This is a genomic window from Streptomyces sp. yr375, assembly GCF_900110755.1.
Lineage (GTDB): Bacteria > Actinomycetota > Actinomycetes > Streptomycetales > Streptomycetaceae > Streptomyces.
Window position 1 is genome coordinate 1 of sequence record NZ_FOFF01000007.1, and the last position, 225,090, is coordinate 225,090.

211 protein-coding genes, 2 tRNA genes and 7 pseudogenes (1 of these 220 only partly in view) are annotated in these 225,090 nt (G+C 70.4%); 134 read left to right on the plus strand and 86 right to left on the minus strand.

The annotated features are described in order from the left end of the window. The coding region (locus BMZ82_RS41660) for a transposase (RefSeq protein WP_093774269.1) at positions 1-182 on the minus strand (182 nt) is incomplete at its 3' end. 123 nt (positions 183-305) lie between these two features. Beyond that, positions 306-1,307, minus strand: coding sequence for a DUF1152 domain-containing protein (locus tag BMZ82_RS09815; RefSeq protein ID WP_093773896.1), 1,002 nt, complete (start codon positions 1,305-1,307; stop codon positions 306-308). Between the two features lie 67 nt (positions 1,308-1,374). On the opposite strand from BMZ82_RS09815, the pseudogene BMZ82_RS09820 reads away from it, so the two are divergent. The 5 genes and pseudogenes from BMZ82_RS09820 to BMZ82_RS09840 form a co-directional block, all read left to right on the plus strand. Further along, positions 1,375-1,617, plus strand: a pseudogene (locus tag BMZ82_RS09820) (winged helix-turn-helix domain-containing protein); the annotation flags it as partial. Positions 1,618-1,619: 2 nt separating this feature from the next. Next, on the plus strand, positions 1,620-1,976 hold the full coding sequence (locus BMZ82_RS09825; protein WP_256251832.1) for an ATP-binding protein: 357 nt from the start codon (positions 1,620-1,622) through the stop codon (positions 1,974-1,976). Positions 1,977-2,387: 411 nt separating this feature from the next. Continuing rightward, positions 2,388-4,022 carry a serine hydrolase gene (locus BMZ82_RS09830; RefSeq protein WP_371271181.1) on the plus strand — a complete coding sequence of 545 codons (1,635 nt, stop codon included), beginning with the start codon at positions 2,388-2,390 and terminating at the stop codon, positions 4,020-4,022. Positions 4,023-4,492: 470 nt separating this feature from the next. Then, entirely contained in the window at positions 4,493-4,759 is a 267-nt protein-coding gene (locus BMZ82_RS09835) for a ribbon-helix-helix domain-containing protein (RefSeq protein ID WP_093773902.1), read from the plus strand. Next, the gene (locus BMZ82_RS09840) at positions 4,756-5,199 is read left to right on the plus strand and encodes a PIN domain-containing protein (protein WP_093773904.1); all 444 of its coding nucleotides are present in this window, start codon (positions 4,756-4,758) and stop codon (positions 5,197-5,199) included. Before BMZ82_RS09835 ends, BMZ82_RS09840 begins: the two co-directional genes overlap by 4 nt. Positions 5,200-5,382: 183 nt before the next feature. Here BMZ82_RS09840 and BMZ82_RS09845 read toward each other — a convergent pair. Next, positions 5,383-5,456: transfer RNA gene (locus BMZ82_RS09845), tRNA-Gly, on the minus strand. 611 nt (positions 5,457-6,067) lie between these two features. Here BMZ82_RS09845 and dcd point away from each other — a divergent pair. The 3 genes from dcd (at position 6,068) to BMZ82_RS09860 (ending at position 8,013) form a co-directional block, all read left to right on the plus strand. After that, positions 6,068-6,643 (plus strand): dCTP deaminase, encoded by a 576-nt coding sequence (gene dcd / locus BMZ82_RS09850; RefSeq protein WP_093773906.1) that lies wholly within the window; start codon positions 6,068-6,070, stop codon positions 6,641-6,643. Beyond that, positions 6,640-7,173 carry a phosphoribosyltransferase gene (locus tag BMZ82_RS09855; protein ID WP_093773908.1) on the plus strand — a complete coding sequence of 178 codons (534 nt, stop codon included), beginning with the start codon at positions 6,640-6,642 and terminating at the stop codon, positions 7,171-7,173. The genes dcd and BMZ82_RS09855 overlap by 4 nt, the downstream gene beginning before the upstream one ends. Before the next feature lie 345 nt (positions 7,174-7,518). Next, a complete protein-coding gene (locus tag BMZ82_RS09860; RefSeq protein ID WP_093773910.1) occupies positions 7,519-8,013 on the plus strand; it encodes a lamin tail domain-containing protein in 495 nt (164 codons plus the stop codon). A gap of 120 nt (positions 8,014-8,133) precedes the next feature. On the opposite strand, the gene BMZ82_RS09865 is transcribed toward BMZ82_RS09860, so the two are convergent. The 3 genes from BMZ82_RS09865 to BMZ82_RS09875 all read right to left on the minus strand — a co-directional run bounded on the left by BMZ82_RS09865 (position 8,134) and on the right by BMZ82_RS09875 (position 12,653). Continuing rightward, positions 8,134-8,880 carry a hypothetical protein gene (locus BMZ82_RS09865; RefSeq protein ID WP_256251833.1) on the minus strand — a complete coding sequence of 249 codons (747 nt, stop codon included), beginning with the start codon at positions 8,878-8,880 and terminating at the stop codon, positions 8,134-8,136. A gap of 213 nt (positions 8,881-9,093) precedes the next feature. Continuing rightward, complete coding sequence (locus BMZ82_RS09870) at positions 9,094-10,134, minus strand: Yip1 family protein (RefSeq protein ID WP_093773914.1); 1,041 nt, start codon at positions 10,132-10,134, stop codon at positions 9,094-9,096. Positions 10,135-10,361: 227 nt separating this feature from the next. Further along, the gene (locus BMZ82_RS09875; RefSeq protein WP_093773916.1) at positions 10,362-12,653 is read right to left on the minus strand and encodes a (Fe-S)-binding protein; all 2,292 of its coding nucleotides are present in this window, start codon (positions 12,651-12,653) and stop codon (positions 10,362-10,364) included. A 264-nt stretch (positions 12,654-12,917) separates the two neighbouring features. Between BMZ82_RS09875 and BMZ82_RS09880 the strand changes: the two genes are divergently transcribed. The 5 genes from BMZ82_RS09880 to BMZ82_RS09900 all read left to right on the plus strand — a co-directional run bounded on the left by BMZ82_RS09880 (position 12,918) and on the right by BMZ82_RS09900 (position 18,421). After that, a complete protein-coding gene (locus BMZ82_RS09880; RefSeq protein ID WP_093773918.1) occupies positions 12,918-14,141 on the plus strand; it encodes an MraY family glycosyltransferase in 1,224 nt (407 codons plus the stop codon). A gap of 94 nt (positions 14,142-14,235) precedes the next feature. Continuing rightward, positions 14,236-16,074: a molecular chaperone DnaK gene (gene dnaK / locus BMZ82_RS09885; protein ID WP_093773920.1), complete on the plus strand. Its 1,839-nt coding sequence runs from the start codon at positions 14,236-14,238 to the stop codon at positions 16,072-16,074. After that, positions 16,071-16,736, plus strand: a complete 666-nt coding sequence (gene grpE / locus BMZ82_RS09890) for a nucleotide exchange factor GrpE (RefSeq protein ID WP_093773922.1) — start codon at positions 16,071-16,073, stop codon at positions 16,734-16,736. The genes dnaK and grpE overlap by 4 nt, the downstream gene beginning before the upstream one ends. 45 nt (positions 16,737-16,781) lie before the next feature. Further along, positions 16,782-17,963 (plus strand): molecular chaperone DnaJ, encoded by a 1,182-nt coding sequence (gene dnaJ / locus BMZ82_RS09895; protein WP_093773924.1) that lies wholly within the window; start codon positions 16,782-16,784, stop codon positions 17,961-17,963. A gap of 5 nt (positions 17,964-17,968) precedes the next feature. After that, positions 17,969-18,421, plus strand: coding sequence for a heat shock protein transcriptional repressor HspR (locus BMZ82_RS09900; RefSeq protein ID WP_093774271.1), 453 nt, complete (start codon positions 17,969-17,971; stop codon positions 18,419-18,421). Between the two features lie 53 nt (positions 18,422-18,474). Here BMZ82_RS09900 and BMZ82_RS09905 read toward each other — a convergent pair whose 3' ends face one another. Beyond that, positions 18,475-21,120: a hypothetical protein gene (locus BMZ82_RS09905; protein ID WP_143098840.1), complete on the minus strand. Its 2,646-nt coding sequence runs from the start codon at positions 21,118-21,120 to the stop codon at positions 18,475-18,477. 110 nt (positions 21,121-21,230) lie between these two features. Beyond that, positions 21,231-21,377 (minus strand): hypothetical protein, encoded by a 147-nt coding sequence (locus tag BMZ82_RS41665; protein WP_256251834.1) that lies wholly within the window; start codon positions 21,375-21,377, stop codon positions 21,231-21,233. A gap of 12 nt (positions 21,378-21,389) precedes the next feature. Between BMZ82_RS41665 and BMZ82_RS09910 the strand changes: the two genes are divergently transcribed. Continuing rightward, positions 21,390-21,788, plus strand: coding sequence for a hypothetical protein (locus BMZ82_RS09910; protein ID WP_256251835.1), 399 nt, complete (start codon positions 21,390-21,392; stop codon positions 21,786-21,788). On the opposite strand, the gene BMZ82_RS09915 is transcribed toward BMZ82_RS09910, so the two are convergent. Both BMZ82_RS09915 and BMZ82_RS09920 read right to left on the minus strand, forming a co-directional pair. Beyond that, positions 21,781-23,943: a proline-rich domain-containing protein gene (locus BMZ82_RS09915; RefSeq protein ID WP_093773930.1), complete on the minus strand. Its 2,163-nt coding sequence runs from the start codon at positions 23,941-23,943 to the stop codon at positions 21,781-21,783. The two genes, BMZ82_RS09910 and BMZ82_RS09915, sit on opposite strands and share 8 nt — an antisense overlap. 19 nt (positions 23,944-23,962) lie before the next feature. Further along, entirely contained in the window at positions 23,963-24,823 is an 861-nt protein-coding gene (locus tag BMZ82_RS09920; protein ID WP_256251836.1) for a M48 family metalloprotease, read from the minus strand. Between BMZ82_RS09920 and BMZ82_RS40625 the strand changes: the two genes are divergently transcribed. The 4 genes from BMZ82_RS40625 (at position 24,818) to BMZ82_RS42665 (ending at position 30,647) form a co-directional block, all read left to right on the plus strand. Beyond that, positions 24,818-25,432 carry a hypothetical protein gene (locus BMZ82_RS40625; protein WP_177244443.1) on the plus strand — a complete coding sequence of 205 codons (615 nt, stop codon included), beginning with the start codon at positions 24,818-24,820 and terminating at the stop codon, positions 25,430-25,432. The two genes, BMZ82_RS09920 and BMZ82_RS40625, sit on opposite strands and share 6 nt — an antisense overlap. A gap of 408 nt (positions 25,433-25,840) precedes the next feature. Beyond that, positions 25,841-28,672, plus strand: a complete 2,832-nt coding sequence (locus BMZ82_RS09925) for an ATP-binding protein (protein WP_093773932.1) — start codon at positions 25,841-25,843, stop codon at positions 28,670-28,672. Then, positions 28,669-30,387, plus strand: a complete 1,719-nt coding sequence (locus BMZ82_RS42510; RefSeq protein WP_093773934.1) for a C2 family cysteine protease — start codon at positions 28,669-28,671, stop codon at positions 30,385-30,387. The genes BMZ82_RS09925 and BMZ82_RS42510 overlap by 4 nt, the downstream gene beginning before the upstream one ends. 29 nt (positions 30,388-30,416) lie before the next feature. Continuing rightward, on the plus strand, positions 30,417-30,647 hold the full coding sequence (locus BMZ82_RS42665; RefSeq protein WP_371271185.1) for a DUF6406 domain-containing protein: 231 nt from the start codon (positions 30,417-30,419) through the stop codon (positions 30,645-30,647). Positions 30,648-31,667: 1,020 nt separating this feature from the next. Here BMZ82_RS42665 and BMZ82_RS09940 read toward each other — a convergent pair. Both BMZ82_RS09940 and BMZ82_RS09945 read right to left on the minus strand, forming a co-directional pair. Next, positions 31,668-31,877 carry a DUF397 domain-containing protein gene (locus BMZ82_RS09940; RefSeq protein WP_093773938.1) on the minus strand — a complete coding sequence of 70 codons (210 nt, stop codon included), beginning with the start codon at positions 31,875-31,877 and terminating at the stop codon, positions 31,668-31,670. 10 nt (positions 31,878-31,887) lie between these two features. After that, positions 31,888-32,769 carry a helix-turn-helix domain-containing protein gene (locus BMZ82_RS09945; RefSeq protein ID WP_093773940.1) on the minus strand — a complete coding sequence of 294 codons (882 nt, stop codon included), beginning with the start codon at positions 32,767-32,769 and terminating at the stop codon, positions 31,888-31,890. 219 nt (positions 32,770-32,988) lie between these two features. On the opposite strand from BMZ82_RS09945, the gene BMZ82_RS09950 reads away from it, so the two are divergent. Further along, entirely contained in the window at positions 32,989-33,447 is a 459-nt protein-coding gene (locus BMZ82_RS09950; protein ID WP_093773942.1) for an ATP-binding protein, read from the plus strand. A 216-nt stretch (positions 33,448-33,663) separates the two neighbouring features. Then, complete coding sequence (locus BMZ82_RS09955; RefSeq protein WP_371271186.1) at positions 33,664-33,954, plus strand: Uma2 family endonuclease; 291 nt, start codon at positions 33,664-33,666, stop codon at positions 33,952-33,954. Between the two features lie 80 nt (positions 33,955-34,034). Here the strand turns inward: BMZ82_RS09955 and BMZ82_RS09960 are convergent, their stop codons facing one another. The 12 genes from BMZ82_RS09960 to BMZ82_RS10015 all read right to left on the minus strand — a co-directional run bounded on the left by BMZ82_RS09960 (position 34,035) and on the right by BMZ82_RS10015 (position 47,666). After that, entirely contained in the window at positions 34,035-34,304 is a 270-nt protein-coding gene (locus BMZ82_RS09960; RefSeq protein WP_093773944.1) for a hypothetical protein, read from the minus strand. 44 nt (positions 34,305-34,348) lie between these two features. Further along, entirely contained in the window at positions 34,349-35,830 is a 1,482-nt protein-coding gene (locus BMZ82_RS09965) for a WhiB family transcriptional regulator (RefSeq protein ID WP_093773946.1), read from the minus strand. 133 nt (positions 35,831-35,963) lie between these two features. Beyond that, positions 35,964-36,677: a hypothetical protein gene (locus BMZ82_RS09970; RefSeq protein ID WP_256251837.1), complete on the minus strand. Its 714-nt coding sequence runs from the start codon at positions 36,675-36,677 to the stop codon at positions 35,964-35,966. Between the two features lie 7 nt (positions 36,678-36,684). Beyond that, positions 36,685-37,938, minus strand: a complete 1,254-nt coding sequence (locus BMZ82_RS09975) for a hypothetical protein (protein ID WP_093773948.1) — start codon at positions 37,936-37,938, stop codon at positions 36,685-36,687. After that, positions 37,935-38,543 carry a hypothetical protein gene (locus tag BMZ82_RS09980; RefSeq protein ID WP_093773950.1) on the minus strand — a complete coding sequence of 203 codons (609 nt, stop codon included), beginning with the start codon at positions 38,541-38,543 and terminating at the stop codon, positions 37,935-37,937. The genes BMZ82_RS09975 and BMZ82_RS09980 overlap by 4 nt, the downstream gene beginning before the upstream one ends. 37 nt (positions 38,544-38,580) lie before the next feature. Then, the gene (locus tag BMZ82_RS09985; protein WP_093773952.1) at positions 38,581-39,210 is read right to left on the minus strand and encodes a hypothetical protein; all 630 of its coding nucleotides are present in this window, start codon (positions 39,208-39,210) and stop codon (positions 38,581-38,583) included. A 39-nt stretch (positions 39,211-39,249) separates the two neighbouring features. Beyond that, positions 39,250-41,439 carry a hypothetical protein gene (locus BMZ82_RS09990; RefSeq protein ID WP_093773954.1) on the minus strand — a complete coding sequence of 730 codons (2,190 nt, stop codon included), beginning with the start codon at positions 41,437-41,439 and terminating at the stop codon, positions 39,250-39,252. Between the two features lie 52 nt (positions 41,440-41,491). Further along, positions 41,492-42,085, minus strand: coding sequence for a hypothetical protein (locus BMZ82_RS09995; RefSeq protein WP_093773956.1), 594 nt, complete (start codon positions 42,083-42,085; stop codon positions 41,492-41,494). Between the two features lie 32 nt (positions 42,086-42,117). Next, a complete protein-coding gene (locus tag BMZ82_RS10000) occupies positions 42,118-45,114 on the minus strand; it encodes an ATP-binding protein (RefSeq protein WP_093773958.1) in 2,997 nt (998 codons plus the stop codon). Between the two features lie 42 nt (positions 45,115-45,156). Beyond that, a complete protein-coding gene (locus BMZ82_RS10005) occupies positions 45,157-45,642 on the minus strand; it encodes a hypothetical protein (RefSeq protein WP_093773960.1) in 486 nt (161 codons plus the stop codon). Positions 45,643-45,697: 55 nt separating this feature from the next. Further along, positions 45,698-45,961 (minus strand): hypothetical protein, encoded by a 264-nt coding sequence (locus BMZ82_RS10010; protein ID WP_093773962.1) that lies wholly within the window; start codon positions 45,959-45,961, stop codon positions 45,698-45,700. 64 nt (positions 45,962-46,025) lie between these two features. Beyond that, positions 46,026-47,666, minus strand: a complete 1,641-nt coding sequence (locus BMZ82_RS10015; RefSeq protein WP_093773964.1) for a conjugal transfer protein — start codon at positions 47,664-47,666, stop codon at positions 46,026-46,028. A 342-nt stretch (positions 47,667-48,008) separates the two neighbouring features. Between BMZ82_RS10015 and BMZ82_RS10020 the strand changes: the two genes are divergently transcribed. The 7 genes from BMZ82_RS10020 to BMZ82_RS10050 all read left to right on the plus strand — a co-directional run bounded on the left by BMZ82_RS10020 (position 48,009) and on the right by BMZ82_RS10050 (position 56,373). Beyond that, positions 48,009-48,536, plus strand: coding sequence for a hypothetical protein (locus BMZ82_RS10020; RefSeq protein ID WP_093773966.1), 528 nt, complete (start codon positions 48,009-48,011; stop codon positions 48,534-48,536). A gap of 78 nt (positions 48,537-48,614) precedes the next feature. Continuing rightward, the gene (locus BMZ82_RS10025; protein ID WP_093774275.1) at positions 48,615-48,977 is read left to right on the plus strand and encodes a DUF4913 domain-containing protein; all 363 of its coding nucleotides are present in this window, start codon (positions 48,615-48,617) and stop codon (positions 48,975-48,977) included. 157 nt (positions 48,978-49,134) lie between these two features. Further along, positions 49,135-49,803, plus strand: a complete 669-nt coding sequence (locus BMZ82_RS10030) for a hypothetical protein (RefSeq protein ID WP_093773968.1) — start codon at positions 49,135-49,137, stop codon at positions 49,801-49,803. A 6-nt stretch (positions 49,804-49,809) separates the two neighbouring features. Next, on the plus strand, positions 49,810-51,945 hold the full coding sequence (locus tag BMZ82_RS10035; RefSeq protein WP_093773970.1) for a peptidoglycan DD-metalloendopeptidase family protein: 2,136 nt from the start codon (positions 49,810-49,812) through the stop codon (positions 51,943-51,945). 4 nt (positions 51,946-51,949) lie between these two features. Continuing rightward, positions 51,950-53,329, plus strand: coding sequence for an outer membrane protein assembly factor BamB family protein (locus tag BMZ82_RS10040; RefSeq protein ID WP_093773972.1), 1,380 nt, complete (start codon positions 51,950-51,952; stop codon positions 53,327-53,329). A gap of 53 nt (positions 53,330-53,382) precedes the next feature. Next, positions 53,383-55,113: a type IV secretory system conjugative DNA transfer family protein gene (locus tag BMZ82_RS10045; RefSeq protein ID WP_093773974.1), complete on the plus strand. Its 1,731-nt coding sequence runs from the start codon at positions 53,383-53,385 to the stop codon at positions 55,111-55,113. 150 nt (positions 55,114-55,263) lie between these two features. Beyond that, on the plus strand, positions 55,264-56,373 hold the full coding sequence (locus BMZ82_RS10050; protein ID WP_093773976.1) for a sugar ABC transporter substrate-binding protein: 1,110 nt from the start codon (positions 55,264-55,266) through the stop codon (positions 56,371-56,373). Positions 56,374-56,446: 73 nt separating this feature from the next. On the opposite strand, the gene BMZ82_RS10055 is transcribed toward BMZ82_RS10050, so the two are convergent. The 3 genes from BMZ82_RS10055 to BMZ82_RS10065 are packed head-to-tail and all read right to left on the minus strand — an operon-like array spanning position 56,447 to position 59,783. Then, complete coding sequence (locus BMZ82_RS10055; protein ID WP_093773978.1) at positions 56,447-57,301, minus strand: transglutaminase family protein; 855 nt, start codon at positions 57,299-57,301, stop codon at positions 56,447-56,449. Between the two features lie 2 nt (positions 57,302-57,303). Continuing rightward, the gene (locus BMZ82_RS10060) at positions 57,304-58,236 is read right to left on the minus strand and encodes an alpha-E domain-containing protein (RefSeq protein ID WP_093773980.1); all 933 of its coding nucleotides are present in this window, start codon (positions 58,234-58,236) and stop codon (positions 57,304-57,306) included. Continuing rightward, complete coding sequence (locus BMZ82_RS10065; RefSeq protein WP_093773982.1) at positions 58,233-59,783, minus strand: circularly permuted type 2 ATP-grasp protein; 1,551 nt, start codon at positions 59,781-59,783, stop codon at positions 58,233-58,235. The genes BMZ82_RS10060 and BMZ82_RS10065 overlap by 4 nt, the downstream gene beginning before the upstream one ends. 363 nt (positions 59,784-60,146) lie before the next feature. On the opposite strand from BMZ82_RS10065, the gene BMZ82_RS10070 reads away from it, so the two are divergent. Next, positions 60,147-61,202 carry a helix-turn-helix transcriptional regulator gene (locus BMZ82_RS10070; protein ID WP_093773984.1) on the plus strand — a complete coding sequence of 352 codons (1,056 nt, stop codon included), beginning with the start codon at positions 60,147-60,149 and terminating at the stop codon, positions 61,200-61,202. Here the strand turns inward: BMZ82_RS10070 and BMZ82_RS10075 are convergent. Both BMZ82_RS10075 and BMZ82_RS10080 read right to left on the minus strand, forming a co-directional pair. Continuing rightward, positions 61,135-62,157, minus strand: a complete 1,023-nt coding sequence (locus tag BMZ82_RS10075; RefSeq protein ID WP_093773986.1) for a helix-turn-helix transcriptional regulator — start codon at positions 62,155-62,157, stop codon at positions 61,135-61,137. The two genes, BMZ82_RS10070 and BMZ82_RS10075, sit on opposite strands and share 68 nt — an antisense overlap. Continuing rightward, positions 62,154-63,005, minus strand: a complete 852-nt coding sequence (locus tag BMZ82_RS10080; RefSeq protein ID WP_371271188.1) for a helix-turn-helix domain-containing protein — start codon at positions 63,003-63,005, stop codon at positions 62,154-62,156. The genes BMZ82_RS10075 and BMZ82_RS10080 overlap by 4 nt, the downstream gene beginning before the upstream one ends. A gap of 277 nt (positions 63,006-63,282) precedes the next feature. Between BMZ82_RS10080 and BMZ82_RS10085 the strand changes: the two genes are divergently transcribed. Together BMZ82_RS10085 and BMZ82_RS10090 are read left to right on the plus strand one after the other, a co-directional pair. Next, positions 63,283-63,534: a hypothetical protein gene (locus tag BMZ82_RS10085; RefSeq protein ID WP_107487650.1), complete on the plus strand. Its 252-nt coding sequence runs from the start codon at positions 63,283-63,285 to the stop codon at positions 63,532-63,534. After that, complete coding sequence (locus tag BMZ82_RS10090; RefSeq protein ID WP_093773992.1) at positions 63,531-63,866, plus strand: Rieske (2Fe-2S) protein; 336 nt, start codon at positions 63,531-63,533, stop codon at positions 63,864-63,866. Before BMZ82_RS10085 ends, BMZ82_RS10090 begins: the two co-directional genes overlap by 4 nt. Before the next feature lie 155 nt (positions 63,867-64,021). On the opposite strand, the gene BMZ82_RS10095 is transcribed toward BMZ82_RS10090, so the two are convergent. Further along, entirely contained in the window at positions 64,022-64,435 is a 414-nt protein-coding gene (locus BMZ82_RS10095; protein ID WP_093773994.1) for a pyridoxamine 5'-phosphate oxidase family protein, read from the minus strand. Between the two features lie 151 nt (positions 64,436-64,586). Here BMZ82_RS10095 and clpB point away from each other — a divergent pair, with 151 nt between their 5' ends. The 3 genes from clpB to BMZ82_RS10110 all read left to right on the plus strand — a co-directional run bounded on the left by clpB (position 64,587) and on the right by BMZ82_RS10110 (position 68,602). Continuing rightward, a complete protein-coding gene (gene clpB / locus BMZ82_RS10100; RefSeq protein ID WP_093773996.1) occupies positions 64,587-67,184 on the plus strand; it encodes an ATP-dependent chaperone ClpB in 2,598 nt (865 codons plus the stop codon). A gap of 113 nt (positions 67,185-67,297) precedes the next feature. Continuing rightward, positions 67,298-67,903, plus strand: a complete 606-nt coding sequence (locus tag BMZ82_RS10105) for a type III secretion system chaperone family protein (RefSeq protein ID WP_256251838.1) — start codon at positions 67,298-67,300, stop codon at positions 67,901-67,903. A 198-nt stretch (positions 67,904-68,101) separates the two neighbouring features. Then, positions 68,102-68,602, plus strand: a complete 501-nt coding sequence (locus BMZ82_RS10110; RefSeq protein ID WP_093773998.1) for a helix-turn-helix domain-containing protein — start codon at positions 68,102-68,104, stop codon at positions 68,600-68,602. Between the two features lie 51 nt (positions 68,603-68,653). Here the strand turns inward: BMZ82_RS10110 and BMZ82_RS10115 are convergent, their stop codons facing one another. After that, the gene (locus BMZ82_RS10115) at positions 68,654-70,000 is read right to left on the minus strand and encodes an NsdA family TPR-like regulatory protein (protein ID WP_256251839.1); all 1,347 of its coding nucleotides are present in this window, start codon (positions 69,998-70,000) and stop codon (positions 68,654-68,656) included. A gap of 303 nt (positions 70,001-70,303) precedes the next feature. Here BMZ82_RS10115 and BMZ82_RS10120 point away from each other — a divergent pair, with 303 nt between their 5' ends. From BMZ82_RS10120 to BMZ82_RS10135, 5 genes are all read left to right on the plus strand, one after another. Next, positions 70,304-70,720 (plus strand): ATP-binding protein, encoded by a 417-nt coding sequence (locus BMZ82_RS10120; protein WP_093774000.1) that lies wholly within the window; start codon positions 70,304-70,306, stop codon positions 70,718-70,720. A 213-nt stretch (positions 70,721-70,933) separates the two neighbouring features. Next, a complete protein-coding gene (locus tag BMZ82_RS10125) occupies positions 70,934-72,049 on the plus strand; it encodes a radical SAM protein (RefSeq protein ID WP_093774002.1) in 1,116 nt (371 codons plus the stop codon). Then, positions 72,046-72,219 (plus strand): hypothetical protein, encoded by a 174-nt coding sequence (locus BMZ82_RS40630; protein WP_177244444.1) that lies wholly within the window; start codon positions 72,046-72,048, stop codon positions 72,217-72,219. The genes BMZ82_RS10125 and BMZ82_RS40630 overlap by 4 nt, the downstream gene beginning before the upstream one ends. Positions 72,220-72,306: 87 nt before the next feature. Next, positions 72,307-73,113, plus strand: coding sequence for an aminoglycoside phosphotransferase (locus BMZ82_RS10130; protein WP_093774004.1), 807 nt, complete (start codon positions 72,307-72,309; stop codon positions 73,111-73,113). Positions 73,114-73,389: 276 nt separating this feature from the next. Further along, a complete protein-coding gene (locus BMZ82_RS10135) occupies positions 73,390-73,593 on the plus strand; it encodes a hypothetical protein (RefSeq protein WP_093774006.1) in 204 nt (67 codons plus the stop codon). A 47-nt stretch (positions 73,594-73,640) separates the two neighbouring features. On the opposite strand, the pseudogene BMZ82_RS10140 reads toward BMZ82_RS10135, so the two are convergent. Further along, positions 73,641-74,093, minus strand: a pseudogene (locus BMZ82_RS10140) (aminotransferase class I/II-fold pyridoxal phosphate-dependent enzyme); the annotation flags it as partial. An 81-nt stretch (positions 74,094-74,174) separates the two neighbouring features. Between BMZ82_RS10140 and BMZ82_RS10145 the strand changes: the two are divergent. Both BMZ82_RS10145 and BMZ82_RS10150 read left to right on the plus strand, forming a co-directional pair. Beyond that, a complete protein-coding gene (locus BMZ82_RS10145) occupies positions 74,175-74,660 on the plus strand; it encodes a prevent-host-death family protein (protein WP_093774008.1) in 486 nt (161 codons plus the stop codon). Then, complete coding sequence (locus tag BMZ82_RS10150; RefSeq protein ID WP_256251840.1) at positions 74,657-74,962, plus strand: hypothetical protein; 306 nt, start codon at positions 74,657-74,659, stop codon at positions 74,960-74,962. The genes BMZ82_RS10145 and BMZ82_RS10150 overlap by 4 nt, the downstream gene beginning before the upstream one ends. 180 nt (positions 74,963-75,142) lie before the next feature. Here BMZ82_RS10150 and BMZ82_RS10155 read toward each other — a convergent pair whose 3' ends face one another. Then, entirely contained in the window at positions 75,143-76,342 is a 1,200-nt protein-coding gene (locus BMZ82_RS10155) for a pyridoxal phosphate-dependent aminotransferase (RefSeq protein ID WP_093774010.1), read from the minus strand. Between the two features lie 141 nt (positions 76,343-76,483). Here BMZ82_RS10155 and BMZ82_RS10160 point away from each other — a divergent pair, with 141 nt between their 5' ends. The 15 genes from BMZ82_RS10160 to BMZ82_RS10230 all read left to right on the plus strand — a co-directional run bounded on the left by BMZ82_RS10160 (position 76,484) and on the right by BMZ82_RS10230 (position 91,482). After that, entirely contained in the window at positions 76,484-76,798 is a 315-nt protein-coding gene (locus tag BMZ82_RS10160) for a hypothetical protein (RefSeq protein ID WP_093774012.1), read from the plus strand. Positions 76,799-77,262: 464 nt separating this feature from the next. Further along, on the plus strand, positions 77,263-77,799 hold the full coding sequence (locus BMZ82_RS10165) for a DUF2617 family protein (RefSeq protein WP_093774014.1): 537 nt from the start codon (positions 77,263-77,265) through the stop codon (positions 77,797-77,799). A 122-nt stretch (positions 77,800-77,921) separates the two neighbouring features. Next, positions 77,922-79,511 carry a polyamine aminopropyltransferase gene (locus BMZ82_RS10170; protein ID WP_093774016.1) on the plus strand — a complete coding sequence of 530 codons (1,590 nt, stop codon included), beginning with the start codon at positions 77,922-77,924 and terminating at the stop codon, positions 79,509-79,511. 160 nt (positions 79,512-79,671) lie between these two features. Continuing rightward, positions 79,672-80,469, plus strand: coding sequence for an SRPBCC domain-containing protein (locus BMZ82_RS10175; protein WP_093774018.1), 798 nt, complete (start codon positions 79,672-79,674; stop codon positions 80,467-80,469). A 48-nt stretch (positions 80,470-80,517) separates the two neighbouring features. Next, on the plus strand, positions 80,518-81,315 hold the full coding sequence (locus tag BMZ82_RS10180) for an aldose epimerase family protein (protein WP_093774020.1): 798 nt from the start codon (positions 80,518-80,520) through the stop codon (positions 81,313-81,315). Between the two features lie 10 nt (positions 81,316-81,325). Then, positions 81,326-81,880, plus strand: a complete 555-nt coding sequence (gene pyrE / locus BMZ82_RS10185) for an orotate phosphoribosyltransferase (protein ID WP_093774022.1) — start codon at positions 81,326-81,328, stop codon at positions 81,878-81,880. Positions 81,881-82,009: 129 nt separating this feature from the next. Beyond that, a complete protein-coding gene (gene fbaA, locus BMZ82_RS10190) occupies positions 82,010-83,041 on the plus strand; it encodes a class II fructose-bisphosphate aldolase (protein ID WP_093774024.1) in 1,032 nt (343 codons plus the stop codon). 131 nt (positions 83,042-83,172) lie between these two features. After that, a complete protein-coding gene (locus BMZ82_RS10195; RefSeq protein ID WP_093774026.1) occupies positions 83,173-84,642 on the plus strand; it encodes an MFS transporter in 1,470 nt (489 codons plus the stop codon). Positions 84,643-84,876: 234 nt separating this feature from the next. Continuing rightward, positions 84,877-85,290 carry a DUF3151 domain-containing protein gene (locus BMZ82_RS10200; protein WP_093774028.1) on the plus strand — a complete coding sequence of 138 codons (414 nt, stop codon included), beginning with the start codon at positions 84,877-84,879 and terminating at the stop codon, positions 85,288-85,290. Positions 85,291-85,505: 215 nt separating this feature from the next. After that, positions 85,506-86,363, plus strand: coding sequence for a tryptophan 2,3-dioxygenase family protein (locus BMZ82_RS10205; protein WP_093774030.1), 858 nt, complete (start codon positions 85,506-85,508; stop codon positions 86,361-86,363). After that, complete coding sequence (kynU, locus tag BMZ82_RS10210; RefSeq protein WP_093774032.1) at positions 86,356-87,588, plus strand: kynureninase; 1,233 nt, start codon at positions 86,356-86,358, stop codon at positions 87,586-87,588. Before BMZ82_RS10205 ends, kynU begins: the two co-directional genes overlap by 8 nt. Positions 87,589-87,849: 261 nt before the next feature. Then, positions 87,850-88,728, plus strand: a complete 879-nt coding sequence (locus BMZ82_RS10215) for an alpha/beta hydrolase (RefSeq protein ID WP_093774034.1) — start codon at positions 87,850-87,852, stop codon at positions 88,726-88,728. 109 nt (positions 88,729-88,837) lie between these two features. Next, positions 88,838-90,226: a sensor histidine kinase gene (locus BMZ82_RS10220; RefSeq protein WP_371271182.1), complete on the plus strand. Its 1,389-nt coding sequence runs from the start codon at positions 88,838-88,840 to the stop codon at positions 90,224-90,226. Then, complete coding sequence (locus tag BMZ82_RS10225) at positions 90,223-90,888, plus strand: response regulator (protein ID WP_093774036.1); 666 nt, start codon at positions 90,223-90,225, stop codon at positions 90,886-90,888. The genes BMZ82_RS10220 and BMZ82_RS10225 overlap by 4 nt, the downstream gene beginning before the upstream one ends. 120 nt (positions 90,889-91,008) lie before the next feature. After that, positions 91,009-91,482, plus strand: coding sequence for an RICIN domain-containing protein (locus BMZ82_RS10230; protein ID WP_093774038.1), 474 nt, complete (start codon positions 91,009-91,011; stop codon positions 91,480-91,482). Between the two features lie 22 nt (positions 91,483-91,504). Here BMZ82_RS10230 and BMZ82_RS42670 read toward each other — a convergent pair whose 3' ends face one another. The 4 genes from BMZ82_RS42670 to BMZ82_RS10255 all read right to left on the minus strand — a co-directional run bounded on the left by BMZ82_RS42670 (position 91,505) and on the right by BMZ82_RS10255 (position 93,920). After that, positions 91,505-91,711 (minus strand): DUF397 domain-containing protein, encoded by a 207-nt coding sequence (locus BMZ82_RS42670; RefSeq protein WP_093774280.1) that lies wholly within the window; start codon positions 91,709-91,711, stop codon positions 91,505-91,507. Continuing rightward, complete coding sequence (locus BMZ82_RS10240; RefSeq protein WP_093774040.1) at positions 91,645-92,187, minus strand: NUDIX hydrolase; 543 nt, start codon at positions 92,185-92,187, stop codon at positions 91,645-91,647. The genes BMZ82_RS42670 and BMZ82_RS10240 overlap by 67 nt, the downstream gene beginning before the upstream one ends. A 5-nt stretch (positions 92,188-92,192) precedes the next feature. After that, the gene (locus tag BMZ82_RS10245; RefSeq protein ID WP_093774042.1) at positions 92,193-93,314 is read right to left on the minus strand and encodes an adenosylhomocysteinase; all 1,122 of its coding nucleotides are present in this window, start codon (positions 93,312-93,314) and stop codon (positions 92,193-92,195) included. 180 nt (positions 93,315-93,494) lie between these two features. Then, complete coding sequence (locus BMZ82_RS10255; RefSeq protein ID WP_093774044.1) at positions 93,495-93,920, minus strand: hypothetical protein; 426 nt, start codon at positions 93,918-93,920, stop codon at positions 93,495-93,497. A 154-nt stretch (positions 93,921-94,074) separates the two neighbouring features. On the opposite strand from BMZ82_RS10255, the gene BMZ82_RS10260 reads away from it, so the two are divergent. The 3 genes from BMZ82_RS10260 to BMZ82_RS10270 are packed head-to-tail and all read left to right on the plus strand — an operon-like array spanning position 94,075 to position 96,606. Further along, positions 94,075-95,175 carry a helix-turn-helix domain-containing protein gene (locus BMZ82_RS10260; protein WP_093774046.1) on the plus strand — a complete coding sequence of 367 codons (1,101 nt, stop codon included), beginning with the start codon at positions 94,075-94,077 and terminating at the stop codon, positions 95,173-95,175. Between the two features lie 14 nt (positions 95,176-95,189). Continuing rightward, on the plus strand, positions 95,190-95,858 hold the full coding sequence (locus BMZ82_RS10265) for a YdcF family protein (protein WP_093774048.1): 669 nt from the start codon (positions 95,190-95,192) through the stop codon (positions 95,856-95,858). Beyond that, positions 95,800-96,606, plus strand: coding sequence for a WbqC family protein (locus tag BMZ82_RS10270; protein WP_177244445.1), 807 nt, complete (start codon positions 95,800-95,802; stop codon positions 96,604-96,606). Before BMZ82_RS10265 ends, BMZ82_RS10270 begins: the two co-directional genes overlap by 59 nt. A gap of 117 nt (positions 96,607-96,723) precedes the next feature. On the opposite strand, the gene BMZ82_RS10275 is transcribed toward BMZ82_RS10270, so the two are convergent. Together BMZ82_RS10275 and BMZ82_RS10280 are read right to left on the minus strand one after the other, a co-directional pair. After that, positions 96,724-96,903: a DUF397 domain-containing protein gene (locus BMZ82_RS10275; RefSeq protein ID WP_093774050.1), complete on the minus strand. Its 180-nt coding sequence runs from the start codon at positions 96,901-96,903 to the stop codon at positions 96,724-96,726. After that, positions 96,900-97,769, minus strand: coding sequence for a helix-turn-helix domain-containing protein (locus BMZ82_RS10280; protein ID WP_093774053.1), 870 nt, complete (start codon positions 97,767-97,769; stop codon positions 96,900-96,902). The genes BMZ82_RS10275 and BMZ82_RS10280 overlap by 4 nt, the downstream gene beginning before the upstream one ends. 170 nt (positions 97,770-97,939) lie before the next feature. On the opposite strand from BMZ82_RS10280, the gene BMZ82_RS10285 reads away from it, so the two are divergent. Continuing rightward, complete coding sequence (locus tag BMZ82_RS10285) at positions 97,940-98,371, plus strand: ATP-binding protein (RefSeq protein ID WP_093774055.1); 432 nt, start codon at positions 97,940-97,942, stop codon at positions 98,369-98,371. Beyond that, positions 98,352-98,681: a hypothetical protein gene (locus tag BMZ82_RS40190; RefSeq protein ID WP_143098842.1), complete on the plus strand. Its 330-nt coding sequence runs from the start codon at positions 98,352-98,354 to the stop codon at positions 98,679-98,681. Before BMZ82_RS10285 ends, BMZ82_RS40190 begins: the two co-directional genes overlap by 20 nt. 31 nt (positions 98,682-98,712) lie before the next feature. Here BMZ82_RS40190 and BMZ82_RS10290 read toward each other — a convergent pair whose 3' ends face one another. After that, positions 98,713-100,524: a bifunctional metallophosphatase/5'-nucleotidase gene (locus BMZ82_RS10290; RefSeq protein WP_093774057.1), complete on the minus strand. Its 1,812-nt coding sequence runs from the start codon at positions 100,522-100,524 to the stop codon at positions 98,713-98,715. 203 nt (positions 100,525-100,727) lie between these two features. On the opposite strand from BMZ82_RS10290, the gene BMZ82_RS10295 reads away from it, so the two are divergent. Continuing rightward, positions 100,728-101,336, plus strand: a complete 609-nt coding sequence (locus BMZ82_RS10295; RefSeq protein WP_093774059.1) for a Uma2 family endonuclease — start codon at positions 100,728-100,730, stop codon at positions 101,334-101,336. A gap of 89 nt (positions 101,337-101,425) precedes the next feature. On the opposite strand, the gene BMZ82_RS10300 is transcribed toward BMZ82_RS10295, so the two are convergent. Next, on the minus strand, positions 101,426-102,709 hold the full coding sequence (locus BMZ82_RS10300; protein ID WP_093774062.1) for an adenylosuccinate synthase: 1,284 nt from the start codon (positions 102,707-102,709) through the stop codon (positions 101,426-101,428). Positions 102,710-102,906: 197 nt separating this feature from the next. Here BMZ82_RS10300 and BMZ82_RS10305 point away from each other — a divergent pair, with 197 nt between their 5' ends. Then, positions 102,907-103,815, plus strand: coding sequence for a diacylglycerol kinase family protein (locus BMZ82_RS10305; RefSeq protein ID WP_093774064.1), 909 nt, complete (start codon positions 102,907-102,909; stop codon positions 103,813-103,815). A 67-nt stretch (positions 103,816-103,882) separates the two neighbouring features. Here BMZ82_RS10305 and eutC read toward each other — a convergent pair whose 3' ends face one another. Both eutC and BMZ82_RS10315 read right to left on the minus strand, forming a co-directional pair. Then, a complete protein-coding gene (gene eutC / locus BMZ82_RS10310; RefSeq protein ID WP_093774066.1) occupies positions 103,883-104,665 on the minus strand; it encodes an ethanolamine ammonia-lyase subunit EutC in 783 nt (260 codons plus the stop codon). After that, positions 104,662-106,095 (minus strand): ethanolamine ammonia-lyase subunit EutB, encoded by a 1,434-nt coding sequence (locus BMZ82_RS10315; RefSeq protein ID WP_093774068.1) that lies wholly within the window; start codon positions 106,093-106,095, stop codon positions 104,662-104,664. The genes eutC and BMZ82_RS10315 overlap by 4 nt, the downstream gene beginning before the upstream one ends. Positions 106,096-106,265: 170 nt before the next feature. On the opposite strand from BMZ82_RS10315, the gene BMZ82_RS10320 reads away from it, so the two are divergent. Continuing rightward, positions 106,266-107,774, plus strand: coding sequence for an APC family permease (locus BMZ82_RS10320; RefSeq protein ID WP_093774070.1), 1,509 nt, complete (start codon positions 106,266-106,268; stop codon positions 107,772-107,774). A 22-nt stretch (positions 107,775-107,796) separates the two neighbouring features. Here the strand turns inward: BMZ82_RS10320 and BMZ82_RS10325 are convergent, their stop codons facing one another. Then, positions 107,797-108,291: a GbsR/MarR family transcriptional regulator gene (locus BMZ82_RS10325; RefSeq protein WP_093774072.1), complete on the minus strand. Its 495-nt coding sequence runs from the start codon at positions 108,289-108,291 to the stop codon at positions 107,797-107,799. A 74-nt stretch (positions 108,292-108,365) separates the two neighbouring features. Here BMZ82_RS10325 and BMZ82_RS10330 point away from each other — a divergent pair, with 74 nt between their 5' ends. The 3 genes from BMZ82_RS10330 to BMZ82_RS10340 all read left to right on the plus strand — a co-directional run bounded on the left by BMZ82_RS10330 (position 108,366) and on the right by BMZ82_RS10340 (position 111,212). Then, a complete protein-coding gene (locus tag BMZ82_RS10330) occupies positions 108,366-109,304 on the plus strand; it encodes an ABC transporter ATP-binding protein (protein WP_093774074.1) in 939 nt (312 codons plus the stop codon). Continuing rightward, positions 109,301-110,875 (plus strand): ABC transporter permease, encoded by a 1,575-nt coding sequence (locus tag BMZ82_RS10335; RefSeq protein WP_093774076.1) that lies wholly within the window; start codon positions 109,301-109,303, stop codon positions 110,873-110,875. The genes BMZ82_RS10330 and BMZ82_RS10335 overlap by 4 nt, the downstream gene beginning before the upstream one ends. 64 nt (positions 110,876-110,939) lie before the next feature. Continuing rightward, on the plus strand, positions 110,940-111,212 hold the full coding sequence (locus BMZ82_RS10340; RefSeq protein ID WP_256251842.1) for a hypothetical protein: 273 nt from the start codon (positions 110,940-110,942) through the stop codon (positions 111,210-111,212). Here BMZ82_RS10340 and BMZ82_RS10345 read toward each other — a convergent pair. Further along, positions 111,195-112,412 (minus strand): cytochrome P450, encoded by a 1,218-nt coding sequence (locus tag BMZ82_RS10345; protein ID WP_093774078.1) that lies wholly within the window; start codon positions 112,410-112,412, stop codon positions 111,195-111,197. The two genes, BMZ82_RS10340 and BMZ82_RS10345, sit on opposite strands and share 18 nt — an antisense overlap. A 647-nt stretch (positions 112,413-113,059) precedes the next feature. On the opposite strand from BMZ82_RS10345, the gene BMZ82_RS10350 reads away from it, so the two are divergent. The 4 genes from BMZ82_RS10350 to BMZ82_RS10365 all read left to right on the plus strand — a co-directional run bounded on the left by BMZ82_RS10350 (position 113,060) and on the right by BMZ82_RS10365 (position 117,083). Beyond that, entirely contained in the window at positions 113,060-115,609 is a 2,550-nt protein-coding gene (locus BMZ82_RS10350) for a sensor histidine kinase (RefSeq protein ID WP_093774079.1), read from the plus strand. 67 nt (positions 115,610-115,676) lie between these two features. Beyond that, positions 115,677-116,144: a roadblock/LC7 domain-containing protein gene (locus tag BMZ82_RS10355; protein WP_093774284.1), complete on the plus strand. Its 468-nt coding sequence runs from the start codon at positions 115,677-115,679 to the stop codon at positions 116,142-116,144. After that, positions 116,141-116,524 (plus strand): DUF742 domain-containing protein, encoded by a 384-nt coding sequence (locus BMZ82_RS10360; protein ID WP_093774081.1) that lies wholly within the window; start codon positions 116,141-116,143, stop codon positions 116,522-116,524. Before BMZ82_RS10355 ends, BMZ82_RS10360 begins: the two co-directional genes overlap by 4 nt. After that, complete coding sequence (locus BMZ82_RS10365) at positions 116,511-117,083, plus strand: GTP-binding protein (RefSeq protein ID WP_093774083.1); 573 nt, start codon at positions 116,511-116,513, stop codon at positions 117,081-117,083. Before BMZ82_RS10360 ends, BMZ82_RS10365 begins: the two co-directional genes overlap by 14 nt. On the opposite strand, the gene BMZ82_RS10370 is transcribed toward BMZ82_RS10365, so the two are convergent. The 3 genes and pseudogenes from BMZ82_RS10370 to BMZ82_RS41685 form a co-directional block, all read right to left on the minus strand. After that, positions 117,078-117,536 carry a GNAT family N-acetyltransferase gene (locus BMZ82_RS10370; protein WP_093774085.1) on the minus strand — a complete coding sequence of 153 codons (459 nt, stop codon included), beginning with the start codon at positions 117,534-117,536 and terminating at the stop codon, positions 117,078-117,080. The two genes, BMZ82_RS10365 and BMZ82_RS10370, sit on opposite strands and share 6 nt — an antisense overlap. 39 nt (positions 117,537-117,575) lie before the next feature. Then, entirely contained in the window at positions 117,576-118,055 is a 480-nt protein-coding gene (locus tag BMZ82_RS10375) for a hypothetical protein (protein WP_093774087.1), read from the minus strand. Between the two features lie 96 nt (positions 118,056-118,151). Next, positions 118,152-118,375: pseudogene (locus BMZ82_RS41685) on the minus strand (DUF397 domain-containing protein). Between the two features lie 190 nt (positions 118,376-118,565). Here BMZ82_RS41685 and BMZ82_RS10385 point away from each other — a divergent pair. The 6 genes from BMZ82_RS10385 to BMZ82_RS10410 all read left to right on the plus strand — a co-directional run bounded on the left by BMZ82_RS10385 (position 118,566) and on the right by BMZ82_RS10410 (position 122,473). Further along, entirely contained in the window at positions 118,566-119,333 is a 768-nt protein-coding gene (locus BMZ82_RS10385; protein WP_093774286.1) for a DUF6879 family protein, read from the plus strand. A gap of 18 nt (positions 119,334-119,351) precedes the next feature. Next, positions 119,352-120,200: a helix-turn-helix domain-containing protein gene (locus tag BMZ82_RS10390; RefSeq protein ID WP_093774089.1), complete on the plus strand. Its 849-nt coding sequence runs from the start codon at positions 119,352-119,354 to the stop codon at positions 120,198-120,200. A 654-nt stretch (positions 120,201-120,854) separates the two neighbouring features. Continuing rightward, positions 120,855-121,241, plus strand: a complete 387-nt coding sequence (locus tag BMZ82_RS10395; RefSeq protein WP_093774091.1) for a hypothetical protein — start codon at positions 120,855-120,857, stop codon at positions 121,239-121,241. A gap of 120 nt (positions 121,242-121,361) precedes the next feature. Beyond that, positions 121,362-121,628, plus strand: coding sequence for a cupin domain-containing protein (locus BMZ82_RS10400; RefSeq protein WP_256251843.1), 267 nt, complete (start codon positions 121,362-121,364; stop codon positions 121,626-121,628). After that, entirely contained in the window at positions 121,628-122,077 is a 450-nt protein-coding gene (locus BMZ82_RS10405; protein WP_093774093.1) for a PIN domain-containing protein, read from the plus strand. Before BMZ82_RS10400 ends, BMZ82_RS10405 begins: the two co-directional genes overlap by 1 nt. 102 nt (positions 122,078-122,179) lie before the next feature. Next, a complete protein-coding gene (locus BMZ82_RS10410) occupies positions 122,180-122,473 on the plus strand; it encodes a hypothetical protein (RefSeq protein WP_093774095.1) in 294 nt (97 codons plus the stop codon). 6 nt (positions 122,474-122,479) lie between these two features. Here BMZ82_RS10410 and BMZ82_RS10415 read toward each other — a convergent pair whose 3' ends face one another. The 4 genes from BMZ82_RS10415 to BMZ82_RS10430 all read right to left on the minus strand — a co-directional run bounded on the left by BMZ82_RS10415 (position 122,480) and on the right by BMZ82_RS10430 (position 127,908). Beyond that, a complete protein-coding gene (locus tag BMZ82_RS10415) occupies positions 122,480-123,130 on the minus strand; it encodes a hypothetical protein (RefSeq protein WP_093774097.1) in 651 nt (216 codons plus the stop codon). 89 nt (positions 123,131-123,219) lie between these two features. Beyond that, positions 123,220-125,694, minus strand: coding sequence for a dolichyl-phosphate beta-glucosyltransferase (locus BMZ82_RS10420; protein ID WP_093774099.1), 2,475 nt, complete (start codon positions 125,692-125,694; stop codon positions 123,220-123,222). Next, positions 125,691-126,392: a GntR family transcriptional regulator gene (locus tag BMZ82_RS10425; RefSeq protein ID WP_093774101.1), complete on the minus strand. Its 702-nt coding sequence runs from the start codon at positions 126,390-126,392 to the stop codon at positions 125,691-125,693. The genes BMZ82_RS10420 and BMZ82_RS10425 overlap by 4 nt, the downstream gene beginning before the upstream one ends. Before the next feature lie 160 nt (positions 126,393-126,552). Continuing rightward, positions 126,553-127,908: an aspartate aminotransferase family protein gene (locus BMZ82_RS10430; RefSeq protein WP_093774103.1), complete on the minus strand. Its 1,356-nt coding sequence runs from the start codon at positions 127,906-127,908 to the stop codon at positions 126,553-126,555. Between the two features lie 184 nt (positions 127,909-128,092). On the opposite strand from BMZ82_RS10430, the gene BMZ82_RS10435 reads away from it, so the two are divergent. The 3 genes from BMZ82_RS10435 to BMZ82_RS10445 all read left to right on the plus strand — a co-directional run bounded on the left by BMZ82_RS10435 (position 128,093) and on the right by BMZ82_RS10445 (position 131,007). Continuing rightward, positions 128,093-128,725, plus strand: coding sequence for a DJ-1/PfpI family protein (locus tag BMZ82_RS10435; RefSeq protein ID WP_093774105.1), 633 nt, complete (start codon positions 128,093-128,095; stop codon positions 128,723-128,725). Beyond that, positions 128,722-129,189, plus strand: coding sequence for a MarR family winged helix-turn-helix transcriptional regulator (locus BMZ82_RS10440; RefSeq protein WP_093774107.1), 468 nt, complete (start codon positions 128,722-128,724; stop codon positions 129,187-129,189). The genes BMZ82_RS10435 and BMZ82_RS10440 overlap by 4 nt, the downstream gene beginning before the upstream one ends. A gap of 78 nt (positions 129,190-129,267) precedes the next feature. Further along, positions 129,268-131,007, plus strand: coding sequence for a serine/threonine-protein kinase (locus tag BMZ82_RS10445; RefSeq protein WP_093774109.1), 1,740 nt, complete (start codon positions 129,268-129,270; stop codon positions 131,005-131,007). A 45-nt stretch (positions 131,008-131,052) separates the two neighbouring features. On the opposite strand, the gene BMZ82_RS10450 is transcribed toward BMZ82_RS10445, so the two are convergent. Beyond that, positions 131,053-131,745, minus strand: a complete 693-nt coding sequence (locus BMZ82_RS10450; protein WP_371271189.1) for an SLATT domain-containing protein — start codon at positions 131,743-131,745, stop codon at positions 131,053-131,055. 373 nt (positions 131,746-132,118) lie between these two features. Between BMZ82_RS10450 and BMZ82_RS10455 the strand changes: the two genes are divergently transcribed. The 3 genes from BMZ82_RS10455 (at position 132,119) to BMZ82_RS10465 (ending at position 133,814) form a co-directional block, all read left to right on the plus strand. Further along, positions 132,119-132,463, plus strand: coding sequence for a YbaB/EbfC family nucleoid-associated protein (locus tag BMZ82_RS10455; protein WP_093774114.1), 345 nt, complete (start codon positions 132,119-132,121; stop codon positions 132,461-132,463). Between the two features lie 96 nt (positions 132,464-132,559). Beyond that, positions 132,560-133,159, plus strand: coding sequence for a recombination mediator RecR (gene recR, locus BMZ82_RS10460; RefSeq protein WP_093774116.1), 600 nt, complete (start codon positions 132,560-132,562; stop codon positions 133,157-133,159). Next, complete coding sequence (locus BMZ82_RS10465) at positions 133,152-133,814, plus strand: DUF5063 domain-containing protein (protein ID WP_093774118.1); 663 nt, start codon at positions 133,152-133,154, stop codon at positions 133,812-133,814. The genes recR and BMZ82_RS10465 overlap by 8 nt, the downstream gene beginning before the upstream one ends. 66 nt (positions 133,815-133,880) lie before the next feature. Here BMZ82_RS10465 and BMZ82_RS10470 read toward each other — a convergent pair. Further along, a pseudogene (locus BMZ82_RS10470) lies at positions 133,881-134,662 on the minus strand (PhzF family phenazine biosynthesis protein); the annotation flags it as partial. Positions 134,663-134,812: 150 nt separating this feature from the next. Here BMZ82_RS10470 and BMZ82_RS10475 point away from each other — a divergent pair. Beyond that, on the plus strand, positions 134,813-135,310 hold the full coding sequence (locus BMZ82_RS10475; RefSeq protein ID WP_093774120.1) for an SgcJ/EcaC family oxidoreductase: 498 nt from the start codon (positions 134,813-134,815) through the stop codon (positions 135,308-135,310). A gap of 7 nt (positions 135,311-135,317) precedes the next feature. On the opposite strand, the gene BMZ82_RS10480 is transcribed toward BMZ82_RS10475, so the two are convergent. Together BMZ82_RS10480 and BMZ82_RS10485 are read right to left on the minus strand one after the other, a co-directional pair. Further along, positions 135,318-136,694: a HAMP domain-containing sensor histidine kinase gene (locus BMZ82_RS10480; RefSeq protein ID WP_093774122.1), complete on the minus strand. Its 1,377-nt coding sequence runs from the start codon at positions 136,692-136,694 to the stop codon at positions 135,318-135,320. Then, positions 136,691-137,413: a response regulator transcription factor gene (locus BMZ82_RS10485; protein WP_093774289.1), complete on the minus strand. Its 723-nt coding sequence runs from the start codon at positions 137,411-137,413 to the stop codon at positions 136,691-136,693. The genes BMZ82_RS10480 and BMZ82_RS10485 overlap by 4 nt, the downstream gene beginning before the upstream one ends. A gap of 232 nt (positions 137,414-137,645) precedes the next feature. Here BMZ82_RS10485 and BMZ82_RS10490 point away from each other — a divergent pair, with 232 nt between their 5' ends. The 5 genes and pseudogenes from BMZ82_RS10490 (at position 137,646) to BMZ82_RS10510 (ending at position 142,301) form a co-directional block, all read left to right on the plus strand. After that, the gene (locus BMZ82_RS10490) at positions 137,646-138,962 is read left to right on the plus strand and encodes an aspartate kinase (protein WP_093774124.1); all 1,317 of its coding nucleotides are present in this window, start codon (positions 137,646-137,648) and stop codon (positions 138,960-138,962) included. Next, positions 138,962-140,050: an aspartate-semialdehyde dehydrogenase gene (locus tag BMZ82_RS10495; RefSeq protein ID WP_093774127.1), complete on the plus strand. Its 1,089-nt coding sequence runs from the start codon at positions 138,962-138,964 to the stop codon at positions 140,048-140,050. Before BMZ82_RS10490 ends, BMZ82_RS10495 begins: the two co-directional genes overlap by 1 nt. A 434-nt stretch (positions 140,051-140,484) precedes the next feature. Beyond that, positions 140,485-141,081, plus strand: a complete 597-nt coding sequence (locus tag BMZ82_RS10500; RefSeq protein WP_256251852.1) for a SigE family RNA polymerase sigma factor — start codon at positions 140,485-140,487, stop codon at positions 141,079-141,081. Between the two features lie 54 nt (positions 141,082-141,135). Next, a pseudogene (locus BMZ82_RS42675) lies at positions 141,136-141,270 on the plus strand (hypothetical protein); the annotation flags it as partial. Further along, positions 141,267-142,301 (plus strand): hypothetical protein, encoded by a 1,035-nt coding sequence (locus tag BMZ82_RS10510; protein ID WP_093774128.1) that lies wholly within the window; start codon positions 141,267-141,269, stop codon positions 142,299-142,301. The pseudogene BMZ82_RS42675 and the gene BMZ82_RS10510, both read left to right, overlap by 4 nt. Here BMZ82_RS10510 and BMZ82_RS10515 read toward each other — a convergent pair. Then, a complete protein-coding gene (locus BMZ82_RS10515) occupies positions 142,271-143,137 on the minus strand; it encodes an SURF1 family protein (protein WP_093774130.1) in 867 nt (288 codons plus the stop codon). The genes BMZ82_RS10510 and BMZ82_RS10515 overlap by 31 nt on opposite strands. A gap of 163 nt (positions 143,138-143,300) precedes the next feature. Between BMZ82_RS10515 and BMZ82_RS10520 the strand changes: the two genes are divergently transcribed. Further along, positions 143,301-145,121: a S9 family peptidase gene (locus BMZ82_RS10520; RefSeq protein ID WP_093774132.1), complete on the plus strand. Its 1,821-nt coding sequence runs from the start codon at positions 143,301-143,303 to the stop codon at positions 145,119-145,121. Between the two features lie 736 nt (positions 145,122-145,857). Here the strand turns inward: BMZ82_RS10520 and BMZ82_RS10525 are convergent. Beyond that, entirely contained in the window at positions 145,858-146,577 is a 720-nt protein-coding gene (locus tag BMZ82_RS10525) for a GntR family transcriptional regulator (RefSeq protein WP_093774134.1), read from the minus strand. Positions 146,578-146,633: 56 nt separating this feature from the next. Here BMZ82_RS10525 and BMZ82_RS10530 point away from each other — a divergent pair, with 56 nt between their 5' ends. Then, positions 146,634-147,449 carry a class I SAM-dependent methyltransferase gene (locus BMZ82_RS10530; protein WP_093774136.1) on the plus strand — a complete coding sequence of 272 codons (816 nt, stop codon included), beginning with the start codon at positions 146,634-146,636 and terminating at the stop codon, positions 147,447-147,449. 87 nt (positions 147,450-147,536) lie between these two features. On the opposite strand, the gene BMZ82_RS10535 is transcribed toward BMZ82_RS10530, so the two are convergent. Beyond that, positions 147,537-149,459, minus strand: a complete 1,923-nt coding sequence (locus BMZ82_RS10535) for an NAD(P)-binding protein (RefSeq protein WP_093774138.1) — start codon at positions 149,457-149,459, stop codon at positions 147,537-147,539. A 203-nt stretch (positions 149,460-149,662) separates the two neighbouring features. Here BMZ82_RS10535 and BMZ82_RS10540 point away from each other — a divergent pair, with 203 nt between their 5' ends. Both BMZ82_RS10540 and BMZ82_RS10545 read left to right on the plus strand, forming a co-directional pair. Continuing rightward, the gene (locus BMZ82_RS10540) at positions 149,663-150,709 is read left to right on the plus strand and encodes a permease (protein WP_093774140.1); all 1,047 of its coding nucleotides are present in this window, start codon (positions 149,663-149,665) and stop codon (positions 150,707-150,709) included. Then, a complete protein-coding gene (locus BMZ82_RS10545) occupies positions 150,706-151,449 on the plus strand; it encodes a TIGR03943 family putative permease subunit (RefSeq protein WP_093774142.1) in 744 nt (247 codons plus the stop codon). The genes BMZ82_RS10540 and BMZ82_RS10545 overlap by 4 nt, the downstream gene beginning before the upstream one ends. Before the next feature lie 73 nt (positions 151,450-151,522). Here the strand turns inward: BMZ82_RS10545 and BMZ82_RS10550 are convergent, their stop codons facing one another. The 3 genes and pseudogenes from BMZ82_RS10550 to BMZ82_RS10560 all read right to left on the minus strand — a co-directional run bounded on the left by BMZ82_RS10550 (position 151,523) and on the right by BMZ82_RS10560 (position 153,641). Next, positions 151,523-151,909 (minus strand): PIN-like domain-containing protein, encoded by a 387-nt coding sequence (locus tag BMZ82_RS10550; RefSeq protein WP_093774144.1) that lies wholly within the window; start codon positions 151,907-151,909, stop codon positions 151,523-151,525. Continuing rightward, on the minus strand, positions 151,899-152,555 hold the full coding sequence (locus BMZ82_RS10555; protein ID WP_093774146.1) for a DUF433 domain-containing protein: 657 nt from the start codon (positions 152,553-152,555) through the stop codon (positions 151,899-151,901). Before BMZ82_RS10555 ends, BMZ82_RS10550 begins: the two co-directional genes overlap by 11 nt. A gap of 91 nt (positions 152,556-152,646) precedes the next feature. Beyond that, a pseudogene (locus BMZ82_RS10560) lies at positions 152,647-153,641 on the minus strand (hypothetical protein). Positions 153,642-154,145: 504 nt separating this feature from the next. On the opposite strand from BMZ82_RS10560, the gene BMZ82_RS10565 reads away from it, so the two are divergent. Together BMZ82_RS10565 and BMZ82_RS10570 are read left to right on the plus strand one after the other, a co-directional pair. Next, on the plus strand, positions 154,146-154,532 hold the full coding sequence (locus tag BMZ82_RS10565; RefSeq protein WP_093774293.1) for a luciferase domain-containing protein: 387 nt from the start codon (positions 154,146-154,148) through the stop codon (positions 154,530-154,532). A gap of 113 nt (positions 154,533-154,645) precedes the next feature. Next, positions 154,646-155,158, plus strand: a complete 513-nt coding sequence (locus BMZ82_RS10570; RefSeq protein WP_093774295.1) for a hypothetical protein — start codon at positions 154,646-154,648, stop codon at positions 155,156-155,158. A gap of 4 nt (positions 155,159-155,162) precedes the next feature. Here BMZ82_RS10570 and BMZ82_RS10575 read toward each other — a convergent pair whose 3' ends face one another. Both BMZ82_RS10575 and BMZ82_RS10580 read right to left on the minus strand, forming a co-directional pair. After that, positions 155,163-155,924 carry a glycosyltransferase family 2 protein gene (locus BMZ82_RS10575; RefSeq protein WP_093774148.1) on the minus strand — a complete coding sequence of 254 codons (762 nt, stop codon included), beginning with the start codon at positions 155,922-155,924 and terminating at the stop codon, positions 155,163-155,165. Between the two features lie 304 nt (positions 155,925-156,228). Continuing rightward, positions 156,229-160,314, minus strand: a complete 4,086-nt coding sequence (locus BMZ82_RS10580; RefSeq protein WP_093774150.1) for an nSTAND1 domain-containing NTPase — start codon at positions 160,312-160,314, stop codon at positions 156,229-156,231. 533 nt (positions 160,315-160,847) lie between these two features. Between BMZ82_RS10580 and BMZ82_RS10585 the strand changes: the two genes are divergently transcribed. From BMZ82_RS10585 to BMZ82_RS10600, 4 genes are all read left to right on the plus strand, one after another. Continuing rightward, complete coding sequence (locus tag BMZ82_RS10585) at positions 160,848-162,572, plus strand: TIGR02677 family protein (protein ID WP_177244453.1); 1,725 nt, start codon at positions 160,848-160,850, stop codon at positions 162,570-162,572. Next, positions 162,569-163,942, plus strand: a complete 1,374-nt coding sequence (locus tag BMZ82_RS10590; protein ID WP_093774154.1) for a TIGR02678 family protein — start codon at positions 162,569-162,571, stop codon at positions 163,940-163,942. Before BMZ82_RS10585 ends, BMZ82_RS10590 begins: the two co-directional genes overlap by 4 nt. Continuing rightward, the gene (locus BMZ82_RS10595; RefSeq protein ID WP_093774156.1) at positions 163,939-168,150 is read left to right on the plus strand and encodes a TIGR02680 family protein; all 4,212 of its coding nucleotides are present in this window, start codon (positions 163,939-163,941) and stop codon (positions 168,148-168,150) included. Before BMZ82_RS10590 ends, BMZ82_RS10595 begins: the two co-directional genes overlap by 4 nt. 218 nt (positions 168,151-168,368) lie before the next feature. After that, positions 168,369-169,544, plus strand: coding sequence for a TIGR02679 family protein (locus BMZ82_RS10600; protein WP_256251844.1), 1,176 nt, complete (start codon positions 168,369-168,371; stop codon positions 169,542-169,544). A gap of 509 nt (positions 169,545-170,053) precedes the next feature. On the opposite strand, the gene BMZ82_RS10605 is transcribed toward BMZ82_RS10600, so the two are convergent. Next, entirely contained in the window at positions 170,054-170,524 is a 471-nt protein-coding gene (locus tag BMZ82_RS10605; protein ID WP_256251845.1) for an SCO4402 family protein, read from the minus strand. 695 nt (positions 170,525-171,219) lie between these two features. Here BMZ82_RS10605 and BMZ82_RS40195 point away from each other — a divergent pair. Continuing rightward, positions 171,220-172,203: a hypothetical protein gene (locus BMZ82_RS40195; RefSeq protein ID WP_143098843.1), complete on the plus strand. Its 984-nt coding sequence runs from the start codon at positions 171,220-171,222 to the stop codon at positions 172,201-172,203. A gap of 286 nt (positions 172,204-172,489) precedes the next feature. On the opposite strand, the gene BMZ82_RS10610 is transcribed toward BMZ82_RS40195, so the two are convergent. Beyond that, entirely contained in the window at positions 172,490-173,380 is an 891-nt protein-coding gene (locus BMZ82_RS10610) for an HNH endonuclease (RefSeq protein WP_093774160.1), read from the minus strand. A gap of 424 nt (positions 173,381-173,804) precedes the next feature. Then, on the minus strand, positions 173,805-174,899 hold the full coding sequence (locus BMZ82_RS10615; protein ID WP_093774162.1) for a DUF1152 domain-containing protein: 1,095 nt from the start codon (positions 174,897-174,899) through the stop codon (positions 173,805-173,807). An 81-nt stretch (positions 174,900-174,980) separates the two neighbouring features. Here BMZ82_RS10615 and BMZ82_RS10620 point away from each other — a divergent pair, with 81 nt between their 5' ends. The 3 genes from BMZ82_RS10620 to BMZ82_RS10630 all read left to right on the plus strand — a co-directional run bounded on the left by BMZ82_RS10620 (position 174,981) and on the right by BMZ82_RS10630 (position 177,259). Then, positions 174,981-175,721 carry a GntR family transcriptional regulator gene (locus BMZ82_RS10620; RefSeq protein WP_093774164.1) on the plus strand — a complete coding sequence of 247 codons (741 nt, stop codon included), beginning with the start codon at positions 174,981-174,983 and terminating at the stop codon, positions 175,719-175,721. Positions 175,722-176,000: 279 nt separating this feature from the next. After that, complete coding sequence (locus tag BMZ82_RS10625) at positions 176,001-176,438, plus strand: ATP-binding protein (protein WP_093774297.1); 438 nt, start codon at positions 176,001-176,003, stop codon at positions 176,436-176,438. Positions 176,439-176,530: 92 nt separating this feature from the next. Next, positions 176,531-177,259, plus strand: a complete 729-nt coding sequence (locus tag BMZ82_RS10630; RefSeq protein ID WP_093774166.1) for a GntR family transcriptional regulator — start codon at positions 176,531-176,533, stop codon at positions 177,257-177,259. A 5-nt stretch (positions 177,260-177,264) separates the two neighbouring features. On the opposite strand, the gene BMZ82_RS10635 is transcribed toward BMZ82_RS10630, so the two are convergent. Beyond that, positions 177,265-177,684 (minus strand): hypothetical protein, encoded by a 420-nt coding sequence (locus BMZ82_RS10635; protein ID WP_093774167.1) that lies wholly within the window; start codon positions 177,682-177,684, stop codon positions 177,265-177,267. A 166-nt stretch (positions 177,685-177,850) separates the two neighbouring features. Here BMZ82_RS10635 and BMZ82_RS10640 point away from each other — a divergent pair, with 166 nt between their 5' ends. From BMZ82_RS10640 to xerC, 11 genes are all read left to right on the plus strand, one after another. Next, a complete protein-coding gene (locus BMZ82_RS10640; protein ID WP_093774169.1) occupies positions 177,851-178,201 on the plus strand; it encodes an SCO3933 family regulatory protein in 351 nt (116 codons plus the stop codon). Between the two features lie 5 nt (positions 178,202-178,206). Further along, positions 178,207-179,580: an FtsK/SpoIIIE domain-containing protein gene (locus tag BMZ82_RS10645; RefSeq protein ID WP_093774171.1), complete on the plus strand. Its 1,374-nt coding sequence runs from the start codon at positions 178,207-178,209 to the stop codon at positions 179,578-179,580. Positions 179,581-179,671: 91 nt separating this feature from the next. Then, on the plus strand, positions 179,672-179,932 hold the full coding sequence (locus BMZ82_RS10650) for a hypothetical protein (RefSeq protein WP_093774172.1): 261 nt from the start codon (positions 179,672-179,674) through the stop codon (positions 179,930-179,932). Beyond that, entirely contained in the window at positions 179,932-180,525 is a 594-nt protein-coding gene (locus BMZ82_RS10655; RefSeq protein ID WP_177244447.1) for a DUF2637 domain-containing protein, read from the plus strand. The genes BMZ82_RS10650 and BMZ82_RS10655 overlap by 1 nt, the downstream gene beginning before the upstream one ends. A 20-nt stretch (positions 180,526-180,545) precedes the next feature. Next, positions 180,546-180,746, plus strand: a complete 201-nt coding sequence (locus tag BMZ82_RS10660; RefSeq protein WP_093774174.1) for a hypothetical protein — start codon at positions 180,546-180,548, stop codon at positions 180,744-180,746. After that, positions 180,746-180,937, plus strand: coding sequence for a mobile element transfer protein (locus BMZ82_RS10665; RefSeq protein ID WP_093774176.1), 192 nt, complete (start codon positions 180,746-180,748; stop codon positions 180,935-180,937). The genes BMZ82_RS10660 and BMZ82_RS10665 overlap by 1 nt, the downstream gene beginning before the upstream one ends. Before the next feature lie 17 nt (positions 180,938-180,954). After that, positions 180,955-181,149 (plus strand): hypothetical protein, encoded by a 195-nt coding sequence (locus BMZ82_RS10670; protein ID WP_093774178.1) that lies wholly within the window; start codon positions 180,955-180,957, stop codon positions 181,147-181,149. Positions 181,150-181,166: 17 nt separating this feature from the next. Continuing rightward, complete coding sequence (locus BMZ82_RS10675) at positions 181,167-181,412, plus strand: SpdD protein (protein WP_093774299.1); 246 nt, start codon at positions 181,167-181,169, stop codon at positions 181,410-181,412. A gap of 151 nt (positions 181,413-181,563) precedes the next feature. Continuing rightward, the gene (locus BMZ82_RS10680) at positions 181,564-182,844 is read left to right on the plus strand and encodes a replication initiator (RefSeq protein ID WP_093774180.1); all 1,281 of its coding nucleotides are present in this window, start codon (positions 181,564-181,566) and stop codon (positions 182,842-182,844) included. Further along, complete coding sequence (locus BMZ82_RS10685; protein WP_093774182.1) at positions 182,841-183,029, plus strand: helix-turn-helix domain-containing protein; 189 nt, start codon at positions 182,841-182,843, stop codon at positions 183,027-183,029. Before BMZ82_RS10680 ends, BMZ82_RS10685 begins: the two co-directional genes overlap by 4 nt. Then, positions 183,029-184,198, plus strand: a complete 1,170-nt coding sequence (xerC, locus tag BMZ82_RS10690) for a site-specific integrase (RefSeq protein ID WP_093774184.1) — start codon at positions 183,029-183,031, stop codon at positions 184,196-184,198. Before BMZ82_RS10685 ends, xerC begins: the two co-directional genes overlap by 1 nt. A 108-nt stretch (positions 184,199-184,306) precedes the next feature. Here the strand turns inward: xerC and BMZ82_RS10695 are convergent. The 3 genes from BMZ82_RS10695 to BMZ82_RS10705 form a co-directional block, all read right to left on the minus strand. Beyond that, positions 184,307-184,380, minus strand: a tRNA-Pro gene (locus BMZ82_RS10695). A gap of 42 nt (positions 184,381-184,422) precedes the next feature. Further along, positions 184,423-185,208 (minus strand): Pr6Pr family membrane protein, encoded by a 786-nt coding sequence (locus BMZ82_RS10700; protein WP_093774186.1) that lies wholly within the window; start codon positions 185,206-185,208, stop codon positions 184,423-184,425. Between the two features lie 164 nt (positions 185,209-185,372). Further along, a complete protein-coding gene (locus BMZ82_RS10705) occupies positions 185,373-186,305 on the minus strand; it encodes a metallophosphoesterase (RefSeq protein ID WP_093774188.1) in 933 nt (310 codons plus the stop codon). A 168-nt stretch (positions 186,306-186,473) separates the two neighbouring features. On the opposite strand from BMZ82_RS10705, the gene BMZ82_RS10710 reads away from it, so the two are divergent. Beyond that, entirely contained in the window at positions 186,474-186,938 is a 465-nt protein-coding gene (locus BMZ82_RS10710) for a GatB/YqeY domain-containing protein (protein ID WP_093774190.1), read from the plus strand. A 273-nt stretch (positions 186,939-187,211) separates the two neighbouring features. Here BMZ82_RS10710 and BMZ82_RS10715 read toward each other — a convergent pair whose 3' ends face one another. Further along, a complete protein-coding gene (locus BMZ82_RS10715) occupies positions 187,212-189,497 on the minus strand; it encodes a transglycosylase domain-containing protein (protein WP_093774192.1) in 2,286 nt (761 codons plus the stop codon). Positions 189,498-189,904: 407 nt separating this feature from the next. Between BMZ82_RS10715 and wblA the strand changes: the two genes are divergently transcribed. Further along, the gene (gene wblA / locus BMZ82_RS10725) at positions 189,905-190,243 is read left to right on the plus strand and encodes a transcriptional regulator WblA (RefSeq protein WP_177244448.1); all 339 of its coding nucleotides are present in this window, start codon (positions 189,905-189,907) and stop codon (positions 190,241-190,243) included. A gap of 31 nt (positions 190,244-190,274) precedes the next feature. Here wblA and BMZ82_RS10730 read toward each other — a convergent pair whose 3' ends face one another. Beyond that, a complete protein-coding gene (locus tag BMZ82_RS10730; protein WP_256251846.1) occupies positions 190,275-191,813 on the minus strand; it encodes an ATPase BagB in 1,539 nt (512 codons plus the stop codon). Further along, positions 191,810-192,787 carry an ATPase BagA gene (locus BMZ82_RS10735; RefSeq protein ID WP_093774198.1) on the minus strand — a complete coding sequence of 326 codons (978 nt, stop codon included), beginning with the start codon at positions 192,785-192,787 and terminating at the stop codon, positions 191,810-191,812. Before BMZ82_RS10735 ends, BMZ82_RS10730 begins: the two co-directional genes overlap by 4 nt. 130 nt (positions 192,788-192,917) lie before the next feature. Between BMZ82_RS10735 and BMZ82_RS10740 the strand changes: the two genes are divergently transcribed. The 4 genes from BMZ82_RS10740 to BMZ82_RS10755 all read left to right on the plus strand — a co-directional run bounded on the left by BMZ82_RS10740 (position 192,918) and on the right by BMZ82_RS10755 (position 195,351). Then, the gene (locus tag BMZ82_RS10740; RefSeq protein ID WP_020129281.1) at positions 192,918-193,076 is read left to right on the plus strand and encodes a Sp36 family protein; all 159 of its coding nucleotides are present in this window, start codon (positions 192,918-192,920) and stop codon (positions 193,074-193,076) included. Then, a complete protein-coding gene (locus BMZ82_RS10745) occupies positions 193,073-193,537 on the plus strand; it encodes a RidA family protein (protein WP_093774200.1) in 465 nt (154 codons plus the stop codon). The genes BMZ82_RS10740 and BMZ82_RS10745 overlap by 4 nt, the downstream gene beginning before the upstream one ends. Positions 193,538-193,642: 105 nt before the next feature. Further along, positions 193,643-194,524 (plus strand): NUDIX hydrolase, encoded by an 882-nt coding sequence (locus tag BMZ82_RS10750; RefSeq protein WP_093774202.1) that lies wholly within the window; start codon positions 193,643-193,645, stop codon positions 194,522-194,524. After that, complete coding sequence (locus BMZ82_RS10755; RefSeq protein ID WP_093774204.1) at positions 194,521-195,351, plus strand: MBL fold metallo-hydrolase; 831 nt, start codon at positions 194,521-194,523, stop codon at positions 195,349-195,351. Before BMZ82_RS10750 ends, BMZ82_RS10755 begins: the two co-directional genes overlap by 4 nt. Here BMZ82_RS10755 and BMZ82_RS10760 read toward each other — a convergent pair. From BMZ82_RS10760 to BMZ82_RS10770, 3 genes are all read right to left on the minus strand, one after another. Next, positions 195,344-195,781, minus strand: coding sequence for a hypothetical protein (locus BMZ82_RS10760; RefSeq protein WP_256251847.1), 438 nt, complete (start codon positions 195,779-195,781; stop codon positions 195,344-195,346). The genes BMZ82_RS10755 and BMZ82_RS10760 overlap by 8 nt on opposite strands. Next, positions 195,782-196,615 carry a nucleotidyltransferase domain-containing protein gene (locus BMZ82_RS10765; RefSeq protein WP_093774206.1) on the minus strand — a complete coding sequence of 278 codons (834 nt, stop codon included), beginning with the start codon at positions 196,613-196,615 and terminating at the stop codon, positions 195,782-195,784. 126 nt (positions 196,616-196,741) lie between these two features. Continuing rightward, positions 196,742-197,416, minus strand: a complete 675-nt coding sequence (locus BMZ82_RS10770) for a Crp/Fnr family transcriptional regulator (protein ID WP_020129286.1) — start codon at positions 197,414-197,416, stop codon at positions 196,742-196,744. Between the two features lie 329 nt (positions 197,417-197,745). Here BMZ82_RS10770 and nth point away from each other — a divergent pair, with 329 nt between their 5' ends. The 3 genes from nth to BMZ82_RS10785 all read left to right on the plus strand — a co-directional run bounded on the left by nth (position 197,746) and on the right by BMZ82_RS10785 (position 200,771). Continuing rightward, complete coding sequence (nth, locus tag BMZ82_RS10775; protein ID WP_256251848.1) at positions 197,746-198,597, plus strand: endonuclease III; 852 nt, start codon at positions 197,746-197,748, stop codon at positions 198,595-198,597. 298 nt (positions 198,598-198,895) lie between these two features. Then, the gene (locus BMZ82_RS10780; protein WP_371271184.1) at positions 198,896-199,558 is read left to right on the plus strand and encodes an NUDIX hydrolase; all 663 of its coding nucleotides are present in this window, start codon (positions 198,896-198,898) and stop codon (positions 199,556-199,558) included. Positions 199,559-199,571: 13 nt separating this feature from the next. Then, on the plus strand, positions 199,572-200,771 hold the full coding sequence (locus tag BMZ82_RS10785) for a MarP family serine protease (RefSeq protein ID WP_093774303.1): 1,200 nt from the start codon (positions 199,572-199,574) through the stop codon (positions 200,769-200,771). A gap of 33 nt (positions 200,772-200,804) precedes the next feature. Here the strand turns inward: BMZ82_RS10785 and BMZ82_RS41690 are convergent, their stop codons facing one another. From BMZ82_RS41690 to BMZ82_RS10815, 6 genes are all read right to left on the minus strand, one after another. Next, complete coding sequence (locus tag BMZ82_RS41690) at positions 200,805-200,987, minus strand: hypothetical protein (protein WP_093774212.1); 183 nt, start codon at positions 200,985-200,987, stop codon at positions 200,805-200,807. 127 nt (positions 200,988-201,114) lie between these two features. Beyond that, positions 201,115-202,065 (minus strand): alpha/beta fold hydrolase, encoded by a 951-nt coding sequence (locus BMZ82_RS10795; protein WP_093774213.1) that lies wholly within the window; start codon positions 202,063-202,065, stop codon positions 201,115-201,117. Next, positions 202,062-202,550: a phage holin family protein gene (locus BMZ82_RS10800; RefSeq protein ID WP_093774215.1), complete on the minus strand. Its 489-nt coding sequence runs from the start codon at positions 202,548-202,550 to the stop codon at positions 202,062-202,064. Before BMZ82_RS10800 ends, BMZ82_RS10795 begins: the two co-directional genes overlap by 4 nt. Before the next feature lie 126 nt (positions 202,551-202,676). Next, on the minus strand, positions 202,677-204,161 hold the full coding sequence (gene nhaA / locus BMZ82_RS10805; protein WP_093774217.1) for a Na+/H+ antiporter NhaA: 1,485 nt from the start codon (positions 204,159-204,161) through the stop codon (positions 202,677-202,679). A gap of 232 nt (positions 204,162-204,393) precedes the next feature. Beyond that, positions 204,394-206,352, minus strand: coding sequence for an acetate--CoA ligase (acs, locus tag BMZ82_RS10810; protein WP_093774219.1), 1,959 nt, complete (start codon positions 206,350-206,352; stop codon positions 204,394-204,396). Between the two features lie 480 nt (positions 206,353-206,832). Next, positions 206,833-209,526 (minus strand): bifunctional SulP family inorganic anion transporter/carbonic anhydrase, encoded by a 2,694-nt coding sequence (locus tag BMZ82_RS10815; RefSeq protein WP_093774221.1) that lies wholly within the window; start codon positions 209,524-209,526, stop codon positions 206,833-206,835. A gap of 334 nt (positions 209,527-209,860) precedes the next feature. Here BMZ82_RS10815 and BMZ82_RS10820 point away from each other — a divergent pair, with 334 nt between their 5' ends. After that, entirely contained in the window at positions 209,861-211,141 is a 1,281-nt protein-coding gene (locus BMZ82_RS10820; protein WP_093774223.1) for a polysaccharide deacetylase family protein, read from the plus strand. 3 nt (positions 211,142-211,144) lie between these two features. Here the strand turns inward: BMZ82_RS10820 and BMZ82_RS10825 are convergent, their stop codons facing one another. Continuing rightward, positions 211,145-212,125 (minus strand): ATP-binding protein, encoded by a 981-nt coding sequence (locus tag BMZ82_RS10825; RefSeq protein ID WP_093774305.1) that lies wholly within the window; start codon positions 212,123-212,125, stop codon positions 211,145-211,147. A 101-nt stretch (positions 212,126-212,226) separates the two neighbouring features. Between BMZ82_RS10825 and BMZ82_RS10830 the strand changes: the two genes are divergently transcribed. Further along, the gene (locus tag BMZ82_RS10830; protein WP_093774225.1) at positions 212,227-213,051 is read left to right on the plus strand and encodes a Fic family protein; all 825 of its coding nucleotides are present in this window, start codon (positions 212,227-212,229) and stop codon (positions 213,049-213,051) included. Between the two features lie 377 nt (positions 213,052-213,428). On the opposite strand, the gene BMZ82_RS10835 is transcribed toward BMZ82_RS10830, so the two are convergent. Next, positions 213,429-214,265: an HAD family hydrolase gene (locus BMZ82_RS10835; RefSeq protein ID WP_093774227.1), complete on the minus strand. Its 837-nt coding sequence runs from the start codon at positions 214,263-214,265 to the stop codon at positions 213,429-213,431. A gap of 573 nt (positions 214,266-214,838) precedes the next feature. Here BMZ82_RS10835 and ssd point away from each other — a divergent pair. From ssd to BMZ82_RS10870, 7 genes and pseudogenes are all read left to right on the plus strand, one after another. Beyond that, positions 214,839-215,951, plus strand: a complete 1,113-nt coding sequence (gene ssd, locus BMZ82_RS10840; RefSeq protein WP_177244449.1) for a septum site-determining protein Ssd — start codon at positions 214,839-214,841, stop codon at positions 215,949-215,951. Beyond that, the gene (locus tag BMZ82_RS10845) at positions 215,948-217,231 is read left to right on the plus strand and encodes a TadA family conjugal transfer-associated ATPase (protein WP_093774229.1); all 1,284 of its coding nucleotides are present in this window, start codon (positions 215,948-215,950) and stop codon (positions 217,229-217,231) included. Before ssd ends, BMZ82_RS10845 begins: the two co-directional genes overlap by 4 nt. Continuing rightward, positions 217,224-218,084, plus strand: a complete 861-nt coding sequence (locus BMZ82_RS10850) for a type II secretion system F family protein (protein WP_256251853.1) — start codon at positions 217,224-217,226, stop codon at positions 218,082-218,084. Before BMZ82_RS10845 ends, BMZ82_RS10850 begins: the two co-directional genes overlap by 8 nt. A gap of 61 nt (positions 218,085-218,145) precedes the next feature. Next, positions 218,146-218,952, plus strand: coding sequence for a type II secretion system F family protein (locus BMZ82_RS10855; protein WP_093774231.1), 807 nt, complete (start codon positions 218,146-218,148; stop codon positions 218,950-218,952). A gap of 93 nt (positions 218,953-219,045) precedes the next feature. Continuing rightward, complete coding sequence (locus BMZ82_RS10860) at positions 219,046-219,246, plus strand: DUF4244 domain-containing protein (RefSeq protein ID WP_093774313.1); 201 nt, start codon at positions 219,046-219,048, stop codon at positions 219,244-219,246. Between the two features lie 70 nt (positions 219,247-219,316). Then, positions 219,317-219,688 (plus strand): TadE family type IV pilus minor pilin, encoded by a 372-nt coding sequence (locus BMZ82_RS10865; RefSeq protein ID WP_177244450.1) that lies wholly within the window; start codon positions 219,317-219,319, stop codon positions 219,686-219,688. Continuing rightward, a pseudogene (locus tag BMZ82_RS10870) lies at positions 219,685-219,999 on the plus strand (Rv3654c family TadE-like protein); the annotation flags it as partial. The gene BMZ82_RS10865 and the pseudogene BMZ82_RS10870, both read left to right, overlap by 4 nt. Positions 220,000-220,039: 40 nt before the next feature. Here BMZ82_RS10870 and BMZ82_RS10875 read toward each other — a convergent pair. Then, positions 220,040-222,625, minus strand: a complete 2,586-nt coding sequence (locus BMZ82_RS10875) for a DEAD/DEAH box helicase (protein ID WP_256251849.1) — start codon at positions 222,623-222,625, stop codon at positions 220,040-220,042. An 81-nt stretch (positions 222,626-222,706) separates the two neighbouring features. Between BMZ82_RS10875 and bldG the strand changes: the two genes are divergently transcribed. The 3 genes from bldG to BMZ82_RS10890 form a co-directional block, all read left to right on the plus strand. Continuing rightward, the gene (gene bldG, locus BMZ82_RS10880) at positions 222,707-223,048 is read left to right on the plus strand and encodes an anti-sigma factor antagonist BldG (protein ID WP_009189842.1); all 342 of its coding nucleotides are present in this window, start codon (positions 222,707-222,709) and stop codon (positions 223,046-223,048) included. A 118-nt stretch (positions 223,049-223,166) separates the two neighbouring features. Next, positions 223,167-223,601, plus strand: coding sequence for an ATP-binding protein (locus tag BMZ82_RS10885; protein WP_093774235.1), 435 nt, complete (start codon positions 223,167-223,169; stop codon positions 223,599-223,601). 343 nt (positions 223,602-223,944) lie between these two features. Then, positions 223,945-225,090: the 5' portion of a sodium-translocating pyrophosphatase gene (locus tag BMZ82_RS10890; protein WP_093774237.1), read on the plus strand. 1,260 nt of this gene lie beyond the right edge of the window; only the first 1,146 of its 2,406 coding nucleotides appear in the window; its start codon is at positions 223,945-223,947; its stop codon lies beyond the right edge, outside the window.

Sequence of the window (225,090 nt, forward strand, 5' to 3'; positions counted from 1 at the left end):
CCGCCCCGCCCTTCGAGCCAGGCCGGGACCGGCATCGCGTCGCGCACCACCTGCCACTCGGCGTCCGTCATGTCGGAGGGGTACTGCCGCACCCGGTCGGGTCGGTCGGCCGCGTTCCCGAACCGGTGAGCGAGGCAATCGCACGCCGACACGCGCGAGTTGGACGGGAACAACGTCGTCACGCAAGACTGGGACAACAGGGCCTCCTGGTGAACGAGTTGGCTTCGCAACCCTCGTGCTGCACCGGAGGCCCTGCTTTCATGCGCCCGCGCGGCCAAGATCACCCGACCAGGGAACCCGTTCGATCAGAACCGTCCTCGTGATCGATAGGAATACGGCTTCTGAGTGACTCCGCGGCTTCGGGCGTCGTGCTCGAAATCGTCGAGCTGGGACAGCACGATGCCGGGGTCGAGCTTCACCGCTGGCTGGTCCTTGAGCCATGCGGCCTTGTTGCGCTCGTAGTCGATTTCCGAGTAACCGCAGACTTCGCGGCTGCGCGCCTCGACCTCGTCCAGGCTGGTGGTCGACAGGATGACGCGGGCCAGCTCGTTGCGGCTCAAGGCCTCGTCCAGGTTCACCTCGTGCACCGTCGGGCCCCCGTCCGTAAGGGGAATGGAGAGTCCGGCGTCCCGTACCTCGCAGACGCCTCGTACCCCGCGGGCTGTTGCGGCGAGCATCCCGGTTGCCTCGGAGGGATGCCACTCCAGGACAGAGCTGACCGGCTCCGTGTCCTTCGCGGTGAAGGTATGGACGAGGGGCCCCAGCAAACCGCGAACCTCGTCGAGCGGGAGTTCACCATCAAGGCCGGGGCCGGCGACCAGGAGCCGGATGGGCGCGTTCACCTGGAAGCACGCGGCCAGGGCCAAGGCGTCGGCAAGCGGGCTCTTGAGCGTCGGTTCGTCGCCTCGCGCGAGGATGTCTCCGCCCACGTCAACGAGGTCGATCGAGGTCGGCTCCAAGTGGCTTACGAGCTGCTTGAGTTGGCGAGTGACGCCTTCGACGCCACGATGCGGGTCGATCAGAGCGAAGGTGTGCGGGAGTTCTGCCGCAAGCCGGGGAAGGGTGGATCCTGCGGGAGCGATCGGGCGGGCGTCCGCCGGCACGGACCAGACCGCCGGGGTGAGCGGTTCGAGGCCCGTGAAGTCGGAGGGGCCTCGGGGGCCTGGGAGCGGGTCGACCAACAGACGGTCCCACGCATAGGTGAGGATCACCGCCCGGTTGTCCTCGTTGCCGTACAGGGAGGCGTCAAGCATTGCGGCGGCGACCGCGTCGCCCCATCCTCCTGCTGCGACGATCAGCCTCGTCATGCACCCAAGATTACGGGTTCGGCCTCTGCCCACTCACCCTATGTGGCCAGAGGCCATAGCCACTTGGATGGCGAGGAGATGGGATGAGCCTCAGTTTGAAGAGGCGCAGCCGAAGTATCTCCAGATCGCTCACTACATCCGCCATCAGATCGTTCGGGGCGACTTGAGGCCGGGTGACGAGGTCCCCTCGGAGCGGCAGTTGGCGGCGAACTGGAAGGTGTCCAGGCCGACGGCCGCGCGGTCGTTGGAGGCACTGAGTCGTCAGGGGCTCGTCGAGAAGCGGCAGGGGTCCGGCACGTACGTGCGGAGTCCGTGCCTCGGTCCCGGCGTCGGTTCCGGAAGTTCATCGCCCCGTACAACCCGGTCTGCTCCGTCGACGACTGCGCGCTGATGATCTCTGAGCTGGTGACCAACGCCATCGTCTACGGCCGGTCCGACGAGGTGTGGGCCGTCCGGGTGGAGTGGTTTCGGGAGGAGGCATCGTTCAAGGTCGAGGTGCACAACCCCGGGTTTCCGGCGCGGATGAAGCTGCGCCGGCCCGACGCTTCGGACGCGCACGGGCGCGGACTGCTCCTCGTCGACTCCATCGCCGAGTCCTGGTACTCCGGGCCCAGCCGTTTCGGCGGGACGGTCGTTTCCTTCGTGATGGCCGATGCCTGGCCGACCTGAAGGGGCACCTGGGTGCGACGTTCCGGTGCGAATCCGGCACGCGGCGAGTGATCGCCAAGCACAGCACAAAGGCCCAGGTCGATGACCTGGGCCTTCGTTTTTGTCATGGAACGGGCGACGAGAACCGAACTCGCACTCTCAGCTCGGGAAGCGACGCCGCTTAGGTGGCCTCTATAGCTCTGACCTGCGTAGATGCCTTCTCTCTGGGATGAACGTGGTGTCGGATCCCACCGCTCTCGACCGTGGTTATCCGCTCTCTTGGGCACGCTATGGGCATGCCATGGGCACGACACCGTGCACAGGGACTCGGCCTTGGGCCTGAACAGGCCGGTGTGACCGGCGGTATGCCGGACCCCCCGAACGGCCCGCCAAGGCGCGACAGGTGCCCGGGGCGGGACTTCCATGGGAGACATGTCCCGACTCGACCATGCATGCCCCCGCCCCCTTCGCTCCGCCGCTGCCCTGGGCCTGGTGGCGGCACTGGCCGTCGGCTGTACCGGGGCAGAAGCCGACACCACCGTCGCCGGGCGTGCGGCCGTCGCGACGTCGCCGCTGCCCACCGTCCCACCCGCCCAGCCACCGCCACAGCTCACCCGGGCCGACGTCGAGACCGCGGTGAGCAAGCTGGACGACGTCGTACGGGATGCCATGCGCCGCACCGGTGTGCCCGGAGTCGCCGTGGGCGTGGTGCACAACGACAAGGTGCTGTATCTGAAGGGGTTCGGCCTGCGGAAGGCAGGCACGAAGGACCGGGTCGGAGCGGACACCGTCTTCCAGCTCGCCTCGGTCTCCAAGCCCCTTGCGTCCACCGTGGTCGCCGCGGCCGTGGGCGAGAAGATCGTCAGATGGGACGACCCGGTCGTCGACCACAGCTCCGGCTTCGCCCTGAAGGACCCGTGGGTCACCCGCCATGTCACGCTGGCCGACCTGTTCTCGCATCGCAGCGGACTGCCCGACCACGCCGGAGACCTCCTGGAGGACCTCGGTTACGACCGCTCGTACATCCTGGACCACCTCCGCTACGAACCGTTGGCCCCCTTCCGCGCCCACTACGCGTACACCAACTTCGGGCTGACCGAAGCCGGCGTCGCTGCCGCGCGAGCAGCGGGGACCAGTTGGGAGAAGCTGTCCGACGAGAAGCTGTACCGGCCGCTCGGCATGGACTCCAGCAGCTCTTCCTTCGCCGACTACGAGAAGGCGGGCAACAAGGCCGCCTTGCATGTGAAGACCGGGGACACCTGGAGTGCCGAGTACGTGCGCGACGCGGACGCCCAGAGCCCGGCGGGCGGGGCCAGCTCCACGGTCCGGGACATGACGAAGTGGCTGCGCCTGCAACTGGGCAACGGAAAATTCGAGGGCCGGCAAGTCGTCGACGCCGACGCGCTGGAGCAGACCCACTTGCCGTACATGGTCTCCGAGCCGCCGCACTCGCCCGTGGGCAGGGCCGGGTTCTACGGGCTCGGCTGGAATGTGAGCTATGACGACCAGGGCAGGCTGAAGCTCGGCCACTCCGGCGGCTTCGCCCTGGGAGCGGCCACCAACGTCGCGTTGTTGCCCTCGGAGAAACTCGGCATCGTCGTCCTGACCAACGGCGAGCCCATCGGCGTACCCGAGGCGATCTCCGCCACGTTCCTCGACACCGCGCAGACGGGCGGGCCGACCGTCGACTGGCTGACGTTCCTCGGGCCGATCTTCAAGCAATCCCTGCATGGGGAGCACTCGCCGGTCGACTACAGCAAGCCTCCGGCCTCGCCCGCACCCGCCCAGGTGAACAGCGCCTACACCGGAACGTACGCCAATGACTACTACGGCCCGATGACCGTCAGCGCCCAGGGGAACGAACTCACCATGCAACTTGGGCCCAAGAAGCAACGGTTCTCCTTGCGCCACTACGACGGTGACACCTTCAGCTACCGCACCACCGGCGAAATGGCCCTCGGCCTGTCCGGCGTGACCTTCACCGTCGGGACCGGCGGACGCGCCGACAAGGTCCGAGTCGAGCACCTCGACACGACCGGTCTCGGCACGTTCACGAGGAACGACTAGGGCCTGAGGGCAGGGCCGGCCGGACACGGCGCAGGAGGTCGCGTTGCCGAGCATCCGGGATGACGGGCGGATGCGCCGAGGGGAAGGACTCCAGGTGAACGCCGGGGCGCCCGTACGAGACCTTGTCGTGCGCCGCGTACTGGTTCGCCGTCGATCGCCGCCGAGGGAACTCGACGCGTAGAACTCGACGTGTAGAAGGGGCCGAGTTCGGTCGACATTCCGGCGCCGCTGCTGCCCACGCCGAGCCTCGCCGCACGTGGCCCGATCGAGGTGCGCACTCCACGAGTGGAGACACGCACACTCATCCCGGGCACACCGACACGGAAACCGAACCCCATGACGTACCCGTCCCCAGGAACAGTCCGGCACCGGGACGGAGCCTGTGAGGTCGGCTCGGGTGGTCCCCGTCAAAGGGACACGACGAAGTGGCGCCACATACATCAACCCGGTACATGGACTACTCTTAGTACATGTCCATGAAGCGCACCAACGTCTACGCCGACCCCGAGGACCTGGCGATCATCAAGGAGGCCGCCAAGCGCCGGGGTATAAGCGAAGCCGAGATCATCCGCCAGGGCATCCACCTCGCGGCCATGGCGAACAGGGTCTGGGACGAGCCGCTGTTCTCGCGCACCTTCGAGGGGCCGGGGCGCACGCTGTCCAAGGCAGAGGTCCGCGACACGGTCGCCGAGGCCGTCCGGCGTGAGACCGACTCGGGTTCCGGAACCGCCGCGTGATCGTTGTCATCGCCGACACATCCGGCCTCCTGGCGGCCCTGGACGAGGCTCATCAGGACCACGTGGCGGCCAACGAGGCGATCATGGCGGCCGGCCTGTTGGTCATGTCCCCGCTCCTGCTGGCCGAACTGGATCATGTCGCCACGCGTGAGCTCGGCAGGGAGGCCGCCCTCGGTGCCGTCGACGACCTGCGGCGCTGGATCGGCCGGGGGCGGGTGGTCCTGCCGGAGATCACGGAGAACCACTTGGGCGCAGCTCAGTCCCTCCGAGCCCGCTACCGTGCGCTGAACCTCGACCTTGCCGACGCGGTGAACGTGGCACTCGCCGCCGACTACGACACGGACGCGATTCTCACACTCGACCGACGAGACTTCCGGGCCGTACACCCGTTGGGCCGCCACAAGGCGTTCCGGGTACTCCCTGACGACCTCCCGCTCTGATCCAGGACCCCTCCGTGGTCAAGTGCCGACTGCTGCAAGGGACTTGTGTCCCGCCCACGAGGAGATGCATGCAGGACGGGTGTGCCCGCCGCGTGCCCAATCCCGAAAGTGCAGGGCACCTGCACAACGCAGCAACAGCTCACCAATACGCAAGCCCCAGGCCACTGACCTGGGGCTTCAATCTGGAGCGGGTGACGAGAATCGAACTCGCACTCTCAGCTTGGGAAGCTGATGTTCTACCACTAAACTACACCCGCGTAAGACGCCGGTGGGTACCCGGTGTCGGAACGCTCTGTCACTCTACCTCATGCCGGACCCCAGGTGCTGAAACCCAGTGGAAGCCCAGTGGAAGCCCTGCGGGGACCCGGCGGAAATCCTGCGGAAGTGCGACGGAAGCCCTGCCGAAGTCCTGCCGGAGCCCTGACCCCCGAGCGTGTTTCTCGGGAGGGATCCGGCTGTGTAGGGCGGGAGTTGGGGCGTACGGTGGGGTGGTGGAAGAGGGGTTGGGCGGGGTCGGAGTGCCGCCTGGGAGGTCGTCCCGTTCGTCCCGTAATGTGGCTTTCGTTGTCCGGTGGACAGTAGCCGGACGGGGCTCTTGGGGAAGGGACTCTAGGACTTGATGGAGCGCACCGTCGTCCGTTGTGCCGATGGGCACGTGTTCAGTACCGCTTCGTTCCCGATGCAGCAGGCCGAGCGGCTCGGTCCCGGGCGGCTTGTCCGGTGTCCTCGGTGTACCCGGTTGCGGAACGTCGTGCCGGTGACCTTCGAGAAGCGGTAGCCGTAGGAGGAGAAGAAGAAGGGGCTTGTTGCCAGGCGCGTGGAGTTGCCCGATTGTGGTGGCTCCGCGCGCCTTGCGTATCCTCGGGGCGTGCTTCTCTCAGACAAGGACATCCGGGCCGAGATCGACGCCGGGCGGGTCCGGATCGATCCCTACGACGAATCCATGGTGCAGCCGTCGAGTGTCGACGTACGGCTCGACCGCTATTTCCGGGTGTTCGAGAACCACCGGTACCCGCACATCGACCCGTCCGTCGAGCAGGCCGACCTGACCCGGCTCGTGGAGCCCGAGGGCGACGAGCCGTTCATCCTCCACCCCGGGGAGTTCGTGCTCGCCTCGACGTACGAGGTCGTCTCCCTGCCCGATGATCTTGCCTCGCGGCTGGAGGGGAAGAGTTCCCTCGGGCGGCTCGGGCTCGTCACGCACTCCACCGCCGGGTTCATCGACCCCGGTTTCTCCGGGCATGTGACCCTGGAGCTCTCCAACCTCGCGACGCTCCCCATCAAGCTCTGGCCGGGCATGAAGATCGGGCAGTTGTGCATGTTCCGGCTCAGCTCGCCGGCCGAGTTCCCGTACGGCAGCGACCGGTACGGGTCCCGTTACCAGGGGCAGCGCGGGCCGACGGCCTCCCGGTCCTTCCTCAACTTCCATCGGACCCAGGTGTGAGCGACCCAGGTGCGAGCCGCCCGGACGTGGCTCGGGAGAACCTGAGTTACGAGCGGTTCGGGACCGCCGTCCGCGAACTCGCGCAGATCATCGCGGACGACGGGTACGTGCCCGACATCGTCCTCAGCATCGCCCGCGGCGGCGTCTTCGTGGCCGGTGGCCTCGCCTACGCGCTCGACTGCAAGAACCTCCACCTGGTGAACGTCGAGTTCTACACCGGGGTGGGGACGACGCTCGAGATGCCCGTCATGCTCGCGCCCGTCCCGAACGTCATCGACTTCTCGGACAAGAAAGTCCTCATCACCGACGACGTCGCTGACACCGGCAAGACGCTCAAGCTGGTCCGCGACTTCTGCCTGGACACCGTCGCCGAGGTGCGCAGTGCCGTCGTCTACGAGAAGTCGCACTCGCTCGTGAAGTGCGAGTACGTGTGGAAGCGGACCGACGCCTGGATCAACTTCCCGTGGAGTGTTTTGCCTGTTGTGCGTAGGTCGGGGGAGCCGGTCGCCCCGTCGAGAGACGCGCTCTGACCCGGAACGGGGTGACCGGTCCGTTACTCACTTTCGGGTGACGGGCCGGCTGCGGGTGGGGTGGCGCAAGGGTGGCGTCAGAGGGGATCGCCCAACTCCCGCGCGGGCGCTGGATGCGGCGGGGCGTCAACATCGTGCCGCGGCCGCATACATGGAGATTACAGATGAGGGTCACGGAAATATGGGCAACAGGTAACACAGTCCATGTTTCCGACTCATCCTCCGCACGTGGTGGACAGAGTGTGAGTGCGCGGCCGGCCGGTCGCCACCCGCACACCGCACCGTCTCCTACGGGCAGCCGTGAAGGCCGCTCACCGGAAGGTGCCCGTACCACCAGGGGAACTCTTGTCCGCTTCCGCTTCTGCCACCGCCCGTCGTCTTGCCGCTGCCGCACTCGCGGCCGGCGCCCTGGTCTCGGTGGTGACGCTGCCGGCGTCCGCGGCCGACCATGTCCGTCCGCAGCGCCCGAAGGTGGAGATCTCGAAGGTCCAGTACGACTCTCCGGGACGTGAGGACCGTTCCCAGCGCTCGCTGAACAAGGAGTGGGTGGAGCTGACCAACACCACCCGCGACCGGGTCAACCTCGACGGCTGGACCCTCGAGAACAGCGACGGCTACACCTACACCTTCCACCACTACAAGCTGGACGGCCGGGCCACGGTCCGCATCCACACCGGTGAGGGCCGCGACACCCGCAACGACCTCTACCTGGACCGGCGCAACTACGCGTGGGACAACCACTCCGACTCCGCCACCCTGCGCACCGACCGCGGCCGCCTCGTCGACGAGGAGACCTGGGGCCGCAACCGCAACCACCACGGCGGCGGCCACCACCACTGACGTAACCGACGTCACTGACGTCACTGACGTCGCGGCGCGCTCGGCCCTCGACAGGGCCGGGCGCGCCGCTTCTTCGCGTTCTTCGCGTTCTTCGCGCGCGTTATGTCGTTCGCGTTCGCGTCATCTCGATCGAAGCTGCTTTACGCCGTCCGGCTCGAAGTCGTAGACGTAGTCGTTGAGTCGGAGGCCGTCGACCGCGCCGATCCACATGGAGTCTCGGCCCTTGCCCACCGCGACCGTGTAGACGGTCGGCTTGGCGTTGAGGGTGGTGAACGAGGCCTTCAACTGGGCGAAGGTGCACTGCGCGGCCTGCGTGCAGCTCGTCTCGCCGCCCGTGAGGTACCAGCGGCCGGTCGTCGTGGCGTCGATGAACGGGCTCCAGCCGCTCGAGATCGGGGACGCGGCCGGTACCCACACCACCGTGGAGTAGGTGTCGGCGGGCAGTGTCGGGACGTTCGGGTTGATCTCGATCCTGATGTTCGGCATGTTCGTCGGGCCGCCGTAGCCGATGTTCTCGTTCGTCTGGAAGACGTGGAAACCGACCCGGCGCAGGCTCAGCAGCGACTTACCGAAGAAGTCCACTTCGTTGCCGAAGTCGACCTTCTCGCTGGGAATGCCCAGATTGGTGGAGCGGTCTGCCACCTCGATGCCCAGGCTGCCCCGTCCGTACGGCGGTCTCGCGGTCGTGCCCGTCACGCCGAACGGGCCGTACGGGCCGTTGCGGAGTTCGGCGACCGGGGAGCCGATCGTGTTGCGGGCGATCACGCCCCAGTGGTCCGGGCGGGCTCGGTTGTCGTTCGTGTCGGCGGCGGCCGATCCCGGGAGGATCGCGGCGATGACGGCGACCAGCAGGGCGGCCACAAGCACCGTTCCCCGCCTCACGCCAAAGCGAGCTTTCACGCGCACTCCTTGTTGGAGGGTGTAGGGAACGGCCAGATTATATTACGCTCCGTAGTTGTAGTGATACGACATGCGGTGAATGTGTGATTTCCGATCGTGGGATCTTACGGTTGGTGACCACGCGCCAAAGGCCCCCGACCGTCGGTCGAGGGCCCTCACCGTGGGGTATCGGTCGGCGTACTAGAACGTCCCCAGCTTCACGATCGACAGCAGTGCGATCAGTTGGATCGACGACGCGCCCAGTGCCTTCGGCCAGGGCAGGTCGTGGGAGCGGGCGACCATCAGGGTCAGGAGGGCGCCGGCCGCCACCCAGGTCGCCCAGCCGAGGATTTGGACGAACGACGCGTCGCCGCCGAAGAACATCGCGACGACCAGGCGTGGCGCGTCCGTCAGGGACATGATCAGCATGGAGAGGCCGACCGTCGGCTGCCACGCGCCGTCGCCGCCGAGCTGGCGGGCCAGGGTGTGGGTGACCACGCCCAGCACGAAGGAGCTGAGCACCATCGCGACGGACGTCGTCAGGACGATCGGGATGGCGTTGGAGAGCTTCGCGTTGATCGCGTCCGTGCGGGCGCCGTCGAAGCCGAAGACCGCGAGCAGGCCGTAGAGGAACGTCACGACGAGGGCGGGGCCCCACATCGTGTAGTCCCGCATCTGGAGGAACGTCTGCTGGGGGGCGAGGACGATGCCCTTCAGCAGCTCCTTCCACGGCAGGCGCGGACCGATCGGGCCGGCCGGGGCCGCACCGGCGGGGTACGTACCCCCCTGGTCGTACGGGTCGTACTGGTTCTGCTGGTTGGGCCGGCCGTGCTGGTTCTGGTCGTCGATCGAGAAGGCCTGGGTGTGACCCGGGTTGTTCGCCGCGTACGGGTCGTACGAGGCGCCACCGCCCGTAGGACCGCCGGGACCGCCGGGAGCGCCGTACGGGGCCGCGTCGCCGCCGAAGTACTCCGGCTCCTCGCCGCCCTGGCCGCCGCCGTTCGCCTGCGGCCACTGGCCGCCGCCCGTGCCCGGGCCGCCGTACTGCGGCCGCTGCTGCGGCGGGTACGGCTGCTGGGCCGACGGGTAGCCGTACGAAGGCCCCGAGGGGCCCGAGGGCGCCGACGGTCCTGAGGACCGCGACGGTCCCTGGGGCGCCTGCTGCCCGTACGGAGCTTGTTGCGGTCGTGCTTGCGGGGCGCGGTCGTTACGACCGCCGCGTCCGATCCTGAATCCAGCCACGCCTTCGAACGTACCTGGTCCCGCACGGTGAAGTACCGGGGCCGCCGTTCGCGTACGGCTTTGCTGCCGAGCTGTGACATCCCCTAAGGGGAGCAACTGGCTTGGTGTCAGGGGTCCGTCGGGGGCCGGTGAGGGGTTTGTGCGGGCAACGGCGACGCCCCCGCGTCCGGGTGGGACACAGGGGCGTCGATACGGCCGTTCGGGCTACCGCTGACCTCGTCGGCCGCTCACTTCACCGGCTGCGGCTCCGGCTCGCTCTCCGCGTCCGTCTCGCCCGTCGGGGGCTCGTCGTCGACCGGGGTCTTGACCGACTCCAGGAGGAGCTGGGAGACGTCCACGACCTGGATGGACTCCTTGGCCTTGCCCTCGTTCTTCTTGCCGTTGACCGAGTCGGTCAGCATGACGAGGCAGAACGGGCAGGCCGTCGAGACGATGTCGGGGTTGAGCGAGAGGGCCTCGTCGACGCGCTCGTTGTTGATGCGCTTGCCGATCCGCTCCTCCATCCACATCCGCGCGCCGCCCGCGCCGCAGCAGAAGCCGCGCTCCTTGTGGCGGTGCATCTCCTCGTTCCGCAGGCCCGGGACGCTCGCGATGATCTCGCGCGGGGGCGTGTAGATCTTGTTGTGGCGGCCCAGGTAGCACGGGTCGTGGTAGGTGATGATGCCCTCGACCGGGGTCACCGGGATCAGCTTGCCGTCGTCCACCAGGCGCTGGAGCAGTTGGGTGTGGTGGATGACCTCGTAGTCGCCGCCGATCTGCGGGTACTCGTTGCCGATCGTGTTGAGGCAGTGCGGGCAGGTCGCGACGATCTTCTTCGCCGACCTCGGCTTCTTCGACTCGGGCGTGACGTTGCCCTCGTCGTCCGTCTCCTCGCCGAACGCCATGTTCAGCGCGGCCACGTTCTCCATGCCGAGCTCCTGGAACAGGGGCTCGTTGCCGAGGCGGCGGGCGGAGTCGCCGGTGCACTTCTCGTCGCCGCCCATGATCGCGAACTTGACGCCCGCGATGTGCAGCAGCTCGGCGAACGCCTTCGTCGTCTTCTTCGCGCGGTCTTCCAGCGCGCCCGCGCAGCCGACCCAGTACAGGTACTCGACCTCGGTCAGGTCCTCGATGTCCTTGCCGACGACCGGGACCTCGAACTCGACCTCCTTGAGCCACTCCAGGCGCTGCTTCTTCGCCAGGCCCCAGGGGTTGCCCTTCTTCTCCAGGTTCTTGAGCATCGTGCCCGCCTCGGACGGGAACGCGGACTCGATCATCACCTGGTAGCGGCGCATGTCGACGATGTGGTCGACGTGCTCGATGTCCACCGGGCACTGCTCGACGCAGGCGCCGCAGGTGGTGCAGGACCACAGGACGTCCGGGTCGATGACGCCGTTCTCCTCGGCGGTGCCGATCAGCGGGCGCTCGGCCTCGGCCAGCGCGGCGGCCGGGACGTCCTTCAGGGCCTCCGCCGACGCCTTCTCGTCGCCCTCGGCGGTCTTGCCGCCGCCGGCCAGCAGGTAGGGGGCCTTGGCGTGGGCGTGGTCCCGCAGGGACATGATCAGGAGCTTGGGGGAGAGGGGCTTGCCGGTGTTCCAGGCCGGGCACTGCGACTGGCAGCGGCCGCACTCGGTGCAGGTGGAGAAGTCCAGCAGGCCCTTCCAGGAGAACTGCTCGACCTGGGAGACGCCGAAGACGTCGTCGTCGCCCGGGTCGGTGAAGTCGATCGGCTTGCCGCCGGACGTCATCGGCAGGAGGCCGCCCAGGGCCGTTCCGCCGGTCGCTTCGCGCTTGAACCAGATGTTCGGGAACGCCAGGAAGCGGTGCCAGGCCACACCCATGTTGGTGTTGAGCGAGACCACGATCATCCACACGAACGACGTGCCGATCTTGATCGTCGCGACCAGGTAGACCAGGTTCTGCAGCGCGCTCACGCTCAGGCCCTTGAAGGCCAGCACCAGCGGGTACGAGGCGAAGTAGCCGGCCTCGTAGTGGTCCACGTGGTGCAGCGCGCCCTCCAGGCCCCGCAGCACGTAGATCGCGAGGCCGATGGTGAGGATGACGTACTCGACGAAGTAGGCCTGGCCGGCCTTCGAGCCCGTGAAGCGGGACTTGCGGCCCGCGCGCGAGGGCAGGCTCAGCAGGCGGATCACGATGAGGACGGCGATGCCCAGGATCGTCATCACGCCGATGAACTCGATGTAGAGCTCGAACGGCAGGAACTCGCCGATGACCGGCAGCACCCAGTCGGCCTTGAAGAGCTGGCCGAAGGCCTGGGCGAGGGTCGGCGGCAGCGTCAGGAAGCCGACGGCCACGAACCAGTGGGCGAAGCCCACGATGCCCCAGCGGTTCATCCGCGTGTGGCCGAGGAACTCCCGCACCAGCGTCACACTGCGCGCGTAGGGATTGTCTGTCCGGGCTCCGGCCGGGACCGGCTGGCCCAGTTTGAAGTACCGGACGAACTGACCGATGGCGCGTGCGAGGAGCGCGACGCCGACCACGGTCAGGACCAGCGACACGATGATCGCGGCGAGTTGCATTTCGGGGCTCCTCGGGCCTGGCGAGGGGACTTCGGTGGAGATTACTAAGCGGTAACTTATGCAGTCCGTCTGAGAGTACCCCGTATTCTCCGTCGCACTGTAGCGGGGTGCGGAGTGATCTCAGTCGCTGAGGGTTGCCTCAGGAAGCGGTCGGGTTCTGGTCTGGATCCGGTCGGTGTCGGGTCGGGATCCGATCGGAATCTGGTCGTCAACCCGGCCGTGTTATTCGTACCAAATTGGTACATTTATGACTAATTTATATCCGTGCTCTACGGGATCGCCGCCGCCGCCATCGCCCTGCTCCTCTCCGCCGTCCTCGCCGCGCTGCTGCGCGTGCCCGCCCTGCGCCTCGGGCTGCTCGACCGGCGGCAGCAGCGGCAGCGGCGGGTGCCGCTGTTCGGGGGTGTCGCCGTCGTGCTCGCCACCTGTCTCGTCGCGGTCGCCGGGGACCGGACCGGCATCGCCCCGCTCGGGGACGGCATCGAGGTGCTGCTCGTCGCCGCGGGCGCTGTCGCCGCGCTCGGGCTGGTCGCGGACGTGTGGCGGCTCAAGGTGCGCTTCCTCGTCCTCGGTACGGCGATCGCGGCGGCCTTCGTGGTGCCGTACGGCGACACCGGGGTCGTCTCCGGGGCGGTGGGCGTCGGCTGGATCACCTTCGTCGCCCTCGCCTTCAGGGCGCTCGACCACGCCGACGGGGTCGCCGGGACCGTCGGGGTCGTCACCGCCTTCGGGGTGGCCGCGTGTGTCGCCGTGGAGGTGATGGACGGGCTGGTGGTGCTGCTGAGCGTGCTCGCCGCCGCGCTGACCGGCTTCCTCATGCACAACTGGCCTCCCGCGCGCGTGGCGCTCGGCGCGTGCGGTTCGCTCTTCGCGGGCTTCCTGCTCGCCGCGGCCGCCGTGATCGCCCGCGCGGGGCACGATCCGGCCGTCGGCGCGGGCGTGCTGTTCGCGCTCACCGCCGTCGCCGGGGCCGACGCCGTCCTGGTCGCCGTGTCACGGCGGCTGGCCGGACGGCCCCTGCTGCGCGGCGCGCCCGACCACCTCGCCCACCGGCTGCGCCGCCTCGGACTCACCCCCCAGGGCGTGACCGTGCTGCTCGGCCTCGCGGCCTTCGCGGCGGTGCTCGTCGGGGTGCTGGTGCACGCGGGATGGGCGGACGCGCAGGCCGTGTGGTGGGTGGCGGGCGTGGCCGCCGTGGTCGTGCTCGGACTGCTGCGGGTCTCGGTATACGGTCCGCCACGCGCGCGTGGCGGCAGCGGCGGCGGTGGAGGCCGCCGGGGTCCCCGGCGGGGCGGCCGTGCGGACCTCCGTTCCGATGGTCGTTCCGATGCCCGTCCCGGGGCGCGTCCCGATCCTCGTCGGGCTCCGGTGTACGGGCCTCGGCGTCAATCCGAGTCCGATGTCCGTCCTCCTCGGGGTGAGGTTCGGCGGGCGGGGGGATCTGCGTCTTCGCAGGTCAACGGGGGGTTGCGTGTAAGGAACGGATAAGAGTTGAGTGGATGGGACTCAGGTCTGTTGACCGGGCGGCGAGGCTCGTGCACACTTGAGCCTGTTCCACTCAAGTCACTGGAGGAAGATCACCATGGCACGTGCGGTCGGCATCGACCTGGGCACAACCAACTCCGTCGTCAGCGTTCTGGAGGGCGGCGAGCCCACCGTCATCACCAACGCCGAGGGTGCCAGGACCACGCCGTCCGTCGTCGCCTTCGCCAAGAACGGCGAGGTGCTCGTCGGCGAGGTGGCCAAGCGCCAGGCGGTCACGAACGTGGACCGGACCATCCGTTCGGTGAAGCGTCACATGGGCACCGACTGGAAGATCGAGCTCGACGGGAAGCACTTCAACCCGCAGCAGATGAGCGCGTTCATCCTGCAGAAGCTGAAGCGCGACGCCGAGGCGTACCTGGGCGAGAAGGTGGCCGACGCGGTCATCACCGTCCCGGCGTACTTCAACGACTCGGAGCGTCAGGCGACGAAGGAAGCCGGCGAGATCGCCGGCCTCAACGTCCTTCGTATCGTCAACGAGCCGACCGCCGCCGCGCTCGCGTACGGCCTCGACAAGGACGACCAGACGATCCTCGTCTTCGACCTCGGCGGCGGCACGTTCGACGTGTCCCTCCTGGAGATCGGTGACGGCGTCGTCGAGGTGAAGGCCACCAACGGCGACAACCACCTCGGCGGCGACGACTGGGACCAGCGGGTCGTCGACTACCTGGTGCAGCAGTTCAAGGCCGGCCACGGCGTGGACCTCGCCAAGGACAAGATGGCGCTCCAGCGCCTGCGCGAGGCCGCCGAGAAGGCGAAGATCGAGCTGTCCTCGTCCACCGAGACCTCGATCAACCTGCCCTACATCACGGCGTCCGCCGAGGGCCCGCTGCACCTGGACGAGAAGCTCACCCGCGCCCAGTTCCAGCAGTTGACGGCCGACCTTCTGGAGCGCTGCAAGACGCCGTTCCACAACGTCATCAAGGACGCCGGCATCAACCTCTCCGAGATCGACCACGTCGTTCTCGTCGGTGGTTCGACCCGGATGCCCGCCGTCGCCGAGCTCGTCAAGGAGCTGACCGGCGGTCAGGACGCCAACAAGGGCGTCAACCCGGACGAGGTCGTGGCCATCGGCGCCGCGCTCCAGGCCGGTGTCCTCAAGGGTGAGGTCAAGGACGTCCTGCTCCTCGACGTGACCCCGCTGTCCCTCGGCATCGAGACCAAGGGCGGCATCATGACCAAGCTGATCGAGCGCAACACGACGATCCCGACGAAGCGTTCGGAGATCTTCACGACGGCCGAGGACAACCAGCCGTCGGTGCAGATCCAGGTCTACCAGGGCGAGCGCGAGATCGCGGCCTACAACAAGAAGCTCGGGATGTTCGAGCTGACCGGTCTGCCGCCCGCCCCGCGCGGTGTGCCGCAGATCGAGGTCGCCTTCGACATCGACGCCAACGGCATCATGCACGTGACCGCGAAGGACCTCGGCACCGGCAAGGAGCAGAAGATGACCGTCACCGGCGGCTCCTCGCTGCCGAAGGACGAGGTCGACCGCATGCGCCAGGAGGCCGAGCAGTACGCGGACGAGGACCACCGCCGCCGCGAGGCCGCCGAGGCCCGCAACCAGGGCGAGCAGCTCGTCTACCAGACGGAGAAGTTCCTCAAGGACAACGAGGACAAGGTCCCCGGCGAGGTCAAGACCGAGGTCGAGGCCGCCGTCGAGGAGCTGAAGGCAGCGCTCAAGGGCGAGGACACCGCCGAGATCCGCACGGCCACCGAGAAGGTCGCCGCGGTCTCCCAGAAGGTCGGCCAGGCCATGTACGCCGACGCCCAGGCCACCCCGGGCGCGGACGCCCCGCACGCCGACGCCCCGAAGGCCGACGACGACGTCGTGGACGCCGAGATCGTGGACGACGAGCGCAAGGACGGTGCCGCGTGACGGAGGAGACCCCGGGCTTCGAGGAGAAGCCCGACGTCCCCTCCGGCGCCACCCCTGAAGACGCCGAGCCGAAGACCGCCCCTTCCTCCGCTGCGGCGGAGGGGGCGGCCCCGGCCGGGGACACGAACCAGACAGCCGGTCTGGTGGCCCAGTTGGACCAGGTGCGCACCGCGCTCGGCGAGCGCACCGCCGACCTCCAGCGCCTCCAGGCCGAGTACCAGAACTACCGCCGTCGGGTCGAGCGCGACCGGATCGCGGTCAAGGAGATCGCCATCGCGAACCTCCTGACCGAGCTCCTGCCCGTGCTCGACGACATCGGCCGCGCGCGTGACCACGGTGAACTCGTCGGCGGCTTCAAGTCGGTGGCCGAGTCGCTGGAGGGCGTGGCCGCCAAGATGGGCCTCCAGCAGTTCGGCAAGGAGGGCGAGCCCTTCGACCCGACGATCCACGAGGCCCTCATGCACTCGTACGCGCCCGACGTCACCGAGACGACGTGCGTGGCGATTCTGCAGCCCGGGTATCGATTCGGTGAGCGCACCATCCGCCCCGCGCGGGTGGCCGTGGCCGAACCGCAGCCCGGCGCGCAGCCCGCGAAGGGCGACGAGGCCGACACGGCGGCGGCAGCGGACGACAAGGAGAGCGGTGGCCCGGACGAGGGCTGAGCTTGACCCGACGAAGGGTTCGGCGCGGAAGGAGGGACGTCGAGGATGAGCACCAAGGACTTCATCGAGAAGGACTTCTACAAGGTCCTCGGCGTCCCCAAGGACGCCACCGAGGCGGAGATCAAGAAGGCGTACCGGAAACTCGCCCGCGAGTACCACCCGGACGCCAACAAGGGCAACGCCAAGGCGGAGGAGCGCTTCAAGGAGATCTCCGAGGCGAACGACATCCTCGGTGACCCCAAGAAGCGCAAGGAGTACGACGAGGCACGCGCCCTCTTCGGCAACGGCGGCTTCCGTCCGGGGCCCGGCGCGGGCGGCGGCAACTTCAACTTCGACCTGGGCGACCTCTTCGGCGGCGGCCCCCAGGGCGGCGGCGGGGCGCCCGGCGGCTTCGGCGGCGGCATCGGGGACGTGTTCGGCGGCCTGTTCAACCGCGGCGGTCCGGGCACGACCCGTACCCAGCCCCGGCGCGGCCAGGACATCGACACCGAGGTCACCCTGACGTTCACGGAGGCCATCGAGGGCGCGACGGTCCCGCTGCGGATGTCCTCGCAGGCCCCCTGCAAGGCGTGTTCGGGCACCGGCGACAAGAACGGCACGCCGCGCGTGTGCCCGACCTGCGTCGGCACCGGCCAGGTCGCGCGGGGCTCGGGCGGCGGCTTCTCGCTGACCGACCCCTGCCCGGACTGCAAGGGCCGCGGCCTGATCGCCGAGCACCCCTGCCTGGACTGCAAGGGCAGCGGGCGCGCCAAGTCGTCCCGCACCATGCAGGTCCGCATCCCGGCCGGGGTCACGGACAGCCAGCGCATCCGGCTGCGGGGCAAGGGCGCGCCGGGCGAGCGGGGCGGCCCGTCCGGCGATCTGTACGTCGTCGTACACGTCGATCCGCACCCCGTGTTCGGCCGCCGGGACGACAACCTGACGGTGACCGTGCCGGTGACGTTCACGGAGGCGGCCCTCGGCGGCGAGGTCAAGGTGCCCACGCTCGGTGGACCGTCCCTGACCCTGAAGCTGCCGCCCGGCACCCCCAATGGCCGCACCATGCGGGCGCGGGGCAAGGGCGCGTTCCGTAAGGACGGCACCCGCGGCGACCTGCTGGTCACCGTCGAGGTGAGTGTGCCGAAGGACCTGTCGGGGGAGGCTCGTGACGCACTGGAGGCGTATCGCGAGGCGACCGCGGGTGAGGACCCGCGGGCCGAGCTGTTCGAGGCCGCGAAGGGAGCTTGAGCGTGATGGACGGCCGTCGTCGCAACCCGTACGAACTGACCGAGGAGACCCCGGTCTACGTCATCTCGGTGGCGGCCCAGCTCTCCGGCCTGCACCCGCAGACCCTGCGCCAGTACGACCGCCTGGGCCTCGTCTCCCCCGACCGCACCGCCGGCCGGGGGCGCCGCTACTCGGCCCGCGACATCGACCTGCTCCGCACGGTGCAGGCGCTGTCCCAGGACGAGGGCATCAACCTGGCCGGCATCAAGCGGATCATCGAGCTCGAGAACCAGGTGGCCGCACTGCAGTCCCGGGTCGCCGAGATGGAGGCCGCGCTGGACGGCGCGGCGACGGCGATGCAGCAGCGGGAAGCGGCGGTGCACGCGTCGTACCGGCGGGATCTGGTGCCGTACCAGGAGGTGCAGCAGACCAGCGCGCTGGTGGTCTGGCGGCCCAAGCGGCAGCAGTCGTCGGACTGAGCGGATTGATCGGGCTGAGCTGACTGATCCGGCTGAGGTGTAGGGGCCGGCGGTCAGTCGCCCATGCCGACGCCTGGGGCGGGGCGCTCGTGGCCCGGGGGCTGTTGCTGCGGTTGCTGGATGGGCGCGGGGGCGGGCGGGCGGTTGACGCGGTCTTGGGGCATGCCGGTCTCCCACAGGTGTGAACCGGCGATACCGGCGATACCGGCGACACGTGGGGTGGAGGGTGTGGCGGGGGTCGGGGTTCTGGTGACGGCCTTCGGGTCCAGGTCCGGGCGCTGCCAGCGTTCCGGGATGGTCGAGGTGCGTCGTACGGCTTCGGGGTCGCCTGCCGCTGCCGCCGCGACGGCGCGTGCGCGCAGGGCGCTCTGGCGGGCGATCGGGGAGAAGCCGGGGGCCGCGTTGCCGGTCTCGGACGGCAGTCCGCGCAGGCCCATCTGGTTCAGGTCGGCCTGGATTCCCGTCTCCGGGGCGAAGATCTCGCGCGGTAGCTGCCAGGAGGCGGCGCCGTCCACGTCGACGCGGTGTTCCCGGCCGTCCACGGCGAAGGTGAGGCCGTAGCCGATGTACTGGTCGTCCTTGTCGAAGAGCAGGTCCCCGGAGATCTCGCCGCCATGGTCGCGCACCTCGTTCGCGAGGTCCTGGAGGGCGGGCGGGAGCGGGTTGGTGCGGCCGAGGCTGGTGACGTAGCCGTCGGCTCTGGCCGTTGCCTGTTCCCCGTTCTGGTCCACGTAGTCGGCCTGGAACCAGGTCTGTCCGCTCTCGTGCCGGTAGGTCTCGATCGCGCCCACCTGCGCCTTGACGATCGTCAGCCGCGGGTTGTCGCCCGTGGCGTACTCGGCGAGCATCGCCGGGTACTGGACCTGGTGCTGGAGCGCGGCCGGCGGGCTCGAGCCGACGATCGTGACGGCTGCGTCGGGATTCTCCCGCAGGATGATCTCGGCGTTGGCGACTCCGGTGCCGCCGGACCCGGCGATGATCCAGTGCTGGGCGGCACGCGGGTCGAAACGGTTCTCGGCGACCTCGTCGCCCAGCAGCGCCCGTCCCGGCGCGGCCTCACGCGCCGCCTCCCACTTCCGCGTCGAGTCGAGGGCGGTGAAGCAGTTGCCCATGCGGGCGGCGGCATCGGTGTCCAGGCCGGCGGTCAGCGCGTCCTTCAGCGCTGACGACTCCAGCGCGCCGAGCACGGCCTGGGTGTCCGCGCCGGCCCGCTCGGCCTGGGTCAGCCAGGCCCGCATCTCTCTCGCCCCGGGGACGCCGTTCCCCGCCAGCTCCCGCAGCCGGTCACCGATCAGCCGCACGGCCTCGCTGCGGCTCTCGACGCCGGTCGCGCCGCGCGGCATTCCCGGTACGACGTCCGGCGTGAGGCCGGTCGCGACGCTCGGCGTCCCGTCGCACGCCACCCACAGCGGGGCCGCGCTCTCCTTGCCGTCCTGGTCGAACTTCCTTACCTCGGCGAGGAGTTCACCGTCGTTGCCGAGGTGCAGACGGGCGCGGCCGTTCACCACGTCGCCCTGGGTGGCGAGTTGGTCCTCCCAGATCCGTACGGCGTGGATGGACACCCGGTCCCGGGGGTCTTCGACCGCCGTGTAGGGATCGACGCCCATCCACTGCGCGAGGTCGCGGTCCTGGTCCGCGGACTGCACGATCCCGTTCCCGGGGTCCAGATGCCAGCGGCCGGCCCCGTCCACCAGCAGGGCCTGCGGATCACGCCCGGCGAGGCTCGCCCCGCCGCCGATCACGACCTTCCGCAACGGGAGCTGCCCACCGGCGAGCTGCCCCTCCAACGCCGCCGCGGTGCGCTCACTGACCTGCGCACGGTACTCCGCCCACCGCTCGGCGGCGGGTTCCAACTGATCGCGGGGGAGCGGCAGCCCGTTCTGGTCGTAACCGGGAAGCGGCATGCTGACGTCCCGCTCGGCGACGAACGCCTCCACCTGGCGCTCTGCGCGGAGCGCGGCGTCGCGGGAGGCCTGGAGGGCGGTGGCGTCGGGTGGGGGGAGGTGTTCTATGGGGTGGGCGAGGGTGGCGAGCAGGCTCACGGAATCAGTGGAGAGGGATTCGAACGCCACCCGGTGGCGGACGCGTGCCGCTCTCTCCTGAGCGTGGAAGGCCGCCTCGTCGCTCATGGCGACGGTGGGCCGGATCCCGTAGGGGTCGAGCAGCGCGGAGAACTCCGCACGCGCCTCCGCCTGCTGTCGCGGGGACAGAGCGGTGTCATTGCTTTGGTGCGCGAGCCAGTTGAGCTCCCCTACGCGCCCCAGGTCCGCGCTGGACAGTCGGCGGTCCGCCGGGAGCTCGGCTCCTCCCCGCAGAAGGTCTTCCCGGACGGGAATCAAGCCGTCGGCCGCGCGCTCGCGTACGGCGGTGAGTTCCCCGAGTTCGTGTGCGAGGACCCGTCCCAGCATCTCGGTCGGAAGACGGTCGGATACGCGGATGACGTAGTTCTGCGAGGCCGTGTTCGTCGCCGTGTCGGCAATCGCCCCCGTCTCCAGCGGAATGGCGTCGACCCAGATCTGCGCGGACTTCCCCTGGCTGTCCCGCAGCACGAAATACTGGCGCCCGTCGTCGGCCTCAGCCGGATCAAGGGAGACCAGTCTGTCTCCCAGGACGGCGGCGGCCACCGCACCCATGTCCCGCCTCGCGGTCGACACGAGCTCTGCCTGCCGCGCGGGTGCGTCCGGCTGCAAGGTGCTCATGACCATCCGAGGATCGGCCGATGTGTCCACGTGACGCCCTCCCCCAGGCTCCGTACATATGCACACCGCACAACAGACTTTAGGATCATGCCATGTTGAGAGCCCGTTCCTCACTTGAAGCGCACCTGTACATGGACCTGCACCCATGCGAGTGCGGGAGCTCCGACTTCGACCGCCGGCACCGCCTGGAGCAGCACGGTGACGACCTCGTCGCCGTGTATGAGGGCCCGTGCGCGCAGTGCGGCCGCAACCGGCACTTCACTTTCCTGATGGCGGCGGAGATCCCCCCGCCGCCGCCCGCCTTCGGCGGCCCCGAGCCTTCCGAGATCATTGATCCCGGTGAGTTCGCGGCGGTCGCGTCCGACGTCTCCCGCCGTGCCGGACTGGAGATGCTGAACTCACCCGAGTCCGAGCACCACAGGCACCGTGGCGCGATGGCCTACGCGGTGGCCGCCATCGAGGAGGTCCAGAAGTTCATTCCTCCGGGCCAGGACGCGGTTCCCGCATCGGCTTTCACTTCCGAGGTGGGCAAGGCCCGCTACGAAAGGGATCCGGGAAAGTTCCGTCGCGACATTCTTGAGATCGAGCTCCGCCTCACGCGTCAGATCCTCGCAGACATCGACGAGGTCAGCCCTTCGCCCGGCGGTGGGCTGCCGCCGGTCACCTGAAGCCGCCCGGCTGCTGGCCGGGCCAGTTCGGGGGTGGGCCCTGGGTCCAGCCGCCGCCCGGCTGTTGCGGGTGGTCCTGGGACGGCCAGTGCGGTTGCTGGGGTGCGGTGGGCTGGACGCCGGGGGCGTAGGGCTGGTGGGAAGCCGGCGGGTACCCCTGTTGGGCAGCAGCGGGTGCGTACGGCTGCTGGGGTGGCGTGGGGGCGTACGGCTGTTGGGGAGCCTCGGGGTACGGGTGTTGCGGTGCGGGGAGTTGTGGTGTCGGTGCCGGGTCGAAGTGGGGGAGGGGGGTCATGCTCACCCGGTCGAGGAAGACGATGTTGGGGTTGCAGTCCACCGGGTGTACCAGGACCGAGCCGCCGGTCCGGCGTTCCACGACCAGGAGGCTGAACTCGGCGAGTGCCTGGAGTTGCGTGGGTTCGAGAACGTACTCGTAGACGCGCTGTCGGCCGGTCGCCAGGCTGGTGCTGTCGCTGTCGCCGGTGGTGTGCGTCGTGGACTCGTTGGTGCTGTACGTGACGCTGGTGGAGGTGCCGGTCGTCTCGCTGTAGCTGCCGCCGGAGCTGGTGGAGGAGGACGACGAGAACGGGTTCGCGCCGCCCTGGTAGCTGGACGAGCTGCTGCTGCCCCAGTTGGTGCCGCGGGTGACGGACGCGCTGTGGGTCGTCCCCCTGCTGACCGACGAGCCGATCGTCTTGGCGACGGAGGTGTTGACGGTCCTGCCCTCGGTGTCCGTCAGGGAGTGCAGGACGAAGGAGTGCTCGCGGCCGATGAAGTCCGCCGCGACACGGGCCTCCTGGTGGTTGCCGAGCTTCATGAAGGCGACCGTGCCGCCGCCGATCATCTGCTCCGCCGCGTCCCTCAAGTGCGGGTGCATCAGCACCAGTTGGGAGCCTCGGCGTTCGCAGACCTGCGCCAACTGTTCGAGGTGGCGTCGTTGCAGGCCCTGTTCGCCGAGGGCGACCAGGACGGACGGCGCGGTCTCCTGGAAGGACGACAGTCGCCGCATCACGCTCTGCACGGCCAGGTCGGCCAGCAGCTCCGTGCTCGCCGAGCCCGCGCCGAAGTCCAGGGCGAGGCAGGTGAGATAGCCGGGGCCGCGTCCCTCGCGGGCGGTGCCCAGCCGCTCCAGCGGGTGCACGAAGGACACCAGACGGAAGAGGCTGTCGCGTACCTGGTCCTTGTTCTTGTCATTGAGCAGGTCGTCCGCGATCCGGTTGCGTTCGTCGCGGCTCAGGCACCCGGTGTCGTCCGCCTCGCCCATCAGGACCCGCAGCCCCGCGCCCAGCCGGGCCAGGGAGACGTCTTCGCCGAGCGCGCCGCACAGTTGGGTGAGGATGCGGGTGTCGACGGCCCGCTCGGCGCGGCCCGCCTCGGGGTTGTCCCCGTGCACCGCCTCGACCAGCGCGTGCACCAGCTCGTGCGGCGCCAGTCCGCCGACGATGCTGCTCTCCGCCATACGACTGGGCAGCACCTGCACGTCGACGGGTACTCCGGCGGCCTCGGCGAGGACGGACAGCTCCCGGCACACCAGGGCCTGGGTCAGGTCGACCACGATGACCGGCCGCTCCTGGAGTGTGGAGGTGCCGAGCACGGTGAGGAAGCCCTCGCGCCCGCGCTGGCTGCCGCCGAAGACGTCAAGGCGTCGTGTGTCGGGGCCGATCGGCAGCGTGCCCCAGGCGTCGAGGCCGCGGACCCACTGCTCCTGCTGGCTCTCGTGGTACTGCCGATGCTGGTGCCACATCTGCCAGGAGGACTGGAACCGCTGCTCCAGGGACCCCTGTTCGGCCGCGAGCGCCCCGCCGGCGGAGCTGACCTGCCGCGCGGCCAGCGCCATGCGGGCCAGTCCGACGACGACGGCGACCACGCCGAGGACGACCATCACGGCGCCGACGAAGTAGCTGAGCAGGAAGCAGACCGCCGCGACACCGCCGCCGATCCTGAGGGCGGAGCGGCGCCGGTCCTCGTGGTCGAGCCGGGCGGCCGCCGCACGGTTCTCGTACCCGACCGCCACCTGCTCCCGCTGCGGTTCGGGCTCGGTGAACGGCCGGCGCAGCGACTCGGGGTCGCGGTAGATCCAGCCGAGACGCTGGCCGGGATCGAAGAGGCGCAGGTAGCGGCCGAGCTGTCCGGCCTCGGTGCTTTCGACAGTCATGGGTGAGGCTCCCGGCCGGTCAGGCGACGAAGGTCTCGAGCGCGCGGATGCGCTGGTGGAACGGCGGATGCGAGGACATGAGCCGTGCGATCGGGCCCTCCTTGCGGGCCTCGTCGTCATAGCCCTCCGCCTGCAAGGCCGTGAAGAGGGAGATCAGCAGCGGCCCGTACCCGAGCTGTCCGGCGAACCGGTCGGCGCGCAGCTCGCCCTGCCGTCCGGCCCAGGCGAGCAGGAACGGGATCGCGTAGAGGGCGAGGGCGGGCGGGAAGGTGAGGAGGGTCGCGACGGCGAGGGAGCCGAAGACCACGACGAAGATGCCGGCCGCCAGGCAGGAGAGCTCGGCGGTGAAGTAGAAGAGGAAACGCGTCACGAACTTCACGACGGTCATGAACATCCGGACCGGTACGGCGTACCAGATGCCGAGCAGGAGGGCCCAGGCGTGGCCGCCGACGTGATGCCCCAGCTCGTGGGCGAGCACGGCCGCCAGCTGCTGGGGCTCCTGCCGCATCGCTCCGCGCGTCACGCCGACGATGTGCCCGGCGGCGGCGGAGGCGTTGAGCCCGTCGGTGTCCTGCATCCACAGCGCGTATTTCGTGCCGTCGATCCCGGCGCGGCCGGTGACGTCGTCCCAGATCGGCTGGAGCACGGCCAGTTCGGCACCGGTGGGCGGACGCATCTTGAACAGCAGCCGGGCGAGGCCGCGTTCGGTCGGCCGGTGGAAGATCAGGGCGCCCGAGGCCAGCCAGGCGACGATGAACGCGATGTCCAGACCGCTCGGCAGCGCCCGTGAGATCAGCCAGATCACCAGCAGACTGCCCAGGAACAGCGGCACGTTGAGCAGCAGCCTGGTCACCGACGTGGAGTCGGCGCCGCGGTGCACCTGCGGAGTGCCGGGCGCGGCGGCGTACGGGGCGGCCGGCGCGTACTGCTGCGGCTGCTGCTCGGGGTACGACAACTGCGGTGCCTGCGGCGGCGGTTGCTGCGGGTACTGCTGCTGCGGCGCGAACGACTGCTGCGGCGACTGCTGGGCGTACGGGGGCTGTTGACCGTAGGGCGGCTGCTGGCCGTAGGGCGACTGCTGTCCGTAAGGCGGCTGTTGTCCGTAGGGCGGCGGCTGCTGCCCGTACGGAGGCTGTCCCGGCGCTTGCCCCGGCGCGTACTGCGGCTGCTGTCCGGGCGCGAACTGGGGCGGCTGGGTGGGGGGTTGGTACGGCTGCTGCTGGTACGGCGGCTGGGGTGGCGGCGCGGCCTGGTAGGGCGGCTGCTGGTACGGCTGCTGCTGAGGGGGCGCGGCCTGGTACGGGGCTTGCTGAGGCTGGCCGGGCTGGCCGGGCTGGCCGGGCTGGCCCGGCGGTACGGGTGGGCCCGGCGGGTAGGCCGGGTTCTGCGGTGGGCCGGGCTGGCCGGCGGGGTGGCCTGGGCCGCCGTACCCGTACGGGTCCTGCGGCTGGCGAGGGTCAACGGGATGGGTCATATGAGTTCGCCCTGAGGGAGATGGGCGCGGTGAAGGCACCCAAATGTGGACAGGTGAGAAATGACCGTCCCGAGGGCGGCAGAAGAGACGCCTCTGATGATTGAACTCGCCCCCGTGTCCGCCGAAGCGGATGTCAGTCATTGATCAGCAGCCGACACATGGTGCCTGAACCGACATCCCAAGTCCACCTGGTAACGCGGAAAGCGACGTCACGAGCGACGTCACGAGCGACGTCACAGTTGCAAGGCTTGGCCGTGTTCGCCCCTGCCTCTAGGGTGGTGCCGCAAGATCGACAACGGGGGAGACGTTGCCCACCACACCGCTCGCGCACGAGCCTGCCCACATTCCCCAGAGCGAACTCGCCGAGCAGCGGCGGGAACGCGGCGTACCGGCCGCCGCACGGGTCGAATGGGCCGAACGCATATGACGGACAGTCCACTTGGCGGCGGCAGCAGCAACGGCAGCAGTAGCGGTAGCGGCACGTGGCAGCGGTTCGCGAGCCTGGAGGCCGCGCTGCTGCGCGAGGTGCCGCGGCAGCGGCCGTCCGATGACCGGCCCGTCGGCAGCGAGGACGGGCTGCGGGCGCAACGCCTCGCCGCCCTGGTCTCCGCCCACCACGCACCGCACCCGCACGACCCGACGGGCGGCGCGGTGCTGGTCGGCTGGGCGCGCCGGGCGGCCGACGGCCCCCTCGACGTCCTGGTCGGTGGCGGTGCCCTGCTGGGCGGCCGTACGGACGACGCCGGCGGGACGACGTCCCTGCTGCGGCTGCCCGCGGGCGCGCGGGGACAGCGGCAGCCGACGGGTACGGCCGCCGCCCTGATGGCCTCTTTCCCCTGCTGGAGCGCGGTCGCCGGAGTGACAGACGGCCTGCTGGTCGAAGACGAGTCCAGGCCCGGGAGCGCGGCGAGCACGGCGGGAACGGCTCTCCAGCGGCCCACCCTGGAGGACTGCCTCCTCGGGGTGTGGCAAGAGCCGTTCGCCTGGCTGGTGTTCGCCGAACCGGTACCGGCCGCGGAACTCGACGAACTCACCGGTGACGTGGCCGACGAGCGGCGCAGGGCGCAGGCCAAGGCGGAGGGATCGCCCGAGTACGCCATCGCCGCGGCCCGGCTGGAGCGCCGGCACAAGGAGTTGGCCAAGGCGTCGGCCACCGGGCTGTGGCGGATACGGCTGCTGGCCGGCGGCCGTACGCCCGAGGAGGCGACCCGGGTGGCGGCGCTGCTGTGCGCGTCGGCGGACCTGGAGGGACTGCCGTACGCGCTGCGCCCGACCGGGCGGGTCGGTGACCTGCCCACGGCCCTGGGCGGTGTCCTGCCCGCGCCCGAGGCGTACCCCTTCCACGGAGGTTCCGACCTCCTGGCGGCCCTCGCCCGGCCCCCGGCCCAGGAGATCCCCGGCGTACGGTTCGCCCTGCGCCCGGAGTTCGACGTCACCCCGGAGACCGCGGGGCGTCCGGCGCCGCCCGGGGCCGCTCCGGTCCGGCTCGGCTCGGTGCTCGACCGCAACCGCAGCCCCGTCGGCGACCTCGACCTGACCCGTTCCACCCTCAACCGGCACACGTTCGTGTGCGGGGCGACCGGCGGCGGCAAGTCGCAGACCGTGCGCGGGCTGCTGGAGTCGGCGACGCACGCGGGCATCCCGTGGCTGGTCGTGGAGCCGGCCAAGGCCGAGTACCGCTTCATGTCGGCGCGGCTCGGGGACACGGCCGAGGTTGTGGTGATCAAGCCGGGGGACCCGGAGTCGCTCCCGGCCGGCCTCAACCCCCTGGAACCGTCCGCCTACGTGAGCGGCGAGCGCTTCCCGCTCCAGACGCACCTCGACATGGTGCGCGCCCTGTTCCTGGCCTCGTTCGACCCGCAGGAACCGTTCCCGCAGGTCCTGAGCGCCGCACTGACACGCTGCTACGAGGACCTGGGCTGGGACCTGACCCTGGGCGAGCCGACGTTCGCGGGCACCGAGCCCCGCTACCCGACCCTCGAGGACCTGGAACACACGGCCCTCCAGGTCGTCCTGGACATCGGCTACGGCAAGGAGGTCGCCGACAACGTCCAGGGCTTCATCAAGATCCGCCTGGCCAGCCTCCGGCTCGGCACCACGGGCCGCTTCCTGGAGGGCGGCCGCCCGCTGGACTTCGGCGAGCTGCTGAAACGCAACGTGGTCTTCGAGATCGAGGACGTCGGCGACGACAAGGACAAGGCGTTCCTGATGGGCACGATCCTCATCAGGCTCGTCGAGTACCTACGCATGGAGCAGCGGGTCACCCGCCAACTGTCCTTTCCTCTCCGCCACTTGACGGTGTTCGAGGAGGCGCACCGCCTGCTGCGCCGCGCCGAGGAGGGCGGCGCGAGCGCCCACGCGGTGGAGATGTTCGCGGGCCTGCTGGCCGAGATCCGGGCGTACGGCGAAGGGCTGGTCATCGCGGACCAGATCCCGAGCAAGCTGCTGCCCGACGTCATCAAGAACACGGCGGCGAAGGTCGTCCACCGCCTGCCCGCGCAGGACGACCGCGAGGCGGTCGGCGCGACGATGAACATCACCCGGGCCCAGTCCGAGTACCTGGTCACCCTGCGACCGGGCGAGGCGGCCGTCTTCACGGACGGCATGGACTACCCGCTGCTGGTGCGCATGCGGGACGGCACGGACCGCGAGGACGCGGGGGCGATCCGGCCGGCGTCGGCGGCCGGGATGACCGGCCCGCGCAGTCGCGCGTGCGCCGCCGACTGCTCGACGGCCACCCCATGCACCCTGCGCGACCTGCGCCGGGCACAACGCCTGACGGAACAGTCCGAACTCCGGATCACACTGTGGGCGGAGATGTCCGTGGCGGCCCACCTGCTGGGCTGGACGACACCACTCCCGGGCGAAGCGATGCGACGCGAACTGGACCCCCATCGGGGCGGCCGCCTCCTGGACTGCGCGATCGGCCAGGCGGTGGAGGCGGCGGTCCACAGCCGCGTGGGCGCGACCGCGGACCCGGGCGCGCTTTCCGAGCACGTGGCTGAGGCGATGCGGGCCCAGCTCGACGGACGGGATCCGTGCCCGGTGGGCGAGCCGCGCTTCAAGGCACGCAAGGGGACGCGGACGCGGGTGTATTACCACGGGCGGTATGAGCCGTCGGTGCTGGAGAAGATCGTGGGGTGTGGGGATCAGTCGGAGGCGTGGACCAAACGGTTCGGGCAGACGCTGAGCTGCTTCGAGCGCCGGATCCGCAAGCCCATGGCACCCGCCCGACCTGAGGGGATTCCAGGATGAGCGAGCTGCATACGGCTGAGAGCGGCCCGGATGCGGTCACCGACGATGTGCCCTCACTCGCGGAGCAGGGGGACTCCGGAGATGTTTTCGGGGAGCCCGAGGAGCCGGGGGAGGCCGAGGAGCCGGAGGAGCCCGAGGGAGTTGAAGAGCCGGAAGAGCTGAACGACCAGGGAGAGCTGGACGGCTCGGATGGCTTGGAAGTACTGGATGGCTGGGAAGAGCCGGAAGGACAGGACGACCCGGACGATCCTGAGCACTCGGAAGGGCCGGAAGGACAGGACGAGCCGGACGACCCGGAGGACTCGGAAGGGCCGGAAGGACTGGAAAGCCCAGACCAGCCGGAAGGCAAGGAAGGGCCGGACTACCCCGAGGAACCGGAACACTCTGATCAGCCGGAAGGACCGGAGGCCTCAGACGAGCCGGAGGCCTCAGACGAGCCGGAGGCCCCAGAGGAGCCGGAGGACTCGGACGAGCCGGATGACTCGGGCGAACCTGACGCGTTCGAAGGGGTCGAAGAGTCCGAAGACGTGGGCGAATCCGAGGTGGCGTCCGAGGGGGCTGAGCTGCCCGAAGAGCCGGCGGAGACGGAGCCGGACCAAAGGAGCGAACCCGTCGCCCCTGAAGCCCGTGACGGGGATGACCTGTCGACGGACGGGGGTGAAGCTCCGGATCTGGCGGAACTCCGAGAAACCGACACGGTGGCTGGCTCCGTGTCGCCGAGTGATGACCTTGTCGCCCAAGCTGATGAAACGCCGGTGACCGGGCAATTCCTGGATCGGGTGAAGAGCGTATTCGGTGGCGGCGACCAGGTGCGGGAAATATCGGACACGGTCGACAGGCCGGACTTCCACCTTCCCGGCAGGGAATTTGGACCGGACGCTTACGGCACCCCACTGGAAAGGCCTGACGGAACACGTACCCCACTCTTCGACGGTGTTCCCAGGCGGGAACAGACACAGCAAGGTGCCCTTGGAGACTGCGGGGTCATCGCGACATTGGGGGCAGTCGCCGAGCATCGTCCACAGGACATCATGGATCGTGTCAAGGAGAACGAGGACGGCACTTACGAAGTGTCGCTCAACGAGGCGAAGAGTGTGGGGATCGGTCGGTTCGAGCCGACGGGCACCATCGTCAAATTGACGGTCACCCCTGATCTGCCAGTCTACAGTGAAATACCCAACACTCCAGCTTTCGCTGATTCCACGAATACGGGAACCGCGTGGGCGCCGATCCTGGAGAAAGCCGTCGCGGGGGTCGACCAGACGTGGAGCGAGGATCGGGGGGCAAAATGGCAGTTCACCCACTCGCAAGTGGGTGAACTGTCCACCGGATACACACGGTTGAACGTCGGGACCAAGTCCGGTGACCGAGCGGAGCTGCTTGTGCAGTTGACGGGCATCCCTGCCCAGATCTGGGATCTTCCGACCGATTATGATCACAATGGTCGTAACGCGAAGACGCAGTTCAGGGAGGATATTGGGGAAAAGCTTGCAGATGGATGTCCGGTCATCGTCGGGACGCGACATCTCAAGAAAGGTGAGTCACCGTTGCCGGGCAAACTCGTCGATGGTCACGCTTACGAACTGACCGGCATCGACGACAGGGGACGGTTTCAGTTGAGGAATCCATACAATGCCAGGGATCCGATACCGCTGACGTTTGATCAACTGAAAGACAGCATCCTCCCGAATTATGTCACCTTGGAGAAAAAATGACGGTGCAGGAAATCGCGCTCTGGCGCAATATGCAGGCGAACAAAGGATTTGCCCGATTCTTCGTCACGCATCTTTCCGAGCGTGACGGTATGCCGCCGCTGGTCGACCTTGTCGTCGTCGTCGATGGCACCGAGGCAGACCACTCCCTGGAGCCCGGCGACGTCTTCCCGATCCAGGACCAGGAATGGAAGCTGGACCGGATCGAGGACCTCGATTCCCTGACCGGAGACTGGACGGTCGTGCTCACTCGGGTCAAGTAATCGAGAGAGCATCGGTAGCGGCGAGAGTCCGCCGAGGAGGCTGGGGCTCCAGGTGGTGGAGTGGCGAAGCCGGGAATTCCCTGGGGACGAGGGCTTCCGCGGGTTGGCCCGCGCCCCCAAAGCTCGGATCACCCCAGCTTGGCCAGCCTCGTCGTGAGTGGCTCGGCCGAGTGCAGGCTCATCGCCTCCTCGAAGAGTTCTCGTTCGACGAGGTGGTCGCGCCAGGGGTAGCGGATGTGCCAGTGGTCGATGACGTACTGCAGCAGGTCGAATCGGCCCGTTTCGGCGATCGTCGTAGCCGCGGTCAGGCTCTGGCGCAGGGACCCGGGCGATCTGCCCGCCCGCCTCTTCGCCCGCTTCGGCGCACGGTCGTTGTCCCGGGCCCGCGATCCGGGCCAGCCAGCTCACGTGGGCGCCCGGGTCGACGTCGCCGCACGGGTCGGTGACGGCGGAGTCGTACCGCACGGCGGAGTCGAGCAGCGTCGGGAGGTCGCCCGGGAAGCCGCCGGCCAGCAGATCGAACGCGGTCTCCCAGGCCCGCTCGTCGGAGCCGAGCCTCGCGCGCACTCTCTGCTCCACCTCCGGCAGCGGTGTGTCGGCCCCGAAGGCGCGGGGAGGCCGAAAGCGTCCGGCGGGGGTCGCTCGCCACTGCTGCTCCACCGCGGCCGACGCCACCGCCGTCCGGCCGTCGCCCAGTGCCTCGACCCAGGCGTTGTCGAGGTCGGCCGGGATGTCGTCACGTCCGACGACGAGTTCTGCCTGACGTGCGCTCAGTCCCCAGGCCGTGTAGAGGGCTTGTACCTCGACGGCCCCGCCGTGCGCGGCGACCCAGTCGCCCAGTCCCTCCGGCGGCGCATACCACTTCTGACGCAGGACACACAGCCGGGCCTCCGCCCCGAGTTTCTCGGCGGTCCTGGCTGCGGCCTCTGGCGTCGCGTGCTGGAACAGGGCTACAAACGTTTCGTCGAACTCGTCGATCTGCGGTTCACTCACGCATCAGAGTGGATCACGAGGGGTGAGTCAGTCGGTCGCCGGTGCGTTGTGTGCCGACGGTCGCTTGGCGTGCCGCAGGAGGGCGGTCAGGGCCTCCCGGGTGGTGGCCAGGATGACGTCTGGGGTGTCGCTCTCGCGGAGGCGGATCGTTCCTTGGGGGGTGGGGGCGAGGTAGAGGCACTCGCCCTGCGGGCCGCCGCTGAACGACGACTTCTGCCAACGGGCTTGCTCAGGCATCCGGGCCTCCTCAAAGGGTGTAGAGCAGGTGCTGGATGAGGGCCAGCGAGTCCTTCACGGAGTGTGCTTCCGGGGCCAACGATACGTCGACAGGGGGCAGGGCGTACGCGGTGAGGCTTTCGAACGCGGTCCCGTACTGGATCAGGCTTTCACGGTCGCCCAAGTACTGGAAGCTGCCGAATTGTTCGAGCACCACGGTGCCCAGTTCGGCGACGGCGGGGATGACGTGTACGAAGTTGTTGGAGAGGGCGGGATGGGCCCGCGAGGTGAACGGGTAGATCTGCACGGTGACATGGGGCAGCCGGGCCAGCTCGATGAGGCGAAGCAGCTGACCGCGTAGTACGTCGGTGCCACCGAACCGCATGTGCAGGGCGGACTCGTGGATCACGGCATGAACGGCGGGCGGGTCGTCGCGGGTGAGCACCTGCTGTCGTTCCATACGGAACTCCAGGGCTTCCTCGGTCCGTTCGAAGCCCAGGCCGGGGGTGTCGAAGATGGCTCGTGCGTAGTCTGCGGTCTGGAACAGGCCCGGGATGAGCAGCGGCTGGTGCACTCGTAGGACCACGGCGCCTGCTTCCAGTTCCGCCATGTTCAGTGGGCCCTGCTCCATGGGCTTCTTGTGGGCGGTCCACCAGCCCTTGCCGGTGGCCTCGGACATGGCGACAAGGGATTCGATGTACGTCTCATCTTTGCATGCGTAGAGACGGCACAGCTCGTGGAGTCGCTCCGTAAGGATCGTCGTCTTCGCCGTCTCGATCTGGCTCAGCTGGGCCCGGCCCATGCCGATCCGCTCGGCGGCCTCACCAGCACTCAATCCAGCATGTTCGCGCAATTGTTTGAGTTCGTAGCCAAGTCGTCGCTGGCGTTCGGTGATGGTGGTGCGCAGTCCCACGGGTTACTCCTCGTCCGGTCGCCCAAAGTCTCTCCAGTTCGGATGGGTTCGTCCATCGATCCGAGTGATCAGCTTGAAAATTGTAAACCTATATAGCTACCTTGGGTGTGGAATCAGTCACGCACCGAAACCATTCAACCTCCCCTGCCCGTAAGCCGACAGAGCACCCGCACCCCGTGGGCGACGCCATCGCCGGGCACGCAAAGGAGCCACCCCCCTATGAACCCTGCCCGTCGTGCCGCCCACCGCCCAGCTCAACTCGCTTGGGAATACAGCCTGTTTGCCCCGGCCGACGTCACCTCGCCACGCGTCTGCCGGGACTTCGTCCGCGCCGTTCTCTTCACTCACGACTGCGAACCCCTCGTCATGCCCGCGGCCCTCTGCACGTCGGAACTCGTCACGAACGTGCACCTGCACACCAAGGGCACCGCCATGCTCCGTATCCGGCTGACTCCGGCCGGTCTGCGGGTCAGCGTCTTCGACGAGAGTCTCGACCCGCCTGTCGTTGCGTACCCCGCGGCTGGGGCGGTGGCCTGTTGGGGAAGGGGGCTCGCGCTCGTCGAGGAGATGGCGGATGTGTGGGGGGTCGCCGATGAGAGGGCGGGGCGGTATGCGAAGGGGGTGTGGTTCGAGTTGGGCGGGAGCGGTAGATCGTTTCTTCGTCGCTCGAACGGGTGAACCGGGTTTATTTCCCCTGGTCAGCCCCATTGCCGTACCTGCCGTGATCGCGTCGCTTGTGTCCCAAGGGACGCCAAGCCCACACTTGGGGAGGTGGTGCCGCCATGACCGCTCTTGCGTACGAGAGGCCCGAGACCATGCCTGAGACCATGATCGAGCCAGGGAGAGTACGCGGCGTATCAGGACACCAATGTCATCTTCCGGCGCAAGGGATGGATTCCCGATGTTCTCGTCGCTCCGGAGGATCTCGAGCCGTACGCGGACGAGGATGGGCTCGGCGTTGACGCGGCAGCGGTCCGGTTTGTCGTGGAGGTCGCCTCACCAGGCAAGCGCAACCAGGATCGCGACCACGTCCGTAAGCGCCGCGAGTACGCCCGCGCGGGGATTCCCGTCTACGTCCTCATCGACGACTACGACGACCAGGGTGCCGTCACCCTGTTCACTGGGCCGCAGCCCGACAAGGCCGACTGGGAGGACGTCCACGTGTCCCCTACGGCACCGACGTGATCGTCCCCAAAGGCCCCGCCAAGGGATTCGTGATCGGTGAGGCGATCACCGGGCCCAAGCGGGGCGGAAGCTGAAGCTGCTCAGCCGAGCTGTTCCGTCGTCCCGTCCGGGTGGATGAGGAGGCGGATTGCGCCGCCGTAGCGGTTGTCGGTGATGGTGGCGGGGGTGGGGGCGCCCAGTTGTTGGGCGCGTTGTTGGAGGATCGACAGGACTACGTCCTGGATGTCGCCGTAGGGCGGGGCGGTGACCGGGACGCCGTCGATCAGGCCGGCGTTGGGGGAGAAGACGTGCACCTGGGCGTCCGCCGTGGCGGGGGACGGGGACGGGGGTGGCTGCGTCGGTTCGGTCATCGGGATCAGGGGTCCTTCCGGCTCGGTTCCGGTTCGGGTCCGGGTCAGGCGCTCTGTGCCTCGTCCTGCTGGGGGACGTTCACCGTGCGAGCGTACGTGCCTCGGGCCAGGCGTTGCAGGCGGCCCGACTTGACCAGGGCGGACAGGACGTTGCTGATCGTCTTCGAGGGGTCGCCGTAGACGCCGGGCGGGAGTGCGCGCAGGACGTCGCGGGCGGAGAAGGGGCCGGGGAAGGTCGCCGCGACCGTTTCCACGGCGGATCGGATGCTGGGGGTGGCGGGGGGTGGGGGGAGGGGGGTGCCCGTTCCGATGCCCATGCCCGTTCCGGTGCTCGTCCCCGTGCCTGCGGGTCCGTGGGGGGTGGTCGGGTGGGGGAGGCGGGCGCGGATGCCCTGTAGTGCGGTGCGGATCGGCTCCAGGTGGACCTCGTCGGCGTCCGAGGTCGCGGCCAGCATCGTCGTCACCTTCTCGATGTTGGCGAGGGAGGAGGCGAGTTCGTGGAGGAGGGGTTCGAGGAAGTCGCGGCGTAGGGCTGTCACCGGGTCGGTGGTGGCGAGTTCGATGGAGACCGAACCCGTCAGGGTGCGTAGGGGGTTGGTGGGGGTGGGGGTGGCGGCTGTGACGGCCGTGGATGCCGTGGTTGCTTCGGTGGGGGCGTGGGGGGCCTGGTCGGCGTTCGGGGTCAGTGCCTCTACCGCCTTGCGGGCGGTGCGGAGGTTGTCCGGTAGTTCCGGGGCGATGTCGCCGCCGGGCACGCTTGCCAGCATCGTGGCCAACTGCTCCAGGCTGTCGAGCGTGGGCAGGGCGGAGCGGATCAACGGGGCCAGCAGAGCCTGTCGTACGGCCTGGGCGGGATCGTCGTACGAGAAGGCGATCCGCTGCCCGGACTCGGCCGCTGCCATGTCCTCGCTCCTGCTTTCCGGGTGTGCGTGGGGGTGGGGGTGAGAGTTTCTGTGCGTGGGCTGTGGGGTGGTGTGCTCGTGCAACTCGCGACGTAGCGTGGCCAGTTGTTCCTGGCGGGCGTCGAACGCGTCCAGTGTCCGCTCCAGTTCGGGCAGGCCTCGCTCGGCGGCGTGGCGGGCGGCCGCGTCGGTCGTACGGGAGCGTAGGCGGAGCAGGCGGCGGGAGGTGTCGCCGGTGCCGGGGACTTCTGTCGCGTGGGTGGGCAGGTTGCCGTTCGGGTCGCCGACGGCGAGTGCGCGGCGGATCCAGCGGCGGTCTTCCGGGGTGGTCGCGGCCGCGTAGCCGTAGGGCTCGGCGTGGGCGACGGCGTCCTGGAGGCATTCCGCCCAGAGCGGGCAGGACGCGCACAGGTCGCGGGCGGTGCGTAGCAGGACCAGGTGCTGGTGGCGCTGTTCCGGCGAGGCGTCCGGGATGTCCGAGGTGTCCGTCGACGTCTCCAGGAGTGGGTGCTGGAAGACGTCCGGTCGGCGCTGGCAGGGCAGGGCGGCCTCCGGTATGTGGGCTCCCGGCCCCCGTACCGGTCCGCGCGTCGGCCGCGCGTGCAGCACCGTATGGCTGGCCATACGCATGTGTGTAGTCCCCCGTGGTGAAGCCTGATCGCAGGGGACTCTAGAACGACCCGTCAAGCCCGTGCAACGCATCTGCAAAGCATGTACCGATCTGGCACAGTGACGAGACGAAACGTTCACATGGGCCTCAACTGTCCGTCGGGTCAGTGGCTTTGCGGGGCCGTCGGCGGTCAAGTGCCGGGCGGAGACGGGCTGTCAGGCGGCTCATCACCGCTTTTACGCGGTCTCCGCGCAGCGCCAGGACGGTGATCACGCCGAGGAATCCGACCGGTACGCCCGCTTCCGGCAGGAACATCCCTACGACGGACGCGATGACGAGGATCACATCCGCGAGGACGACGGTGATGCCGCGGCGGCCGGGGTGGTTCTTCACCATCCATGCGCCGAGGAGGGCCATGCCGGTGAGAGCCCAGTAGCCGAACACCGCCTGTCCGCTGACGGCCGTGCCCGTGTTCCAGCGTGCCGCGTCGCCCGCGGCCGAGAGATAGCCGGTGAGGGCGGCGGTGACGGTCGTCGAGGCCAGGGCCAGCAGCAACTGGACGCGGTGGCGGAGCAGCCAGACGACGAGGCCGAGGACGATCAGGGTCCCGACCGCGACGAAGGACGAGCCGCTCTGAGAGGCCAGGGTGAACAGGGTGTAGGCGGCAGCGATGCCGAAGACGATGCGGGGGAGGAGCTTGACCGCCCAGGGGTCGTTCTTGTCCTGGTGGAGGAGGCGGCGGAGGCGGGGCGGTGTCGCGGCGGGAGTCTTTCCCGGCTTGCCGGGGCGGGACTTCGGGGCGTCGGTACCCGTGCTGGTGCTGGTGCTGGTGCTGGTGCTGGTGCGCGGGGTGCGGCTCATGGGTGGGTCACACTCCCATTCCGGGGTCGCGTGACTGCTCGGGAGCGGGCGGGGCCTGAGTGGGAGCCGCTGAAGTGTTGTTCCTGTCCAGCGTGGTGACCGGCTTCGGCTGCGGGGTGACGCCGGTCAGGAAGCCGTGGGTTCGCACGGTGGCTGCCTCCGATGCCGGGACGGTGGACGACTCGACCCGAGCCGGTGCCGTCCTGGCGTTCACCTCGACGCCCGGGAGGTACTGGCCGTGGGTGCTGACGGCGACGGGGAACGGCCTCGCCGGTGAGCCCTTTTCGGGGTTGCGGAGTTCGGCCGCCCACTGCTGGTCCTCGACGCTGGGCAGCGTCACCTCGTGGTCCGGGCGCAGGACCTTGATCTCCTCGACGAGCTTCTCCACGTCGGCTGCGCGAGCGGGGCCGTCCATGGTCGCCACGCGGGCGCAGACCTCCAGGACCGCGGCGCGTTGGGCCTCGGGGGTGGGGAGTGCCGCCAGTTGCTTCAGGTCGAGGTGGCCTGCCTTGGTCAGCGGCGTGTACTTGGGGTCCTTCTCGTCGTACGCGAACGTGTGGACCTGTGCGCGGACGGCCTGGGAGGTCAGCAACTCCTGTGTCTCCGGGGCGAGGTCCGCGTACTTCTGCGTCGGCGCCGGATACATGAAGTTGATGATGTCGAGCTTGCCGTCCTGGCGGAGCTGGCGGGACTCCGTCTGGTAGGCGACGGTGTTCGGGTTGAGCTCGGCCATGAAGAAGAGGGCTTCGTTCTCCGTTTTGGCGGCGTACTTCTCGGAGAGGGCGCCCCAGGCGTCGTAGGCCAGGGTCGTACCCGCTTCCTTGTTCAGCCCCAGCGCGTTCTGGACCTGGGCATCCCACAGGTGGAGTTCGCCCAGCGTCTTTCCGCCGGGCGTGCCCTCCAGGTACCGCAGGGTGTCCGGCGTGATCGAGTTCTGAGCCTCTGTGTACGCGGCCGCCATGTGCATGCTGTAGAGCGCCTCCCCGGCTTTGGCGTCGATACCGGGGTGGTCTTCCAACTGGTAGGACCAGAAGGTCGACCTGGTGTCCGGGGTGGGAAGGTCGACGTCCTGGGCGAGCGCGAACTTCTTGACCCGTTCGCGGAGTTGCTCCCGGTACTCCTCGGGAGGCAGACCGTTGATGCCCTCACCCAGCCGCTTGGCGATCCGCTTGACCTGGGCCGGGGTCAGGGAGGCCTCGCCCTCCCGCTGGCGGCCGCGGGCGTCGTCGAGGACCTGGTCCGACACGTGTACCTGGATCACAGGTGCTCCGGGGGATAGCAGTCGACATTGATGCGCGCGCTGCGGTACCCGCCGGGTCCGATGGCGGGTCCCAGGCTCACGGTCAGCACGGTGATGCGGCCCTCGGGGTCGCTCTCCCGCCACATCGCCATGCGGTAGGGGTCCATGTCCTCCAGACGGAGGTCGAGGGGCATGAGCCAGTGCCGCTCGTGCGGCGGTTCCGGGAAGGCGGGGTCGTCCCAGGAGCCGGCGAAGGCGGGTTCACCCAGCACGGGACGTGCGGCCGCCACGTACGAGGCCCATGTCCCGGCCGACTGTGCCAGGACCTCGTCGTTTTCGGACGGGTCCTGCGCCCACACCTCCCAGCTCGTCCAACTGAGCTGCTTGACCGGAGCCCAGCCCGCCTCGCGCACGGGGTAGAGCCCGAAATGCTGGCCCGTGACACTGCGCACCGTCAGCACCCGCTCGGCCGACGTCGGCTTCCAGCCGAACAGCGCGCACCAGTCGTCCAGGGCCTGGCCGGGGTTCGGCGGGCCCGCCCAGACGGCCGGCCAGTCCACGTGCTCAAGGCCCTTGAGTTCCTCGGCGAACTGCTCGGGGCTGCGCTCGATCTTGAGGGTCGTCATCGCTCTTCACCTTCCTCGCGTTCCGCACGGCACCGGTTCATCCGCGCGGCGCCTGCCGTGGGGACTCCGCGGGGGAGGGGGCGTGACAGGCGAGTCCGATCCTCGCATCGGCCGGCACCGGGCCACGTCGGGTACTCGCGCCGAGCGTCATCCTGAGCTCGAAGACCGGTGCCTGCGGCACCCGGAACCGCCACACCGCGACGCCGTGCGGGTCCCGGTGCTGTGCGCGCCACTCCGCTCCCGGCCGTGTTCCCGGGCCCGGCAGTTCCGGGAAGCCGGGTGTCTCCCAGGAGCCGTTCCAGGTCGGGTTTCCCAGCAGGCCGCGCAGGGCGGTCAGACAGGCGGACCAGTGGGCTTCCGCCAGGGCCGTGACGTGTGCGTTCTCCCCCGTGTCCAGGGCCCGGGCCGACCACACCGTGTGGTCGACGCGGGCCACCGGGGCGCCGAGGGCGGCGGAGGCGAGGTGCAGACGGCCGCCCAGAGCCGTACGGACGCGCAGACCGCCCTGGAACCACAGCGGCCGCCAGCCGAACCCCGCCAACCAGAGTTCGCGTCGTTCCTCGTCCTCCGGTACGCCCGCCCACACCGTGGGCCAGTCCACGCCGATGAGCCGCTCCAGTTCCGCGACCAGTTGGTCGGGGGTGCGGTCGGCGGTCAGGGCGGGCATGGGGTGGCTCCTTGGCGGGGGAGGGGCGGGTGGTTGGTGTTAGACGCGGCCGCTGGGGCCGCGTGGGTCCCGGGGCGGCTGCGGGGCCGCGGGCGGCTGCGGCTGCGGCGGTGCGGGACGGGGGGCCGGTGGCTGGGCCTGCGGCTGCGGCTGCCTGGGGACGGAGGCCGGAGTCGGGGCTGGTGCCGGGGTCGGGGCCGGGCGGGGCTCGGACGGGGGTGCCGGCTGCGGGGGCGTCTGGCCGGTGCCGCCGCTGACCCGGCCGCCGCGCTTCGGGACGGCGGGCGCCTGCGGCTCCGGTGCCGGCCGTGCCTCGAGCTCCTCGCGGCTCTGCTCGTACTTCTTGCGCGTCGCGTCCGCCGCCCGGTGCTGGGACTTGCGCTGCTCGCGCTTGGACTGACCGACCCAGCCCCACTGCTGCATCTTCTCGCGCCCCTTGCCGCCGGCGATGACCCTGTCCGCCGTCCAGGCGACGCCCTTGGCGCCGCTGCTCGCGACGCGGCCCGAGGTCTTGGCCGTGGAGGCGGCGAGACCCGGTGCCGCCGCGGTCACCTTGCCGGCGGCGTCCCGGATGCCGAGCACGTCCTCGCCGCCCGCGACCTGCGGCGTGAAGTTCCCGCCGAGGAGCTTCTTCAGCATCATCACGATGGCGATGGTGACCAGGAGCAGCATGAGCAACTGGGTGCCGAGGGCGACCTTGGCCGGCAGGATCATCTGGTAGAGCACCAGCAGCACGGTCAGGATCACACCGAAGCCGGCGCGCAGTACGAAGCTGTGGATGAACGTCTCCAGCCAGCTCTTCAGCATCTTCTGCTGGGAGGGGTGGATGCCGATCGTGGCCACCAGCGGCAGCAGGATGACCAGGATCAGGGTGACCGCGTGCCACAGCAGGGTCAGGGCGCTGAGGACGATGACCATCAGACCGACGATGAGCGCGGCGATGATGGAGTAGAAGGCGAGCCCCACCCGGTTGCCGGCGTTCTTGCCCGCCCAGTCGTCGAAGGCGACCGGATAGATGTTCATGTCCTTGACGTCGTCGTCGTCACCCTTGTCCTTGCCGCCCGCGATGTCCTGGCGGATGGGGACCCACTTGTCCTCGAACTTGTTGAGGTCGGGTCCGTCCTTGTTGGTCCTGGACTGGGCCACGAGCTGGATCACCCGCAGGTCCTCGCAGCGGGCCCCCTTGCCCCAGTCGCACGTCTTGTTCTTGTCGGCGGGGATGCAGACGCCGTTCCTGACCTCGCCGCCGCCCTTGTCCGGCTTCTTGAAGATGCAGTTCTTGCCCGGGTCCCCGAACTGTCCCAGCGCCCAGGGCCGGAAGACGAGCGTGTCGTACATGGCGCAACTGGAGATGCGCAGACCGCGGTTGTACTCGCCCTTGTCCAGGTCGCACGGTGACTGCGTCTCCCCGGACACACCGGCGAGGACGGTCTCCGTCAGGGCCGAGTTGGCCCGGGCTATGTAGGAGTCGGCGGTGCTCACGAACTTGTCGTAGTTGCCGCCCGTCAGGAACGCCGTGACGGCGACGATCGTCAGGGCCGACCACGAGATGCCCGCCCACACCTCGCGCATGTCGCCCTTGCGCCACTTGGTGAACACCCACAGGCCGACCAGCACGATCATGACCGGTACGGCCGGACGCAGCACGTTCTCCTTCAGCGTCGTCACGACGCTGTCGCGGCCCTCGTAGAGGCCGGCGAGGGGGCTGGGGTTGGAGGCGGACTCCTTGATGGAGATCGCGGCCCGGGTCAGGATCTTGGTGCCGTTGAAGATGGAGTCGGCGATGCCGTTGTTGACGTAGGACATCACCGAGCAGTCGTCGGCGCCGCTGCCCAGGTTGCCGTTGTCCTCGGAGGCGTCGCCGCGGCCTTTGAAGGTCTGGGACCAGTTCATGCCGCGCATGCCGTCGAGTTCGTACATCGTGTACTTGTCGGCGCTCTTCGGCATGTTCACCGCGCCGGTCGTCGTCCCGGAGTCGTCCAGGAGCGTCGTCGCCTGCTTGGTGTCCTTGTCCCACTGGATCACCGCGGCGAACATGGACTCGCCGTTGTTGCCCGGCGTGTCCATCTGGTAGCTGTCGTCGCCGGTGAAGTCGCAGGAGAAGCCCGCGTACGCCGGGGTCGGCATGGCCAGCGTGAGGGCCGTCAGGGTCAGCGCCACGAAGAGGAGGGCGCGGACGGCTGTGCCTGCCCTGGTGAGGGCTTGGCGCAGCGCTGTGCGCGAGGGCATCTGTAGTCCTTCGGGGGACGCGGGGCGGGATGGGGGAAGGTCGGGGCTCGGGTCAGCCAGGGAAGTAGTCGCTCAGCACGCAGCCGTCCACTGCCGCCGGCTCCTTCGTGAAGCCGCTCGGCACGGAGAAGTCCGCGTCGCAGGTGAGGAATTTGAGGCCGGACTTCTGCAGGGCCTGGCGGGCTGTGTCGCCCACCGGGACGACCGCGAAGTCCTGGCCGACCAGGAACTCGGAACCGTCCTTCTTGACGGCGGTCTGGAACTTCTCCATGTCCTGGACGGAGAGCAACGCGATGGGGTGGCGGGACTCGTCCCTGCAGACGCCGCGTTCCTTGATGCCCCAGGATGGGTCCGCCGCCTCGTCCGCACCCCAGGCGCTGTTGTCGGCATCGTGGTTGGCGTCGTAGTCGCTGCCCGTCGCCAGGTCCAGGCACGGGGTGTACTTGTTCAGGTAGTACGCGATGGAGGCCATGTCCGACGCCTTGGGCAGGCCGCTGCCCGTGGTCTGCCCGGTGCTGTCGGCCGAGGCGGAGCTCTTGTCGCCGCCTCCGGCGCTCTTGCCGTCGCCGTCGTCGCCTCCGCACCCCGCCGCCCCCGTCAACGCGACGAGGGTGGCGCCGATCGCGAGCGCTCGCTTGATTCGCATGTGTCCGTCCTCAGTGCTGGTGGGGGGTGGCGTCACACGGTCTGGGCCGCACGGGCGCGTTCGGCTTCCTGGGCCGCCGGGTCCTCCGTCGCCTCCTGCAAGAACGTCCAGTCCCACACGCTCAGTGGGGGGTTGACGCCCTGGCGGGCCGGGCGGGTGGTGCCGTTGGTGTCGGTGGCGGCGAGGATCTCCTTGAAGACCAGGTCGACGGCGACCGTGCCGACGCGCTTGTCGGCGTCGCGCTGGAGGCAGACGCCCGTGCGGAGTTCCTGGAGGGCGGCGATGACCTTCGGGTCGTTCTCCGGGCGGCCCAGGAGGGGGGCCACCAGGGACGCCTCCTGCGCCGACTTCTGCTTGAAGGCGAAGACCGTGTGGATCTGGTTGGCGCCGCCGCTGCGGGCCTCGGAGTCCTCGATCTGGACCAGGTCGATGGCCTGCTGGGTGATCAGGACGGTGACCGCGAGGTAGGAGCGGCCCTGCTTCAGCGCGCGGCGCATCAGGTCGCGGCCGGACTCGGTCGCCGTGACGACGTACGCCTCGTCGACGAAGAGCGCCTTCGGCCGCAGGCCGATCTCGCCGGTCACCGGGTTCTTCTCGTAGCCGACGTCGAGCATCTGGCTGCCCAGTTCCACGACCGCCATCAGGGCGGTCGCGGCGAGGCGTTCGGCCGGGTTCCAGTTGCGCGGGTCGGAGGCCGCCGGCGACTGGAAGCCGCGCAGGGTGATGACCGTACGGCGCTTGCGCATGCTGGAGAGGGTCTGCGGGTGCTCGGCGAAGGAGAGCCTGGCGTAGGGCAGCGTGCGCAGCTCGGTGAGGAGCATCTGCGCCAGCTTCAGGTCCTTGATCGCCTCGCGGTCGCCGCTGGCCATCGCCTGGTCGTACGCCGCCACGACCTCGTCGACGACCTGCCACAACGTCGGGCGGGGGACGGCGAGTTCGGCGTCGCGGGCGGTGTGGCCCTGCTCCACCGCCTGGCGGATCGCGGAGTTGTAGCGGCCGATGACCGTGGCCATGCCCTCGATGACGGGAAGGCGTACGCGCTGGTAGTCGTCGTCGCCGAGGAAGCCTCGGAGCATCGACTCGGCGAGCAGGCGGCCCGCCGGGACGTCGCGGGCGATGACCCACGGGTCCAGGACGCCTGCCTGGCCCTTGAGGAGGTCGACGACCTCCGTCTCCGCCCAGAAGTCCGGGTTCACCGGCTGGAACCGGCTCTGCGGGGTGCCGAGGAGGCCCGTCTCCGCGTCGCTCGCGAAGGCCGGGTCGTTCACCTGGGCGCCGAAGGCCAGGTAGTAGCAGAGCTGGGCGAAGTCGGTCTTCGGGTCGATGACCAGGCAGCGGACGCCGGACTCCGACTCCTCGTAGAACTTCTGGAGGGCCAGCGAGGACTTGCCGCCGCCCGACGCGCCGACGATGGCCAGGCCACCGCCGTCGTTGCGGGCGGGGCCGACGTGCAGCGAGTAGTGGACCGGCATCTTGCCCGCCCAGCCGACCAGGTTGCCGACCCAGCCCAGCCGCTTGCCGGACCGCTGCTCGGGGTTGTCGCCCAACTCGGTTCCGGCGGTGGGCAGTCCGGCACCGAGCTGCTCGACCTCCTGGAGGCGGAGATACGGCGCGATCGGCAACTTGGGGGCATCACCCGGCAGTTGGGACTGGAGCAGCCGCCACTGCTGGCGGGTCGGGCGCAGCAGCGTGACCTTCAGGTCCTGCTTGAACTGCATCTCCAACACCCGGCGCCGGCGCTCCAGTTCCTTCACGTCGTGCGCCGAGATCGTGAAGCGGATCTGCGCCTCCATGCCCGGCATCTTGTGCTCGTCGATGTCGTCGACGAGTTCCTGCGCGCGGGTGACCTGGGTGGCGAGCTTGGTGTCGGGGCTGCGGCCGGAGTTGGCCATGTCGTTCATCTCGTCGACCAGGTTGCCGCGGATCTTGTCGGCGCGGTCCTTGAACTTCAGGTACGGGATGAGCGTGAACCGCATGTCGATCTCGACGGGGAACTCGACGTGCTGCGCGGCGTACCGCGCCCAGGCCGTCGACTGGCGGAAGCGGGTCTCCGCGGGCCAGTTGGCGGCCACCAGGGTCGTGGTGTAGCTGGTCTGCTGCTCGCCCGTCACCTCGTCGTACTGGTTCAGCACGATGTGCGTCTTGCGGTTCTCGCCGGAGAAGTCGACGACCAGGTCGAACTGGTTCGGCCCCCAGGCGCGCGAGCCGAGCACCGGCTCGGGCGGCACCGGCAGGTCGCCGTGCAGCGGCTTGCGGATCAGCCAGACGAGTTCCTCGCGGCTGAGCGGGGTGCCCTTGAGGCCCTCCAGGCTCTCGTGGACCTCGACGGCGACCTGCGTCCACTCGGCGAGGACGTGCGGCGAGAGGTACTCGTCCGTGACGCCGGTCGCGGTGGCGGCGGCCGAGTCGGCGGCGCCGCGCACGCCCTGGAGCAGCCCGGGCTCGTCGTACGGCTCGTCGTCCTGGGCGACGACACCGCTGCCGCCGTTCGTCCGCTTCAGCGAACCCAGCTTCACCAGCAGGATGTTGCGCTCCCGCTTGGCGCCGATGCGCTCCTGGTACTCGGCCTTGCGCAGGTTGTACGCCTTGTAGTTCTCGGTGGGCTCCCAGGCGACCGCGTTCAGCTCCTCCGCCCAGGTCATCGCCGTGATCGGCTGGTACACCTTGCGGTAGTGGCACTCGACGTTGCGGTCGCCGCGGGCCAGGTTGAGCAGCCCGCGCGCCGGGCCCTCGGCCATCGCCTGGAGCTCGCCGGCGTTCAGGTACTCGTCGATGGCGTTGGGCAGGACCATGCCCGTCCACACCGAGTCGCCGTGCACGAAGATCATGTCGTCGGCGTAGCGGTAGGGCAGACGGAGGTCCTCGCGGCGGGCGGCGGCCGACGAGCCGGACGACCGGGAGCGGGAGGAGGACGACCGCCTCGAGCCGCCCTGGCCGCCCTGACCGTTCTTCTTGCTCGACGTGGCGGCCAGGATCATGGCGACCACGAAGAAGGCGGCCGCCCCGCCCAGAAGGATCAGCATGAACATGGAGGAGTCACCCTGCAGCAATCGAAGTCGGTTGTCGGTGGGTCAGCGGTAGGTCGAGAAGGCGCTGCCGCGTTCGGCGGCGGCCCGGCGCGCGGCTTCGTAGCGGGCCTGCCAGCGCGGCGAACCCGGGGTGAAGAGGATGACCTGCCAGTGCAGTTCCTCGGGTTCCTGGTCGGCGGCCAGGCCTTGCAGCCGCTTGGGCTGGAACCACCAGTCGGTCCACACCACGAGCTGCTGGCTCAGCGTGAGCGCCGAGGGCAGCGGCCGTCCCCAGACGAAGTAGACGGCGAACGGCGGCCCGAAGTACAGCACCGACGTCCACATCGACATGCCGAGGAAGGGCAGGAACGCCGACATCGTGAACAGCGCGATGAGCCAGACCAGTCCGAAGCCGAAGGCCGCGCCCAGCGCGGGCAGCAGCAGGCCCGGCAGCGGGATGTTGCCCCAGTTCCAGATCCGCTTGGGGCGGTTGACCAGATCGGTGTGGTCGTACGCGACCAGCGGCTGCGGTGGCGCCTCCTGGCTCATGACTGCGAACTCCCCTGGTAGGGACGGCTACTGACGGTCCATCCGATGGTGGACGTCAGCCCTTGCCGCCGCCGATCTGGCCGCCGAGGTCGATGAGCAGACCGGCGAGGCCGGTGGCGCCGCCGATGATCAGGGCGGCGAGCGCGATCATGCCGAAGCCCTGGAATGCCTCGCGCATGCCGTCGCCGCGCTTCATCGACAGGAGCATGCGGATGCCGAGGATGAGCAGGGCGATGACGGCGACCATCGTGCCGGCGTTGCGGAGGATCGTCTCGATCTCTCCGAACATGTCCTCCATGGTGGTGGCGGCCAGGTACACGGTGTTTCCTCTCGGGTGGTGAAGCAGGTGACAAGCGGTGGGGTGAGGGCGGCGCGGGATCCGGTCAGGACTTGCCGGCCGGCTTGCCCTTCGGCGACTCGGGGGTCTTGGGGGTCTTGGGGACGGACGCGGAAGCGGAGGTGGAGGGACTCGCCGAGGGGGAGGCGGTGCCCGTACCGGCGCCCGTGCCCCCGTCGTTGTCGGCCCGGCCGCCCTGCGAGTCGAGCACACCGCCGCGGATGTCCTTGATGAACCAGCCCTGGGCCGTGTTCACCACCGTCATCCGGTAGGCGCGGCGCACCGTCTCGCCCTTCGGGTCGCCCCAGTCGACGACCACACGCACCTCGACGGCCTGCCCGGCCGGGTACGCGTACGGGTCGGTCTTCTGCACGCTCTTCGGGACGAGCGCGGCGACGTCGTTGATCGTCGGTGTGGTCAGCCTGCCGGACAGGCCGGAAGTGGCCGCCTGCGAGGCGTCGGGCGTGGTGAAGCGGGTCATCGCGGTGGCGTCGGAAGCGCCCCATGCCTCGAAGTAGCCCGGCAGCACCTGCTGTTGGAGCTGCTGGCCGAGGGCGTCGTCGTGGACCTCGCTGTCCTGGTCGATCTCCGGTACGTCCGCACGCGCGGGCAGCGGCATCTGGCCGACATCGCCCGCGACGCGCATGCCCTCGCCCGTCGAGAGGTTCTTCACGTACACCGGGACGGTGAGCGTGGTGAGCGTGCCGTCGTCGGTACGGACCTGGACGCCGATGTAGCGGCCGTGGTCGCCGTACTCGGCGAGCGTCTCGGCGGTCCCGTCCCAGGTGGCGGAGACGGCGGTGGAGGTTCCCTCACCGCTCCAGCCGCACTCCGCGTCGACGCCGGCGGAGGCGTAGCGGGCGAGGTTCACCCGGCGCGTGGACGCGGTCTCCGGGGAGAACGTCATGCACAACAGGGCGTACTGCTCGGCGAAGGTCGCCGCCTGCTGCGTCGGGAAGTCGGTGAGGCGGTACTTGTCCACGTCGGCGGAGTCCAGCCCGGCGGTCTTGGGACCGGACGACTTGCCGATCACCAGCCCCATCACGCCGCAGGAGCCCAGCGCGAACACGCAGGTGGTGATCAGCAGGGTGGCGCGGAGCGCGACATGCGTGCGGCGTCCACCGGTGGGGATACGGCCACCGGGCTTGGGGACGACGAAGTCGCGGGCGGGGGCGGCCGAGGTGACGGGCTTGGAGGCGGCCTGGGCGCTCGCGGCGGGGGCCGGGTGGCCGTGCTGGGACACGGGCGGGGCCGCCACGGCCGGAGAGACGGGTGAGACAGGTGAGGCAGGTGAGACAGATGCAGCGGATACGGCCGTTGGCGCGGCGGCCGTCGCCGTACCGCCCCGCTTGCGCTGCTCCTTCTCCGCCTTCTTCTGCTCGTACGCCGTCTTGCGCGCCGCCCGCTCCCGCTCGCGCTTCTCCTTCTTCGACTCGCCCTGGGGGCGCGTCTCACGCGGCGGCAGCGACGGTACGGCGGCCTGGCCGGCCCGGGGCGTGTTGCGCACCCAGGCGGCGGCGACCTGCGCGCGGGCCGCGTCGGTGGGGAGTTGCTGGGGCTGCGGCTGCTGGCCCTGCCACGCCTGCTGTTGGGGCTGCTGCGGCTGCTGGGGAGGACCGAAGGGCCCGGGCTGCCCGGAAGGCTCGCCTCCGCCGACCGCGCCAGCAGGGCTGTTGTGGTCTGTCATCGAGTCGGTTACTCCAGCGAGTCGATTCCCCTGTCCGCCTGGGCGTGTCACGACCGCACCGCACGACGGGCCCTGGCCCCAGCCAGGTGCCCCGGCAGTGTGACAAAGACCTGTGACGGGACCGGTGTCGCTTTCCTCGCCGGGAGACGGTGAATTCCTGACCGGCGTCCCTCGGGAAAGGCGTCGGGAAAACTGGCAGGGACATGTCGGGAAGGTGGGGTCGTCGCACCGGCCGCCCTCGGCCCACAATGCGCGGGGCAGGTGGCCTGCCCGACGTACCGACGTAGTACCGACGCATTCGGCACCACCCTTGGATCCGACGGACCCGGCGAAGGACGAGAGTTGAGCGACCACAGCGGGCACCCGCAGCAGCCCGACCCCCGCGTCCTGGGCGTGCCCCAGCAGGCGACGGCGGGCGGCCAGGCGATACCGGCCGTCCAGGTTCCGCAACCGGCCGTCCAGGTTCCGCAGGCCCCGCAGGTCTTCCAGAGCGACCGCGCCTGGGTCGACGGCTACGAGCCCGGCAACCCGTGGCAGGCCCGCCTGTGCGTGGAGACGCCGTACGGCACCTTCGCCTATCCCCTCACGCCGAACACGATGCCCGAACTCCTCGAGCAGATGGTCCTGGTGGCCCAGGAGCAGCAGGGGCTGCCGGTCGGGATCGACGACGACCAGTCGTCGCCGGACGACGGCGAGGACGACGGCGAGGAACCGCAGAGTGTGGGCGCGCGTCTCCAGGGCGGCCGGGCCGCGCGGATGACCGGCTGGGCCGTCGTCCACGACCTGTGGGAACGCGAGGATCCGACGGCGCGGATCGTGATGGGCGCGGTGGTCGTCGCACTGCTGCTGCTCGGTATCTTCCTGACCTGATCGTGTGATCACCGCAGGCCGGCCGAATCGCGGCGGCAGGCCTGCGGAATCGCCGCGGACCGACTGATGGGGGCACTGATGTCTGGCACCGAAGAGGCCGCCGAGCAGCCGGAGTTCTACTTCGCGGACGTCTTCGTCTTCGTCTCCGACTATCTCGCCCAGGTGATCCGGCGCCGCGTCAACGGCTCCTCGGCCACCTGGTGTCCGAGGTGGTGGGAGCATCCCGAAGCGGGGGCCCGGCTGTCCGCGCTCTGGCTGGCCTGGGAGCATCTGCGGCAGGACCCGGCGCTCGGCATGTCGACGTGGTGGCTGCATCACGCGGACCCGCATCTGCGGGTGCTGATGGACGCCGACTCGGGCCCGTTCGCGGCCTGTTCGCCCAAGGACGGGCACACGGCGTACCCGTTCGACCCGCTGCCGGTGGATCCGCGCCCGGAGTGATCCGGGCGGCCGAGGGCGGGGACGGCTTTCCTGTGTTTTCCCGGGCCCGGCGCCCGCTTTCCTCGCCGGGAATCCTCGCAGCCCCCCTCGCTCGCCGCCACCTACCGTGTCCCGGTCACCCGCCGTACCGGCTCAGCACAAGGGAGGCGCGGGAAACGTGGATCTGCCTGCGGAAGGCAAGCGCTCGGGGCTGTTGGCCCTGGCGGTGCTCGGTGTTCTTCTGGTCGCCGTGCTCGCGGTGTTCACCCTCGTCGACGGGGACGACGGGAGCGGCGACGGCGGTTCGGCGACCCCCGCCGCGACGTCCGGAGGGCAGGACGCCGCGAACCAGGACACGGGGTCCGACGGCACGCGGGAGCCGAGCGGCGGCGCCACCCCCATCGTCGCGCTCACCGAGGTGGCCGCGGCGCACGAGGTCATGGCGAAGTACATGGCCGGCCTCAGCACGTACGACCACGCCAGCAAGCCGGCGACCTGGAGCGCCCCGCTGCTGGCGATGACCACCGGGGAAACGCAGATGGAGCAGGCCACCGCCCTGCCCACCGGCAAGGACTGGGCCCAGTGCGAGGCCGACCGGTGCTCGGCGAAGGGCACGGCGACCGTCGAGCGGGACGCGATGATCTCGGACGACCTGGTGCGTGACAGCGGCCGTTCGATCTCCAGCGTCGTGAGTGTGACCGCCGCCCGGACCGCGGGCGACAAGACCGTCACGGAGACCAACAAGTGGCTGGTGACCGTCAAGGAGCAGAGCGGTACCTGGGTCGTCTCCGGTTTCGACATCTTCGGTCTCGGCGACGTGGGCGCCTCTGACGAATCGGGGGAGTGAGCCGACATGGTGGCACCCGCCGTGCTCGCGGCCGCGCAGAAGGCAGCGAAGGTCGCCAAGACCGCCAAGAAGGCCCGTCAGGCCGCGTCCGGAGGAGGCGGTCAGGGCGACGGCGGCAAGGGCAAGGACAAGAGCAACCTCAAGCTCTGGCTCATCCTCGGCGGCAGCGGCGGGCTGCTGACCTTCGGCGGCATGTCCCTGGCGATCGTGGTCCTCATGGGCATGATCGGCGGGACCGGCAACGGCGCCGTCGCGGCTGCCTGCGGCGACTACGCGGACAACGCCAAGGCCGGCAACACCGGTGACGCCGCGGCCACCAACCCGATCGTGCCGGCCGGCAAGATGTACATGCCGAGCGAGACCGCGCGCAACGAGATACCGCCGAAGATGATCCTCGCCGCGATGCGCGCCGCCGCCCGCTACGACGGCCTCGACTGGGCGCTCATCGCCGGGCAGATGTACCAGGAGACCAAGTACGGCCAGGACAAGTCGGCCGCGCCCGGCGGCAAGAACTCCCTCGGCTACATGGGCATCCTCCAGTTCGGCACCCCCGCCTGGAAGGACTACGGCGCCGACGGCAACGGCGACGGCAAGAAGGACCTCTACAACATCGACGACGCGGCCTGGGCGGCCGCCAACTTCCTGCACGCCCAGAAGGCCGAGACCGCTCCCTTCAAGGCGCTGCAGACCTACTCCGGCTCCACGGCCTCCAACACGATCTACCCGCGTGTCGTCATCACCCAGGCCACCCGCTACCACGGGGTGCTCACGGGCGATCAGGAGCTCATCAAGCGCTGGTACGCGCATCTGAAGGAGACCGTCGACAAGAACCCCGACTTCCCCACGCTCGGGCAGCAGTCGGACATCCCGGAGCCGGTCGGCAACAACGCCGAGCCGGGCACCGCGCTCAGCATCGCCGCGACCTCGCCCCGCTCGTGGTCCACCCCGCCGCTGGACGGCAGCGACGGCGGGAAGACCACCACGGCCATGGCGCCGGCCGCGTACACCACGAGCACCCTCGACCGGACCGGCCCGACGGGCCCGACCGGCGTCACCACCGTCGCCTTCCCCGCCGCCAAGCAGCCCACGGGCGGTACCGGCTGGCAGTGGCCGCTGAAGGAGGGCACCTACACCCTCGGCACCAAGTACCACGAGAACGGCAGCATGTGGAGCCTCGGCTACCACACCGGCCTCGACCTCGTGGCGCCCTCCGGCACCCCGATCTACGCCCCGGCCGACGGCAAGGTCGTCCACGCGGGCCCCGGTGGCTCGTACGGCAACGAGACGGAGATCCAGCACGAGGGCGGCGTCATCACGCTCTACGCCCACCAGACGACGATCAAGGTGTCCGTCGGCCAGACCGTCAAGCGCGGCGACCAGATCGGCACGGTCGGTGCGACCGGCAACGTCACCGGACCCCACCTGCACTGGGAGGTGCGGATCCCGGGCGTCGACAACCCGTTCGTCGCCGGTCAGGACGCGGGCCCGGGCATGGTCGACCCCCAGGCGTGGATGAAGGGCCGGATCACCGCCAACCCCGACTACGGCACCGTTCCGGGCTCCACCGACGAGGGCGAGGGCAAGGGCAAGGACGCCCAGTACGCCGACTGCGCGCAGGAGAACGGCAGCGCGGCCGTCGCCCCCGACGGAGCAGGCGCCTCCGGTGTCATCCCCGACTCCGACGACCCGGTGATCCGCGCGGTCCTCGGCTGGGCGCAGCGCGGCATCGGCGTCCCGTACGTGTTCGGCGCGCCGCGGCTGCAGGGCCAGAACCCCACCAGCTTCGACTGCTCCAGCTTCACGCAGTGGGCGTACTACATGGCCAGCGGCGGGAAGATCGACATCGGTACGACGACGTACACGCAGGAGCCCTACCTCAAGAAGTACGAGGTGCCGTTGTCCGAGGCCCAGCCCGGCGACGTCATCTTCTTCCGGCCGGAGGGCAACGGCCACTCCGGTCACGTGGGTCTGGTCTGGGACCCCAAGGGCCACAAGATCATCCACGCTCCGCGTCCGGGCAAGTCGGTCGAGTTCAGCAAGTGGGACTACCAGGACCAGATCACCGGCGTCTACCGCGTCCCGATCCCGCAGGGCACGAACTCGGTCGAGGGCGACGGCACGGGCAAGGCGAAGGGTGCCTGAGACGGTGACGACCTCGCGATACCTCCTGAGGCCTGTCGTCGCCGGGACCGTCCTGTCCCTGGGGCTCGTCACCGGCTGCGGAGGCGGTGACGGGCCGTCGGGCCCGAAGGCGACCGGGCAGGCCGCACCCGAGGCGTCGGCCTCCGCGGCCCGACAGGCGCTCTACACCGGTGATCCGATCCCCGGCCTCGCCGCGCAGCCCGCGTGGAGCGTCCTCCGGCGCGGCGACGCGAACCGGCGCTGCGCCGGCTCCGCCGCCCTGCCCGCCGAGCAGCAGCCCCGGACCGGCGACTGCGCCGTCGGCGACGCCTTCCTCCTGGTGGAGGACCTCTCCGCTCCGGCGGCCAGTGGCGAGACGCGGCCGCGGACCGCCCGCTTCCTGGCCCACCTGTACGACGCGGCCACCGGTGAGGAGCGCAGGTCGTTCACGGTCACGTGCGTCTACGACCCCTCCGGCGGCGACACTCCGCAGGCCGCCACACAGGTCCAGGTCGGCACCTGGAAGGACGGCTCCCCGGCCGTCCTGATCCGCGACTGCGAGAACACGGAGGCGAGCGGCCTGAAGAAGGCCACCGTCTACACCATGTACGCGCCGAGCGGCGCCAAGCTCGGCAGTTCCACCTACACCGGCGAGGACCACGCCGCACTGCCCGTCGTCCGGGGCCATGTGCTGCTGCCCGGCGCGGACTACGACGACCGCAGCCTCGCCCCGATCGGCGGCGGCCGAAACCTCGTCCTGCCCGCTGATGCCGAACCCCTCGACACCGGGCAGGGCTACGCGACCCGGGGCGACGGAGTGAACGAGCCGCTGTCGGTGCTCGACCAGGGCACGGGCAAGACCCTCTGGACCACGACCGACCTCACCCCGCCCGCCGACATCGCCAAGCAGAGCGAGGACGGCGAGGAAGCGGACGCCAGCCTCTATCCCCTCCACGGCGATCAGGGGATCCTGGTCTGGTCGGCGAGCGGTTCCGACGACGCGGTGCTCACCACGGTCGATCTGCGCACGGGAGCCACGCTGGCCGTCGGCCCGCACACCACGCTCAAGCAGTTCACGCAGAACACCGGCCCGGTCGTCGCCCCGGACGGGCGGACGGCCGTCGTCAACTTCGCCGAGGGCGCGGTGGCGTGGGACACCCGGACCGGCGCCGAGCTGTGGCGGCAGCGGACCGGCGACAAGGAGATCCGGCCGCATACCGTGACGCCCGAAGGTGTCCTGTACGCGGAGTTCGACCAGGAGGACGCGGCCCTCGCGGCGGGGACCGGGAAACTGCTCGGCATGCTTCCCGAGGACGCGGACATCCCCCTGGCGTTCACCACCGACGGCTACACGCTCGTCACCGCCGACAACGCCCTCTTCGCCTTCGCGGCGACGAAGCCCTGACCGCCCCCCCCACACACCACAGTCTCAGCAGTCCAGAAAGGACGGACCCGCGGGTGACCGCAGAACAGCAGAAGAAGCCGCGTGCCGAGGATGACTGGACGTTTGAGATCGTCATCGCCGTCGGGGTCGTGCTCCTGGTCGGTGTCGGGGCCTGGCTGGCGGCGAAGGTCGGGGCCGGGTATGCCGACGCGCCCGCGCCGGCGGCCAATCCGCTGACCTTCCTCGTCGAGGTGGTCAAGGGCGACTACGCCTGGCCGGGTTCGCCCGCCAGTGCCGTCGCCGCCGGGGAGGCCGTGGTCGTCGGGATGCTCGGGCTGGCCGCCTACCGGGTGCGGGAGCGGTGGCGCAGGAAGCCTGACGTCGACGGCGCTGCCCGGCATCTCGCGAAGGGCGAGGAGCTCGGGAAGCTGACCATGAAGGGCGCCGCCGCCACCGCCGAGCGCCTCGGCGTGCAGTCGAGCACGCCCGGTGTGTTCATCGGACGGTCCGTCAAGGGGCGGCAGCCGCTGTACGGGTCGTACGAGGACATGCATGTGGATATCTGGGGGCCGCGGACCGGTAAGACCACGCGGCGGGCGATTCCGGCGATCCTCGACGGGCCCGGCGCCGTGCTCGTCACCTCCAACAAGCGGGACATCGTGGACGCCACCCGGGGGCCGCGGACCGCGCGCGGGCCGGTGTGGGTGTTCGACCCGCAGCAGGTCGCGCAGGAGGAGCCGAGCTGGTGGTGGAACCCGCTGTCGTACGTCACCGACGTCGCCAAGGCCCGCAAGATGGCCGACCACTTCGCCAGCGGCTCGCGTGACGCGAACGCCTCGACCGACGCCTTCTTCGACCCGGCCGGCCAGGACCTGCTGGCCAACCTGCTGCTCGCCGCCGCCTGCGCCAAGGCGCCGATCACGCAGATCTACACCTGGCTGTCCAACCCCAAGGACGACGCCCCGGAGCGGATCCTGCGCGGCGCCGGGCACGCCATGTCCGCCGACGGGCTGTCCGGCGTCATCAACGCCCCCGACAAGCAGCGCAGCGGTATCTACGGCGTCGCCCAGCAGATGGCGTCCTGCCTGGTGAATCCCGAGGTCAACCGGTGGGTCACGCCCCCGGCGGACGAGTACGCGGGCGAGTTCGACCCGCACGCGTTCGTGCGCGGCGGCGGCACCCTGTACTCGCTGAGCCGCGAAGGGCGCGACTCCGCGGGGCCGCTCGTCACCGCGCTCACCGTCGCCGTCGTCGAGGCGGCCGAGGAGTACGCCACCACCCAGCGCGGCGGGCGTCTGCCCCTGCCTCTTGTCGGCGTTCTCGACGAGGCGGCCAACGTCTGCCGCTGGCGCAACCTGCCCGACCTGTACTCCCACTACGGCTCGCGCGGCATCATCCTGATGACGATCCTGCAGTCCTGGGCGCAGGGCATCGAGGTGTGGGGCGAGCGCGGCATGGAGAAGCTGTGGTCGGCGGCGAACGTCCGCGTGTACGGCGGCGGCGTCTCCGACACCCGCTTCCTGGGCGACCTGAGCGAACTGGCCGGCGAGTTCGAGCTGCGCGAGTACCAGACGAGCCGGGAGTCGGAGTTCGGCGGCTGGTCCGGCAACCGCGCGATCAGCGAGTCCACGCGGCGCGAACGCGTCCTCCAGGTCTCCGACCTGGGCGCGATGCCCCCCGGCCGGGCCCTGGTGCTGGCCTCCGGCACCAAGCCGGTGCTGGTCGAGACGGTCCCGTGGTGGGAGGGCGGCTATGCCGCCGAGGTGCAGGCGTCGCTGAAGAAGTACGACCCCGGGGCGCGTTGACGCCAGATGTGAAGGTGTGATGTTGCTCCTTCGTTAAGTAGATCCGCTTGACGCCGGTGGCCGGTGCCGCGTTGTCTTTTGGGACACCTGGGTCACCATGCCGCACCCATGTCCGGAACGCACCGAACGCACCTGAAGTGAGCCCCCGAAATGCGTCGTATCGCCATAGCTGTGGTCGCCTCCACGATGTCCCTCTCGCTCGCCGGGTGCGGGCTGCTGGGGGCGTCGGAGAACGCCGGCAGCGCGACACCGACGCGGAGCAACGACATCACGGTGGGCGTGCTGATGCCGGAGACGACGAACACCCGGTACGTGAACTTCGACTACCCGATCATCAAGAAGAAGGTCGCCGAGCTCACGCAGAACAAGGGCAAGACGGAGTACCGGAACGCGGCCGGGTCCACCAAGACGCAGAACTCCCAGGTGCAGCGGATGATCGACGAGAAGATCGACATCATCCTGCTGGACGCCGTCGACGCGAAGGCGATCGCGCCGATGGTGAAGAAGGCCAAGGAGGCGGGCATCCCCGTCATCGCCTACGACCGTCTCGCCCAGGGCCCGATCGACGCGTACGTCTCCTTCGACAACGAGCTGGTCGGCGAGGTGCAGGGCCGTACGCTCGCGGAGGCCATCGGCAACGTCAGCCTCGCCGACAAGATCGTCATGGTGAACGGCTCGCCCACCGACCCGAACGCCGGCCAGTTCAAGGAGGGCGCGCTCAGCGAGCTCAACGGCCGGGTGACGATCGCGAAGTCGTACGACACCATCAACTGGAACCCGGACATCGCCCAGGCCAGCATGACGAAGGCGATCGACGCGATCGGCAAGAGCAACATCGCCGGTGTCTACTCCGCGAACGACGCGATGGCCGCCGGCATCATCAAGGCGCTGGAGGCGGCGGGCGTCAGCGACAGCGACCTGCCGCCGATCACCGGCCAGGACGCGGAGCTGCCGGCCGTGCAGCGGATCCTCAGCGGCGAGCAGTACATGAGCGTCTACAAGCCGTACCCCGACATGGCCGAGGCCGCCGCCGAGGCCGCCGTCGCCAAGGTGCAGGGCCGTGACCTGCAGTTCGAGGCGCTCACCCGCGACAAGGTCGACAGCCCCACCAACAAGGACATCCCGGCCAAGCTGGTGACCGTGGTCGCGCTGACGAAGCTCAACATCAAGCAGACCGTCGTCGCCGACGGCATCTACAAGATCGCCGACATCTGCACCACCAAGTACAAGGCCGACTGCCAGGCCGCCGGCCTGCTCTGAGGCTCCAAGGCCCCGGAGGGGGGTGGGGGCGGGGGGTTCCCCCTCGCCCCCACCCCCCTGTCCGCCCTCGCCTTCACGCCACCCGCGTGAACTCCACCGTCACCTCCGGCGGGCCGCCCGCGACGCCCCGGTAGACGCCCTTGTGCGGGGTGACGTCGTCGTAGTCGCGGCCCCGGCCGACGACGACGTGGGACTCGTCGGCGCGGGTGCGGTTGGTGGGGTCGTAGCCGTGCCAGTCGCCCGCCCAGTACTCCACCCACGCGTGGCTCTGGCCGGCCACCGGGCGGTGGAGTTCCGCCTCCCGCTCCGGGTGGAGATACCCCGAGACGTAGCGGGTCGGCAGCCCGAGGCCCCGCAGCAGGGCGATCGTGACGTGGGCGATGTCCTGGCAGACGCCCGCGCCCTGCTCCCAGGCCTCGGCGGCCGACGTGTTCACGCCGGTGACGCCGGGCAGGTAGGACACCCGGTCGGCGACCAGCGAGGACACGGCCACGACCGTCTCGTGCGGGTCCAGGCCGGCGGCGGCCTTGCGCGCCTTCTTCACCAGCTTCGGCGGGACCGTCGTACGGACCGTGGGGCCCGCGAACTCCAGCAGCCGGGAGGCGGCGGTGCGTTCGGTGATCTCCGCCCAGGCGGGGGAGGCGGGTAGACCCGCGGGTGGAGACGTCTCCACCAGGCTGGACGCCGTGATGGTGAGGTCGGCGTGCGGGTCCATCAGCTCGAACGCGGTGACCTGGGTGCCCCAGTAGTCCCAGTACGACCAGGTCGTGGCCGCCGGGCGGATGGTCACCCGGGCGTCCAGGGTGGTCTGCCCGGGCAGGGTGAGGGGGGTCATCCGGACCTCGTTGTGCGAGGAGACCGCCGCCTGCGCGTACGAGACATGGGTGGTGTGGCGGATACGGAGCCTGCGCGTGCCGTTGGCGCTCATGCTCACGCTCCTTCCTGGGCCCACACGACGGGCCCCTGGTACGGGAAGAACCGCTCGGCGACCGCCTCCGCCGAGGCCATGCAGGCGGTCTGCAAGTCCCGTAGCAGCAGCGGTAGTTGTTCTTCCAGGGCGTGGGTGTCGAGGTATTCGAGACGGGTGCGCAGCCGGCCGATCGGGCGGCGCGCCGGGTCGTGGCGGGGGCGGCCGAGCGCCGACAGGCACTCCTCGGCCGTCGTCAGCGCGTGCAGCGCCGAGCGCGGGAAGTCCCGGTTCAGGAGCAGGAATTCGGCCACCCGCGGGGTGTCGCCGAAACCGCCGTACACGCGCGCGTACGCCTCGTCGGCGCCGGACGCGCTGAGCAGCGTCGGCCAGTCGGGCGCGTGCGCGGCGTCCAGCACCCGTACCGACAGCAACCGTACGGTCATGTCCACGCGCTCCAGGCTGCGGCCCAGGACGACGAACCGCCAACTGTCGTCGCGGCTCATCGTGGAGTCCGCCAGCCCGAAGAAGAGGGCGGCGCGGCTGCGGACCAGCTCCAGATAGCCGTAGGGGCCCGTACGGCGGGCCGCGCGGCGCTGGTCGGCGAGGGCGTGCCAGGTGGCGTTCAGGCACTCCCACATCGCCGAGGAGACGGCTTCCCGGGCGCTCCTGGCATTGAGCCGGGCCGCGCCCAGCGCGCCCTCGATGGAGCAGGTGGAGCGGGAGTCGAAGGCGAGCTGGTCGAGGACCTGCTGCATGTCGACGGGGGCGGCGCCCGCGTCGACGCCGAGGATCGCGTACAGCGACCGGCAGGCCGCGTCCTCGTCGCGCCAGGGGTCCTCCAGCATGCGGTGCAGATAGGCGTCGAGGATGCGCGCAGTGGCGTCGGCCCGTTCGACGTACCGGCCGGTCCAGGTCAGCGACTCCGCTATGCGGGAGAGGATCACGTCGTTCACTGCTGCTGCGCTCCTTCCTGCGCTACGCCGGCGGATGCCGCGTCGGGGCCGAGCTGGCGGGGTGCGACGGGCGGCGGCGCGCCGTCGGACGGCAGGGCGGCCGGAGTCTCCGTCGGGCCCTCGGCGAGCACCCAGGTGTCCTTGGAGCCGCCGCCCTGGCTGGAGTTGACGATCAGGTTGCCCTCCTGGAGCGCGACGCGGGTCAGCCCGCCGGGCAGCACCCAGACCTCGTTGCCGTCGTTGACGGCGAACGGCCGCAGGTCGATGTGGCGCGGCGCCATCCGTTCGCCCGCGAGGGTGGGGGAGGTGGACAGGGCGACCGGCCGCTGCGCGATGAAGCCGCGCGGGTCGGCGGCGACGGCCCTGCGCGTCTTCTCCAGCGTCTTGGCGTCGGCCTTGGGGCCGATGACGATGCCCTGTCCGCCCGCGCCGTCGACCGGCTTGACGACCAGCCGGTCGATCTGGTCGAGGACCGCCTCCAACTGCCCGGGCTCGTCCGGGCGGTACGACTCCACGTTGGGGAGAATCGGTTCCTCGCCCAGGTAGTACCGGATCAGGTCCGGGACGTACGTGTAGAGGAGCTTGTCGTCGGCGATGCCGTTGCCGACGGCGTTGGCGAGGGTGACCCGGCCGGCGACGGCCGCCGTCATGATGCCGGGGCAGCCGATCACCGAGTCGGGGCGGAAGTGCAGCGGATCGAGGAAGTCGTCGTCCAGCCGCCGGTAGACGACGTGGACCGGGACCTCGCCCTTCGTGGTGCGCATCCACACCCGGTTGTTACGGCACACCAGGTCGTGCCCCTCGACCAACTGCACGCCCATCAGCCGTGCCAGCAGCGCGTGTTCGAAGTAGGCGGCGTTGCTGGGCCCGGGGGTCAGGACGACGACCCGCGGGTCCGAGGTCCCGGCGGGCGCGGCGGCGCGCAGCGCGGCCAGCAGCCGCGCCGGATAGCCGTCCACCGGCACCACGTGCTGCCCGTCGAACAGCGACGGGAACACCCGGGTCATGGCCCGCCGGTTCTCGATGACGTACGACACCCCGCTGGGCACCCGGACGTTGTCCTCGAGGACCCGGAAGTCCCCGGCCTCGTCCCGGACGAGGTCGATGCCGGCGACGTGGATGCGCACCCCGCCGGGCGGCTCGACCCCGTGGGCCGCGCGGTGGAAGTGCGCGGAGCCCAGCAGCAGCCGCCAGGGCACGACACCGTCCTCGAAGGCGCGGCAGGGCCCGTAGGCGTCCGCGAGATAGGCCTCCAGGGCCCTGACCCGCTGACTCACCCCCCGTTGTATGAAATCCCATTCGAGGGCGTCGAGGATCCTGGGCACGAGGTCCAGCGGCCAGGGCCGCTCCTCGCCCGCGAAGGCGTAGGTCACGCCACGGTCGGTGAAGGCGCGGGCCATCTGGTCGGCCCTGAAACGCAGTTCACCTGGTTCGATCGGCTGCAGCGCCGCCAGCACCGGCTCATAGGCGGTCCTGACCTCACCCGGCCGCTCGAACATCTCGTCCCACGCGTCGGCCAACGCGTACGCGTCAAATATGTCCGCCATGGGGCGACGTTAAGTGCGGCACGTAACGCGACGATCACTCGGGGATTTCCGGAAGCGCACGCGTGTACGGGGGTGTGACCATGGGGTTCCGGGGCCCGGCCGGACTCCCCCGTGGCCCGGCCGGGTCGGTTCCGCCGCCCTCGGGTGGGGAGCACCCGGGGGTTCGCGGAAGTCAACGATGCACTGTGGCAAAGGCGTTGCACCACCGTCAGCTTGTTGCAGTGCGGGGGGAGGAGGCCGGGAGAAACCTGCGCAGAGGGGTGGTTTTCCCCGGCCCCGGACGGGAGAGCCGTGTTGCGGACCCGGTCCGGGCCGCGCATAGTTGCGCTCCGGAACAGGTGTGGGCGGGGGTGGGGCGGGGCGATGGCCGGGCACGCGACGGAGGAGCATCCCCACGGTGCCGACCGACTGTGCGAGGCCGGTGACCGCGTGTACTCCCGGGCCGTACGGCGCGGCCGGGTGCCGCGCACCGACGCCGGGCCGGTCCCCTGCCTCCTTGACCTGGCGCTCCTGCACCCCGACCCCGACGACATGGACTGGCTGGTGCCGACCTCTCCGCAGGAGGTCATGACCCGGCTGCTGCGCGGACTGTACGACGAGGTGAGCGCGAGCCGGCACCGGATGGGCTCGGCGGTCGCCGCCTTCGAGTGGTACGCGGGCCTGGGCGGTCCGGCGGGCGGCGCGGTGACCGGGGAGGGCGCGGCGATCCGCGTCCTGGACGGCGCCGCCCGGATCCAGGCGGCGCTGGACGCGGCGACCGAGGCGTGCACGGCCGAGGTGCTCACCGTGCAGCCCGGCGGCATCCGGCGCGAGCACGAGCTGTCGGAGGGCCTGCACCGGGCGCTGGAGCTGCGCGGGCGGGGCGTGCGGATGCGCGACCTCTACACCCACGTCGCCCGGCACGGCCAGGGCCTGCTGACCTATCTGGAGCTGATGGGCGACGCGGTGGAGGCCCGCACCCTGGACGAGGTCATCGACCGGCTGATCCTCTTCGACCGCACGGTCGCCTTCATCCCGGCCAACACCGACCGCACGATGGCCCTGGAGCTGCGCCACCCGGCCCTGATCTCCTACCTGGTCACGGCCTTCGAGCGGCTGTGGCGGCTGGCGATCCCGCTCACCGCCCCGCTGCCCGACACCCGTATCGAGGGCATCTCGCACCGCGAGCAGTCCATCGCCGCGCTGCTGGCTGAGGGCCACCAGGACGCGGTGATCGCCGAGCGGCTGGGCATCAGCGTGCGCACCTGCCGCGCCCACATCGCCCGTCTCTCGGAGACCCTGGGCGCGGCCAGCCGCACCCAACTGGGGGTGCGGATCGCGCAGGTCGGCCTGGACCGGCCGTCGGGGACGGTCAGCCCGCCGGCCCCGACCCCTGCCCCTGACTCTGTTCCCGGTCAAGGATCCCCGACTTCCCGATGAGGTAGCCGAGTTGGGCGCGGCTGTCGCTGCCGAGGGTGGCGGCGAGCTTGGCGATGTGGACGCGGGCGGTGCGGACGTTCATGCCGAGGCGGTCGGCGATGACGGCGTCGGTGTGGCCCTCGACGAGGAGCGCGGCGATGGCGCGCTGGCGCGGGGTGACGCCGTCCAGGGACGGGCGTCGCACGGCCCTCGGGTACATCGGGGTGGCCAGTCGCCAGAGGCGGTCGAAGGTGGTCGTGAAGTACGTGAGGAGCGCGGGGTGGCGGACCTCCAGGGCCAGCCGGCCGTCCTCACCGGCGGGGATGAAGGCGACCGCGCCGTCGATGGCGATCAGCCGGTCGGTGACCTCGTCCAGGGTGCGGGCCTCCGCGTCGCCCCGGAGCTGCTCGTAGCGGGCCAGGACGAGCGGCATATGGCGCTGGGTGTGCTGGTAGAGGGTGCGGATCCGGCAGCCCCGGTCCAGCAGCGCCTGGTCGCGGGCCATGGCGACGGGCTGGGCCGCCTCGCCGCGCGGCCCGCTGTAGTGGCTGTTGGGCTGGACGCAGAGCACCTCGCTGGTCGCCTCGGCCATCGCCTCGGTGATGGCCCCGTTGATCCGCTCGGTGCCGCTCAGGATCAGCAGCGAGCCGGGCTCGGTCGCCGCGGCGGGACCGCCGGTGACGCGCATGAGGGGCTCGAACAGCGCCGCGAGCCGCTCCTCGCGGTGCCGCTCCTCGGCGATACGGGCGCCCGAGGCGCGCAGCAGCCGGTGCAGCACGAGCGCCGGGGGTACGGGTTCGAGCTGGGCGAGGTCGTCCACCACCGGGTGCAGCAGCCCGAGGGACAGCAGGCAGGGGGCGGCCGTGTCGGCCTGCCCGGCCCCGACGCGCCCGTCGCGCAGCGCCTGCTCGTAGAGGGCGGTGCCGGCGGCGCACAGGTCGGCCACGCCGTGGGGGGAGTGGGGCGGCGCGCTCACTGCGGCTCCTGCCGGAGGATTCCCGACTGGGCGATGAGGAAGCCGAGCTGGGCGCGGCTGCCGCTGCCCAGGGCGGTGGCGAGTTTGGCGATGTGCGCCCGGCAGGTGCGTACGTTCATGCCGAGGCGGCGCGCGATCGCCTCGTCGACATGCCCCTCGATCAGCAGCTTCGCGATGGAGTGCTGGATGTCGGTGATGCCGTCGGGCGCGGTCTCGTACGGGGCGCCGGTGGCCAGGGGTACGGCGCGGCCCCACATGAACTCGAAGACCTTGATCAGGTAGCGGACGAGCCCGGGGTGCCGGAGTTCGAGGGCGACCTGCCCGTCGTCGCGGGTCGGGATGAAGGCCACCGTCTCGTCGCACACGATCAGCCGCTCGACGAGTTCGTCGATGGTGCGGTACTCCACCTTGCCGTCGGTGAACTGGGAGACGTAGCCCAGGGTCTCGGGGCTGTAGCGGGCCGTGTGCTGGTAGAGGGTGCGGATCCGGCAGCCGCGTTCGATCAGCGGCCGGTCCCGCTCCAGCCCCTGGACGAGGGTGTGCTCCAGGCGGCGGCGGCTCGGCTGGACGGTGAGCATCTCGGTCTGGCACTGGGAGGTGGCCAGATCGAGCGCCGCGTTGATCCGGTCGATGCCCTCCAGCACCGTGATCGAGTGCGTGGCCGGCGTCGGCTGGGCGCTGAGGGTCATGAACGGCTCGAAAGCGTCGGCGAGCTCCACCGACAGCCGCCGGCGCTGGGTTATCTCGCGTTCGATCGGGTTGAGCAACTGGGACAGGGCGATCGACGGGGGCACCGGGCGCAGCCAGTTCGCGTCGTCGGGGTCGGCGTGAAGCAGGGCGAACTCCATCAAACACGGAGCGGGCTCCACGTCCGCACGGGCTATGCGGCCCGTCCGAAGAGCGTTCCCATAGAGACGGCGACCTTCCTCGCACAGCTCAGTCGACGCATGAGGATGTGTCTGGCTTGTCTCATTTTTCGTCAAATCTCCACCCCCCAGGGTCCTGAACGTGCAGGAACATGATGCATCGATTGTGTGGCCATGACGTGCCCGAATGGGCCATCGTCGTAGTCGACGGGGGAGAGGTGACCTTCAAATGAGGACGAAGCCGACTATGCATAAGAGAATGCTTCGCTCGGCGCTTGCCGCCGCCTTCTCCGCCGCCCTGGCCTTCGGAGTGCTGAGCGGCCTTGCGGCGGCGACGGGTGACACGGCGCGCGACAGCACGTGGAGCCCGGGTGTCGACACCGTCGCCGGAGCCGGCGACAGCACGTGGGTCGCTCCGCGCGACAGCACGTGGGTCGTCACCGCGGCGGTCAAGCCGGGCGACAGCACCTGGGCCACTCCCGGCGACAGCACGTGGGCCGCCGAGTCATGACCACACCACCCGACGACCGCTCCTTCCGCCGCGAAATGGCCACCGCCTACCGCTCCGGCTGGCACTTCATCGACCTGGTCACCGCCATCCCCCACAGTGGTGACTCGTTGATGGTGACGGTCTTCGGTGAGCCGGTCGTCGTGACGCGCGACGAGGACGAGGACGTACGGGCCTACCGGTGCCTGCGCAAGCCCCGCGGGGCGCCGCAGCCCGTGCGGTGTGCCATTCGTTACGGAATGATCTTTGTGAACCTGGACCAGCGGGACCACCGGCTCGTCGAGCCCGAGGTGCCGCCCCTGAAGACCATCTCAGCCACCCCCCGCAGTGCCTGACGCGATTCCCCCGTCGTAAAAAGATCGCTCAGGCGCTTCCCCCCGCAGCGGCGTCACCGTGACCTGAACACGGTGACGCCGCTGCAGTTTGCGGGGACATTTCCGGTTATGCGCCCGCTTGAGCGTTGGCCGGAAATCGACGGGGGTGGATTCGGTCAGCCGCGCCCCATCGCCCGGGTCAGCTCGATCTCGATCACCACGCGCGCGGGGTTCGGGGCAGGCGTGCGCCCGTACCGCAGCGCGTACCGGCGCACCGCGTCCGCCACCCGCTCCGGCTCGCCGCTGACACGCGCGCGCCCCTCCAGGGTGGCCCACCGCCCCCCGTCCACCTGGCACACCGCGACCCGGGCGCCGGCTTGGCCCGCCGCCAGGACGTTGCCCACCTTCGTGCTGTCCTTGGAGGCGATGACCCGGGCGAGACGCGCCTCGGGGTCGTACGTCACGCCGACCGGAACCACGTGCGGGCTGCCGTCCGGGCGTGATGTGGTCAGGGTGCACAGGTGCCGTTCGTGCCAGAAGGCGAGATACGACGCGTCGGGGGAACCCGGGTCCTGGGGATATGCGGCCATGACCCCGGAACCTACTGCGTCCCGAACCGCTCTTCCAGACCGTCCCCCACACCTTGAGCGGAATGGACTCAACTTTGTGTACGCTGACTGAGTCAGGAACTGAGTCGGAACGGGTAGCGGGTAGCGCTGACACGAGGAGGAGACAGCAGACGTGGACGCCGAGCTGACCAACCGGAGCCGGGACGCGATCAACGCGGCCAGCAGCAGGGCCGTGTCCCAGGGACACGCGGACCTCACCCCCGCCCACCTGCTGCTCGCGCTGCTCCAGGGCCAGGACAACGAGAACATCACCGACCTGCTGGCCGCCGTCGACGCCGACCAGGCGGCCGTCCGGGCCGGGGCCGACAAGGTGCTCGGCTCGCTGCCCAGCGTGACCGGGTCCACGGTCGCGCCCCCGCAGCCCAGCCGCGAACTGCTCGCCGTCCTCGCCGACGCGCAGAGCCGGGCCGGTGATCTCGGTGACGAGTACCTGTCCACCGAGCACCTGCTCCTCGGCATCGCCGCCAAGGGCGGCCAGGCCGGTGACGTGCTGACGCAGCAGGGCGCGACCGCGAAGAAGCTCCAGGAGGCCTTCCAGAAGGCGCGCGGCGGGCGCCGGGTGACCAGCGCCGACCCCGAGGGCCAGTACAAGGCCCTGGAGAAGTTCGGCACGGACTTCACGGCCGCCGCCCGCGAGGGCAAGCTCGACCCGGTCATCGGGCGGGACCAGGAGATCCGGCGGGTCGTGCAGGTGCTGTCGCGCCGTACGAAGAACAACCCGGTGCTGATCGGTGAGCCCGGCGTCGGCAAGACCGCCGTCGTCGAGGGGCTCGCGCAGCGCATCGTCAAGGGGGACGTGCCGGAGTCGCTGAAGAACAAGCGGCTGGTGGCGCTCGACCTCGGCGCGATGGTGGCCGGCGCGAAGTACCGGGGCGAGTTCGAGGAGCGGCTGAAGACCGTCCTGGCCGAGATCAAGGGCTCCGACGGCCAGATCATCACCTTCATCGACGAACTGCACACGGTCGTCGGCGCGGGCGCCGGCGGCGACTCCGCGATGGACGCCGGCAACATGCTCAAGCCGATGCTCGCGCGCGGTGAGCTGCGCATGGTCGGCGCGACGACGCTCGACGAGTACCGGGAGCGGATCGAGAAGGACCCCGCGCTGGAGCGCCGCTTCCAGCAGGTGCTGGTCGCCGAGCCGTCCGTCGAGGACACGATCGCGATCCTGCGCGGACTCAAGGGCCGCTACGAGGCCCACCACAAGGTGCAGATCGCGGACGCCGCCCTGGTCGCCGCCGCGACCCTCTCCGACCGGTACATCACCTCCCGCTTCCTCCCCGACAAGGCCATCGACCTGGTCGACGAGGCCGCCTCCCGCCTCCGTATGGAGATCGACTCCTCGCCGGTCGAGATCGACGAGCTCCAGCGGTCCGTGGACCGGCTCAAGATGGAGGAGCTGGCGCTCAGCAAGGAGACCGACGCCGCCTCCCGCGAGCGCCTGGAGAAGCTGCGCCGCGACCTCGCCGACAAGGAGGAGGAGCTGCGTGGCCTCAACGCCCGGTGGGAGAAGGAGAAGCAGTCCCTCAACCGGGTCGGCGAGCTGAAGGAGAAGCTCGACGACCTGCGCGGCCAGGCCGAGCGCGCCCAGCGCGACGGTGACTTCGACACCGCCAGCAAGCTGCTGTACGGCGAGATCCCGACCCTGGAACGCGACCTGGAGGAAGCCTCCGAGGCCGAGGAGGAGGCCGCCAAGGACACCATGGTCAAGGAGGAGGTCGGCTCGGACGACATCGCCGACGTCGTCGCCTCCTGGACCGGCATCCCGGCCGGCCGCCTCCTGGAGGGGGAGACCCGCAAGCTGCTGCGCATGGAGGAGGAGCTCGGCCGCCGTCTGATCGGCCAGTCGGAGGCCGTCCAGGCCGTCTCGGACGCGGTACGCCGCTCCCGCGCGGGCATCGCCGACCCCGACCGCCCCACCGGCTCCTTCCTCTTCCTGGGCCCGACGGGCGTGGGCAAGACCGAGCTGGCGAAGGCCCTCGCCGACTTCCTCTTCGACGACGAGCGGGCCATGATCCGCATCGACATGTCGGAGTACGGCGAGAAGCACAGCGTCGCCCGCCTCGTCGGCGCGCCGCCCGGCTACGTGGGGTACGAGGAGGGCGGCCAGCTCACCGAGGCGGTGCGCAGGCGCCCGTACAGCGTGGTCCTGCTGGACGAGGTGGAGAAGGCGCACCCGGAGGTCTTCGACGTCCTGCTCCAGGTGCTGGACGACGGCCGGCTCACCGACGGCCAGGGCCGCACCGTCGACTTCCGCAACACGATCCTGGTGCTGACGTCCAACCTGGGCAGCCAGTACCTGGTGGACCCGGTGCCGACGGCGGCGGAGAAGAAGCAGCGGGTCCTGGAGGTGGTCCGGGCGTCCTTCAAGCCGGAGTTCCTCAACCGCCTCGACGACCTGGTCGTCTTCTCGGCCCTGAACCAGGAGGAGCTGGGCCGGATCGCCCGCCTCCAGATCGACCGGCTCGCCAGACGCCTCGCCGAGCGCCGCCTCACCCTGGAGGTCACCGACGCGGCCCTGACCTGGCTCGCCGAGGAGGGCAACGACCCGGCGTACGGCGCCCGCCCGCTGCGCCGCCTGGTCCAGACGTCCATCGGCGACCGCCTCGCCAAGGAGATCCTCGCCGGCGAGGTCAAGGACGGCGACACGGTCCGGGTGGACGCCTTCGGGGACGGTCTGATCGTCGGCCCGGCGGCCGAAGAGGCCCGCTGAGCATGCCCTGAGCGGAATTCCGCCAACCGGAGGTGAACCCTGGGCGGCCGGGCTTGCCACCCCCCTCCCCGCATGGGGGAGGATGGCGGAATCCGTACGAAGGGAAAATCACGGTGAGCATCGACCCGTCCTCGATTCCGAACTTCGGGGGCCAGCCCGAGCCGCAGCCCCAGGGTGGACCGGCGGGCCCCGTCGTCCCGGATCAGGACCTCGTGAAGCAGCTCCTCGACCAGATGGAGCTGAAGTACGTCGTCGACGACGAGGGCGACCTCGCGGCGCCGTGGGAGGAGTTCCGTACGTACTTCATGTTCCGCGGCGAGGGTGACCAGATGGTCTACTCGGTGCGGACGTTCTACGACCGGCCCCACGGCATCGACGACAAGGCGCAGCTCCTCGAGTCGATCGACGACTGGAACCGGCGCACCCTGTGGCCGAAGGTCTACACCCACACCCACGACGACGGCACGGTCCGCCTCATCGGCGAGGCGCAACTGCTGATCGGCGCCGGCGTGAACATCGAGCTGTTCGTCTCCTCGACGGTGAGCTGGGTACGCGCGGCGATCGAGTTCGACAAGTGGCTCGTGGAACAGCTCGGCCTCGAACCGACACCCGAAAAGCCCGACGAGCAGCCCGAGGCCACGGCCGAGGCTGCGGCCGAGGAGCAGCCGGAAGCCAAGGCGGAAGACAAGGCCGACGAGAAGCCCGAGGGCGACAAGTAGGCCCGCACTCCCACAACGCCCACGCGGCCCCGTCCACAGCCTGTGGACGGGGCCGCGGCGTTTCGCCCGCCGGGGGACGGGGACCGAAGATCTCCGTCCGCGTCCGTCCGGTTGATCGGCCCATGACACCATCTTGGGTCCGGCCGCGAGGACACGCACAGGGAGGGGCGGGCGACGACGAGTAGCCGTTCGGGGGCCATGCCGGCCGCAACGGCCGCAACGCTGGGGGAACTGCTGCGCGGGCTCCGGTTCCAGGCGGGCCTCAGTCAGCGGGCGCTCACCGAGCGGGCGGGGATCAGCGTCCGGACCCTGCGCTCCCTGGAGCGGGGGCAGATCCGCCGGCCGCACGCCGACTCGATCCGCCGCCCGGCGGCCGCACTGGACCTGCCCGAGGCCGCGCGCACCCTTCACCGGCCGGGCCGGGCAGTTACGGCAACTGGACTCCCTGCTGCTCGACCTGGCCCAAGAGGCCGGCACCCCGGAGACCCCGACGGGGGCGCAGGCACCGGCACCGGCGATGGTGCTCGCGGCGATCACGGGTGCCGGGGGTGTGGGCAAGACGGCCCTGGCGGTGCATTGGGCGCACCGGGCCGGTCGAGGCGCTGGCCATGGGGGCTGAAGGCGAAGATCGGGCGGTCGCGTAACGGCTGCTGTACCAGCGGAGGAGTACAGCTCCTGGCCCGCGGAATCCTGCCTTGAGACAGGCCAAGAGCCCCGTCACCCCTTCCCGGGTGGCGGGGCTCTCTGCGTTCAGGCGACCAGCGAAGGCGGGGCTACCGTCCGGGCCCGCTCGTACAAGTCGCGGGCCGTCGGGTTCTTGATGTGGGGGCGAATGAGCCCGAACATGGCCTTGATCCGATCGTCGGCCCGGCCTGACTGGACCATGAGGAAGTCGTCAAGGGCCGTGTGCCATGTGGCGCACGCTGCCTCAAGGTGGCCAAGCTCAAGCTGCCGTTCCGCGAGAGTTGCCCGGTGGCGAACGCGCGCACGCCGGTAGACGCCACAGCGCAGTTGATCAGACTGCCGCATCGCTTCGATGGACCCGGCCACGTCGCCCAGCTCGTACCGCACCTGACTGACGTGGTAGTTCAGTGATGACGGGTCGTACGAGCCGAAAGCCCGGCTTCGGGACTCCGCCCGTTCCATCGAGGATTCCGCCTCCCGGATCTTCCGGAGGGCGGTTGCCCGGTCGCCCGTCTGGGCGGCAGCGTGGGCTTGCTGGCCCGCAAGGAAGGCGAACATCCTGGGCCCGGCCTTCGGGGAAGCGGCAGCGGCAGCGGCAGCGTCTGCCAGTTCCATGGCCTTCGGGCCGTGTCGAAGATCTACCGCCTGAACGCTCATGCCCCGCAGCGTGGTGCAGTACGTCAGGTGATCATCCGCAGCGTCGGCAAGCTCAAGGGCCATCACGTAGTACCGCTGAGCGAGACCGTGAACACCTTCGTCCACGGCCATGTAGCCGGTCAGATAGGCGAGGTCCGAAGCGGCTGAAAGCATCGCCTTCCGAACTTCGTCCGCCGCATCGGCGCGGAGATACGGAGCCACGGTGTTGACCATGAAACTTGCGGCCATGGGACGGGCGTGGCGCCCCCCGAACTGATCATCAAGGTCCGAAATTCGTTCGGTCATAGCAATGACCATTTCGACTTCGTTCATCCCTATACGGGACATCCGTCCGGCGTGCATCGCTTCGGCCCGGCCGATCACGTCTTGCCAACCAGGAATGGTCAGCGCCACGGAGAAGAGCCCCGCGCCAAGGACCGCCCTGCGCGATGGGTCCATGTCTTGTCTCCCCAGCTCGATCATCCCTTCCGCGGTATCCGTGGTGGCTGGGGAGCGATCCGCGGGCGGAGGGAAGCCGGCTTCGGCGTGCGTCACAGGTCTTTGCAGCCGACGACAGATCGCTTCGATGATGAACCGGCGGACGGCTTCCTTCTGGGGGAGCGTCCCGCCTAACCAGTGGTGAACGGTGGACGGGTTGCTCTTGAGCGGTGTGCCGTTCTCGCCGGCCACAAGGTTGATGGCGCGTGTGAACTGGCTCAGCGTCCAGTTCGTCTCGGCGTACAGGCGCTGAAGGGCATCGTTCGGGATCTTTGTCACGGGCGGTCAACTCCCTTCGCCCAGGGGCGCTTTAAACGCTTTATAACCGTGGTCCCGCTGCAACGGTACCGCCACAGCCTGTGACGCGGTTGCGTAGTGGCAAGCGAGATCACGACGTGAACGGAGCTGGGCCACCGTGTCTACGCGAGAGGTACCGCACGCCGAAGGATCACCGGGCGAATCCGATGATCTGAAGAAGTTGATCAGTGCACGGGGCTACTGGCGGTTGTTGCCGGAGAGGGACGAGCCCGTGCCCGGTCTCCGGTCGGGAGTCGACGCGGACCTCACCGGGTGGCTGGTCACATGAGTGCCACGGCAACCACTTGGGCCCAGCGGTTCAGCGCAACGAAGAGAGGCGCCCGCTTGGCTCGGCATCTGGCTCTGATCGAGTTGGCCGAACGGGGCTTCCCTCTCGGCGGATACGAGTCCGAACGCGTCGCCTTGATCGTTGCCGAACTTGCGTCCAACGCGGTGAACCACGGACGGGTGCCGGGGCGTGACTTCGAACTCCGAGTCATGGAGCTGGAAACGGTCCTGCGGGTAGAAGTGTCCGACGCGCGAGCGGACAAGCGTCCGAGCGTCCAGCCGGCCCACGTCGCGGAAGGCGGTTACGGCATGTGCCTTATCGAAGCCACAGCAACCGCCTGGGGTGTCGCTGACCGGGTGATGGGCAAGACGGTCTGGGCCGAAGTCGCGAAGCGGGAAGGGGCGAGAGCGTGACCGCTCGATTCGAGTTGCCCAACTGGGGATCGCACGAGCACGCCATGCGGATATGACTTCGTCGCACAGTTCATTCTTCACGACGCGCGGAAGCGGACTGTGCGCGCAGTCCCGTAGATTCCGCCCGGTCGATGTAGTCGAATCAGAGGCTCCCCCCTTCTGTTCGACATTCCGGCAGGGGCGGGCCCCATCGCCTTCACCAAGGGGGAAACCATGCACCAGGTAATTGCGACTCCGCAGGATGGAAAGTTTGCGATCTATCGCCCGGGTAGTGGGCGTGCGGTCCACCTTTCCAGTTCCTACTACGGTGAACTCGCGGAAGCCGTCGCGGACAACCGCCCTGTCCCTGCCTGGTTCGTGGACGCCTGCCGACAGGCGTGGATCCTTGACGTGTCCGGTCAGCTCAGCCGTGAGGCGGTGATCGTCCGCCCGAAGACCCAACTGAACTACAGCCGGGCCACATGGGAGATCAACAAGTTCTGCAACTTGAACTGCAAGATGTGCTACCTGCCGCAGCGCCCCTTATCCGGGCTGGACGCCGACCAGAAGGGCCACCTGCTGGAAATGCTCCGAGAGGCCGGCGTGGTTTGGCTCCAGATTACGGGTGGGGAGCCGACCGTTGACCCGCATTTCCCGGCCACATACCGCATGGCCTACGAGATGGGGATGATGTTGGACATCCTCACGAACGGGACTCGCCTTCACACCCTCGTGGACCTCTTCAGGGAACTTCCGCCCAACAAAGTCACCGTCTCCGTGTACGGCGCTACGGCTGAAAGCTTTGACGCATTGACGCGAACCAGGGGAGCATTCAAGGCGTTCATGAAGGGGCTTGACGGAATCAAGGGGGCTGATGTTCCCCTTGAAATGACCATCCTCATTACGAAGGACAATGCCTGCGAAGTGGGTGCCATGCGAAATCTGGCCCACGAATATTCGTCAGTCGTCACCGAATACGGCAGCATTTCGCCGACCTACGACGGAGGCGGTGGCCCGCTCGCCGAACAGGCGGAGGGACGGGTTGACCGGTCCGCCGCGTTCGCTGGATGCCCGGCCGGTCACACGTTCTTCCACGTGGACCCGCACGGTCTCGCAACCATGTGCAAGGTCGGACGGGATAACCCCATCAACCTCATGGTCGAAGGTCTCGACGGCCTGTTGCGTCTGCCTGGAATCGCAGACGCCCAAATGCTTCGCACTGGTGGCTGTTCCGGATGCCGATTGTCGAAGACCTGTCGGGTCTGCCGACCGATGGCGAAGGTCTTTCAGCAGGCGGAGGCACCACTCTCGAGTTACTGCCAACACGGAATGAAGGAGGTAACGGCATGACTGCCGTAGCCATCGAGATCACCCCCCGCGTCCGCGTCATGGACTGGCAGCCCCTCACGGTCACCGCGTCGGCCCCGACGACGGAGCCGGCCGGGTTCGTCATCGCGGACGTGGACGAGCTGACCACCGGGTCCGTTCAGGGCTGCGGGGAGGACAACCCCTACAACTAGCCCCACCAGGCACCGCTACCCGCGCGGGCTTCACGGCGTTCGTCAGTCGTGGGGCCCGCGCGGCTCACGCTGTGGAAGTGTGGAGCTGTGGCTACAACCCGTATCGCCTTCGAAGACCTTCCGTCTGCCGTGCTCGCGGAAGTCGAAGCGCGCACCGGTCCTCTCCTGAAGGTCGAGCCGGCCAAGGAGGGGTTCAACAGCGAGATTGCTGCCAGGCTCTTCACGGAGACGGGCAGTGTCTACGTGAAGGGACTTCGCGCTGATCACCCGCGGGTCTGGACCCAGCGCCGGGAAGCGGAGGTCAACCCCTACCTCCGCGGAATCGCTCCGGTCCTGCGGTGGCGAATCGAATGGGAGGAGTGGGACCTCCTGGGCTTCGAAGCTCTTGACGGGCACCACGCGGACTACGCGCCGGGCTCACCGGACGTGCCGAAGGTGGCCAGACTTCTCGTCCGCCTGGGCGAAGTGCCCTGTCCGGGCGTCGAGCTTCGGCACGCTGAGCAACGCCTTGAGCGGTACGCGGCACAGCCGGACGATCTCGCCTTCTTCGCCGGGGACGCTCTCCTTCACACGGACCTGAACAACGCCAACGTCCTTGTGGGCGAGACAGCCCAGCTCGTGGACTGGGCGTGGGCCACACGGGGCGCCGCATGGCTGGACGCCGGCTACTGGGTGATCTGGCTTATGGCAGCCGGAGGCCACTCTCCTGAGTCTGCGGAGAGCTGGGCGAGCAAGGTTCCGGCGTGGCTGGACGCTCCGAAGGAAGGCATCACCGCCTTCGCCGTGGCCAACGCCAACGTGTGGGAGGAGATCGGCGGGGCCGAACCTGACCCGTGGACCGCCCGACTGGTCACCGCGTCGAAGACCTGGGCGGCGTACCGCCGAACGGCCTGAGCGGAGCCGTCCGCGCGACGATCGGCCACGTAGGTCCCCTGGGGCACGGTGAACACCCAGCCTTCGTCGCGGAGGAACTTCACCGCGTTCCGAGCGGTCTCACGGGCCACGCCGACGTGCGATCTTCCGCCCAGAAGACGACGAAGCCACGCTTCAGCTCTCCCCGGTCCAGCGCGAACGGCGGTACGCGGCTGCCTTCGCCTTGATCGGCGTGGACTACGACAACCCGGGGGCCCCGTTTCCCGGGTACTCGGTGACGGGCCTGCGAGTCTCGGCATGACGCGCGACGGGCTGACCCTCCGCCCCACCTTCGGGCACGTCGCCATGTGCGTGGTCTGCCACGAAAACACGAAGGCCCCCGTGCCCGTGCGGGACATCCCCAGCACGAGCGGGCCCGAAACGACCCTGTACGCCTGTCCTGACCACGCGGCGGAGGTGTCCCCCGGGCCGATCTTGGGGGAGCTGGACACCCGCCCGTAGCGCCCCGGCCGCGTCCGACGATCCGGCTTTCCGGTACCGGGCGGGGCTCATCTCTGCAGCTTGGACAACCTTTCGATTGCTTCTTCAATCACCACCATCCGCTTGCAGAAAGCGAACCGTACGAACGGCGCGCCCGCCTCACGGTGGTCGTAGAAGACCGCGTTGGGGATGGCGACGACGCCTGTGCGTTCGGGTAGGGCGCGGCAGAAGGCGAAGCCGTCGCCGTTTTTGGAGGCCTCGGTGCTCAGGGGGCGGATGTCGGTGGTGATGAAGTAGGTGCCGGCCGGGCGGAAGACCGCGAAACCGGCGTCCGCGAGCCCCGTCGCCAGCAGGCCGCGCTTGGCCAGCATGTCCGCGCGGAAGGTGTCGAAGTAGCTGTCCGGCAGCGCCAGCGCCTCGGCGACCGCGTACTGGAACGGGCCGGACGCCACGTACGTCAGGAACTGCTTCGCCGCGCGCACCGCCGTGACCAGGCCGGGCGTCGCCGTGACCCAGGCCACTCCGCGTTCACGCACTCATTCTTCCTGGCTGGTTGCCGCCTGGCAGTAGAAATCAGAGTGTAGTCAGAGTACGGTCTGAGTATGAGCATCGTGCACTCGGTAGCCGAATCGGAGTCCGTATCGTTCACTGATCTGTCTCGCAACCCGAAGGCAGTCGCCGCGAGGGCCGCCGCCCTGGGATGCCTGCGGGTCACGCACCGAGACGCGCCCGACATGGTGCTGACTACGGCCATACAGGCAGAGCGCGCCGAGGAAAGCCTGACCACAGCGTCCCGGCTGTTCCTTGCTCTGATGAAGCAGGACGACGGCATCAGGTCGCTTCTGCTCGCGTTGCCCGAGGTGTTCCCGTGGGTGCGCCACCTGAATGACGAGGAAGTCCGGGAATTCACCGTCGAACTCCTCGATGCGCTGTCCGACGCCGCTGAGCTGGGTGCCAAGGAGGCTGTGCACCGAGCGATCGTCTCGTGGCGGGCAACCGCCCGCATCAACGCCGACCCTGACCAGCTCAGGGAAGCACTCCGTCCGCTTGGTGACGTCGACCTCGGCCCGGTCGAGGTGCACGAGTGAGCCCGAAGAAAGGCGATCAGGTCAGCGTGCCTCCGCTGAGCGGATGGAACGTCATCCACGGGACGACGGAGGCCGCGACCGGTTGGGAGGAGCTGTGCCGGGTGGCGCTGCCGAACGCGCATCGCTGCCTGGAGGCCCTTCGTACGGACCCGCTGTCGCGGGCCAACTGGAACCGCCAGCATCAGCTCCGCGGCAGGCACGCCACCAGGGAATGGAAGGGCTCCGAGCTGGAGCAGTGGGAGTACGAGATCACCACGGCGGAAGGGTCCGCTACCTGGTCAGCCCGGACACCTCGACTGTGATCGTGGTGTACGCCTCCCCGCGACACCCGAAGGACACCGAATAGCCTGCGGCGCTTCGCGCGTGCAGAAGGGCAGAGCGAACCGGGGCGCGGGCTGGGATCGGGTCTTGCGGTGCTGGTGGCGGGCCGACTGGAGTCCGAGGATGGCCGTGCCGAGGACGACCGGCCTCCTGGGCAGCGGTCAGTGCGTGAACGCCTTGCGGAGCCGTTCCGCCGCGTCCGCCAGTACCTCGACGCGTTTGCAGAACGCGAACCGGACGTATGGTGCGCCAGCCTCTCTGTGGTCGTAGAAGACGGTGTTGGGGATAGCGACGACACCCGCCCGCTCAGGCAGGGCGCGGCAGAACGCGAGGCCGTCGCTTTCGCCGAGGGGCCGGATGTCGGCGGTGACGAAGTAGGTGCCGGTCGGCCGGAAGACCGTGAAGCCGGCGTCGGTGAGGCCCGCGCTGAGTAGGTCCCGTTTGGCGCGCAGGTCGTCGCGGAAGGCCGTGAAGTAGGCGTCGGGCAGGCGCAGGGCCTCCGCGACGGCGTACTGGAAGGGCCCGGAGGCGACGTACGTCAGGAATTGCTTGGCGGAACGGACAGCGGTCACCAGTTCCGCAGTTCCGGTAACCCAGCCGACCTTCCAGCCGGTGAACGAGAACGTCTTGCCGGCCGACCCGATGGTGACCGTGCGCTCGCGCATCCCCGGCAGGGTGGCCAGCGGCACGTGCTCGGCGCCGTCGAAGACCAGGTGCTCGTACACCTCGTCCGTCACCACCAGCAGGTCCCGCTCCACCGCCAGCTCGGCGATCGCCGTCAGCTCCTCGCGGGTGAGGACGGTGCCGGTCGGGTTGTGCGGGGTGTTGATCAGCAGGAGGCGGGTGCGGTCCGTGACCGCGTCGCGCAGTTCGTCGAGGTCGAGGCGGAAGCGGGCGTTCTCCAGGTCCGGGCGCAGGGTGACCGGTACCCGCGCGGCGCCCGCCATGGCGATGCAGGCGGCGTAGGAGTCGTAGTACGGCTCCAGGGCCACGACCTCGTCGCCGGGCTCCAGGAGGGCCAGCAGGGTGGCGGCGATGGCCTCCGTGGCGCCGGCGGTGACCAGGACCTCGGTGTCGGGGTCGTAGGAGAGGCCGTAGCGGCGGAGCTGGTGGGCGGCGATCGCGGTGCGCAGCTCGGGGACGCCCGGGCCCGGCGGGTACTGGTTGCCGCGCCCGTCGCGCAGCGCCCGCACGGCTGCCTCCCGGACCTCCTCGGGGCCGTCGGTGTCGGGGAAGCCCTGGCCCAGGTTGATCGCGCCGGTCGAGGCCGCCAGGGCGGACATCTCGGCGAAGATCGTCGTCCCGAACTCGGCGAGGCGGCGGTTGAGGAAGGGGCGCTCGGTGGAGGTCATGCCCGCCATCCTGCGCCGAAGCTCTGGACTTCCTCAACTCTGCTTTGGCCGGTGAGACGGGCGGGCATCCCCCGTTCACGTGGGCGCTCAGGCACCACGCGAAGCGCCCACGGGGGGCCGCTTCGGGGGACAGGGAAGGAGGGTGACGCCATGTTCTTCGGCTTCATCCTGACGGTGGTCGCCATCGTGCTCGTGGCGGCCCTGGTGGTCAACGTCCGCAAGAGCGGCAGCCGGGCCACGTCGTATCGCGGCGGCCGCTCGCGCTCGCGGGGCGGCAGCAGCACCGACAGCGGTGGCAGTGCGGCGGCCGGCGGTAGCTGGTGGGCCGGCGGGGGAGACAGCGGCTCCGGCGGCCACCACGGAGGCGGCGGTCACGGCGGTCACTCCTGCGGCGGCGGATCCTCCTGCGGGGGCGGCGGATCGTCCTGCGGCGGCGGGGGCGGCGGATGCGGTGGAGGCAACTGACACGGGGCAGTTGAGCTCCCGGGGGGAGCCGCATCCGGACCGCGGGGCCCGACGACCACGGGCTCCGCGGTCGCACCACGTCCCGGAGTACGTCCCGGCGTAGATCCCGGGAGCAGGACTCGGGGGCGGGCGCGCGGGGAGTGTGGCCGGCTGCCCGGCGTACGCCCTGGTTGAACAGTTGAGCTGTGGAGCCCCCCGAGGGATGGAAAGCCCACGAAGTTGGGTAAAAACGCTGTGGCGCCACCACAGTTCATGATTCCCTCTAAACCACCAACGCAGCCCCTCGGACCCTTCGGACGTCCCGAGCGGACGACGACGACCTTCCCAGACCGGGCCGACCGCACTGACCAGGCCGACCGGGCTGACCGGGGCCGTACTCCCGGTGCCGACTCTCCTGATGTCGACCGGGGTGCGCCGTACCAACCTCTCTTCATCTTCTCCTTGCGTCTCCGCGGAGCCGACCCATGCTCACCACCCTGAACACCTCCTACACCGACACGCGCGCGGCCGATCTCGCCTGGGCCCTGGGGCGCGAGCCGCTGCCCGCCCTCGCCACCCTCGACCTCGAACTGTCCGGTGCCAAGCTCCAGTTGAGACTGCTCGGCGCCTCGCACCAGGTGCTGCTCGACGAGGCCCAGGGCTGTTGTTCGGAGACGGTGGCCTGCATCCCCGGCAGCAGCACCCCCCTCCCGCTCGGCGTCGCCAAGCGGGTCGGCGACTGGGAGTACGAATTCGCGGCGCGCGTCGAGGTGCTCTCGCCCGGCCAGTTCGCGGGCCGCGCCCAGGAGCTGCTGGCCCTCGTCTCCGAACACCCGCACGGCCTCGCCGGCGTCTTCCCCGGCAGCCCGCACGCCTTCACGGCCCTGCTCGCCCACCGCCACGAGGGCCAGGTGCACTGGCGCACCTGGCACGCCTACCCGCAGGACGGGCAGTTGGTGGCGACGCGGACGCGGGTCGGCATCCGGGTCCCGGCCGCCCACGACAGCCCGTCCGCCGGGTGAGGACACGCCCGAAGCGGCGTGCACCGGGAGGCGCCGGGTTAAACGCCCGGTGCCTCCAGCGCCCCGGGTTCCACACGTGTGGGTGACGAAGGGTGGCCACGCAGTCACGTAACGTCGCAGTCGTGATCGAACCGCACGTGTCGGCCCCACCCGGTCCCCCGCCGTCCTGGCGCGGGCCCGCGAGGCTGCCCGTCCGGCCGGACACCGGGCGGCTGCTGGTCCTCGCGTGCGTCTTCGTCTGCGCCGCCTGCGGACTCGTCTACGAACTCGAACTCGTCGCCATCGCCTCCTACTTGACGGGCGACTCCGTCACCCAGGCCTCCGTCGTGCTGTCCGTCATGGTCTTCGCGATGGGCCTCGGCTCGCTCGCCGCCAAACGGCTGCGCCGGTTCGCCGCGGCCGGCTTCGGCGCCCTGGAGGCGACCCTCGCCCTGGTCGGCGGCTCCAGTGCCATGACGCTGTACGCGGTCTTCGCGTGGACGGGCGACTGGGGCGGCCTGTGGGCCGAGGGCTCCCGGATCATGCTGGTCGCCTTCTCCGTCGCCATCGGCCTGCTCATCGGCGCCGAGGTCCCGCTCCTCATGGAGCTGATCCAGCGCATCCGCCGCCAGGACGCGGGCGGCGCGGTGGCCGACCTGTTCGCCGCGGACTACGTCGGCGCGCTCGTCGGCGGCCTCGCCTTCCCCTTCCTCCTGCTCCCCTTCCTGGGCCAGTTGACGAGCTCGCTGCTGACCGGCGGCGTCAATGTGATGGCGGGCGCGGCCCTGGTCCTGGGCCTGTTCCGGCGCGACCTGACCTGCCGGGCCCGCTGCCTGCTGCTCGTCGCCAACATCACCGTCCTCGGCGTCCTCGCCTCCGCCGCCGTCCTCGTCGACGACTTCGAACGGGCGGCCCGGCAGGCGGTCTACGGCGACCACGTGCGGGTCGCGGTGCAGACCGGCGTCCAGGAGATCGTCCTCACCGGCGGCACCGCCCACCACCCCCTCGACCTCTACCTCGACGGCCGCCTCCGCGCCGACGGCGGCGACGAGCGCCGCTACCACGAGGCGCTGGTCCACCCCGCGATGACCGGCCCGCACGCGCGCGTGCTGATCCTCGGCGGCGGCGACGGCCTGGCCGCCCGCGAGGCCCTCACCCACCCCGGCGTGCGCCGCGTCGACATCGTCGACCTGGACCCCGGCCTGGTCCGCCTCGCCCGCACCGACCCGGCCCTCTCCCACCTCAACGCGCACGCGTACGGCGACCCGCGCGTCCACGTCTCGACCGCGGACGCCTTCCAGTGGCTGCGCGGAGCGCCGCCGACGACGTACGACGTGGTCGTCTCCGACCTGCCCGACCCCGCCATCACGGCGAGCACCAAGCTCTACTCCCAGGAGTTCTACGCCCTCGCCCGCCGCGTCCTGGCCCCCGGCGGCCGGCTCGTCGTGCACGCGGGCCCGGTCACGACCCGCCCGCGCGTGTTCTGGACGGTCGATACGACGATCCGCGCGGCGGGCCTGCACACCACCCCCTACGTCGTGACCGGCCACGACACCTCCCGAGCCCCCCGAAACTGGGGCTTCGTCCTGGCCACGGTCACCCCCACCCCCACCCCACCCCTCCGCCTCACCCTGACCCAGACCCGGACCACTTTGACGGAGGCCGCCCAGGCGGCGGAGAAGACGCGGGTGCCCGACCTACGACCGTCCACACTGGTGCACCCGCGCTATTAGGCCGCACAATCCAGCCCGTCCGGCGTTTGAGGACGAGGCCCCTCAAGGGCCGAAGCGGGGGCTCGGGGGCGGCAGCCCCCAGCAGGTCAGGCACCAACACCGAGCACCGATCCACCAGACGGCAAGGCAATCCCGGCCCCCACAGGTAGGCTCCCGCTACATGGAGCAAGAGGTGTTCGTTCCAGTCCCGGCCAAGCGGCTGCAAGCAGCCCTCGCCGATCCCGCGCAGGTCGCCCGGGCGGTCCCCGGGCTCCAGCAGGATGTCGGCACCGAGCCCGTCGCCGGCCGGCTCAAGGTGCGGATCGGCGGCCACACCATCACCTACCGGGGCACCGTACGTGTCGTACCGCGCGCGGACGGTGCGTACGCCGTCGAGGGCGACGCGACCGAGGCCCGGGGCAGCGGCGCGGTGAAACTGGCCCTCACCCTGCGCCTGCGGGACGCCGACGCCGGCACGACGCTCCGCTTCGAGGGGACGGCGTCGGCGGACGGCCGCGTCACCGAACTCCCGCCGGAGGCGGTCGACTCGGCGGTCACCCGCCTGCTGAACCGCTTCGCGGGCAACCTGGGAGCGGGCGCGGCCGTACCCGAAGACGAACCCGCCGACGACGTAGAAGACGCAGACGTGGAAGACGTACACGTAGAAGACGCAGACGTGGACGACGTACAAGACGCACAAGCCGTACACGACATCGACGAACCCCCGCCCCCCACCCCCGTCTTCGAGGACCTCACCGCCCCCCGGGAGCCGCCCGCCGAGGCCGCGCATGCGCGTCGGACGATGATCGGGCGCAGCGCCGAGGAGGTGGACCACGCGCCGCCGCGTGGGCGCTACGCGCCGGTCCCGGCCCCGCAGACCGTCGTACCGAACAGCACCCTGCGCTGGGCGGCGCCCGCGGCGGCGCTGGTCGTGGCGTCGGTGATCGTGGTGGGCAGGGCGCTGCGCCGACGCGGCTAGGGCGTCTGCGCCACGGACCCGTAGGGGCGGCCCCAGTAGGGTCGTCCCGTGAGTAGCGAAGACATCACGCTGACCGCGGGCGACGCGGAAGCGACCGTACAGCCGGGCAACGGCGGCCGGGTGGGTGGGCTGCGGGTCGGTGGGCTCGAACTGCTGCGGCAGGGGGAGCGGTTCGGGTGCTTCCCGATGGTCCCCTGGTGCGGGCGGATCCGGGACGGCCGGTTCCGCGACGGCGGGTCCGTGCATCAGATGCCGCTCAACGCGGCGCCGAACGCCATCCACGGCACCGTCCGCGACGGCGTCTGGAAGGTCGCGCGGCAGACGGCGGACGAGGTCGTGCTGACGTACGACCTGGTGGCGCCGTGGCCCTTCACGGGCCGGGTCACCCAGGTGGTCACGCTGGCCGAGGACGCCCTGACGCTGGCGATGGCCGTGGAGACGTACGACTCGTCGTTCCCGGCGCAGATCGGCTGGCACCCCTGGTTCAACCGCAACCTCGGCGGCGAGGACGGTCAGGACGTACAGGTCTCCTTCGCGCCGGCCTGGCAGGAGGAGCGCGGCGACGACCATCTGCCGACCGGCGAGCGCGTCGAGCCGAAGCCCGGCCCCTGGGACGACTGCTTCGGCATGCCCGGCGGCGTCGACGTCACCCTCACCTGGCCGGGACAGGTGGAGGTGAAGGTGACGAGCCCCGAGGAGTGGGTCGTCGTCTACGACGAGCAGGAGGCGGCGGTGTGCGTGGAGCCGCAGACCGGCCCGCCCGACGGCCTGAACACGCACCCGCGCCTGGTCACCCCGCTCGAACCCCTGGAGGCGACCACCAGGTGGAGCTGGACCCGCCTCTAAGCTGAGGGGCATGACGGACGTGGATGTACGCGGCGCGCTGCTGCGGCAGATCAAGGACAAGGCCGTGGTGCACGGCAAGGTGACCCTGTCGTCGGGGCTGGAGGCGGACTACTACGTCGACCTCCGCCGCGTCACCCTCGACGGCGAGGCCGCCCCGCTGGTCGGGCAGGTGCTGCTCGACCTGACCGACGGGCTGGAGTTCGACGCGGTGGGCGGTCTGACGATGGGCGCCGACCCGGTGGCCGGCGCCATGCTGCACGCGGCCGCCGCGCGCGGCCGGAAGCTGGACGCCTTCGTCGTGCGCAAGGCGGCGAAGGCGCACGGGTTGCAGCGGCGGGTGGAGGGTCCGGACATCGCGGGCCGGCGGGTGCTGGTCGTCGAGGACACCTCGACCACCGGCGGTTCGCCGCTCGCCGCCGTGGAGGCGGTGCGCGAGGCGGGCGCCGAGGTGGTGGCCGTGGCGACCATCGTGGACCGGGCGACCGGCGCCGACGAGAAGATCCGCGAGGGCGCCGGGGTGCCGTACCTGTTCGCGTTCTCCAAGGACGACCTGGGCCTCGACTGACCCGCCCGACCATGTCTGGAAAGATGGGGACGACGATGACGTCGCACCCCAGGTTCAGGTCACAGCCGTAACCGCAGACCTGGTTCACGCCACGCAGCACTCCAACCCGCACACCCAAGGAGCGGACGAATGCCCATCGCAACCCCCGAGGTCTACAACGAGATGCTCGACCGGGCGAAGGCAGGCAAGTTCGCCTACCCGGCCATCAACGTGACCTCGTCCCAGACCCTGCACGCGGCGCTGCGCGGCTTCGCGGAGGCGGAGAGCGACGGCATCATCCAGATCACGACGGGTGGCGCCGAGTTCGCGGGCGGCCAGTACAGCAAGGACATGGTGACGGGCTCGCTGGCCCTCGCCGAGTTCGCGCACATCGTCGCCGAGAAGTACCCGGTCACCGTCGCGCTGCACACCGACCACTGCCCGAAGGACAAGCTCGACGGGTTCGTCCGGCCGCTGCTGGCGATCTCCGAGGAGCGCGTGAAGGCGGGCCGCAACCCGCTGTTCCAGTCGCACATGTGGGACGGCTCGGCGGAGACCCTCGCCGACAACCTCGCCGTCGCGCAGGAGCTGCTGGCCCGCACCGCCGCCGCGAAGATCATCCTCGAGGTGGAGATCACCCCGACCGGTGGCGAGGAGGACGGCGTCTCGCACGAGATCAACGACTCCCTGTACACGACGGTCGACGACGCGGCGCGCACCGTCGAGGCGCTGGGTCTGGGCGAGAAGGGCCGCTACCTGCTGGCCGCGTCCTTCGGCAACGTCCACGGCGTCTACAAGCCGGGCAACGTCGTGCTCCGCCCCGACCTGCTCAAGGAGCTGAACGAGGGCATCGCCGCGAAGTACGGCAAGCCGGCCGGCTCGCAGCCGTTCGACTTCGTCTTCCACGGCGGCTCGGGCTCCTCCCCGGAGGAGATCGCGGTCGCGCTGGAGAACGGCGTGGTCAAGATGAACATCGACACGGACACGCAGTACGCCTTCACGCGTCCCGTCGCCGACCACATGTTCCGCAACTACGACGGCGTCCTGAAGGTCGACGGCGAGGTCGGCTCCAAGAAGACCTACGACCCGCGGACCTGGGGCAAGCTGGCCGAGGCGGGCATGGCGGCGCGCGTCCTGGAGGCCACGCAGAACCTGCGCTCGGCGGGCCAGAAGATCAAGTAACTCGGTCCCTGTACCTGTTCATGTCGCGAGCCCGGTGCCCGAGCACCGGGCTCGCGGTGTGCGGGGGGCCAGCCGGGGCCATCGACCGCATGCCGGGGCTATCCGCGGGGGCTGGGGGTATACCTGGGAGCATGCCCGACGTCCGGATGGCCTCGCCCCAGGGCAAGTGGATCCTGTTCGCCACCGTGCTCGGCTCCAGCATGGCCCTGCTGGACTCGACCGTCGTCAACGTCGCCCTCCCGCGTATCGGCCGCGACCTGGACGCCGACCTGGCCGCCCTCCAGTGGACCGTCAACGCGTATCTGCTGACGCTGGCCGGTCTGATCCTGCTCGGCGGCTCCCTGGGCGACCGCTACGGGCGGCGCAAGGTGTTCGTGATCGGGGTGGTGTGGTTCGCCGCCGCCTCGCTGCTGTGCGGCATCGCCCCGAACGCCGGGGTGCTGATCGCCGCGCGAGCCTTGCAGGGCATCGGCGGCGCGCTGCTCACGCCGGGCTCGCTCGCGCTCATCCAGGCCTCCTTCCACCGCGACGACCGGTCGCGGGCGGTCGGCCTGTGGTCCGGGTTCGGGGGCATCGGGGCGGCGGTGGGCCCGTTCCTGGGCGGCTATCTGGTGGACGGCCCCGGCTGGCGCTGGGTGTTCCTGCTGAACGTGCCGCTGGCGCTGGTCTGCGTACCGGTGGCGCTGCGGCACGTGCCCGAGTCCGGGGACGGCCGCAGGCACGGCCGCTTCGACGTCCTGGGCGCTGCCCTGGGCGCGCTGGCACTGGCCCTCGTCACGTACGCCCTGATCGAGGCGGGCAGCGGTCCCCTGGGGGTCGTGGTGACGGTGGCGCTGGCGGGCGTGGCGACCGGGGTGGCCTTCGTGGTCGTGGAGCACCGCCGCCCGGACCCGATGCTGCCGCTCGACATTTTCGCGTCCCGCCAGTTCACGGCCGTCAACCTGGTCACCCTGTGCGTGTACGCGGCGTTCGGCGGCTTCTTCTTCCTCTCCGCGGTCCAGCTCCAGGTGGTGGCCGGCTGGTCGGCGCTCGGCGCGGGGACGGCGCTGCTGCCGACGACGGTGCTGATGCTGCTGCTTTCGGCCCGCTCCGGCGCGCTGTCCGAGCGCATCGGGCCGCGCATCCCGCTCACCGTGGGCCCGCTGCTGTGCGCGGCGGGGATGCTGCTGATGCTGCGCGTGGGCCCCGACGCCTCGTACGTCGCCGACGTCCTGCCCGCCGTCCTGGTCCTGGGCCTCGGCATGGTCTCCCTGGTCGCCCCCCTCACCGCGACGGTCCTGGCCTCGGTGGACGTCGCCCGGGCGGGCCTGGCCAGCGGCATCAACAACGCGGCGGCCCGCGCGGCGGGCCTGGTGGCGGTGGCCGCCCTCCCCCTCCTCACCGGCATGGGCCAGAACTCCTACCGCTCCCCGGACGCCTTCAACGACGCCTTCGGCCGAGCGATGGTGCTCTGCGCGGCGGCCCTCACCCTGGGCGCGGCCCTCGCCTTCACGACGGTACGCCGCCCACCCCCGGACTGCCGCACCCCGGAATGCAGAACCCACGGCAACGTGCTGGCTCCACCGCTGGAGGGGGAACGGGCGAAGGGGCGGCTTTCGTAGGGCACTGAAGCGGGGAGCGCGGATCCAGCCTGCCCGGCTGCGGGGCGGGGACGGATGCCGTCCCGAGCCCCCGCCCACCCGCTGGGGGCGGCGCCTCTCAACGCCGGCCCGCATAAATCAGCCCGTCCGGCGCTTGCGGACGAGGCCCCTTAAGGGCCGACAGCGGGGTCTGGGGGCGCAGCCCCCAGCGACCACCGCGCCCACCCCGAGTCCCACTCGGGGCACACTGGACGCATGTCCATTCACGAAAACCTCCTCGGGGGCCCGCCCCCGACCCACCTCCCCGACGACCCCGAGCCCCGCGAGCTCCTCGCGAACGGCACGGCCCCCGCCGACGTCGCCGCGAAGTACCCGACCTCCTCCCTGGCCTGGGCCCAACTCGCCGACGACGCGTTCGAGCGGGGCAGCGTGGTGGAGTCGTACGCGTACGCCCGTACGGGGTACCACCGCGGCCTGGACAGCCTGCGCCGGAGCGGTTGGAAGGGCCACGGCCCGGTGCCGTGGGAGCACGAGCCGAACCGCGGCTTCCTGCGCGCCCTGCACGGCCTCGCCCGCGCCGCCCAGGCGATCGGCGAGCAGGAGGAGTACGAGCGCTGCACGCAGTTCCTGAAGGACTCCTCGGCGAAGGCCGCCCAGACACTCGGCTAGCCCGCAGCACCCGCAGCACCCGCAATACCCGTAGCACCCGCAGTACCCGCAGTACCCCTAGGTGGGGTACATGTGGACCCGTCCGGTACGGATGTGACCGGACGGGTCTTGCGTTTTCGGGCCCGGATTGCGCAGGATTCGCGTGGGGACCGGGGCCACCGTGTCGAGAACGGCAGGGGCGGACCGCTACCCGGAGTACGTATCAGGAGACAGCGATGTCCCAGCAGGCTCAGCCTTCCCAGGAGATTCCAGAGGCTTCGGAGCCCGAGACCCCGCATCTCGACTTCGCCGGCACGACCCCCTACGAGGACTACGTCAAGGCCGACGTCCTCACCCACCTCCAGCACACCCTCTCCGACGACCCCGGAGAGATGGTCTTCCTGGTCACGACCCAGGTGATGGAGCTGTGGTTCACGGTCATCGTCCACGAGTGGGAGACGGCCGCCGGCGCCCTGCGCGCGGACGACGTACCGACGGCGATCGCCGCGCTGAAGCGCTCCGTGCGCGAGCTGGAGGCGCTGAACGCCTCCTGGCGGCCGCTCGGGCAGTTGACCCCGGCCCAGTTCAACGCGTACCGCGCCGCCCTCGGCGAGGGCTCAGGGTTCCAGTCGGCGATGTACCGCCGGATGGAGTTCCTGCTCGGTGAGAAGTCCGCGTCCATGCTGGTCCCGCACCGCGGCGCGCCCCGCGTCCACGCCGAGCTGGAGAAGGCGCTGCACGAGCCGGGCCTGTACGACGAGGTGCTGCGGCTGCTGGCCCGCCGCGGCCACGCGATCCCGGCCGCCGTCCTGGACCGCGACATCGCGCAGCGCTACGAGCCCACGCCGCAGGTCGAGGCCGTGTGGACGGCCGTGTACTCGGGCGACGAGAGCGACGAAGTCGCGCGCCTCGGCGAGGCGTTGACGGACGTCGCCGAACTGGTGTGGCGCTGGCGCAACGACCACCTCGTCGCCACCCGCCGCGCTATGGGCGCGAAGGCGGGCACGGGCGGCTCGGCGGGCGTGGCCTGGCTGGAGAAGCGCGCGCAGAAGAACGTGTTCCCCGAGCTGTGGACGGCGAGGTCCCATGTCTGACGAACTCGCCGCCACGGCAAAGGAATTGGACGCGGGCGACGAACTGGCCGCCGTCCGCGCCCGGTTCGTCCTCGACGACGTCGTCTACCTGGACGGCAACTCGCTGGGCGCGCTGCCCGCCGCCGTCCCCGCGCGCATCGAGGACGTCATCCGCCGCGAGTGGGGCGAGCTGCGCATCCGTTCCTGGGGCGAGAGCGGCTGGTGGACGGCGCCCGAGCGGATCGGCGACCGGATCGCCCCGCTGGTGGGCGCGGCGGCCGGCCAGATCGTGGTCGGCGACTCGACAAGTGTCAACGTTCTCAAGGCACTTGTCGGCGCGGTACGCCTCGTGGACGACGCCGAGGACACCGGCGACATCCGGGAGCCCGGCTACACGGGAGTCGTACGGGACGAGATCGTCGTCGACGCGACGACCTTCCCCACGGACGGCTACATCGCCGAGTCCGCCGCCCGCCTCACCGGCCGCACGCTGCGCCCGGTGCCGCCGGGCGAGGTGCCGGCCGCGCTGTCGGAGCGTACGGCGGCCGTCCTGCTCAACCACGCCGACTACCGCACCGGACGCCTGCACGACCTGCCGTCGCTCACCGCCGCCGTGCACGCGGTGGGCGCGATCGCCGTCTGGGACCTGTGCCACAGCGCGGGCGCCCTGCCGGTGGGCCTCGACGAGCACGGCGTGGACCTCGCGGTCGGCTGCACCTACAAGTACCTGAACGGCGGCCCGGGTTCACCCGCGTACCTGTACGTCAGGCGCGAGCACCAGGACCGTTTCGACTCGCCGCTGCCCGGCTGGAACTCGCACGCCGAGCCCTTCGGCATGCGGGAGGACTACGAGCCGGCCCGGGGCGCGCTGCGCGGGCGCGTCGGCACCCCGGACATCCTGTCGATGCTCGCCCTGGAGACGGCCCTCGACGTCTGGGAGGGCGTCTCGATCGAGGCGGTGCGGGCGAAGTCGCTGGCCCTCACGGACTTCTTCCTGGAGTGCGTCGCCGCGTACGTCCCCGAGGGGCGGGTCGAGTCGCTGACTCCGGTCCGTCACGAGGAGCGGGGCAGCCAGGTGGCGCTGCGCTGCGCGGACGCCCGTGAGGTGATGCGGCGGCTGATCGAGCGCGGGATCGTCGGCGACTTCCGCCGCCCGGACGTCCTCCGCTTCGGCTTCACCCCGCTGTACGTCGGGTTCGCGGACGTCGAGCGGGCGGCGCGGATCCTGGCGGAGGAACTCCGCTGAACTCCGCTGAACTCCGCGGCGGAATCGCGCTGACCGGCTGATTGAGCCGACAGGCCCTCCTGGGCGTACTTGGGGGTACGCCCAGGAGATCGGCATCCCCTGACGGCCGGCCGCGAGGGGTGACACCACCGCAGAACCGTTTACCTCTCACCGTGCGTGATATCCGCGTGTCCGCGCACGTCACGGGCCTGATACCGTCCCGGCCAACGGCCGAATCTCCGATGGTCCGCCAAATCCGTTTCGCCGCTGAGAGGTTGGAGCATGCCGGACGACGTTGTCGCAGCCCGGGCCGCCGCCGAGGAGAAGTCGCTCTTCGGATATCCGCCCGTCGCCCCCGACGTCACCATGACGTACGGCGACCACCCCGACCAGGTGATCGACTTCTACGTCCCGCGCGTGCAGACGGGCCCGGGCGGCCCCGTCCCGCTCGTCGTCGTCCTGCACGGCGGGGCCTGGCAGCCGCGCTACGACCGGCGGCACATCACCCCCTTCGCGGACTTCCTGGCCCGCCGCGGTTTCGCCGTGGCCAACGTGGAGTACCGCCGAGGCGCGGAGACCGCCGAGACCGGCTCCTCGACGGCGGGCTGCTGGCCCGACACCTTCGACGACGTCGCCGCCGCCCTCGACGCGCTCCCCGCCCTCGTCAAGGAGGCCGTGCCGCAGGCCGACGCGCGCCGTACCGTGCTCACCGGCCACTCGGCGGGCGGCCACCTCGCCCTGTGGGCGGCGGCCCGGCATGTGCTGCCCGCCGACGCCCCCTGGCGCACCAGCGGCTCCGCCGCACTGCGGGGCGTCGTCGCCCTCGCCCCGATCGCCGACTTCGAGGTCGCCGGGAAACTGAACGTCTGCGGCGGAGCCGCCCGCCAACTCCTGGGCGGCGAGGCGCAGTTCGAGGAGCGACGCCCGTACGCCGACCCCACCCTCCTGCTGCCGACCGGCGTCGCGACGACCCTGGTCCAGGGCCGCACCGACGTCGTCGTCCCCCAGGCCGTCGCCGAGGCATACGCGGACGCGGCGGCCAAGGCGGGCGAGGTGGTGGGCCTGACCCTCCTGGAGGACGTCGGCCACTTCCCCCTGATCGACCCGGCGGCGGACGCGTGCGCGGTGGTGGCGGAGGAGATCGCCCAGTTGGCGTGGTGAGACCCCGCCGAACCCGACGTACTCGGACCCGTAGTACTTGAGAAGGAGCTGCGGGAACCCCTCTCACTGGTGACGACGGGGACCCCCGGCCGCGCCTACCGTTTTGAACGTGACCGACACGACGCGAACGCACCCCCCGTATCCGGACGGCCCGGCCGACTCGGCTTATCCAGGCGACTCGGCCGACTCGTACGAGGCCTATCGGCCGCGCAGCCCGGAGTTCCGGGCGGCCGTGGACGCTCTGCGCGGTATGTGGCAGGACCTGTTCCATGACGCGTTCGCGTACCGCCCGCTGCCGCGCAAGGAGCCCACGGGCCGGCTCGGGCGCAGTCTGCGGGGCCGTAAGCGGGAGTACGCGTCCTGGTCGCGGCATGCGCTGGTCGGCGCGGGCGGCGCGCTGGCGATGCTGATCGCCTGGGCGGACGACGGCGCCGGCCTGCTGGGCGTCATGACCGGCCTGTTCGTCCTGGCGCCGGTGCTGATGACGCTGGTGCGGCCGGTGGGCGCGTTCTGGCTGTCGCTCGCGTCGACCCTGGCGGTGTCCGTGGTCGGCACGGCCTACAGCAACTGGCCGTGGCTGCCCGCGAGTTTCCTCTCCCACCTGCTGGTCCTGACGGTCGTTGCGATACGCACCCGGCCGCGCACGGCGGCCTGGATGTGGCTGCTGACGGCGGCCTACGGGTTCGTCGCCGAGACCGTCTTCGGATGGGAGCACTACAGCACGAACATCGCGCCGATGCTGGTGTTCTCCGCGATCGTCCTGCTCGCCGTCACCGTCTGGCACATCCGTCGGCAGGCCGAGCAGGAGGTCACCGCCCAGCAGACGGTCACGGCGCACGAACGCTCCCGCCGCACCCTGCTGGAGGAGCGCACCACGATCGCCCGCGAGCTGCACGACGTGGTCGCGCACCACATGTCGGTGGTGGCCATCCAGGCGGAGGCCGCGCCCTACCGGGTGGAGAACCCGCCGCCGGAGCTGGAGAAGGCCTTCGCGACGATCCGGGAGAACGCGGTGGCGGCGCTCACGGAGCTGCGCCGGGTGCTGGGCGTGGTCCGCGCCGAGGACTACGAGGTTCCCGACGCCCCGCAGCCCACCCTCGCCGAGCTGGACGGGCTCCTCGCCAACGTGCGGGAAGCCGGCCTGGAGGTGGAGAAGGGGGTCACCGGAGCGGTGCGCGAGCTGCCGCAGGGGGTGGAGCTGTCGGCGTACCGGATCGTCCAGGAGGCGCTGAGCAACACGCTGCGGCACGCGCCCGGGGCGAGTGCCCGGGTGGAGGTCGGGTACGTCCTGGGCGGGCTGGGCCTGCGGATCGTCAACAGCGCCCCGCCCAACCCGTCCCTGATCAAGCCCTCGCCCGGGGCCGGTCACGGCATCACGGGCATGCGGGAGCGGGTGACCATGCTGAACGGCGGGATGACGGCGGAGCCGACGCCGTCGGGCGGCTACGAGGTGACCGTGTTCCTGCCGGTGGCGGCCGCGAGCGAGGGTGGAGCATGACGATCCGGGTACTGATCGCCGACGACCAGATGATGGTGCGCGAGGGCTTCTCGGTCCTGCTGAACGCGATGCCGGACATCGAGGTCGTGGGCGAGGCGGTCAACGGCCGGGAGGCGGTGGACCGGGTCCGCGAACTGACTCCCGACGTCGTCCTGATGGACATCCGCATGCCGGTGCTCAACGGCATCGAGGCGACACGGGAGATCGTGGCGGCGGACGGCACGGCGAAGGTCCTGGTCCTGACCACCTTCGACCTGGACGAGTACGTCTACCAGGCGCTTCGCGCAGGGGCCTCGGGCTTCCTCCTGAAAGACGCGTCGGCCCGCCAACTGGCCGACGGGGTAAGGGTGGTGGCGGCCGGCGAGGCACTGCTCGCCCCGTCCGTCACCAAGCGCCTGATCACGGAGTTCGCGAAACTGTCCGACACCCCGCGGCTGTCCCCGACGGCCCAGGCGGCGTACGGCGACCTGACCGAACGGGAGACGGAGGTGCTCGTCCTGATCGCCCAGGGCCTGTCGAACCTGGAGATCGCCGGACGGCTGGTGGTGGCCGAGTCGACCATCAAGACCCACGTGAGCCGCATCCTCGTGAAACTCGGCCTACGGGACCGTACGCAGGCGGCGGTGTTCGCGTACGAGGCGAGGCTGGTGACGCCCGGCTAGCGGAGGGGGAGGAGCCGCGGCGGCCATGATCGTTTCTGCGGTGAATCCACTGCTCCGGACGGGTGAGCGGCCGTCTCCCGGCCTGTCGACGATCGTGGGGGACCGGCTAAACCCACGTACATGATCAAGAACCTGACGCGCGGACTCACCGCGCTCACCATGACCGCCCTGACCACCCTGCCCGTCCTCGGGGCCGCCCCCTCCGCCGCGGTCCCGCCGTCCTTCCAGATCATGACGGCACTGAACAGCAAGTGCCTGGCCTCCAACGGCGACAACGTCGAGGTGCAGACCTGCAACCGGGGCACCGGCAACCAACTCTGGTTCTGGGAGGCGGGCAAGCTGGTGAACGTCGCCGAGTTCCACTGCCTGGACGTCCGCAACGGCGAGCTGAACGCCCCGGCTCAGGTCGTCGGCGACTGCCACGGCCTGGCCAACCAGCGCTGGAAGAAGGAGGGCGAATGGCTGCGCACCGAGGTCAACAACCAGTGCCTGAGCATCCAGAACAACGGTGACCCGAGCGAGCACGCCGGCATCAACCTCCGCAACTGCGGCCCGAACGCCTGGCAGTTCTGGCGCCTCCCCAACCCCTCCTGACCCCAGCCCGCCCGGCCCCCACCTACCCGAGCCGCCCGAGAAACGCCCGCCAACTCTCGGGCGAGACGGTGAGGTGGGGGCCGTGGGGGTGCTTGCTGTCGCGGACGGCTCGGCCGCCCCATGCGTCGGAGGTTGTAGACGCAGGGGCGGCTGATCCTGGAGTCAGCGCAGTGCTTGCGCCACGCGGTGACTCAACCTCTCGTCGTGGAGGGCGTCGACCGTTCGCCAGGCGGCGTCGGAGACTTCCTCGGTCTGTAGTTCGCCGATGTCGGCGGTGGTGCGGAAGAGGAAGCGGAAGTCGAAGTGCTGGTGGGCGGGCTCGCCCTTGGCCGGGTTGGCTTCGATGGGGTGGATGTCGATGTGGAGGGGGGTCTCGCCGTGCGGGGTGATGACGCGGGGCGGGATGCCGGTCTCCTCGGCGAGCTCGCGGCCGGCGGCCTGTAGGAGCGTCGCGTCCGAGGGCTCCAGATGACCACCAGGCAGCAGCCACTTCTGGGTCGCGTTGTGGAGAATGTGCAGGATGCGGCCGTCGGGGCCGACGAGGATCGCTCCGGCGGTGACGTGGCCGGGCAGGGTCTTGCGGCTGGTGAGGTCGTCCCCGTCGGCCAGGAGGCCGAGGACGACGCCGAGTTCGCGTTTGTCCTCGGGGTGCTCGTCGAGGTAGGCGGCGATGGTGGTGCGGATGTGGTCTGCCGTGATGGTCATGGTGATCACCTGTTGAAGTAGGAGAGCCAGGTCGCCGCGATGGCTTCGCGGTCGGGTGCGGGAACCTCATGGATGCCGGGGGCGAGGTCGCCGCGGGTGAGCATCCTGATCGCTGCGAGGATCTCGGCCTGGACCAGGAAGATGAACGGCCCGACGCCGGCGCCGTGGATGAAGTTGACCGCGTTGCCGCCGTTCGCCAGATAGAAGTAGTGGCCGGTGGTCTGGTAGCGGGTGACGTGGTCGCCGACCTGCGTGCGGGTGTAGACGCCGGGGAGTCCGGCGAGATCGAGTTCGTCCTCGCTGCTGGTGACGGTGGCGACGTAGGCGCCGTTCCGCAGGTGGGAGAAGTCCTCGCCGCGGAGGGAGACGGCGCCGGTCGCGCAGAGCACCAGGCCGGCCCCCGTCAGGGCGGCTTCGCGGTCGCGTGCGACGGTGAAGCCCTGGGACAGGGCCTGGGTGCGGCGGACGGGGTCGATGTCGAAGACGGTGACCTGGACGCCCTTGGCGTGCAGAAGCCGGGCGATCGAAGAGCCGAGCTTGCCGAAGCCGATCACCAGGGCCGGGCGGCCGTGGAGGATGTCGCCGCGGTCGCGCATGACGGCCTCGGTGGAGAAGACCACGGACTGGCCGACGAGGAAGTCCTCGGGGTCCTTCAGCGGTGAGCGGGCGACGGAGATGACGGGGCACGGCAGTTTGTCGAGGTCCTCGTAGCGGCGGTGACCGTTCTCGGTGTCCTCGATCACCCCGGCGAGGTGTCCGGTGAAGCGGCTGTGGACCTCGGCGAGGCTGGGGGCGAAGTAGCCTCCGACGTCGAGCAGACAGACCGTCTCGCCTGTGGCCCGGGACTCCAGGTAGTCCAGGGCGGCACCGTGGTCGGTGAACATGTCGCGGGTGAGGGCGTCGACCGGGACGGTCTGCTCGACCTCACGCTTCGCGGCCGGGTGGACGGACTTGGGTTTGGGCAGCACCGCGGTCAGCCGGGTCATCGTGGCGACCGCGCGGACGAACGCGGGACGCTCGGCCAGCATGTGCGTGATCAGGAACGACGCGGTCTGCTCTTCGGGGGCGAATTGGGTGGCGATCCGGGCGAAGTAGGCGTCCAGCCGGGCGCGTTCGAAGGTTTCCATGACAGTTCCCTCTCATCCGTTCTGTCCGGGGGCCGTGCGAGGAGATCCGGGTTCAGCGGGTGCGGGCGCGGCCCGGCAGGCCCCGGTCGGCCAGGGTTTCGGTGGTGAATGCCCGTGCCTGGCCAACCGACTCGGGCCGGGCCTCGAAGAACCGCTGTGTCGTCTTGGTCATCACGGTCCTCATGACTCGGCGTCCAGGACGCGGGTGGTGCCGGGATGGCGGCGGACGGGGCTGCTGCCGGGGACGGACGGGTGCGTGGGCCGAGGCTGCCGGACCAGCAGCAGCCTGGAGCCGGCCGCTTCGATCCGCCGCCCGCGTTCGGTGGCTATGGCCCTCGGCCCCAGGTGCGACATGGCCGGGGCGACGACGCCGTAGACGTCCGGCAGCGCGAGCACGTCCAGCAGCCCGGTGAACGCCGCCGAGGCGGGCCCGGCGGCGGCGTCGCGGTCGGTGAAGACGCCGGACAACTGGAGTTCGTGGCTGCGGCAGTACTCGGCGAGCGAGGCGACCAGCGCGTCCTGCCGCGCTCGGGAGACCCGGACCAGCCGCAGAAAGCCGTAAACGACCGGGCCGTTGACCGGGCGATGCTCCGTGAGGGGTTCCATGCTCAGGACCGTCCAGAAGACTCGACAAGTGGTGGCCCTCTGAGCGTGGCGTCCGGCCAACTCGCGGCCAATCACCGGCCGTTCTACTTCCGTTCCACTTTCGTCCCGCCGACTGCACGCATCTGCTTCGATGACCGGTGGAAGGGAGCGACGCGTGGCGACCGTGCACCACTGGACCGGCCTGGAGGCCAAGGCCCTGCGGCTCGCCCTGCGACTGAGCGTGCGGGCCTTCGCCCAGCGGCTCGGCCTGGCCGTCGCGACCGTCTCCAAGTGGGAGTCCAAGCTCGCCGAGACCGAGCCCAGACCTGACACCCAGGCCATTCTCGACACCGCCCTCGGCCGCGCGGACGCCTCCGTCCACCTGCGCTTCGAGACGCTCCTGTCCGAGATGACCAGCCCCCTGACAAGCGCCTGGCGCCGTGTCACCGCCTCCGGCCCCCGGGCCTGGGAGTACGAGTCCTGGGCCGACGATCTGGACCGCGTCGTGGTCGCCCTGTCCCGGCAGGACTTCCCCTTCGCCGACAGCCTCCTGACCCGCTGGCTGGGCCGGTTCAAGGCCCTCGAGCTGGACGAGAAGGGCCTGTATCTCTTCGCCCGCTCCACCGCCCTGCTCGGCGACCTCAAGCGCGACCAGGGCGTCGTGCTCGGCCCGCTGTCGGCCCAGCACTCCTATGCCGGCGCCCGCGCGGTCTTCACCCGGCTCGACATCCCCCGCCGCGTCGCCCAGCTCGACCTCTCCCTCGCCGTGGTCACCGAGATGTCCGGGAAGCTGGAGATCGCCGCCCGCACCTACGAGACCCTCGCCGTCGACGACCGGCTCTCCTGCCGCGACCGGGCCAGGGCCCGGCTGTGGGTGGGGACCGCGCTGAGCAAGGACGGCCGGCATGACTATGCGACCCGCGTCATGCAGGCCGCGACCCGCGACTTCGAAGACCTCACCGAACCGGACGACTGGTCGGTGGCCCATCAGAAACTCGCCCTCGCCCGCCGCGGCGCAGGCGACCTCACCCAAGCCCTGCGCTTCATCGACATCGCCCGCAGCAGCGGGACGACCGACTCACCGATGCAACGCGTGCGACTGGACACCGCTCATGGCCACATCCTGCTCTCCGACAAGGCGACCCGCGATGATGGACACCTCGTCCTCGACCAGGCCGCCCAGGTGGCCGCGCAGTACGGACTCGTGCACCAACTGCGCAGCATCGAGGACGTCAAGGCCATGAGTGGGGGGCCGACCGGCCCGCGGCGACAGTGACCAGGGAGAAACGCGTGCGCAACGAACAGCAGGCCACCACCGAGGATCAGTGGCGCCAGGCCAAGCTCATCTGGGACTACCACCAGATGCGGCACGAGCTGCGGCCCGTCGACGTGGCGGTCGGGCTGGGCAGCCACGACCTCGGCGTCGCGGCCCACTCCGCCGAGCTGTATCGCTCCGGGCTCTTCCCGACCCTGGTGTTCACCGGCGGCAACAGCCCCACCACCGCCAAGGTCTTCCCCCGCGGTGAGGCCGTCCACTTCCGTGAGCACGCCATCGACCTCGGCGTCCCGGTCGAGGCGATCCTGCTGGAGCCCCACGCGAGCAACACCGGTCAGAACATCACCCTCTCCCGTGCGGTCCTCGCCGCCGCCGGGATCCGGCCGGAGACGGTGCTGCTGGTCTCCAAGCCCTATATGGAAAGGCGATCGTTCGCGACCGCCCGCAAGCTGTGGCCCGACGTCGAGATCCTGTGTGCGTCGGAGCCGCTGGAGTTCGACGACTATCTGAAGTCCATCGGCGACGAGAAGCTCGTCCTGGACATGCTCGTCGGCGACCTCCAGCGGGTCATCGAGTATCCGAAGCTCGGGTTCGCCATCGAGCAGGAGGTCCCGGAGGACGTGCATGCCGCCTACGAATCCCTCATCCGCGACGGCTTCACCAGCCGCCTCATCAACCCCTGACCTGCCCGGGCCGGGCGGGCTGTGTGCCATCCACCAGCCGAACTTTCTGCCCCGGCTGACCACGCTGGCCAAGCTGTTCGCGGCGGACTGCTGGATCGTCCTGGACGACGTGCAGTTCACCCGCCGCGACTACCAGCACCGAGCCCGCCTCGCCGGCCTCGACGAACCCACCCGTCAGCAGTGGCTCACCATCCCCACCCACCTGCCTGGCGGACGGCCCACCCTCATCCGGGACGCCGTGATCGACAGCCCCGCCCTGGCCCGCCGCAGGACCGCAGGGATGCTGCGGCAGCACTATCGGGCCAGCCCTCACTGGCCCGCCCTCGCCCAGGCCCTGGACCTCGTGCTGGACGCCTTCGACACGGGTGAGACCGCGACGGTCGCCGAGACCTCCACCCGCGTCCTGCTGGACCTGCTCGGCTGGCAGGGCCAGGTCCTCACCAGCAGTCGTCTGCCGGCCCGGCCGGGCCGATCCGTCCGGCTCGCCGACCTTGCCGCGGCGACCGGCGCCCGCGTCTATCTGTGCGGGACCGGCGGCATGACCTATCTCGACCAGAACCCGTTCGCGGCTCAGAACATCGCTGTGGTCCCGTTCCGGCCGCCGACCACCGGCATCTGGTCCTCGGGTCGGCGGCTGAGCGCCCTGTGGGCATTGGCGGCACTCGGCCCACAGTCCATGGCCGCCCGCCTCCGGGCTCTCACCGCCCGCGACGTCGGCTGCGGACCGCTGCCTGACCCGACCGGGTAGGGGCCGGGGCGTTCTCCCGGCAACCGGTCCATCGCCGCCCGGATCGCCGCTTCGTTCCGGGCGGCGGGCGGAATCTTCGCCGAGCTGTACAAACTCTCCCAGGACCGGTGATCGCCCCTACCCGAGCTGCCCGAGAAACGCACGCCAACTCTCGGGCGAGACGGTGAGGTGGGGGCCGTGGGGGTGCTTGCTGTCGCGGACGGCTCGGCCGCCGGTGCTGGTGTCGGCGACCTCGACGCAGTTGCTCTGCGTCCCGGAATAGGACGACTTCCAGAAGGGGCTTACGACCTCGGTCACGATGTGTCTTCCTTGGTGGTCCGCAGTATGCGCCGGATGAGCCTGGCGCTCGCGTCCGGCGCCAATGCCGCCGATCGTAGTAGGTCGAATGCATTGGCGTAAGCGGTTAGATCCTCGGGCCCTTCCAGGATCGACGTGCCGCGCAGGTTCTCCAGGGCCACGGCTTCGACCGTTGGTTCCGCGTCGAAGCTGAAGGTGGAGAAGGCGGAGGTCAGGGCTGCCAGCGCGCCCGCGCTGAACGGGAGAACCTGCACGGTGACGTTCTTCCGCTTGCCGACCTCGAGGATCGCGGACAACTGGTCCCGGTGAACCTCGGTGCTCACCAGCGGATGCGTGATGACGCCTTCCCAGAGGATGGCACTGTACGTTGCCCCGCCCTCCTCGATTTTGGCCTGCCGGGCCTTTCGCACCTTCAGCAGGTCAGCGACCAGTTCCGGGGAAACGTAGTTGGGGTCGGCCGCAATGTTCGTCTCTGTGTAAGCCGGAATTTGCAGGAGTCCCGGTACCAGAACCGGCTGCCATTCCCGGATGTACGAGGCGTCGTCCTCCAGCGCGATGTGGTCGAGGTAGTCCGGCCGTAGGTGTGCGGCGTGTTCGAGCCACCAGCCGCGCCTGTTCGACTGCTTGGCCAGCGACTCAAGCTTCTCCCGGACTTCGGGCTCGTCGACGCCGTAGGCCTTCAGCATGGCCCGGATCTCGATCGGGCGGGCGATGACGTGTCCGGTCTCGATGCGGCTGACGCGGGTCTGATGTGCCGCGATCACCTCGGCGGCCTGTGGCTGGTCGAGCTTGGCCGCTTGCCGGTACCTCCTGAGCGCGGACCCAAGTCGCCTGCTGCGTACGGTCGGACGTCCACCTGCGGGCATCGAAAACCCCTCTCTTTCGCAACTCCACTGTAGAGCAAGACCGTTATCGCACATCAGTCCTATCGCATGCATGCGACTCTGGGGATTGCGACTGTTCCTCTTGTGCCTCTAGCCTCAAAGCAGCGCACCTCGCGCATCTTTGACGTCACGTCAGGAGGTACGGCACCCCCATGCCCGAAACCGCCAACACCTTCCGCATCCCCAAGCACAGACGGCACGTGCCGGTCGCCCGGAGTCAGGTTCGTAAGGCCCTCGCGGACTGGGGGATCGCCGATGAACTCGCCGACGACGTCACGCTCGCGGCGAACGAGCTCGTGACCAACGCGGTGACCCACTGCCAGGTGTCCTACGCGCAGGTCAAGGTCAAACTGACGCTTCAGGGGCCGTACCTGTTCCTGGAGGTCTACGACCCGGACCGGGACCGGCTCCCCGCGCCCCGCGACTGCGCGCCGGACGGCGAGGGCGAGGGCGAGGGCGGGCGCGGGCTCGTGCTCGTCGGGCGGTTGGCCGGCGCCTGGGGGCACGCGCAGCAGAAGCACACGAAGTGTGTGTGGGCCAGGTTCACGCTTCCGGAGAGGACCCATGTTCCGGCGGCTTTATGAGGTGATCGCCGGGCTGCGGCGCAAAGACGTCCCCGCGCCGGACGACTGGGACGTAGCCCGCGAGGTGCGACAGCCGGACCCGTACGTATGGCCGCAGCGGCGACTGCCGGACCCGTACGTATGGCCGCAGCGGCGACTGCCGAGCCCCCGTGAGGCCCGCTGGCGCCGCTGGGCCAGACGCAACCGCGCGGCCGGTCACTCCCTGCCGTTCCCTAGGGAAGAGGCGTGCTGGCGGGTCCCCGGCCGCCCCGGGGAACCTTCCTGGGGAGCCGAGGACGACGTGGTACGGCCGTACGTGCTCAGGCCCTGATCGAACCAGGGTCCGGCCGGCCGGCTCCACGTCAGAACACCGGCGTTCCCGACTGGGTCAGCTTCCAGTTGGTGGCGGCGAAGTCGGCCGGGTCCAGGGCGCCCTTGGCCGTGACGTAGTCGATCATCAACTGGCGGATCTCGTTGGTGGAGCTGTAGGCGATGGGCGCGGCGGCGATGTGCGGGTAGCCGCTGCCGCCGTTGGCGCGGTAGTTGTTGACGGCGACGACGAAGACCTGGTCGTCGGCGACGGCCGCGCCCTTGTAGGTGAGGTTCTTGATGCGGGAGCCCTCGGCCGCCGCGATGTCGATCTCGTAGTCGACGCCCGCCGCCGTGTCGTACATGTAGTCCCAGAAGCTGTTGGCGTTGGTGAGGGTCGTCGTGTCGACCTTCGTGCCCGCCGGGACCTGGTGGTAGTACTTCGCCGCGTACTCGAGGTAGTCCTTGAGCTGCGCGCCGGTGAGCTTCTTGCCGTACAGGGTGTTGTCGTAGATGTAGAGGCCCGCGATGTCGCGGATGGTGACCGAGCCGGCCGGGATGTCGGCGGTGCGGCTGAAGGGCGCGGCGACGGAGATGAGGGGGAGGGCGGCGTCGGCGGTGGAGAGACCGGCGGCGACCGTCTTCGACTGGACCTCGTGGATGAAGTCCATGATGGGGACGTCCTTCCAGCAGGACTCCGCCGCCGAGAGGTCCGCCGTGCAGGTGCCGACGGCCGTGTTGACGTACTTCACGACGAGCGCGTGATCGGCCGCCAGCAGCTTCTTGATCTCCGGGTCCTCGTCCACCGTGTTGGGGTTGAGGGTCTGGGCCGTCTTGCTGACGACCTTCCAACGGCCGTGCTCCAACTCGACCTCGAAGTCGAAGACGCTGAGCCGGTAGCCCCAGCAGTACGGCTCCGACAGCAGCACGTCCTCGCCGGTCTCCGTGTTCTTCACCGTGTACGACGGCACCTCGACGTGCGTGTGGCCGACGAGGATCGCGTCGATGCCGGGGACCTGCTCGGCGACGAGGTTGGAGGCGTTCTCGACGTAGGGGAGCTCGTCGCCGTAGGACGAGGAGCCGTCGAGACCCGAGTGGTCGGTGAGGAACACGACGTCACAGCCCAGCGCCCGCAGCCTCGGCACGTACTTCTTCGCCTGCTCGACGAGGCCCGGGAACACCATCTTGCCGCTGACGTTGTCCTTGTCCCACAGCGCGATGCCCGGGTTGGTGAGGCCGAGGATGCCGACCTTGATGTCGGGCGCGCCCGGGACGCAGATCCGCTTCACGGTGTACGGCGCGAAGGCGGGCCGCAGCGTCTTCGCGTCGAGGGCGTTGGCCCCGAGCAGCGGGAAGTGACACTGGCTCTCGAACTTCCGCAGCACCTCGATGCCGTAGTTGAACTCGTGGTTGCCGAGGGCGGCGGCGTCGTAGCGCATGTGGTTCATGGCGGTCGCCATGGGGTGCTTGACGCCGCTCGTGATCGGCTCGACGCGCGCGAAGTAGTAGGCGAGGGAGGTGCCCTGGATGATGTCCCCGGCGTCGACGAGCAGCACCCGCTCCTCGCCCTTGGCCTTCCGCTGCTCCTTGATCAGCGTGGCGACCCGCGCGACGCCGACCGAGTTCCCCTTGCTGTCCTTGTAGGCGGCGTCGGTGTAGTAGTCCCAGTCGAAGACGTGACTGTGCAGGTCGGTGGTGCCGAGGATGGAGAACGACCAGGTGCGCGGCTTCTTCACCGGCTTGGGACTCGTGCGCCCGGCGGCCTGGGCGCTCCCGGCCCCCGCACTCCCCGCAACGGCGACAGCCGCCCCGGTGACGGCCGACTTCTGCACGAACTCACGGCGATTCAGCGGATTGACGGGCATGGCGGGGCTCCTGGGGGAGGGCTGTGGAGGAGGGCTGGGGTGCGGGTGGCTACACGCGTAGATAGTGGTCGCGGGCGGCCCCTTCGAAAACCAGCGGCATGCCATGGGCAGGTCAACAAACGGAAATGACCGAAGAACTGTCGGAAAGTATGTGGATGGCTACTCTGGGTCGCAACTGGCCTGCCTCAAGGGAGGGGCGCATCATGACGTTGATGACACGGCGACCGATCGCGATAAGCGGCACTCAACCCGACGGCTTCGAGGCGTTGTTGGACCTCGCCGACGGGCTGAACGTGCCGGACGGCCACAAGGCCGAAATCGTCAACGGGAACGTCGTCGTGTCGCCGTGGCCGAAGGGCTACTGCCACCGCGTCATGCGGCTGGTGTGCCGGCAGTTGGAGCCGTACCTTCCGGAAGGGCACGTGATCGACCGGTCTCCGACGCTCTACGTCTTTCCCGGGAGCGGCTGCGCATACGGTCCGGATATTCACGCGGCACACGAGCGGGCGTTCGACACGGAGGGCAACCGCCTGGACGGCGAAGCCCTCTCCTTCGTCGCCGAGCTGACCTCCCCCTCCACCCGGCTGGACGACCTCACCGACAAGGTCGAGACCTACGGGCAGGCGGGTGTCCCCGTCTACCTGATCCTCGACATGCAGGAAGAGCAGGCCATCGTCTACGGATCGCCGTCGGTGAAGGGGTACGAGATTCGCTTCAGCAAGCCCTTCGGCGAGAAGATCGACATCCCGCTGCCCTTCGGCTGCACCCTCGACACCGCCGGCTTCCAGGCCCCCGCGTCGCCCGAGAAGTGACCCACACGCGGTGTGCCCCCGTCCGATACCGGACGGGGGCACACGCATGAGCGGGCTGCCGAACTGTCGCCCTGCGGCGACAAGTTGGGCTACAGGAACGAGTTGATCTCGATCGTCTCGTCTCGGCCCGGGCCCACGCCGATCGCGGAGATCGGCGCGCCGGACATGTCCTCCAGGGCCTTGACGTAGGCCTGGGCGTTCTTCGGGAGGTCGGAGAACGTCTTCGCCTTGGTGATGTCCTCGGACCAGCCGGGCAGGGTCTCGTAGATCGGCTTCGCGTGGTGGAAGTCGGACTGCGAGTACGGGAGTTCGTCGACGCGCTTGCCGTCGATCTCGTAGGCCACGCAGACCGGGATCTGCTCCCAGCCCGTCAGGACGTCGAGCTTCGTCAGGAAGAAGTCCGTCAGGCCGTTGACGCGGGTCGCGTACCGGGCGATGACCGCGTCGAACCAGCCGCAGCGGCGGTCCCGGCCGGTCGTGACGCCCCGCTCGCCGCCGATGCGGCGCAGCGCGTCGCCGTCCGCGTCGAACAGCTCCGTCGGGAACGGGCCCGAGCCGACGCGGGTCGTGTACGCCTTCAGGATGCCGATGACCCGGCTGATCTTCGTCGGGCCCACGCCCGCGCCCGTGCACGCGCCGCCGGCCGTCGGGTTCGACGACGTGACGAACGGGTACGTGCCGTGGTCGATGTCGAGGAGTGTGCCCTGACCGCCCTCGAAGAGGACCACCTTGTCCTGCTCCAGCGCCTGGTTCAGCAGCAGCACCGTGTCGGTGACGTAGGGGGCGAGCTTGTCGGCGTAGCCGAGCAGCTCCTCCACCACCTGGTCGACGGCGATCGCGCGGCGGTTGTACAACTTGGTCAGCAGTTGGTTCTTGGCGTCGAGCGCCGCCTCCACCTTCTGCGTGAGGATCGACTCGTCGTACAGGTCCTGGACGCGGATGCCGACCCGGTTGATCTTGTCGGCGTAGGTCGGGCCGATGCCGCGCCCGGTGGTGCCGATCTTGCGCTTTCCGAGGAAGCGTTCCGTCACCTTGTCGACAGTCACGTTGTAGGGCGTGATGATGTGCGCGTTGCCGCTGATCAGCAGCTTTGACGTGTCGACGCCGCGCTCGTTCAGACCGCTCAGCTCGGAGAGCAGGACCGACGGGTCGACGACGACACCGTTACCGATGACCGGCGTACAGCCGGGTGACAGGATTCCGGAAGGGAGCAGGTGGAGTGCGTACTTCTGATCGCCGACGACGACCGTGTGGCCGGCGTTGTTGCCGCCCTGGTAGCGCACTACATAATCCACCGAGCCACCGAGAAGGTCGGTGGCCTTTCCCTTGCCTTCGTCACCCCACTGAGCACCGAGCAGCACAAGTGCGGGCACGCGCGTACACCCCTTCCGGGTGGGGCATGTCCAAGGTCAGGGGCGTACGCGGCAGTTCATGCCACCGCGTGCACCGCGACCGTCGCCGGTCGCCAGTTGTCGGACCCGGATGCCCCGGAATAGACGAAGCCCCTGGCGCAATAGCGCAAGGGGCTCTTGCACCAAGATGCTACCCGAGGAAGCGAGGCAGGACCGAGGTGGCGACTTCTCCGACGTCCGATCAGTTGCTGGTGATCATCGATCCGGCCGCTCGGCACACGGACGGGGAGTCCGTCCGTATCGCGAAAGACGTGCTCAGCGCGGGTGCGGCGAGCACGAGGGTGGCTCTGCCGGAGGATCCGGAAGAATTCGCCCGAGTGCTGTCCCGGCGGGGCGCGCGGCGGCCGGTGATCGTCGGCGACGACCGCGCGCTGCTCCGCGCGGTGACCCTGCTGCACCGGCAGCGGGCCCTGGCCGAATGTGTGCTGTCGGTGGTGCCTGTAGGGGCCTCCCTGGGCGTCGCGCACGCCCTGGGGGTGCCCCGGGGGGTCGTGGCGGCCACCCGGGCCGCCCTGGACGGCACCGAACGCCGTCTTGACGTGCTCATCGACGACAGCGACGGGGTGGTGCTGGGTACGCTCCGCATCCCGCCGGTCCCGCTCGCCCCGCATGATCCGGATGATCCCGACCCTGTGGGCATGGTGGATATCACGGAGGGTGGTGTCGGGCTCGCGCAGGGTGGGCGGCACTGGCTGCGGACGTACCAGTCGTTCGTCCGCACCCTGGTCCCGTCCCGGCCGTCGCGGCCGTCGCGGTTCGCCCACGTGCCCGCCGCGCCCGGACCGGCCCGGCTGCGCATCGAGGTCGACGGGGTGACCCTGATCGACCTCGACCAGCCGGTGGCGGCGGTCTCGGTGTTCCCGGGCCCCTCCGGCACGGCGGTCGTGGAGGTACGGCCGCTGTCCCTCGGCGCGGAGGCGGCCCCCCTCCAGGCCCGGGGCCGCACGGTGACCGTCTCGGGCGCGGACTTCCGCTACCGGGCGGACGCGACCGTCGCGGGCCCGGTACGGCATCGGACGTGGACGGTGCGGGAGGGGGCGCTGGGGCTGATGCTGCCGGCGCGGTGAGGCCGCCCGTACCTCCGGCGATGCCCCGGCGATGCCCCGCCGAGCCCCGCCGAGCCCCGCTGAGCGGCTACTCCGGTAGCCCCTCCGTGCCGCCGCCCCCGGTGAGGCTCTCGTCCTTCAGGTCGACTCCGCTGCGGCCCAGTTCCCGGGCGGCCCGGAGCAGGGCGGCCAGTTTCGCCGCCGCTGTCTCGTAGGGCAGGCCGAGCGGGGGGCGGATGTTGGAGAGGCAGTTGCGGTCGGCGTCCGTGGTGAGGCCCGGGCGGGGGCGGTACGTCAGGTACGCGCCCAGCGAGTCCGCCGCCGACATGCCGGGGCGTTCGCCGACGAGGACGATGACGGCGGCGGCGCCCATGGCGTGCGCGACGTCGTCGCCGAGGGCCACCCGGGCCTGTTCGGCGAGGACGACGGGCGCGGGCGGCGTGTCCTGCGGCAGCAGCGCGGTCGTCGCCCGGACCAGCGCCGCCGCGTGCTCGTGCACGGCCCGGCTGGACAGGCCGTCGGCGACGACGAACACGACGTCCCAGTCGCCGGTGGGCAGATGGGCCCGGTCGGTGGGGTGCAGGCGGCGGCCCAGGTCGGGGCGCTGGAGGTAGGTGAGGCGGTCGGGGGCGGCGCTGCGGACCCGGATCACCGGCGTACCGGTCAACTGCGCCGCGACCGCGTCCGGTTCGAACGGCGAGTGCACGGCGTCCCGGGCGGCGGCGTGCGCGGCCTGGAGTTCGAGACGGTGCCGGGTCGGCAGCGCGGAACCCGCCCGGCCGAGACCGATGCGGGCCTGGGTGCGGCCACGCAAGGCGGCCCACAACTCGCTCTCGGCTGTGGGTACTTGAGATATCCGACTGTTCGTCATGCCACAAGCTTCCGACCGGTGATCCCAGTTGTTCCGATGGTCCCGCCGATGGCCCCGATCGCCGTCAGTGGATGGGCCGTTCCCGTCACCTCGCGGATGCCGCCGCGTTCGTCCAGCAGCCCGATCGAGTCGAGCCAGGCCTCGAACTCCGGTGCCGGGCGCAGCCCCAGGACCTCCCGGAGGTACAACGCGTCGTGGTACGAGGCCGATTGGTAGTTGAGCATGATGTCGTCGCCGCCCGGGGTGCAGATCACGAAGGACGCCCCGGCCACGCCGAGCATCGTCAGCATGGTGGCGATGTCGTCGTCATCGGCGTCGGCGTGGTTGGTGTAGCAGATGTCGAGGCCCATGGGCAGGCCGAGGAGCTTGCCGCAGAAGTGGTCCTCGAGGGCGGCGCGCAGGATCTGCCGGCCGTCGTAGAGGTACTCGGGGCCGATGAAGCCGACGACGGTGTTCACCAGCAGCGGGTCGTAGCGGCGGGCGACCGCGTAGGCGCGCGCCTCCACCGTCTGCTGGTCGACCCCGTGGTGCGCGCCGGCGGACAGCGCGCTGCCCTGCCCCGTCTCGAAGTACATGACGTTCTGCCCGACCGTCCCGCGCCCCAGCGCCCGCGCCGCCTCGTGCGCCTCGTCGAGCAGGCCGAGGGTGACGCCGAAGGAGGCGTTCGCGGCCTGGGTGCCCGCGATGGACTGGAAGACGAGGTCGACGGGCGCGCCCTCCTCCATCAGCCGGACGCTCGTGCTGACGTGGCAGAGCACGCAGGACTGGGTGGGGATCGCATACCGGTCGATCACCCCGTCGAGCAGTTCCAGCAGGTCGCGTACGGCCCGGGGGCTGTCGGTGGCCGGGTTGATGCCGATGACCGCGTCGCCGGAGCCGAGGAGGAGGCCGTCGAGGAGGGCGGCGGCGACGCCCGCCGGGTCGTCGGTGGGGTGGTTGGGCTGGAGGCGGGTGGCGAGCCGGCCCGGCAGGCCGATGGTCGAGCGGAAGGCGGTCACCACCCGCACCTTGCGCGCCACGGCGACCAGGTCGGCGTTGCCCATCAGCTTGGAGACCGCCGCGACCATCTCCGGGGTCAGTCCGGGGGCGAGGGCGGCGAGCGTCGCCGCGTCCGCCGCGTCCGACAGCAGCCATTCCCGCAGCTCCCCGACGGTGAGGGAGGCGACCGGCGCGAAGGCGGCCGGGTCGTGGGTGTCGAGGATGAGCCGGGTGACGTCGTCGTCCTCGTAGGGGATGAGGGGGCGGGTGAGGAAGTCGGTGAGGGGCACCTCCGCCAGTGCCCAGCGCGCCGCGACCCGCTGCCGGGCGTCGGCGGCGGCGAGGCCGGCCAGCCGGTCGCCGGAGCGTTCGGGGCTCGCGGCGGCGAGGAGGCGGGCGAGGGAGTCGAAACGGTGCCGCTCGCCGCCGAGGGTGGAGGTGTAGGGGCTCATGTCCGGGACCGTACGAGCCCCATGTTGCCACCGGATTTCACACGGCCCGAGAAAGACTTCTAAAGGTCTGGTTGACAAGCATTTAACGTCCCGACACCCTTGACCGACTTATTCGGGCGACAGAGTTCCGGTCCAGCACGCAGCGGACGACCAGGAGAGGGGCCACCCCGATGGCAGTGGACGAGGGAGTCGCCTCGGCGGCGAACACCACCGGAGAAGCAGCCGTTCACCGGCTCAAGCCCAACGCCATCGGTCTGCTCGGCGTGGTCTTCATGGCCGTCGCCACGGCGGCGCCGATCACCGCGATGACGGGCAACGTGCCCTTCATGGTGTCGTCGGGCAACGGCGTCGGGGCCCCGGCGAGCTACCTCGTCGCAATGGTCGTCCTGGCAATCTTTTCCGTCGGTTTCACGTCGATGGCCAAGCACATCACCTCGACGGGCGCCTTCTACGGCTTCATCTCCTACGGCCTCGGCCGCTCGGTCGGCCTCGCCTCGGGCCTGCTCGCGACGTTCGCGTACGCCGTGTTCGAACCGGCGCTGATCGGCATCTTCTCGTCCTTCGCCACCACGACCCTGAAGGACCAGACGGGCCTTTCGATCCCGTGGTGGGCGTTCGCGCTGCTGATGCTCGCGGTCAACGCGACGGGCACCTGGTTCGGCGTCTCCGTCGCCGAGAAACTGCTCGTCGTCCTCCTCGCCACCGAGGTGACGATCCTCGCCGCGATGGCGATCTCGGTCGCCCTCCACGGCGGCGGTCCGGACGGCTTCACCTTCGACCCCGTCAACCCGGTCAACGCGTTCAAGGGCACCAGCGCGGGCCTCGGCCTCTTCTTCGCCTTCTGGTCGTGGGTCGGCTTCGAGTCGACGGCGATGTACGGCGAGGAGTCCCGCAACCCGAAGAAGATCATCCCCAAGGCGACGATGATCTCGGTCCTGGGCGTCGGCGTCTTCTACGTCTTCGTCTCCTGGATGGCCATCATCGGCACCGGCGAGTCCTCGGCGGTGAAGGTCGCCACCGCCGACCCGTTCGGCCTGTTCTTCGGCCCGACCGAGCGCTACGTCGGCCACTGGGCGGTCGACGTCATGCAGTGGCTGATGATCACCGGCTCGCTGGCCTGCGGCATGGCCTTCCACAACTGCGCCGCCCGCTACATGTACGCGCTGGGCCGCGAGGGAGTCCTGCCGTCCCTGAAGAACACCGTCGGCCGCACCCACGCCCGGCACGGCTCCCCGCACTACGCGGGCCTGGTCCAGACCGTCGTCTCGGCCGTCCTGATCGGCGCGTTCTGGGCGGCGGGCAAGGACCCGTACACCGGTACGTACGTCCTGCTCGCGATCCTCGGCACCATGGCGATCCTCGTCGTGCAGGCGGTGTGCTCGTTCGCGGTGCTGGTCTACTTCCGCTCGCACCACCCCGAGAACCGGCACTGGTTCCGGACCTTCACCGCCCCGCTCCTCGGCGGCGTCGCGATGCTCGCCGTCGTCGCGCTGCTGGTGTCCAACATGGGCGTGGCGGCGGGGCCGGAGTCGGACTCGCTGGTGCTGAAGGCGACGCCGTGGATCGTCGTACTGATCGCGGTGGCCGGCCTCGGCTACGCCCAGTACCTCAAGCGCCGGGACCCGTCCCGCTACCTGCTGCTGGGGCGGACGGTGCTTGAGGAGACCAAGGAGCGGTAACAGCCTTACGGCTCAGGGGATTTCAGTCGCCGAAGAGCTGCTCGCGGTGCACCCGCCAGCGCTCCATCATGGCCGCGATCTCGCCGTCGACGAACTCGAAGAAGGCGAGCGTCTCGGCCATGCGGCGGCCCGCCGGGGTGCCACCGCCGAGGCTGGTGACACCCTCGCGCAGGGAGGCCTCCCACCGCTTGAGGACGGTCTCGCGGTTGGTGAGGGCCTCGTACCACTGGTTGCTGTGCACTCGGTAGCGCTCGCGCCGGGAACCGGGTTCGCGCTCCCGGGACACCATGTGCTGCTGCGCGAGATAGCGCACCCCGCCGGAGACGGCCGCCGGGCTGATCCGCAACTGCTCGCCCAGGTCGGCGGAGGTCATCGCGCCCTCGTCGGAGGAGAGCAGCGCGGCGAAGATCCGGGCCGGCATGCGCTGCATCCCGGCCTCGACGAGCTGTGCCGCGAAGGACTCGACGAACTTCGACACGGCTTCCGCGTCCCGCCCGGTCTCCGTGGATTCGGTCATACCCTCACCCTAACCCGGGTTTCATAGGCTTCCTTAACTTCACAAAATTCTGAAAGAAGCGTACGTTCGGAACCATGACGAAGGCCATCACGGTGTCCGGACTGCACAAGTCCTTCGGCCGCACCCACGCGCTCGACGGCCTCGACCTGGAGGTCGAGACCGGCGAGGTGCACGGCTTCCTCGGGCCCAACGGCGCGGGCAAGTCCACCGCCATCCGCGTCCTGCTCGGCCTGCTGCGCGCCGACGCGGGCGCCGCCCGGATCCTCGGCCGCGACCCGTGGACCGACGCGGTCGAGGCGCACCGCCGCATCGCGTACGTCCCCGGCGACGTGACCCTGTGGCGCAACCTCTCCGGCGGCGAGGTCATCGACCTGTACGGCAGGCTGCGCGGCGGCCTGGACCCGGCCCGCCGCGCCGACCTGATCGGCCGCTTCGAGCTGGACCCCACCAAGAAGGGCCGCACGTACTCGAAGGGCAACCGCCAGAAGGTCGCCCTGGTCGCCGCGTTCGCCTCGGACGTCGACCTCCTCATCCTCGACGAGCCGACGTCCGGCCTGGACCCGCTGATGGAGGAGGTCTTCAAGCGCTGCGTGGCGGAGGAACGCGATCGCGGCCGGACGATCCTCCTCTCGTCCCACATCCTCAGCGAGGTCGAGGAACTCTGCGACCGCGTCAGCATCATTCGCAACGGCCGCACGGTCGAGACGGGCTCCCTGGCCGACCTCCGCCACCTCACCCGCACCAGCGTCACGGCCGAACTCGCGGGCCCGCCCAACGGGTTGGCCCACCTGCCCGGGGTACACGACCTCGAAGTGCGGGGAAACCGGGTGCGGTTGCAGGTCGACACCGCCGAACTCGACGCCGTACTGCGGTCGTTGACGGACTCGGGCATCCGCTCCCTGACGTCGACACCCCCCACCCTGGAGGAACTGTTCCTGCGCCACTACCAGGAGACCCGCCAGGAAGACCGGCCGGAAGACCGCCAGGCAGACCCGCAGGAGGCGCGGGCATGACGACCGGGCTCGCGGGCACCGCCCCGCTCCTGCGTTTCGCGCTGCGCCGCGACCGGGTGCTGATCCCGGTGTGGGTGGCCGTGAACACCCTGCTGGTCCTGTCCATGCCGAACACCCTGAAGGGCCTGTACGCCACCCCCGCCGACCGCGCCGACCTGCTCGGCCAACTGGCGACCAACGCCTCCCTGCGCGCCCTCATCGGCCCCGTCTTCGACGACTCGCTCGGCGCGCTCACCGCCTGGCGGGTCGGCGTGTACGCCGGTGCGCTCGCCGCCGTCACCAGCCTCCTGATCGTCGTACGGCACACCCGTGACGAGGAGGAGAGCGGCCGTCAGGAGCTGATCGCGTCCGGCATGGTCGGCCGCCGCGCGTCCCTGACGGCGGCGCTGCTCGCGGCCGGCGTCGCCAACGCCGTACTCGCCCTGCTGGTCACGGCGGGTCTGGCCCGCCTGGGCGCGGCGGGCGCGCTCGCCTTCGGCCTCGGACTGGCCGGGGTGGGCATGCTGTTCGCGACGACGGCGGCGATCGTCGCGCAGCTCACGGAGAGCGCGCGGCTGGCGCGGGGCCTGACGGCGGCCGTCCTCGGGGCCGCGTTCGTGCTGCGCGCGGCGGGCGACTCGGCGACGGACGACGGTTCGTCTGTCCTGACCTGGCTGTCGCCGCTCGGCTGGCTGGAGAACCTGCGGGCCTTCGCGGACGAACGGTGGTGGGTGCTGCCGCTGTTCGCCGCGGCGGTGGCCGCGCAGGGCGCGGTGGCGTACGGCCTGGCCGGCCGCCGGGACGTCGGCATGAGCTTCCTGCCGACCCGCCCCGGCCCGGCGGCGGGAGCCCTGCGCACGGCCTCCGCGCTGGCCTGGCGGCTGCAACGGGGCGGTGTGCTGGGCTGGAGCGTCGGCTTCTTCCTCGCGGGGGTGGTGTACGGCGGTCTCACGGACGGCGCGGCCGACCTGGTCGGCGACAACGCGAAGGCGCGCGAGATCGTCGAGCGGATGGGCGGGCAGTCGTCGGGGCTGACGGACGCGTTCCTCGCCGCGATGATCGGCATGCTGGGCCTGATCGCGACGCTGTACGTCGTCGCGTCCGTGCTGCGCCTGCACGGCGAGGAGACGTCGGGGCGCGCGGAACCGGTGCTGGCGAACGCGGTGGGCCGACTGCGCTGGGCCGCCGGGCATCTGGCGATCGCGTTCGGCGGCGCGGCCCTGATCATGCTCCTGGCGGGCCTCGGCTTCGCGGCGGGCTACGGCAAGCAGGTCCTCCCGATCCTGGGCGCCTGCCTGGTCCAACTCCCGGCGATCTGGCTGGTCGGCGGCCTGACGGTCCTCCTCTACGGCACGGCCCCACGCCTCGCCCCGGCCGCGTGGGGCGTCGCCGGCGCGATCCTCCTCGTCGGCTGGATCGGCCCGGCCCTGAACGCACCCCAGGCGATCCTGGACGCGTCCCCCTTCGCCCACCTGCCGAAACTCCCGGGCGGCGAGATGGCATGGCCCCCGGTGCTGGTGCTCCTGGGCGCGGCGGCGGTGCTGGTGGCGGGCGGCCTGGCGGCCCTGCGACGACGGGACATGACGACGTGACGGTGTGGTGTCTTTACGGTGTGACGGCGTGAACCGGGCGGGGGCGAAACACGTCTCTCCACGCATGAACCGAAGCGCGGTGACGTGCGGGGGCTGTGTGCTGTCGGTGGCGGGCGCGCTGGCGGCGACAGCCCTGTGGCTCACCTCGCCCCGCACCCGGATCCACCTGGGCCACGGCTTCGAGGACGAGGGCCTGGACCTCAGTGTCCTGGTCACCGAACTCCCGCTGGTGTTCCTGGCGGGAGCCCTCCTGCCGGTGCTCGTCTACGCCCCGCTCGCCCGCCTCCTGACCGGCGGCAGCGGCAGCGGCAACGACGGCTCAGAGGGTGACGGCTAGACCCTCCAGCCCCCGGATGACGAAGTTCGGCTTGCGCTGCGGCTCCGCCGCGAGGCTCAGCGTCGGGGCCTTCTCCAGCAGGGCGGTCATGGAGGCGGCCAGCTCGATACGGGCCAGGGGCGCGCCGATGCAGTAGTGGATGCCCGCGCTGAAGGAGATGTGCGGGTTGTCGGCGCGGGCGAGGTCGAGGCGCTGCGGGTCGGCGAAGACGTCCGGGTCGTGGTTGGCGGCCCCGAACAGCATGGCGATCTCGGCACCCCGGGGCACGACGACCCCGTCGATCTCGATGTCGTCCAGCACCCACCGTTCGAAGAGCTGGAGCGGAGTGTCGTACCGCATCAACTCCTCGACGGCGGTGGGCACGAGCGAGTGATCGGCGCGCAGCGCGGCCAACTGCTCGGGGTTGCGGAAGAGCGCCCACCAGCCGTTGACGGTGGCGTTGACGGTCGCCTCGTGACCGGCGTTGAGCAGCAGGACGGCGGTCGAGATCATCTCCTGCTCGGTGAGCCGGTCGCCGTCGTCGTGGGCGGCGATGAGCCCGGAGATGAGATCGTCACCGGGCTCCTTGCGCCGGGCGGCGATGAGTTCGCGCAGATACTCGGAGAACTCGACGGAGGCCCGCACGGCACGCGCGGCCGTTTCCTCGGACGGGCTGAGCTCGTACATCCCGCAGATGTCGGCCGACCAGGGCCGCAGGGGCGCCCGGTCCGACTCCGGGATGCCGAGCATCTCCGCGATCACGGCGACGGGCAGCGGCTCGGCGACCTCGCTCAGCAGATCGCCGCCGCCCGCCGCCACCAGCCGGTCCACCAACTCCCCGGCCAGCGCCCGCACATACGGCTTCAGCCGCTCCACCGTGCGCGGAGTGAACGCCTTCGACACCAGCCGCCGTATCCGCGTGTGGTCCGGCGGTTCGAGATCGAGCATCCCGTGGTCGTTGAGCGTGTGGAACGGCTCCTGTTCGGGCGGCGGCGCGGCCCGCCCGAAGTCGGCGTCCGAGAACCGGTGCTGGTACGTCCGCCCGAGCCGCCGGTCCCGCAGCAACGCCGACACGTCCGCGTGCCGCGACACCAGCCACTGGTCGGTCGGCGCGTAATGGATCACCCGCCCCCGCTCCCGAAGTTCGGCGTACGCCGGGTACGGGTCCGCGACGAACGCGGGGTTCCAGGGATCGAAAGAGAGGTCACCGACTGCTGCCATGGACGGACGCTAACCGGTGGACGCGCCGCTGACCAGGGGATCTTGGTGAGTGGACGCTCCGCTCGGGCGTGGCGATACGGATAGCGGGCCGTCGCGGTTCAAGCGAGTGGCCATCGAATTCACCGGAATATCGCCCCGGCGAACAGGTTGCGGAGCATGATCGAACCTGGTCTCATGTTCCTTGTTGCGAATTCAAATATGCGGAGCAGTAGCGCTCCCGGTTACCGCGAAATCGCAGACCAACGGGGCATCCCTTGATCGTTTGTGAACTCGGATTGCTGGAGACTCGAGGTGAAAAACGCGCCATGAGGCCGAAAGATGTCGTCTACATGAGCCTTTTCGCGCAGTTATTGGCCGTCAGCGGCTGATGCGGCGATACATCCGATACCTCGGATCCGTTGCCGCCAGGGCATCATGCGCGACCGAGACGCGAGCCGGACCTCGACGGGCACCGCCTGGGCAGGCACCTTGGCCGACCCTTTCGGTTCACCCCCACCAAGGTTTCCGAGACTTCTGAGGCTTCTGAGGCTTCTGTAGAGGGCACTTCGTCTCCGGCGGCACTGCCGCAGCACCCCCGGGCCCGGGTGACTCCGCGCCTGGGTGATTCGGCCCACAGCAGCCTTTCCTCCTTCCCCACAAGGACGCCCATGTCGCTGTCAAAGGATGCTCTGCGCCGCTTTCGGTCCATCCGTACGTCGTTGCTGTTGCTGGCTCTGGTCCCCAGCCTCGCGTTGTCGGTCGTCTGGCTGCTCGCGGCCGGCGGGCAGCTCTCCCAGGCACTCGATCTGCGCGAGCAGACCTCGCTGGGCAAGACCCTCGCCCCGTCCGGCACCGTGCTGCGCCACGAGTTCGAGGTGGAACGCCGGCTGACCGCCGCATGGCTCGCCGCACCGGAAACCTCCCGCACCGCCCTGCTCGCCCAGCGTGCCAAGACCGATGCCGCGATCAGGCTGGTCATGACGGACGCCGACGTGCTCGACTCCGCCCCGGACGGAGTCAGGGTCGCGCTCACCCCCCTCTTCGAGACGCTGCGGCAACTCCCGCTCCGTACCCTGCGCGAGCGGATCGACCAGCGCGAGATCTCCATCACCGAGGCCATCGAGAGCCTTTCGCGCGTCCCCGTCGTCCAGATGACCGCGGTGGGCGACGTCTCCACCCAGGTGCCGGACGGCCCGCTGGTGGCCGCGTCGATTCCGCTGGGCTCGCTGCTGAACGCGATCACGCAGATCCAGCTCGAGGACACCATGATGTCCGCCGCTCTGCCCGGCGGGCGGCTGTCCGCCCCCGCCCGCGCCCAGTTCATCTCGACGGTGGGCACCCAGCGTTGGCTGCTGGACGCCCTCAAAGCCCAGACGTCGCCCGCCGATTGGGCGACGGTGCAGCAGGTCACCGAGACGGTCGCCTGGCAGCGGATGACCGCGGTGGAGAACGCCGTCCTCACCGGAAAGCCCGGCGACAACCTGTCGGGCTCCGCCCAGCAGTGGCGCACCTCGCTCGACCGGGTCGGCGCGGACCTGGACAAGCTGGCCCAGGACAAGACCTCGAACATGGTCGCGCTCCAGGCCGCCACCGCCGACGACCAGGTGCGACGGGGCCTGCTGCTCAGCGCCACCGGGCTGTTCGCGGTGCTCGCCTCCGTCATGCTGTCCTGGCGGGTCACCCGCTCCCTGCTGCGCCGCCTGGCGCGACTGCGCGAGGCGACCACCATGCTCGCGGAGAAGCAACTGCCCGACGTCGTCGCCCGGCTCAACCGCGGCGAGCGGGTCGACGTCGGTGCCGAGGCCATGGAACTCGATTCGAGTGACGACGAACTCGGCGAGGTCACACGCGCGTTCAACTCCGCTCAGCGCACCGCCGTCAGCACCGCGGTCGAACTGGCCGACGCCCGCAGGGGATTCGAGAAAGCCATTCTCGGCACCGCCCGCCACACCCAGAACCTGGTCAATCGCCAGGTCGAACTGCTGGACAAACTGGAACGCCAACACCAGGAACCCGATGTTCTGGAGGGCCTGTACCAACTGGACTCCCAGGCCAACCAGATGCGCCGCTACGAGGAGAACCTGATCGTCATCAGCGGCGGCCGCCCGGGCCGCCAGTGGCGAGAGCCCGTCCTGCTGACGGACATCATGCGCGGCGCGGCCGGCGAGGTCGCCGAGTACCAGCGCATCAACGTGCAGTGCGACCACCACACGCGGATCGTCGCCCACGCCGTCGCCGACGTGATCCATCTGCTGGCCGAACTGATGGAGAACGCCACCCAGTTCTCGCCGGAGAACTGCCCGGTCCTGACCCGGGTCGACCCCGTCGGCCAAGGCATCGCCGTACAGATCGAGGACCGCGGTGTCGGCATGTCCGAACGCGACTGCGCTCAGGTCAACGAACTGCTGTCCAAGCCACCGCGGTTCGAGGCACTCGCGCTGGGCGACGACACCCGCCTGGGCCTGTTCGTGGTCTCCCGCCTCGCGGCCCGACACGCCATCAAGGTCGCCCTGCGCCCCTCGGTGTTCGGCGGCATGACCGCCATCGCCCTGATCCCCGAGGGCCTGATCGTCCGCGAGCCCCAACAGCAGGCGTTCATGAACGAACGCGTCTTCGGCGCAACCCGCATCGAAGACCAACCGTACGAGCAGCGAACCCCCACGCAGCAGGAAACTGCCACTTGGCAGGGAACCCCGACCCAGCAGGAAACTGCCACTTGGCAGGGAACCCCGACCCAGCAGGGAACCCCGACCCAGCAGGGAACCCCGACCCATCAGGGAACCCCCACCCCGACCCGCACCCGGACCACCACCACCTCCACCCCCACCCGCACGCGCTCCGCGCACGCCCGCCCCAACTCGGACTTTCCCCCTCCGCCCGCGGCCGAGCAATTCCCACCGGAACCCGCGTTCATCCCGGCACCCCCCACACAGCCTGGGCCCTCCTTCGCGTCCCCCATGTCCCCCATGTCCCCGCCGCCCGAGGCGGCTTGGCCTTCCGTCCTGTCGCAGCCGGACATGGACCCGCCGGCGCCGCTTCCGCAGCGGATCCCCGAGGCGAGCATGGCGGCGGAACTGCGCACGGACCAGATGCCGCAACTGGCCCCCATGGGCTATCCGGCCCCCCACCAGCCCACGTCCGCCATGTCCGCCTTCGTCCGCGGAACCCGACGTGCCCGCACGATGCGCGGCGCGGGCAACTCCTACTCAGAACCGTAATCCGCCCCCGTAATCCGCACACGCATGGCCAGTTCAGAGCGGAGCGGACACCGACCAAGGACAGATGATGACGACCGATCGTGCCCCGGCCACCGACAGCCGACTCGACGACCTGCTCACCCGGCTCGTGGAACAGGTCGCCCACGTACGTTTCGCCGTGGTGGTCTCCGAAGACGGCCTGGTGGTCAGCAAGTCCACCACCTTTCCGCGCCCCGAGGCCGAACGCCTGGCCGCCACGGCGTCGGGTCTGATGAGCCTCAACCGCAGTGTCTGCGCCGACATCAGCGGTGGCGCGGTGTTGCAGTCGATGCTCGAGATGAGTTCCGGCTATCTCATCCTCACGTCCGCCGGCACCGGGGCGTATCTGGCGCTGATCACCACCGAACGCGCCGATGTGGAGGTCGTCGTCTTCGAGATGAACATGCTGGTGAAGAAGGTCGGCGACCACCTCAGCGCGCACCCGCGCGCCGGACTCGCCTTCGGCTACGGACCTCAGTCCCCGGCTCCCTGGCAGAGCTTCGGCGACACACCATGACCGAGGACGGGAGATTCGAGCACGTCGGCCGCCTCGTACGCCCCTTCACGATCACGGGCGGCCGCACAGAGCCCAGCCGCAACATCTTCACCTTGATCACCATAGTCACGGCGACGGCGGCGGCGACGGCCTCCGGCGGGGCGGGCGGAACTGCCTCCGGCCTGCAACTGGAACACCAACGGGCGCTGGAACTGTGTACGGTCCCGGCGGCCGTGGCCGAGATATCGGCCCACCTGGACCTGCCCGTCACCGTCACCAAGATCCTCCTCTCGGACCTGCTGGACCAGGGGATCATCACCGCGACGCCTCCCGCACAGGGGCTCAGCGGTCCGGACATCGCTTTGCTGCAGAGAGTGAGGGAAGGCCTTGCCAAGCTGTGACACGGAGGCTCCCAGCGCCGTCAAGATCCTTGTCTCAGGAGGATTCGGGGTCGGCAAGACGACCCTGGTCCGCTCCATCAGCGAGATCGCCCCGCTGCGCACCGAGGAGATCCTCACCGACGCCGGCGCGGACGTGGACGACCTCTACGGCATCGGGGAGAAGACCACGACCACCGTGGCCCTGGACTTCGGCCGCATCACACTCTTCCCCGACCTGGTGCTCTACCTGTTCGGCACGCCCGGTCAGCAACGCTTCTGGTTCATGTGGAACGACCTCGCGCTCGGCGCGCTCGGCGGGGTGGTCCTGGTCGACACCCGCCGCATCGACGTCAGTTTCGCCGCCATCGACTTCTTCGAAAAACGCGGCATTCCCTTCATCGTCGCCGTCAACTGCTTCGACGGCCGCCAGGCCTACACCGCCGCACAAGTCCGCCAAGCCCTGGCCCTGGCCCCGGACATCCGCCTCCACGCCTTCGACGCCCGAGACCCAGAATCCTGCCGCAACACCCTCCGCACCCTCATCGACCACGTCATCGAACGGGTCTCGCGGGCGTCATGACGAGGACTGATGCTCCCCCGAGTCGACCGGAAAGCGGTAAACGGTGGACGTCCGGGCTTGGAAGCCGAGACGCTCATACAGCCGGTTCGCCGCTGCGCGATCCGGTCGGGAGGTGAGATCAACCGTCCGGGCACCCGCCTCGCGGGCCACCCGTAGGGCCTCCTGGATGAGAAGGCCGGCGACTCCCTGACCTCGCGCCGCGCTGTCGACGACCACGTCCTCGACGCGAGCCCGCACACCTGACGGCAAGGGCAGCAACACCAGCGTCAGGGTGCCGACGATCGCGTCGGACGTCCGGGCGACGAGCACTCTGCTCGCATCACAGGTAACCATCCGATCGACCGCCTCGCGGTCAAGGGGCTTGGCGCTCGACGACAACTGCGGAAGCAACCTGCCAAAAGCCCCGACGAGTTCCTGACTCGCCTCACGGATGATCTCTACCCGGATGTCCATCCCAGGAGCCTATCCACACCAACCCGAAGCCCTGGCCGACTACGTCGTCGGCGGCCCGAGAGGACATCCGAGTCCCGGTTTCGCGCGATTCGGGGAACATGCCACCGCGGCCAGGGAAAGGAACGCGGGGCGTTCGAGGTAGAAGCCGAGTGATACGTCGTCGCCTGATCCCAGTCGCTCGGCGGAGGCCTGCACGAGGCCGGTCAGGTGGCCGACGTCGCGTTGCGCCTCAGCGGCGATCCGGGCCGCGTACCGCGTCAACGTGTCCCCGAGCCAAGCCGCCGCCTCCCACGGGTTCGACCAGGTGCCGTGCACCTGGGAGAGCGGTTTGACGAGCCAGTACGCCGTTTCCAGGGGCGGCAGATCCGAGGTGGGGAACGCCGTGGCCACCTCGCGGTAGCGCTGGATCACTTCCGGCCTGCTTCCCGCCGGAGGCGGCTCAGGGTGCGGAGGCCGCCGCAGCGCCTCCTGATCGAAGCGGTCTTTCGGGCCGGTCCACAGATAGCCGTGCCAGTGCACCTGTCGTTCCCGTTCGACGTCGATCCGGCCGAAGCCGGTGCCTCCCGGCCGGTCCAGGACCGACCGGGAGGGGATGGAGAGGAGGAAGGGGAAGCGTCAGAGGGACAGGCCGAACCGCACCGGGTCGATACGGCCGCGTCCAACTCCTCCGTGGTGAACCGCAACGGCTCCTTGTCGGGCCGCTTGCTGTCACCGAGCGCCCAGGCGTCGCTGCCGATCCGGGCGAGGGTCACGCAACCTTCGGAGCAGGGGCCGCCGCAGGCCTGCACGAATGAGGCCGCGGTGATGTCGAGCGCGTAGAGGTCGGTTCCGTTCAGCATGGGGTGCCTTCCTGTTTCGCCTGGTGGTGGCTGGTCGGTTGCTCTGGGTGATGACCGTAGGCGGCTAGAGGGCAGCAAAGGGGAGAATATTCTCCACTATTCTCACGTGGTGACTCTGGATGCATGGCAATTCACCCAGTGACACCGACATGCTGTGCGTACCAACATCGCCGAGGCCCAAGGGGCGGTCATGGCACGGAAGTTACGGTTCAACGGAACGGGGAGTGGTGGCGGCGGATGCCCGTCGGTGCACGAGGATCTGGACAGTGGAGAAGTGATCGTGCACGGTCCTCCGCTGACCGATTCCGAGGACGTCGCACAGCTCCAACACCTCTCTGAGGGTGAGGTCGCGGTCGTGGTGCCGCGGGAACTGTTGGTGGACTGGACGCCGAAGGGGCGGACACGGCAGGTGAAGACGATCGATCTGGACGAGTTCGGCAGTCTGTTCGGCAAGTTCGAGCACACCGCTTGGCGGCTGGAGACCCGCCGACGGTACGCGAGTGACGAGACCAACGACCGCTGGACGCAGTTCATCGAGACCGGGAGCGTCGGAGAGGACTGGGCGGACGCCACGGAAGTCAGGTCGTTCCGCGACACGATCCGTGCGCAGGTCGCGCAGGGAAAGCGCATGGAGCGGGTGCGGATCGTGGACCAGCCCGCCACCATCGGCCAGCGCTACCTCCTCGCCAGCGCCAAGGGGAACATCGGCTTCGGTGAGGACATCCGCAACCTCTGGCGCGCCGACGCCGACCGATTGCGGCTTCCCGCCGAGGACTTCTGGCTGTTCGACAGTCGACTTCTCGCGCTGCTGCGGTTCGACGACGACGATCAGCTCACCCACGTGGACCTCGTCACGGAACCGGCGGAGGTGGTGCGCTGCGCCATGATCCGGGATGCTGCTTGGCACCACGCCGTACCGTGGAAGCAGTTCACGGCGGAGATGCACGGCGACGTGTAGGGGTGAGAGTGGATACCGGTGAGCACGGACTATCAGAGGGCGCGCGAGGAACTGGGGCGGCAGCTTCGGGAGTTGCGCGTCGAGAGTCCTGACGGCCGGCTCACCGGTACCGAACTGGCTGAGCGACTGGGGTGGCCCCAGTCGAAGATCAGCAAGCTGGAGAACGGTCGTCAGACGCCCACGGACGACGATCTGCGGGCCTGGGCCGAAGCCACCGGGCACCCCGCCGCATTCGGCGAACTATGCGCTCGACTGAAGGGCTACGAAAGCCACATCCGCTCGTGGCGTCGTCAACTCGCCACCGGCCACCGTCCCGTCCAGGAGACGTGGAACACGCTCGTAGCTGACTCCCGCACCCTGCACGTGTGGGAGAACAGCATCGTCAACGGCCTGCTCCAGACGGCCGATTACGCACGCCACATCTTCGAACGTCACGCCGAACTCCAGAAGTCCCCGCCGGACACGGAGGACGCGGTCCGCGCCCGCATGAAAAGGCAGGACTGGCTCTACCGTCCGGGCAAGCAGTTGAACCTGCTCATGTGGGAAGGGGCGTTGCGAGCCCAGGTGTGCCCGAGTGAGGTGCTGGCGGCCCAGTTGGATCGCCTGCTGGGCGTGGTGGGCATGGACACCGTCCGGCTCGGCATCGTCCCCCTGGACGCCACGCTGCGACTGCCCCCGTCGAACGCGTTCTGGATCCTGGACGAACGACTCGTCATCACCGAGGACTGGCACGCCGAACTCTGGCTGGACGATGCCGAGACGGTCGCTCTCTACCGTCGCGTCTGGGAGACCTTCGCCGAAGCCGCCGTGTACGGGACCGACGCTCAGCAGGTGATCGCGCGGGTTCGTCGCGGCATCCGGGTCTGATTCGACCCGCTTCACCCCGAGGAGTGAAAAGTGGGAACTTCCGCCCGGGAAAACCCAGTTCCGGCTTGCTTTCGTCGCTCTGAGCACCCGTAGAGTCACGGCAACGAAACGCCCCCGCGGTGCGCCAACACCCGGGGGCCCGGCATAGGGATCACTACTCCGCAATGCGGATTCATCGTACGACGCCCACGCGCGCGTTTTCAGTCTTCTCCAACGCCCTTCTCCGTGACCGGACTCTCTCCTGGTGCGCGGTAGGCGTACTGACGTACCTCATCAGCCTCCCGGACGGCGCTCGCGCCACCATCCGAACCCTCGCCGAGCAGCGCAAGGAGGGGCGGGCGCGGATCGCCTCCGCCCTGCATGAGCTGGAGGAATCCCGGTATCTGCGGCGGGTGGTGCGGCAGGACCCGGAGACTCGTCACTTCTCCACCGTGTACGAGGTATTCGATACTCCGTACGACGACGAACTCCCGGCGGGTGAACCCGAAAAAGTTCAGGACCGGGCTTCCGGTGAGTCGGGAGGCGCGGCCGAGGGCGCTACCCCTTCGGGGAAAAACACCGGGACACAAGACCCTCCCTCCCCGCCGCCCGCCGCCCGCCGAGCCGGCCGAGCCGGCCGAGCCGGAGGCGCAGGAGCCGGAGCAGGAAACGGAGTTGGAGCCGGAGCCGAGTGAACGCACCGTGTTCGCCGCGCAGTTCCTCGGCTCCCTCGGCCGTACGCACCCGGGGCTGACTCTCGGTGCCGTCGAAGCCCTGCGGCTCGCGCCGCTCGTGGAGGCGTGGTGGGACGCGGGGGCCAACAACTCGCAGGTGCGGGCCGCGCTGACGGACGGGCTGCCTGCCCGGGTGCACTCGGCGCAGGCGCTGGTCGAGAACCGGCTGCGCCGTAAGCGACCGGCTCCGCCGACGCCGACGCCCGCCACGACCGTCGAGCTCGAACTGCGCAAGCCCGGCGCGACCGCCTTCCGCGACGCCGCCCGACGCGGCGGCGCGACGGTCCGCGCCCTGCTGCGCAGCGGCCGGCAGCCCGCACCCGCGTAGGCGGCGCACACGCAGACTCCCGGCCTGCGCTCGCCTGCCGGGTCCTTCGAAAGAAACGGAGTGTCGATGACCGTCACACTCGTACGCCCTGAGGTGGTATACCGCCGGTATACTGTGCTCATGGCTGACACCACGATCAAGGTCGACCCCGCTGTCCGTGACCGGCTTCAGGAGCTCGCCCGGGAGCGCGGGATGAGCATGCGCGACCTCGTCGCCCAGTTGGCCGGGGCCACCCCGACCAAGGAAGAGCTGCGCAAGCAGTACGAGGAGACCAAGGCGTACGTGGAGGAGCACTTCCTCGGCAGGCCGTACACCGAGGAGGACGAGAAGGCCGGCGAGAAGCTGTGGGCCGACCTCGAGGCCGGGCGCATCGGGGAGGTCCAGTAATGGACGAGACGCGCTATCCGCTGCCGCGTGCCGTCATCTTCGACGACACCGCCGCGCTCGCGTTGGGTGCGGGCAACAGCATGGCCTCCCGGCTCGTCGTCGAGGCGGAGAAGGACCCGGCCCTGCGGGTCTACATTCCCGCGCTGAGCCTGGCCGCCGCCGAGCGTGAGCGGGCCGGAGTCGCCGAGCACGTGGGCGCGTTGCCGTCCGTCAACATCGAGGGGCTCGACTTCGCGGCGGCCTCCTCCGTCGGCAAGCGGCTGCGGACGGCCGGTGCGGCGGACGAGGAGCCGGGCGGCAAGGCCGAGGACGACTGGAGCGGTGCGCACGTGCTGCACCTCGCGCTGCCGACCGTCGAGTGGCCGCACGGCCGTCCCGTCCTGACCAGGACGCCGACGCGCTACCGGGGCACGGGTATCCGGACCATCCGCATCGTCGAACAGCGGTGAGCGGTGCCGGGTAGGGCGGCCACCGGGCGCGCCCTACCCGGCATTCCGGGCATATCATGACGTTGTCTGTCCACGTGCATCGACCAGAAGAAGGTGACTGCGATGCGCATGATGCTGAAGGCGTCCATGGACACGGAGAAGGCCAACGAGGCTATTCGGAGTGGGACTCTTGGGAAGCTGATCGAGGAGTCCATGGCGCAGATCAAGCCCGAGTCGGCGTACTTCACCACCGATCACGGCAAGCGCACGGCCTACCTGTTCTTCGACATGGAGGACAGCTCGCAGATGCCGGTGCTCAGCGAGCCGTTCTTCCTCAACCTCGACGCCGAGATCTCCTACACCCCCGTGATGAACATGGAGGACGTGCAGCGGGGTCTGGCGCAACTCGGGCGCTGACGGGCGTCAACTGAAGACGATCATCGAGCCCTGGGCCAGGCTGCGGGTCGCCGCCGCGTGCAGGCCGAGCCAGACGTGCCGTTCCCGGGCGAACGGGCTGGGATCGTAGGGTGCCGCGACGGCCGGTTCCTCCAACTCCGTGGGACCGGCGGGGGGTTGGGGAGCCGCCGGAGGATTGGCCGGATCGATGCCGATCGACGGGGCCACGAACTCCAGTTCCCGCAGCAGGGATTGGGCGGAGCCCAAGGGGCCGCCGCCCGCGAGGAGTTCGTCGTTGGAGAGCGGGGCGGGGAAGTCGACGGGGACGTACGCGCCCGCGTGGTCGTAGTGCCAGACCAGGTGGGACTGCTGGGCCGTCGCCTCGAACATCTCCAGGAGCTGCTCGTAGTCACCGCCCAGTTCGTCCACCGGCGTCACCGGCAACTGGCACACCTGGAGCAGGTAGGCGCGGCGCAGGAAGTGCAGGGCGTCGTAGTCGAAGCCGGCCACCGGGGCGACCTCGCCGGACAGGCCGGGCATGTACTGGTACACCGGCACCGGCGGGAGCCCCGCCTCGGCGAGCACCTTGTTGTACTGGGCGAGTTCGTCGGCGAAGGGGTTGTCGGGGGTGTGGCACAACACGTCGACGAGCGGCACGAGCCACAGGTCACAGGCCAAAGAGAGCTCCTCACTCAGCGCGTTGCACGATGTGTCGCGGGGCCGGCACGGCAGTGCCGGTCAGGGAAGGGTAGTCGCTGCCGCGCACGTCAGCTCCTGTCCTGCGGCCCCTGGTGCAGGTCCCATACCCACACTCCGGCCACCCGCCTACCCGGCCGGCCCACCAGTTTCTCCACCGTCTCACGCAGCCGCTCGACGCGCGGCTGCGGGGCGAGCACGAGCGCGCCCGCCCGCCAGTACGCGAGGTCCTCGCGGGTCGCGGCGCGGGCGCGGGCGTCGACCACCGGGACCACGCCCGTGTACCGCACGTCGCGCAGCAGACTCGCCGTGAAGCGCAGCGGGACGCCGTAGACGCCGGTGCGGTCGCCGTCGCCGTACGGCCCGTTGAAGTAGCCGCCGGGCATCCGGAAGCCGAGGCCGGTCGCCGTCTGCCAGTGCAGAGCCTGTGCGTCCTCGGGTTCGGCGAGCGGCACCGGGACGAGGGTCTCGCCGGGGCGGACGTACGCCTTCCAGGTGCCGTCGGTGAAGAAGGCGGGCACCTCGGTGCGCGGCTCGGACTTCAGCGGGGCCGGGAGGAGGGGGAGCAGGGCGACGGAGACGGCGAGCAGTCCGGCGTACTGCGTGCGGAGGCGGCGGGCGTGGGCCAGCCGGTCGACGGCCAGCGCGAGCAGCATGCCCAGCGCCGGGGCGCAGACCAGCGCGACCCGGCTCTCGATGACCGACTCGAAGAGCGGCAGATCGGCGAAGAGGGTCCAGGGGCCGGGGATCGTGGTGCCGGTGAGGGGGAGGGTGATGCGGGGGCCCAGCGAAAGCACCGCCGCAGCGGCTGCCGTGCAGGCCAGTGCCTTCACCGCGGGCCGCCGCCACAGGCCCACCGTGATGGCGAACGCCAGCAGGGCGAGCGGCCAGCCGTAGAAGGCGTTCTGTTCGGTGGGGTTGAGGGAGAGGGCGTCGGCGCGGCCCGCGTCGCCCGCGATCAGGGAGCGTTCGGCGAACGAGAGCAGCGCGCGCACGGAGTTGGCGACGCCGGGCGCGCTGCCGTGGTCGATGCCCGAGTAGCTCTGCGGGCCGGAGAACTGCCAGGCCAGCGGGTAGAGGACGAGCGGCAGGCAGACGGCGGCGGCGATCGCCAGACCGTTCAGCAGCGGGCGGAACGCGCGGCGCGCCACGTCGGGGCGTACGACGCCGTACACGACCGCGAACAGGAGCATGCCCAGCGCGGCCAGCAGCAGCGGCTCCTCGCCGAGGAAGAACTGGTACGCCGCCAGCAGGCCGAGGACGACCGCGTCCCGGGTGACGCGCGCGCCGGTCGTCAGCCGCAGGGCGCGCTCGACGATCAGCGGGATCACGAACAGGACGACGAAGTTCGGGTGGGCGTTGGCGTGGCTGATCATCGGCGGGGCGAACGCGGCCAGCGTGGCCCCGGCGAAGGCGGCGGGCCGCAGTCGGACGAGCCGGCGCACGATCAGCCGGTACCAGGCGGCGGCGGTGGCGGCCAGGCCCAGCGTCATCACCAGGCTGAGGGTGACGGCCGGGCCGAGGAGCAGGGTGAGCGGGGTGAGCGGGACGGACAGGCCGAGCATCGTCGTGTTGGCCATCAGGTTCACGCCGTCGGGGAAGCCCTGAAGGTCGCTGAAGAGGGGATTGCGCAGGTGGGCGACGTTGTCGGCGGTCACCGCGAAGAACCACTCCCACTGGTTCTGGTCCTGGAGGGAGTCGGTGAGATAGCGGTGGGCGGGGTCGAACACGCGGCCCGAGTAGAGGGCCGTCGCCATCGCGACGAACAGGACGGCGGCCAGGACGTCAGCGGGGCGCAGCCGCAGCGCCGGGATCCGCAGCCGGGCCAGATCGCGCAGGAACCGGAGGTAGTCGGCGGGGCGGACCTTCGAGCCGGGCTGGTGCGACCAGTGCACGGGCACCTCGGCGACGGGCCAGCCGGCCCGCTGGAAGTAGCGCAGCACCTCGACGTCGATGGCCCAGCCGTTGAGCCGGGAGGCGGCGAAGGCGGCGCGGGCCTTGTCGCCGTCGAAGAGCTTGAAGCCGCACTGGGTGTCGCGGATCCCGCGCAGGGTGGTCCGGCGGATGAGCAAGTTGCCCGACTTGCCCAGGAGTTCGCGTATTCGGTGCTGCCGGTCGCCAAGTGTCGCACCGGGTACGGCCCGTGAGCCGACCGCCGCCGCGCAGCCGTCGGTGAGCGCCTTCTCCAGCCGCCCCAACTCCTCGACGGGGGTGGCGAGATCGGCGTCCATGACGAGGATGTGACGGCCCCGGCTGGCGGCCACCCCGAGCCGCAGGGCGTGCCCCTTGCCCCGGTTGCCTGAGCCGCCGACGACGAGCTTCACGCGGGGGTCGCCGCGGACGGTGACGAGTTCGCGGGTGGCGTCGGTGGAACCGTCGTCGGCGACCAGGATCTCCCAACTGCCCCAGTGGCTCCCGGTCGAGTGGAGGTGGCGGGTGACGGCGTCCAGGGTCGCGCCGAGCCGGCGTTCCTCGTTGAACGCGGGGACGACGACGGAGAGTTCGAGCGGTGCGGTCGGGGTCGGGGCGGTGGGCCTCCCGCTCATCCGGCCGCCTGCCGCTCGATCAGGGTGATGGAGGCGTCGTTGTAGGCGGCGAGGATCCGGCGGGCGGCGTCGGTGTCGTGGGCGTACAGGGCGTCGACGAGGTCCGGGTAGCCGGACCACAGATGGCCGCGCAGATCGGTCAGCCGCCGCAGGTGCTGCACCGTGCACACCCAGGACTGCAGGCGCAGCCGGTGCAGGAAGTCGGAGAGGTAGGGGTTGCCGTACAGCGCGCCCAGCTCGCGCCAGAAGCGCAGGTCGTAGCCGATGAGGACGGTCAGGTCACCGGCGGACGCGGCCCGCCGCGCCGCCTCGCCGCGCCTGCGCACACCCGCGATGGCGGCGGCCGTCCGCGGCTCCTCGAAGTTCTGCGGGGGCTGCCGGCCCTCGTGCACGGCGAGGAACATCCCCTCGATGATCAGGCTGCGCGCCTGGACCATGCCCCGGTAGTCCTCGACGCGGTACTCGTGGACCCGGAAACCCCGGTGCTGGTCGGCTTCCAGCAGACCCTGCGCCGAAAGATCGACGAGGGCCTCGCGGACGGGGGTCGCGGAGACGCCGTACTGCTCGGCGATCTCCTTCACCGTGAACTCCTGCCCCGGCTGCAACCGCCCCCCCAGCACCTCGTCGCGAAGCGCGTCGGCGATCTGCTGTCGCAGGGTGCTGCGCGTCACGGCGCCGTTGCCGCTGCTGCCGGACATGGTCGAGGCGTCTCCATCGTCAGGGGCGAAAGAAAGGTGGCGTGCTCGTCGGTATGTACGAGCACGCCACCTTACGCGTTCGATGATTTCAAGCCCCTACATGTGCGGCGACCAGTCGGTGTACGCGGCCGGGCATCGCGCCCGGTACTCCTCTACTCCGTCACTCCGTGTACTCGTCGGCGACCGAGAGGGCCGTGTCGAGTGCCGCGAGCCCCTCCTTGACCTCCGACTCGGAGATGTTGAGCGGCGGCACGAAGTGGGTCCGGTTCATGTTCACGAACGGCCACACCCCGGCCTTCTTGGCGGCGGCGGCGAAGGCGGCCATCGGCGCGTTCGCCGCACCGGAGGCGTTGTACGGCACGAGCGGTTCGCGGGTCTCCCGGTTCTTCACCAGCTCGACCGCCCAGAACATGCCGGCGCCGCGCACCTCGCCCACGCTCGGGTGCCGCTCGGCCAGCGCCGCAAGGCCCGGCCCGACGACGGACGCGCCCAGGTTCCGCGCGTTGTCGACGATCCCCTCCTCCGCCATGACGTTGATCGTCGCGACGGCGGCGGCGCAGGCCAGCGGATGCCCGGAGTACGTCAGACCGCCGGGGTACGGCTTCTTCCCGAAGGTGTCCGCGATCGCGCCCGAGATGGCGACCCCGCCGAGCGGTACGTATCCGCTGGTCACGCCCTTGGCGAAGGTCATCAGGTCGGGCGTGACGTCGTACAGGTCGGCCGCGAACCACTCACCGGTGCGCCCGAACCCGGCCATGACCTCGTCCAGGATGAAGACGATGCCGTGCCGGTCGCAGATCTCCCGCACCCCGGCGAGGTAGCCGGGCGGCGGGAGCATGATCCCGGCGGTGCCCGGGACGGACTCCAGGATGATCGCGGCGATCGTCCCCGGCCCCTCGAAGGCGATGGTCGTCTCCAGGTGCTCCAGCGCCCGCGCGCACTCCTGCTCCTCCGTCTCCGCGTAGAAACGCGAGCGGTACAGGAACGGCGCCCAGAAGTGCACCACCCCGGCGGAGGCGGTGTCGGAGGTCCAGCGGCGCGGGTCGCCCGTGAGGTTCACGGCCTGGTGGGTGCCGCCGTGGTACGAGCGGTAGGCGGAGAGCACCTTGGCGCGCCCGGTGTGCAGCCGCGCCAGGCGCACGGCGTGCTCGACGGCGTCCCCGCCCGCGGTGGTGAAGAAGATCTTGTCCAGGTCGCCGGGGGTCCGCTCGGCGATCAGCCGGGCCGCCTCCGCGCGCGCCTCGACGGCGAACACCGGCGCGAAGGTGGTCAGGCGCGCGGCCTGCTCCTGGATCGCGGCGACGACCTTCGGGTGCTGGTAGCCGATGTTCGTGAAGACGAGCCCGCTGGTGAGGTCGAGATACCGGTTGCCGTCGTGGTCCCAGAAGTACGACCCCTCCGCGCCGGCCACGGCGAGCGGGTCGATGAGCTCCTGCGCGGACCAGGAGTGGAAGACGTGCGCACGGTCCATGGCTTTGAGGGCCGCGCCGGCCTGGGGGTCGCTCTGAGGGGTCATGGCGGTGAGCGTAGAAGTCCGCGAGGCGGCGGCGATATCGGCGTCATGTTCCGTCGTCGGGGCGAATCCGCGACAGGTTGTCGGGAGTGGGGGCCAATACGGGCTGCTCGAGACATTGACAGCATGCTGCGTAAATGACAGCCTGTTGTCATAAGTATGGGTCTCGGGAGCTGTAGGAGGAGTCATGAACCGCAAGCCTGTGCATCTCGCCGTCTACGACACCCTGGCCGACTGGGAGACGGGGCACGCGACCGCGTATCTCGCCCGCGCCGGGTACGGGATCCGGACGGTCGGCCCGTCCGAGGCGCCGGTGACCAGCATCGGCGGCCTGCGGATCACACCGGACCTGGCCCTGGCCGCCCTGCGCCCGGAGGACAGTTCCCTGCTGATCCTCCCGGGCGCCGATCTCTGGGACACCTCCGACCTCGCGCCCTTCGCCCGCACGGCGCGGGAGTTCCTGGCCGCCGGGGTGCCCGTCGCCGCGATCTGCGGCGCCACCGCCGGACTCGCCCGCGAGGGCCTGCTCGACACCCGGGACCACACCAGCGCGGTGTCCTTCTACCTGGCCGCGACGGGGTACGGCGGCGGGGAGCGGTACGTCGACGCCGACGCGGTGACGGACACGGCGGCGGGTGGCGCGCTGATCACCGCCGGTCCGACCGAACCGGTCGCCTTCGCGCGCGAGATCTTCCGGCTCCTCGGCGTGTACGAGGGGGAGGTGCTGGACGCCTGGTACCGGCTGTTCCACGACTCGGACCCGGCGGCTTACGCCGTACTGCAGAAGGCGGCGGCGGAGCAGGAGGGGGCACGGGGGTGAGCGGGGAACATCAGGAGCTGCTCAGCCGCAGCGCGCTCGGGGTCTTCCGCCTGAACGGCCAATTCCTCGCCGTCGCCGAGGAGTTGGCGCGGCCCGCCGGGATCAGCGCCGCCTGGTGGCAGGTGCTCGGCGCGGTGCTGGGGGAGCCGCTGCCGGTGTCCGGCATCGCCCGCGCGATGGGCATCACCCGGCAGAGCGTGCAGCGCGTCGCCGACCTGCTGGTGGGCAGGGGGCTGGCCGAGTACCGGCCGAACCCGGCGCACCGGCGCGCCAAACTGCTGGCGCCCACGGCGGCGGGCCGGGCCGCGATCGCCCGCATCGACCCCGGGCACGCGGCCTTCGCCGACCGACTGGCGGCGGCGTACGGGGGAGAAGCGGAGCTGGCCGAGGCCGTACGGGTGCTGGAGCGGCTGTCGAAGGCGCTGGACGCCCTGGAACCGCCGCCGCCTGTTACGCAACCGTAGACATCAAGCCACTCGACACCCCGAACGGCCGGTTTATCCTCGGCTCGATCACACATGTGGGGGAAAGGCGGCGCTGCCATGGAGAAGCTGGGGATCGGGGACCCGCAGCGCATCGGCGGCTACCGGCTGCTCGCGCGGCTGGGGGCGGGCGGCATGGGGCAGGTCTACCTCGCGCGGTCGGACCGGGGGCGGACGGTCGCCGTGAAGCTGGTCCGGCGGGAACTGGCGGCGCGCGAGGAGTTCCGGGCGCGCTTCCGGCAGGAGGTGCGCAGCGCCCAGCGGGTCGGCGGGTTCTGGACCGCGCCCGTCCTGGACGCCGACACCGAGGCCGAGGTGCCCTGGGTGGCCACCGGGTATGTCGCCGGGCCGAGCCTCCAGCAGGTCGTGAGCCACGACCACGGGCCACTGCCCGAGCGGTCGGTACGCATCCTCGCCGCCGGGCTCGCGCACGCGCTGACCAACATCCACGCCGCCGGGATCGTCCACCGCGACCTCAAGCCGTCCAACGTGATGGTCACCATCGAGGGGCCGCGTGTCATCGACTTCGGGGTCGCGCGGGCGCTGGAGAGCGTGACCGGCGACAGCCGGCTGACCCAGGCCGGCGCGGTGATCGGCTCGCCCGGCTTCATGGCCCCCGAGCAGGTGCGCGGCGGCCCCGTCACCCCGGCCAGCGACGTGTTCTGCCTCGGCGCGGTCCTCTGCTACGCCGCCACCGGCGCCTACCCCTTCGGCTCCGCCGACACCGGCGCGCACGCCCTGATGTTCCGCATCGCCGAGGACGAACCCGACCTCTCGCGCGTCCCCGAGGGCATCGCCGACCTGGTCCGCGCCTGCCTGCGCAAGGACCCGGCCGCCCGCCCCACCCTGGACCAGGTCCTGGAACGCACCGGCGCCGACGACACCGTCTCCGACGGCCGCTCCCGCGACCCCTGGCTGCCCGGCACCCTGGTCGCCCAACTCGGCCGCCACGCGGTGCGGTTGCTGGAGGTGGAGGACCCCGAGGCAGCGCACAACACGAGCGCGACCTTCTTCAAGCCCCCGGCGACACTCCCCGAGCCGCCCCCGGAGACGGCACCGGAACACGCCGGCCCACGCGGCATCCCACCCCAGACACCCCCACCCCAGACACCCCAGACACCCCCACCCACCACCCACCCGGCCTACGGCCACCCCCGACAACACCCGTCCCCCACCTACGGCTACCCACCCCAGCAGAACCCGTACGCGGCCGAGCCCCAGGTCTCCCAGGTCCCCCAGGATTCCCCGCGCCGCAACGGCCGTACGACGACGTTGCTGATCCTGACTGCCGTGGTGGTGGCGATAGCCGCAGGCGGCTCGGTGTACGCGTACCTGACCGGCGACGACACCCCCGCCACCGGCACCACCGCCTCCAACTCCCCCTCGCAGAAGGCCCCGACGCTGCTGCCGTCCCCCTCGGAGTCGGCGTCCCCTTCTCCCGGTGATTCCCCGTCGGACGGTGTGGTCCCGGCGGCCTACCTCGGCGTCTGGACCACCACGATCGAGAACGCGACCGGCACGAACAAGCGCCAACTCACCATCAGCCAGGGCGAGGTGGGCGACGCGGTACTGGGCCTGGTGGCCGAAGGGGACACCTACCGCTGCGAGTTCACCGCCGCCCTCTCCAAGCGCCCCGGCGGCAAAGGCCCGTTGGAGATCGGCCCCTCGAAAATCACCACCGCCGCCCCCCGCACCGCCTGCACCCCGGGTGCCGCCTCGGAGGTCACCCTCCTGGCAGACGGCCGCCTACAACGGGTCAACACCGGCACGGGAGAGAAACTGACTTACACGAAACAGTGAGCCCCCTCCAGCCCGTCGGGAGCCGCCCCCTCACCGCTACCGCGGCTACCGCGGCTCAGGCGGCCGCTGCCGAGGCATGTTCGGCCGGGCGTTCACCCCGGGCGGCGCCGGAAACCGCCCCGCACCGGCCACATCGGCCCGCCCGCCGGAGGCGACCGCCTGGAGCCCCACCGGAGTGGCCCCGCTGCGGAACTCGACCATCCAGTCACCCGTCTCCGCACGCACCAGGTCCGTGACGTCCTCCGAGAACCGCCGCAGCACCCCGAGACACCGCTCGGCGGCCTCGCTCGCCGTGCCCTCGGCGGGCCCCAGCACCTCCCGGACGCTCTCCGAGGCCCAGTCGAACTGCAACACCTGCAACCGCCGCTGCACGGCCTGCGCGGTGGCCACGTCCCGCATCCACCCGGACGTCAGCCCGAAGTAACGGTCCACCCCCACGCACGCCACCGCCAGCAGCAGCGCCAGATACCCCCAGGGGGCGACCCCGCCCATCACCCGGGTCAGATCCAGCAACGGCAGCGCGGCCCCGCACACCGCTCCCGCCGCCGCCCCGCCGCGCAGCACCCGCGCGCCCCGCCGCTTCCACACCCGGTCGGTGAGATACCAGGCGACGGTCTCCAGCGCCCCGCGCTCCACCCACCGGTACAGCTCGTCCAGCCGCTCGGCGGGCTCGCCCCAGTCCCCGAGGGGAAACGCCCGCCCGGTCAGGTCGCCCTGCGGTGGACCCTCGGGCTGCATCTCCGGCTGCTGACCCACCCGGCACTCCCTACTGACGACAACTGACGACGACTGACGACGACTGACGACGACTGATCCCGACCGAACGCGACCGAACACGAAGAGTTACGCCACGTGACCTCTGCTGCTGACGATGCTGATGCTGATACGCCGGATCCTTCCTACCGCCCAATGGGTGGCGAAGAGGAAGGTTTCGCCTCCGTTACGCCCGGAAGTGGGCCTTGATCAGGTATACGCCTCACACGGAACTCACTCGAAAGAGTGCTGGGGCGACGCCCGCGCGGACCACGTAGGCTCGTGCCAGGGCAGGAGGATCCCGCCCGAAAAGCCGTGACGGCGGTACGAGGACAACGTACGAGAACAGGAGCTGATCGTGATTTCCGGTGGTGGCCAGCCCAACATGCAGCAACTGCTCCAGCAGGCCCAGAAGATGCAGCAGAACCTGGCCCGCGCCCAGGAGGAGCTGGCGAACACGGAGGTCGACGGGCAGGCGGGCGGCGGCCTGGTGAAGGCCACCGTGACCGGCTCCGGCGAGCTGCGCGCCCTCACGATCGACCCGAAGGCGGTGGACCCGGACGACACCGAGACCCTCGCCGACCTGGTCGTGGCGGCCGTCCACGCGGCCAACGAGAACGCGCAGACGCTCCAGCAGCAGAAGCTCGGCCCGCTGGCCCAGGGCCTGGGCGGCGGCACCGGCATCCCCGGACTGCCGTTCTAGCCCCCGTCCCGCCTTTCTAAGACCACCCCAGGCCAACTACCGTACGTACTTGCAAGGACCGCAGGAACCGCAGGACTCAGGAAGGACGGCAGTCCGTTGTACGAAGGCGTGGTCCAGGACCTCATCGACGAGCTGGGGCGACTGCCCGGCGTCGGTCCCAAGAGCGCGCAGCGGATCGCCTTCCACATCCTCCAGGCGGAGCCGACGGACGTACGGCGGCTCGCGCAGTGCCTGATGGAGGTCAAGGCGAAGGTCCGCTTCTGCGCGACCTGCGGCAACGTGGCGCAGGAGGAGCTGTGCGGCATCTGCCGCGACCCGCGCCGCGACCCGACGGTGATCTGTGTCGTCGAGGAGCCGAAGGACGTCGTCGCGGTCGAACGCACGCGCGAGTTCCGCGGCCGGTACCACGTGCTGGGCGGCGCGATCAGCCCCATCGAGGGCGTCGGCCCCGATGACCTGCGGATACGAGAACTTCTGGCCCGGCTGGCCGACGGTTCGGTGACCGAACTGATCCTGGCCACGGACCCCAACCTGGAGGGCGAGGCGACAGCCACCTACCTCGCCCGCATGATCAAGCCCATGGGCCTGAAGGTCACCCGCCTGGCCAGCGGCCTCCCGGTGGGTGGCGACCTGGAATACGCGGACGAGGTCACCCTCGGCCGCGCCTTCGAGGGGAGACGACTCCTAGATGTCTGACGCCACGCTGCACGCGACCGACCAGAGCCCCGACGACTTCGCGGTCCAGATCGCGGACCAGGTCGAAAGCTTCCTGGTAGCCGTCACAGAGGTGGCCAAGGGCGACGAGCCGGGCTCGGCGGTCCCCTTCCTCCTCCTGGAGGTCTCCCAGCTCCTGCTGGCCGGCGGCCGTCTCGGCGCCCACGAGGACATCGTCCCCGACGAGCGCTACGAGCCCGACCCGGGCTTCGAGCCGGACGCGGACGAGCTCCGCGAGAACCTGGCCAGGCTGCTGGAGCCGGTGGACGTCTACTCCGAGGTCTTCGACCCCTACGAGCCCCGCAAGGCGCCCGTGCCGGCCCGGATCTCCGACGACCTCGCCGACGTCATCGCCGACCTGCGCCACGGCATGGTCCACTACCGCGCGGGCCGCACCACCGAGGCCCTGTGGTGGTGGCAGTTCTCCTACTTCTCCAACTGGGGCTCCACCGCCTCGGCGACCCTGCGCGCCCTGCACTCGGTCCTCGCCCACGTCCGCCTGGACCAGCCCCTGGAGGAACTGGACGGCCTCGACACCGACCAGAGCCCCCTGGGCGACGAGACCCTGGAGTTCGAGGCGGGCCGCGTCATGGCCCAGGAGATCGGCGGCCACCCGACCGCCCGCCCCGCGAACTAGCCGCCTTCTGAACTGCCCCGAAGTCAGGGGGTGTTGGCGGGCGTTGGCGGGTATCGGCGGGGACCAGATGGCAACGGCCGTGCCGGTGACGGCGATTCCGGCGGCGCGGTCCTCGGGCATGGACACCGTGATGATGCTCGGGCGGCCCATGTCGTCGCCCTGACGGATCGTCAAGGTCGCGGGTGCGTCGACGAGTTCGAGTTCCCGCAGGTAGCCGCCGAAGGCGGCCGCCGCCGCGCCGGTGGCCGGGTCCTTGACGACTCCGCCCGGCGGGAAGGGGTTGCGGGCGTGGAAGAGCGTCGGTGACTCCCGCCAGACCAGGTCGACGGTGGTCCAGTCGTGGCGGGCCATGAGGGCGGCCAGCGCGGGCATGTCGTAGTCGAGGTCGGCCGGCCGCGGTCGGCGGCGGCGATCACCGGATGCCGGGCGCCGGCGTAGGCCGTGCGGGGCGGCAGCGCCGGGTCGAGGGCGGCGACGGACCAGCGCAGCGCCGCCGGCAGCTCGGCCAGGTCCGGCCCGGCGAGGGGCTCGGTGCGCGGGGCGACGCTCACCAGGGTCGCCACGGTCGTCCCGTCGGCGGCCATGGCGGTGGTGACGGGGACCGTGCCCACGCTGGTGCGCAGGGGCAGGGGCAGGGGCAGGGGCCCGGTGCCGTGCCGGTCGGCGTGGGCGACCGCCGGGGCGATCGTCGCGTGGCCGCAGAACGGCGCCTCCGCGAGCGGGCTGAAGTAGCGGACGGCCGGTGTGCCGTCGTCGCCCGGCACCACGAACGCCGATTCCGAGTACCCGACTTCGGCCGCCGTCGCCGACATGGTCGCGTCGTCGACGCTGGTGGCGTCGAGCACCACACCCGCGGGTTGCCGCCGGCCGGTAAACGCGCCTGCTTTCGAAGGTTGGCGGGGTCTTGTATGTGCGCTGTACGACGGCTGGACGGGCGTTAACCGGCCAACGGCGAATCTTGAGTCATCCCAACCGGAACAAGCCGCACAGGAGTTGCGATGACCCGCAAGACCCGCATACGCGCCGCCCTCGTCACCGCTACCGCCCTCGCCGCCGCCGCCACGGTGACGGTCGGGGTCAGTGCGGCCGGCAACGACAAGCCCGCCAACCCCACCAAGAAGCAGATCGCGGCCCTCTTCGACGGCTGGAACGCGGCGCTGAAGACCGGCGACCCGAAGAAGGTGGCCGACCGCTACGCCAAGGACGCGGTGCTGCTGCCCACCGTCTCCAACAAGATCCGCACCGACCGCGCCGAGATCATCGACTACTTCGACCACTTCCTGCCGAACACGCCGGTCGGCACGAAGATCGAGACGCACATCAACATCCTCGACAGCAACTCGGCCATCGACACCGGCATCTACAAGTTCAACCTCACCAACCACGAGACCCGCAAGAAGAGCGAGGTCGTGGCCCGCTACACCTACGAGTACGAGAAGCGCGACGGCGTGTGGAAGATCGTCAACCACCACTCGTCGATGATGCCCGAGGGCTGAGCCGGCCTCAGCCGGTGCGCTGCGTCGTCGCCCGCAGGGTGAGGCGTACGCCCAGCCCGCCCCCGGGCGCGTCCACCAGCGTCACCGCCCCGCCGTCGTCGGTCACCAGTTGCTTGACGACGGCGAGGCCGAGACCGGAACCGGAGCGCCCGGTGAGGCCCTGACCGCGCCAGAAGCGGTCGAAGGCGCGGGACTTCTCCGCGTCGGACATGCCCGGACCCTCGTCGAGGACCGACAGCACCACCTTGTCGCCCTTCGACTCCGTCCGGACGGTGATCGTCCCGCCGTCCGGTGAGACCTCCAGGGCGTTCGAGAGCACGTTGTCCAGCACCTGGTCCAGATGACCGGGGCTGGCCAGCACAGCCGGCCGGTCGTCGACACTCCCCCATAGCGCGATGGTGACTCCGCGCTCGTCGGCGGCCGGCCTCCACACCGACAGCCGTTCGGCCACGATGTCCGTCAGGGACAGCGGCTCGGCGGCCGTCACCTTGGCCTCGGCCCGGGCCAGCACCAGCAGCCCGTTGACCAGCCGGCTCATCCGCACCACCTCGGCGGTCGCCTGCTCCACGTCCTCCCGGACGGACTCGTCGTCGACGCCGTCGGCGATGTTGTCCAGGGAGAGCCGGAGCGCCGTCAGCGGGGTCCTGAGCTGGTGCGACGCGTCCGCGACGAAGATCCGCTGTGAGGCGATCAGGGCTTCGAGGCGCTCGCCCGCCTGGTTGAGGGTGCGGGCCAGGGTCTGCGTCTCCTGGGGGCCCGTCACGGGGGAGCGGGCGGTCAGGTCGCCGTCGCTGAACTTGCTCGCCATGTCGTTGAGCTGGCGCAGCGGGGCGGTGATCCGGCGGGCCGCCGCCGCGCCGATCAGCGCGGCCACGCCCAGCACCGCCACCGCGAGCCCTGCGCGGAACCCCCAGATCGTCCACAGCCTGCTGGTGAGTCCGGACGTCGAGTAGACGACCCGTACGGCGCCGACGACCTCGCCGCCGTGGTGCGCCGGGACCGTGATCACCAGGTTGCGGCCCCAGATGAACTTCGAGCCCCAGTCGGTGGTGGAAGCTCCCTGCCCGAGGGCCTTCGTCAGGGCCGCGTCCGGGTGCGGGCCGGGGATGCCCGGCGCGCACGGCCGGCCCTTCGTCGTGATCTGGACCTGGACCTTGTCCTTGGTCATCTCGGCGTCGTAGGCCTTGGCCATCTTCTCCAGCGCCTGGCAGGACGCGGTGTCGCCGTTGCCCAGGAGCAGCGCCATGGTGGCCGCCTCGCGCGTCACGGAGTGGTTGGTGTCGCCGCGCAACTGGGCGGTGAGCGTGAAGGCCACCGGCACGGTGAACAGGCCGATGGCGACGGCGACCAGCAGCACGTAACTGCGGATGAGCTGCTTGATCATGACGCCGGACCAGATCCCTCTGTCGTGGCGTCGTTCACGATCTCCAGGCGGAAGCCGACGCCCCGGACCGCCTCGATGGTGATGACCCCGGCGAACTTCCGCCGCAGCGCCGCCACATGCACGTCCAGCGTCTTCGTCGGCCCGAACCAGTTCGCGTCCCAGACCGCTTCCATGATCTGCTCGCGCGACATCAGCGCCCCCGGCTCCTCGGTGAGGAAGGCCAGCAGGTCGTACTCCTTCGGCGCGAGCGCGACCTCCTCGCCGGCCACGTGCACCCGGGCCGCCTTGCGGTCGATGGTCAGCCGGGACCCGTACCGGTCCGAGCCGCCCGCCGCCTGGCCGGTCGCGCTCTCGTCCGCCGCGCGCGGCTGGACGCGCCGCATCACCGCTCGTATCCGCGCGATCACCTCACGCACCCCGAACGGCTTGGACACATAGTCGTCGGCGCCCAGTTCCAGGCCGACGACCCGGTCCGTCTCGTCGCTGCGGGCGCTGATCACGATGATCGGCACATCGCCGCGCTCGCGCAGCGCCCGGCAGACGTCGAGTCCGTCGGTGTCGGGCAGGCCGAGGTCCAGCAGTACGACATCGTAGGGGCCGGCGTGGGCGAGGGCGGCGGCGCCGGTGCTCACCCAGTCGACCTCGAAGCCGTAGCGCTGCAGACCGCGCCGCAGCGACTCGGCGACCGGTTCGTCGTCTTCCACCAGGAGTACGTGCACGCGCCGCACATTAGTCCTTGAAAATTAATTCACAGCCATCACTTGCGTGTCAGTGGGCAGGGAGGTTCTGTGACGCGTGCCTGGGACCCGCCTCCCGACACCTCCCGACATCTCCCGCGAATCTCACCATGCGGGACTCAGGAGGCGGATTTCGGGCGCTCGTTAGACTGAGCCGACCCGCTGTACAAGGGCGTACGGGCGGGGAAACGAACAAACCGAGCGAGGAGCGCACGTGGGCCTTGTCGTGCAGAAGTACGGAGGCTCCTCCGTAGCCGATGCCGAGGGCATCAAGCGCGTCGCCAAGCGGATCGTGGAAGCGAAGAAGAACGGCCACCAGGTGGTCGTCGTCGTTTCCGCGATGGGCGACACGACGGACGAGCTGATCGATCTCGCCGAGCAGGTGTCACCGATGCCCAGCGGCCGGGAATTCGACATGCTGCTGACCGCCGGAGAGCGGATCTCCATGGCGCTGCTGGCGATGGCGATCAAGAACCTGGGGCACAGCGCCCAGTCGTTCACCGGCAGCCAGGCGGGCGTCATCACCGACTCCGTCCACAACAAAGCCCGGATCATCGATGTCACGCCGGGCCGCATCCGGACCGCGCTGGACGAGGGCAACATCGCCATCGTCGCCGGGTTCCAGGGCGTCAGCCAGGACAAGAAGGACATCACCACGCTGGGCCGCGGCGGGTCGGACACCACCGCCGTCGCGCTCGCCGCCGCGCTCGACGCCGAGGTCTGCGAGATCTACACCGACGTCGACGGCGTGTTCACCGCCGACCCGCGCGTGGTGAAGAAGGCGCAGAAGATCGACTGGATCGCCTTCGAGGACATGCTGGAACTCGCGGCCTCCGGTTCCAAGGTGCTGCTCCACCGCTGCGTGGAGTACGCCCGCCGCTACGACATCCCGATCCACGTCCGCTCCAGCTTCAGCGGACTCCAGGGCACCTGGGTCAGCAGCGCGCCGACCCGACAGACTCAGCTTCAGCTTCAGCATCAGAGCCAGCATCAGCAAGGGGACAAGCCGGTGGAGCAGGCCATCATCTCCGGTGTCGCGCACGACACCTCCGAGGCCAAGGTCACGGTCGTCGGCGTGCCGGACAAGCCGGGCGAGGCCGCCGTGATCTTCCGGACGATCGCCGACGCCGAGATCAACATCGACATGATCGTGCAGAACGTGTCCGCCGCGTCCACCGGACTGACGGACATCTCCTTCACGCTCCCCAAGGCGGAGGGCCGCAAGGCCATCGACGCCCTGGAGAAGAACAAGGCCGGCATCGGCTTCGAGTCGCTGCGCTACGACGACCAGATCGGGAAGATCTCGCTGGTCGGCGCGGGCATGAAGACCAACCCGGGCGTCACGGCCGACTTCTTCAAGGCGCTGGCCGACGCGGGCGTCAACATCGAGCTCATCTCGACCTCCGAGATCCGCATCTCGGTCGTCACCCGCGCCGACGACGTCAACGAGGCCGTGCGCGCCGTGCACACCGCCTTCGGACTCGACTCCGACAGCGACGAAGCCGTCGTCTACGGAGGCACCGGCCGCTGATGGCCCCGCAGCCAGGCACGTCCGCCCGGCGGCGGCCGACGCTCGCGGTCGTGGGGGCGACCGGAGCCGTCGGCACCGTCATGCGCCAGATCCTGTCCCAGCGGGCGGACGTCTGGGGCGAGATCCGGCTCGTCGCGTCCGCGCGCTCGGCCGGCCGCAAGCTGGCCGTGCGCGGCACGGAGGTCGAGGTCCTCGCCCTGTCGGAGGAGGTCTTCGACGGGGTCGACGTCGCCATGTTCGACGTCCCCGACGACGTCGCCGCGCACTGGGCGCCGATCGCCGCCGCCAAGGGCGTGGTCGTCGTCGACAACTCCGGCGCCTTCCGGATGGACCCGCAGGTGCCGCTCGTCGTCCCCGAGGTCAATCCGCACGCGGTGCGCACCCGGCCGCGCGGGATCGTCGCCAACCCCAACTGCACGACCCTGTCGATGATCGTCGCCCTGGGCGCGCTGCACGCCGAGTACGGGCTGCGCGAGCTGGTGGTGTCGTCGTACCAGGCGGTGAGCGGGGCCGGGCGGGCCGGGGTGGAGACGCTGCGGCAGCAGATCGCGCTGGTCGCGGGCACCGAGCTGGGCACCAGCCCCGGTGACGTGCGGCGGGCCGTCGGCGACAACACCGGGCCGTTCCCGGAGCCGGTCGCGCTGAACGTCGTCCCGTGGGCCGGGTCGCTGCGCGAGGACGGCTGGTCGTCGGAGGAGATGAAGGTGCGGGACGAGTCCCGCAAGATCCTCGGGCTGCCCAAGCTGCCGGTGGCGGTGACCTGCGTCCGCGTCCCCGTCGTCACGACGCACTCGCTCACCGTCCACGCCCGCTTCCAGGACGAGGTGACCGTCGACGGGGCCCGCGAGATCATCGCGACGGCCCCCGGCGTCGTCCTCTTCGACAACCCGGCGGCGGGGGAGTTCCCGACGCCCGCCGACGTCGTCGGCACCGACCCGACGTGGGTGGGCCGGGTCCGGCGTGCCCTCGACGACCCGACGGCGCTCGAACTGTTCGTGTGCGGCGACAACCTGCGCAAGGGCGCGGCCCTCAACACCGCGCAGATCGCGGAGCTGCTGGCGGCGGAGTTGGCGGCGGAGACGGCGTGAGTCCGGCCTGCCGGCGACCTGCCGGCGACCTGCCGGGACAGGCCTGACGGCGGCCTGCCGGGACAGATGTGAGGCGGTCGATGGTCCGGATCACTTGTATCGGACACGTTTGACGCCTGAAAATCCCTACAGAAGGATTTTCTCCCCGTTTTCCGCAACCGCGCGGAGAGCGGGGAGCGTCTTTGCGGTCACCCCTAGGGGGCGCGCGGAGAGCTGGGCGTGGGGACGCCCTTTCCTATGGGACTGGGATGCAGCGGAAGAGCGGGACAGATGAGACGGGCGCGGGTGGCCTTGGCCGACGCAAAAGTGACGCGGCAGGCGTACAACCCCCACGGGGGGAAGTGTGTCCAACTGGCGTGGCAGAGGTACTCGAACTCCCGGTGGCGCCCCGCGGCGCGGCTCTACGGCCGCCGCGCGGCACCCTCAAACCCCGCATGTCCGGCGCGCCCGGCGGCATGCCGGTGATCGCGCCCATGCCCGCGGCGCGGCCCACCCGCGTACCCGGCCAGCGTGACGGCGTCGAGGACGCGGTCGCGGCCGGCACCACCGTCGACCACCTCACCGAGACCTACCGGGCCCACTACCGCTCGCTGCTCGGCCTCGCCGCGCTCCTCCTCGACGACACCGCCTCCTGCGAGGACGTCGTGCAGGAGGCCTTCATCCGCGTCCACTCCGCGCGCAAACGCGTCCGCGACCCGGAGAAGACCCTCGCCTATCTCCGTCAGACGGTCGTCAACCTCTCCCGCTCCGCCCTGCGCCGCCGCATCCTCGGCCTGAAGCTGCTCTCCAAGCCGATGCCGGACATGGCCAGCGCGGAGGAGGGGGCCTACGACCAGTTGGAGCGCGACTCGCTCATCAAGGCGATGAAGGGCCTCCAGCGCCGGCAGCGCGAGGTCCTCGTGCTGCGCTACTTCGCGGACATGACGGAGGCCCAGGTCGCCGAGACCCTCGGCGTCTCCCTCGGCTCGGTCAAGGCGTACGGCTCACGCGGCATCGCCGCCCTGCGCATAGCCATGGAGGCGTCGGCGTGAGCAGGGAGACCGGCAGGGGGGCCGACAGAGAGGCCGACAAGGGGGCCGACAGAGAGGCCGACAAGGGGGCCGACAGAGAGGCCGACAAGGGGGCCGAAAAGGAGACCGTTTCGCCCTTTCCCCCCGTTTCATCCAGTTCGTCGGGCGCGCAAGCCCCGAAGCCATCGCACGCTGGGAACTCAACCGTGAACCACCACCTCGACGACCAGAGCCCCGAAGGGCTCGACTCGGACGAGCTGGCACTGCGCCGGATGCTGCACGACGCCGTCCAGGAGATGGAGCCACGCGACGGCTCCCTGGACCACCTGCGGCGGGCCGTCCCGGTGCGCCGGGCCCGTAAGCGGCAGGCGGCCGTCGGCATGGCGGCCGCGGCGCTCTTCCTCGGCACCGCCGTCCCGGCCGTGCTGCACGTCTCGGGGGCGGGCGGTTCCGACGCCAACCCTTCCATCGCCGGCCAGGCCTCACAGGCGCAGGGGGGCGTGGATCAGGGCAAGAACCCCGACGGCGGCTCCTCGGGCAGGGTCGGCGACTCCTCCGGCAAGACCGGTGAGGAGAGCAGGGGCGGCGCCGTCGACACCGGTCCGGGCAAGGAGTCCGCGGGCGCGTCGGCGTCCAGCGGCAGCGGTCCGACCGCCGCGGCGCAGCCGAGCGTGGCCTGCACACCGGCCCAGCTCACCGCCGCCGCACCCGTCGTCGAGGTGCCCGACGCGGCCGGCATCGTCTACGGCACGTTCCGCGTCGCGAACTCCTCCACCACCGCCTGTACCGTCGGCGGCGCGGTCGCGGTGACGTACGAGGCGCAGGGCGCCGCCGACGCCACGAAGATCACCGTGGTGGAGCACGCCTCCGGGGACGCGGCGGCCGGCCTGCCCGACCCCTCCCTCTACGTCACGAAGTACGACCTCGCCCCCGGCTCCGCCTACGAGGTGAAGTTCGCCTGGCAGGCCGCCACGACCTGCCCCACGACCGGCAGCGCCAGTGGCGGCGACAGCGGCGGCGGTACGGCGTCGCCGTCGCCGTCGGCGTCCACCGAGCCGTCCGGCGCGGTCGGCGAGACCGGCTCCGGCACCTCGGCCCAACTGCTCACCGCCGACGGCACGGCCGACGGCAGCGTCGTCGTGTCGTACACGGCCGAGGCCGGTTCCCCGGCCACCAAGGCGACGGTGACGAACGCGTGCGCGGGGACGATCTACCGGACGGGCGTACTGGCGTCGTCCTGAACCGCTGACACCTGCGGCCCGCCGGCGACGTCGGCCTTGTCGTCGCTCCCCTCGCTCCCCTCGGTTCCCTCGGTCCCCTCGGGAAGGATCCCGAGTTCCGCGTCGCGGATGAACTCCACCTCGCGGCGCAGCAGCCGGAACCACATGAACACCACGAACCCGGCGAAGACGAACCACTCGCCGGTGTAGCCGAGGTTCTGGAACGCCTTCAGGTCGAGGCCGGTGTCGGCCGCCGCCTTCGCGGGCACCGCCGTCATCCCGGGGGCCGCGGTGTCGAGGGTGACCCAGGCGTTGTAGAGGTCGTACGGCACGAGGTTGACGAGCGAGGCCGCGCTGATCGCCGCGGTCTGCCCGGCCGGCAGTCCGCCCCGGGCGCTCACCCCGTTGTCGCCGGGCTGCTCGGAGGCCTGGAGCGCGCCGGTGACGGTGACCTCGCCTGCGGGCGGCGCCGGGGCCTTGGCCGCGTCGGCGTCGCCGGGCAGCCAGCCGCGGACGACGGGCAGCGCCTTGCCGCCGTCGGTGCGCAGCAGGGTCAGTACGTAGTAGCCGTTCCTGCCGTCGAGTTCCCGGTCGGGCACCAGCAACTGGGTGGCGTAGCGCCCGGTGGCGGTGGTCTGCCTGCCGGAGGTCGCCTTGTCGACGGGGAGCAGCTCGGCCAGCGGGCGCGCGGTGTCCGTGCGGGCGGACTCGGTCTGCGCCTTCGCGTCGCGGTGGTCGCCCATCCGCGCCTCGAACCGGCTGAGCTGCCAGGACCCCATGTACACACAGAAGGGGATGGCCAGCAGCACGAAGACGTTGATCCCCCACCAGCGGGAAGTCAGCAGAAACCGGTACACGCCCTCCACGGTACGGGGCGGCTGCGGGGAGCCGGTTGGCGGGGGCCCGGCGGGGGTCTGGAGGGTGCCTGGCACGGTCCGGTGGGTGCGAAGACGGTAGGAGTTATCCACAGGCTGGGGGCCGGGGCGGACGATTGTCGGCGTGAGCGGGCAGTATGGGCTCATGACTGAGAGCAACGGGTCCGCCGCACCCGCATCGGAGCGGTACGAAGAGATGCCGGACTGGGAGAGGCGCTTCCGCGCGCCCCGCGTGTCGCTGCCCGACTGGGCGGAGGACGCGCCCGACCACGCCCTGTTCGTGTCGAACGCGACGGGGACGTACGAGCTGTACGCCTGGAACCGTGCCACGGGCGAACAGCGCCAGGTGACCGACCGGGCCAACGGCACGACGGACGGTGTGCTCTCCCCGGACGGCGCGTGGATCTGGTGGTTCGACGACAAGGACGGCGACGAGTTCGGCGTCTGGCGCCGCCAGCCCTTCACCGGCGGTGAGAACGAGCCGGCGACCCCGGGCCTGGACCCCTCCTACCCGGCGGGCCTGGCCCTGAGCAGGGACGGCCGTACGGCGGTGGTGGGCCGCTCGACGGACGAGGACGGCACGACGATCCATGTGTCCCGCACCGGCGAGCCCCCCTTCGAGCTGTATCGCCACCGGGAGTCGGCGGGCGTCGGCGACCTGTCCCACGACGGCGCCCTGATCGCGATCGAGCACACCGAGCACGGCGACGCGATGCACTCCGCGCTGCGCGTGCTGCGCCCCGACGGCTCGAAGGTCGCCGAGCTGGACGACACGAAGGGCGGCACCGAGGAACTGGGCCTGGAGGTCCTGGGCTTCGCCCCGGTCGACGGCGACACGCGGCTGCTGATCGGGCATCAGCGCCGGGGCCGCTGGGAGCCGCTGGTGTGGGACGTGGCGACGGGCGCGGAGACGGACCTCGCCCTGGACCTGCCGGGCGACGTCAGCGCCGAGTGGTACCCGGACGGCTCGGGCCTGCTCGTCGTGCACGGCTTCGAGGCGCGCAGCGAGATGTTCCGCTACGACTTCGCGGACGGCGCGCTGGTGAAGGTCGAGACGCCGCCGGGCACGGTGTCGGGGGCGACGGCCCGGCCGGACGGCAGCGTGGAGTACCTGTGGTCCTCCGCCGCCCAGCCGCCGGTGGTCCGTTCGACGAGCGGCGAGGTGGTCCTGGACCCGCCCGGCATGAAGTCCCCGGGCTCGGTCCCGGTGCGGGACGTGTGGGTGGAGGGCCCAGGCGGCCGTATCCACGCCCTGGTCCAGAAGCCGGCGGGCGCCACCGGCCCCCTCCCCACGGTCTTCGACATCCACGGCGGCCCGACCTGGCACGACAGCGACGCCTTCGCGGCGGCCCCGGCGGCCTGGGTGGACCACGGGTACGCGGTCGTCCGCGTCAACTACCGCGGCTCCACGGGCTACGGCCGCGCGTGGACGGACGCCCTGAAGCACCGGGTGGGCCTGATCGAGCTGGAGGACATCGAGGCGGTACGGCAGTGGGCCGTCTCCTCCGGCCTCGCGGACCCCGCCCGCCTGATCCTCACCGGCGGCTCCTGGGGCGGCTACCTCACCCTCCTCGGCCTCGGCGTCCAGCCCGACGCCTGGGCTTTGGGCATCGCGGCGGTCCCCGTCGCCGACTACGTCACGGCCTACCACGACGAGATGGAGGCCCTCAAGGCGATGGACCGCACCCTCATGGGCGGCACCCCGGAGGAGGTCCCCGACCGCTTCGAGGCCTCGTCCCCCCTGACCTACGTCGACAAGGTCCGTTCCCCCGTCTACATCTCGGCCGGCGTCAACGACCCCCGCTGCCCCATCCGCCAGATCGACAACTACGTACGCCGCCTGGAAGCAAGGTCGGCCCCCCACGAGGTCTACCGCTACGACGCGGGCCACGGCTCCCTGGTCGTAGACGAACGCATCAAACAAGTCCGACTCGAACTGGAATTCGCGGAGCGGCACTTGGACTAACCGACCGGCTCTCCGAGCGAGGACGCCGACGCCCCCGCTCTCGACGATCACCACTGGGACCAGGAAGCAGCGACCAGGGGACAGGGAGCAGGGATCGGCGGGGGCGGGGCGCCTCACCGTCAACGGGGGGAGGGGCTGATTCCGGATAAGCCTCAAGCCTGGAATAGCTTGATGCGGCACGGGGGCGGGGCGGGTAGCGGTCATGTGCATCGAGCGTCCGCCGGGTGCGCCACTCATTCCTCGCCGCCGGCCTCGGGCCGGAGGAGCGCGGTGGAGAACGGTGGAGAACGGTGGAGCGGAGCCTATTCATAGTGCTCCCAGGTGTGCCCGCCCCTGTGCCCTTCGGCCAGCCAGCAGGCGTCCCCTTTCGACGGGCCTGCCGAATTGCAGTAGTTCATCTTCTGCACCCTGACGTCGCTGCCGTCGGTGTTCCAGGAGATCCAAACGGCTCCGCAGTCTTCGGGGTTCAGTTCCCTCATGTGTGCGAAGTGATCGCCGAACGAGTGTTTGTCGAGATCGCAGGTGGCGTAGTCCGGGATCGGTCTTCGCCGGGAAGCCCGTCGGGGAAGTTCGTCGCCGCATTCCGCATGCGGTCCGGAACGATCAACGAAGCAGAACAGGTCGTCACCGCGACTCCTTTCAATCGGCCGTCCCCGGGACCGTTGCGAGCGGTCGTCGGGCGCTGAAAGGAGACTGGACCGGTGGACCGGTCCAGTCAAGTGAAACGTCAGTTTTGCTACCCCATCGGGTAGTTGTCGGCCTGCTCGAACACATGCGACGGTGTCACGCCCTCTTCGCACACGAGAGGTCGGCGTTCGTCGTCGAGGGCCACGTGCAACACGACGGCCACCGCCGTCGGCGCATCGACGTCCAGCAGTCGGGCTTCGTCCTCGGTGGCCAGCCGCACCGTCGTGACGTCCGTACCCTCCACCGGGAAACGGCCCGTTTCGCGGCGCACATACAGCGTGGTGCCCTCGGCGATCGGCCCCGTCAGCGCCAGGCGCGGCGCGGCGTCCGCGACGGCGGGCGGGAACCAGGCCGTCACCAGGCTGTGCGGCGATCCGTCGTCGAGCAGCACCAGCCGGATCCTGCGCAGCGCTGCCTCGCCGGACTCCAGTCCCAGGGCGTCGGCGATGTGCGGCGGAGGCGTCGCACGGTCCGGGACGCCGAGTCGGCGGTACGGTGCGCCGCCCGACATCCGGGTGGAGCCTGCCCGGCGGCCGCCCGCGGGCCGGGCGATCGGCGTCTCGGTGACAGTGAATCCGGTGCCCTGCCGTGCGGCCACCAGGCCGTCGTTGCGCAGGACGTCGTAGGCCTTGACGACGGTGGCCCGCGACACGGTCCACTGTTCGGCCAGGTCGCGACCGGAGGGCAGTGGATCGCCGGGGCCGAACTCGCCGTTCGCCATGCGGGTGCGCAGATCCTCGGCGATCAGTTCGTACTTCAGCGTTGGCATGGGGCGCACTTCCGTTCACTGGACTGGTCCACCGGTAAGCCCCCAGAATGCCTCACATGACGAGCCCTGAGGTAGCGCCGGAGATCCTGAGGTTCTACGCCGAGACCGTGGACGAGGCGGACCGGCTGACCACGACGGCCGACGGGTGGCTGGAGTTGCTGCGTACGCAGGAACTGCTGCGACGACACCTGCCGGGACCGCCGGCCCGGGTGCTCGATGTCGGCGGCGGGCCAGGGGTGCACGCGCGGTGGCTCGTCGCGGACGGCTACACCGTCCATCTCGTCGACCCCGTCGCCCGGCACGTCGACCAGGCCAAGGACACGGGTGCCACCGTCGAACTGGGCGACGCCCGTGCGCTGACCGCCGCGGATGCCTCGTACGACGTGGTGCTCGTGCTGGGGCCGCTCTACCACCTGCTCGACCGCGCCGACCGTGACCGCGCCCTCGCGGAGGCCTACCGGGTGCTCAAGCCCGGCGGTCTCCTGGCAACGGCCGGCATCAATCGGTACGCGTCCCTGTTCGAGCACGCCGCGTTCGCCCACCTGCACCAGGAGCCCATGCGGACGAGTATCGGGGGCATCCTCGCCACCCAGATCCATGACGGCGAGAAGGCGTTCACCGCGGCTTACTTCCACAGCGGCGGACAACTGCGTGACGAGGTGGCCGAGGCGGGCTTCGCCCAGGCCGAGGTGTTCGGCGTCGAGGGCCCGGCCTGGTCCATGCTCGCGGCGGCGGAGCGGAACACCGGCGAGTCCTTCCGCGACACGGAACTGTTCCGGTCGGCCCTGGCCGCCGCGCGCATGGCGGAGCCCTATCCGGAACTTCTCGCGGCGAGCTCCCACCTGCTGGCGATCGGACGACGCCCCGGCTGACCTCGGCGGACACCGTCCCGCCCGAAGGGGCCGCGCGGCGCGCCGGAAGCATCCCCGGCCCCCAGCCCTCATCCCCCCTGCCTACGCCTACCCCTGCGCCCCCGGCACCCTCCGCCCCCGGCGTCGCAGCAACTGGGCCAAGCCCCGGCGGGTGGCCGCCAGTACGGCGCGGTCCTCGCTGTGCAGGACGTACGTGTCCGGTAGGTCCCAGAGCAGGTCGGGTTTGTCGGGCTGGCCTTCCTCGCCGGTGTAGACGGCAAGGACGCGCCAGTAGCCGGGGCGGAAGGCCTCGCCGATCGTTCTGCCGTCCAACTGGGCGTGTTCTCCGACCCGTAGGGCGGCGAACAGCAGGACGCGTCGTTCCACCGGGATCGCGCCCAGGACCTGGCGGCCCATCATCGCCCCGGCGAAGGAGGGGGCCGAGAGGTGGGAGACGCTGCGGCTTCGGGTGAGGGCCTGGGGGTGGGCGGCGCGCAGGGTGCGGTAGACGGCGGTGGCGAAGTCGTCGTCGTACAGGCGCAGGACCACGCGGAGGTCGGGGCGCAGGGAGCGGGCGTAGAGCGCCGCTTCGAGGTTCGTGGTGTCGGAGCTGGTCACCGCGAGCAGGGCGTGCGCGCGGTGGATCTTCGCGGCCTCCAGGACGCCCTCCTGGGTGACGTCGCCCAGGACGACCGGCACCCGCAGCCGCCGCGCGACCGCGAGTCCGCGTGCCTCGGGGCCCGCCTCGACGCACACCACGGGGATGTTCAGCTCGCGCAGCCGGATCAGCACCCGGGTGCCGATCTTGCCCAGGCCGAGGAGTACGACGTGGCCGCCCAGGCCACGGGGCGGCCGGCGCAGCGCCCCCGCCCCGCGGAACGTTCCCAGCGCTTCCAGCACCGCCGCCAGCAGGACCGGCAGCAGCAGCAACCCGACCAGTCCGGAGAGGAGTTGGAGGATCTGGCGGGCGGTGGTCGAGCCGATCGCCGGGTCGTTGATGGAGAACAGGTCCAGCAGGGTCAGGTACAGGGCGCCCAGCGGATGGATGCCGGTCGCCAGCCACAACGCCACCGCCAGCGCGAACACGGACCCCACCAGCCCGGCCAGCGACCACCTGAGCCGCCGCGAGAGCAGCGAGGCGAGCGGCGCGACCACCCCGACCGCCCGCCCGGACGGCAGCGCGGGGCCCGCCGCGTACGCGACCTGCTCGAGTACCAGCGACCCGCGCCGGCCGGCCGCCGCGGCCTCCCGCACGGTCGCCGCGTCCGGCAGCAGCAGCGGCCCCTGCTCGCCGCTGGCCTCGGAACCGTCCGCGAAGGCCGGGTCGTTGACGTTCGCGGAGAGCAGCGCGAGGGTGGGCAGGCCCGGCGGGTCGGGTTCGCCGGCGGCGGCCGGCAGCCGCTCCACGGCGCGCAGCAGCAGTCCGTCCGTCTGGACGACCTTGCTGGTGCCGACGACGGCGGTCGCGGCCAGCGCGGGCGCGGCGGTGTCCGCGTCGGACAGGACGGTCGTCGAGGCGTCGCCCGCCGGGCCGCCGTCCCCCGGCGCCTCCCCCGGTCCGGCCCCGGTGGCCAACGCGGCCGCCTGGTCGAGGAGTTCCTCGATGTGCTGGCCCAACCGCCGGTTGTAGAGCCGCAGTACGAGCCGCAGCCGGGGGTTGAGCCGGCGGGCGGTGAGGGCGGCGCGGATGTTGGTCTCGTCGTCGTCGTACACGAGCGCCAGTGCGGCGGCCCGTTCCACGCCCGCCTCGGCGAGCACCGCCTCGGTGGCCTCGACGGCCTCCAACGTCCGCTGTCCGACGGCCGGTTCACTCGGCGCGGCGGCCGGTGTGCCGTTGCCCGCCGCCCGGTTGACGGCCGCGCTCACCATCCGGTCGAGCAGCGCCGCCGACACCGCCCGGGCCCGTCCGACGACCGGGGGCCGTACCGTTCGCTCGGCGGGCGGTACGACGAGGGTGACCTGTTCCTCGTAGATGCCCCGCAGCTCGGCGGCGAGCCGGTGCGCGAGACCGTCGTCGCCGCACACCACCATGTGCGCGCCCGGCGACTGCCCCGGACGCGGCTGACCCTGATTCGGCACGCTCACCACGAGGGAGAAGACTGCCTCACCGGGGCGGGAGGTTCCACGGACGACGTGAACACCTTGCGCGAGACTCCCGTATGAAAGGGGAGGGAATGCAGCAAACAGGCAGCAGAGACAGCAGAGACAGTACGGAAGCCGGAGGTGCGCGACGCGTGGCCATCACCGAAGACGCGGTCCCGCACGCCGACGGCACGCGCCACGACGCAACAGAGACGCCGGACGGACCGCCGGACGGATCGCCGGACGAACCCAGGCGGCTGACCTCCCCCCTCGTCCTGACCATGCTGCTGCTCCTGATGGTGCTGCTGCAGAGTCCGATCCGCCGCGCGCTGTCCGCCCCGGTGATGCAGAGCTGGACGACGGTGTTCGTGGCGGTCGTGGTCCAGGCGCTGCCGTTCCTGGTGCTGGGGGTGCTGCTGTCGGCGGCGATCGCCGTCTACGTACCCCCCTCGTTCTTCGCCCGCGCCCTGCCCTCCCGGCCCGCGCTCGCCGTCCCGGTCGCCGGGCTCGCGGGCGCGGTGCTGCCGGGCTGCGAGTGCGCGTCGGTGCCGGTGGCCGGAGCCCTGGTCCGCCGGGGCGTGACCCCGGCCGCGGCTCTCGCCTTCCTGCTCTCCGCCCCCGCGATCAACCCGATCGTGCTGACGGCGACGGCCGTCGCGTTCCCCCGCAACCCCGAGATGGTGCTCGCCCGCTTCGCCGGCAGCCTGCTCGTGGCGTGCGTGATGGGCTGGCTGTGGCAACGGCTGGGCCGCACGGACTGGCTGCGCCTGCCGGCCCACGCGCCGCACGAGGGGGAGACGAAGGGCGCGGCGTTCTGGGACTCGGTCCGGCACGACGTCATGCACGCGGGCGGTTTCCTCGTCGTGGGCGCGATGGCGGCGGCGACCCTGAAGGCAGTCGCCCCGCAGGAATGGCTGCGGACGGCGGCGGAGAACCCGTTCCTGGCGGTCCTGACCCTCGCCGTCCTCGCGGTCGTCCTCTCCATCTGCTCGGAGGCGGACGCGTTCGTCGCCGCGTCCCTGACCCAGTTCTCCCTGACGGCCAAGCTCGCCTTCCTGGTGGTCGGCCCGATGATCGACCTCAAGCTGTTCGCGATGCAGGCGGGCACGTTCGGCCGGGGCTTCGCGCTGCGCTTCGCCCCGGCGACGTTCGTCCTGGCCATCGCGTCGGCGGTCCTGACCGGATGGATACTCCTGTGAACCGACAGTCCCAGGCGGCCGTCCTCTTCCTCCTCGGCGCGGCCCTCCTCCACGCCGGCACCACAGACCTCTACCTCCGCTACGTCAAGTCAGGCCTACGCCCCCTGCTCCTGGCGTCGGGCGCGGTCCTGATCCTGACGGCCCTGGCGACGGCCTGGTACGAACGCCGAAAGACGAAGCGGGAACAGAAACAGAAGGATGTAAAGGATGTAGCGGACGCAGGGCACTCCCACCCCGAACCCCGTGTCTCCTGGCTCCTGATCCTCCCCCTCCTGGCGCTGATCCTGGTCGCCCCGCCCGCCCTGGGCTCGTACAGCGCGAACCGCACCGGCACGGCCCTGCAAGAGCCGCTCGCCTATCCCGCCCTGGCCGCCACGAACCCGCTCCCGCTCAACGTCGTCGACTACGCGGGCCGAGCCGTCTACGACCACGGCCGCACCCTCGCCGGCCGCGAGATCCGGCTCACCGGCTTCGTCGCCCTGGACCACGACGGCACCCCCTACCTGGTCCGCATGGCCCTCAACTGCTGCGCCGCCGACGCCCAGCCGGTCAAGATCGGCCTGACCGGCGACATCCCCCCGGTCCTCCAACCGGACGCCTGGCTGACCGTCACCGGCACCTACATCCCCCGCACCACCCACGACCCGGTCAACAACGGCCCGATCCCCTTCATCAAGATCACCGACGCCCGACCGACCCCGATCCCACGAGACCCGTACGACGAGTCGTGGAACAACTGACCGGACGCCGGACGCCGGACGCCGGACGCCGGACGCCGGGCGGAGTGAGCCACCGGATCTCCCTTTCCGGCCGTCAGGGCCACGTACGCTCGATCCGGTCCTGCCGCACGGCGTAGGCGGCCGGTCCGCCTCTGACGATCGCCCGGTGGATCGCGTCCCGACGGGCGTGGAGCCGTTCGACCATCTCGATGCTGCGGAGCTGCTGATTGTCGAGGTAGAAGAGCACCGCCCCACGCTCCTGTACCGGCTGGATCTCCAGATCCCGGGTCTTGATCCGGCCGTCCTTGGACAACGGGACCCACGACCGGTCGAGGCCGTGCGTGATCCACTCCTCGTCCGGGACGTCCTGGCCGTCGTCCGGGAAGACGTCCCCGATGCGGTGGACGATCCAGCCGAGTGCCCTCAGCCCTTCCGCGACCCGCCGCCCGAGATTCCGATCGAGGAAGAACTCAGGCGGCAAGGCGCACCACTGCGTGGCACAGGGCCTCGACCTGGTCAGGGGTCATGCCGAAGTCGTACGCGATGTCCTCGACGCTCTCCCCGGCCTCCCACAGGTCGGTGATGGCCCCGACCGAGACGCGGTTCGCGGCCACGACGGGGAGACCGTGGCCGAACCTCGGGTCGATCACGACCGGGACGGAGTCCGGGTACTGCCTCAGCCGCAGGCTCGTGGGGAAGTCGTCGTCCGCGTCCCAGGTCAGGTAGCGCAGGTAGCCGGAGACCACTTCCTGGATCGGGGCCTGACCGTCCCGGGCCCGGCGCAGGTCGCCGAAGCCGTGCTCGACGAAGATGTCCACGCCGTCCGTCGCGATGCGCTTCGACACCAGGCCGTACGGGGTGTCGAAAGCGTCGCGCACGGCGGCCGCGGCCTCCCTGATCTCGCTCATGCGCAGGCCCAGGGAACGCAGGGACCGCAGTACGTGCGCCTCGGCCACGGCGATGAACGGCACCGAGGGCTGCCCTGTGCGGACGGGCTCCACCTGGTGGACGAGCGGTGCTCCCGCCGCCTTGCCCTTGAGCCACGAGGTCAGGGTCGACTGGGGGATCTCCAAGTACGAGGACGTTTCCGTGGGCGTCAGGAGCCCGTCCCTGAACCTGTCGACCATGATCCACCTCCTCTTGCTCTTGGCGCCGGTTGCCGGATGGTCGCACATCAAGCCTCCCACCCGCGGGCCGTCGGAACACCGCTGCACCGGCTCAACCAGCCGCGCGGAGAGGCTCCTCGGCTCGACGGTTCCGGTCGTCCCGGCGGTTGCGGCACTCCAGGCAGAGGTCCGGGCCTGCCGAGCGGAAGGCGCGCTCGCAGCCGTCGCAGGTCTTGAAGGGGACGACGGCCTGTCGCACCCCAGATCCCCCAGATCCCCCAGATCCCCCAGATCCCTCGGATCCCCCTGATCCGGCTGGTTCCCCGGGTCCCGCCGTTCTGGCCGGTGTGAGCAGGGGAGTCTCCTTCAGCCGGAAGGCGAGGATGCCCACGGGGCGGGTCAGCAGGGGGTCCGGGAGTCGGGCGGTGAGCTGTTCGGTGATCTCGGTGGGCAGGAGGCCCGCCGCGAGCCACCGGCTGACCGCCGGAGCGAGGCGGGCCGCCTCCTGCTCGGACAGGATCAGGCGCGGATCGACGCGGCGCAGCGAGGCGAGCACGGCGACCGCCCGCGGGTCGGCTGCGGTGAGGGACGGCGTCGGCTCCCGCGGTTCCTCCCTCACGGCCGCCGCTTCCCGTACGGGCGTTGCGGCGGCGGGCGGGGCTTCGTCCGCCAAAGGCTTCCGGGGGCGCGGCGGCTTCGGGGGCTCAGGGCCGTCCGGCGCGGGTCGTCCACCCGGCCCCGACGTCCCCCCGGCGCGCCGCACGGCACGTCGTGGAAGTACGTCCGGGTACGGATGCGCCCACTGGGTCCGCGCTCGCGGCGGCGCTCCAAGTGGCCCGCCCGCTCAAGCTCCTTGAGCGCCCGGGAGATCAGGATCTCGCCCTCGGTGAAGTGCGCGCACAGGGCGGCGATGGTCACGGGGGTGCCGTCGGGCAGCGAGAGGATGTAGGCCGCGACGCCGATCGTGACCGCGCTGCCGCGCCGCTGGGCGAGGGCGTTGGCGAGCACGGTGAAGCCGGCGGTGAGGCGGGTGCGTACGTGGATCACGCCGGAGGTCGGGGCTCCGGCGTCGGCGCGCAGGCGCGCGTTAGAATGCGTTTCAGCCATTGGGAAGGTCTAGCTTCCTGAGCGGTCAGGCCCTCGTCCGGGATTGCCGTCCCGGCGGGGGCCGTCGTTTGTCTGCGGTTGTCGCGGCGAACGTAACCGCTCCGCTTCCGCCGCTGCAAGCCGGTCACCCGCACGGGTGACACGGGCGGGGAGGGGGGGTGGGTGGGTAGTTCTTTCCCTGGTCCTTAAGGGAGGCCAGTGGCCCACCGGCCCCTCGCCGACAAGGTCCCGGCGAGCGAGGAAGACGGACCGTCACCGGTACCCGGTTGACGCGGAAGCGGTGTGGCCGGGCGGCGACCGGCAAGGCCGAGCCCAAACCCGATGCGGAGCCCGCCTTCGAGGACGACGGTGGAAATATGACACTTCGGTGCGGGGGCGTCACATTTCTCTCGAGTCACGTCCACCCGTCCCCGGACGCTTGCACGCACCGCTGAACTTCGAAGACCTGGTTAAGCCTTCCTCAACCCCTGGTGGCCAGGCGGTGAGCGGCCCATGATGGGGGCCATGACGGCGGCCTCGCGTGCCTTGGCACGACTCGCGACCTGGCCGGACCTCGCGGAGGACCGGCCTAGCTGTGGCACTGGTCGGGCGGTGCGCTCGGGCGGTGTCGAGATCGTGCACTTCCATTCCGACGTGAGTGTCGACCTGCATCTCACGGCCAAGGCGATCCGGCGGTACGAGAGGGACCTGCGGCACTCCACCGCCATCCGGCTGCTGCCCGGCTCGCCTTGGGTGACCGTCCACCTGGAGTGTGAGACGGACATCGACCTGCTCATGACGCTGGTCAGCGCCGCCCTCCAAGCCCACCAGCAGAATCCGGCCGCCGCCGACGCCCCCCTCCCACGCTGCAACGACCACCGGGAGGTGGCGCTCAGCCGCGAGACCGGGTGAGTAGCCGTCCCGTCTCCTCCGCGTCTGGATAGCTGACGGGCCGTCAGTTATCGTCTGCCGTGCCGGCTCGTGTGTGCCGACGCGTGCCTTCCGACGTAGAAGGGGTGAGCGCCATGGAGACCGACCGGGAACGTTCGACCCGTCCTCCCCGCAGTTCGCAGCCGCCGGGGGATCCCCGTTGGGTGGCGATGTTTTATGACGCGCCCTCGGCGTCCTGGCGGCAGGCCGCCGAATCTCCCGACCGGACGCCCGTACTGTTCGCGATCGGTGAGATGACCCAGGTCAAACGGGGCCGGGGTGATGACTTCGCCGTCGATCTGTGGGGTCCGGAGGGTGGGGAGTGGCGGCGGTTCGACCCGGTTTCGCCGGTGGCGGTCGAAGCGGCGGTCGAAGTGGCGGTCGACGCGTCGGTCGATGCTTCGGCCGTTGTCGGGCATGCCAAGTTCGCGGAGCGTATGGAGGGGCGGCGGCATCAGGTTCTCGTCGCCGGGTTGAGCAAGGCCGGGCTCTATGATCTTGCCCCGGACGATGTGGCGGCCGTTCGGGTGTTGGTCGAGCGGGTCGACGAGAGCACGTTGCGGCGGGTCGTGCACTGGATGGCGGTGGCCGGCGCGCCGGGGGAGTGAGCTGTCAGGTGGGCGTCGGGTAGGTCCAGTGGAACGACGTCAGGGCTCTTGCCCTGGCCTCCACGACCGCCATGCGCGCCGCCCGTTCGACGGGGTCGACGTGTGACGGGTGGCCCGTGACCTGGCCGTCCCACTTGCGGTAGTACAGGCCGACCGTCGCCGAGAACCAGCCCCGGCTCACCGCGTCGAGGGCCAGCAGCAGGCCGGTGTCCTCGGAGGCGGGCAGGGCCATCCAGCCGCCGAGCGCGGTGAGGAGGTCCCGTCGTACGAAGAGGCTCGCGGGGTGCACCGGTGCGCGGAAGTCGTTGGCCTTCCAGAGGGCGAGCACCGTGCCGCGCTCGATGGGGCCTTCGGCCGGGTCGCCGGGGAAGGCGACCGTGGAGCCGTCCGGGAGCAGGTCGAGGGTGCGTGAGGTGGCCCAGCCGAGGGCCGGGTCGGCCTCCAGGGCGGCCAGGTCGCGGGCGAGGGCGCCGGGCGCGAGGCGGTCGTCGGCGTCCAGGACCTTCACGTACTCGCCCTGCGCGTGCGCGAGCGCGAGGGTGCGGGCTACTCCGGGGCCGCCGGGACGCCCCTGGCGGAAGACCACGCGGGTGTCGGCGGCGGGCAGGTGCGGTGCGACCTCGTCCGTCGTGCCGTCCTCGCGGATCACCCACTGCCACTCCCACCCCGGGGGCAACTCCTGTGCGCACAGCGACGCGTAGGCCTCGGGGAGGTGGCGGGCGGCGGGGGCGTGCACGGCGGTGACGATCACGATGCGCCGGTTCACGGGAGGGTTCACGCGGGGTTCACGGGGAGTACTTGCCCCTTCCCGGACGGTTCGCCCAGGTCACCGGGCACGCAAAGGCCCGGCCGCTGGCGACGGGGGATGCACCAGCGACCGGGCTATGGCCAAGGCTAACAAGGCTGTCGGCCCGACGGGAGTCGACTTCTCTCCTGCCTCGCCGTTGTGATCGGGATCACTGTCACACCACCCCCCTTGTTTAACCCTTGCTTATCTCTCGCCAATCCCTCGCCAATCCCTCATCTTTCCCTCGTCTTTCCCTCACGCGTCCCTCCTCCCCATCCCTTACTCATCGTTCGCACGGAGGCTCGTAAGAGAGTCGGGGCAGGTACTCGTGCCACTTGTCCGCTGTCAGGACGCCTCGGGTGGTCGCGCAGATGCGGCTGATCGCCGTGTTCACGTCCAGGTTCCACAGGCGGACGGTGTCGGCGCCGCTGGAGACGCCGAGCATGTGGCTGTTGGGGCTGAAGGAGAGGAAGTTGCCGGTCTTGGCGTTGGGGCTCATGGACTGGCCGATGGGGGAGGCGTCGGCGGGGACGGCGACGTTCCACAGGCGGACCGTGTTGTCGTCGCCGCCGCTGGCGAGGGTGCGGCCGTCACGGCTGTAGGTGAGGGAGACGACCGCCTCGGAGTGGCCGGTGAGCGGCGAGCCGAGGCGGGTCGCGTCGGCCGGGTCGGTGATGTTCCACAGCCGGACCGTGTCGTCGTCGCTGCCGCTGGCCAGGGTGTGGCCGTCCGGACTGTAGGCGAGGGTGTTGACGGGGGCCACGTGGCCGGTGAGGGGCTTGCCGAGCGGGGTCGTACGGCCCGGGTCGGTCACGTCCCACAGGCGGATGGTGCCGTCCGCGCTGCCGCTGGCCAGGGTGTGGCCGTCCGGGCTGAAGACGAGGGCGTTGATGTAGCCCTTGTGGCCGGCGAGCGGAGCGCCGAGCGGGACGACGTGGGAGGGGTCGGCGACGTTCCAGAGCTGGATGCGGCGGTCGTCGTAGGCGGTCGCCAGGATCCGTCCGTCGGGGCTGAAGGACAGCGCGTCGGAGCCCATGAAACGGGTCTGGAGGGGGATGGGCGGTCCGGAGGAGACCGGGTGGGTCGGGTCCGTGACGTTCCACAGGTACACCGCGCGGTCCGGCGACAGCACGGCGAGGGTGCGGCCGTCGGGGGAGAACGCGGGCTGGCGGTCGCCGCTGTCCTTCGGCATGAACGCCTCGCTGAGGGAGACGGGACGGCCGGGGGACTCCACGTTCCACAGCCGGATGCGTCCGTCGCGGGCGGCGGTGGCGAGCACCTTGCCGTCCGGGCGGAACACCCCGTTGCGGCCGATCATGTCCGACGTCGGGATCGACCACAGCCGGACCTTGTTGTCGCCGCTGCCGGTGGCGAGGGTGCGGCCGTCGGGACTGAAGCCCAGCGCGTACATCTCGCCGCTGCCGCCCGCCAGCGGCTCGCCGACCTGGGACGGGAACTCCGGATCGCGCACGTTCCACAGACTCGCCGTCGAGTCGGCGCTCGCGGCGGCCAGCAGGGAGCCGTCCGGACTGAAGGCGACGGACCAGACCGGGCCGGTGTGCCCCGGGATCGGTGCGCCGATCTGCGTCGCGCGGCGCGGGTCGGTGACGTTCCACAGCCGGATCGTGTCGTCCGCGCTGCCGCTCGCGAGGGTCAGGCCGTCGGGGCTGAAGTCCAGCGAGTGCACGGTGTCGGTGTGCCCGGTCAGCGCCTTGCCGACCGGCTCGGGGCGGCGCGGATCGGCCGTGTTCCACAGCCGGATCGTGTTGTCGTCGCCGCCCGCCGCGAGCAGCTTGCCGTCCGGGCTGAACGCCACGGACCGCACGGCGGCGCCGTGCCCGGTCAGCGGCGCGCCCAGCGGGCGGACCCGCGCGGGGTCGGCCGTGTTCCACAGCCGTACGGTGTGGTCCTCGCCGGCCGAGGCCAGCGTCCGCCCGTCCGGGCTGAACGCGAGCAGGTAGATCGTGCCGGTGTGGCCGGTCAGGGGTGCCCCGAGGGAGCGTGGGTGGGCGGGGTCGCGGACGTCCCACAGGCGGACGGTGCCGTCGTCGCCGGCGCTGGCCAGGGTGTGGCCGTCCGGACTGAACACCGCGCTGCTCACCCAGCTCGTGTGACCGGTGAGGGGCCTGCCGAGCGGCTTGGGGTGGGACCGGTCGCTCACGTCCCACAGGCGGACGGTGCGGTCGTAGCTGGCGGTGGCCAGCAGCTTGCCGTCCGGGCTGAACGAGGTGAGGTAGACGGCGCCGGTGTGGCCGAGCAGGGGCGTGGCCAGCGGCGCGTTGACGATCGAGATCAGGCGGTTGCGGGTGCCCTCGTCGTCGGGCCGCAGGTCGTGCGCCACCAGGTCGAGCTGGGCGGACAGCGACGGATCCGTGTACTGGACGCGGTCGGCCTCCGCCACCACCTGCTCGAACACGGCGTCGTTGCGCTGCTGCCACGCGACGACGGCCGCGCCGACCGCCACCATCGACAGCACCACCAGCGCCGACACCGCCGCCCGGAAGACCCACACCATCCGCCGGCGCAGCCGGACCGAGGCGGCCAGGAACTCCACCGCGCTGCGCGTCAGGAAGGTGTTGCCGGCCGACTTCGCCCAACTGCGGGCCTGCTCGAGCCGCGAACCCCGGTACAGCAGCGCCGAGTCGCGGTTCGAGCCCTCCCAGGCCCGGCCGTCCTCCTCCAGCCGCTGCCGCAGCAGATGGTCGCTGCGGTCCTCGTCGATCCAGTCGCGCAGCCGGGGCCAGGCGTGCAGCAGCGCCTCGTGGGTGATCTCCACGGTCTCCGCGTCCAGCGTCACGAGGCGGGCGCTCACCAGCGCTTCGAGCGACTCCTCCGTCTTGCCGGGATCGGTCGACTCCGCCGCCAACTGACGGCGCGTGCCCCGCCGCCGGGTGGCCTGGGTGTCCTCACCGAGCCGCACCAGCCGCAGCAGGAGCAGCCGCGCGGCGCTGCGGGCCGCCGGGTCGAGCCTGGACCAGGCCCGTTCGGCGGTCGCCGCGACCGCGCCCTGGATGCCGCCCGCCGCGCGGTAGCCGGCCAGCGTCAGCCGGCCCGCCTTGCGGCGCTGCCAGGTGGCGAGCAGGGCGTGCGACAGCAGGGGCAGCACACCGGCGTGCGCCCCGCGCGGACCGTCGACGGTCACCTCGCGGATGATCAGCTCCGCGAGGCCGGGTTCCAGCTCCAGCCCCACGGCCCGGGCCGGCCCGCTCACCGCCTCCCGCAACTCCGGCGTGGTCAGCGGCCCGAGCACCATGTGCCGGTGCTGGAGCGCGTCGGAGAGTTCCGAGTGGGCGAGGCACTGCTCGTAGAAGTCGGCGCGGATGCCCAGGACCACGAGGACGGGGGGAAGGGTGGCTTCCTTTTCCCTTTCATCCGCTTCGTTGTCGTCCGCGGGAGTGCAGGCCGCGTGGAGGAGCTGGATGAAGAGACGCCGGGTGGATTCGTCGGGGCAGAGAGTGAACGCCTCTTCGAACTGGTCGACGATGATGACGGGGCGGGTGGGAGAGGGGGTGAGGGAGGGGGTTGAGGGTTCGGAGGGGGAGGGTGACTCGCGTAGAGCCCAGGCGGCGAAAGCCTTCCGTACGGCGGTCGCGAAGCGCGGGGTGCCGGGCTCCTCGGCGGTGACGGGGGCGAGTTCGGGGATGCGGTCGGTCAGCTCGGCGAGGGGATCCGCGCCGGGCACGAGCTGGAGGACCGTCGCCGCACTGTTCTTCTCGCCGGACGTACCACTCGCCGCGCCGCCCAGCGCCCCGTCCTGCAGCGCGGGTACGAGGCCGGCGCTGAGCAGCGAGGACTTGCCCGCTCCGGACGCGCCGACCAGCATGACCAGGCCCCCCGTCCGTTCCGCCGCGCGGAGTTGGGCGACGAGGGCGTCCGTGCTCCGCTCCCGGCCGAAGAACCACCGGGCGTCCTGCTCGCGGTACGAGGCGAGGCCCCGGTACGGGCACACGCCCCCGGGGACGCCCGACCCCTCGGCCGCGGGCCGTTCCTCCTCCTCCTCCGCGGCGGCGACCGGGACGTCGCCGACGACCGGATCGGCCACCGCCCGCTCCCACAGCCGCTGCCACTGGGCGAGGTCGTACAGCCCGGCGGACACCGGCGCGGGTCGCGCGCGGCGGGCGTCGGGTATCAGGACGTGCAGCACCGCGGCGAGGGCGGCGAACTGTGCGGGCACGTTGCGGGCCCGTCGCCAGTCGCTGATCCGCTGGGCGGACACCCGTACGGGTCGCCCCCGTTCGTCGACCCGCTGCAGCCGGACGACCGCTTCGCTCACGCGCTTGAGCGGAGGGTTGCCAGCCTCCTTGTACAGCAGCGCGAGCCGTTCCGCGAAGGCTGTGCGTGCGCCCGAGTCGGAACTCAAGGCCTCCACCCCTAACTTCCCCCGCACCTGGATTCCGGACCGGAAAACCCACTTTATATGGCTGACCTGCGGAGAAGGGGTTGACCGGACAACGGATCCTCCTCTCCCCGGGCCTTAGCTGGCAGGATCCGGAACACAGCAGCGCAGCAACCGGGCGCGCTCGACGACGCCCGCACCGTTCGGCGCCGGTCCGCACGAGGGGAGGGACCGGAGCCGAACGGTGCGGCGCGTACGGCGCGCAGACGGTTCGCAGACGGCGCGCGTACGACACCTCGAACGTCGTCGCCGCGCCCCCGGCCCTCTGACCTGCGCCCCCTGGCCCCGCCCCCGTGTCCCCGCCCGCGCGCGCGTGATCTACCGTGAGCCACGGCCGCTCCGGGACGGGCGACTCGGCCCGCCCACCGCTGAGGCCACGGCGGTTCTCCGCATTCCGCCCAGGTTGTCAGTGGTGGCCTTTACGGTGGTGAGAGCTGGGTAGGGCTCGCCGTCGGGGAAGGAGCCGTCGGGGAAGGGGGAGGCGGGTGCGCAGGGTTCCGCCGGAGATGTTCCGGTTCACCACGGGGGATCGTGCCGATCTCCACGGCGCGGTGCTGCGGGCGTTCGGCGCGGCCAACGAGCGGCTGGAGACGGCACTCGGGCTCGACGAGGTCCGGTCCCGGCTGCGCACGGTCGGCTGGCTGGACGCGATCACGGACGAGGAACTGCACGAGGCGCTCAGAAAACTCCAGCACTGGAACCTGCTGGACGTCGTCCAGAACCACGCGGAGAACTACCGCACAGCCGAGGAGTACGAGCGCCGCAACCTCCAGTACTCCCTGACCCGCCAGGGCGAGGCCGCCATCGCGGGGGTGGAGCACGCGCTGACGGTGCTCGCGTCGACGGGCGCGCTCCAGACCGCCGTACTGGAAGCGATCACCGACCGGCTCGACGAGCTGTACGTCCTGCTGGAGCAGCCCGCGTCGGCGGACCGCCGCATCTTCAGCACCCTCCAGGAACTGGAGGGGCACCTCGAAACGCTGCTGGACAACACCAAGGTGTTCAACGGCGAACTGCAACGGCTGCTGCGCGCCGAAGGCACCGACGCCGGGGTCTTCCGCGAGGTCAAGGCGTCGACGGTGGCGTACCTGCGCGAGTTCCTGGTCAACCTCGACCGGCGCGGGGCCGGGGTCGCCGTCGCGGTGGCCCGGGTGGAGGAGCGCGGCACCGGTGTGCTGCACGAGCGCGCGCTGCGGGGCGCGGAGCTGCCTCCGTCGGCCGGGGCGGACCCGTCGGCGGCGTGGCTGGAGCGGCGCAGGGCGCGCTGGGCGGGGCTGCGGGCCTGGTTCCTGCCGGCCGACGGGTCGCCGCCCCGGGTCGAGCAACTGCACGACGTGGCCCGGCGGGCGATCGTCTCGCTGCTTCAGGTGCTCGACCGGATCACGGAGTCCCGTCGCCGTTCGTCCAGCGCCGTCCAGGACTTCCGGGAACTCGCCCGCTGGTTCGCCGCCGCGCCCACGGAGGAGGACCTGCACCGGCTGTGGTCGCTCGCCTTCGGCCTCGGCTCCGCGCGCCACGCCCACCTCGCGCACCCCGATCCCGAGCTGGTCCCCGTCTCCCGGACCTGGGCCGCCGCACCCCCGGTGGAGGTGTCCGCACTGCTGCGCACCAGCGGCCGTACGGAGCGCTTCACCCGGACCGGCAAGGTGCGGGACGTCTCCGCGACCCGCGCCGCCCGAGCCGAGCGCGCCCGCCGCGAACGCGCCGAACTCCAGGCGGCCTGGCAGATGCTGGCCACGGACGGTCCCGTACGGCTCTCCGCCTTCGCCGAACTCGACGCCGAACTCGACCCGGCAGCCTTCGAGCGCCTGTTCGACCTGCTCGGCAGGGCCCTCTCGTCCTGCCCGGACAGCACGGGAGTACGGCGGGCCGCGAGCGCGGACGGCGCAGTGGAGATCGTCCTCGCGGCCATGGACTCGGCCGAGGCCGACGAGGCCGACGAGGCCGACGACCGGATCGCCACGCTGCGCACCTCGACGGGGGTGATGACCGGCCCGGACTACGTCGTCCAGATCCGCAACGCGGACGCAGGGATGGATGTGGGGATGGGCGTGGGGGTGGACATAGGGAGGACGGACGTAGGGGTGGACGTAGGGACAGGGCCGCGCCGCCTGAGCGCGCGGGCGGAGACGACCACTCCCCACCCGTCGACCACCCCGCACTCGACGACCACTCCCCACCCGTTGACCACCCCGCACCCGTCGACCGCACACGAGGAGGCCGTCGGATGAGCACGCTCGCCAACCAACTGGTGGTGGTCGAACGGGAAGAGGTCGCGCGGGGCATCCGGCTGCTGCTCGCCCAGCCGTTGATCACCGAGCGCGGCGACCCCGTGGCCTTCGAGGTGGTCCGGCGTCGCAAGGAGCCGTTGGCCAAGTGGTTCGACTACACCTGCGGCTGGAGTCTGGTGGTGGAGCCGCGGCGCGGCTACGCCCGGCTGCTCAAGGTCCGCCCGACCGCCGACGCCTCCCGTCCCGCCCTCCGTCCCCGCGCGGGCCGCGCGCCCTTCGATCGCCGCCGGTACGTGCTGCTGTGCGTCACCGCGGCGGAGCTGACCTCCGTACCGATGACGACCATCGGCCTGCTCGCCGACCGCGTCGTCCAGGCCATGGCCGCCGATCCGGCGCTCGCCCCGTTCGACACCACCAGCCGCCGCGAGCGGATGGCCTTCGTCGACGTCCTGAAGCTGCTGGAGTCGTACGGCGTCCTGGCGGTCGTCGACGGCCTGACGGAGTCGTTCGTGGACACGGCGGAGGCGAAAGTCCTCTACCGGGTGGACGTCACCCTCCTGATGAGGCTGCCCGCGGCCCCCGTCGGGCCGTCACGCCTCGCGCTGCCCGCACAGGAGGTGCCGGCCCGCTTCGAGGAACTCCTCGCGGAGCTGATGCGCGAGCGCCGCTACGGCACACCGCCGCCCGCCACGCATCCGGCGCAGCCGGAGCATCTGGCAGATGCGGCAGATGCGGCAGATGCGGCATATGCGGGAGATACGGCGTTTACGGCACATCCGGCGCAACTGGCAGCAGGGGACGAGGCGTTCGTCGTCTCCGACACCCGGCGCAACCTGTGGCTGCGCCACTCCGTACTGCGCCGCCTCTTCGACGACCCGGTCCTCTACAGGGAGGACCTGACCGACGACGAGCTGGCCTACCTCGCGTCCCCCACGGGCCGTCAGATCCTGCGGCGCGCGGTGGAGCAGGCCGGACTCGTCCTGGAGGAACGCGCGGAGGGCTATCTCCTCGTCGACCCCGACGCCGTGGCCACCGACTCCACGTTCCCGGACGACTCCTCGACCGCCCGGGTCGCCGCACTGCTCCTCCTCGAAGGCATCGCCGACACCCCCGGCGGCGCGACCCCCGAGCAGCTCGCCGAGGCGGCGTCCGCCCTGCTGCGGCGGTTCCCCCGCTGGGCGAAGGCCTACCAGGCGACCGAGGGCGCGCACCGGCTGGCCGACGACGCCGTGGCCGTACTGCGCGACTTCGGCCTCGCCCGCGCCATCGGCGACCGCGTCGTACCCCGCCCGGCCGCCCACCGGTACCGCGTGGCACACACGAGCACGACCACCGCTACCGCCACGACCGAGGAAGGAGGCCCGCTGTGAACGTGACCGAACTGCCGGTACGCGGCACGGACCGGCCGGACGCCGCTCCTCCCACGGCTCCCACAGACACCACCACCCGCCCCACGGGCGGCACCCCCGAGGCCCGCAACCGGTGGCAGCCCGTCCGCGCCGGGATCCTCAACGTCTGGCGCTACTACGACGAGACGTTCACCTTCCACGAGGGACGGCTGCTGCTGCGCGGACCGAACGGCACGGGCAAGTCGAAGGCGCTGGAACTGCTGCTGCCGTTCCTGTTCGACGCGAACCTCAGGCCCCACCGCCTCTCCACCTTCGGCGGTTCCGAACGCACCATGCACTGGAACCTCATGGGCGAAGGCGCCACCGGCAAGACCCGCGTGGGATACGTGTGGCTGGAGTTCGGCCACGCCGACGGCCGCTGGTTCTCCTGCGGCGCCCGGCTCCAGGCCAGCATCCACACCAGCGGCGTCCAGACCGACTACTTCACCACCGCCCGCCGCCTCGCCCGCCCCGACGGCGTGTCCCTCGTCAACGAGGCGGGCCAGCCCCTCACCCGGCCCGCGCTCGCGGATGCTCTCGCCCTGGCGGGCGACGGCGAGATCCACGCCACGGCGGCCGACTACCGGGCCACGATCCGCCGCACCCTCTTCGACGGCCTCGGCGAGCAGCGCTTCGAGGCGCTGATCACCGCCCTGCTCCAGCTCCGGCAGCCGAAACTCTCCGAGCGGCTCGACCCGTCCCTCCTGTCCACGCTGCTGTCCAAGGCCCTCCCGCCGCTCGGCGAGAGCGAGATCGGCGAACTCGCCGAGGGCTTCGAGCGGCTCGACCGGCAGCGCGAGGACCTGAAGCGGCTGGACGAGGAGGTCACCGCCGCTGCTGCCATTGCCGGTCGCCAACGCGGTTACACCCAGCGGGTGTTGCGGTCGGCCGCCGCGCAACTGATCTCCGCGACGACGGACATGGACAACCGCGCCCGGATCGCCCGGGAGAGCGCGGAGCAGCACCGGCAGGCCGTGCACGACCAGGAGGCCACCGGGCGGCGCAGGGCGGAGTTGGGCGAGCGCGTCGCGGAACTCGAGGCCGCCGTCCAGGGGTTGCTGGACAGCGACCTCTACCAGCAGGGCAAGGAGCTGGACCAGCTCCGCCGCCGTACCCAGGACACCGCGCAGGCGGCCGACCGGCTGCGCGCCACCGCCGACGACCGGCAGCGCCGGGCCCGCGCGGACGAGGAGCAGGCGGCCACCGCCGCCCGGCAGGCCGAGGAGTGCGCCCACCACGCCCGGGACACCGCCGAGGACGCCGAACGGACCGCCCGCACCGTGGGCATGGAGTCGGTGCACACGGAGATGCGCGCCGCCCTCGCCGACGCGCCCGCGGACGCCCCCACCGCCGACGACCCCGCGCGGGAGGCGACCCGGGTCCGGCAGGTCCGCCACCTGCTGCGCGGCGCGGTCAAGGGCCGCCGCGACCAGATGGCCGCCGTCCGGGAAGCCGTCGAACGCCATGAGCGGGCCGTCGGCGACCGCACCGCCGCCGAAACGCTCCTCGACGGCGCCCGGGACGGCCTCGCCGAGGCCATGACCCGGCGCGACGAAGCGGCCCGGGAGTGCGCGCAGGCCCTGCGGGCCCAGGCGGAACAGCTCCGGGAATGGGCCGCCGGATGCGTGGAGCTGCGCATCGGCGACGTCGAGGAACTGGCCGCCCGAGCCGCCGTCGAGGCGGACGTCCTGGCCGTCGTGGAGCGCGCCGTACGCGCCCTTGACCAGCAGATCACCCAGTCCGAGACCCGGGTCGAAGCGGCCCGGAAGACCGGCCACGATCAGCGGGAGAGGTTCGTCCGGGCCATCGAGGCACTCACCGCGGAAGCCGACCTTCCGCCGGTCGCCCCGCCGACCCGTACGACGGACCGTTCGACGATGGAGGGCGCGCCCCTGTGGCGGCTGGTGGCCTTCCGCGACGGCGTTCCCGAGGAGGTCCAGGCGGGCGTCGAGGCGGCGCTCGAGGCGTCGGGGCTGCTCGACGCGTGGCTGAGCCCCGAGGACACCATCGACCTGGCCGGCCACGACACCTTCGCGGCGCCCGGCTGGGCGACCCCCGCGCCGGGGCCGTCCCTGCGGGAGGTCCTGCGCCCCGAGAAGGACATCCCGGTCGCCGCCGACCGCGTGGACCGCCTCCTCGCGGGCATCGCCTACGGGGAACACCTCCCGCACTGGCACACCGCCGCCGTCGCCGCGGACGGTAGCTGGCGACTGGCCGCGGCCATCGGCACCTGGAGCAAGGCGGCCCCCGCCCACATCGGCGCCCACGCCCGTGACCAGGCAAGACAGCGCCGTATCACGGACCTGACCGACCGGCTCACCGCGCTGAACACCCACATCGCGGCGCTCGACACCCGCCTCGGCGCGCTGCGCGAGAGCCGCTCCCGCCTCGACGCCGACCTCGCCGCCCGCCCCCGGCACCGGGAACTCGACGAAACACGCCGCCGGTGGGACCGCGCGGAGGAGGCGGTCGGCGTCCGCGACGACGCCGTCCGCCGGGCGGTCAAGGTCCTCGACGGACGCGAGGCCGACGTCAGCCGCTGCCTGCGCACCCTGGGCCGACTGTCCTCCGAACACGCCCTGCCCACCGAGCGCGGCCGGCTGAACGAACTGTCCGCCGCCGTCGACGCGTTCGCCGACACCGCCGACGCCTGGGCCGACGCCCACCTGCACTGGTCCACCGCCCTCGGCCGGTCCGCCGCCGCCCGACACCAGGCCGAACGCTCCACGGAGGCCGCCCGCGAGGCCCAGGCCGAAGCCGACCGCGCCGACGCCGAGGCGCGGGCGCTCGCCGCCACCCTCCAGGCCGCGGACAGCACCGTCGGCGAGGACTTCCGCCAGACAGCCGTCCGCATCGGCGAGTTGAGACAGGACGTCCGCCGCAGCCGTGAGCAGATCAGCGCGAGCGACGGCGAACTGGGCCGCCTGCAACGCCGTATCGGCTCCCTGGAAGCGACCATGGCCATGGACGCCCTGCGCCGCGACGAGGCGACCGCCGCCCGCGACGCCTCGGCCCTCCGCTTCCGGCACCTGTGCCTGCTCGGCCTGCCCCAGGACGCGGGCGTCCCCCCGGACCGCACCGCGTCGGGCCTGACCGCGTCGGACGGCACCCGCGCCACCCTGGAAGCGGCCCGCGAGATCGCCGCCGAGTGGCCCGGCCTCGCCCACGAACCACGCAACCTCGGGGACGCCGTCCAGCGCCTCTCCGAGGCCGTCCACCAGGCCCGTCAGGTCCTCGGCCGGCGCGCCGACCTCGACCTGGAGGCCGACGACGACGTCCAGATCTTCACCGCCACCATGGACGGCGCCCGCATCGGCGCGACGGGCCTGCTCCACACCCTCACCGCCGAACGGGACGGCAGCCGCGACGACATCACCGTCGCCGAGCGCCGCCTCTTCGACCAGACCCTCACCGGCGACACCCGCCGCCACCTCGCCGCCCGCATCCGCCAGGCCAACGAACTCGTCGACCGCATGAACGGCCACCTGGAGCGCGTCCGCACCGCGTCGAAGGTCTCCGTCCAACTGGTGTGGCGCATCCACCCCGACCTCCCGGCCGGCACCCAGACCGCCCGCACCCTCCTCCTCAAGGAACCGAAGAACGTCACCGACGCCGACCGCGAGGCCCTGCACGACTTCTTCCGGGCCCGCATCGAGGAGGCCAAGGCCAGGAACACGGCGGCCACCTGGGAGGAACAGCTCGCCGAAGTGCTCGACTACACGGCCTGGCACCAGTTCGTCGTCCGCCTCGACCGCGCGAACGGCGCCGGCTGGCAGGTCCTCACCAAAAAACTGCACGGCGCGCTCTCCGGCGGCGAAAAGGCCATCGCCCTGCACCTGCCCCTCTTCGCCGCGGTCGCCGCGCACTACGAGGCCGTCCCCGAAGCACCTCGCCCGATCCTCCTCGACGAGGTCTTCGTCGGCGTCGACACCACCAACCGCGGCCAGATCTTCGCCCTCCTCACCGCCCTAGACCTCGACTTGATGCTCACCTCAGACCACGAGTGGTGCCACTACCGCGAACTCCCCGGCATCGCCATCCACCAACTCATCACAGGAACAGACGGCGACGACGCGGTCACCAGCGCCCGGTTCGTATGGACGGGGGCGGGGATGCGGGCGGATGAGGGGGATGGGGGAGATGCGGGGGGCGCCGGGGAAGTGGGAGATGAGAGGGACGGAGGGGACTGAGGAGACGACGGAAACGAGGGAGACGACGGAAACGAGGGCGATTAAGGGAAACGAGGGAGATGAGGGAGATAAGGGAGGCGGCGGAGATGACCGGGACAGGAAATCCAGGACGTGAGCGCCCCACAACTCCCCCTCCGCCTCCCCCTTCTGCCTCCCCCCTCCCCCTCCCGGCTCCCCCACACCTCACCACCCCCCACCTGCGCCCGCTCTGGCAGGCGGTGCACGACCGCATCTCCTCCGGCCGCCCCGTCACCAGCGTGCGCCTGGGCCCGCTGGACGACGACGAACGGGAGGCCCTGGCCGACCTCCTCGGCATGGACCGCCTGCCGGACCAGCGCCCCACCGTCCGCCTGACCAGGCTGGCGGACGCCGTGGCCGAGGCCGGCGGCGGCACCGTACGCGACCTGGTCACCCAGATCATCGGCCCACTCGACGACCGAGCGGCCGAACGCCGTCGCCGCGACGACGAACGCACGGCACTGTGGTCCTGGCTGACGACCCACGACACGATCCGAACCCAGCCCGTCCTCACGGACTGGACGACGTACTGCCGCACCCAGGGCCTGCTGGCCGGCTCCACCACCCGCACCCGCGACCTCCTCTCCGCCGCCCTCACCGTGCTCGCCGCGCTGCCCGCCGAGGGCGAGCCGCTACCGGTGTTCGCCGCGCGGGTCCGGCACGGCGACCCGCACGCCCTGGACGACGGCACCCGCCTGTCCGCCCTCGTCCTACGGGCCCTGTCCACGCTCTACGACACACCCGTGCCCGACAGTTCCCAAGCGCGGCGCGAGTTGTGGTCCCGGGCCGGTGTCGCCGACGACGACCTGTCCACGACGGTCCTGGCCGCCGGACTCCGCCTGACCGGCGAGGGCACGCTGAGCCGCCTGGCCCGCATCTGCGCCGAGGCGGGCCAAGCGGTCTCGCTCACCCTCGCCCAGTTGAGATCACCGGGCGAGTACGGCTTCCCGGCCCGACCCGTCCACATCACGGAGAACCCGAGCGTCCTCGCCCTGGCCCTGCGCCGCTTCGGCGCCGACTGCCCACCCCTCGTCTGCACCTCGGGCTGGCCGAACGGCGCGGCCGTCCGCCTCCTCCACCTCCTGGCAGCAGAGGGCGCGACCCTCCACTACCACGGCGACTTCGACGGCGAGGGCATACGCATCGCAGCCCACGTCATGCACAAAACCCCCGCAGTCCCCTGGCGCATGACCACCCACGACTACCTGACAGCCCTCGCCACCACCCCCCAAGCCCCCTCCCCAGGCCGCCTCACCGAGGCCCCGTGGGACCCGACCCTCACCCCAACCATGGCGACCCACGACAAAGCAGTCATGGAGGAATCGATGACGGACACCCTCCTGCAAGACCTGTCACGAGAACGCACCCACCAATGAACGGGCCTGCGGGCATCGTGGCCGTGGCTACGGTCAGTCCATGCAGTGGATCACCCTCCTGCTGTGCCAGCCGCGCCCTGAAGTCGGCGAAGCCGCCGTAGGACCAGCCGACGTCCGGACCGGAGGTGTCTCCATCTCCCGGGAACACCATCAATCCCATGCCATCCTCTTCATTCCCCGAGCGCACAGGATCCGGAGGGAACGACGTCCGCAACCGAGATAATCGGGGCGACCCTCAGCTCCGCCGGCGTCGACTGACGGCCGACACCCTCGCTACGGCCTGTCTGAAGGACGTCGACGGGATCGATGCCGATGAGTGGACACCCCGGGAACTCCGGCACAGCCTCCTGTCACGAAGTTAGACACGCACCAACGCCAGAGGGCCCTTACCTACCCGGTAAGGGCCCTCTGAACTGCTGTCTAGCTGTCGGGGTGGCGGGATTTGAACCCACGACCTCTTCGTCCCGAAGCAACTTGGGCGAGGGCTCTGCCTTGGGCTGCGACGCGGTTCACCTGTGGTGATGGTCCGTAGACGTCCGCGCTCGTTCGCTGCTGTGCGTGGGTGTTGTCACGCAGTTAGACACCCACGCTTGCTGACCACAGCTCAGCAAGCGCAGGTCGTTCGAGACCATGACCTGAGCGAGGCGTCCGGCGATGGCCACGACTTCGGGCCAGGCTGATGCCTGAAGGTACTCAGCGTCGGTGTCGTGGGGTGCCTCCGCGGCGGCAGCGTTGAGCGCGACACCGAGGGCCCGCATAAGGGTTACCTCTTCCTCGGTTCTCAAGCTGATGCCGAGGTACCGCTCGGGCTCATCGGCGTCACAGAAGTCATCGAAGAGCGTGTGGAAGACGTGGTCGATGTTCTCGAACTCCGAAGGGTCGAGCCACACGTCCCGCTGCCATGGTGGATTGGCCAGAGCCAAGACCACAGGTACGACGTGGACACGGTGATTCGCCATGACTTGGGCTTCTCCGCTCACGAGCCCGAGCCTAGCGACCACACCCTCAGAAGGCGCTGGTGTTTTCAGGAGCACCACTTTAGGAGAGAGGCGGGGGCATCGCACCTGTGACCTGGGGCTTCGATGACTCGTGAGATGCCCAGCAACTCAACCGCCAGACACCCTCGTTGACCGTGGCTGACCGCTGCATCTGGCACGACAGTGGCACGGACCTCAGCCGACGACAGCCAGCCACGACGGCGGGTGCGACGGCCGACCAGGCGCGCGTATGCCTCGCTGCACCCCACCGGCCTCAGCCACGCTACTGGCTTGCGCCGTCGACCAGAGCAAGCCGCGACGGCCGGCCCCGTGACGACGGCACGTGAGCCCACAGCTTGGGAAGCTGCGATCATTCAGATACGACTCGGAACGATCACTCGGCAGACGTCCGCCACACGTCCAGCCGGACCCTTACCTCGTGCTTGTGGGTGTGCCAGAAGACGCCTCGACGGAGGCCCCGAGGGCGGGCAGATCCATCCCCAGCGGCATGGCCGTGATCTCGGCCAGCGCTACGACGTCAGACACACCGCCTACACGTATGAAGACGCCAAGGGCTGGCGGCCGATGACCAGCGAAACTGCACCGGCCCTGGAGGGCTCCTACGTCGGCTCGCCAAGTCCATCTGTCAGCGGCGCCTCGTACCATCCAACTGACGGCGGCAACCTGGGAGGGGCAAAGTGGCCGAGTCGGCTGAGCACGCTTTTCTATCCGATGCAGTTCTGCAAATTCTTGAGAATACGTCAGAGTCTCGCCTTTATGCGTACAAAGAGGCGGACCGTAAACGTTTTGATTTCGCTTGCGATCTCGCCACCAATTGGAAGAGGGCTGTTTCGGGGCAGACGCTCTGGAAACATAACGAGGGTATCGATAAAGACATCAGGATGCTGCTTTCTGAAGCAGCATCAGACGTCCTCGTCTATGTTGCCCGCACTACCATGAAGAATAAGGCGGTGCTGTACGAGGCTATCTCCGACTACAAAAAAGCCGGGCTGGCAGACAGGCTTGACCGGCTGCGCGTATTCTGGGTTCCAGAAGACTTTGACGCCGACTCGGAGAGTCATAGGAGTCTAGTTTACACAGAACTCGAAAACTCGTTGTCTCGTGATCTCCTGCTTGCAGTTGTTCTCGGCGGCATCACTGAGCGTGATGTCGCTTCCTTTGCGACGTGGAGCGGAATGTGTGGACTCAGTCTCGCAGTCTTGGCGCAAGTCGAAGCATCTGGCTTTGGTAACTACACGCAGCTCGGAAAGCAGATGGGTGTCGGGGTCGCTCCGGTAAAGGAGAGGATTATCCGTCTGAACCTTACGGGATTCATCGTCCGTAGCCCGGATCCTCGAAAATCGGGAACCATTTATGAAGTGTCGCCCAAGGGGTACGCCCTCATGGATCTTTGTGGAAGACTAGCTGCCGAGCGAGACAAAGGTGGCCACGTGGACTCTGGATTGAGGCATGTGTGCTCACTGCTGGGCATCGATACGAGGAGAGTTGACCTCTGGCCTTTTATGCCCGGTTATGATGCGTCACGCGATGGGGGCCTAAGTCCTCATCCTCACCGCGATACCTCCTTGCGGCTGGCCAAAGAAATTAACGACGCACTCGCTAGATGGGGTGTGTCACTGCCAGACCCTCACTACGAAATTCCCGACCTGAATTTTTCGTAAGGTCGGCGGAGTCTCAATGACCGAGTCAAGGCACTTCCGTCGGCCTATCCCCTCGATGCGAAATACGGGCGGGGCGGTCGCTGAGGTCTGCCGGGCTGGTCGTCCGGATGCCTGCGGTCGGTGATGACTGGGTGCGGTCGCGGTGGTTGCTGTGCTTCGCTGCTGTACAGCAGAACAGTTTCTCGCCCGTCACCTGCGGGCACCGATTGCCAGCGTTGGTCGACCTCGGACGGCTCAGCCCCGGCACATTGCCGTCAGTTTCGTCGACCCACCCTGACGACCTGGATCAATACCATCGACGATACCGATTACTAGGGTCCTCAACTTTGTCGGATTTTCTGGAATTGCAGTTCTCGCAGAGCAACTGGAGATTGGTGACGTCATTCAAACCGCCTCGCGCAAGCGGCACCATATGGTCATAATTACCAACGTTCAATGTGTCAATGAGCCCGGACAAGTCTGTTCCGCAAGCCGTACACCTACCGCGATCGCGGTAAAAGACGGCCCTGCGTGCCCACATCGGGGGGCGAACTCGCTTCAGTTCCCCGTCACGCACAAAAAGGTCCGACAATGATGCTTCGTCCGCGTCAAAACCGTCACTAGCGACCTCCTCAACATACCCGGAAAGAAATTGGTTCAAATTAGCCAAGGCTCGCCGGTTCAGAAACATCACATAAAAGACTTCGTCGGTGACACGGGACATGAGGTCCTCGTAAGCCTGAGTCCACCGTAGATTCAAAAGGTAGTCGTAGCACGCATTTACGACACAATGCGGATCCTTGGGTTCTGATGAGCTACCTTCACTGCCGGGGATCCCCTCAGGGTCAGGCTCGTCAGGAATGAAGAACAAGGGCTCGTCGATGATTCCATATTGCAACATCGCGGCGTCAACAGGAAGAATCCAATCCGGATAGATGGGGTCAGGGCCGAATGGCACTCGTGTTGGGCCGTCAGTATCATTCATCAGGATTTCATCAGCAACGAAGCGGATGAATTTATGAAGGGCGGAATCCTTCTGCCAATGTGGAAGGAAATCGTAAATTCCGTCGTTTACCGTCAGTCCTTCCAGGTGGCGCAAATGTGAGAACGGGTCGCGCATGATGGTGTCCACTGCATTGGCAATCCGGTACGTACGGAAGTACTCATGCGTCAACCACTCGTTCTTCTTTGCCCTCACACGCCCTCCCCTGGGCTTGTTTACCGTCGATCCAATCTTGCCTGACGGTTGGGACTATGCATGCGTTTTCGGCGAACCTGAGGTCGGTGGAGCGGCTTTGGGGTGGCGCTGCTTTGGCGCGAGTGATCATGGCCCCGTAAGCTTCCGGCGCGTCGGGCAGTCTGTGGACCTGCCCGGTAAAGCACGACGTTGGGGCCATGATCTGCGAGGCTCGCGCCAAAGTGGCTCCGTAAAGCCGTGGAGCTGACCGCCCCAGCCACGACGTACCCCTTCTCTGGCATCAGGCGGGCTGCATGCTTTGAGCGCGGCACGGGCGCCGGCCGGGCTGGAGCGGGACGAAGGCAGGAGCGCAGGCCCGGCCGGGGGCCGGGCCGCGCGCGGGGAGCGTAGCGAGCCGCCTTGAACCCGTAAAGAATGTTGTCACTCAGGAGGCGGCTGGGATGCGCCAGAGTGGGGCCGTGTACTGCTCCGGGCGGCTCTTGACGAGCAATCGGCGCAGGTCATCGCGCTGTGAGCCGTCGAGGTTCAGGGCCTCGGTGAGGTGGCGGAACGTCGTGTGCGTGACTCCACGGCTTCGGGCTTCTGCCTCGAACTGAGCGAGCTGGCGTAGTACTGACTCAGCATCGAGCTTCGTCGGCCGCTGCTCCTTGAGCCAGAGGGCCTTGTTGCGCTCGTAGTCGATTTCGGAGAAGCCGCAGATCTCGCGGCTCAGTGCTTCCACCTGGCCCAGGGTGGTTGTCGACATGATGGCGCGGGCCAGCTCGTTGCGGCTCAACGCGTCGTCCAGGTCGACCGCGTGGAGTGTCGGGCCTTCGTCTGTCAGGGGGATGGGAAGGCCGGCGTCTCGGATCTCGCATGTGCCGCGTACGCCGCGGGCTGTTGCCGTGAGCATGCCGGTTGCTTCCGAGGGGTGCCAGTCCAGGACCGGACCGACCGGCTCGGCGTCCTTCGCCGTGAAGGTGTGGACGAGGGGGCCGAGCATGCTGCGCAGGTCCTCGGGCGACAGTTCGCCGTCCAGGCCGGGGCCTGCGACCAACAGGCGGATTGGGGCGTTCACTTGGCCGCACGCTGCCAGTGTTAGGGAGTCCGCGAGCGGGCTCTTCAGCGTCGGTTCGTCGCCTCGGGCCAGCACGTCGCCGCCGACGTCCAGGAGATCGATTGAGGTCGGCTGTAGGTGAGTGACCAGGTCTTCGAGCTGGCGCGTGACGCCCTCGGCGCCGTGGCTCGGGTCGATCAGCGCGAAGGCGTGTGGGAGCTCTGCCGCTAGGCGGGGGAGTGTGGAGCCCGCCGGTGCGATGGGGCGGGCCTTCGCCGGCACCTTCCGTACGGTCGGGGTGAGTGGTTCGAGGCCGGTGAAGTCGTCGGGTCCTCGGGGGCCCGGTACGGGGTCGATCAGCAAGCGGTCCCACGCGTACGTGAGGATCACCGCCTGGTCCTCGTCGCCGTACAGGGCGGCGTGAAGCATTGCGGCGGCGACTGCGTCGCCCCCTCCTCCTGCTGCGACGATCAACCGCGTCATGGGCCCAAGACTACGGGGTTGCCCATTGACCACTCACCCTATAGTGGCCAGAGGCTATAGCCACTTGGACGAGGAGGGGACATGCCTCAGATCGAGGAGACGCAGCCGAAGTATCTCCAGATCGCTCACTTCATTCGCGATCAGATCCTGCGCGGTGATCTGCGGCCGGGGGACGAGGTTCCATCGGAGCGGCAGTTGGCGGCTGACTGGAAGGTGTCCCGGCCTACGGCGGCGCGGTCTTTGGAGGCGCTGAGCAATCAGGGGCTCGTCGAGAAGCGGCAGGGGTCCGGGACGTACGTGCGGAGCCTTGAAGTGAACAGGCGGGCACGGGAGTTGTACGGGCGGGCTCGGCAGACCGGGAAGATCTACACGCCCGGCGAGTACGCGGTCATCACCTCCGCCGGGTGGCTGGATGCGCCGGATCATGTCGCTGAGGCCTTGGGGCTGGTGAAGGACCGGCGGGCCGTGCATCGCCGGCGGGTGACCAACAACCAGGACGGGCCCATCACGCTGTCTACCTCGTGGTTCGCGCCGGAGATCGGGCAGCGGGCGCCCAAGCTCCTGGAGCCTGAGCGGATCCAGGAGGGCACCCTGATGTACGTCGAGAACATGACGGGGCGGCAGGGGAGTTACGCGGAAGACCGTATGTGCGCTCGGCAGGCTACCGACGAGGAAGCGGCTGACCTCCAGCTTGCGGCCGGGTCTGCTGTGCTGATCGTGCATCACGTCGTCTTCGACCTCCAGGACCGGCCGTTGGAGTTCGCCGAAGCCACCTACCCGCCGAACCGTTGGGCGTTCGAGCAGGGGTATCCGCTCACCTGATGAGTCCTCACTTCAAGGAAGTGCTTGCGCACTACGAGTGGCTAATGCCACTATCCAGTAAGTGGCTAAGGCCACTTGATCGGAAGGGGGCCCGGAGTGACGAGTCGGCGGCAGGACAAGGGAGCGCACTTACCTTGCAGGAGTTGTCGGGGGCGCGGCTGGAAGCGTGTCGGCTCCCGTACGGCTCTCGCGCTTGCTGCTGCCGCTGACCGCACCCGTGCCACATCGAAGCGGCGCTGCCTCGACTGCGACGGCAGCGGCAAGGAGTGAGCGCGCATGGTGGCTTACACGATCGACCGCTATCCCTCTGAGGACTCACCGCGGCTCGGGGCCATGACCCTGCATCCGGCTCCGGAGTCGGTTCCCAGGGCCCGGCGCTGGTTCCGGAAGTTCATCGCCCCGTACAACCCGGCCTGTTCGGTCGAGGACTGCGCGCTGATGATCTCGGAGCTGGTGACCAACGCCATCCGCTACGGCCAGGCTGACGAACCGTGGCTGGTGCGGGTGGAGTGGTTTCGGGATGACACCTCGCTCCGCATCGAGGTGCATAACCCCGGCTTCCCGGCCAATGTGCGGCTTCGGCGGCCTGACGCCAATGACGCGCACGGGCGGGGGCTGCTGCTGGTCGACTCGATCGCCGAGTCCTGGCATTCCGGGCCCAGTCGCTTCGGCGGAACGGTGGTCGCCTTTGTCGTCGCCGATGCCTGGCCGTCGTGAGGGCAATACCCTCCGTTGGTACTGCGCCGACGGATTCGTCGCTAGTCTGGTTGACCAGTTGACTTGGCCAATCTCGACAGGCGGCGGCGTTCATGGCGTATGAAGTGGAGGCACCGAAGTACGTACGCCTCGCGCAGACCATCCAGCAACGCATCGAGGATGGCACCTATCCGCCCGGTACACGGGTGCCCAGCGAGAATCAGCTCGTGCAGTCCTTCGGGATGTCCCGTCCGACCGTCGTCCGGGCGCTGGAGCTGCTGAAGCGTGACGGCTGGCTGGAATCGCGGCAGGGCTTCGGCACGATCGTGCGCGGACGGCCGGCCGTCGTCGAGCACAAGGACCGCCGGGGGAGCGAAGCGCTCACACGGGATGAGACCCGGACGCCGGGCCGCCTGCTGGAGGTGGGTCAGGTTCCTGTTCCGGCGCGGGTCGCCTCCGCGCTTGGGCTGCCGAAGCGGGCCGAGGTTCTCGTCCGTCGATTCCTTGTCGTGGAGGACGGCGAACCTGTTGAGCTGGTGTCGTCGTACTTCCCCGACGGCATGGTCGACGGTACCGAGCTGGGGAGCGCCGAACCGCTGAGTGGCGGCAGCCGTGCACATCTGGAAGCACGCAAGAAGGTTCGCTTCGATCACGTGACGGAACGGGTCTCTGCTCGCCTGCCTGACCCTGGTGAGGCCGAGCTGCTGGAGCTTCCCGACGGTGTGCCCGTGCTGAGCGTCCTGGTCGTGGCGGCTGATGCTGCCGGTCAGGCGCTGCAAGTGTCTGACGTGCTCCTTCCCGCGGATCGGCAAGAGCTTGAAGACACCTACCGCTTGCGCTGACAGCTCTATGCCCGCGGCTGTCTCGTCGCCAGTCGGTAAACGAGGTACGTGAAGCCGAGGATGATGTCGGCGGCTGCCCATAGGCCGATGATGAGCCCCACACCGATCGTGGTTCCGACGTCGCTCGCGTCCTTGCACAGCTTCAAGTTGTCGCCGGTCAGCCCTCGACACTCTTCGGGTGTTCCGCTGCCGCTCGCGGCGCCTGTGATCACCCAGATCAGAAAGAGGATTTGGACTGCCAGGAAGATCCAGAGAAAGATCCTGTGGCGCTTCTTCGGCGGCGGGGCCGTCGTCCCATCATTGTGGTACCCACTTGACGGCGGGCCCTGAGTCGGTGCCTGCCAGGTGTCCGGAGCCGGCGAGGACCCCTGAGAGCCGCGCGGCCCCCATGAATGCGGCTCTTGAGCGCGGTGTTTGTTGTCCATGGCGCGCCCTCCTCTTGCTGCTGGGTTCATGATGCGCTCGCCCTCGTGGGCTGTCTCGTTGACCATGGCAAGTCACTTGACAAGTCAACTTGGCATCTCTAGCTTCGAACTTGCTAAGTCAACTTGTCAGGCTGGCAGGTTGATCGACTCAGAAGGAGAAATCTCTGTGCGTGTGATCCGCGTTGATGCCTCGACCGCCACGATCCTGCTCACCGAAGCGCCGGCGCCGAAGGTGCGTGACCGGCAGACCGGTGAGATCGCGAAGGACGCCGTGAGTGGCGAGGCGCTGATGACCATCGGCGTCGTGTACATCGACGAGGGTGAGTCGTCGCTGATCCAGGTCACCATCCCGGAGAGCGGAGTGACGGACGGTCTGACCGTCGGTGCTCCGGTCTCGCTGCCGGGGCTCGTCGCCCGGCCCTGGCAGTCCGTGTTCAACGGTCGCGAGCGGCACGGCATCGCCTACCGCGCCACGGCCGTCATGCCCGGTGCGTTCCATATGGCTCAGGCGGGCTGATCGACGTGACCGACCTGGTGACGTTGGCCGAGCTGGGCGGACCGCTCGCCGTGATGGGCGGCGCGGCCTACGCCCGGCACGCTCACCCGGCGGCGTACTGGTCCACGGTTGGGCTGCCGCTCTCGGTGGCCCGGCTGCTGGCCTCGTACTCCTCGACCATGGACGCCTGCGGGCTGACCGTCGAGCCGTCCCGGTGGCGGGCCCTGGCTGTCCGGGCGACTACCCGGCGGGAGGTGCGGCCGGTTCCCCCGCGTCGCGGAGTGATCCGGCCCAATGCGACTGGCCTGCGGGTACGGCTGCGGCTCGCTCCCGGGCAGGAACCTGCGGACGTGGCTGCCTCGGCCGAACGGCTGCGGCACGCCTGGGGTGTTCACGCCGTGTACGTGCGGGATGTGAAGCCCGGTGTGGTCGAACTGCGGCTCGTCGGGTACGACGTCTTGCGCAAGGTGCGGATGCCTCGGCAGGCCGATGGTGGGTTTCTGCGGGTGCCGGTGGCGCTGCGGGAGGACGCGACGGCGTTCGTCCGTGACTACCGCGCCGTACCGCATGAACTCGTCCTCGGCGCCACGCTGTCAGGCAAGTCCATGTACCTGCGGCACCTCGTCGCCGGCCTCGCCCGACAGCACGTCGCCCTCGTGGGTGTCGACTGCAAGCGCGGCGTGGAGCTGGCGCCGTTCGCCTCGCGGCTCTCCGCGCTGGCGACTGACCCCGACGAAGCGGCTGAGCTGCTGCCGGTCCTAGTCAAGGAAATGGAGGACCGATACGACCTGATCAAGGCCCGTCAGGGCATCGCGCCCGGCACCCCGGACGAGGAGATCACCTCGGATGTCTGGGGACTGCCCGAGAGCGAACGCCCCGCTCCCATCGTGCTGTTCGTCGACGAGGTCGCGGAACTCTTCCTCGTCGCCACCCGCAAGGATGAGGAACGGCGCGACGAGATGGTCACCCACCTCATCCGCCTGGCCCAGCTCGGCCGTGCGGCCGGCATCTACCTCGAAGTGTGCGGGCAGCGCTTCGGCGCCGAACTCGGCAAGGGCGCGACCATGCTCCGGGCCCAGCTCACCGGCCGTATCTGTCACCGCGTCAATGACGAAGCCTCCGCCAAGATGGCGCTCGGCGACATCGCGCCCGAAGCCGTCTACGCGGCCTGCACCATCGCTCCTGAACTCCCCGGCCTGGCCGTCGCCGGTGACACCTCCGGCGGCTGGTCTCGCATCCGAACTCCCTACCTGTCCCTCGCCGACGCCGCGGCCGTCTGCCGTGAGTCGGCGCACCTCGCCCCGGATGTTCCGGCGCTCGCGCCGTTCCGGCCGTACGTCCCGCCCGCGCCCGTGGAGGCGTCCGGACCGGTGACCGCTCCCCGCCCGGTCACCGAGTAACTCCCCACCTTCGCCCAGAACCACCGGTCGGCGCGGCCGTCCCGCGCCACGTCCCTACCCCCGCCATGCCCGAATCGGAGAGGAACTGCCCGTGACTGCGTCCATGGCCTTCTGCGCGGACGGCAACACCATCGTCCGCCTCTGTGAGTACGGCACGGTCCGTACCCCGCTCCTCACCCTCGACGGTGAGGGCCACTCCTTGACCGTGTCGGCCTTCGACCGGGTGCCCATCGCCGAACACCTGACGTTCGCCCGTGAGCTGGCCGCCGCCTGCGCCGACTACGTCAGGGCCCTGGAGACCTACGCCGCCGCCCTGCCCGACGGTGAGACGGACCGGGACGAGAGGCCGTGATGCGGCTTCCCGTCCGCGTGGACGCCGTACTCGTCCAAGCCCTCATCGCTGCCGCGCTGTCCTTCGCCCACCTTCACGACCTGGCCGCCGCTGCCGGGCAAGACGGCTGGAAGGCGTGGGCCTATCCGGTCTCCGTCGACCTGCTGTTGGTGGCGGCCTGGCGGCGGCTGCGCTCCGGTGGGTCGAAAGCGGCCGGGTGGTGCTGGTTCCTCGTCGCGCTGATCGCTTCGCTCGGAGCCAACGTCGTCACGGCCGGCCTGCTCGACCTGGACGCCGTACCGGCCTGGCTCCGCATCCTCGTCGCTGGATGGCCCGCGGTCGCCTTCCTCGGCGGAACCCTCCTCGCCCACGGCTCGACGGAAGAGCCGGAAGCGGTGACGACCCCGACGGCGGAACTGGTCGCCGTGGAAGCCGAGCCGGAACCGGCTCCGCCGTCCGCCACCCCGGTCCCGCCCGCCCTCGTCGCACACGCCCGCAGGGTCGCCGACGAACACCACGCCCGCACCGGATTCCCCATTGACACCTCGACCCTCCGCGCCCGGCTCGGCGTCCCGCTGCCGCTCGCCGAAGCCATCGCCACCCAACTCACCTGAACTCAGGAGCACTTCAACTCATGCGTCCGTCCACGCTCCGCGCTCTCAACCGTGCCGCCGAGCTGACCCGTCAGAACCGCCTCACCGAAGCAATGCTCATCGCCGAACCCGTGATCCTCACCGCCGACCCGGTCGAGGGCGCGGAGATCCGGCGGTGGCTGCTCGACCACGTCGCCGACTTCACCGGCGAGAACCACGACGAACCGAAGGAGCTGCCCTGATGTCCGCCACCCCGCGCTTCCGCCGCCTCGTCCGCATCGGACCCGTCCAGGTCGGCACCTACTACGACGGCCGGGGCCGCGAGAAGCACGCCGCCGTCTGCACGGCTCCGCGCTGCGGCTTCTCCGCCGACTACGACAGCCGCACCGCCGCCGAGCTGGCCGCCCGCACCCACCGCTGCCGCGTCCGCTGATCCGCTGAGGAGATTCCGTGACCGTCTCGCTCCCGCTCGTCTTCGTCCTGGGCGTCATCGCCTGGGCCGCGATCAAGTTCCTCGGCGTCCGCATCTGGGTCGCCGTCGTCATCGCGCTGTTCGGCTTCTGGCTCTCGCACACCTTCCTCGCCCCCGCCATCGAAACCGGCACCCGTACCGGAGTCGGCGTCGTCAACGGCAACGACAAGTGACAAGGAGGTACGCCGTGTTGTTCCGCCCGCACCTGCCCGACACCCCGCACCTGCCGACCACCAGCGCCACGCAGCACCAGGTGCAGGCCCCGGCACCGCCCGCCGGCCGCTCGCTCACCCCCTACGCGGGTGCGGTCGCCGCCGTGGTCGTCGTCGGCATCGTCCTCACTGCGCTCCTGGCAGCCGTCGCTGTCACGGCTATCTCGGTCGCCATCGCCGCCGTGGTCCTGCGCTCCCTCGTCACCGGCGCCAACAGGCGCTGACCGGCCTCCGGGGCGGCAAACGCCGCCAAGCATCCCGCCGCCCCGGGGCCGTCCCTCCCAACCACCGAAACAGCCGAAAGGGACTTCCATCCTTACGCACTCGACCCCGCCCCCGCTGGCGGAGCTGAGCACCCTCGCCGCCCTCGGCACCATGCCCGCCCTCGCGCGACAGCTCGCGGGCCTTGGCGGCTGCACCAACCCTGTACGCCTCGACGGACACCGCACTGAGTACGACATCGACACCCGCACGGGCGAGATCGGCAACCTCCTTCACCGCCTCGACTCGGCAACCCTCCCCGCCGGTCACCTCCTGGTCCGCTGCAACAACCGGCGGGCAACGCGTTGTGCGGCCTGTGCAGAGGTCTACCGGCGCGACACCTTCCAGCTGATCACCGCCGGCCTGCGGGGCGGCAAGGGCACCCCCGACCAGGTCGCCACCCACCCGCGCGTCTTCGCCACCTTCACCGCCCCTGGCTTCGGGCCGGTCCACAACCGCCGCACGGACGGCCGTGCCTGTCGCTGCGGCCTCCGTCACGACCAGGAGGACGCTGTACTCGGCACTCCGCTCGACCCGGACACCTACGACTACGAAGCGGCCGTTCTCTGGAACGCGCACGCCGGCGCCCTCTGGCGGCGCTTCTCGATCTACCTCCGCCGTGAGGTCGCCAAGCGCGCCGGTCTCACCCAACGCACCTTCCGCGACCACGCCCGCGTCTCCTTCGCGAAGGTGGCGGAATACCAGAAGCGCGGAGCGGTCCACTTCCATGCGGTCATCCGACTCGATGGACCGGAAGGCGGCGACACCCCGCCCCCGGCCTGGGCCACAGCCGAGCTGCTGACCGACGCCATTCGCGCTGCCGTGACCGCCTCCCGCGTCGAGGGCCCGGTGATCGACGGTCGGGCCCACTCCTTCACCTTCGGCCGTCAGCTCGACGTCCGGCCTATCCGCTCCGCCGACTTCGACGACGGCCAGGAGCTGACCGAGCGGGCCGTAGCGGCGTACATCGCGAAGTACGCCACCAAGGGCGCCGAGACGACGACCGGCACCCTGGACCGGCCGATCCGGTTCCTCGCCGAGCTGGCTCAGGCCCGGATCAGCGACCACGCCCGACGCCTGATCCGTACCGCCTGGACCCTCGGCGCACGCAAGGACCTGGAACACCTCCGCCTGCGCGCCTGGGCTCACATGCTCGGCTTCCGCGGCCACTTCTCCACCAAGTCCCGCCGCTACTCCACCACCCTCGGCGCCCTTCGTACCGCCCGCGCTGATTGGCGGCGGGCTCAGACGGCTCCGCCTGTCCCGCAGGCCGGCGAAACCACGCTCGTCCTCGCCCACTGGGTGTTCGCCGGTACAGGCCTCAGCGCTGCCGAGACCTGGCTTGCCGCAACCCTCGAACCCGCTCCCGGAACAGAAGGAGAACCCACCGCATGACCGCGGCCGCGCCCGAACTGCTCACCGTCCCGGAGGTCATGACCCGGCTCAAGGTCGGCCGCACCAAGGTGTACGACCTCATCCGCACCCGCCGCCTGGTCTCTATCAAGGTCGACGGCTGCCGCCGTATCCCGGACGACGCCGTACGCGCCTTCATCCGGCACCAGATGGGAGAAGCGGCCTGATGACCAAGCGTCGCAGCCGTGGTGACGGCGGCCTGCACTGGGACGAGAAGAGACAGCGGTGGATCGCCACGGCGAACCTTGGCTTCGACCCGAGCGGCAAGCGGATCGTCAAGCGGGGGAGTGGCAAGACCAAGACTGAGGCCAAGAACAAGCTCAAGGAGGTGTTGCGGGACCACGAAGACGGCCTCGCCATCGCGCCCACCAACTACACGGTCAAGGACGCGGTCACAGACTGGCTCGCCTACGGGCTGGCCGGCCTCGACCCCAACACCGTCGAGACCACCACGCTCCTCAGCGAGAAGCACGTCATCCCGTCACTCGGCGCTCGCAAGCTCCGCGACCTCAGTGCGGAGGACGTTGACCGCTGGCTGGCCACCAAGGCCAAGACGCTCAGCACCCGCACCCTCCAGTCACTCCACTCGTACCTGAACCGCGCGGTCAAGCGGGCCATGGCGCGGGACAAGGTGAAGCGCAACGTCGTCGAGCTGTGCTCGGTCCCCCAGGGGCAGGCTGGACGCCCATCCAAGGCGCTCACCTTCGCCCAGGCTGAGGCGGTGCTCAAGGGCGCCGAGGGGACCTCGATGCACGCCTACATCGTCCTCGCGCTGCTGACCGGGGCCCGCACCGAAGAACTCCGCGCCCTCACCTGGGACCATGTCTTCCTGAAAGGCCGTCCCGAAATGGACCCGCCGCAGCCTCCCCACATCGCCGTCTGGCGGTCGGTGCGGCGCACGGGAGACACCAAGACCCGGAAGTCCCGGCGCACCCTCGCCCTGCCGGCGCGCTGCGTCGAAGCGCTCTGGCAGCAATTCGAAGATCAAGGCTGGGATCGGCTCGCCGCTGACGACAAGTGGGAGGAACACGGCCTGGTCTTCTCCTCGGCCGTCGGCAAGCCGCTCGACGCTGCCAACGTCCGCCGCGCCTTCCGCCAGGCGCTCAAGGACGTCGACGGGATCAACGGAGACGAGTGGACGCCGCGGGAGCTCCGGCACAGCTTCGTGTCCCTGCTCTCCGACCGGGGCGTGCCGCTGGAAGAGATCTCCCGGCTCGTCGGCCACTCCGGTACGGCCGTCACCGAGGAGGTCTACCGGAAGCAGATCCGGCCCGTGATCCAGACCGGCGCCGTCGTCATGGATGGCATCTTCGGCACCGAGCAACAGCGGCCGTAAGCACGAAGCCAAAGCACTGAAGAATCGATAGTCACGCAGTTAGACACGCAGCAACGCCAGAGGGCCCTTACCGACTCGGTAAGGGCCCTCTGAACTGCTGTCTAGCTGTCGGGGTGGCGGGATTTGAACCCACGACCTCTTCGTCCCGAACGAAGCGCGCTGCCAAGCTGCGCTACACCCCGATGTCGCTGCTTGTCCTGCTTGTCGCGGCGACGTCGTTTACTTTAGCCCACTGGTGGCTGGAGACGAAATCCGGTTTTGGCGCGGTGGCGCAGGGGATTCGGGCGGGCGTGGTCGATGGCCACGAGGAGGACTGCGAGGGCGTAGAAGGCGAGGCCGAGGAGGAGGGCGTTGGCCAGGGCGTGCTTGTAGCCGTGGGCCTCGATGTCGAAGAAGGGGTAGAGGTAGCGGCCCGGTGTGCCGGGGTGGATCAGTTGGGCGCGGGTGAGGGAGAACGCCAGGTAGGCCAAGGGGTAGACCATCCACGTGGCGGCCCGGCGCAGGCGTAGTCCGCCCGGGGCGGTCAGCAGCAGCCAGTCCAGGACGGCGGCCACCGGTGTCACGGTGTGGACGAGGTGCACGGCGACCAGGTTCCAGCCGGTGGGGGCGGTCCCCGTGCCGGTCAGGGAGAAGGGGACGGCCGCGTCCGCCAGGAGCAGGTGGTAGACCAGGCCGGTGATCATGATGTAGAGCAGCGCGGCGCCGGTCAGGGCGGCGGGGAGAGGGCGGCGGGCCGTCCACGCGCGACGGGCCGACAGCAGCGTGACCAGGGCCAGCAGGATGTTGCTCTGGATCGCGAAGTGGCTGAGGACCCGCAGTGGGCTGCCGAGCAGGAGCGCGAGCGTCACGCCCGCGGCCGCCGTGCCGGCCGGCAGCAGGCGGAGGACGGCGGTCAGGGGGCGGCGAACGGGGGCCACCACCGCCGAGGCGGGGACGGAGGAGAGCAGGAGCGCGTGGGTCCGCGGAATCGCGGGCAGATCCGGGAGGTCCCTGGGTATCGGCGCGGTCATGCCCTCACGCTAGGCAGGGGGGCGGGAAGGGGCGATGCGGGTGAGCCGTTCGGGGGATCGGAACGGATCGGAACGGAACAGCCGACCTGCCTGCCTGTTTTCTAGCTACCTACCGGACGATCGTCTTTCGCGGGCTCCGCTCCCCGTCCTCGCCGCCCCCACCCCTACCGCTGCTCCTTCTCGACCAACGTCAGCAACGTCACCTCCGGTGGGCATGCGAACCTCACCGGGGTGTAGCGGTTCGTGCCGCAGCCTGCTGAGACGTGGAGGTAGGACGTACGGCCCTGTGCCGTGTGTGTCGACAGGCCCTTCACGCGGTCCGTGTCCAGGTCGCAGTTGGTGACCAGGGCACCGTAGAAGGGGATGCAGAGCTGGCCGCCGTGGGTGTGGCCGGCCAGGATCAGGGGGTAGTCGTCGGCCGTGTAGGAGTCCAGGACGCGCAGGTACGGCGCGTGCACCACGCCCATCGAGAAGTCGGACGACGCCGACGGGCCGCCGGCCACCCGTGCGTAGCGGTCGCGCTTGATGTGCGGGTCGTCCAGTCCCGTCAGCTCCACCGAGACGCCCTCGACCTTCAGCACGCCCCGGGTGTTCGTCAGGTTGAGCCAGCCCGACGCGTCGAAGCCGTCGCGCAGGTCCTCCCACGGGTTGTGGATCACGCCGACGGCGGGCGCGTTGCCGTTCAGACCGTGGCGGCCCTGGGCCTTCTCGAAGAGGTAGCGGGCGGGGTTGCGCAGCTTCGGGCCGTAGTAGTCGTTCGAGCCGAAGACGTACGCGCCCGGGAACTCCATCAGCGGCCCGAGGGCGTCCAGGACCTCGGGGACGCCCTCCGGGTCGGACAGGTTGTCGCCCGTGTTGATCACGAAGTCGGGGCGCAGGCCGGCCAGTGAGCGCAGCCAGCGCTGCTTCTTGCGCTGGCCGCCGACCATGTGGATGTCGGAGACCTGCAACACGCGCAGGGGGCGCATTCCGGCGGGGAGGACGGGGACCGTCACCCGTCGGAGGCGGAAGGAGCGGGCCTCGAAACCCGCCGCGTACACCAGACCGGCGGCGCCGGCCGCCGCCATGGACAGTGGTACTCCGTATCGCGCGCGCATACGTCCATCGTGTCAGACGCCGCCGACGGTTCCACCCGCACCGCCCCTCAGGGTCTTCCCTGGTCTTCCCCCTAAGTGCCGTTCCCCTACGGGACTTTCGGCGTGCTTCCCTCGTCCTCCCCTAAATGAACGGGCGTCCGGCCGTCCACACCTGCGACAATCAAACCCATGACCACCCTCAAGTCGAAGCTGCAGGAAGACCTCAACGCCGCGATCAGGGGGCGTGACGAGCTGCGCTCCTCGACGCTCCGGCTGACGCTCACCGCGATCACCAAGGAGGAGGTCGCGGGCACGTCGAAGCGCGAGCTGTCCGACGACGAGGTGCTCAAGGTGATCACCAAGGAGGCGAAGAAGCGCCGCGAGGCGGCCGACGCCTTCGCGCAGGGTGGTCGCGCCGAGAGCGCCGAGCGGGAGAAGGCGGAGGGCGAGCTGCTCGCCACGTACCTCCCCAAGCAGCTCAGCGACGAGGAGCTGGACGACATCGTCGGCCAGGCCGTCCAGGAGGCGAAGGCGGCCGGCGCCGAGGGGCCGCGGGCCATGGGTGCCGTCATGAAGATCGTGAACCCGAAGGTGGCCGGTCTGGCGGAGGGCGGCCGCGTCGCCGCCGTCGTCAAGAAGCTGCTCGCGGGCTGACCCAGCCGCCCGCATATAGGTCCTCGCACGCCGGCCCATGCACGCCGGCCCATGCACGCCGGCCCATGCACGCCGGCCCATGCACGCCGGCCCATGCACGCCGGTCCGCGCACACCGGTCCTTGCACGGCGAACGGCCCCTGCCTCTCCGTACGGGAAGACTCTCCGTACTGCGAGAAGCAGGGGCCGTTCGCTGTGTTCCTACTCCTACTCCTACTCCTACTCCTACTCCTACTCCTACTCCTACTCCAGCTCCAGATGCCGGCCGGCGAAATCAGCCGCGCCTGCCTCCGTTGCCGTTTCCGTTGGTCTGGCCCTGGAAGAAGGTGCCGCCGCTGTTGGCGTTGTTGCCGCCGTCGGTCGCGCCGTTGGTGAGGAGGCCGCCGATGAAGCCGTCGTCGTTGTTGTCGCCGGTGCCGCCGTTGTCGTTGCCGCCGGTGGTGTTGTTGCCGTTCCCGTTTCCGTTGCCCGGGGTCTTGGCCGCCGGCGGGTTGGGGATGTCGACGAGGTTGAACTCCGCCGCTTCCTTGCCCTCCAGCGCGCCGGTCATGGCGTCGCGCCAGATCGGGCCGGGGGTGTCGCCGCCGTAGACCTGCGCGTGGTAGACGCCGCCGATGGTGATGTCGGTCATCTCGACCTTCTGGGTGGCGCTGCCGACCCAGACGGCGCCCGCGAGGTTCGGCGTGTAGCCGACGAACCAGGCGTTCTTGCGGGAGTCCGTCGTACCGGTCTTACCGGCGTTGTCGCGGCCGGAGAGACCGGCCTGCCGGCCCGTACCGGAGTCGGTCACTCCGCTGAGCAGCGTGTTGATGGTGTCCGCGGTCTTCTCGCTCATCGCGCGCGAGCAGGTCGACTTGGGCACCTCCAGCGACTTCTTCGCGCCGCCCACGATCTGGGTGATCGACTCGATGGCGATCGGCGTGCAGTACATGCCCCGGCTGGCGAAGGCCGCGTACGCGGTGGCCATCGTCAGGGGGGAGAGGCCGGTGGAGCCGAGGGTCATCGACGAGGGCACCTCGGGCACCTTGTCGCCGTTGCCCTGGACCACGCCCAGCTTGTCGGTCATCTTCACCACGGGGCACATGCCGATGTCGGCGAGCATCTGCACGAAGTAGGTGTTGACCGACAGCTCCATGGCCTTCTTGAGCTGGTACGGCCCCTTCTCCGACTCGCTCTCGTTCTCCAGCGTGTCGTTGCCCTGGTTGGTCCACGGCTTGCTGCTGCACGTCTGGACCGAGGCCGGGTACGACATCTGGTACGGCGCCGAGTAGGACTGGTTCGCCGGGCGGCCCTCCTCGAGAGCCGCCGCCGCCACGAACGGCTTGAAGGTCGAACCGGTCGGGAAGCCGTAGTTCGAGCCGCCCATGGAGGCGTTGACCGAGTAGTTGTACTCGGTCTCGTTCTTGCCGTAGCCGTACGGCTTCGACTGGCCCATGCCGACGATCTTGCCGGTGCCGGGCTCGACGAGCGTGGCGGCCGCGGCGACCTTGTCCGACTTGTAGACGTGGTCCTTGAGCGAGTCCTGGACGGACTTCTGCGACTGCGGCTCCAGCGTCGTCCGGATCGTCAGACCGCCCTGGTTCCAGACCTTCGCCCGCTGCTCCTTGGTCTTGCCGAAGACCGGGTCGCTGAGGAAGACCCGCTCGACGTACTTGCAGAAGAAGCTGGCGCCCTGGACGGCCGTGATGCAGCCGTTCTTCGGCTGGGTGACCTTCAGGCCCAGCGGGGCCTGCTGCGCCGTGGCGGCCTCGGCCTCCGAGATGTCGCCGACCTCGGCCATGCGCTTCAGCACGGTGTTACGGCGCTTGACGGCCTCGGCCTCGTCGTTGACGGGGTCGTAGCGGCTGGGCGACTGGACGATGCCGGCCAGCAGCGCGGCCTGCGGGAGGGTGAGGTCCTTGGCGTGCGTGGAGAAGTAGCGCTGGGAGGCGGCCTCCACGCCGTAGGCCTGCTGACCGAAGAACGTGATGTTCAGGTAGTTCTCGAGGATCTTCTTCTTGCCGAGCTCCTCCTCCACCTGGATCGCGTACTTCAGCTCCTTGATCTTGCGGCCGATGGTCTGCTGGGTGGCCTGGGCGACCTTCGTCGGGTCGTCGCCGGCCTCCTCCACGAAGACGTTCTTCACGTACTGCTGGGTGAGCGTCGAAGCGCCCTGGGAGACGCCGCTGCTCTGCACGTTCTTGTTGAGCGCGCGCAGGACGCCCTTCAGGTCGATCGCCCCGTGCACATAGAAGCGCGAGTCCTCGATCGCGACGATCGCCTTCTGCATGTACGGCGAGATGTTCTTCAGGTCGACGACCGTGCGGTCACGGGAGTAGACCGTGGCGATCTGGCCGCCCTCGGCGTCGAGGATCGTGGTGCGCTGGCTCAGCGGCGGTGTCTTCAGGTTGGCCGGGAGTTCGTCGAACGACTCCACCGACCCCTTGGCGGCCAGGCCCAGCGCGCCGAACGCGGGTAGGGCGATACCGGCCAGCACCGCTCCCGCGAGAACACTGACACCGAGGAACTTGGCGGCCTGCTGGGTTGGGGACAGACCACCGCCCGAGCGCTTTTTTGGCATGGGGGCAGCCTACGTTCTGATTCGCCGGACACGCGTCAATGCCTTGGCCTAAGCTGCTCTCAACTGTCACAGCAGCAGGGCTACGTATCAATACGTCCGGCGACCCCGAATCGTTCCGGAAGTTCCCCAACTTTTTTGGTGGGTGCGTGTCCGAATCCGCCTTGTGTGTCACCCGGCGTCCGTTGTGACTCAAGTGAACTACCCCTTTTGTCGGGATAGTGCCGTATGTCGCAGGCTCACTCCCCCGGGTGATCTGCCGCTTACCCATAGTCCGTTCGGGCCATTCAAGATTGGGCCCGAAGGGGGTGTTGCGCTGTGCCCACCTTCCGTAACGTCCTCAACTGGCGGCGGTGAATATGCCGCTGCCGCCGTGGGGGAGCCTCGATTCGGGAGAGGACGGCGCCGGTATGGGCTGGGTAACCGACTGGAGTGCGCAGGCCGCCTGCCGCACTACCGATCCGGATGAACTGTTTGTTCAGGGAGCAGCGCAGAACAGGGCCAAGGCGGTGTGCACCGGGTGCCCGGTACGCACCGAATGCCTGGCCGACGCGCTGGACAACCGCGTCGAGTTCGGCGTGTGGGGAGGCATGACGGAGCGCGAGCGCCGCGCACTGCTGCGCAGGCGGCCCACGGTGACCTCGTGGCGTCGGCTCCTGGAGACAGCGCGTTCGGAGTACGAGCGCGGCGTGGGCATCCTGCCGCTCGACGACGACGAGATCTACGAGCACTACGCGGCGGTGGGCTGAGCAACACCCTGCAACAGCCTCTGGCCAGGCGTCAGGCGTCAGGCGCGTCGGGGGACTCGGGCGGCTCGGGTAGCTCCGGCCGGTTGGCCGCGAGCCTGTTTCCGATGTCCCGCAGCCCCGTCAGGTCGTGCACATCACCGGGCAGTGCGGCCACTTCGGCGACCGCCACCTCGGGGTGGAGCGAGGTGAAGCGGTCACGCGTGCGCTGCTCACGCGAGAGCAGGTGCATGCGTTCCGCGTGCAGCCTCAACAGGCTTGCGGTGAGGTCGTCCACGGACCGGTCGGCGGCGGTGTCGGTATCGGGTGCCGGAGCCGCCGGATCGGTGACCGGAGATTCTGGACTGCCGTGCGGGTCTGAACTGCCGTACGTGTCGGGAGAGTTACGAAGTCCAGCTTTCCCACCGTCCTGATCGACAATGCCGGGCTCTTCAAGATTTTCGGCGTGCCCGGCATGCCCGGCGCGTTCGGTGGGCCCGAAGTGCTCCGCATGCTCTGCGTGTTCGGCGTCGAGGTTCTCCGCAGCGGCGAGGGCCCGCTCGGCGGACAGGTGGGCGGCGCCGCTGCCGTGGACGCGGTTGAGCACCAGACCGGCCAGCGGCATGTCCTCGGCGGCCAGCCGCTCCACGAAGTACGCGGCCTCCCGCAGCGCGTCCCGCTCGGGAGCCGCCACCACCAGGAACGCCGTACCGGGCGCCTGGAGCAGCTTGTACGTGGCGTCCGCGCGCGTGCGGAAGCCGCCGAACATCGAGTCCATCGCCGCCACGAACGTCTGCACGTCCTTCAGCAGTTGCCCGCCGAGCAGCTTGCCGAGCGCGCCGGTCATCATCGACATGCCGACGTTCAGGAACTTCATCCCCGCGCGGCCGCCGACCTTGGCGGGCGCGAGCAGGACGCGGATCAACTTGCCGTCCAGGAACGACCCGAGGCGCTTCGGCGCGTCCAGGAAGTCCAGCGCCGAGCGCGAGGGCGGGGTGTCGACGACGATCAGGTCCCACGCGTCCCGCGCGCGCAGTTGACCCAGCTTCTCCATCGCCATGTACTCCTGCGTGCCCGCGAAGCCCGCCGAGAGCGACTGGTAGAACGGGTTGCCCAGGATCGAGGATGCCCGGTCGGGGTCCGCGTGCGCCTCGACGATCTCGTCGAAGGTGCGCTTCATGTCGAGCATCATCGCGTGCAACTCGCCATCCCCCTCGACGCCTTTGACGCGGCGCGGGGTGTTGTCGAGCGAGTCGATGCCCATGGACTGCGCGAGCCGGCGCGCCGGGTCGATGGTGAGCACCACCACCTTGCGGCCGCGCTCGGCCGCCCTGAGCCCCAGCGCCGCCGCCGTGGTCGTCTTGCCGACGCCGCCCGAGCCGCAGCAGACGACGATGCGGGTCGTCGGGTCGTCGAGCAGCGGATCGAGGTCGAGCACGGGCGCGGGGGAGAGGCGGTGACGGGCGCCCCCCTGGCCACGGCTCTTGCCGCTGCTCCTGTCCTGGACCTTGCCTGGGCCGCTGCCCTCGTCCTGCTCGTCCGGGTCCTTGTCGTGGGCCGTGGTTCCCTTGCCGTGAGCCTGGTCCGGACTCATGCGATCCCCTGCTTCCGCAGTTCGGTGGCGAGCTGGTACAGGCCCGCGAGGTCCATGCCCTCGGCGAGCAACGGCAGTTCGTGCAACGGCAGGTCCAGCTCGCCCAGGACCGCGCGCTGCTCGCGCTCCAGCGCGTACCGCTCCGCGTACTCCCCGGCCTGCTTCAGGAGCGGATCCACCAGCCGCTCCGCGTGCCCGCCGCGCCGCGCCCCGCCGAGCCCGGCCGCGGACAACGACCGGGCAACAGAAGAACGCGCCACGGTCCGTACGAGTTCCAGCCCGTCCTCGTCCAGCACCTCGGGCCGCACCATGTTGACGATGACCCGCCCCACCGGCAGCTTCGCCGCCCGCAGTTCGGCGATGCCGTCGGCGGTCTCCTGGACCGGCATCTCCTCGAGCAGCGTCACCATGTGCACGGCCGTCTCCGCCGACTTCAGCACGCGCATCACCGCCTGCGCCTGATTGTGTATCGGGCCGATCCTGGCCAGCCCGGCGACCTCGTCGTTGACGTTCAGAAAGCGGGTGACGCGGCCCGTGGGCGGGGCGTCCATGACGACGTAGTCGTACACGAACCGCCCGTTGCGGTCCTTGCGCCGGACCGCCTCGCACGCCTTGCCGGTGAGGAGCACGTCCCGCAGACCCGGGGCGACGGTGGTGGCGAAGTCGATGGCGCCGAGCTTCTTCAGGGCCCGTCCGGCGCCCCCCAGCTTGTAGAACATCTGGAGGTAGTCCAGAAGGGCCAGTTCGGGATCGATGGCCAGTGCGTACACCTCACCGCCCCCGGGGGCGACGGCGATCTTCCGTTCCTCATAAGGCAACGCCTCCGTCTCGAAGACCTGCGCGATGCCCTGCCTGCCCTCCACCTCGACGAGAAGCGTCCGCTTCCCCGCCGTGGCGAGGGCAAGCGCGAGGGCGGCGGCGACCGTCGTCTTACCGGTCCCGCCCTTGCCGCTGACGACCTGGAGCCTGCTCACGTCTTCGAGCGTAACCAGTCGGCGCCCGAGGCAACCGGGAGGCTGTGGATAACCAGGGCGCCCGGGGGTCGTCAATCGGCCACATGGCCTGTGGACCAGGGCCTTGGTCAACAGCGGATACAGTCGGCCCATGACCAAGTGGGAATACGCAACCGTGCCGCTGCTCGTCCACGCCACGAAGCAGATTCTGGACACCTGGGGCGAGGACGGCTGGGAGCTCGTCCAGGTCGTGCCCGGGCCGAACAACCCGGAGCAGCTCGTCGCCTACCTGAAGCGGGCGAAGGCGTGAGCGCGGTCGAGGCGAGGCTCGCCGAGCTGGGCCTGACCCTGCCGGCGGTCGTGCCGCCCCTCGCGGCGTACCAGCCCGCCGTGCAGTCCGGCCCGTACGTGTACACGGCCGGCCAGTTGCCCATGGTGGAGGGCAAGCTGCCGGTCACCGGCAAGGTCGGCGCGGAGGTCACCCCCGAGGAGGCCAAGGAGCTGGCCCGAACCTGCGCGCTGAACGCCCTGGCCGCCGTCAAGTCGGTCGTCGGCGACCTGGACCGCATCGCGCGCGTGGTGAAGGTCGTCGGCTTCGTGGCGTCGGCCTCGGACTTCACCGGCCAGCCCGCCGTCCTCAACGGCGCGAGCGAGCTGCTGGGCGAGGTGCTGGGCGACAAGGGCGTGCACGCGCGCAGTGCGGTGGGTGTCGCGGTCCTGCCGCTGGACGCGCCCGTGGAGGTCGAGATCCAGGTCGAGATCGTCCCGTAGGCGCTGCTGCGGACGTCCTATAGGCGCTTTGTCGGCACCTCATAGGCACGCTCTGACCTCGGGAACCTCTCGAACATTCGCGCACCACGGGATAGCCTCGCGCCCATGGCGAATGGGCAGTGGTTTCCCCAGGACTGGCCGGAACGTATCCGCGCGCTCACGGACGGCACCCTCGTTCCGGTCGTTCCCAAGCGCGCGGCCACGGTCATGCTCCTGAAGGACACCGACGACGGCGGACCCGTCGTCCACATGCTGCGCAGACGCGCCTCCATGGCCTTCGCCGGAGGCGCGTACGCCTATCCCGGCGGCGGCGTCGACCCCCGAGACGACGACCTGCACGTCCGCTGGGCGGGCCCCACGCGCGCGTGGTGGGCCGAGCGGCTCGGCGTCGACGAGACGGCGGCCCAGGCGATCGTCTGCGCGGCGGTGCGCGAGACCTACGAGGAGGCCGGCGTCCTGCTCGCCGGACCGACGCCCGACTCCGTCGTCGGCGACACCACGGGCGCGGACTGGGAGGCCGACCGGGCCGCGGTGGCCGCCCGCGACCTGTCCTTCGCGGAGTTCCTCGACCGCCGCGGCCTGGTCCTGCGCTCCGACCTCCTCGGCGCTTGGACGCGCTGGATCACCCCGGAGTTCGAGCCCCGCCGCTACGACACCTGGTTCTTCGTGGCCGCGCTCCCCGCGGGCCAGCGCACCCGCAACGCCTCCACGGAGGCCGACCGCACGGTGTGGATCCGCCCCTCGGACGCGGCGGCCTCGTACGACAAGGGCGAGCTGCTGATGATGCCGCCGACCATCGCGACCCTGCGCAGGCTCGCCCCGCACGCCACGGCCGCCGAGGCGCTCGCCGCGGCCCCCGGCCAGGACCTGGCCCCCGTCCTCGCGCAGGCCCGCCTGGACGGCGACGAGGTCGTCCTGTCCTGGCCGGGACACGACGAGTTCACCAAGCACATCCCGATCGGGACGACGGGCGGGGGGACCGCATGACCGACGCAGCCGCCCTCCCCGGTCAGCCGCGCGGCGGGGTCCTCTCCGGCCGGGCCACCACGCGCGCGGTCAACGTCCTCGCGCCGAACGCCTCCGCGATGACCCTGGACGGCACGAACACCTGGATCGTCTCCGAGCCCGACTCCGAGCTGGCGGTCGTGATCGACCCCGGCCCACTGGACGACGGCCACCTCCGCGCGGTCGTCGACACCGCCGAACAGGCCGGCAAGCGCGTCGCCCTGACCCTGCTGACCCACGGCCACCCCGACCATGCCGAGGGCGCCGCCCGCTTCGCCGGGCTGACCGGCACGAAGGTACGGGCCCTGGACCCGGCGCTGCGGCTGGGCGAGGAGGGCCTGGGCGCCGGGGACGTGATCACCGTGGGCGGCCTGGAGCTGCGGATCGTCGTGACGCCCGGCCACACCGCCGACTCGCTCTGCTTCCACCTCCCGGCCGACCGGGCCGTCCTGACCGGCGACACCATCCTGGGACGCGGTACGACCGTCGTCGCGCATCCGGACGGCCGCCTGGGCGACTATCTGGACTCCCTGCGACGCCTGAGGTCCCTCACGGTCGACGACGGCGTCCACACGGTGCTCCCGGGCCACGGACCCGTCCTGGAGGACGCCCAGGGCGCCGTCGAGTTCTACCTCGCCCACCGCGCCCACCGCCTCGCCCAGGTCGAGACGGCCGTCGAGGACGGCCTCCGCACCCCCGCCGAGGTCGTCGCCCACGTCTACGCCGACGTCGACCGCTCCCTGTGGCCGGCGGCGGAACTGTCGGTACGCGCCCAACTCGAGTACCTGACGGAGCACGGGCTCATCTAGGGCGTGTCCAGGGCGCGTCGAGGGGGCGGCTCAACACGCTCTCGAACCAGTCGGCGCAGCGCTCGGCGAGCTCCTCGACCGTGCCGGATGCCTGGAAGAAGCCGCGCTCGGGCGACTCGTCGAGGTTGAAGAGCTGGTCACGGACCTTCCCCGCCCGCGCGTGGGTGCCGTGGAAGTGCACGGCCCACTCGCCGAGCAGCAGCCGGCGCTCCTCGTCGAGACGGCAGACATGGACGAGCAGCGACGAGTCGTCCTCGGGCCGTCCGACCTGGCTGGGAGCCCACGGCACCCGCCAGGCGGCGGCTCGGGCGCGCAGGGCGGCGAGGAAGGCGAGTTCGGCCTCGTCGAAGTCCCAGGGCTCCTCGCCGTACTCCTCGGGGTCCTCGACCTCGAACCACGGGCGGCCCGGTGCGTCGTCGTCGCGGGACATCTAGCCGTCCTCGGGTCTGGGGGCCTTCACGCCGTGCACGCGCGCGTACTCCCGTGTGAGCCAGGGGCCGAGATCGTCGACGTAGGACGCGAGGACGGCGCGGTCGCCGGTCGGCTCGTACCCGAGGACGGCGGCCGTACGGAGCTGCTCCGCGCGCTGCGGGTAGTACGCGCCGAACGCCTCCGCCATCTCGTGCAGGTCGCTCGTCCAGCCGTTCCAGCGGGGCATGACGAGGGTGAACGCGGTGCGTACGAGGTGTCGGGACATGAACCGGACGAGTGGCCGCAGGGCGTCGTCCGCGTCGGTCGCCGCCGCGATCCGCGCGCGCCAGCGCGGTAGGAGCAGGGCGAGGTCGCCGTTGGTCTCGCGCGCGAGCAGCGAGTCGGGACGGTAGCGGGGGAGGTGCTCGGCGAGGTCCTCCCCGAGCAGGGGCGTGCACAGGCAGGCCACGAACCACCCCAGGTCGTACCGCTCCAACTCGCTCAGCACGCGCGCGTGGCCGACGAGCAGCGTCCCACCGCCGTCGATCTGCGCGAACTCCTCGTCGAGGGCCCGGTCGAGCGCCCGCCCGTCGGCCCGGTCCGCGTCGGTCGGCTCCGCGCGCAGGACGACCAGGAGGTCCAGGTCGCTGCGCCCCACGCGCGCGGTGCCGCGCGGGATCGACCCGTAGAGGTACGCGCTGTGCAGCCGACCGCCGAAGCACTTCGGGATCCGCTCCCGGGCAGCCGCGACGACGGGCCGAAACGCAAGCGGCACGCGCGCGAGAGAGCCTTCGCGGACGATGCAACCCTGCGCATCGAGCCCTTGGCGGCGAACATGTTCACCGCCGGTCACGACAACCAGCCCGTCCGGCGTTTGCGGACGAGGCCCCTTCAGGGCCGATAGCGGGGGCCTGGGGGCGACAGCCCCCAGTAACGGTCACACCGACCAACCTCAACCCCGTAACGGCTCCCCCAGCGGCTAGCGCGACCGCTTGGCCAGTCGCTCCACGTCCAGCAGGATGACCGCCCGCGCCTCCAGGCGGAGCCACCCGCGCTGGGCGAAGTCCGCCAGCGCCTTGTTCACGGTCTCGCGCGACGCGCCGACGAGCTGGGCCAGCTCCTCCTGCGTCAGGTCGTGGACGACGTGGATGCCTTCCTCGGACTGCACGCCGAAGCGGCGCGAGAGGTCCAGCAGGGCGCGGGCCACGCGGCCCGGGACGTCCGAGAAGACCAGGTCGGACATGGCGTCGTTGGTCTTGCGCAGGCGCCGGGCGACGGCGCGCAGCAGCGCGGTGGCCACCTCGGGCCGGGCGTTCAGCCAGGGCTGGAGGTCGCCGTGGCCGAGGCCCAGGAGCTTGACCTCGGTGAGGGCCGTCGCCGTCGCCGTACGCGGGCCCGGGTCGAAGAGCGACAGCTCGCCGATCAGCTCGCTGGGGCCCACCACGGCCAGCATGTTCTCCCGGCCGTCCGGGGACGTGCGGTGGAGCTTGACCTTGCCCTCGGTGACGACGTAGAGCCGGTCGCCCGGGTCGCCCTCGTGGAACAGGGAGTCGCCACGGGCCAGGGTCACCTCGCTCATGGAGGCGCGCAGTTCGGCGGCCTGCTCGTCGTCGAGTGCCGCGAAGAGCGGGTTGCGCCGCAGGACGTCGTCCACGAGTTCTCTCCTTGTCGACCTGCTCAGGGGATCTTGCTCCCCCGCTTACCAGGGGACCGTGTTCCCCATTTTGCCGGACGGTCCAAACAGTGTGATCTGTCACAAGGATGCCGCACACGTGTCCCGAGGTAAGCGGCAGGGGTCCAATTGGGGGCTGATCTTCAGGGTCCGGGGCGGATGTCAGTGCCGGGCTTTAGGCTGGTCGGGTGTCCAAATCGCCGGTGAGAGCTCAGGCCCAGGGGGCTGGGCGGGTGGTTGTACGTCGCGTTTCCGCTGTGGGCGAACAGGACTCCGGCGGTGGTAGGAAAACGGCAAAGGTGACAAAAGAGATGCCTGCGAAGAAACCGGCCGGGACGGGGAAGCCCGAGGTGGGGAAGGCCGAGGCGGCGAAGTCCGAGGTGGGCAAGCCCGAGTCCCGTACCGCCCTCGTCCGCCGCGCCCGCCGCATCAACCGCGAACTCGCCGAGATCTACCCGTACGCCCACCCCGAGCTGGACTTCGAGAACCCCTTCCAACTGGTCGTCGCCACGGTCCTGTCCGCCCAGACCACCGACCTCCGGGTGAACCAGACGACCCCCGGCCTCTTCGCCAAGTACCCCACCCCCGAGGACCTGGCCGCCGCCGACCCGGAGGAGGTCGAGGAGATCCTCCGCCCCACGGGCTTCTTCCGGGCCAAGACGAGGTCGGTGATAGGCCTCTCCAAGGCCCTGGTGGAGGAGTTCGGCGGCGAGGTCCCCGGGCGGCTCGAGGACCTGGTCAAGCTGCCCGGCGTCGGCCGCAAGACGGCCTTCGTGGTGTTGGGGAACGCGTTCGGCCGACCCGGGATCACCGTCGACACGCACTTCCAGCGGCTCGTGCGGCGCTGGAAGTGGACCGAGGCGACCGAGCCCGACAAGATCGAGACCGCGATCGGCGCGCTCTTCCCCAAGAGCGAGTGGACGATGCTCTCGCACCATGTGATCTTCCACGGCCGCCGCATCTGCCACGCCCGCAAGCCCGCCTGCGGCGCCTGCCCCATCGCCCCGCTCTGCCCGGCGTACGGCGAGGGCGAGACGGATCCGGAGAAGGCGAAGAAGCTCCTGAAGTACGAGAAGGGCGGCTTCCCGGGCCAGCGCCTGAACCCGCCCCAGTCCTACCTGGACGCGGGCGGCAGGCCGGCGCCGCCGCTGGGGGCCGGATGACGCAAGGGCCGACGGCGACCACGGACCGGCCCACGCGACGAGCCGCAGAGCGATCGGCGCGACGAACCACAGAGCGATCCGCCGGACGATCCGCCACACGATTCGCGGAACGATCTGTCGGTGCTCGGGAGTTGGACTTGGCAGAACGGGGGGTGGTGGGGCGATGACGCGTGCGAGCAATACCCAGAGCGATAGCGATACCGAGAGTGGCACCCAGGGCGGTACTCAGGGCAGTACTCAAGGCGGCACCCGGGGTGATGTCCGGGGCAATGTAAGGGGCGATGTCCAGCCCGGTCCGGTGACGGTCAGCCAGGAGGGGCTGCCCGGCTGGCTGGACCCGGTCGTGCACGCGGCCCGGACGGTCCAGCCGCGCCAGCTCAGCCGCTTCCTGCCCCCGGAGAACGGCACGGGCCGCCAGTCGGCCGTCCTGATCCTGTTCGGCGCCGGCGGGCACGGCCCCGAGCTGCTGCTCATGGAGCGCGCCGGCTCCCTGCGCTCCCACGCGGGCCAGCCCTCCTTCCCCGGCGGCGCCCTCGACCCGGCGGACGGCGACCCGCACGGTGACGGGCCGCTGCGGGCCGCGCTGCGCGAGGCCGAGGAGGAGACCGGCCTCGATCCGTCCGGCGTCCAGCTCTTCGGCGTCCTGCCCAAGCTGTACATCCCGGTCAGCGGCTTCGTCGTCACCCCGGTCCTGGGCTGGTGGCGCGAGCCGAGCCCGGTGGGCGTCGTCGATCCCGGCGAGACGGCCCGCGTCTTCACGGTCCCCGTGGCGGATCTCACAAATCCGGACAACCGGGCCACGGCCCTGCACCCCAGCGGCTACCGCGGCCCGGCATTCCTGGTCGAATCCGCCCTTGTGTGGGGGTTCACGGCCGGTGTCATCGACCGATTGCTGCACTTCGCGGGCTGGGAGCAGCCCTGGGACCGCGAGAAGCAGGTCCCGCTCGACTGGCGGTCATGACAGGGTGTCGCTCGTGAATGTGCTGGACATCCTGTTGCTGGTCGCGGCCGTATGGTTCGCGGTCGTCGGCTACCGCCAGGGGTTCGTCGTCGGCATCCTGTCGGTGATCGGCTTCCTGGGCGGCGGCCTCGTCGCCGTCTACCTGCTGCCCGTGATCTGGGACGCCCTGACCGACAACTCCGAGGTGAGTACCACGGCCGCCGTCGTCGCGGTCATCGTCGTGATCGTCTGCGCCTCGATCGGCCAGGCCCTCACCACCCACCTCGGCAACAAGCTGCGCCGGTACATCACCTGGTCCCCGGCCCGCGCGCTGGACGCGACGGGCGGCGCGCTGGTCAACGTCGTGGCGATGCTGCTGGTGGCCTGGCTGATCGGGTCCGCGCTCGCCGGCACCACCCTGCCGACCCTCGGCAAGGAGGTCCGTAGCTCCACGGTGCTGCACGGGGTGTCCGAGGCGCTGCCCGACCAGGCCGACACCTGGTTCGCCGACTTCTCCTCCGTCCTCGCGCAGAACGGCTTCCCGCAGGTCTTCAGCCCGTTCTCCAACGAGCCGATCACCGACGTCCAGCCGCCCGACCCGGCCCTCGCGGGCAGCGCGGTTGCCAAGCGCGCGCAGCGCTCCATCGTCAAGGTCATGGGCACCGCCGAGAGTTGCGGCAAGGTCCTGGAGGGCACCGGCTTCGTCTTCGGCGAGCGCCGCGTCATGACCAACGCGCACGTCGTGGGCGGCGTCGACGAGCCCACCGTCCAGATAGGCGGCGAGGGCCGCAAGTACGACGCCACGGTCGTCCTGTACGACTGGAAGCGCGACATCGCCGTCCTGGACGTACCGGATCTCGACGCGCCCGCGCTGCGGTTCAGCACCGAGGACGCGCGCAGCAGCGACGGCGCGATCGTCGCCGGGTTCCCGGAGAACGGGTCGTACGACGTCCGTGCCGCGCGCGTACGCGGCCGCATCACGGCCAACGGCCCGGACATCTACCACCGCACGACCGTCCGCCGTGACGTGTACTCGCTGTACGCGACCGTCCGTCAGGGCAACTCCGGAGGCCCGCTGCTCACCCCCGACGGCAAGGTGTACGGCGTGGTCTTCGCGAAGTCCCTCGACGACGCCGAAACCGGCTACGCCCTCACCGTGGACGAGATCCAGCAGGACATCACCGCGGGACGTACGGCAGGCCAGCAGGTGGACAGCGACAGTTGCGCCCTCTAGGACGGCCCCGGGACCCCTAAGGGGCTCGGGGCGTCAGCCTCGTGGGTGACGCAGGCGGACCGAGACCCAGCGGGCCCGGCGTCGCAGGATGCGCGGAATGCCCACCCGGAGGTCGGAATCCGGCAGTTGTGGGTCGGCACCCCGTTGGTGCGGGCTCAGGCCACTGGCCGAGCGGCGGTTGCGCGGTGCGTCACTGTAGTCGTGCGTCCAGCCCATACCCCGACGTCTGCCCCTGCCCGAAGGTCGATAACCGCCCTCCGGCCCGCCAATTGGCCTATGCGTCGGGCATTTGGCTGTTCGTAGTACAGGTGTTCAGATTCGGACACCGGGCGATGCGCTTCGGTCACCGATCGGGTTCGGGATCCTTCAGCCAATTGACCAGTTCTGTGGAGAACGCGACCGAGTCCTCTTCGTGCGGGAAGTGGCCGAGGCCGTCGAACAGCCGCCAGCGGTACGGGGCTTCGACGTACTCGCCGGAGCCGGCCGCGCTGCGGGTGCGCAGCACCGGATCGAGTGAGCCGTGCAGATGCAGCGTGGGCACGCGCACGGGCCGCTTCATGCGCCGGTAGAACTGGATGCCGTCCGGACGGGCCAGCGAGCGCACCAGCCAGCGGTACGGCTCCACGGCGCAGTGCGCGGTGGACGGGATGCACATCGCGCGCCGGTACGTCTCCACCGCGTCGTCCTCCGGCAGCAGCGGCCCGGACCAGTCCCGCAGCAGCCGGCCCACGAGTTCGCCGTCGTCGGCGGTGAGCTGCCGCTCGGGGATCCACGGCCGCTGGAACCCCCAGATGTGGGAACTCGCGGTCGTCTGCCGGACGTCGGCGAGCATCGCCGAGCGCCAGCGCCGCGGATGCGGCATCGAGGAGACGGCGAGCCGCCGCACCAGCTTGGGCCGCATCACGGCCGCCGTCCACGCCAGATAACCGCCCAGGTCATGGCCGACCAGCGCGGCGTCCGGCTCGCCGAGGGAGCGGATCACGCCGGTGATGTCGAGGGCGAGGTTGGCCGGATCGTAGCCGCGGGGCGTACGGTCGCTGCCGCCCACGCCCCGCAGGTCCATCGCGACGGCCCGGAAGCCCGCGTCGGCCAGCGCGACCAACTGGTGCCGCCAGGTCCACCAGAACTGCGGGAACCCGTGGACGAGCATGACCAGCGGGCCGTCGCCCATCTCGGCGATGTGGAACCGCGCGCCGTTCGCGGCGACCTCGCGGTGGGTGACCGGCACGCCGCAGACGGCGTCCGGCCGTACGACCGAGGCGGGCTGGGCCGGAGGAATCGCGGGGTCCGTCATGACGACGAGCGTCCCACAGCCTCGAGGGCCTCCGGGGCCCGATCCTGCGGGAGGTCGGGCCGCGGGTGCGGCTTGGCGTTCTGCAGGACGCCCGCCGTCTCCTTCACGGACGCGGCCACCATCTGCGGGCCCTGGCTCTTCTTGGCCTTCTTCGCGAAGAACACGCCGATCAGCCCGAGGGCGATCGCGAGGAGCACGTTCGCCGCGAACGACAGCAGGAAGCAGAGCGCGAGGTTCCAGTCGCTCCAGGTCCGGATGCCGTACGCCAGCGCGAAGTTCAGCATCGGAAGGGAGAACACCAGGACCGCGCCGGCCACCGAGAACGCCCCGCCGCTCAGCAGGCCCCGCTTGACGTCCTGCTTGAGCTGCGCCTTCGCCAGCGCGATCTCGTCGTGCACCAGCGCCGACAATTCGGTCGTCGCCGAGGCGAACAGCCGGCCGATGCTGCGTTCGGCGCCGACCGGGCTGCCGTCGGGTGCGCTCATCGCGTTCTCCCTCTCCTGCTGCTGTCTGTGTTGCCGTACGTGCCGCTGTAGGTGCCGCCGTGCGCGGTGCCGCGTGTTTCCGGCTGCGGTGCTGCTTCTGGCTTCCTTTTGTACCGTCCCGTCAGATCATGCCGGACCGTCGCCCTCCTCGCCCGCCCCGCCCGGCACTTCGGCAAGCCCGTGGCGCGCGTCGGCCTCGTCCTGGGCGGCGTCCCGGGAGATCTCCGCGGCGATCCGGCGGTGCTCGGCGGCCTTGCGGTCGAGGATCTCCGCCATCCGCAGGTGGTACGCCGGGTCGTCCTGCTCGTAGACGTCCGGGACGCCGTCGAGGTCGTCGTCTCGCTCCTCGGCCTCCCACATCCGGCGGTACCGGGCGTTGCGCAGCTTCAGTAGGACCGTCGCCAGGGTCGCCGCGATCAGCGAGCCCAGCAGGACGGCGGCCTTGGCCTCGTCGGTGAGGGCGGCGTCGCCCTCGAAGGCGAGCTCCCCGATCAGCAGCGAGACGGTGAACCCGATGCCGGCGAGGGACGCGACGGCGAACACGTCCGGCCAGGCGAGGTCCTCGCTGAGCGAGGCCCGGGTGAAGCGGACGGTCAGCCAGGTCCCGCCGAAGATGCCGATCGTCTTGCCGACGACGAGACCCAGCACGATGCCCAGCGTCTCCGGCCGCGCGAACACGTCCCCGAGCACCCCGCCCGAGACCGTCACACCGGCGCTGAACAGGGCGAACAGCGGCACCGCGAGACCGGCGGAGAGCGGCCGGACGAGGTGCTCGATCCGCTCGCCCGGGGAGCGCTCCTCGCCCTCGCGCGTCGTGCAGCGCAGCATCAGGCCCATCGCGACACCGGCGATCGTGGCGTGGACGCCGCTGTTGTACATCAGCGCCCAGATCACCAGCGCGAGCGGCACGTACACGTACCAGCCGCGCACGCCCTTGCGCAGCAGCAGCCAGAAGACGACGAGTGCGACGACCGCGCCGCCCAGCGCCACGAAGTCGATGCCGCCGGTGAAGAAGACCGCGATGATCAGGATCGCGAACAGGTCGTCGACGACGGCGAGGGTGAGCAGGAAGGCGCGCAGCGCGCTCGGCAGCGACGTGCCGATGACGGCGAGCACGGCGAGCGCGAACGCGATGTCGGTGGCCGTGGGCACGGCCCAACCCGCGAGGGAGCCGCCGCCGGTGAGGTTGGTGAGCGTGTACACGAGCGCCGGTACGGCCATCCCGCACAGCGCGGCCACCACCGGCAGCGCGGCGGCCCTGCGGTCCTTGAGGTCACCGGCGACCAGCTCGCGCTTGAGCTCGATGCCGGCGACGAAGAAGAAGACCGCGAGGAGGCCGTCGGCCGCCCAGTGCGCGACCGAGAGGTTCAGGCCGAGGGCCGCGGGCCCGAGGTGGAAGTGGCTGACGCTCTCGTAACTGTCGTGCAGCGCCGGGACGTTCGCCCAGACCAGCGCGGCGACGGCGGCCACGAGCAGCAGCACACCGCCGACGGTCTCGGTGCGCAGCGCGTCCGCGACGAAGTTCCGCTCGGGCAGGGACAGCCGTCCGAGGACCTTGCGGGGGTGCGGGGCGGGGGCCGAGGCGGGAGTCGGGGTGCGGGGCGCGGGCACGGTGGGGACCTCCGGTCGGTGGGCAGGGCTGAGCACATGCCGACCAGACTTCCCGGCGCACCTTTTTGTTTAGCCTACCTAAAGTTAGTCTACCTAAAGTGCGCGGGGAGGAATCCGGCGATCCCTACGTTAGGTGCGAAAAGGGCACCCGGCGCGCTTGCCGCCGAGTGCCCTTCACCGACCTGCAGACCTGCAGACCTGCAGACCTGCCGACCGAGACCTACCGGTGTGCTCAGTCCTCGCTCGGCGCGGCCGGGAGCTTCGTCTGGATGAGGTCCATGACCGTGGAGTCGGTCAGGGTGGTGACGTCACCGAGCTGACGGTTCTCCGCGACGTCCCGCAGCAGCCGGCGCATGATCTTGCCGGACCGGGTCTTCGGCAGCTCCGCGACCGGCAGGACCCGCTTCGGCTTGGCGATCGGTCCGAGCGTGGCCCCGACGTGGTTGCGCAGATCGGCGACGAGGTTCTCGTCGTCCGCGTTCGCCGTGCCGCGCAGGATGACGAAGGCGACGATGGCCTGCCCGGTCGTCTCGTCGGCGGCGCCCACCACGGCCGCCTCGGCGACGGCCGGGTGCGACACGAGCGCCGACTCGACCTCGGTGGTCGAGATGTTGTGGCCCGACACGAGCATCACGTCGTCGACGCGCCCGAGGAGCCAGATGTCCCCGTCGTCGTCCTTCTTCGCGCCGTCCCCGGCGAAGTACTTGCCCGGGAAACGCGACCAGTACGTGTCGAGGAAGCGCTGGTCGTCGCCCCAGATGGTGCGCAGCATCGACGGCCACGGCTCGGTGAGGACCAGGTAGCCGCCCCCGCCGTTCGGCACCTCGTTCGCCTCGTCGTCGACGACCGTCGCGGAGATGCCGGGCAGCGGCGTCTGCGCGGAACCGGGCTTGGTCTCGGTGACGCCGGGCAGCGGCGAGATCATCATCGCGCCCGTCTCGGTCTGCCACCAGGTGTCGACGATCGGGGTCAGGTCGGCGCCGATGTGCTTGCGGTACCAGATCCAGGCCTCGGGGTTGATGGGCTCACCGACCGAGCCGAGCACGCGCAGGGAGGAGAGGTCGAACTTCGCGGGGATGTCGTCGCCCCACTTCATGAACGTACGGATGGCGGTCGGCGCCGTGTACAGGATCGTCACTCCGTACTTCTGCACGATCTCCCAGAAGCGGCCCTGGTGCGGGGTGTCGGGCGTGCCCTCGTACATGACCTGCGTCGCGCCGTTGGCCAGCGGCCCGTACACGATGTACGAGTGCCCGGTGACCCAGCCGACGTCGGCCGTGCACCAGTACACGTCGGTCTCCGGCTTGAGGTCGAAGACGGCGTGGTGCGTGTACGCGGCCTGAGTGAGGTAGCCGCCGGAGGTGTGCAGGATGCCCTTCGGCTTACCGGTGGTGCCGGAGGTGTAGAGGATGAACAGCGGGTGCTCGGCCTCGAACGCCTCGGGCGTGTGCTCGGCCGACTGCCGTTCGACGATCTCGTGCCACCAGACGTCCCGGCTGTCGTCCCACGCGACCTCCTGGCCGGTACGGCGGACCACCAGCACGTGTTCGACGCTGTCCACGCGCGCGACCGCGTCGTCGACCGCCGGCTTCAGCGCGGACGGCTTCCCGCGCCGGTAGCCGCCGTCGGACGTGATGACGACCTTGGCGTCCGCGTCCTGGATACGGGTGGCCAGCGCGTCCGCCGAGAAGCCGCCGAAGACGACGGAGTGCGCGGCGCCGATCCGGGCGCAGGCCAGCATCGCGATCGCCGTCTCCGGGATCATCGGCATGTAGACGGCGACCCGGTCGCCCTTGCGAACTCCCAGCTCCAGCAGGGCGTTTGCGGCCTTCGACACCTCGCTCTTGAGCTCGGCGTAGGTGATGGCGCGGCTGTCGCCGGGCTCGCCCTCGAAGTGGATGGCGACCCGGTCCCCGTGCCCGGCCTCCACATGCCGGTCGGCGCAGTTGTAGGCGACGTTGAGCTCGCCGTCCTTGAACCACTTGGCGAACGGCGGGTTCGACCAGTCCAGCGTCTCCGTCGGCTCCTTGGCCCAGGTCAGCCGACGGGCCTGCGCGGCCCAGAAGCCGAGCCTGTCAGCCTTGGCCTGCTCGTACGCCGCCGCCGTGACGTTGGCGTTCGCCGCCAGGTCGGCGGGCGGCGCGAACCTGCGCTCTTCCTTGAGCAGGTTGGCCAGGCTCTCGTTGCTCACGACATCTGCCTCTCGAAGGTATCCGTGTCCGTTGTGTCCCAGGCCACAGCTCATCAGACCCAGGGGCCCGGTGACAAGGGCCGACGAAATATTGGTTTAGACCTGTTGGAGTTCGGTTCGGTGTAGTTCGGTTCGGTGGAGTCCGGTTCGGTGGGGCCCCGGTTCGGCGGAGTCGGTTCTCTGGGACCCCGGTTCGCTGGAGTCCGGTTCGGCGGGAGTCCGGCTTGTGTGGTGTGCGGTGGACTGCGATCGGCGGGGTGGGCTGGGTGGGGTGTGCGGTGAGGAGTGGCCTGGTGGGGTCGGTGTGGTGCGGTGTGGTGCGGGTCGGGGTCATCCGTACCCACGGGCGGGGGCCCGACGGAGTTCAGCCGGTGTAACGCCTTTCACACCCGCGCCTGGCCCCGGCCCTGGTGGCGTCGGGCGGCGCCCGCCGAGGAGAGGGACTCGGCGGACGCTTCCCATCGACACGTCCTCACATCGTCACGCCGTCAGGTCCGCGACTCCCACGTGGTCGAACAGCCCGCCGCCGCTTTCCCCGGTGAGCAGGTACGTCTGTGTTTCGCCCACGTGGAAGTACAGCCCGTGCAGCTCCAGCGCCCCGGCCCGCAGGGCCCCGGCCACCGACTCGTGGGCCCGTAGATGCTCCAACTGCTGGACCACGTTGGTCAGGCAGAGCTGCTCGACCGCGTCCACCGGTGTCCGCCCGGCCAGCCGGGCCCAGGGGCGGCTGTCGTCGGCCATCCGCTCCAGACTCGGCAACCCGTGCCGCAACCACCGCTTCAGCGGGGTCCGGGGGCCACCCGGTTCGGAGTTGAGCAGCGCCTGCATGGCCCCGCACCCCGAGTGCCCGCACACCGTGATGGACCGCACCTTCAGCACGTCCACCGCGTACTCGATCGCCGCCGCCACCGAGTCGTCCCCGCTCTCCCCGCCGGGCGGCGGCACGAGGTTGCCCACATTGCGCACCACGAACAGGTCGCCGGGACCACTGGAGGTGATCATCGAGGTGACCAGCCGAGAGTCGGCGCAGGTGAGGAAGAGCTGCGTGGGCCGCTGCCCCTCCCGGGCCAGCCGCGCCAGCTCCCCCCGCACCAGCGGCGCGGTGTTCCGCTGGAACGCGCTGATACCACGCACCAGTTGATGCCCACTTGGCTCGGAGTGCTCGGTGTGTGCGGCGCGCTGGGTGTGCTCGGAGTGCCCGGCATGTTCCGTGTGCCCAGTGTGTTCGGCGTGCTCGGTTGGCTCCGTGGGTTCTGTCGTCTCCTTCCTCTGGTTTTTACCCTGCGCTGCGTCCGGCGTCTCTGCCGAGTCCGGCGAGTGTGCCGAGTCCGCCCCGCTGGGCGTCCTGGGCGTTCTCGCCGTCAGGGGTGTCGCTGTCGCCGTCGTACGCCGTGGCACCTCGCACTGGTGGTTGCGCCACGGTGTCCACGGGCGGCAGCGGCAGTCGGCGATCGGGGTGTCTCCGCCGGGAACCGGGTCGAGACCTCGGGGAGCGGTCGACTCGCCCCCTTCGGCTCCGGAGCCGGTGCCCGCGCCGGTGCCGGTACTGGTGCTGGTGCCGACGCCGGTGTGTGTCTCCAGGCCGGCTCGGGTGTCGGGCCCCCTGTCGGAGCGGCGGCCGGTGAGCTTGACGGAGCCGCCTCGCGCGGTGTGCGACTTCTGCCAGTCCTGTAGGGACTCGTATGCCGCGTGGTCCATGAAGGAGCCGTCCAACTCGACTACGACGTAGGACCCTTGGGGCATGAGGTGCAGGATGCGGCTGAGCCGTGGCACGGCGAGGAACGTCAACTGGCCTCGTACGTGTACGTGATGGACTCCTTCCTTCTCGTGGTGCGTGATGCGGGTGCGGGCGAGGCGGTGCAGGGCGACGGCGACGGCCACGGCGATGCCGAGCATCACGCCCCCCAGGACGCCGAGGACCACCACGCCGAGGGTGGTGACGGCGTACACCAGCACCTCTCGGTGGCGAGTCACCGTGCGAATGTGGTGCAGGGACACCATCTGGATGCCGACGGCCATCACCAGGGCGGCGAGTGAGGCGAGCGGGATGAGATCCAGGATCGGGACCATCAGCAACGCGGCGACTACTACGAGAACGCCGTGCAGCATCGTGGAGTTCCGGCTCACGGCACCGGCTTGGACATTTGCCGAACTGCGCACCGCGACGCCCGCCACCGGCAGTCCGCCGAGTGCGCCGGAGACGATGTTGGCCGCGCCCTGGCCGAGCAGTTCGCGGTCCAGGTCGGAGCGGCCGACTCGGGCGGAGCGGGAGCTGAGCAGGCCGGGGTCGGAGGCGATCAGCTTGTCCACGGCGACCGCGCCCAGCAGCGACTGCACGCTGCACACCAGCGTGGTGGTGAGGACGGCGGCGACGAGCCCGAGCACCGGCCCCTCGGGCAGCCCGGCCAGGGCGTGACTGCTCCAGGACGGCAGGTCGACCTTAGGCAGGGTGAGGCCGGTGAGCGCGGCGATCGCGGTCGCGCCCGTGACGGCGACGAGTGCGGCGGGCACCTTGTGCAGCAGGCGGCCGACCCGGCCGGGGATGCGCGGCCAGAGCAGCAGCAGGGTCAGGGTCAGCACGCTCACGGCCACGGCCGCGGGCTGCAGGCGGGCCAACTGGGCGGGCAGGGCGCGGAGGTTGTCGAGGACGGAGCTCTGGGGGCTGCCGCCGAGGACGACGTGCAGTTGGGCGACGGCGATGGTGACGCCGATGCCGGCGAGCATGCCGTGCACGATGGCGGGGCTCACGGCGAGCGCGGTGCGCGCCACGCGCAGGCAGCCGAGGCCCAGTTGGACGAGCCCGGCGAGGACGGTGACGGCGCAGGTCGTCCGCCAGCCGTAGCGGTGGATGAGGTCGGCGGTGACGACGGTCAGGCCGGCCGCGGGGCCGCTGACCTGGAGCGGTGAGCCGCCGATCCAGCCGGCGACGATCCCGCCCACGGCCGCGGCGACGAGCCCGGCCTGGAGGGGCGCGCCGGTGGCGAGGGCGATGCCGAGGGACAGGGGCAGGGCGATCAGGAAGACCGCGATCGAAGCGGACACGTCCGCGCCCGCGATGCGGAAGCGGCGGTGCGGGGGCGGTGGGGGGCTGTGGGGCGGGTGGTTGCGCTCGGTGCGCGTCGAGTGGGTCGAACGGGTCGAGTGGGCAGTGCGGGTGGGGACGCAGGCGGACATGTTCCCGTCTCCTCCGGGGCAGCGCGGTCGCGGAACTGGTGGGCCCCCGGCTGTGGCGGGGGCGGTCGCGGCCGTGGGTCACGGCGTGCAGCGGCGGGATGAAATCAACAATCGGTAAATAGATCGTAATGCAGAGTAAAGGTCATGCATGGATTTTTGCGGCAAATAGGGCAGTGGATCACCCGCAAGAGTGAAGTGGTCTTTTTGTCGGCTTGTCGTACTAATTCATTCTCGGTCCCATGCGACTTTGACTGCGCCGCCGGTTCGTCCCGGCGCGCCACCAGAGAACGCCCTCGTCGGCGTTGGCCGAGAGAAGGAAGAAGGTGGGCGGAAGATGGCCGCCACCCAGAGGATCGCCGCGGGCGCAGTGGTCGCCGCGGCTGTCGCCGCATCGCTCGCCGGTTGCGCGACGGGAGCCGATGGTTCCCATGTTTCCCACGTCGGGGCGTCAGGCCCGCAACAGGCGAAGCCGGCTCCCGCGCCCAAGAGCGTGGTCCGCCTGATCGGCGACGGCTCCACCGCGTACACCGGGGCGCAGCCCCACCTGCCCCGGCCCGAGCGCCTGAAGCCGGGCCAGAAACCGCCGCAGTTCGTGGTCTTCTCCTGGGACGGCGCCGGCGAGGACAGCCAGAAACTGTTCTCGCACTTCCGCAAGGTCTCCAAGGCCAACCACGCGACGATGACGTACTTCCTCAGCGGCGTGTACATGCTGCCGCAGGAGAAGGCCGACCTGTACAAGCCGCCGCAGCACTCGCCGGGCCGCTCCGACATCGGCTTCAACGACGAGCAGGGCATCGCCGACACCGTGAAGCAGTTGCGCCTGGCGTGGCTGGAGGGCAACGAGATCGGCACCCACTTCAACGGCCACTTCTGCGGGAAGAACGGCGGCGTCGGCGAGTGGTCGGTCGAGGAGTGGAAGGACGAGATCGCCCAGGCCAAGCAGTTCGTGAAGACCTGGAAGACCAACACCGGCATGAAGAAGGCGGCCCCGCTGCCCTTCGACTACGACAAGGAACTCGTCGGCGCCCGCACCCCCTGCCTCGAAGGCCAGAAGAACTTCATGAAGGCCGCCCACGAGCTGGGCTTCCGCTACGACACCAGCGGCGTCGACAACCAGGTCTGGCCCGGCAAGAAGGAGGGCCTGTGGGACCTGTCGATGCAGCTCGTGCCCTTCCGCGGCCACAGCTACGAGCAGCTCACCATGGACTACAACTTCATGGTCAACCAGTCCGGCACCGCCACCCAGGGCGACCCCGACAAGCGCGAGTTCTGGGGCGACCAGATGCGCGACAGCCTGCTCAAGGGCTTCCACCGGGCCTATGACGGCAACCGCGCACCGCTGATCATCGGCAACCACTTCGAGTCCTGGAACGGCGGCACGTACATGCGCGCCGTCGAGGAGGTCGTCGAGAACGTCTGCAACAAGCGGGACGTGCGCTGCGTGTCCTTCCGGCAGTTGGCCGACTGGCTGGACGCCCAGGACCCCAAGACGCTGGCCAAGCTGCGCACCCTGGAGGTGGGCGAGGCCCCGAAGCAGGGCTGGGCGTCCTTCCTGCCCGGCAGCCCCGCTCCGGCCCCGAAGGGCGCGCCCGGGGCGCCGGCGGTCAGGCGGTAGCCGTCACACGGAAGCCGTGACGCCTTCGTCGAGGACGAACCCGGGGTCGACCTGCGCCGCCAGGTCGGCCCCGGTGCGTTCGTTACCCCAGGACTCGGCGTTCTTCAGGTGGAAGTGCACCATCTGCCGGGTGTAGCGCTCCCAGTCGCGCCGTTCGTACGCCGAGTCGGCGGTCGTGTGCAGCAGGCGCAGGGCGTGGCGGTTGGTGTCCTCCAGGAGCTCGAACCGGGGCGGCCGGCCCTTCTCCATGGCGCGCACCCAGTCGGAGTGCCCGACCGTCACCAGCAGGTCGCCCCCGACCTCGGCGCGGAGGAAGTCGACGTCGTCCTGGCCCTGCACCTTGTTGCCGACGACCTTCAGCTCGACGCCGAAGTCGCGGGCGTACTCCTTGTACTGGCGATAGACGGAGACCCCCTTCCGGGTCGGCTCGGCGACGAGGAACGTGATGTCGAAGCGGGTGAACATGCCGGAGGCGAAGGAGTCCGAGCCTGCCGTCATGTCGACCACGACGTACTCGTCACGCCCGTCGACCAGGTGGTTCAGGCACAGCTCCACCGCTCCCGTCTTGGAGTGGTAGCAGGCGACCCCCAGGTCGGCGTCCGTGAAGGGGCCCGTGACCATCAAACGGACGGCGCCGCCGTCGAGTTCCACCGGCCGGGCACAGGCGTCGTACACCGGGTTCTCCTCGCGCACCCGCAGCAGCCGGGAGCCCTCGCCGGGCGGGGTCGTCTTGATCATCGTTTCGGCGGAGGTGACGCGGGGGTTGGCGCCGCGCAGGTAGTTCTTGATCAGCGGCAGCCGGTCGCCCATCGCGGGCAGCGCGGCGGCCTCCGCCTCGTCCAGCCCGAGAGCGGGCCCCAGGTGCTGGTTGATGTCCGCGTCGACCGCGATCACCGGCGCGCCGTCGGCGGCGAGCTGGCGGATGAACAGGGAGGACAGCGTGGTCTTGCCACTGCCGCCCTTCCCGACGAAAGCAATTTTCATGTTCACAAAGGGTAGTGCGTCGATAGCTGTATGTGACAGGCGTGCGTGAAGAAGACCACTCCTTCGTGGGGCGTGCGCAGGGGTTGCGTAGTGTCGTACTCATGAGTACGACAGGCGCGTCCGCCGATCCGCTTGCGGCCCTGGGCTCGTTGCCCGGTGTGGCCGAGTCCGTGGAGTCCATGCGCAAGGCCGTGGACCGGGTCTACGGCCACCGGGTGATGCGCCGCCGCAGCACCGCGATCACCTCCGAGGCCGCCCTGCGCGGCGCCCGCGGCTCGGCGGCGCTCTCCGGGGCGGACTGGGCGCTGGAAGAGGTGCGGCGGCGCACCGACTTCAGCGTCGACGACGAGGCGCGGATCATGGGCGCCGCGCTGCGGCTGACCGCCGAGGCGGGCCAGTTGCTGTCCATCTGGAGGCAGTCGCCGCTGCGGGTGCTGGCGCGGCTGCACCTGGTGGCCGCCGCGAGCGACGGGGGCGAGGTCGGGCGGCCGCGGCAGGCCGGCGAGGCGGTCGACGAGCCGCTGATCGAGCTGCCGCTGCCGAGCGCCGCCGAGCTGGCTGGACGCCTGGAGGGACTGTCCGAGCTGATCATCGCGGGAGGATCCGCGCCCGCCCTGGTGACGGCCGCCGTCGTGCACGGCGAGCTGCTGGCCCTGCGCCCCTTCACGTCCCACAACGGCCTGGTCGCGCGGGCCGCCGCGCGCATCGTCCTCATCGGCGGCGGCCTCGACCCCAAGTCGGTCTGCCCGGCCGAGGTGGGTCACGCCGAGCTGGGGCGGGCGGCCTATCTGGCGGCGCTGGACGGCTACGTCTCCGGCACCCCGGACGGCATGGCGGCCTGGATCGCCCACTGCGGCAGGGCGGTCGAGCTGGGCGCGCGCGAGTCGACGGCGGTGTGCGAGGCGCTGCAACGAGGGGCGGCGTAACGCGCCACGCGCGCGTAGTGGCGCGTTACGAAAAAAGGCCCCCGCGCGGGGCCCTTGCAAAGGGTTGCGGCGGTACGAGTCCTCGTACCGCCGCTGGCATGCTCACCCGGTTACCAGGCGTCCTCGATATATTGCCCATCAGGCCGGGAACTTCGCCCGTGACCTGGTGCGGCTGGCCCGTAATCGACGGGTCGACGTCGCGTGGGTGCCCGGTGGTCATGCGCGGTCCGTGGGGCCAAATGCGTTATTAAGGTGATCCTCTCGGATGTCCTTGGTCTCGCGGGCCGTTAAGTCCTTTGTACTCCAGACCCCGGACAAGCGGAAGTGCTGGCACCAGTTCTTTGCTTTTGCCGCCAAAAGGGTTTTAAACGGGCAGGTCAGGCGGTCGCCGTCGCCCGGCGCCGACTGGCGTACCAGACGAGGCCCGCGGTGGCCGCCGCCGCTCCTATGGCCGCGGCCGCGACCAGCGCCGGGCGGGGCGGTACGGAGAACCGGGGGATCCGCTGCTTGAGGCGCACCGGCCGGTGGAAGTCGAGAATCGGCCAGCCGCGCGCGACGGCCTCGCGCCGCAGGGTCCGGTCCGGGTTCACGGCGTGCGGGTGCCCCACCGCCTGCAGCATCGGCAGGTCGGTCGCCGAGTCGCTGTAGGCGTAGCAGCGCGACAGGTCGTACCCCTCGGACTCGGCCAGCTCCTTGACCGCCTCCGCCTTCGTCGGGCCGTAGGCGTAGTACTCCACCTCGCCGGTGAAACAGCCGTCCTCGCCCACGACCATGCGGGTGGCGACCACGCGGTCCGCGCCGAGCAGCTCACCGATCGGCTCGACCACCTCGGCGCCCGACGTGGACACGATGACGACGTCACGGCCGGCGGTGTGGTGCTCCTCGATCAGCGAGGCCGCCTCGTCGTAGATGAGCGGGTCGATCAGGTCGTGCAGGGTCTCGGCCACGATCTCCTTCACCTGCTGGACGTTCCAGCCGCGCACGAGAGCGGACAGATACTCGCGCGTTCGTTCCATCTGGTCGTGGTCCATACCGCCGACCAGGAACACGAACTGGGCATATGCGGTCCGCAAGGCCGCCCTGCGGTTGATCAGCCCGCCTTGGTAGAAGGACTTGCTGAAGGTGAGCGTGCTCGACTTCGCAATGACCGTCTTGTCCAGGTCAAAGAAGGCCGCTGTGCGAGGCAAGAAGTGGTTTTCCACAAGCAAGAGCATAAGGGCAGCCCATTCGGCGTAAGGTGAGCGCGTTGGTTTGCCTGAGAGGCCTCTCGGGTACACCATGGAAGTCACGGATCGTTCGCGACCGTGCTAACGCGGTCCGGCTCCTCCCCCCCCGAGTCGGCCGTGGAGACGACCCCCGCTCTCCCCCCCCGGCGGGGGTCGTCGCATGTCCCGGTGGGTTTCTCTCTTCTGTGCGCGGCCGTGGTGCCGCATCGAGGCGGCTGCGGCCGCCTCTTTCGCATGTCCACCTCCCCTCACCGTGTGTAGCCGTCGGGCTGCTCTGTGGAAGTCGTACACGGAGTAGTGCAGGGGTCACCGGTTCGGGTGACGGCGATATTCACAACGCCCCGCTCGTCCACAGTTTTCCACCAAGATCCACACGATTTCCGGGTTCGCTGCACGGTGATTCCGACGCGTCCGCTCGGGCCGACTTCACATGGCCGGTTCCGTTTGCCGGGCGTGTGCGGCCGGTTTCTGTCGGCCGTTCATATGGAGGCCGGACGCCGGTTCTTCACACGTTTGGGAATCGCGGGGCCGCAGGGACTGCGCGCCTCGCGGCGAAGGGGGATGGACATCGTGACCGGAGCCGTCACACACGACCCGCCGCCCGCCGGCGAAGACCGGCCGGGCAAGCCGCTCATCGTCACCGAGGACGCGGAACTCCTCGACGACCTGCTGCGCCTGTGCGCCGCGGCCGGCGCCACACCCGAAGTGCATCACTCGGTGCCGCAGCAGCGGGGCGGCTGGGAGGCCGCGCCGCTCGTCCTGGTCGGCGACGACGCGGCGCGCAAGGTCCGCGGGGCCGCCCGCAGACGAGGAGTGGTCCTCGTCGGACGCGACCAGGACGACTCCGGGGTGTGGCAGCGCGCCGTGGAGATCGGCGCCGACCACGTCCTGATGCTGCCCGACGGCGAACAGTGGCTGGTCGACCGCATCGCCGACGTCGCCGAAGGAGTCGGCTGGCCCGCGCTCACCGTCGGCGTCATCGGCGGCCGCGGCGGCGCCGGAGCGTCCACGCTCGCGTGCGCCCTCGCCGTCACCTCCGCGCGGGAAGGGCTGCGCACCCTCCTGGTGGACGCCGATCCACTGGGCGGCGGACTCGACGTACTCCTCGGCGGCGAGAGCGCGGAGGGCCTGCGCTGGCCCGCGTTCGCCGCCTCGCGCGGCCGGGTCGGCGGCGGCGCCCTGGAGGAGTCGCTGCCCAGCCTGCACGCGCTGCGGGTGCTCAGTTGGGACCGGGGCGACTGCGTCTCCATCGCACCCCAGGCCGTACGCGCGGTGCTCGCGGCGGCCCGGCGCCGGGGCGGCACGGTCGTCGTCGACCTGCCGCGCCGTATCGACGACGGGGTCTCCGAGGTCCTGGCCCAACTCGACCTCGGGCTCCTCGTGGTCCCCGCCGAACTGCGCGCCGTCGCGGCGGGCGGGCGCGTGGCCTCCGCCGTCGGCATGGTGCTGCGCGACCTGCGGGTCGCGGTACGCGGCCCCTACGCGCCCGGACTCGACGACTGCGAGGTGGCCCGGCTGCTCGGACTGCCGCTGGTCGGCGAGGTGCCCGTCGAGCCGGGACTGCTGCACCCCGACGGCGGCAAGGCACCGCCGGGCGCGACCGCGCGCGGGCCCCTCGCCCGCTTCTGCAAGGAGTTCTGGGAGCGCGCGCTGACCGAGGCGGGCGGCTCATGAGCACGCCGCCCGGGCTCGCACGGGTGAGCGCGCGCGGGCCCGGAGCGCTCCTCGACGGCGTACGGCAGTGGCTCGCCGACAGCGGGGCCGAACCGACACCCGCGCGCGTGGCGCAGGCGCTGCGCGAACAGGGGCGGGTGCTCGGCGACGCGGAGGTCCTCGGCGCCGCCGCGCAACTGCGGTCCGAGCTGATCGGCAGCGGGCCCCTGGAGCCGCTGCTCGCCGACCCCTGGGTGACCGACGTGCTGGTGTCGGCCCCGGACCGGGTCTGGGTCGACCGCGGCGGCGGCCTGGAGCTGACCGGGGTCTCCTTCCCCGACGCGGCGGCCGTACGACGCCTCGCGCAGCGGCTGGCCGCCGTGGCCGGACGCCGCCTGGACGACGCCCGGCCCTGGGCCGACGCCAGGCTGCCCGACGGGACCCGCCTGCACGCGGTGCTGCCCCCGGTCGCCGTCGGCTGCACCTGCCTGTCGCTGCGCGTCGTACGGCCACGCGCGTTCACGCTCGACGAACTGACGGCCGCGGGCACGGTCCCGCCGGGCGGTGACCGGGTGCTGCGGGCCCTGGTGCGGGCCCGGCTGTCCTTCCTGGTCAGCGGCGGCACCGGCAGCGGCAAGACGACCCTGCTGAGCGCTCTGCTCGGCCTGGTCGGGCCGGGGGAGCGGATCGTGCTCGCGGAGGACTCCGCGGAGCTGCGCCCCGATCACCCGCACGTCGTCCGCCTGGAGAGCAGACCCGCCAACCAGGAGGGCGCCGGGCTCGTCACGCTCGAGGACCTGGTGCGGCAGGCCCTGCGGATGCGGCCGGACCGGCTCGTCGTGGGCGAGGTGCGCGGGCCGGAGGTCGTCCATCTGCTGGCCGCGCTCAACACGGGCCACGAGGGCGGCTGCGGCACGGTCCACGCCAACGCCGCAGCGGACGTCCCCGCCCGGCTGGAGGCGCTCGGCACGGCGGCCGGGCTCGACCGGGCCGCGCTGCACAGCCAGTTGGCGGCCGCCCTGTCGGTGGTCCTGCACCTCGTACGCGACCCGGCCGGGCGGCGGCGGATCGACGAGGTGCACGTGCTGGAGCGGGACCCCTCGGGGCTGGTGCGGACCGTGCCGGCACTGCGGTGGCGGGCGGACGCCTTCGCCCGCGAGCGGGGCTGGGAGCGGCTGCGGGAGCTGCTGCGGAGCGGGAGCGAGGAGGGCGAGGAGGGCGACGGCGGAACGGGCGGGTGCGGCGAGCACGGAGACCAGCGCGGGGACGAGTGGGGAGGGACGGGTGGGTGTGATGGGTGAGGTGCCGATGGCCGCGGCGGTGGCCTGTGCCGGAGTGGCGGCCTGGGTGCTGGGCGGACCGTACTCGGGGGGCAGGCGGGCGCAGTTGCTGCTCGCCGGAGGCGGGGTGGTCGGCAGCGGGCCCCCGTCGTGGCCGCAACTCAGCGACGAGCTGCACAGGCTGCGGCGGCGGTGGCGGCCCGAGTGGTGGGCGCCGGTCGCCGGGTTGGTCCTGGCGGTGCTGGGCGGCTCGGTGCTGCCGTTCGTCGCGGGGGCGGCCGGGGTGCCACTGCTGCGCCGGGCACGGCGGGCCGCCGAGGAGCGGCGGGCGACGGAGCGCCGAGGGGACGCGGTGATCGCGCTGTGCGCGGCGCTGGCCGGGGAGGTGCTCGCGGGACGGCAGCCCGGGGAGGCGTTGCAGCGGGCGGCGCGGGACTCCGGAGGGCTGGGGGCGGCGCAGCCCGCGGTGTTGGCGGCGGCGCGGTTCGGCGGGGACGTGCCCAAGGCTCTCGCCGTCGCCGCGCGGCAACCGGGGGCCGACGGGCTGCTGGGACTCGCCGCGTGCTGGCGGGTGGCCGTGGACCAGGGCGCCGGTCTCGCCGCCGGACTCGACCGCCTCGAAGGGGCGTTGCGTGCGGAGCGGGACCAACGGGCCGACATGCGCGCCCAGTTGGCTGGGCCTCGCGCCACGGTGGTGATGCTCGCCGGCCTGCCGGTGCTGGGCCTCCTGCTGGGCGCCGCGCTCGGCGCCGCCCCGCTGCACGTTCTGCTGCACACCGGACCGGGGCTGGGCTGCCTGCTCGTCGGCGGTGCGCTGAAGGGCGCGGGGATGTGGTGGGCGCTGCGGATCGTACGCACGGCGGAGGCGGTGTGAACGGGCGGGCGGTCGGCGCGGACAGCGGCGACGAGAGGTGGGTGACATGGACGGAGGCGGTATGAGCGCGGAAGTTGTCCACAGGCTGGGGGTGGCCGTGGGGATCGTGGCGGCCCTCTGGTGGCTGGTGCGGTGGCTGGAGACCGTACGACGGGAACGCAGGGCACGGCGGCGGCTGGCCGAGCTGCTGACCTCGGAGACGGCGGCGGACGCCCGGTCCGCCACCGCGCGGAAGGCCGTACGGCGGTGGCTTCCCGAGGTGGCGGTGGTGGGCGCCGGATGGGTGGTGGTCGGCGGCGGCGCCGGGCTCCTGCTGGGGTTGATCGGCGCGGTGGCGCTGGGGCGGTGGCGTCGCCGACAGCAACAGGCGGCCGGTGCCGGTGCGGGCGGGGATGCGGTGAGCGAGGCCGACGCCCGCCTCGCCGCGCGGCAACTACCGCTCGCCGCCGACCTGCTGGCCGCCTGCATCGCGGCCGGCGCCGGTCCGGTCATCGCGGCGCAGGCCGTGGGCGAGGCCCTGGGCGGGCCCGTCGGGGAGGGACTGGCGCGCGGTGCCGCCGAAGTACGGCTGGGCGGCGAACCGGCCACCGCGTGGCGGAGGTTGGCCGCGATGCCGGGCGCGGCGGCCCTGGCCCGGCTGCTGGAGCGGGCCGACGTGTCGGGGCTTCCGGCGGCCGGACCGGTCGCCCGGCTCGCCGCCGACACCCGCGCCGCGTGGGCGCGCGCCGCGACGGCTCGGGCCCGGCGGGCGGCCGTCATGGTCACCGCGCCGGTGGGGCTGTGCTTCCTGCCCGCCTTCATCGCGCTCGGCGTGCTGCCCATCGTGATCGGGCTCGCCGGCGGGGTCCTGGAAGGGGGTGGGCGATGACGGCGCGCCGCCGGTGAACGGCGGAGAGAAGTGACACACGTGATCGAAATCGAAGACGACAGATCAACACGGCTGAAACTCACGGGGGTTGAGATGTACAAGGCGGTACGGGCGCGGCTGCGTGCCCTGGTGTGCAGGGCGCGCAGGGACGCGGGAATGGTGACGTCCGAGTACGCGATGGGGATCGTGGCGGCCGTGGGATTCGCGGTGCTCCTCCACCAGGTGGTGACGAGCGACGTGGTCGCCGCCGCGCTCCAGAACATCGTGAAACGGGCGCTCAGTGCGGGGGCGTGAGCGCGTACGGGAGCGCGGGAGGCGGCCCTCGCGCGCGGGCCGACGGGTGTGCGGCGGGGACCGGGGGTTCGTGACGGCGGAGGCGGCCGTCGTGCTGCCGGTGCTGGTGGCGTTCGCGATGGCGCTGGTGTGGGGGCTGCTCGCGATGGCCGTTCAGATCCGGTGCGTGGACGCGGCCAGGACCGGCGCCCGGGCGGCGGCCCGGCAGGATCCGGCCGCCGAGGTCCTGAAGGCGACCCGGGCGACCGCCCCGCGCGGGGCGCAGGTGACGGTCGGCCGGGAGGGCGACCAGGTCCGCGTGGTGGTCGTGGCCAAGCCACCGGTCCTGGGAGGGCTGCTGCCCTTCGAGGTGCGGGAGGAGGCCGTGGCGGCCGCCGAGGAGGCCGTGGGGGCGGCGCAGGACGCCTCGGGAGCGGCGCCGGACGGGGAGGCCGGGTCATGAGGCTCCGCGCCCGTGGAACGCGCTGTGGAGGGCGTCGTGGAGCGCGTCGTGGGGGCGGGGACCGTGGTTCCGCCACCGTGTGGACCATCGGGGCGATCGCCGTGCTGTGTGTGGTCTTCGGCGGCCTGCTCGCCCTCGGGCAGGCCGTGGCGGTCCGGCACCGGGCCGCGGGCAGCGCCGATCTCGCGGCGCTCGCGGCCGCCGACCACTGGACGGACGGCGTCGAGCGAGCCTGCGCCCGGGCGGACCGGGTGGCCCGGGCACAGGGCGCGCGAGTGGTGCGGTGCGCCGTCGTCGGCGAGATCTCGGACGTGACGGCGGCGTCGGGACGGGGGCTGTTCGCAGCCGAGGTCAGGGCGCGGGCGGGCCCGGCGGAGGCGGCAGACGCGGCGGACCCGATGCTGCCTCAGCCGTCCCCGCCCCATGCCCCTGCTGCTGGTCCTGCCGCTGCTCTTGTTGTACCGCCGCCACCTCCGCCTTCTCCTCGTCCTCGGGAGCCTCCCGTAGGAGTTCCGTGAGGAGGCGTACGGCGCCCCTTTTGTGGAGCGGTTCGTTGCCGTTGCCGCACTTGGGGGACTGGATGCAGGACGGGCAGCCGGCGTCGCACTCGCAGGAGGCGATGGCCTGGCGGGTGGCGGTCAGCCAGGCGCGGGCCGTGTGGAAGGCGCGCTCCGCGAAGCCCGCGCCGCCGGGATGGCCGTCGTAGACGAAGACCGTCGGCAACAGCGTGTCGGGGTGGAGCGGGACCGACACGCCGCCGATGTCCCAGCGGTCGCAGGTCGCGAAGAGGGGCAGCATGCCGATCGAGGCGTGTTCGGCGGCGTGCAGGGCCCCGCCGAGGATCTCGGGGTTGATCCGGGCCGCGTCCAGTTGGTCCTCGGTGACGGTCCACCACACCGCGCGGGTGCGCAACGTACGAGGAGGGAGGTCGAGCTTCGACTCGCCCAGGACTTCACCGGTGATGACACGTCGACGCAGGAAGGAGACGACCTGGTTGGTGACTTCGACCGAGCCGTAGCACAACCGGCCCCGGCCCCACGGGATTTCGACGTCGGTCTCCAGGACGGAGATCGCCGTCGTGTCGCGGGCGACCGTCGAGTACGGCGGGCTGGCCTCCTCGACCAGGGCGACGGAGTCCTCCAGGTCCAGGGAACGCACGAGATACGTGCGGCCCTGGTGGAGGTGGACCGCGCCCTCGTGGACGGTGGTGTGGGCGGCGCTCGCGTCGACCGTGCCCAGCAGCCGGCCCGTGCCCTCCTCGACGACCTGGACCGGGCGGCCGCCCTCGCCGCGTATGTCCGTGAGGTCGGCGGCCCGTTCCCGGCGGGTCCAGTGCCAGGCCTTCGTCCGGCGGCGCAGCAGCTTCGCGGCCTCCAGTTGCGGCAGCAGGCCCTCGGTCTCGGGGCCGAACAGGGCCAGGTCCTCGTCGGTCAACGGGAGTTCGGCGGCCGCCGCGCACAGGTGCGGGGCGAGCACGTAGGGGTTGTCGGGGTCGAGGACCGTCGACTCCACCGGGCGGTCGAACAGCGCCTCCGGGTGGTGGACCAGGAAGGTGTCCAGCGGGTCGTCCCGGGCGACCAGCACCGCCAGCGCCCCCTGCCCGGAGCGGCCCGCGCGGCCCGCCTGCTGCCACAGGGACGCGCGTGTCCCCGGGTAGCCGGCGATCAGGACGGCATCCAGGCCGGAGACGTCGATGCCGAGTTCCAGGGCGGTGGTGGCGGCCAGGCCGAGGAGTTCGCCGGAGTGCAGGGCCTGCTCCAGGGCGCGCCGTTCCTCGGGGAGGTAGCCGCCGCGGTAGGCCGCGACACGCCGGGCGAGTGAGCGGTCGACCTCGGCGAGGCGCTCCTGGGCGATCAGCGCGATCAGCTCCGCGCCGCGCCGGGAGCGGACGAAGGCGACGGTGCGCACGCCCTGGACGGCGAGGTCGGTCAGCAGGTCGGCGGTCTCGGCGGTGGCGGTACGACGGACGGGTGCGCCCTTCTCGCCCTGCATCTCGGTGAGCGGGGGCTCCCAGAGGGCGAACACCAGTTCGCCGCGGGGTGAGGCGTCGTCGGCGACCTCGACCACCGGGAGGCCGGTGAGGCGTCCTGCGGCCACCGCGGGCTCGGCGGCGGTCGCGGAGGCCAGCAGGAAGACCGGGGAGGCGCCGTAGCGGGCGCACAGGCGGCGCAGCCGGCGCAGCACCTGGGCGACGTGGGAGCCGAACACGCCGCGATAGGTGTGGCACTCGTCGATGACGACGTACTTCAGCGATTTCAGGAAGGAGGACCAGCGGGGGTGGGACGGGAGGATGCCCCGGTGCAGCATGTCCGGGTTGGTCAGGACGTAGTTGGCGTACTGGCGGATCCACTCCCGTTCCTCGAACGGCGTGTCGCCGTCGTACACGGCCGGCCGCACCGCGGTGCCGAGAGGTTGTGAAAGTTCCTTCACAGAGCGGCACTGGTCCGCCGCCAGGGCCTTGGTGGGGGCCAGGTAGAGGGTGGTGGCCCCGCGGCCGTTGGGGGCCTCGGAGCCGTCCAGGAGGGCCGAGAGGACCGGCACGAGGTAGGCCAGGGACTTGCCGGACGCGGTGCCCGTGGCGACGACCACCGAGTCGCCGTCGAGGGCGTGCTCGGCGGCGAGGGCCTGGTGCGCCCAGGGGTGTTCGATGCCGCCTGCCTGCACGGCCGCGACGACCTCCGCGCGAATCCGGTCCGGCCAGACGGCATGGCGGCCCTCACGCGGGGGCAAGTGCTCCGTATGAGTGATGCGCGAGGCCCGGCTCGGTCCCGGGGCGAGCCGGTCCAGGATCGCGCTCGGAGACAGGCGGGGCGCGGCCTCCGGCGAGGGTCGATCGGGTCGGTGATTCTTGGCCATCGGCACCGAGTGTGTCACCGGCGTGACGGACAATGGGGCGAAGGCGTCGTGCACGCCTGCCGGTAAGTGATTGAATGCCATCGCGGCTGGCGTACCGTCCCGGGGGCTCCTGCCCAGGTGTTCCGAGGGGCGACCGCTCGATAGCAAGGTGCTGGAGGATCCGTGGACCTGTCTCTGTCGACCCGTACCGTCGGCGATCGTACGGTCGTCGAGGTCGGTGGCGAAATCGACGTATATACCGCGCCCAAGTTGCGCGAGCAGCTCGTCGAGCTGGTGAATGACGGCAATTTCCACCTTGTCGTCGACATGGAGGGCGTGGACTTCCTCGACTCCACCGGACTCGGCGTGCTGGTCGGCGGACTGAAGCGGGTGCGTGCCCATGAGGGCTCGCTCCGCCTGGTCTGCAACCAGGAGCGTATTTTGAAGATCTTCCGCATCACTGGTCTGACCAAGGTGTTCCCGATTCACACCTCGGTCGACGAAGCGGTCGCTGCCACCGACTGACCACCCCGTCCCGGGCCGCCCTGTGCGGCCCGGGCACGGCTGGTCGAACAACATTGGGGGGTCCGGGCTTCGGTGGCCCGGCCCTCCGACAGCACGCCCGTAGTTCCGAGGGGGACGCATGGCCACCGTTGAACTCCGCTTCAGCGCGCTGCCCGAGCACGTCAGGACCGCCCGACTGGTGGCGGCAGCGGTGGCGCGCAGGGCCGGAGTGGACGAGGCCGTCCTCGACGAGGTCAGGCTCGCCGTGGGCGAGGCCTGTACCCGTGCCGTCGGACTGCACCAGAGCGGCGGCATCACCGCGCCCGTGAAGGTGCTGCTGATCGAGGAGGAGAAGCAGTTCTCCATCGAGGTCGGCGACGAAGCGCCACGCTCGGCTCCCGGCGACCGGGTGCCCGGCTCCGGCGCGGACGCCGACGCGGAGGCCGAGGAGGACGAGATGGGTCTCGCGGTCATCAGCGGCCTCGTCGACGACGTGGAGGTCACCGCCGGGGAGCACGGCGGGCTGATCCGTATGACCTGGCCGAGCGCATCGGCGACCGTACCGCTGCCCTGAGCCGCGTCTGCCGACCGACGCGTCCGGCGACCCGACCGCGTCCGGCGACTTTTCTTACCCGAAGGGCCCTACCTCGTAGGGCCCTTCGGCGTGTGCGGACCCGGGGGAGCGCGCTTACAGTGGTTCCGTGAAATAAATCTTGGAATATCGGAATCCTGAGTGTCGTGAATTGATTCACGATCGGCCCTAGTCGTCTCCTGGCGATCTCCAATGGCCCGAAGGCATTACCGTGCGGGTTTTGCGGGTGCCGGTTAATTCCGTTTACCGTGCTCTGTTTTGATCGGGGTCCGGTACCTACAATCCGTCCACATCTTGAGCTCAGCCCAAGCGTCAAGGAGGACGAATGGCGGGGCTTTCTACCCCTCAGCGACTGGATCACCCCACAACCCTCGCGGCAGCGGTGCTGACCGACGGGAACCGGCTGCTCGTGGTGGTCATCGCGGTCGTCGCGCTGGCTGCGCTCGTGGTCGCGGGCGTGCTGCTGCGCCAGGTACTCGCGGCCGGCGAGGGCACCGACAGCATGAAGAAGATCGCGACGGCGATCCAGGAAGGCGCCAACGCCTATCTGGCCCGCCAACTGCGCACACTCGGCGTATTCGCCGTGGTCGTGTTCTTCCTGCTCCTGCTGCTGCCCGCGGACGACTGGGATCAGCGCGCCGGACGATCGATCTTCTTCCTGATCGGTGCGGGGTTCTCGGCGGCCACCGGTTATATCGGCATGTGGCTCGCCGTGCGCAGTAATGTGCGCGTCGCCGCGGCGGCCCGGGAAGCGACTCCGGCGGAAGGTGAACCGGAAAAGGATCTCACCGCCGTCTCGCACAGGGCAATGAAGATCGCATTCCGTACGGGCGGCGTCGTCGGCATGTTCACGGTCGGGCTCGGACTGCTCGGCGCCGCCTGCGTGGTGCTGGTGTACGCGGCCGACGCGCCGAAGGTGCTGGAGGGCTTCGGACTCGGCGCGGCCCTGATCGCCATGTTCATGAGGGTCGGCGGCGGCATCTTCACCAAGGCCGCCGACGTCGGCGCCGACCTGGTCGGCAAGGTCGAGAAGGGCATCCCGGAGGACGATCCGCGCAACGCCGCGACCATCGCCGACAACGTGGGCGACAACGTCGGCGACTGCGCGGGCATGGCGGCCGACCTCTTCGAGTCGTACGCCGTGACCCTGGTCGCCGCGCTGATCCTCGGCAAGGTGGCCTTCGGCGACGCGGGCCTCGCCTTCCCGCTGCTGGTGCCCGCGATCGGCGTGCTCACGGCCATGGTCGGCATCTTCGCGGTCGCCCCGCGCCGGACCGACCGCAGTGGCATGTCCGCGATCAACCGGGGCTTCTTCATCTCCGCGGTGATCTCGCTGGTCCTGGTGGCCGTGGCGGTCTACGTCTATCTGCCGGGCAGGTACGCCGACCTCGACGGTGTCACCGACCCGGCGATCCTGGGCAAGAACGGCGACCCGCGGGTCCTCGCCCTCGTCGCGGTGGCGATCGGGATC

Excerpts from the sequence above, each read along its gene's own strand:
- kynU (WP_093774032.1), top strand. The coding sequence starts at position 86,356 with ATGTCTGACGAACTCGCCGCCACGGCAAAGGAATTGGACGCGGGCGAC.
- BMZ82_RS10555 (WP_093774146.1), bottom strand. The coding sequence starts at position 152,555 with ATGGTCGACAGGTTCAGGGACGGGCTCCTGACGCCCACGGAAACGTCC.
- BMZ82_RS10535 (WP_093774138.1), bottom strand. The coding sequence starts at position 149,459 with ATGGTGGTGTGCGGCGACGACGGTCTCGCGCACCGGCTCGCCGCCGAG.
- wblA (WP_177244448.1), top strand. The coding sequence starts at position 189,905 with ATGGGCTGGGTAACCGACTGGAGTGCGCAGGCCGCCTGCCGCACTACC.
- BMZ82_RS09965 (WP_093773946.1), bottom strand. The coding sequence starts at position 35,830 with ATGGCCAGCCATACGGTGCTGCACGCGCGGCCGACGCGCGGACCGGTA.
- dnaJ (WP_093773924.1), top strand. The coding sequence starts at position 16,782 with ATGAGCACCAAGGACTTCATCGAGAAGGACTTCTACAAGGTCCTCGGC.
- BMZ82_RS10710 (WP_093774190.1), top strand. The coding sequence starts at position 186,474 with ATGACCACCCTCAAGTCGAAGCTGCAGGAAGACCTCAACGCCGCGATC.
- BMZ82_RS10755 (WP_093774204.1), top strand. The coding sequence starts at position 194,521 with ATGACCGACGCAGCCGCCCTCCCCGGTCAGCCGCGCGGCGGGGTCCTC.
- BMZ82_RS10635 (WP_093774167.1), bottom strand. The coding sequence starts at position 177,684 with ATGGACAACAAACACCGCGCTCAAGAGCCGCATTCATGGGGGCCGCGC.
- BMZ82_RS09915 (WP_093773930.1), bottom strand. The coding sequence starts at position 23,943 with ATGACTGTCGAAAGCACCGAGGCCGGACAGCTCGGCCGCTACCTGCGC.
- BMZ82_RS10740 (WP_020129281.1), top strand. The coding sequence starts at position 192,918 with ATGACCAAGTGGGAATACGCAACCGTGCCGCTGCTCGTCCACGCCACG.
- BMZ82_RS10435 (WP_093774105.1), top strand. The coding sequence starts at position 128,093 with ATGAACCGCAAGCCTGTGCATCTCGCCGTCTACGACACCCTGGCCGAC.
- BMZ82_RS10760 (WP_256251847.1), bottom strand. The coding sequence starts at position 195,781 with ATGTCCCGCGACGACGACGCACCGGGCCGCCCGTGGTTCGAGGTCGAG.
- BMZ82_RS10405 (WP_093774093.1), top strand. The coding sequence starts at position 121,628 with ATGGACGAGACGCGCTATCCGCTGCCGCGTGCCGTCATCTTCGACGAC.
- BMZ82_RS10475 (WP_093774120.1), top strand. The coding sequence starts at position 134,813 with ATGACCCGCAAGACCCGCATACGCGCCGCCCTCGTCACCGCTACCGCC.
- BMZ82_RS10800 (WP_093774215.1), bottom strand. The coding sequence starts at position 202,550 with ATGAGCGCACCCGACGGCAGCCCGGTCGGCGCCGAACGCAGCATCGGC.
- BMZ82_RS10830 (WP_093774225.1), top strand. The coding sequence starts at position 212,227 with ATGAGTACGACAGGCGCGTCCGCCGATCCGCTTGCGGCCCTGGGCTCG.
- BMZ82_RS10000 (WP_093773958.1), bottom strand. The coding sequence starts at position 45,114 with ATGTTCATGCTGATCCTTCTGGGCGGGGCGGCCGCCTTCTTCGTGGTC.
- BMZ82_RS10410 (WP_093774095.1), top strand. The coding sequence starts at position 122,180 with ATGCGCATGATGCTGAAGGCGTCCATGGACACGGAGAAGGCCAACGAG.
- BMZ82_RS10205 (WP_093774030.1), top strand. The coding sequence starts at position 85,506 with ATGTCCCAGCAGGCTCAGCCTTCCCAGGAGATTCCAGAGGCTTCGGAG.
- BMZ82_RS10495 (WP_093774127.1), top strand. The coding sequence starts at position 138,962 with ATGGCCCCGCAGCCAGGCACGTCCGCCCGGCGGCGGCCGACGCTCGCG.
- BMZ82_RS09980 (WP_093773950.1), bottom strand. The coding sequence starts at position 38,543 with ATGACGACCCTCAAGATCGAGCGCAGCCCCGAGCAGTTCGCCGAGGAA.
- BMZ82_RS10350 (WP_093774079.1), top strand. The coding sequence starts at position 113,060 with ATGTCGCTGTCAAAGGATGCTCTGCGCCGCTTTCGGTCCATCCGTACG.
- BMZ82_RS09910 (WP_256251835.1), top strand. The coding sequence starts at position 21,390 with ATGGCGGCGGAGATCCCCCCGCCGCCGCCCGCCTTCGGCGGCCCCGAG.
- BMZ82_RS10620 (WP_093774164.1), top strand. The coding sequence starts at position 174,981 with ATGCCTCAGATCGAGGAGACGCAGCCGAAGTATCTCCAGATCGCTCAC.
- BMZ82_RS09940 (WP_093773938.1), bottom strand. The coding sequence starts at position 31,877 with ATGCCTGAGCAAGCCCGTTGGCAGAAGTCGTCGTTCAGCGGCGGCCCG.
- BMZ82_RS10005 (WP_093773960.1), bottom strand. The coding sequence starts at position 45,642 with ATGAGCCAGGAGGCGCCACCGCAGCCGCTGGTCGCGTACGACCACACC.
- BMZ82_RS10120 (WP_093774000.1), top strand. The coding sequence starts at position 70,304 with ATGAGTGCCACGGCAACCACTTGGGCCCAGCGGTTCAGCGCAACGAAG.
- BMZ82_RS40190 (WP_143098842.1), top strand. The coding sequence starts at position 98,352 with ATGTTCCGGCGGCTTTATGAGGTGATCGCCGGGCTGCGGCGCAAAGAC.
- BMZ82_RS10320 (WP_093774070.1), top strand. The coding sequence starts at position 106,266 with ATGGCAGTGGACGAGGGAGTCGCCTCGGCGGCGAACACCACCGGAGAA.
- BMZ82_RS10885 (WP_093774235.1), top strand. The coding sequence starts at position 223,167 with ATGGCCACCGTTGAACTCCGCTTCAGCGCGCTGCCCGAGCACGTCAGG.
- BMZ82_RS41690 (WP_093774212.1), bottom strand. The coding sequence starts at position 200,987 with ATGGGCTGGACGCACGACTACAGTGACGCACCGCGCAACCGCCGCTCG.
- BMZ82_RS10230 (WP_093774038.1), top strand. The coding sequence starts at position 91,009 with ATGATCAAGAACCTGACGCGCGGACTCACCGCGCTCACCATGACCGCC.
- BMZ82_RS42665 (WP_371271185.1), top strand. The coding sequence starts at position 30,417 with ATGCAGGCGAACAAAGGATTTGCCCGATTCTTCGTCACGCATCTTTCC.
- BMZ82_RS40630 (WP_177244444.1), top strand. The coding sequence starts at position 72,046 with ATGACTGCCGTAGCCATCGAGATCACCCCCCGCGTCCGCGTCATGGAC.
- pyrE (WP_093774022.1), top strand. The coding sequence starts at position 81,326 with ATGACGGACGTGGATGTACGCGGCGCGCTGCTGCGGCAGATCAAGGAC.
- BMZ82_RS10750 (WP_093774202.1), top strand. The coding sequence starts at position 193,643 with ATGGCGAATGGGCAGTGGTTTCCCCAGGACTGGCCGGAACGTATCCGC.
- BMZ82_RS10035 (WP_093773970.1), top strand. The coding sequence starts at position 49,810 with ATGGTGGCACCCGCCGTGCTCGCGGCCGCGCAGAAGGCAGCGAAGGTC.
- BMZ82_RS09875 (WP_093773916.1), bottom strand. The coding sequence starts at position 12,653 with ATGCAACTCGCCGCGATCATCGTGTCGCTGGTCCTGACCGTGGTCGGC.
- BMZ82_RS10400 (WP_256251843.1), top strand. The coding sequence starts at position 121,362 with ATGGCTGACACCACGATCAAGGTCGACCCCGCTGTCCGTGACCGGCTT.
- BMZ82_RS10125 (WP_093774002.1), top strand. The coding sequence starts at position 70,934 with ATGCACCAGGTAATTGCGACTCCGCAGGATGGAAAGTTTGCGATCTAT.
- BMZ82_RS10110 (WP_093773998.1), top strand. The coding sequence starts at position 68,102 with ATGCCGGCCGCAACGGCCGCAACGCTGGGGGAACTGCTGCGCGGGCTC.
- BMZ82_RS10070 (WP_093773984.1), top strand. The coding sequence starts at position 60,147 with ATGGCCGGGCACGCGACGGAGGAGCATCCCCACGGTGCCGACCGACTG.
- BMZ82_RS10465 (WP_093774118.1), top strand. The coding sequence starts at position 133,152 with ATGTCTGACGCCACGCTGCACGCGACCGACCAGAGCCCCGACGACTTC.
- BMZ82_RS09950 (WP_093773942.1), top strand. The coding sequence starts at position 32,989 with ATGAACCCTGCCCGTCGTGCCGCCCACCGCCCAGCTCAACTCGCTTGG.
- BMZ82_RS09960 (WP_093773944.1), bottom strand. The coding sequence starts at position 34,304 with ATGACCGAACCGACGCAGCCACCCCCGTCCCCGTCCCCCGCCACGGCG.
- BMZ82_RS10080 (WP_371271188.1), bottom strand. The coding sequence starts at position 63,005 with ATGGAGTTCGCCCTGCTTCACGCCGACCCCGACGACGCGAACTGGCTG.
- BMZ82_RS10165 (WP_093774014.1), top strand. The coding sequence starts at position 77,263 with ATGCTCACCACCCTGAACACCTCCTACACCGACACGCGCGCGGCCGAT.
- BMZ82_RS10860 (WP_093774313.1), top strand. The coding sequence starts at position 219,046 with ATGTACAAGGCGGTACGGGCGCGGCTGCGTGCCCTGGTGTGCAGGGCG.
- xerC (WP_093774184.1), top strand. The coding sequence starts at position 183,029 with ATGACCAAGCGTCGCAGCCGTGGTGACGGCGGCCTGCACTGGGACGAG.
- BMZ82_RS10330 (WP_093774074.1), top strand. The coding sequence starts at position 108,366 with ATGACGAAGGCCATCACGGTGTCCGGACTGCACAAGTCCTTCGGCCGC.
- BMZ82_RS10430 (WP_093774103.1), bottom strand. The coding sequence starts at position 127,908 with ATGACCCCTCAGAGCGACCCCCAGGCCGGCGCGGCCCTCAAAGCCATG.
- BMZ82_RS10660 (WP_093774174.1), top strand. The coding sequence starts at position 180,546 with ATGCGTCCGTCCACGCTCCGCGCTCTCAACCGTGCCGCCGAGCTGACC.
- BMZ82_RS10850 (WP_256251853.1), top strand. The coding sequence starts at position 217,224 with ATGGGTGAGGTGCCGATGGCCGCGGCGGTGGCCTGTGCCGGAGTGGCG.
- BMZ82_RS10280 (WP_093774053.1), bottom strand. The coding sequence starts at position 97,769 with ATGCCCGCAGGTGGACGTCCGACCGTACGCAGCAGGCGACTTGGGTCC.
- BMZ82_RS10665 (WP_093774176.1), top strand. The coding sequence starts at position 180,746 with ATGTCCGCCACCCCGCGCTTCCGCCGCCTCGTCCGCATCGGACCCGTC.
- BMZ82_RS10420 (WP_093774099.1), bottom strand. The coding sequence starts at position 125,694 with ATGAGCGGGAGGCCCACCGCCCCGACCCCGACCGCACCGCTCGAACTC.
- BMZ82_RS10480 (WP_093774122.1), bottom strand. The coding sequence starts at position 136,694 with ATGATCAAGCAGCTCATCCGCAGTTACGTGCTGCTGGTCGCCGTCGCC.
- BMZ82_RS10615 (WP_093774162.1), bottom strand. The coding sequence starts at position 174,899 with ATGACGCGGTTGATCGTCGCAGCAGGAGGAGGGGGCGACGCAGTCGCC.
- BMZ82_RS10685 (WP_093774182.1), top strand. The coding sequence starts at position 182,841 with ATGACCGCGGCCGCGCCCGAACTGCTCACCGTCCCGGAGGTCATGACC.
- BMZ82_RS10590 (WP_093774154.1), top strand. The coding sequence starts at position 162,569 with ATGAGCACGCTCGCCAACCAACTGGTGGTGGTCGAACGGGAAGAGGTC.
- BMZ82_RS09985 (WP_093773952.1), bottom strand. The coding sequence starts at position 39,210 with ATGCCCGCCCTGACCGCCGACCGCACCCCCGACCAACTGGTCGCGGAA.
- BMZ82_RS10095 (WP_093773994.1), bottom strand. The coding sequence starts at position 64,435 with ATGGCCGCATATCCCCAGGACCCGGGTTCCCCCGACGCGTCGTATCTC.
- BMZ82_RS10795 (WP_093774213.1), bottom strand. The coding sequence starts at position 202,065 with ATGACGGACCCCGCGATTCCTCCGGCCCAGCCCGCCTCGGTCGTACGG.
- BMZ82_RS10815 (WP_093774221.1), bottom strand. The coding sequence starts at position 209,526 with ATGTCCGCCTGCGTCCCCACCCGCACTGCCCACTCGACCCGTTCGACC.
- BMZ82_RS10065 (WP_093773982.1), bottom strand. The coding sequence starts at position 59,783 with ATGGCGGACATATTTGACGCGTACGCGTTGGCCGACGCGTGGGACGAG.
- BMZ82_RS10270 (WP_177244445.1), top strand. The coding sequence starts at position 95,800 with ATGCCGCCTACGAATCCCTCATCCGCGACGGCTTCACCAGCCGCCTCA.
- BMZ82_RS10520 (WP_093774132.1), top strand. The coding sequence starts at position 143,301 with ATGACTGAGAGCAACGGGTCCGCCGCACCCGCATCGGAGCGGTACGAA.
- BMZ82_RS10385 (WP_093774286.1), top strand. The coding sequence starts at position 118,566 with ATGGCACGGAAGTTACGGTTCAACGGAACGGGGAGTGGTGGCGGCGGA.
- BMZ82_RS09830 (WP_371271181.1), top strand. The coding sequence starts at position 2,388 with ATGTCCCGACTCGACCATGCATGCCCCCGCCCCCTTCGCTCCGCCGCT.
- BMZ82_RS10370 (WP_093774085.1), bottom strand. The coding sequence starts at position 117,536 with ATGGACATCCGGGTAGAGATCATCCGTGAGGCGAGTCAGGAACTCGTC.
- dnaK (WP_093773920.1), top strand. The coding sequence starts at position 14,236 with ATGGCACGTGCGGTCGGCATCGACCTGGGCACAACCAACTCCGTCGTC.
- BMZ82_RS10175 (WP_093774018.1), top strand. The coding sequence starts at position 79,672 with ATGGAGCAAGAGGTGTTCGTTCCAGTCCCGGCCAAGCGGCTGCAAGCA.
- BMZ82_RS10530 (WP_093774136.1), top strand. The coding sequence starts at position 146,634 with ATGACGAGCCCTGAGGTAGCGCCGGAGATCCTGAGGTTCTACGCCGAG.
- BMZ82_RS09900 (WP_093774271.1), top strand. The coding sequence starts at position 17,969 with ATGGACGGCCGTCGTCGCAACCCGTACGAACTGACCGAGGAGACCCCG.
- BMZ82_RS10565 (WP_093774293.1), top strand. The coding sequence starts at position 154,146 with ATGACGGCGGCCTCGCGTGCCTTGGCACGACTCGCGACCTGGCCGGAC.
- BMZ82_RS10340 (WP_256251842.1), top strand. The coding sequence starts at position 110,940 with ATGAACCGAAGCGCGGTGACGTGCGGGGGCTGTGTGCTGTCGGTGGCG.
- BMZ82_RS10680 (WP_093774180.1), top strand. The coding sequence starts at position 181,564 with ATGCCCGCCCTCGCGCGACAGCTCGCGGGCCTTGGCGGCTGCACCAAC.
- BMZ82_RS09815 (WP_093773896.1), bottom strand. The coding sequence starts at position 1,307 with ATGACGAGGCTGATCGTCGCAGCAGGAGGATGGGGCGACGCGGTCGCC.
- BMZ82_RS10050 (WP_093773976.1), top strand. The coding sequence starts at position 55,264 with ATGCGTCGTATCGCCATAGCTGTGGTCGCCTCCACGATGTCCCTCTCG.
- BMZ82_RS10335 (WP_093774076.1), top strand. The coding sequence starts at position 109,301 with ATGACGACCGGGCTCGCGGGCACCGCCCCGCTCCTGCGTTTCGCGCTG.
- BMZ82_RS10145 (WP_093774008.1), top strand. The coding sequence starts at position 74,175 with ATGAGCATCGTGCACTCGGTAGCCGAATCGGAGTCCGTATCGTTCACT.
- BMZ82_RS09905 (WP_143098840.1), bottom strand. The coding sequence starts at position 21,120 with ATGAGCACCTTGCAGCCGGACGCACCCGCGCGGCAGGCAGAGCTCGTG.
- BMZ82_RS10715 (WP_093774192.1), bottom strand. The coding sequence starts at position 189,497 with ATGCCAAAAAAGCGCTCGGGCGGTGGTCTGTCCCCAACCCAGCAGGCC.
- BMZ82_RS10160 (WP_093774012.1), top strand. The coding sequence starts at position 76,484 with ATGTTCTTCGGCTTCATCCTGACGGTGGTCGCCATCGTGCTCGTGGCG.
- BMZ82_RS10445 (WP_093774109.1), top strand. The coding sequence starts at position 129,268 with ATGGAGAAGCTGGGGATCGGGGACCCGCAGCGCATCGGCGGCTACCGG.
- BMZ82_RS10835 (WP_093774227.1), bottom strand. The coding sequence starts at position 214,265 with ATGCTCTTGCTTGTGGAAAACCACTTCTTGCCTCGCACAGCGGCCTTC.
- BMZ82_RS10195 (WP_093774026.1), top strand. The coding sequence starts at position 83,173 with ATGCCCGACGTCCGGATGGCCTCGCCCCAGGGCAAGTGGATCCTGTTC.
- BMZ82_RS10345 (WP_093774078.1), bottom strand. The coding sequence starts at position 112,412 with ATGGCAGCAGTCGGTGACCTCTCTTTCGATCCCTGGAACCCCGCGTTC.
- BMZ82_RS10450 (WP_371271189.1), bottom strand. The coding sequence starts at position 131,745 with ATGCAGCCCGAGGGTCCACCGCAGGGCGACCTGACCGGGCGGGCGTTT.
- fbaA (WP_093774024.1), top strand. The coding sequence starts at position 82,010 with ATGCCCATCGCAACCCCCGAGGTCTACAACGAGATGCTCGACCGGGCG.
- BMZ82_RS10155 (WP_093774010.1), bottom strand. The coding sequence starts at position 76,342 with ATGGCGGGCATGACCTCCACCGAGCGCCCCTTCCTCAACCGCCGCCTC.
- BMZ82_RS10820 (WP_093774223.1), top strand. The coding sequence starts at position 209,861 with ATGGCCGCCACCCAGAGGATCGCCGCGGGCGCAGTGGTCGCCGCGGCT.
- BMZ82_RS10500 (WP_256251852.1), top strand. The coding sequence starts at position 140,485 with ATGTCCGGCGCGCCCGGCGGCATGCCGGTGATCGCGCCCATGCCCGCG.
- BMZ82_RS10215 (WP_093774034.1), top strand. The coding sequence starts at position 87,850 with ATGCCGGACGACGTTGTCGCAGCCCGGGCCGCCGCCGAGGAGAAGTCG.
- BMZ82_RS10285 (WP_093774055.1), top strand. The coding sequence starts at position 97,940 with ATGCCCGAAACCGCCAACACCTTCCGCATCCCCAAGCACAGACGGCAC.
- ssd (WP_177244449.1), top strand. The coding sequence starts at position 214,839 with ATGGACATCGTGACCGGAGCCGTCACACACGACCCGCCGCCCGCCGGC.
- BMZ82_RS10655 (WP_177244447.1), top strand. The coding sequence starts at position 179,932 with ATGCGGCTTCCCGTCCGCGTGGACGCCGTACTCGTCCAAGCCCTCATC.
- BMZ82_RS10200 (WP_093774028.1), top strand. The coding sequence starts at position 84,877 with ATGTCCATTCACGAAAACCTCCTCGGGGGCCCGCCCCCGACCCACCTC.
- BMZ82_RS10730 (WP_256251846.1), bottom strand. The coding sequence starts at position 191,813 with ATGAGTCCGGACCAGGCTCACGGCAAGGGAACCACGGCCCACGACAAG.
- BMZ82_RS10225 (WP_093774036.1), top strand. The coding sequence starts at position 90,223 with ATGACGATCCGGGTACTGATCGCCGACGACCAGATGATGGTGCGCGAG.
- BMZ82_RS10360 (WP_093774081.1), top strand. The coding sequence starts at position 116,141 with ATGACCGAGGACGGGAGATTCGAGCACGTCGGCCGCCTCGTACGCCCC.
- BMZ82_RS10845 (WP_093774229.1), top strand. The coding sequence starts at position 215,948 with ATGAGCACGCCGCCCGGGCTCGCACGGGTGAGCGCGCGCGGGCCCGGA.
- BMZ82_RS10825 (WP_093774305.1), bottom strand. The coding sequence starts at position 212,125 with ATGAAAATTGCTTTCGTCGGGAAGGGCGGCAGTGGCAAGACCACGCTG.
- BMZ82_RS10525 (WP_093774134.1), bottom strand. The coding sequence starts at position 146,577 with ATGCCAACGCTGAAGTACGAACTGATCGCCGAGGATCTGCGCACCCGC.
- BMZ82_RS10700 (WP_093774186.1), bottom strand. The coding sequence starts at position 185,208 with ATGACCGCGCCGATACCCAGGGACCTCCCGGATCTGCCCGCGATTCCG.
- BMZ82_RS09995 (WP_093773956.1), bottom strand. The coding sequence starts at position 42,085 with ATGCGAATCAAGCGAGCGCTCGCGATCGGCGCCACCCTCGTCGCGTTG.
- BMZ82_RS10855 (WP_093774231.1), top strand. The coding sequence starts at position 218,146 with ATGAGCGCGGAAGTTGTCCACAGGCTGGGGGTGGCCGTGGGGATCGTG.
- BMZ82_RS09970 (WP_256251837.1), bottom strand. The coding sequence starts at position 36,677 with ATGAGCCGCACCCCGCGCACCAGCACCAGCACCAGCACCAGCACCAGC.
- BMZ82_RS10245 (WP_093774042.1), bottom strand. The coding sequence starts at position 93,314 with ATGGAAACCTTCGAACGCGCCCGGCTGGACGCCTACTTCGCCCGGATC.
- BMZ82_RS10255 (WP_093774044.1), bottom strand. The coding sequence starts at position 93,920 with ATGGAACCCCTCACGGAGCATCGCCCGGTCAACGGCCCGGTCGTTTAC.
- BMZ82_RS10085 (WP_107487650.1), top strand. The coding sequence starts at position 63,283 with ATGCTTCGCTCGGCGCTTGCCGCCGCCTTCTCCGCCGCCCTGGCCTTC.
- BMZ82_RS10055 (WP_093773978.1), bottom strand. The coding sequence starts at position 57,301 with ATGAGCGCCAACGGCACGCGCAGGCTCCGTATCCGCCACACCACCCAT.
- BMZ82_RS10355 (WP_093774284.1), top strand. The coding sequence starts at position 115,677 with ATGACGACCGATCGTGCCCCGGCCACCGACAGCCGACTCGACGACCTG.
- BMZ82_RS10705 (WP_093774188.1), bottom strand. The coding sequence starts at position 186,305 with ATGCGCGCGCGATACGGAGTACCACTGTCCATGGCGGCGGCCGGCGCC.
- BMZ82_RS42510 (WP_093773934.1), top strand. The coding sequence starts at position 28,669 with ATGAGCGAGCTGCATACGGCTGAGAGCGGCCCGGATGCGGTCACCGAC.
- nth (WP_256251848.1), top strand. The coding sequence starts at position 197,746 with ATGCCTGCGAAGAAACCGGCCGGGACGGGGAAGCCCGAGGTGGGGAAG.
- BMZ82_RS09835 (WP_093773902.1), top strand. The coding sequence starts at position 4,493 with ATGTCCATGAAGCGCACCAACGTCTACGCCGACCCCGAGGACCTGGCG.
- BMZ82_RS10315 (WP_093774068.1), bottom strand. The coding sequence starts at position 106,095 with ATGAGCCCCTACACCTCCACCCTCGGCGGCGAGCGGCACCGTTTCGAC.
- BMZ82_RS10570 (WP_093774295.1), top strand. The coding sequence starts at position 154,646 with ATGGAGACCGACCGGGAACGTTCGACCCGTCCTCCCCGCAGTTCGCAG.
- BMZ82_RS10240 (WP_093774040.1), bottom strand. The coding sequence starts at position 92,187 with ATGACCATCACGGCAGACCACATCCGCACCACCATCGCCGCCTACCTC.
- BMZ82_RS10425 (WP_093774101.1), bottom strand. The coding sequence starts at position 126,392 with ATGTCCGGCAGCAGCGGCAACGGCGCCGTGACGCGCAGCACCCTGCGA.
- BMZ82_RS10090 (WP_093773992.1), top strand. The coding sequence starts at position 63,531 with ATGACCACACCACCCGACGACCGCTCCTTCCGCCGCGAAATGGCCACC.
- BMZ82_RS09990 (WP_093773954.1), bottom strand. The coding sequence starts at position 41,439 with ATGCCCTCGCGCACAGCGCTGCGCCAAGCCCTCACCAGGGCAGGCACA.
- BMZ82_RS10295 (WP_093774059.1), top strand. The coding sequence starts at position 100,728 with ATGACGTTGATGACACGGCGACCGATCGCGATAAGCGGCACTCAACCC.
- eutC (WP_093774066.1), bottom strand. The coding sequence starts at position 104,665 with ATGACGAACAGTCGGATATCTCAAGTACCCACAGCCGAGAGCGAGTTG.
- BMZ82_RS10025 (WP_093774275.1), top strand. The coding sequence starts at position 48,615 with ATGTCTGGCACCGAAGAGGCCGCCGAGCAGCCGGAGTTCTACTTCGCG.
- BMZ82_RS10585 (WP_177244453.1), top strand. The coding sequence starts at position 160,848 with ATGTTCCGGTTCACCACGGGGGATCGTGCCGATCTCCACGGCGCGGTG.
- BMZ82_RS10875 (WP_256251849.1), bottom strand. The coding sequence starts at position 222,625 with ATGGCATTCAATCACTTACCGGCAGGCGTGCACGACGCCTTCGCCCCA.
- BMZ82_RS10325 (WP_093774072.1), bottom strand. The coding sequence starts at position 108,291 with ATGACCGAATCCACGGAGACCGGGCGGGACGCGGAAGCCGTGTCGAAG.
- BMZ82_RS09925 (WP_093773932.1), top strand. The coding sequence starts at position 25,841 with ATGACGGACAGTCCACTTGGCGGCGGCAGCAGCAACGGCAGCAGTAGC.
- BMZ82_RS10135 (WP_093774006.1), top strand. The coding sequence starts at position 73,390 with ATGACGCGCGACGGGCTGACCCTCCGCCCCACCTTCGGGCACGTCGCC.
- BMZ82_RS10630 (WP_093774166.1), top strand. The coding sequence starts at position 176,531 with ATGGCGTATGAAGTGGAGGCACCGAAGTACGTACGCCTCGCGCAGACC.
- BMZ82_RS10290 (WP_093774057.1), bottom strand. The coding sequence starts at position 100,524 with ATGCCCGTCAATCCGCTGAATCGCCGTGAGTTCGTGCAGAAGTCGGCC.
- BMZ82_RS10015 (WP_093773964.1), bottom strand. The coding sequence starts at position 47,666 with ATGACAGACCACAACAGCCCTGCTGGCGCGGTCGGCGGAGGCGAGCCT.